Genomic DNA, 230,686 nt, shown 5'->3' on the forward strand with positions numbered 1-230,686 from the left:
AGTCACGATTGACGAAGCTTGCGCTTCATTCGTTTTTGTATTCCGTAGAATACGATTTTTGCCTCATCGTTCAGTTTTCAAAGTTCGTCTGCCGCCTTAGCGACTTTAATAGATTAACAGGTTGTTTTGATTATGTCAACCATGCTTTTTAAAAAACTTTTCAGCCCCAACGAACCGTTTATAAAAGGCGTCTCGCTGGAACATTTATTAATATAACAACAAAATTCGACAAATACAAGCATTATTTCAAAAAAACTTTGCAAAGAGTTTAAATCCTCTTCGCAAAGTCTTTACCTTCTTAACATGGCTCCTACTGTAAACGCAATATTCGCTGGGCGTTCTGCTAACCGTCTCATCAAATACGTATACCAGTCCACACCATGCGGAACGTAGATGACGACACGATACCCTTGTCGAACTAACTCTTGTTGTCGTTTCGGTCGCATGCCTTGAAGCATTTGAAATTCAAACCGTGATGGATCAATCTGTTTCATTTGAGTAAAGTCAATGATTTGCTGGATGATCTGTTCATCATGTGTCGCGATTTGCGTGTAGTTCCCATTTAACAAATTAACTTTTACTAATTGAAGGTATGTCTCATCTACTGTCTTCTTCGGTTGAATATAGATTTCATCGTCTCCGTCATACGCCCCTTTGACGACACGTATTGTTGCGTGAAGATACTCTAAATCAAAACGACTTCGATAGACGTTTGCTTGTAACGCAATCCCGACGTTTGGATAGTGTTCATGTACGCGTTCGAAGACTCGGACGATCGACTCGACCATCATCGCTTCTTCCATATTGACTGTCACACGCATGTTTTGTTGATCTGCAACCTCTGCAATACGACTTAACTGTTGATAGGCGATATCCGGATCAATTCTTAATCCGATCGATGTCAGCTTTAAAGATACTTGTGCGTCTAGATCGTATGCTTTGATCTGTCCGATGACTTTGATGCATTCATTTGCGATGTCTACAGCGTCTTGTTCTGTCTCGACGAACTCACCTAAACAATCTACTGTCGCGGCTCGTCCATCTTGATTAAATTGTCTCACCGTGTCGAGTGTCTCTTCTGCGCCCTGTCCTCCGACGAATAATGTCCCACCAAGCGGCAATCCGACTTTTCTCGCTAATTGAATCAGTAACCTATTCTCAGCCAAGTACTCAAATACAGGTCCAGTAATCTGCTGTAACATCTGAATCACCCTCTCTCTTCTCCCTTACCCTCTCCCAATAAAAAAACGTCTTTCTTCTATATAGAAGAAAGACGCAGTTTGGATTAATGCAACCAGATAAAGTAACCGAGGAATCCGAGTGACAACACGTACATGATTGGATGCACTTCTTTTGCTCGTCCTTTCGCGATCATCGTGACCGGATAGAAAAGGAAACCGAATGCAATCCCTGTTGCGATTGAATACGTCAACGGCATCATGATGACGGTCAAGAAAGCCGGAACGGCGTACTCGAATTTTTTCCAATCGATCTGGAGCAGTGAAGCTGCCATCAACACACCAACGATGATCAATGCGGGTGCTGTGACCGGTGCGGTGATGATTGCGAGCAATGGTGAGAAGAATAAAGCGAGACCGAAGAATAAAGCTGTGACGATCGCCGTCATTCCTGAACGACCACCTGCTGCAACCCCTGCACTTGATTCGATGTAAGAAACCGTCGTCGACGTTCCAAGGATCGAACCTGCTACTGTTGCTGTTGAATCAGCGATCAATGCGCGACCAGCGCGTGGTACTTTATTTTCTTTGATCAGACCGGCTTGGTTTGCTACCGCAACCAGTGTACCTGCTGTATCAAAGAAATCAACGAAGAAGAAAGTTAAGATGACGATCATCATTTGAACCGTGAAGATTTCATCGAAGTGAAGGAATGCTTGTCCAAATGTAGGTGCGATGCTTGGTGGTGCTGAAATGACTTCACCAAGACTTGTTGGAATCGGAATCAAACCGAAGATCATTCCAGCGACTGCCGTTAGGATCATTCCGAAGAAGATCGCCCCTTTGACACCACGCGTCATTAGGACCGCAGATACGACAAGACCAAATACCGCGAGAAGCGTTGTTCCTTTACTTAAATCACCAAGCGAGACGAGTGTTGCTTCATTCGCAACGACGAGACCACCTGTTTTTAATCCGATGAACGCGATGAACAATCCGATACCTGCTGCAACTGCCATTTTCAACGGTTCTGGAATCGCATTGATGATCATCTCACGAATACCTGAAGCTGTTAATACCATGAAGACGAGACCTGAGACGAGAACGCCTGAAAGTGCGGTTTGCCATGGAATACCCATTCCGATGACGACGCTGTAGGCGAAGAAAGCATTTAGTCCCATTCCTGGTGCGAGCGCGATTGGATAGTTCGCTAGTAATCCCATCGTAACGGAACCGATGATCGCAACGAGTGCTGTGGCACCGAAGACTGCTCCTGCGTCCATTCCTGCTTCGGCTAATGTATTCGGGTTAACGAATAAGATATACGCCATCGCGAAGAATGTCGTCATGCCGGCGATGAACTCTGTACGCATGTTCGTACCAAGCCCATTGAAATCAAAGAAACGCGCAATCGCATTTTCTTTTGCTTTCGGTTGGTGTGGCTGTTTCAATTGTGTGCTCATGATTGCCTTCCTTCCAAATAAGCCGTCTCCTTGAAAACAAAAAACGGCCCTTACCTAAGCGGTAAAAGCCGTTTCAATAAGCGCACGATGCTGCGTGTGCGCCGTAGTAGGAACCTTTACGGTGTTCCTGTAGAGACTTCCGGGCCCTATCCCCAGAATTATACGGCATTATTTATGTTTTTTTAGTGGTATGAAAAATAAGAACAGACACATCGTAGCACGGTCAAATTCATGGGTCAACTATAAAAACGAAATTTAACCACTTATTTTATCCGAACGTTCGGTTTTGTAAGCGTTCTTCTGTTCGGAATCTACCCTGATCCATTTCGAAAGCTGTAGTGTCATTGGGAAGTTTCCGAGTAAAACTAATATTAGAATTGTTGCCACCCCAACCCATACCAGATACCAACTCTCTACATTGTCATAGAACGATGCAGCTATCATCGCTTTTACAATAAAACCGTGTCCGACATAAATCGGTAATGTATGAGCACCAAGTGTTGTTCCAATTCCATATCGTCGTGGTATCCAAGCAAAAAAAGCGCAGACTAAAAGCAGTTGCAAAGCATACAAAGAAAGTCGAATACCTGCTCCTTCTAAACCGAGACCCATAGAAGCATAACCGCTTGTACCACTCAATAATTGAAAGTTCAAAGTCTCTGGGTAACGTAACAGTAGGACGATTGCGATTCCGCCCACCCCTAATCCAAAAACCTTTGCGCCACCCGACGTCGGAAAGGTTAACTTGTGTCGTCGGAATGTATAGCCCAGTAAAAAGAACGGGAAAAACACGATAATCCGTGAAGCACTGAGTGTCCAACCAATCGTTTCAACAAAGCCGAGATAAACACTGACCATGATGCTTCCCGCGACAAAGTACCATAATGACACTTGTAGAAAGTGATTGATCCAGACGATTCCCCACAACACCAACGTCCATATAAATACGGCAAACAGATACCAATAGATATACGCCGGTTGCAGCGTCCAAAACGCATATTGTGTGATTCCCATCCACTTTGTCACTGCGACGAATATCGTTTGTACAAGTAGAAATAGTACAAGATAGTCTAGTGTGAGTCGAAGAAGACGAGATGCCGTCATGTGTCCTTTCGTAAAGTAACCGGAAATGAAAATGAAAGCTGGCATATGAAACAGATAAATGAAATGAAACAGGTTCGTCATACCGACATCTTTTGAAATCATCGGTTCAATCAAATGACCGAATACGACGAGCGTAATCAATCCGAATTTTGCATTATCCCAATATGCATCACGTTTGTTCATAACGAATGTCCTTACCTAATCCTTTAGAATAATAAGCTCCATCTCATAGTGTAGCAGGAGATAACAAAAAAGCACCACGTTTCTGTAAAAGAACGTGGTGCTACCTTACTTTCTACCCGTTTAATATTTCTTATGTAAATTAAGAAATATTTGCATGTTTATCAAAAGATCTAATTATTATGTTCCCTCTACTATCAAATCATTCGATTCATCGAGTTCTTTGACTATAGACTTTTCATTCCTATTATTCATTTGAATAGCATTAAGTATAAATAAAGAAATTGCTGAGAGTAGCGAGAATCCTGCTAATACAAAATAAGCTGTTGCTTGAGATGCATTAATTATGTAGTTGTAAGCATCGCCACCAACATAAGCATTAACCGAGTCTTCTTCATCCGTAAATGTGTATTCATCATCTGAAGACGGATTTTCGTAAACAGTAAGTTTATGAAAACCGATTCCCAAAAAAACAACAAATGCCAACAAAAAAATAGAAATAGAAAAAATTAGATAATTTTTCATTTATACCTCCAAATATTTTTAAAAATCCAATTTATTATATTAAAATAAAAGATTAAAATCTACTATTTTTTATTATTTGAATTACTTTCTTTAATCAAACAAAAAAAAAAAACTCCCTTCTATTTGCGAAATAACACAAATAAAAGAGAGTATTTTTAGAATTCAATAGTCGTAGGTGATAGGAAGTAAAATCAGCTTTCAGCTTCAAAACCATTGGTATAAAAGGGTTTATAGCCACTTACTAATTTTAAATTCCAATTTCATTCCCACTCAATCGTTGACGGTGGTTTCGACGTCACATCGTACAGGACGCGGTTAACGTTCTGGACTTCATTGACGATTCGGACCGAGATTTTCTCCAGCACGTCCCATGGGATACGTGCCCAGTCTGATGTCATTCCGTCAATTGACGTGACAGCACGGATTCCGACCGCATAGTCGTATGTCCGCTCATCGCCCATGACACCAACCGAACGGATTGGAGGAAGGACTGTGAAGTATTGCCAGATTTCGCGCTCGAGTCCTGCTTTTTTGATTTCATCGCGAAGAATGAAATCAGATTCACGGACGATTTCGAGTTTCTCATCTGTGATTTCACCGAGGACACGAATTCCGAGACCTGGTCCTGGGAACGGCTGACGCCACACGATTTCATCAGAAAGACCGAGTTCTTTCCCAAGTTCACGGACTTCATCCTTGAACAACGTGTTGATCGGTTCGATCAATTCAAACTGCATGTCTTCCGGCAATCCACCGACGTTGTGGTGTGATTTGATTGTTTGTGCCGTATCCGTACCGCTCTCGATAATATCCGTGTAGAGCGTACCTTGGGCAAGGAAGTCCATGTCCGTCAACTTCGAAGCTTCTTCGTCGAAGACGTAGACGAACTCGTTGCCGATGATTTTACGTTTCTGCTCTGGATCTGAGATACCACGGAGTTTGTCGAGGAAACGGTCCTGGGCATCAATCTTGATGACGTTCATGTGGAAGTGATCCGCGAATGTCTTCATGACGCTCTCCGCTTCACCCTTACGCAATAAACCGTGATCGACGAACATACATGTCAATTGATCACCGATTGCTTTGTGAATCAAGGCTGCGACGACAGACGAGTCGACACCACCAGAAAGTGCACAGAGGACTTTTTTGTCGCCAACTTGTTCTTGAATCTTCGCTACTTCGATTTCGATGAAGTTCTCCATCGACCAATCGCCTGCACATTTACAGACTTCAAAGAGGAAGTTCTTGAGCAATTCTTTTCCGAAGACCGTATGGTTCACTTCCGGGTGATACTGCACACCGTACATTTTCAATTCTTCGTTCTTGATCGAAGCGATCGGACATGACACGTTCGTTCCATCGACGACGAATCCGTTTGGCACAGATGTGACGAGGTCGCTGTGGCTCATCCAGACCGTTTGTTCAAGCGGTAGGTTCGCATACATCGGTGACGGGTCTTGTAACGTCAATGTGGCTTTTCCATATTCACGATGTCCCGCACGTTCTACTGTTCCGCCGAAATGTTGTGACATGAGCTGCATGCCGTAACAGATCCCGAAGATTGGAATACCGAGGTCGAAGATTTCTGGGTCACACCGGTACGCATCCTCTGCGTAGACGCTACGTGGACCACCTGAGAAGATGATACCAGCAGGTGCGATTTCTTTTACTTCTGCTGCAGTGATTTTATGCGAATGCAATTCACTGTAGACACCAAGGTCCCGAATACGACGTGTGATCAATTGATTGTACTGTCCTCCAAAATCGAGGACGAGAATCATTTCCTGGTCCAAATGTGCTTCCAAATCTGTTCCCGCCTTTCTGATTTCATGCGCACCCTATGAAAAAAGCCCACTCTTCGCCCATGGATAAAATGGAAAAAGAGCAGGCCGCTTCACAAAAAAATGTATACGAAGGGTCTGCTCCTTCATAGTCAGGTCGTTTAAGGTGACCCGGTAGAGACTCTCGCGCCATATTCGCGAGTATATACAAAGGAGATTGCATGTGTGTGATTTACGTTGTTCCCATTGTAACTGTATCGTTTCGTAAATATCAACCCTCTACATGACGAATGATATTTTCGAAATATTCACGTTTTTTCTCAGCCGATAGTGATTCTCCACCATAGACCATCCGTTCGTAAGCATCCGTCAACGGTCGCATCGCATACGTCTCGTAGTACCCATCGACTTCGTGAGCGAGTTCCGCAAGCGTCCGACCATCTTGATAATGGAATCCTTTTTTATCAAGACGTCGTAAGAGGTACCGGTACATCCGGCGGAATCCTTCCGGTCGCTCGATTTGTCTCCGGAAGAAGAGAATCGCGAGTGTTCGAATGATTGGTTTTCGGAACAAGTACAGGAATAAGAGAGCAAGTGCCGTCAGGAAAATCGGCCAAAATGGAATTGACTTCTGCTCCGTCTGTCCAGCGCTAGTCGTCTGTTCTTCATCAAGAAGATTTTCTTGCGGACGATTTGGCGTCGTTGTCTCCGTATTATCTTCTGTCTCACGTTGCGGATTTGCTTGTTCCGTCTCATTATCCGTTTCCCGATCGATCGTGTATTGTCCTGCTCCATCGAAACTGACTGTTGGCTCAAGCGGTACCCAGCCTGGTCCTTCGATATACACTTCGACCCACGAGTGCGCATTTTTATTTCGCACTGTATAACTCGTCACGGCAGCTCCGATGACGTCGGATTCGCCTCCCGTGAACCCTTTCACCCAGCGTGCGGGTAACCCGGCTGCCCGTAGCAAAACAGCAGCCGACGTCGAGAAGTTATCACAGTATCCGAGCTTCGTCTCGAATAGGAATTGATCGACGTAATCTTGATTTTCTCCTGGTACGGCAACTTCCTCCGTATTGTATTCAAAGTTCTCTTCTTCGAAATAATTTTCAATCGCCCGTGCTTTGTCCCACGGTGTCTCCTCACCCTCAACGATTTGTTCCGCTAAATCACGGACACGCTGTGGTAAACCATCCGGCAGTTGGAGATACCGCTCTGTTTCATTCTCCGATAAATTGACGGGTTCATCTGTCTGGAGTTGTTCTTCCGTAAAGAGCGGATACGAGTAGTCAATTTGATAATTGCGTTGACGATCCGCCTCGTCTAGATACGATATTTTTTGATTCTCTGGATCAACCAGTACATTTTGTCGTTGTTGATCGACCGAGACCCGGACGTTATCTCCGTTATATGGCACGAACGGTAATTCACGTGCCATCTCAAACGTCGCTGTTTCCTCACGTGTCTTGACTTCTCGCCCGAAGTGCGAGAAGAAACCCCGTCCATCGATTTCAGGATTCGATTCCGACAGCACCCAGCCTTTGCCGGTATAAATGTCTTTCGTCTCGACTCGCCAGTATCGGTTCCCTTCACTTTCGACCTGGAAGACTTCCCGATCGTCCATCTGGAACGGTCCTCCGAGTTGCTCGTCATTGTTACCGTAGCCAACCTTTTGAATCGCATTCGTCGGCTCTCCTTCACCTTCAAGCCCGGACGTCAAATCGTACCAACTGTCTTGCCATGTCGCATTGATGACAGGACTTTGGACAGCAGCGACGATGACGGCACCCATGATGAATAAGGCACTCAGCGGACGAACGTAAGAAGCGCGTGGTCGTTCGTTGACTTCCGTCGCATAGAGCAATAGCAAGGATAAGATGATCGGATAGAGAATGAATGTCTCTCCCGAGTAATCCGTCCATGTATCACAATAGGCGATGAACCCGATGACTCCGAAGGCAAGCCCGAAGACGAACCCACGATTCGGGAATGTCCGACGCGCGAGATACGCGATCAAAAAACTAATCAATCCGATCGAGAGCGCGAAAGCGGGTCGTCCTGGTAATTCACCATTGATGACACTCTGAATATCTGAACTGATTTCCGTAAAGATGCCCCATGGTGCTGCTCCCGGCGTCAAAATCAGATAGAACGACAGCAGTAATCCACCGAGACTTCCGAGTAAAAAGTAACGCCGCGATAGATGCGACAACAGCAACGGCAGAAACAGCATAGGTAAGAAGGACCAAAGATGTTCGAACGTCGTCAGTTCGAGAAGTGGTGGCATGAAACAAGTCAGAACGGCTGCCGCGATAGCGTTCCAAATCAAGCGTCGCATCATCGCACTCCCCTCCGTTCTGGTGTATAGACATGAACGGTGGCTTCTTGATTAATCTTCGAAATCCATAGTTCATTGTTCGATTCAAGATCCGGTGTGATGAAAAGGACGTTGCCACTCAATCGAAGTGCTTTTGACGAATACTCCCATGACTCGATGAACGTCCGTGTCCGACTCGGCTGCGCCGTCATCAGGTAATGCGTCAGTTTCGCTCCTTCAAGCGGTAACGACAACGATTGAACAGCATGTCCGACGAGGTGAATGCGGTAGCTCAGCCGTCGTTTGTTCAACTGATCCGTCGCTTCTGCCAGCATCGAGATGACGCGTTCGAAAGCTTCACCCGCTTCCGTCCCCTCATCAAAGACGATCGTCGTCTCCCGTTCCTGCTCTCGCTCGAACGTCTTCGTCATTAAGCCTTGGCGTTTTGCCGTCGCTTTCCAGTCGATCTGATTCATCCGGTCACCACTGACGTATTCCCGGACCCCGACGACAGTAAAGGACGACTGACGAAGATCAAGCGACACAGGGGAGATTCCTCCATCGCCGCGATCCTCCTCATGCGGAAGTTGAACGGCAAGGCGTGCCGGTTCGATCGCAAGATACGTCTCGACCGGAAACATCCGCTTCCGCTTGAACAGACCGAACGGATCCGTGATTTCAACGATACAGCCAGGAATCTGGTACACTCCTCGACGAATCGATGGAATCGTGTAGTCGATGTGCTCTGTCTTTCGGTAGTGGGCACGGAGCGGACGACTGATATCGAGTTTTTCTTCGCTGAGTTCGTTTGGAATCGCCTCCGTCACCTCGACGGCTCCGACAAGGAACGGGAAACGTCGGCGAACCCGCAAGGAAACCGGGATATCCGTTCCGGCAACGAGCATCTTATTTGAGACTTCGCGTGTCGCCAGTGCCTGCGTGACAGGCCAAACGAGGAAGAGTGTCCAGTAGACGGTCAAACCAGCCATGACATAAAACAGCAAGGAAGCGACATTTCCGCCATCGACGCGCGCATATGTCCATAAGGCAACCGTCGTCAAAAGGAGTACAGCGTAACGCCAACCAATTTGCCACTTCGTCATAGGGACTCCACGTCTTGTTGGATGGGTACAGCAACCTCTTTTTTGATTTGTTCTAAAATCCGTTCCGACGATTGACCGTGATAACGCGCGTCCGCTGTCAAAATCAAGCGGTGTGACAGGACCGGAATCAAGAGATGTTTGACATCATCCGGTAAGACGAAACTGCGTCCTTCCATGTATGCCCATGCTTGCGCGACTTTCATCAAAGCGATCGAAGAACGGGGACTCGCGCCGAGATAAAGTGAACCGTTCGTCCGGGTCGCTTGGACGAGATGGACGATATATTTTTTGACAGGCTGTGAGACATGGACGTTCTTGACTTCTTCTTTCATCTGGAGCAATTGCTCGCGACCAATCACCGCTTCGAGCGTTTCAATTGGTTCATCCCGTTCGAAACGTGTCAGTAGCTTCATTTCCTGGTGGAAATCAGGATAACCCATTTTGACTTTGACGAGAAAACGGTCGAGTTGTGCTTCTGGTAACGGATACGTTCCTTCGTGTTCAATCGGGTTTTGTGTCGCCATGACGAAAAAGGGATTCGGAAGCGTATGAATCTCACCATCGACGGTGACGTTCGCTTCCGCCATTCCCTCGAGTAAGGCAGATTGAGTTTTCGGTGATGTTCGGTTGATCTCATCGGCTAAGACGATGTTCCCCATTAGAGGACCCGGTCTATATTCGAATTGGCTTGTTTTCTGGTTATACATCGATACACCCGTCAAATCTGACGGAAGTAGGTCTGGCGTGAACTGAACACGTTTGAAGGTCAACCCGATCGATCGGCTGAACGCACGGACGAGCATCGTCTTCCCGACTCCCGGTACGTCTTCTAATAGGACGTGACCGCCCGCTAGTAGTGCTGCCAATGATTGTGTGATGACATCTTCCTTACCGATGATGACTTTCTCTACGTTGTCGATAATCGCTTGAATCTCCTTAGTGTATGTTCGCATTGTCAGGCCCCTTGCTCTCGTAGTAGTTGAATTTTCTGACTTTTTATATCATCTCATATTCCGCTACGCTTTTAAAGAAATACGAGCAGTTTCTAGCACATGAAAAAGGGGGAACGCCGTAGCGTTTCCCCCTTATTTGTTTCAGGAACGAACACATGCCGTGATCCGTTCTTGAACCGTGCAGTTGCACGTAAAACACGAATACATCCGTGTCAATGGACAACGTTCGTCAAGTCCGGTGATCCTCTTCTTTCAGAAGCGACATGCGATCGTTCCCTCTACATTGGTAATCATTCATGTGCATCACCATCCTTTCATATATTGAATATTACCGAATATGTTATAAACGAAACGTCGAATTTTAATTATTTTTTCGATACCGCGCATAGGTCGTCGCGAGTGCGACCGCAAGGACCAGCCCTTTGATGATATTCAACGAATAGTATGGAACAGACAGCATGACGAGACCATTTTCAAGAATCCCGACGAGACAAGCCCCAACGAGTGTGCCAAGCGCATTCGGCTTCCCTTGTCCTGCGAACGACGAGCCGATGAATGCGGCTGCGACCGCTGGCATCAGATAACCGGAACCGGCATTGATTTGTGACGATCCGACTTGTGACGCAAGCAAAATCCCACCGACCGCCGCAAGTAACCCAGCAATCAGATACGCGAGTGCCCGGTAGCGGTTGACACGAATTCCTGTCAGTCGTGCGGCTTCCGGATTCCCGCCGATGATATAGAGAAAACGACCGTGTCGCGTATGGCTTAAGAAGACGTGTGTCACAGCGACGACGACGAGCATGATGACGATGATCCAAGGTGCCTGGCTGATTTTCGCGAATGCCTCCGGAATCGTGCCGACTGTTGGTGTACCGTCCAAGCGCGGCATTCCGGCACTGATTGAACCACCACCGGTATACGTCATCGCGACACCTTCGACGATGAACATCGTCGCAAGGGTCGCAAACAAATCCGGAATCTTAAACCAGACGATGAGTAAGATGTTCACCAGAGCAACGCTAAGAGATAAGAGAAGTGCTAAACCAATCGAGACACCGAGCGGTAGACTGTACCAGACGAAGAACGAGACGACGAAAGAACTCGCAAGCGTCGCGGTTGACCCGACCGATAAATCAAATCCATTGACCGTCAAAGAAACGGTCAAGCCGATCGCGATAATCGTCACGATGGAGATACTTCGTAAAATATTAATCAAATTCGTCCCTTGTAGGAATGTTGGAGCCGTCGTCGCAAAAAACAGGACGAGGGCAAGGATCGCGAGGACGATCCCCCAGTCGTTCAAGAATCCGAGGACAGGACGTAAACCCTTCCCTCGGTTCGTTTGTTTTGATACTACCTCATTCATCGTTGCCCTCCTCCTGTCGCATACCACAACAAGGTTTCTTCTGATGTGTCCGCCGTCTTCGTTTCATGGACGATCCGTCCATCGAACATGACGTAGATTCGGTCCGTGACGGTCAAAAGTTCATCCCATTCACTCGTCGCGTAAAGGATCCCTTTTTGTTGTTGCGCGAGTCCGTCAATCAGACGATAGATATCTTGTTTGGCTCCGACGTCGACACCTTTTGTCGGTTCGTCCAAGACAAGTACAGAAACATCGGTCAGTAACCATTTTCCGATGGCGACTTTTTGTTGATTCCCACCGGATAGTTGACCTACTTCCTGTTTCACGTCTGCCACTTTAATGCCCAGCTCCTTGACCCATTGCGATGCCTGATTTGCTTCTTTGCGACGATCCATCAGCCCCCAGCGGTTGACGAAATCATGAGCTGCCGCTGCTGTTAGATTTTCTGCGACAGAATCGGCAACGAGGATCCCTTCTTTTCGTCGTTCTTCTGGAACGAGACCGATCCCCGCTTGAATCGCAGCTTGCGGATCGCGAAGGCGATGGGCTTTTCCACCTACACGAACCTCCCCTTCCTGAAACGGGCGATCACCGAACAATGCTTTGCATAATTCCGTTTTACCGGCACCGACAAGACCCGCGATACCAACGACTTCACCTGCTTGAACCGTCAAGGAGATATCGTGGACGTCCGCATTCGTAGCACTCTCGACCGTCAGTACGTTTGTCGCGTTTACCCGTGACGTTTTCGCAACAGACGTAAGCTGACGCCCGAGCATTTGCTCAACGACAGCTTCCTTCGTGATGTCTGCCAAAAGATGTCGCGAGATGAGTTGACCGTCGCGCATGACCGAGATGGAGTCGCAAATCTCATATAGTTCCTGTAAACGATGCGAGATGAAGATGATCCCAAGCCCTCGTTCGGCTAAACGACGCACGACTGAAAAGAGATGGCTTGTTTCCGCCTGACTGAGAGGTGCCGTTGGTTCATCTAAAATCAAAAAACGGCGTTCTTGGACGAGGGCGCGAGCAATCAGTACGAGTTGCTTTTCAGCAAGCCGCAACTCCTCGACACGTGTCTTGACGGAAATATCCGCCTGTAATGTCGCTAACGCTTCCTTGGCACGCTGTATGTAACGGCGTTGGGATACGAAGCCAGTCATCGTTCCGTCCGTCAACAGATCGAGACAGATATTCTCAGCGACCGTCAAATACGGGACAAGCGCCACATCGACCTCTTGTTGGACGAGGTCGATTCCAATCTGTTTCGCATCACGTGGTGACGTGATGGACAATTCCTTCCCGTCGAGACGGATCGTTCCTTCGTCCGCCGTTTCCGCTCCGGATAAGACTTTCATCAACGTCGACTTACCGGCACCATTCGCACCGACAAGCGCGTGGATTTCACCGGACTTCACTTCAAACGAGACTTGTTTTAAGGCTTGCACTCCTGGAAACGCCAGTGAAATCCCAGTCATCTTCAAGTGATGATCGGTAGACGTCATTGTTTTTTATGGACGTCACGCAACCGGTCCATCCACGGTTCATTGAATTTGTCCGATGTACTCCATCCTTTGATGATCGTATCGAGATTGTACATCGTCGTATCCTGCTTCAACGCCTTCTGCTCCACCAGTTTCGCGTCGAGATCAAAGCTATCCGGTGTCTTCTCGCCAGCGATTTTCTTAGCCAGTAATCGCATGTCCGTTTGTCCAATCAAGAATGGATCCACCGCACTCGTCGAGACCCAGTTACTGCCTTTTTCACGCATCAGGTTGATATCCTGATTCGAGACATCGATCGAGATTAGCGGGATTTCTTGACGTTTATTATCCTTGAGCGATTTGTAAGCCCCTTTTGCGACTTCGTCCCACGCTCCCCAAACCGCATCAATGCTTCCTTTCGGATATTTCGCGAGAATCGCATTCATCTTCGTTGCGATATCCCCTTGGATATCTTGGAAATTTGTCGGTCCAACTGTCTCAAGCGTTTTGATCTTACCGTCTGCTTCGTACGTCTTATAGATTTCCTGACGACGATCGAGCGGGGCAAAACCTGGTCCGAACCAAAGTTTGATGACACGGACTGGCTTTTTGTCCGTCACCTTCGTCACTTCATCAAGCGATAGCTTCGCGAGTTGATGATCGTTTTGGAACGTTTCCGTCACACCTTTTAACGCCGTTCCTTTTTTCTTCGTGACCGTATCGAACGTCACGACCTTCAGCCCTTTGTCGACCGCTGGTTTAATCATGTCATAGGCGTAGTCTTCCTTACCATGCGAGATGATGAGCCCATCATAATCTTGCTGAATCGCTTGCGCGACAAGCTCCTTGAACTTGACGTCGTTACCTTCCGAAATGAACGTGCTGACTTTAAAGCCAAGCGCTTCGCCTTCACTTCGTGCGCCATCAAGGAATTGTTTCGTATGGTCGTCCGATGCTAGGTTGCGGATGACGGCGATCTTGACGTCCGATTGAACCCCTTTTGGTACATCCTTGACGACCTTCGTCGTCGTGGCTTCTCCATTCGCACAAGCCGCTAGTAACAGTGCCGGTGCTAGGACGGCGTAAGCTAGTTTTTTCATGACATATCTCCTTATCCGAGGGGTTGGAGCCCTGTTAATTGTTCAATCGTTTCTTCATTCGGTTGCGTGATGACACCAAGTTCGGTGATGATGCCCGTGATCAATGTGTGTGGTGTGACATCAAACGCCGGGTTGAAGACAGCGACGCCTTCCGGTGCTGTCGCGACACCTTGGACAGTCGTCACTTCTTGCGGATCACGTTCTTCGATTTCGATCGCGTCTCCGGAAACGAGCGAGAAGTCGAACGTCGAGAGCGGTGCTGCGACGTAAAACGGAATACCAAAAGCTTGCGCGAGCAATGCCAATTGGAACGTCCCGATTTTATTTGCCGTATCTCCGTTTCGTGTAATGCGGTCGGCACCGACGATGATCGCATCGATCTGTTTTTCTTTCAGCGTATGGGCGACCATGTTGTCCGTAATTAACGTGACATCAATGCCGGCACGTTGCAGCTCCCATGTCGTCAATCGTGCTCCCTGCAGTAACGGTCGCGTCTCACTCGCAAAAACGGATAATTCGATGCCGCGTTCTTTTGCGATGTAGAACGGCGCAAGTGCCGTTCCATAAGCAGCGGTCGCAATCGATCCAGCATTACAAATCGTTAGGATCCGGTCGCCTGACTGGAACAATTCCAGTGCATGAATCCCGATTTGACGTGACGTCTGCGCATCCTGGTCGTATAAGGCGACCGTCCGTTTTTCCAACCGTTCGCGAATCTCTTCTACCGACGTCCCGTCTTGAATGATTGGATTCAACTGATTGAGTACATTTCGCAAATTGACGGCCGTCGGTCGTGTCGCGAGTAACGTCGCCGATGTCTCAAGCAAGGCTTGCTTGTAGACCGGTAGCGCCGCTTCAAACCGGTATGCTTCTTGAACGAGCACGAATCCACCGAATAAACTGATCGCAGGCGCGCCCCGGACACGTAGTTGTTTAATCGCCTCAACCGCTTGCGCGAGATCAGCAATGACTTCATAGTGCTCTTCTTGCGGTAGACGTGTCTGATCGAGAATCGTCAAGACACGGTCTTCGTAACGAATACTTTGGACGAATGTAGTCATCGGCTGAGTTCCTCCGTTACGTCAAAGTTTCGTAAATCATCGAATGTCCGGCATTCTGTACGGCGTTTGATTAACGCCGCTCCTAGACGAAGAGCGTGACGTTTCCGCTCTAAGCGTTCCGTCGTTGAATCGATTGATTCTAAATCAGCGACCGGTGCAAGACCAATCGTCCGCCGAATCAATTCGCAACCGGCAAAGCCAAGGGCATCCTGCAAGATCGTGCTCAGTACATCATCGACGAGTCCTGATGCCTGGAACGGTTCGACGGCTTCCCGTTCCCATAATGCACGGAACGTTGAAGCGAACGTCAGCCAGAACGTGTCGATGTCGCGAATCCGGGCATCACGAAGTGCTGAATAATCGGGGTATGCTGCAAAGAATAAGTGGGCGATGAACTGTCCGACATCGAATCCGAATGGACCATAAAAGGCGAATTCAGGGTCGATGACCTTCGTTTCCGTCGCCGAGGCGAAGATGCTTCCTGTATGTAGATCGCCGTGTAACAAGGCGTCCCCTTTTGTGATGAAGAGCGCTTCGAGTTTTGCGACTTCGCGTTTTAACTCATCGTCTGCCCATAGATGTGCCACCTCTTCTTCCAGTCCGGATTCAATCTCGTTCGTCTCCGCGTCATGGAACGGATCCGTGAAGATTAACTTTTCCGTGATGTCGCACAAGTCTGGATTGTAGTACGTTCGGGCGACACGTTTCTTTTCAACCGGACCAAGCGCAAAGTCCGATGTATGGAATAACGTCCGAGCGAGATAAGAACCGATATGTTCCGCAAGCAACGGATACTGTTCACCTGCGAGTAAACCGCTTCGAACGATCGTCAGATGTGAAAGATCTTCCATGACCGTATACGCCTCTTCATGACTAGCATGAAAAACACGTGGCACGAACGGTACGGCATGCCGTGCGAATTCACGGAGTGCGGATTGCTCGATCCACGCTCGTTCGAGCGATAACGGCCAGCTCTCCCCGACGACCTTCGCATATGGTAATGCTTGTTTTAAAATCAAGCGATGTTCGCCTTCTCGAATCCGAAAGACGAGGTTGAGGTTCCCGTCGCCAATCTCTTCTGCTTCGACGGCTCCATCGCCGATCAGTCCTAATGTCCGAACACGATCAATCGCGTCCTGTTCTGTGAATGCTTTATATGTCATCTCAGTTTCCCCCTATGTGATACACGAAAAAGCGCCTCTTTTCGTCATCGAAAAGAGGCGCAGAAAAGTCACTGCGTCCTCTTATCTCTCAGACGAAACGTCTGTTGGATGTAGCACCGTGCCTAGTGGTCGGTTGCTGCGGCGTCATCGGGCCAATTCCCTCTGCCAACTCGCGATAAGAGTCGTATGTAGTTGTCGTGTGTGATATTGATTTGAATCTTACGCAATCGACTTCCTCGCTGTCAAATCGAAATCAAGCAGAAACGGACATCATTTTTAAGTCATCTATAGAAAGAGTATTTTCAAAAAAATAAATTTTCTAAAAATAGTTTGACAAGTGGCGATTCTCATGTAAAAATTGCAATTAGATTTCACAATTTCATCCAATTCTTATCAAGAGCAGACGGAGGGACAAGCCCTACGATGTCGCAGCAACCGACCTTTTGGCACGGTGCTAATTCTTGCAGCTACTAAGCTGACAGATAAGAGTCCACGTTCGAATCATTCATGGTCTCTTGTCGCTGACGAGAGACCATTTTTTTGTTGAAGGAGGAAAGACATGGCTTATATCACTGCTACTTATCAATTGACTGCCCGTGATCGAATCGAGCAACGCGCTGAACAACTCGCGCTTGGTCTGACAGTCGGTTCTTGGACGGAACTGAATCATCTCGAACAACAACAACTCGCCTCGTTCAAAGGGGAAGTCGTACATACCGAAGAGCGCGATGGCAAAGGATATATCACGATTCGTTATCCGGAACATAACGTGTCGCGCGACTTTTCTGCGATTCTGACGACCGTCTTCGGGAAACTCTCACTCGACGGTGAAATCAAACTAACAGAATTGCTACTACCCGATACATTTACGTCGGACTTTCCAGGTGCGAAATTCGGGATCGAAGGGGTCCGCTCCTTGATCGGTGTCGAAGATCGCCCATTATTAATGAGCATCTTCAAAGGAGTCATCGGACGCGATTTATCGTTCCTTCGTGATCAACTCGAAGGACAACTCGCTGGTGGGATTGATCTCGTCAAAGACGATGAGATCCTATACGACAATCCGTTGACACCGACGATTGACCGGGCACGGATCGGACGTGAGGTCATCGATGCTCACTTCCAACGGACCGGTAAACGTGCGTTATATGCGATCACACTCAACGGTCCCGTCTTTACGCTCAAGGATCAAGCCAAGCGATTGATTGATGCTGGAGCGACCGCATTCTTGCTGAATACCTTCACATACGGACTCGACGTCTTACGCGAACTGGCGAGTGATCCGGAAATCAACGTTCCGATCTTCAATCATCCAGCATATAGCGGTGCGTTGATCGCTAGCCCGAATCACGGAGTCGCAGCTCCTGTCTTACTCGGCACATTACCGCGTGCTGCTGGAGCAGACTTGACGCTATTCCCGTCTCCTTACGGCAATGTCGCTTTGCCAAAGGATGTCGCCCGTGGCATCGCGGTCGAAGCGACCCGTCTCGGTCAGACGAAATCGATCTTCCCGGTTCCTTCAGCCGGTATTCATCCTGGACTCGTCGCTCAACTCGTACGGGACTTCGGTATCGATTCCGTCATCAACGCCGGCGGCGGCGTACATGGTCATCCGCAAGGTGCTGCGGCTGGTGTCATTGCTTTCCGCCAGGCGCTCGATGCGGCACTCGCAAATGAATCCCTATCGGCGGCAGCATCGCGTCATGAAGAATTACGGATCGCCCTTGACGCTTGGGGGATCAAGTCATGACCGTACGGATTCTTTGTGACTTCGACGGTACGGTGACGACGCAAGATAACATCATCGCACTCATGCAGGCATTTGCGCCAGCTAGTGACTTCGAACCGTTGAAACGCGGCGTACTCGACCGGACGCTATCGATTCAGAGTGGTGTCGGGCAAATGTTCGCACTTCTGCCGTCTGACGGAAAAACAGCCTATCTTGACTTTTTGTTGGAGCGTGCAGTCATTCGCGACGGATTTTCGGAGTTACTTCAGTACAGTCGTCGTCAAGGAATCGATTTTTCGATCGTCAGCGGTGGAATGGACTTTTTCGTCGAACCGATCTTAGCGCCACTCCTTGAACAAGAACAGATTTACTGTAACGTCGCCGATTTCAGTGGTCCATTCGTCCATATCGATTGGCCAAACGCCTGCGATGCCCATTGTACGAACGGGTGCGGCTGTTGTAAAACGTCCGTTGCCCGGGCATTGCGCAAAGACGATGACGTCATCATAGTCATTGGTGACTCGGTGACGGACTTCGAACTCGCGAAACAAGCGGATCGTGTCTATGCCCGTGATTATCTGATCACGTTGTGTGAAGAGAACGATATCGCCTATACACCGTTTGAGACGTTCCACGACATCGTTCATGATTTAACACGAGCGGAGGTGACAACATGACATTCATGCGACGGTATGAAGAGCTACGCGCCATCAAACAAGAGCTTGCGGCGCGCGATTGGTTCCCTGGTACGAGTGGCAATCTCGCCATTCGGACGTCCGGTGTCCCGGTTGAATTCCTTGTGACGGCAAGCGGAAAAGATAAACGGCAGACGACTCCTGACGACTTCGTTCATGTCGATGCGACCGGTCAATTGATTGGTGAGCAATCCGGGCGTCCTTCCGCTGAGACATTGCTCCATGTCGAAGTGTTCAATCGAACGGACGCCGGTTGTTCTCTGCATGTCCATACGATTGCGAACAATGTGATTTCGGAACTCTATGGCGATCAAGGCAGCATCACCTTTTCCGGTCAAGAAATCATCAAGGCACTCGGACACTGGGAAGAGGATGCGACGGTCACGGTACCGATCATTCCGAATCATGCGGACATTCCGACGCTTGCCGCTGCTTTTGCACCGCATGTCACAGCGGACAGTGGTGCCGTCCTGATCCGCAATCACGGGATCACGGTCTGGGCACCGACCGCCTTTGAAGCAAAGAAACACCTCGAAGCCTTCGAGTTTTTATTCAATTACACGTTGACGTTGCAATCATGCCGTCAATCCATTCATTAAAAGGAGGAATCATCTCATGGCAACAGTCTTATTCCAAGAAACAAACACACGGTATACGGATCAAACGGAAGTCGCTGACTTCCTTGCGTCACGCGGCGTTCTTTACGAACAGTGGGACGTTTCGAAACTTCCAGCGCCTCTCGTTGAGAACTTCACACTGACGGATGCAGACAAACAAACGATTCTCGATACGTTCGCTCCCGAAATCAAAGACGTATCAGAACGTCGTGGGTATCAGACAGCTGATATCATCTCACTTTCGGATACGACACCGAACCTTGATGAGTTGCTCGTCAACTTCCAGAAAGAACATCATCACACGGATGATGAAGTTCGTTTCATCGTCAGCGGTCATGGCGTCTTCGCGATCAAAGACGAAGAAGTCGGCAACTATAACATCGAACTCAATCCTGGTGATTTAATCTCCGTTCCTGTTAACACACGCCACTACTTTACGCTTCAAGACGATCGTAAAGTCGTCGCTGTTCGGATCTTCGTCACGACAGACGGCTGGGTTCCGATTTACGAGAATGAGACGTCAACGGTCTCTTAAGATCGATAAAAGCGCTGTTTTCCTTCATATGAAGGGAATCAGCGCTTTTCTTATCGCACAAACATATCACTACATTGATACGTAACCGATATAATGAAGGAAAAGCGATGAGGAAGTGAGCGTCATGCATATTCGTCCCGTAATGGAACACGACTTACCAGCGATTCTCGCCATCTATAACGAAGGTATCGAAGATCGGATCGCAACGCTTGAGACCGACCAAAAGGACTTATCCTTCATGACCCAGTGGTATGCGGAACGCACCGATCGATATGCTGGATATGTCGCTGAAGATGACACAGGTGTCCTCGGCTTCATTTCCCTCGATCCGTATAATCCGCGTTCTGTCTACGCATCCGTCGGTGAGATTTCGGTTTATATCACTCGGACACATCGTGGACAAGGGATTGGCACACGTTTGCTCGAAACGATTGAACAACATGCCCGTGATCATCATATGCATAAGCTGATCCTCTTTACCTTCCCGTTCAATAAAATCGGACAAAAACTCTATATCCGCTCCGGGTTCCGGATCGTCGGAACGTTTAAGGAACAAGGACAGTTGAACGGCGAATATGTCGACGTCATGGCGATGGAGAAACGCTTACGATAGGATTCATTGAATGCCAGACAGGGAATAGTCAATCCGAGTCATTGAGAGAGGATGAACCTAATGGATATTCAACAAATTCGTAATGCAACACTCGTTGTCACGTATGCCAATCAAGTCTTACTGATTGATCCGTTCCTCGGCGAAAAAGGCAGCTTGCCTCCCTTCGGTCAAACACCGAATGCCGTCGCCAATCCACTCGTCGACTTACCGGTCGATGTCAAGACACTGCTCGATCCTGACGCGATCTTCGTCACGCATCTGCATGCCGATCATTTCGACGATTCTGCAAAACAACTTCTACCCAAGCATTTGCCACTCTATGCGCAGCAAGAAGAAGACGCGCAGCAAATCCGAGAAGCCGGCTTCACGAACGTTTCTTCCTTCGATTCCGGTGTAACGATCGGTGATATCCAGGTCCATCGAACAGGTGGACAGCATGGTGTCGGTGAAATCGGCGAACGGATGGGACGTGTGTCTGGGCTCGTCCTCACCCATCCGGACGAACCGACACTTTATATCGCCGGTGATACGATCTGGTGCGACGAGGTCGCGCATGCAATCGAACAACATACACCCGATATCATCGTCGTCAACAGTGGCGCCGCCCAGTTCTTGACGGGAGAGCCGATCACGATGTCACAGCGTGATCTCCTTGCCGTACACGAAGCGGCGGCGGAAGCGACGATCATCGTCTCGCACCTCGAGTCCGTCAACCACTGTCTCTTGCGACGTGATATGATTGCTGACTTTTTAGCCGCCTTCCACCTTTCTGCCCATTTCCTGATTCCAGAGGATGGCGAAACGATGTCATTTTAAGAACAGTAACCTTCACTAAAAAGAAGTCCTGCTTTTCGAGTAACAATCGAAAGCAGGACTTCTTTTTGTTATGGAATGACAAGACCTAACAAGCGAGCAAAGGCGACTGCTTGCTCTTCCGTAATGACAGCGCCTGGTAAAAATCGCGGATCGATCGTAATACCAGAGAGCTCCGTCTGCCGGAGGTCGAGACCTTTTAACGGCGTTTCAATCCATTGACTATCCGTAAGCCGGACCGCTTCGAGTTTCCACTGGGTCGGTTTCACTTCGAAGAACTGTGCTTCTTTCATCGTCGTTTCGCTCCAGTATTGATGACGGACCGTACTGCGAATGAACTGTACGTAATCCGCAAGCCCTTCCTGAATCGTTAAATGGTCCAGCGTACAATCTTCGAACTGAACACCCGTCATCCGGCATCCGACGAAGGACACACGGTGAAAACGAGTTTCTTGGAAGTGACATCCGGTTAAGTCGCATTGCTCAAAACGAATATCTTCGAACGAACCACGGTCAAAGGTAAGATTCGCGAACGAGACATTTTGAAAACACACTTGATAGGCATCGATGCGTTCTGTCAGTTCAATCGGCATCGACTCTTTCTCATAACGCGCTCCTTTCAGATACGGATCATCGATTTCGACTTGATCGAAGGTCTCTGACTGAAGCGTCTTCGGTAATTCTGGTAAACGGATAACGGTCTCTTTCAATGAAGGTTCCCCCTTTTTTCTCTCCCTTAGTGTACCAAACTCCTTTTATATGAGGAGAAATCGTTCGAATTACCCTTTTTTCAACAGTTTTTATTTTGAGACACTTTGAGACCGTGCTATAGTCAAGGAAAATCAAAATAAGAACATACGTTCTTTTATGTAAAGGAGTGATTCAGATGTTTCCTTCCGTCGTTTTACCACAAGATAAACGGATTTTTTGCGTCGACAGTGTGTCCTTCTACGCCAGCTGTGAATGCCAGTATCGCAATCTCCCACCCTTGACGACACGCCTGGCGGTCGTCTCCGATTTAAAACGAAGCGGGTCCGTCATTCTCGCTGCCACCCCTGCCTTAAAAGCACTTGGAATCAAGACAGCCGGTCGATTATATGAAATCGAGCAATTGCCATACGCTGTTCGTCGTACGATTCGACTTGTCGAACCACGTATGCTCGCTTATATGAAGACGTCGATTCGTGTCCTGGATGTCCTGCACCAATTCGCCCCACCTGAAGCCATCCGCGTCTATTCAATTGACGAAAGCTTCATTGACATGACCGGAACCGATCGCCTATTTGGTTCCGACCTGCAAGCTGCCCTCAAAATTAAAGAAGCAATCCTGAAACAGACCGGCATCCACGTCCGGATCGGGATTGGTCCAAATAACGTCATCGCGAAACTGACGCTTGATTTAATCGGGAAAAAAGAAGGCATCGCGCGATGTGGATATGCTGATGTCGCACGACGTCTTCATGATTTTCCGATTCGGAAGATGTGGGGAGTTGGACATCGCATGGAACAACATCTGCAGATGATGGGGATTGAAACGATCGGTGATCTTGCCATGCGCCCCGTTGAAGAGTTACACGAACGCTTCGGTGTCATCGGTGCCGAACTGTGGCATCACGCTTGGGGACTCGACGCGTCACCGACACTTCTTGCGCCTCGTCATCTGTTCGAGAAAGCCCCTCAACGGACGATCGGACACGGTGTGACCTTAATGCAGGACTATTATCAGTTCGAACGCATTCGGAATGTGCTCAATGAACTCGTGCAGGATGTTGCCGCACGTTGTCGCTTTTCGAATCAAGTCGGCTGGACCGTTCACATCGGCGTCCGCTATTCTCGAAACGTCGTCCGAAGTGGTTTCTCTCGTCAAGTGCGGTTGCCTTATCCGACATCCGATGAACGAATCATTCTGCGTCACGTCTTACAATTATTCGAACCGAATTGGCTCGACGGAGAACCTGTTCGTTTTTTATCCGTTGCAGTGGGGCATTTGACTGCCGATCAAGGCACCTTACAGTTGTCTTTGTTCGAGGATAATGCGCGGCTCTGGAAACGACGACGGTTATTAAAAGCAATGGATGTCGTCAACCTCCGCTACGGAAAAGGAACGATTCGCCTCGCTGTCTCGTTTCTTGATACGAGTGTCGCCAAACGTCGTCTTCGTTTCGTCGGCGGTCATCCGGGAGGTGATCTTCATGACAGCGTATCGTGATCGAGGAAATTTAAAATGGATTCCTTTTCTCATGCCGGAACATTTGCAACTGTTGCGAGAATATTATGTCCAGATGCATCAGCTCGACTTGCCTGAAATTGATGAACAGTTGCAAGAATCATGGCACTTTCTGCTTCAAGAAGCTTTAATAGAAGGAAACGAACTTGAAATCACGTATTATAAGGAAAGTAGCTACGTGACGGTCGTCGGTTTCGTGGAACGACTAGAACCCGAACGTTCCGTTCTCTTTCTGCGCGGACGTGAAGTCATTGAAATTCCCTTCACACGAATCGTCCGGATCGAAAACGGGTAAGCTCTCATACAGATGGATGCTTTAAATCGTGCCCGGAAAGAAGGAATAGTCATGTTGGATTGGTTTACTTCCCTCCCCGTCGTCGTGCAAGCATTGCTTGCCGGAATGATGACTTGGGGGTTAACCGCACTTGGTGCGGCACTCGTTTTCGTCTTTACGACGATTGAAAAACGCGTCATGAACATGATGCTCGGTTTTGCTGCCGGCGTCATGATTGCTGCGTCATTTTGGTCGTTGCTTGCTCCTGCGATCGAGTTCACAGAGCAGGATGGTGGAATCGCTTGGATTCCTGCCGCCATCGGTTTTCTCGCTGGTGGATTTTTCGTCCGTCTCCTCGACTTCGTCACACCGCATTTGCACTTATCCGCACCACTCGAAACAGCGGAAGGTCCTTCGACAGGACTCAAGAAAACGACGTTATTATTTCTTGCGATCACGTTGCACAATATTCCCGAAGGTCTTGCGATTGGTGTCGCTTTTGGTGCCGCTGCCTTGAACATGGACGGGGCGACCGTCGCCGGTGCCTTGACGCTCGCACTCGGTATCGGGATTCAAAACATGCCGGAGGGGGCTGCCCTGTCGATTCCATTACGTGGCGAAGGGATGTCGCGTCGGCGCGCCTTCCATTACGGTCAATTGTCAGCAATCGTTGAACCGATTGCCGCGATGGTCGGAGCAGCTGCGGTCTTCTTCGTTCAACCGCTTCTCCCATATGCGTTATCGTTCGCTGCTGGAGCGATGATTTTCGTCGTCGTCGAAGAATTGATTCCGGAATCACAAGCAGAGAACGGATCCGATTTAGCAACACTTGGTCTGATGGTCGGTTTTACGGTCATGATGATTCTTGACGTCGCTTTAGGATGAGCCCGTTTCAAAACGAGTAGTGGACGATATCGTCTCCTGCTCGTTTTTCTATTTATAAATTTAGGCATATTCTAATAAAACCGTCCGATTTGAAGTTTTTCTGACCTTGTGTCTTAACAGAAAGATTTCCCTTTCCTTCATGCTGTTTTTAGTATGAATGGAAATGATCAAATTTCCTGATCTATCCGATGACATCTAAATCCATGTATTATCTTATTCAAACGAATTTAAATCGGACAACGCGTCTTACACGTCCGATCGTCTCTCAGACCTGCGCCCGATATTCCAATTAGTTCTATCTCACAAGAATAAAACATGATATGTTTTTAACTAGCACATCATATAGAAGGAGATTATCATGACAATCATTGAACTTTTAAAAGCGCTCTTACTTGGTTTCGTCGAAGGGATGACGGAATTTGCACCAGTCTCTTCCACAGGTCACATGATCATCGTCGATGACATGTGGTTGCAAACTACCGATTTTCTCGGTAAATATTCGGCGAACACCTTTAAAATCGTCATTCAGCTCGGATCGATTCTTGCGGTCGTCGTCGTCTTTTGGAAACGCCTCTTCAGCTTGATCGGTTTGTATAAGATTGAAGGCGAACATGACGCATCAGGGACACACAAGTTAAAACTACGTCACGTCTTGATCGGTCTTCTACCAGCAGCTGTTCTCGGGTTGTTATTCGAAGATTTCATCGATGAGAACCTCTTCTCGATTGAAACGGTCATCATCGGTCTTGCTGTCGGTGCCCTCTTGATGATCGCAGCCGATAAATTCGGACCAAAGGAACCAAAAACGACATCGCTTGATCAGATTACATATCGCCAAGCAGCACTCGTCGGTCTGTTCCAATGTATTTCCCTTTGGCCTGGCTTCTCCCGTTCTGGTTCAACGATTTCCGGAGGGGTCTTCCTCGGGATGAATCACCGGACGGCAGCTGACTTTACGTTCATCATGGCTGTACCGATCATGTTCGGTGCTAGTTTCCTTTCGCTCGTTAAGAACTGGGAGAACATTCAACCGAACCACTTCGCATTCTATGCTGTCGGTTTCGTTGCGTCGTTCGTGTTTGCCCTCTTATCGATTCGCTTCTTCTTGAAGCTGATCAACAAGATCAAACTCGTTCCATTCGCAATCTACCGTCTTGTCTTAGCAGCTGTCTTAGCTGTCATCGTCTACATGTAAGTTCAAACCGTTAGCTATTTTAGCTGACGGTTTTTCATTTTTTTGAAACTAATTCAGTCGCTTAAGGGTATATAGGGATGAGACATAACTAAAGGAGTGAATGCCACATGGCACGCAGAAGTCGGAGTACATCAAAACTCCCATTAATCATCGGAGTCGTTTTTGTCGCCGTGATTGCCTTTTTAGCAATCGGACAATACAACAGCCTCGTCAATGTAGAAGAAGATGTATCGAATAAATGGTCGCAAGTCGACAACCAAATCAAGCGTCGTGCGGATTTAATTCCGAACCTCGTTGAAACTGTTAAAGGTGTCGCGGGTCAAGAAGAAAAAGTATATGGAAAAGTCGCAGAAGCCCAAGCGGGTCTTGCGCGTGCTGCGTCAACCGAACAACGGATCGAAGCCGACCAACAAGTCACGTCTTCGCTTCGGGGATTGATTGCCTTGCAGACGACTTACCCGGAACTTAAATCAAGCGAACGATTCCAATCCTTGATGGACACGCTGGAAGGAACAGAAAATCGTCTCGGGATCGCCCGCAAGGATTACAATGATGCTGTAACCCTCTACAACAAAAAACGTCGGAGCTTCCCAACGACACTCTACGCATCCGCCTTCGGATTCGAGAAAAAGCCGTATTACGAGATTTCAGACAGCGACCGGGAAAATCCGACCGTCGACTTTAACAGTGATTCGAAATGATTCGGCGGTGGACGCGACTTCTGTTGAGCGCGTTCCTCGTCTTCTTCCTCTTCGTTCCAACAGCTAGTGCCGTTTCAGAACGGACGGGAGCAGCCTTCTTCATTCAGGATGATGCTCAGCTGCTCACCCCTTCGGAAGAAGCCGAACTCGCGCAACTCGGTCAGGAACTCGAACGATATACGACGGCACAAGTCGTCCTCAAGACGGTTCCCGATCTAAAGGGACAGGATTTAAGCTCTTACGCCAATGAAACATTTCGGCGCCAAGGCATCGGTCAAGAAGGAAAAGACAATGGTGTTCTTGTCGTCGTCGCTCCGAACGAAAAGGATCGCCAATTTCGGATCGAGGTCGGTTATAAACTCGAAGGGATTTTGACAGACATCACAGCCGGACGTATTCTCGATCAATATGCGGTTCCTTACAAGGAAAACAGTGAGTATGGAAAAGCAGCCTCCGAAACATATAAAGCGGTCGTCAGTGTCATATCAAAAGATCAATCGCTTGAGTCACAGGATCCCCCGAAAACACAAAATGACGATGGACTTCCGCTTTGGACGAAGATTCTGATCGGTGCTGGATTACTGATCTTATTGTTCCTCGATATGAAGTTCACCGGTGGTATGTTCTTCTTTGCGATTTTGAACATCTTCTCCGCGATCATGCGTGGTGGCGGTGGAAATGGTGGCAGTCGTGGTGGTGGCGGAAGTTCCGGCGGTGGTGGTGCCGAACGGTAGAAAAGGAGTCGTTTTTTCATGAGGATCATCTTAGGGTATTATCTCCTCCTGACACTCATCGGATTTGTCTCGATGTGGCAGGATAAACGTCGGGCGCGGCAACATGCTTACCGAACACCCGAAGCGACACTATTGACGATTGCTTTCCTCGGTGGTGCGCTCGGTTCTTGGATCGGTATGTACACAGTTCGGCACAAGACACGGAAAGCGAAGTTCCAATGGCTCGTTCCAATGGCTGCTGTCTTGCATCTCACTTTCTGGTTTGTTTACACTTCACAATGAAAGAATGTGACCGATAGAGGAGAGAACGTACGGAATTGTGTCCGTCGTTCCCTTCTCTTTTTTGTATGAGGTCAATGATTATGAAGAACAGGTTTAATTTCTTTTTCTCTTAGGGTAAAGAATTTAACCAATTTAATAAATACATCTTTTTTTGATGTACTGAGAGGTGGACATCCCTTTATGTGGCATCCTTGCGCCGAATGTACGACATCAATCCGTTTCGTTGAAGCGGGAGCACTCCATATTCAATCACCAACGCCAGAAATCTATTCCTATCAATCGTTCGAACAGCTCGAACAGCTACTGACATCGCTCTTACGTGTAGCGGATTATCCGGTGTCGTGTCGCGCCACACAATCGCGTTATGTGACAGCACCCATCCTAGCTTCAGCACTTCTAGAACAACTGAAGCATCGGTCTGCGATTGATTTCATCCAGCATGGGGTCATGACAAGCCATTTACAACCGATTTATGATATCCAGCGCAACGTGCTCGTCGCGAACGAAGCCTTATTGCGAGCAGCAGATGATAACACGCCGATCTCGCCTGGTGTCTTGTTTTCGACGGCCTCGAAGATGGGACTTCATTCCCGTCTTGATCAGCGGGCGCGTGAAGAAGCCATCCGTGCGACGCATCATATCGGTGGCACAACAAAAACGTTCATCAACTTTCTCCCTTCGACGATCTATAATCCGGAGTACTGCCTGCGCCATACGTTTGAGATCGTCGAACGTTATCAAGTCGATCCGAGTCGGCTCGTCTTCGAAGTCGTCGAAACGGAAAAAATTGAAGACGTCAACCATTTGAAACACGTCTTCGAACAATATAAAAAGCAAGGCATTCAAGTAGCACTGGACGATGTTGGCGCTGGTTTCTCGACACTCGATATGTTGTCCTTGCTTCAACCGGATTATATTAAGATTGATCGTTCCTTCATCGATCACTGCGATACGAACTCAGAAAACGAAGCCTTTTTACGAAAAGCCCGTCATCTGACACGAGAAATGGGAATTCAAATCTTAGCGGAAGGCATCGAACGGCAAGAAGAACTCGATCTTTGCCGCGAACTCAGCTTCGATCTTGGTCAAGGATACCTACTCGGTCGCCCTGCTCCTTATGCTCGCTTTGCGAAAGCACAATAAAAATACGCACATGGACCGTTTGATGATTATTCGGCACATGTGCGTATTTTTATGTTAAGTCGTCGAAACGAAAACCGTCTCGTTCCGTGTAATAGCATCCACTAGTTGTTCCATTGACACGATCGGACGCAACAGACGACACAATTCCTCTTTCGATGTCCGTAAAGCAAGTGTTTCGACGACATCGAGCGATAATGCGAAGTCTGCGAGTGCCGTCGGCTGTTCTTGTGCAAGAAGATAGTCACGCAACTCTGCATAATCATCATCATGTCCGAGTAACTTCTCTTGAACGAGTAGTCCGTAACCGACCTTACTCCCGTGCAAGAACGCATGCGTTTCTGGATGAGGAGATAACGCGTTATGCATTGCGTGTCCAATTGCACCACGCGTCGCCGCGTCACCAAAACCACCAATGCTTCCGGCTAACGGAATGACGGTTTCGACGAGATGTTGCATTTCAACGGGATACTCACGAAAACGCGTTTCCGTTATATTCGTCGACAAGATAAGAACCTTACAACGTTCAGCTGTTCGAAGCGCCATCTCAATGACGGGATCTTCAGCTGATGATCCGCTTAAGGCACGTGCTTCATACCACTTCGCTAGCGTATCGACGAGTCCGGCTACGAAATAATCATACGGACTTGCTGCGATGATCCGATGATCGAGTAAAAGGGCTTCAATCACGACGGGGAACGTATCAAATCGGATATACTGTCCCTCTTCGTTATACATGACACTGAGCGGAGTCCACGGAGCACAGTTCGAGACGATCGTCGGAATGATGATGATCGGGCGTCTCAATTGAAACGCGACCTGTTTTGCCGTATCGATGACACTCCCGCCTCCGAGCGCGAGAATCACATCGTACGGAGCACATACTTGTTTGAAAGCTTCCACCTGTTGATCCGTACAATGCCCTTCAAATAAAAGACGTGGTAATGCTGGTAAAGCAAAAGCAGCTGCTTCATAGGCTTGACGTCCATGAATCAGGACTGCTGAACGATTACCTATCACTTCTTTAAGTTGATCGAGCGCGTTTTCCTCATGTATGTATTGCAAAACAGCTTGTCGAATCACAGAATCGCCTCCTAATATTTGTTATCGCTCAGTATACGCAAAAGAACTCGCTTCGGCAATCATTCGATTTTTACAGGAGGAGCGCGTACACTAGAAAAGAGAAGAATTTACTACAAAGGAGTCGATGAATCAATGCAACAGATCACGTTAAACAACGGCATCAGTATGCCCCAACTCGGATATGGTGTCTTTAAAGTACCGGAAGAAGAAGTATATGAAGCGGTCAGCGAAGCACTCCGCGCCGGGTATCGTTCAATCGATACGGCGATGATTTACGAGAACGAAGAAGGTGTCGGTCGCGCGCTGCGTGACTCGGGCATTCCCCGAGAAGAGATCTTTCTAACGACGAAAGTCTGGAATTCCGATCACGGCTATGAAGAGACACTTGCCGCTTTCGAGACGAGTCTGCAAAAGCTTGGTGTCGATTACGTCGATTTGTACCTGATTCATTGGCCGATGCCAAAAGAGGATCGTTATGTCGAGACATGGCGGGCGCTCGAACATCTCTATGCAGAAGGAAAGACGCGTGCCATCGGTGTTTCGAACTTCCATATTCCGCACTTGGAACGAATTTTAGCCGAAGGATCAATCGTTCCTGCCGTCAATCAGATTGAACTCCATCCGTTCATTAGCCAAGAAGCGATCCGAGACTTTTGCCGCAAGCACGGTATCGTCGTTGAAGCTTGGAGTCCGTTGATGAAAGGACGCGACGCGTTAACGCATCCGGTCATCGTCGATATCGCCGATCGTCATCAGAAAACGCCAGCTCAAGTCGTCCTCCGTTGGCACTTGCAACACGATATCGTCGCGATTCCGAAATCTGTCACGCCAAGCCGCATTCGCGAAAATCTTGATGTCTTCGACTTCACCTTGTCAGACGCTGATATGCAAGCCATCGATCAATTGAACGCCAACGTGCGTACAGGATCAAATCCGGATCATAAATAAGGCGAGACGCTTCTCGTTTAATCTCCATACAAAAAGAAGGTACCTTTCGGAATTGATCCGGAAAGTACCTTCTTTGATGATGACCCTGATGCGTGATTCTAATCTATTATTTTAGCGGTCTAAATTATTTCCATGGTCTTGCTTGGCGATGTCATCCGATTGATGTTTCGATTGACGATGTTCTTCGCCGTCTTGCGTTGCATCATGTTCTTTTTCCTCGCGTTCTGTTTCCGGCCGGCGGAAATCGTCATCCCGACGCATCGCGATGTCCGGTTCCCGGTTCCCGTCGAGTTTTTTTGAATGATCGATTGCCTGCTCGTCTTGCGGCATCTTATCCGTACCGGCACGGTGCAAATCAATCTCTGCATGCTCTTCCTTCGAATCTTTATCAACATCAAGCGGATTACCGGAGCCGAGCTGTGCATTGGAGTTCGCATCTGATGACGTATGCGTCTCTTCGCCACTACCATAACGGACTTTTACATCAGGATGCGTATTATCTGTATTTAAATGTGGATCGAACTGGATGTCTTGGACTTCAAGTAAAAGAACGAAGCCCCCACCTTCGACTTCCGTTTTGCGTTGTTCGATTTCATTGTCTGATAGATCAAGTGACCCGAACAGATCATCGACTTCTTGATCACGACCTTTGTTCCCACGAATCCGATCAATCCAAGACGGTTTCGTCGTCGCGATTTCTGCGTCCATTTGGCTACGGACGAGTGCGATGTTCGACTTCTCCTTGACGATGACGTAGAAGTCTTCCTCCCGGTGTCCTTGAATGTGCAGTTCGTCCATTTTTGAAATCAATTCTTCCTCTGAATAGAACGTTCCGATATATTGTTTTGTTTTCATGGATGTTCTCCCCTTATTAACACGATTTGTCATGCGTGACTTCTATAAGGAGTATTTCCTCTTTTGCGTTAAAATATGCCAAAAAATATGCGTTCCGTTAAAACGTCATCTGTTTGACATGTAAACAATCATTCGCCGACGAGTTTCAGACCAATCGTCGCACTTAAGACGAGACCGATACAAACCAGTCGCTTCCAGTCTTTTGATTCGTTATAGAGCACCATGCTGAGGATCGCACCGCCCGCTGCTCCGATTCCCGTCCAGACCGCGTACGCCGTTCCCATCGGTAAACCATTCATCGCAAGCGTTAAGAATAGGAAACTGAGTCCGAATCCTGTTCCCATCAACAGTAGATTCTTCGCATTCTTATTTTGATTGAACGTATTGATCAAGACGACACCAAACATCTCAAAGATTCCGGCAATGATTAAATAAATCCAACTCATGCTGATTTCTCCTCTCCACTGACTAACTTCAGACCGATGACGCCGACGAGTAAGACAGCAATCAATGCTAATTTCATCACGGAAGCGGCTTGATCGAATAACACGATATCCGTCACGACCGTTCCTGCTGTTCCGAGACCGACGAAGACAGCATAGACCGTTCCGACTGGTAAATGGTTACTCGCTTTAATTAGCACGGTAAAGCTAACGATGATACAGACGATCGTTGCAGCCCACTCAAGTGGTGTTGCCGCATGTTTTAATCCAATGACCCAGCCCACTTCAAAACACGCTGCGACGATGATGCCAATCCAATACTTTGCCATAGTAATTGCCTCCTGATAGGTAAATTCAAATGAAAAAGCCCGGGAGTAAGCGAGACGATTCGCTTTACTCCCGGGCTTTTATCCCTCCGTTGCATGGACAAACGTCCATGTTCCTCCCTCGGTCCAGCCGTACGGAACCCTAGAGGATACTCCCTATTCCATTCGATACAACCACCCTAGCACGCGCTTTTTCCTATGTCAAACAGGAATCCGTTCCCCATCTGTCAAATAGAATCAAAGTCACTTCATCTGAAAGAGGAGGATGCTGCATGCGGTATAAAATCAATGATCAACTTCGGATTCGTCGTTTTACACCAGAAGATGTAGAAGCCGTTCACGCTTATGCCTCACAACCCATCGTCAGTCAATTCCAGTCGTGGGGACCGAATACCGAAACGGATACGAAACAATTCCTACACGATGCGCTTGAAAGTGAACTCGAGACACCAAGACGTCGTTATGTCTTTGCCGTGACGTTTCCAAGTGACGTCGTCATCGGTGCCGGTGAACTCGTCATCACAGACGTTGAGAATAAAATCGCCGAAATCGGATACGTCCTCTCGCCTGATGAATGGGGGAACGGATACGCGACGTCGATTGCCTCTTTCCTTCTCCAATTCGGTTTCGAAAAACTAGAACTACACCGCATCACGGCAACGTGTGACCCGCGGAACGTCGCTTCCGAACGCGTGTTGCAGAAAGTCGGCATGACGAAGGAAGGACAGCTCCGCGAGACGGTCTATCTCGAAGACCACTGGCGCGATTCCTTGATTTACGGCATGCTCGACTGGGAATGGCAAGTGGATCACGAAGAAGATAACTAACATATGATTTTAAACGGTGTGCCGAGGCATACCGTTTTTTATGGACAATCTCCTATTTTTTTGATTTTTATCAATTTTTAAACAAGCGCATGCTACACTATTCATAATGACAAATTTTAAGAATTGGAGTGAACCTCTTGATGAAAAAATGGACTGCTCATGTTGCTGGACTTGCCGCAACGTTAATGTTGAGCTCGGTTTTACCCGCACCCGCTTTCGCTGAATCGCCACCTGATCAACCGACAGCAGAAACACAAACAGTCACCGAGACGACCGGGGCGGCTTATTTGAAAGAGGATGCTGCGTTGCTGCAAACGGCTGATTCCACAACGGTCATTCAACAACTACCAGCAGGAACGACATTGAAGACACTCGGCACGGACGGTGACTTCACTCGTGTCAGTTGGCAAGAAGGTACTGCGTATGTCGCAACAAACGCGTTAACGCAAACAGCACCTGTCTTTCAAAAACAAGCTACGCTGATGTCGAAAAGTCCACTCTCATTAGTTGCTTCACCATTTGATCCCACCGTCGTGACGACACTTCCCGCCTATCAGCGAATCGATACATACGGCACTTTCGACACGTTCACGCGTCTGAAATGGAACGAGCAATACGTCTACGTACCGACGGCACAACTCGAGCAACTTCCGAAATTAGTTGGGACGCGTTATGCCAAACGAACGACTTCTCTCTTCGTTGAGCCGAAGACGACGAGCGCGAAGACAGCCGTCGTTCAAAATCAAGCATTTGAAACGTTCGGTACGACCGGTACTTTTACACGCGTGGCGACTAAAACGGGTTACGCCTTCGTATTGACGGCTGATTTAGCTGATGCGCAGGTCGAAAATTATCCGGAAACAGGACTGCGTTATGCCAAACGAACGACTTCTCTTTTCGTTGAACCGAAGACGACGAGCGCGAAGACAGCCGTCGTTCAAAATCAAGCATTTGAAACGTTCGGTACGATCGGTACTTTTACGCGTGTTGCGACTAAAACGGGTTACGCCTTCGTATTGACGGCTGATTTAGCTGATGCGCCGGTCGTGAACCATCCGGAAACCGGGCTACGTTACATCCAACAGCAGACGACGGTCTATGCTACTGCGACTACGAAAGGAAAAGTCGTACAATCGATTCCTGTGAATACTTCCCTTCAGACGTACGGCATCGAGGGGTCATTTACACGAATCAAACGAAACGACGAGTATGCCTATGTGTTGACGGCACATCTCGGTACGTTGAAATACTATCCGAAGACTGCACGCCTCTATGTTCAGCGCGTTACGCCAATCTATTCGGATGTCAAATCTTCAAGTCCTGTCTTAAAGCAACATCAAACGAATACGCTGCTGACGGTGTATGGCACAAGCGGTGCCTATAGCCGGATCATCTTCCGTGGAGTTCATGCTTACGTCAAGACAGCTGATCTCGATACTGGAAAAGTCTATGCATCAACCGGGACACGATACGCGAAACGCAATTTGTCCGTCTACACGTCTGCTTCGACGAAGAGCAAAATTATGTATTCCGTCAAACGAGCTGATAAGCTAACGATTTACGGCACAAGCGGTAGTTACACACGCATGAAAAAAGGATCGGTCTACGGCTACGTCAAGACGACGGATCTCGTGACGAAAAAGCCGGATCTGTATGACGTCACTGGTCAACGCTATGTGACGGAAGACGATGTCGTCATTCGTTCGCAGGCAAAACTTTCGAGCAAAAAAATCGGCACACTAAAAAAAGGTACCTCGATTTCGATCTACGGAAAAAGCGGTTATTATACACGCGTCAAATATAAAAATGCCTTTGGTTTCGTCGATTCGAGTCGTATCGGACTGAACAAGCCGACGGCAAAAGCAAAAAAAGGCACGACATTTTATGTCCACCTGGACCAGACGCCACTCTTCTCTGCCGACGTAGCTTACAGTCGCCCAGCTGCCTATTTGAAGAAAGGGACGAAATTAATCGGTCTAAAATCAATTGATGATGATTTTTGGCAAGTTCGCCTGGCAAATGGTCAAACGGGTTACGTCCTCAACCCTTATATCAGCACGAGCAAACCCGATATGAAACTGACACAAAAAGCGATCGACCGGGCGAAAATCTATACGGTCAAACAGACGACGTCGTTCTTTGCGAGTCCAACAAGTCCAAAAGGTAGCGGACTCGTTGAACAAGGCAAACGGGTTTATCCGCGTCATCGAGTCGGAAACTTCTATGTCATCCAGTCAGGCTGGACACCTGTTTATCTTCCTGTATCCGCTGTGACGATCACGTCCGATAAACGGGTCGTTAAAAAGAATAATACGCGTGGTGAAAAGCTGATCCAAGCAGCCGTTCAACATATCGGTACACCATACACATGGGGTTCGCAAGATGCCGTGAACGGTGGTTTTGACTGTTCCGGTTTGATTCACTACGCGACGAACAAGGCCGGAAAATACGGTGGTCGGACGAACGTTCGTGGCTACTGGTATGGTGCTTTCTTTACAAATCGCCGGACGAGTATTGCAAGCGGTAAACGCTCGGATATCGTCTTCTTCCAGAACACTTATACAGATGGTCCATCGCATATCGGAATCATGCTCGATAGCGAACACTTCATCCATGCAGGCGGTTCACAGCTTCAAATCAACTCGATTTACGAACCGCGTTGGCAGGAGCATTTCCTCGGATTTAAATCGATGTAAGACAAAAAAAGACGAATCCGTCGAAATCGACGGGTTCGTCTCTTCTTATCGCAATACGTCAGAATGTCATCTCGACGTATTTCGTTACTTGTCGATCCATCAAGTATAACTCGATCTGTTCACGGTAGGCTTTATAGTGATCGGATGCGATATGCGCTTCAAGTGCCTCTTCATCACGATACACTTCATACAGCATGAATTGATGCTCATCCTCGATCGATTGATGTAAGGAATAACGTAAGCACCCTTCTTCTTTTTGTGAGGCATGATAGACCGTTTGTAGAATCGGGAAGACTTGATCCGCAAGTCCTGCTTTGATTGTAAGTACAGCGTTGACGACGATTTCTCCCATGTTTCATTATCCCCTTTCGTGATTACCTGTATCTGTACCCATTTTCACGAAAAGACACACGTCAAAGGAGCTTGAAGATGCAAACTCAACTTTTTGAAGCACTTGAACAATTCGAACCGACGATGATCGCGTTACGTCGTGATTTTCATCGACATCCGGAACTCTCTTTCCAGGAAGTCCGCACACCAGAACGAATTGCAAACTTTTACGCGGAGCAGGGCATCCCTTATCAAACAGCCGTCGGAGGTCGTGGTGTCGTCGCGACGATCGAAGGTAAACAACCTGGTCCGACGATTGCGGTCCGCGCAGATTTTGACGCATTACCACTTCAGGAAGAGACAACGCTTGCTTTCCGGTCGATCCATCCTGGTATCATGCATGCTTGCGGGCATGATGGTCACACGGCAATGGTGATGGCCCTGGCTGCTACGCTCTATCCGTTACGTGATCAATTGCAAGGAACGATTCGAATCATTCACCAGCATGGTGAAGAGGTCTTTCCCGGTGGAGCCATCCAAATGATTGAAGCCGGTGTCCTCGAAGGTGTCGATGCGATTTTTGCGACACATCTCGAAAATGATTTACCAGTCGGTACGATTGGGTTTCGGGAAGGACATACATTATGTGCAATCGACGAATTCGAAATCATCGTTCATGGTCAAGGTGGACATGCGCAAGCACCGCACAAAACAAAAGATGCGCTCGTCGCTGGAGCGCAGCTCGTCTGTAACTTACAGCATCTCGTCAGTCGACGGGTCGATCCGTTCGAGCCGGCTGTTCTCGCAATCGGATCCTTCCATGCGGGAACGGCACCGAACATCGTCACGGGTGAAGCACGCATCGTCGGTGAAATTCGGACGTTCAATGAGACATTGCGGCATCAGCTCCGGCAAGAAGTCGATCTTGTCGCCAAAACGACATGTGCCGGCATCGGTGCTACCTATTCAATCGACTTCACGACGGGTTACCCGGCGCTCTGGAATCATCCGGACGAGACAAAACTTGTTCAGGAAGCCGCTTCTTTCTTACCGGAAGCATCCGTCCGGGCACTCACACCAATGATGGCTGCGGATGACTTCGCGCATTATCTAACACATGTCCCGGGAAGTTATTTCTTCACTGGCTCCGGATATACGGACGGTCGCGTCAACTATCCACAGCATCATCCGCAGTACGAAATCAACGAACAGGCGTTGTTGATTGGTGCGAAGACACTCGGAGCGACGGTTTTACGTGCCTTAAAACCTAAGGATTGACTTTATTTCTGTGTGAATGGTATCATCACAACAATGATAACGAATGACATCAACTTCATATACCCTTATCAAGAGTGGACCGAGAGATCTGGATCGATGACGTCCCAGCAACCTGCGCATAGCAAGGTGCTACGACCAGCAAAGCGAAAGCTTTGGTTGATAAAAAGCGGCGACTCCTTTTGCAACCAAGCGAAGGAGTCGTTTTCGTTTTCTCGCTGTCAGACATACAATGGGGATTTCCCACGGAGAGGAAGAGACAGATGGAAAAAGCAACATTTGCAGGTGGATGTTTTTGGTGCATGGTGACACCGTTTGAAGAATTACCAGGAATCGAGGGAATCGTATCAGGTTACATGGGCGGACACGTCGACAATCCGACATACGAGCAAGTCAAAACAGGAACGACGGGACATCTCGAAGTCGTCCAAATCACGTTTGATCCGAGCCTGTTCCCGTACGAGCGTCTGCTCGAACTCTACTGGCCACAAACGGATCCGACGGATGCAGAAGGTCAATTCCAAGATCGCGGCACGCAGTACGCACCAGCGATCTTCTATCATACGGATGCACAGCACGAAGCAGCGATCGCTTCCCGTGACGCCCTTGCTGCAAGCAATCGTTTCAAACAACCGATCGTGACGCGGATCGATGCCGCTTCTGAATTTTATCCGGCGGAAGAGTACCATCAAGACTTCCATAAGAAAAATCCAGAACACTATAAAAAAGATCGTGCTGCTTCTGGTCGCGATGCTTTCATCGAGCAGGAATGGAAAGATACGACGACGGTCTAATCACTTCGAACCATATACAGTAGCTGAAACTGATTTCAAACATCTCGTTCTTACCCTACTTTCAGTAAAAAGTGGAGGATGATCGAGATGTCGTGGAATCAGTTTTTTTTGTATGTAAAAAAATGATGTCTTCTTTACCAACACCCTTACATAAATTTGTAATCGTTTACAAAAGAAGCCTTTTGTTTTACGGTTAATAAAAATTAACCGGTTAAAAAGGAGATCAGTGCATGGAACAAAAAGCGATTCACATGTTAGAGAACTATGAACAGTTAAAAGTGATCAGTGATCCGTTACGAACAAAAATCCTCATGTTTCTCGTCGAAAAACCACACACGGTACATCAGTTAGCCCACTTGCTGACGTTATCCCGCGCGAAGGTCCTCTATCACGTACGGGAACTTGAAAAGCATGACTTGATTCGTCTCGTCCGTACGGAAGAACAGGGCGGCAATCTATTGAAATACTATCAAGCGATTGCTCGAGGATACATTCCTGCCGATCATCTACTGAACTTCGTCGAGACGAATGAAGCGACCCGGCAGTCGTATCTTGAGGTACTAGACCGGGCAAAGACACGCGTTCTTACGGCTCCGACAGCTACTTTTTCTCCTTCATCTTCGAACATCGAGGACTGGATGAGCTTATCACTTCAAAAGGAACTGGCGATGTCTGAAGCCGATTTTCGGCAGTTTGCTACAAAATATCGTGCTCTATTGGACGAGTTCACACGGTCCCCTTCACTAGACAAAAAAGATAAAAAACACTTCTATATCATGACGACTGCCTTTGCAATTGATGAACCACTATTTGAGAATGACGACGTCTAAACCGGAGGTGCCACATGCTGCCTATTGAAATGGATACGCAACAATCGCTGTTTAAAAATCGATCTTTTTTATTTTTATGGGGGTCCGGTATGTGCTCTGCCCTCTCCCTATCAACCTATCTGTTTGTTGAACAATGGTATGTCATCCATACGCTAAACCAGGCGTCATATCTTGGATTCGTCCTCATGGCCACCTTGTTACCCCGTATTTTTCTCATGTTATTCGGTGGCGTCTTATCCGATCGCTATAAACGTTCGACGATCATGCGCATCTCGAGCGCTTTACGAATCAGTTTCATTCTCTGTCTTCTCGCATTACTTCATACCGATCAGCTTACATTGCTGACGATTTTAGGATTCGCCTTTCTATTCGGTAGTGTGGATGCATTCTTTTCGCCGGCGAATGCTTCCTTACTTCCTACGCTCGTTCCGAAAGAACAACTCACTAAAGCCAATTCACTGATTCAGACATCTAATCAAATCGCCCTCTTTTCAGGTCCGATTCTTGGTGGAGTCATTCTCAGCTATTCTTCTTACTCGCACGTCTTTCTCGTAATTTTCGGGACACTCTGTCTGACGCTCCTTTTCACGTATGGTATTCGTGAATCTAAGATCAAGCGATCGCTTCAGCATTCAGCTCTCTTTGAACTAAAAGAAGGGCTGCATTACGTTTTTCACTTTCAGCAACTCAAGCAGACACTTTTTCTTGTCATCTGTGTCAATTTCTTTTTCTTTGGACCACTCTTACTCGGAATCCCCTTACTCGTTCATGATGTGCTCCAAGGAGATGCGATGGATTTAAGTTATATGCAAGGTGCTTATCAAATGGGAATGCTCGGAGGGGCGCTCTGGAGTGGTTTTACGCAAACGAAAGTAAATGGGCTTACCTCATCGGTCCGATTAATTGGCGCCTTAGGTCTGCTTCTCTTCCTGCTTAGTCAAGCGCAGCAGATCTTGTTGTACCTGATCATCCTGTTATCACTTGGTGTCCTTTCTTCGATCATCAATATTCGCTTCATTACGTTCATCCAGTCTCAGTGTGCGGAACAGACGATGGGACGTGTCATGAGTGTCGTGAATGCCGCGTCAAATGGTCTCATTCCATTATCTTACGCGCTCCTCTCGTTTCTACTGTCGTTTCACGTTTCGATCACGACAATCATATTGTACTGTGGTCTTCTCATTATTGTTCTCTCACTTTACTTCAGAAGACGAATGGTTCATCTATTCGATTGAGATCAAGTCACAACACATAAAAACATGCGAATCTCCCGATCGAATTAGCGGGAAACGCGCATGTTTTATTTAGTCAATCTAGAACGTGAGTGTTCATCCTCGACTCCTGCAGGGAAAGAAAGCGCGAGTCGCGCTTTCGTCAGGGTCAGGTAAGACCCGGCAAATCGCATAGAATGCGGGATGACGCGGCTTACCTCCCGCCTGCGGAAAGCGAGGATGACAGAAACGTTCGTCAGTCGATCGAACTAGTATCAGATTTTTTAAGAGACTTGCTTCGGTATATCCTTCGCCCTCTCTTCCGGCGCCACGACTTGATACCGCTTCAAGACGAAAATCCCACATACCATGACAGCGAGACCGACGAGTTGACCGAACGATAAATCAATTTGTGGTAAACCGAACCAGCCGAACGTATCGACAGCGAGAGCAAAGCTTAACTGCGAAATCAGAACGACAGAGATTGCGACGGACGGACCAAGTAACTGAATCCCACGCATGACACAAAAAACGACGCCGACACCGACAAGTCCACCAAACCAATAGAGTGGCGATACGTTTTGAATCTGTCCGATTGTTCCACCACGAAACAGAACATACGTGACACTTGCTCCGATGAAACCGACGAAGAAGACCAGCGTCGTCGTCGCCCAAGCGCCAAACGCGTCACTCATCCGAGCATTCAATACCGTCTGTAAACTGATTAACATCCCTGCAAACACGGCACACACGATGCCTATTACCATGTTCGTTCCTCCTTACTCATAGCTGTTGCCGTTCGCCTTCTCGCGAATCCGCTCCAGATCAACGATGATGATTTTCCCACGTCGTCGAACGAGAATCTCTTCTTCACACAACTTCGTGATGATCCGGTTGAGATGGCGATAACTTGTTCCAAGCCAGTCAGCAACGTCATGCAGGTTCGATGTCCGCATCTCCTGATAAAATAAGCTGTCACTGGCTTCAGAAGCGATCGACAACAAATACCCTGCAAATCGCTCTTCAACTGTATACAACACATGGTGCGACGCTGATTTCGAGTCGGCATACCACTTCGCTGTGATCGTGCGTAATAAGAATTGCAGAAAGACGTTCGTTGTATTGTGCTCGCGTAAAATCGCATACGGTACGCTCAACACCTCGACATCGGTCACTGCTTCGACTGTATTCAGCACTTCCCGTTCGTTGATGAATTCAGCGTCACCGATCACTGTCAGTGGTGTCTTGAATCGCAGAATCCGTTGTTTCCCTTCTGACGAGGCAGCAGATATCTTGACCTTGCCTGCGACGATGAAGTACATCCGGTCGATCGCTGTCCCTGTCGTACAGAGGAGTTCCCCTTTCTGGAAGGTTTCTTGACGCAACCAAGCGCGCGTCTCTTCCGTCAAAATCGTATCCAGTCCGTACTGTTGAATGACGGTTTTCATGTTTATTCCCTCCCTTTAGGCAAGTGAGAAAATCGCAACTCCTGCAAGCATGAGACCCACACCAACCCACTGACCACGATTTCCTTGTTTTTTTAAGACACCGAACCATCCCTTTAAATCAATCACAAACGCACATAAAATCTGTGCGACGAGTAATAAACACATCGCCCATGTCATCCCGAGTGTTTGGATTGCTGTCAGTTCCGTTACGACGACTAGCACGCCAATCAAACCGCCGCTCGCATAAATCAACGGTAACTGACGGAAGCCACCGATTTTCCGATCTCGTACGAAACTGTAAATGACTAAACAACCCATCAGACCCACAAAGTGGACGATCAATACGGACAACCACGGTCCGACGCCTGTCGCAAGGCGCGCATTGGATATGCCTTGCAGGGCGATGAACAGACCGCTCATCAAAGCAAACACGACTCCTTGCACGTCATCTCCTCCTTTAATCTCTACACTAGAGTAGACCTTACTCGTGCCCTACTTGAAAAGGACAAATGTCCCATTTTCAAAAAAACATGAAAAAACCCGCTGTCCACAAGTAGAATCACGGGTCCCTCACTATATGCTCATGTCGTAAAACGAGTCGTCGTTTGCTTCAGCTGTTCCTCTGCTTCCGTCATCATGCGCGTAAACAACTCCGCAACAGTCGGCACATCATGAATCAATCCGGCAACCAGTCCAGCGTTGACATACCCTTTCTCCTCATCGCCCTCAAGAGCGCCCGTAATATGATACGACTCATTCGTCTGATCGAGAAAAGCAGCAGGTGTCTCTGCTGTGAGTCGTTCGACGTAAGGACCATCAAGGACACGTCGGACGAATCCGACGGAACGTCCGATGATGCGTGTATCGGTATCGGTCGCATCCATTAAGTGCGCCTTGTATGCCGAATGAACCTTCGCCTCTTCCGTCGCGATCAATCGTGTTCCGAGCTGGGCCCCCGCCGCACCAAGTAACAGAACAGCTGCCAATCCACGCCCGTCACCAATCCCACCCGCTGCCAGGACCGGAATGTTGACCCGATCGACGAGTTGCGGAATCAAGGTCAGCGTCGTCAACTCGAGCGGTGAATTGATGCCTGCCGCTTCAACTCCCTCCGCTACGAGTACATCAGCGCCTGCTTGTTCTGCCTTTAACGCCTGTTTGACTGAAGCGACAACAGCGATCGTTTTGATGCCAGCAGTTTGAAGTCGCTCTATGTACGGTGCCGGATTTCCTGCCGACAAGGAGACGACCGGAATCTTTTCTGCGATCGCGAGATCAATCAGTGCTTCCGTATAGGGAGACACACGAATCGCGATGTTCAAGGCAAATGGTTGATCCGTCAGCATTCGTGTCTCGTGAATCCGCGACGACACTTCATCGACCGACAATGTCCCGCACCCGAGCGTTCCGAGTCCTCCGGCATTCGACACCGCTGCCGTGAGCGCCGCATGACTAATGTTACCCATTCCTCCTTGGATTAAAGGATATCGAATTTTAAAGAGCTCACAAATCGGAAACATATCTTTCCTCCGTTCTCGACTTCACTCACATGCTATACTGACATGGAATGAATAGCAGTTCATCTTATTATAGAAACGAGGTCATTCTGTTATGAAGATTCCGTATCAATCGATTCATCCGAACGTTGCCTCCGATGTATTCATCGCTCCTGGTGCTTATCTGATCGGAGACGTCACGATCGGTTCCGAGTCTACCGTCTGGTTCAACGCTGTCTTACGCGGTGACGAAGGACCGATTACAATTGGGAAACGATGCAGTATTCAGGACAACGCGACGATTCATCTCTATGAAGGGGCACCCGTCGTCATTGAAGATGAAGTAACGGTTGGACATAACGCAATTTTACACGGTTGCAAAATCGGACGTCGTTCGATCGTCGGAATGGGTGCGACCGTTCTTGATCACGCAGAGATTGGTGAAGAATGCATCATCGGGGCGAATACGCTAATTCCATCGGGAAAAGTTTTCCCACCCCGTTCGCTGATCATCGGCTCACCCGGTAAAGTCGTGCGTGAACTAACAGAAGCGGATCTTGCGATGATTCAGGAGTCGATTGATTCTTATGTCGATAAAGGATATGCCTTCCGAAACATTCTCGCAGAATCCGCTGAACAGAACACATCTGAATGACACGAATGCGGGGCGGATCAACTGATCCGTCCCGCTCTTTTCATTCGAATAAATCTTCACCGCTCTGCAAACAGCGGGTGTTCCGCCGCGTCGTACGAGGCACTGCGTTGGGACACATCGTGCGTCTCTTCAAAGATCGATTCGAAGAACCGACTCGCTGGTTGTGCGAGCAATCGGTAATATTGTTCGAACAAGAGCGCCGCGTGATGTCCGCTCCACGCATCTGGTAACAGTTCTTGCGGTAATCCGGGATCCGTGAATAGAAACTTCCGGTATTCATGTACGAGCATCGTCCGTTCGACGAAACACTGTTCATCCGTCATTTCTCCGAGTTGGAGCTGACTTTGATGGACGATGTATTGCCGGCTGTAATCCGTGATGAACGTCTCGTAACGCTCCTGCAATTCTTCCAGCGGGAACGCACGCTCGACGAGGGATTGATCCTGCTTCGGACCGTGGTATTCACCGACGAAGAAATCGACATACTCTTCGATCTCGTACGACGCGATCAATCGTTCCGCCTCTTTTTCAAGTGGGTTCGGTGAGATCCAAACCCCGTTCGATAAGTTACCAAACCCACTCCACGTCAGTTCTTTGCGGAGCTCATCACGAATCTGGCGTTTATCCTCCGGAATCGTGTACATCAGCGTCCGCCACTTCCCGTCCCAGTCGTGCGGTGTTGATCTGTAGATCCGGCGTGCGGCCTCCTCCATCCGTTCCACCCCACGTGGTGTCAATGAATAGAAGCTTTTATTTCCTTGTTTCTCGGAGACGAGCCAGCCTTGTTTAACCATTCGGGACACAGCAACCCGAACGGCCTGTTCGTTATGTCCGAACTCTTTGACGAGTCGAATTAAACTCCCGACCCAGATTTGATTGCCGTAATGGCGAATGTAATCGCCGTAAATCGTAAAGATCATCGATTGGGTGTTCGCACTCATGGTATTCACTCTCTCTTCAGTCGTTCATAGTGTGTATCGTTAGTATACGGGTTATTTCAAACGTCGACCATCCTCATCTTCCTTCAAAGCGTGGTGGTCGTTTTTCAGCGAAGGCTTGTAGCGCTTCCTGACGATCAGCCGTCGGAATGACGACTTCATAAGCCTCTGTTTCGAGCTGTAGTCCTTGTTCGAGTGAGACATCCCGCCCTTGATCAATCGCTCGCTTCGCTTGGCGCAAGGCGATTGGTCCGTTCTGTAACATCTGATTAGCAAACTCAAAGCACGTCGTCATCAACGCTTCCCGGGCAACAACGGCTGTCGCGAGTCCGTACCGTTCTGCTGTCATCGCATCGATTTTTTTCGCCGTGAAGATCAATTCCTTTGCCCGCGTCTCCCCAATCAGTCGTGGCAAGCGTTGTGTTCCACCGGCTCCTGGAATGATCCCGAAGCTGGTCTCCGTCAAGCCGACGAGTGCATCCTCGACGAGAAACCGGAAATCACAGGCAAGGATCCACTCGAACCCACCGCCGAGCGCGTGACCGTTGACGGCTGCGATTGTTGGTTGCGGCAATTGTGCGATCGACGTAAAGACGTTGCGGATCGCAAGGACATTGCGTCGGACTTCTTCTTCGTTTAAATGCACGCGTTCTTTTAAATCGGCACCCGCACTGAATGCTTTCCCCGTTCCCGTAAACAGGATGACCCGCGCTTCCGGGTCGACTGATAACGCATCGACCTGTTCTTGCAAGGCGACAAGCGTCGGATAATCGAGACAGTTCAAACGTTCCGGGCGATCAATCCGGACGATTGCGATATAGCCTTCTCGTTCTAAGTGAATCATACGAGTCCCTCCCGATCGACGACGAGTGCGATCCCTTGTCCGACTCCAACACACATCGTCGCGAGACCATACGTCCGGTTCGTCCGGCGCATCTCATGCAATAATGTCGTCAAAATCCGAGCTCCACTCGCACCGAGTGGATGACCGAAAGCGATCGCACCACCGTTGACGTTAACCTTTTCGCTTGGTAAACCAAGTGCTTCGATACAGGCAAGACTTTGAGCCGCAAACGCTTCGTTCAACTCGATTTGATCGAGCTGTTCGACCGTCAACCCTGCCCGCCGGAGAACTTTTTCCGTCGCGTCAATCGGTCCGATTCCCATGATGGCAGGTTCAACCCCAGCCGTCGCACTCGCCCGGTAATACCCGAGTGGCGTCAAACCGAGTTCGTTCGCTTTTTCTTCACTCATCAATAAAAGTGCCGACGCACCGTCGTTGACACCAGATGCATTCCCCGCCGTCACGGTACCACTTGGGAATAACGGACGAAGTGTCGCCAGTTTCTCACGCGTCGTCTCAGGACGAGGATGTTCATCACGGTCAAAGACGCTGACGTTGCCTTTCCGGTCCGTTTGTGTGACCGCAACCAGTTCGTCCGTGAAGCGCTCTGCCTCGATCGCTCGTTTCGCGCGTCGTTGGCTTTCAAACGCAAAGTCGTCCTGCGCTTCTCGTGAAATCCCGTACTGACGGGCGACGTTCTCGGCTGTCTCCGGCATCGAATCCGTTCCGTATTGATCTGCTAAACGATCATTGACGAAGCGCCAACCGATCGTCGTATCGTACATCGTCTGATTGCCACGTGGGTTGGCCTGATCCGGCTTCGCGAGAACGAACGGCGCACGCGTCATGCTTTCCGTTCCACCAGCGATATAGATATCACCTTCACCTAAGGCAATCCCACGCGCTGCCGCGATGACGGCATCCAGTCCTGATCCACATAAGCGATTGATCGTCGTACCGGCGACTTCGACCGGTAGACCAGCTAGTAGTCCCGACATCCGGGCGACGTTACGATTGTCTTCTCCCGCCTGATTCGCATTGCCGAAAATGACTTCCTCGATCGTCTTCGGATCGACTTTTGGATTACGCTCAAGCAACGCTTCGATGACGCGTGCTCCTAAATCATCCGGACGAACCTGACGCAACGCGCCGTTATAGCGACCGATCGGTGTCCGAACGGCATCGATGATGGCGACCCGTTTCATGATGTCACCTCGCGATTCGTATAATCATAGACACCACGACCTGTCTTACGACCGAGTCGACCCGCTTTGACATACTGTTCGAGTAGTGGTGCTGGACGGTATTTTTCGCCGAGCTTCTCATGCAGATACTTTAAGTTGTGGAGCCGAGTATCAAGTCCGACCAAGTCCCCGAGTTCGAATGGTCCCATCGGGTAGTTTAAGCCGAGTTTGATCGCTTTATCGATCTCTTCTGGTGTCCCGAGTCCTTCTTGTAACATGTAGAACGCTTCGTTTCCGACGAGCGCACTGATCCGCGAAGTCACGAACCCAGGAAACTCACGGATGACGACCGTTTCCTTCTGCATCTGACGCGCTACCTGTTCAAGAGCTGCAACCGTCTCATCCGATGTCTCAAGACCACGAACGAGCTCGATCAGTGGCATCAGATGGACCGGATTGAAGAAATGCATCGCCATGACCCGGTCCGCCCGGTTCGTAAAGGACGCAATTTCCGTTGGACTCATCGTCGACGTGTTCGTCGCGAAATAACAGTCCGGACGTGCATTCGCTTCTAGCGTTTCAAAGACTTGCTGTTTGATGCTGAGTTGTTCCGGTACTGCTTCAATGACGAGATCCGCTTGTTGTGCCGCCTCAGCTAGGTCGGTCGACAGATGCAGTCGATCGAACAGTCCCTCGACCTCATTCGCGGACATCTTCCCTCGCGTGATTCCTTTCTCTGCGATGCGTTCGAGTTCTCGATAGGCACTTTCGACATATTCTTCTTTAATATCAACGAGTGTCACCTGAAATCCGCGGTGTGCTGCAACGTACGCAATGCCACGTCCCATGACGCCGGATCCGACGACGACGATTTGTTCTACCATCTGAATTCCCCCTTATCCCCTGTGCTGTTAAAAAAGGCTGGACTTCCCGACGGAACTCCAGCCTTCCCTCTTGCTTATAGTCCGAACGGATTGAGTGGACGACTGCCGTAATACGACAAGATACTTTTTGTTTCCGTGTACAGATCAAGCGTCTCGATACAGAGTTCTCGACCGAAGCCCGATTGTTTGTAGCCACCAAACGGTGTGCCCGGGAAGGCAGAGAACGGACAGTTGACCATGACGATGCCGGCTTTGATTTGATTCGCGACACGTGTCGCTTTCGCGCCATCTTTCGTCCAAACGGCTGAGCCGAGTCCAAACGATGTATCGTTCGCTAAACGAATCGCTTCTTTTTCATCTTTGAACGACATGACGACGACGACCGGTCCGAAGATTTCTTCATTGACCGCTTTCATCTCGTGCGTGACGTCCGTGATGATCGTCGGTGCGTACCAGAAGCCTTTTTCGTATCCTTCTGGTGCTGTCGCGTGACCTCCTGTGACGATCGTTGCGCCGTCCGCTTTCGCCGACTGGACATATCCATCGATGACGTCGACCTGTTGTTGATCGATGATCGCTCCAACGTGTGTCCCTTTATCAAACGGATTACCGAGGACGAGTTGTTTTGTCTTCGCGACGAACTGCTCCATGAACGCTTCGTAGATCTCTTCGTGGACGTACAGGCGCGAGCGCGCTTCACACGATTGACCACTGTTATAGAAGATTCCGAACAATGAACCATCAACAGCTGCTGTCACGTCCGCATCTTCAAAGACGATGTTCGGTGATTTTCCACCGAGTTCGAGTGTGACTCGTTTTAACGTCTCGGACGCACGTCCCATGATGTCTTTACCGACTGGCGTCGAGCCCGTGAAGGCGACTTTATCGACGTGAGGATGCTTAACGAGATGGTTGCCGATCTCGCGTCCGGATCCAGGGATGACGTTGACGACACCTGCTGGTACACCAGCTTCTAGACAAATCTCACCGAGAATGATCGCTGTCAATGGTGTCAATGTCGCTGGTTTGACGACGACCGAGCAACCGACGGCGATTGCTGGTGCGACTTTCCAAGCTGCCATCATTAACGGATAGTTCCACGGAATGATTTGTGCACAGACACCGACCGCTTCTTTTTCCGTATAGTTATGGAATTGTCCCGGTACGTTATTGACGACACCACGGTGACCGACGATCGCACCCGCATAGAACTCAAAGTCTTCAATCGCTTGCGTGACTTGTCCTTGCGCCGCTGCCAGTGATTTCCCTGTATCAAGAATCTCCAGTTCGACGATTTCGTTGAAGCGGGAACGCATGATGCTCGCAACCTTATTCAAGACTTGTGCCCGACGCCCGACCGGCCACATCTTCCACTTCCCGTGATCAAACGCATCGCGTGCCGCTTGAACGGCGCGATCGGCGTCTTCCTTCGATGCTTTTGCGACTTCCGCGATCACTTCGCCCGTTGCCGGATTGTATGTTTTGAACGTCTCGCCTGTTGCACCCTCGACTTGTTCGCCGTTGATGAGCAAATGATAGACGGACCGTTTCATTTCAAGTGTTTTTTCATGTACTGTCGACATTGTATTCACTCCTGTTCCTGTTGATTGAAAATCGGTGATCGTTTTTCGAGAAATGCTTGCATGCCTTCTGTTTGATCGGCTGTCGCGAACAAGAGATAGAAGTTACGGCGTTCGTGCTCCATCCCATCCTGTAACGATAAATCAACGGCTTTGTTTGCTGCGTCCTTGATCAGTCGCAACGCCATGCTCGGTTGATTCGATAACCGCTCTGCCATCGCCAGCACCGTCGCTTCGACATCAGCCGTCACCCGGTTGATGATACCGAGTCGTTCCGCTTCCTCTGCCTTCATCCGGTCTCCGGTGAAGAGCCACTCGAGCGCTCGCGTCCGACCGATGCATTTCGTCAAGCGCTGCGTCCCGCCTGCTCCTGGCATGACGCCGAGTCCGACTTCCGGGAATCCGAACTGTGTCTCGGGATCGGCGTAGATTAAATCACAAGCGAGTGCCAGTTCAAAGCCGCCGCCAAGGACGAAACCGTGGACACCCGCGATGATCGGCTTTTTGATTCGACTGATCCGGTCCCAGTCTGCGAACGGATCGAGGAGTTCCATCGAGATCGGTGTCGCCTCGAGCATCTCCTCGATATCGGCGCCCGCTGAGAACGATTTTCCGTTTCCGGTCAAGACGATGACCGTCACCCGTTCGTCTCGGTCGAATGTCTCCATCGCCTCGACGATTTCCCGGACCATCGTTCGGTTCAGCGCATTGTATCGTGCCGTTCGGTCGAGTCGAATCCGACCGATCCGATCGACCATTTCCGTCTTAACGTACTGTTGTGTCGGCATGGACATCTTCACCAATCATCAATGTGACGAGATCCCCCGCAAAGCTCATCAAGTCTTTCCCAGACGCTTTTCCTTCGAGCGAACGCATGCCTGCTTGCATCGCTTCCTGACTTTCATAGACCATCTCGCACATCAAGTAATACTTTCCGTCTCCGCCCATTGGTGAGCCGACGATTTTCGTGACATTCATTTCTTGCAGTCCTGGAATTTTTGCTGTCAATGGACCATGGACCTCAAAGTAATGCTGATCGAATGCTTCCTTGTTTTCCGGATGTTTGTACAGTGCGATTAATTTTGCCATATTGATTACCTTCCTTCACATGAGAGTAGAGACGGGTTTCATCGCCTCGAATGGATTTTTACACGATTTACAGTAGAGAATACTTCGACATGCTGTCGGTCCGAATAAGTTTTCCATCGTCACATACGTCGATCCACAATACGGACAGTCAATCTCCCACTTCCCTTGCTCAAACCGAGGAGGAGCGATACCGAATGCCTTCAATCCTTGCATGCCTTGTTCCGTGATTCGGTCCGATGTCCATGGTGGATCAAACCGGAACTGGACGTCGACCTGTTCGACATTTGGAATCACCTGCAAGGCAGATTCGGTGTTTTTTTTTATGATTTCAAGCGCCGGGCAACCGAGGAACGTCGGGAGAAGCGTGACGCGCACCAGGTAACCATGCTCTGTCGCTTCCGCGTCCATCGTCTCGACCATGCCAAGATCTAAAATACTGACGCTATCAATTTCCGGATCCTTCACCCCGTTCAGGGCTTCCCGGATTGCATCCTGGAGTGTCGTCGTCATGCTTCCCTCTCCTTTCACCACGTCGCCGTCTGATCAATCAAGTAAACTTCTCCGAGTGTCGCAAGCGCGTCATTCAAATCTTCCGTATGATCGCCGTCCCGCCCGTTACGCGTCATCTGCATTTCCGGAAGCGTCACGTTCAATTCGACGAGTAACGGTGTGATCGTCTGATACCAACGATCGAGTAAAATGCCTTGCCCTTCAATCAACCGCATCTCTTCGATCAATTGACCGTGTTCGCCATAATCGAACATGTCACCGAAGTCATAGAGGACTTTTTCTAAGGCTGCATCCATCTTCTGTCGCGCCGTCTCCGTCGATTGATAAAGCTGGGTAAACCACGTTTGCCAGTGCAGCAAATGATAGTACAGCTCCATGTTGATCTTGATGGCAGCCGTAGCGAGTGGCTCATAACTGCTCGACTTCAAAGCATCAATCCGGATCTTTTTCGCGACCGTGTAGCAATAGTTCCGTACGACGGCGAATGCCCAGTCATATTCAGGCTTCTCCATGTAGTAGCCAGGTCCGTTGACACGTTCGACGAGAATCGAATTCTTCCGTTCATGCGCTAGTCGGACATGAGCTAATGCATCAGCATTTCCTTCGCCGAGTTCTTCGAGGAGTTGGTAATACATCGCCGCGTGTCCCATCGAATCTTGCGCAATCGAAGACGAAGCGACGTCCTCTTCGATATGCGGTGCGAGTCCGAGCCATTCCGAACCACGATACGCGTAAAGGAAATCATCATCCGCGAGTTGATAGAGTAAGGAGGCGAGTGCCGTCCGTTCTTGTTCCGTCATTTGGAATCGCCTCCTTGCCAAGACATGATCTCTTTTTCATCGAGCATCTGTTGCTCGTAATGACGCCATTTTTTCTTCAAGTAGCCGTACCCTTTCGTTGTCCGGTAGTCCTTATTATCAAGGCGTTGGATCATCTGCTTCTCATCGGGTGATAAACCACGGATATCTTCGCGTTTGACGACCCAGATGTCGACGACCGGTTCCCGGCGCATAAAGTTTTCTTGCGCCATCAACAGTGCCATCTCCTTGTTCGGAGCGAGCAAGCTGAATTGATGGGTGAACGCCGCGTTCGGCGTCCGTTTGCTAAAGACTTCGAATTCGTGATAAAACGTCTCGTTCATCGTACCTTCCCCTCTCATGCCTTCGTTTCAGCGAGTGCATCCCGTACCCAGGCGTTATTTTCATAAGATGTCCGGCGCAGGTCCAGTCGCTCTTTCGAACGTGGTCCTCCCCCTTGGATGATCGTCTTGAATTTTGTCCAGTCTGGCTGTGCATATTCCCACTGCCCTGTCTCTTCATCAAAACGTAACGTCGGATCTGGAATGACGAGTCCGAGTGAACGAATCCGTGGTACGTACTTCGTAAAGAAGTTTTGCCGTAACTCTTCATTCGTTTTCGTCCGAATCTTATAGGCGATCGTCACGTCCTGTTTCGATGTCCCGGTCGTCTCTTTCGAGGCTGGTCCAAAGAACATCAACAAGGATTCCCACCACTCATCCAGTGATTCCTGAATCATCGCCCGCTGTTCCGGTGTTCCTTCCGCGAGTGCCATGATGATCGACTCTCCGTGTTGCGCATGGAAGACCTCTTCCGCACAGATCCGTTGTAAAGCCCGTGCGTAAGGTCCATATGAAGCACCGAGCATGTTCGTCTGCGTGATGATCGCCGCGCCATCGACGAGCCAACCGATCATCCCGGCATCGGCCCATGACCGCGTCGGCATGTGGAAGACGTTGTGGAACTTCAATCGTCCCGTGAACAAATCATCCATCAAATCCCCGCGTGTCTTGCCATATGGCTTCATCAAATCCTCGACGACACGAAGTAACAGTTGTCCATGCCCCATCTCATCCTGGACCTTCGCCATGATGCCGAGCTTCCGGCGAAGTGATGGTGCTTTTGGAACCCACTCTTTTTCCGGAAGTGCACCCATGATTTCACTAATACCGTGCATCGAAATCAATTTAATCAGCGTGTCCCGGTAAAAAGCAGGCATCCAGTCATCGGCTTCGATTTTTTCACCTTGCTCGATCCGCTCCTTAAAGCGAGCCAATTTTTCCTCTTCCGTCAGTTGGACGGGTTCGAACAGTTGTGTTGCATCATACATGCTAGTTCCTCCTTTGAATCAGACGAGTGATGTCGAGCGTCGATCAACGATCCGAACGGCTTTCCCTTCCGATCGTGGTAACCCTTGGTGCGGGTGACAGACGAGATCAATGGAAATGAGGCATTCCGACTTGATGGCGTCACATATCGAACGCATTTGTCGCTCCGAGATGTTTTCGAATTCGATATGTAGCTCAACGGCATCGAGTCCTGCTTTACGCACGAGATGAATTTGATAATGCGGCGTCACGTCCGGCTGTTGGAGTAAGACCCGCTCGATTTCTGACGGGAAGACGTTGACCCCTCGGATAATCAGCATGTCGTCCGTTCGCCCTTTGACACGTGACATCCGTGTCGTCGTCCGACCACAAGCACACGCTTCGTGCGTGATCGATGCTAAGTCACCTGTCCGGTAACGAATTATTGGAAGCGCTTTCTTTTTCAAGCTTGTAAAAACGAGTTCCCCGACCATGCCATCTGGTACCGGTTCCCCCGTAACGGGATCGACGACTTCCGTAATGAATAAGTCATCCATGATATGCAGACCTGCCTGCTCCTGACATTCCATCGCGACACCTGGTCCCATGATTTCACTGAGTCCATAAATATCAAATGCCTGTAGATCAAAGGTCTGTTCGAGTGTCTGCCGCATCTCTTCCGACCAGGGTTCAGCTCCGAAGATGCCGTAACGCATGCTTGTCTTGCGTGGATCGATCCCCCGTTCGATCATGCGTTCTGCTAATCGCAAGATATAAGAAGGTGTCCCACAGATGCCATCTGGTCGGAAATCCTCGATTAACGTGATTTGGCGATCCGTGTTGCCACCGGAAATCGGCAAGATTGTCATGCCTAGTTTTTCAGCACCTGCATGAAGACCGAGTCCACCTGTGAACAGTCCGTAGCCGTATGCATTGTGCAACAAGTCAGCTGGTGAACCACCGGCTAAGACTAAGCTCCGTGCTACGGCATCTGCCCAGTCGTCTAAATCTTCTTGCGTATACCCGACGACAGTCGGTTTACCACTCGTACCAGACGAGGCGTGAATTCGGGTGACCTGTTCTCGTTCGACGGCAAATAGCTCGAACGGATAATGATCGCGTAAATCTTGCTTGCGTGTGAAGGGAAATTTTCGTAGATCTTCGATCGTTTGAAAATCATGTGCCGTCATCTGCAATGTCTGCAGACGTTCTTGATAGAACGGGACGCGCGTGACGTGTTCCATCGTTTGACGTAATTGCTCCATCTGTAGCTGCTCCCGCGTTTGCGCATTCATCGTTTCGTGATGTTGATCGTACATACCTGTACCTCCTCATCATGTATACAATAATTAAACGGTCGTTTATTTTTAGTTATATGTTTAACGTACGATACGTTCACAATGTTGTCAATCTTGTTTTGTTAAATGCTCCCAAACGATTCTCACTTTATCACTTCAACGCACCTTACCAGTAAATCATTTGGCTTATAAAGCTATTTTTTCATGATCGAGAGTCTTTTTTTGGAAAATATTTCTGAAATGATTTGCTCATTTTGTAACGGGTTGATAAAATATCGTGTGACAAGTGTTATACTATTTTTGGTAAGACCACTTGATTGAATGAGGATTCGTTGTAGTGAAGGGGGATCACGATGAAGCCAGGTTTAGCTGTCGGGGATACAGCAGAGATTCAAGCGGTCGTCTCGCAAGATATGTTTGCACGGTTTGAAGGTCAATTGGTTCATCCCGCATACTCGACCGTTTCTATGGTCTACCATATGGAATGGGCAGCACGTCAACTCATCCTGCCTTACTTAGAGGCAGACGAAGAAGGTGTCGGGGGTGCGGTTTCGTTGAAGCATCTTGGCATGGCAGCTGAAGGCGCACGATTGATCGTGACCGCTACAGTAACACGCGTCACAGCACGTCGCGTTGACGCTGACATTGAAGTCCGAGACGGACAAGCGGTCATTGGAACAGGAGAAGTGACACAATTCATTTTAGAAAAAAGCCGGATTCAAGAAAAATTGAAAGTGAATGCTCCAACAAAATGAAAGCGCTTACTTATATTTGATAGAGGAGGACTCTACTATGAACATGTTAAACCCATCTACGAATCCAACGCTCTCGATCATGGAAAAAATCGCGGGTCACGAACAAGTCGTCTTTTGCAACGACCCTGTATCAGGGTTACAAGCGATCATCGCCATCCACGATACGACGCTCGGTCCCGCTCTCGGTGGTTGCCGCATGGCGCCTTACGCTTCTGTCGATGAAGCACTTGACGATGTCCTCCGCCTGTCGCGTGGCATGACGTATAAATGCGCTGCCGCTGATGTTGATTTTGGTGGTGGTAAAGCCGTCATCATCGGTAATCCGGCAACAGATAAATCACCAGAGCTTTTTCGTGCCTTCGGTCGCTTCGTCGATTCGCTCGGCGGACGTTTTTACACCGGAACCGACATGGGTACGACGATGGATGACTTCGTTCATGCTAGTCGGGAGACGTCACGGATCGTCGGCATTCCGGAAGCCTTTGGCGGAAGTGGCGATTCATCGATCCCGACGGCTGAAGGTGTCGTCTATGGACTCCGGGCGACAATCGAGACGTTATTCGGTTCGGACGACTTAAGTCGCGCGACTTATGCGATTCAAGGACTTGGAAAGGTCGGCTTCAAGGTCGCCGAACAACTGTTACTCGCCGGTGCGACGATTTATGTTTCAGACGTCAACGAAGCAGCGCTCGCAGCAATCGTGACCCAATCCGAAATGGCACCTGGCACGGTTCGCGTCGTCTCGCCTCACGAAATCCATCTAACAGACGCTGATATTTTCGTTCCATGTGCATATGGCGGTGTCATTCATACTCAAAACATCGCCCTCTTACCGTGCAAAGCCATCTGCGGTTCGGCGAACAATCAGCTTGCAGATGAACAGCTCGCTCACGTCTTGATGGATCGCGGCATCTTGTATGCACCAGACTATATCGTCAACGGTGGTGGGTTGATCCAAGTTGCTGACGAACTGTACGGAGCAAATCATGAACGGGTTCTCCTGAAGACGCGTCACATCTATGACGCAGTGCTCGAAGTCTTCAAGGAGTCGCAAACAGAAAACATCACGACGGTCGAAGCAGCGAACCGGATGTGTGAAAAACGGATGCAGATCCGGGCGAAACACAACAACATCTTTACGAATACGACAAAGCCAAAATGGGATATCCGTAACCACTGAAGGAGGGACTGACATGGAGCAACATTTTCCGATTCAACGCATCATCGATGAAGAAGGTCGTATCATCGACGCCTCAAAAGAACACGATCTGACGAAAGAGCTCGCCCTCACCCTATATGAACAGATGCACCGGATCCGGACGTTCGACCGGAAGGCGATCAACTTACAACGCCAAGGGCGCCTCGGCACTTATGCACCGTTCGAAGGACAAGAGGCAGCGCAAGTCGGTAGTGCACTGGCGTTGTCCGATCAGGACTGGTTATTCCCGACATACCGAGATCACGGTGCGACGTTGACGTTCGGTGCCGATATGGTGCGGACCCTCCTCTACTGGAACGGTCGCGTCGAAGGTTGCGTGCCGTCTGAGAAACACATCTTTCCTCCTGCCGTACCGATTGCGACGCAAATTCCGCATGCCGTCGGTGCCGCATGGGCAGAAAAACGAAAAGGTACGACGAACGTCGCGGTCGCCTACTTTGGTGACGGGGCGACGTCTGAAGGCGACTTCCACGAAGGAATGAACTTCGCGAGTGTCTTCCAAGCACCAGTCATTCTGTTCAACCAAAACAATCAATTCGCGATTTCTGTTCCGATCGAAAAACAGATGCATTCCGAAACGATCGCACAAAAAGCGATTGCCTACGGGATGCCAAGCGTCCGGATCGATGGGAACGATGCCTTTGCCGTCTATTTCACGATGCAAGCAGCCGTTGCGCGTGCCCGTTCTGGCGGTGGACCAACATTGATTGAAGCCGTCACATGGCGATTTGGTGCCCATACGACAGCAGATGATCCAACGAAATATCGTGATCAAGCCCGTTCGCGTGATCGGGTCGATCCGCTCGATCGACTCGAACAGTTCTTAAAACATCAAGGCTACTTTGACGAAACCTGGATGCAACAGCTGCAGGAACGGCATCAGGCAGAAGTCGAAGCGGCAGTAGCTGCGATGGAGCAATTCAAGGCACCAGACGTCAATGACTTGTTCGACCATACGTACGCGACCTTACCGGTTGATGTCCAGCAACAAAAAGAAGCGTATCTGCTAGCAAGGGGGAAATGAGATGGCAACACCAATCAATCGTCAAACAGAGATGACACTCGTTCAAGCTGTCACGGATGCCCTGCGGACAAAATTGTCGGAGGATGAGACAACGCTCGTTCTTGGAGAAGACGTCGGAAAAAACGGTGGTGTCTTCCGAGCGACGGACGGCTTACAGGAAGAATTCGGGGAAGACCGGATCGTCGATACACCGCTTAGCGAAGCTGGCATCGTCGGTACGTCGATCGGTCTTGCCATCAATGGCTTTAAACCGATCGTCGAGATTCAATTTCTCGGCTTCATCTACCCTGCCTATGAACAAATCATGACGCACGTCTCCCGGATCCGGATGCGGACGATGGGACGGTACAGTGTGCCGATGGTCATCCGTGCGCCTTATGGTGCCGGCATCCGGGCACCGGAAATCCATTCCGACAGTACAGAAGCGCTCTTTACATCGATGCCTGGTCTCAAGGTTGTCTGCCCGGCAACACCGTACGATGCAAAAGGGTTATTGATTGCTGCGATTGAAGATCCAGATCCCGTGTTGTTTCTTGAGTCGATGCGTAGCTACCGCTCATTCAAGGAAGTCGTACCGAGCGAATCGTATACCGTTGAGATTGGAAAAGCACGCTGCATCAGCGAAGGAACGGACGTGACGTTAATTGCCTGGGGAGCAATGGTTCAAGTAGCTCAAAAGGCAGCAACGGCTGCACAGGAACGCGGCATCTCTTGCGAAGTACTCGACTTACGGACGCTCTATCCGCTCGACCGGGAAACGATCGCTGCTTCCGTTCAAAAGACAGGTCGTGCCGTCATCGTGCATGAAGCCGCAGCGATGGGTGGTCTCGGTAATGATCTCGTGACGTTGATCAACGATACAGCGTTTCTTTATTTACGGGCACCGATTGCCCGCGTGACCGGTTTTGATGTTCCCGTTCCGCTGTTCGCCCTCGAAGACCATTACATTCCGACGCCAGAACGTGTCCTTGCGACGATTCAGCGTACGGTCGAGTTTTAAGGAGCTGAATGCCATGATCGAAGTTAAATTACATGATGTCGGTGAAGGGATGACAGAAGGTGAAATCGCCCATTACCTCGTTCAAGTCGGAGACCATGTCACGACGGATCAACCGGTCGTCGAGGTCGCGACCGATAAGATGGTCGCCGAACTACCGGCTCCCGTTTCCGGAATCGTCAAGGAAATCATCATCCCGGTCGGTCAGACGGTACAAGTCGGTACGACGTTATTGCACATCGAAGCAAGTAACGCTTCCGACATGCCGGTCGCGGTAACACCTGAAGCGTCGCCTGCTCCTGAACCAGCATCGATTGCTGTCACCGCCCCACCTGTTCAAATTCCTCCAGCAAAACGTGTTCTTGCGACACCGTATACGCGAAAAATCGCCCGTGATCACGGGATTGATATCGAAGCTGTCACGGCTTCCGATCCATCAGGTCGAGTCTCGGAGGACGATGTGCTCCGCTTCGTCCAAGCTGCTACTGCTCCGCAAGAGACAGCTGCGCCGATTATTGAAGAGGTCACGTACCAAGAAACAACAGCGGAAACGATTCCGTTCCGCGGCATTCGCAAGCAAATCGCGAAAAAGATGACCCAGTCGCTGTACACGATTCCCCATGTCACTCACTTCGAGGAAGTCGACATGACGCGTTTACTCGCACTACGTGCCGAATGGAAAGCAGCTGGACGAAACATCAACGTCAACGCTTTCTTCATCAAAGCTTTGATCGTTGCCTTAAAAGAATATCCTGTCTTTCATGCCAAGCTTGATGAAACGAATGCGTGTATTCGATTAGAGCAAGATTTCCACTTCGGCATGGCAACCGAAACACCGGACGGGTTGATGGTTCCGGTCATCCGTCATGCCGATCAGCTCTCACTGACGGAACTGCATGAACAATTGGTCGCGTTGCAACAACGTGCTCAAAACGGTGCCTTGCGCGCAGCGGACTTAAAAACAAGCACTTTTACGATGAGTAATGTGGGTCCGCTCGGCAGTACGGGAGCAACACCGATCATCAACTATCCGGAGACAGCACTGATTGCCTTCCATAAGACGAAAAAACGAGCCTGTGTCGATGAGAACGATCAAATCGTCGTTCGCTCGATGATGAATTTGTCGATGTCGTTCGATCATCGTGTCGCAGACGGGGCAACGGCTGTTGCCTTTACGAACCGATTCGTGTCACTGATTGAACATCCGACTACCCTACTTCTGGAGTTGATCTAACATGGTTGTTGGCGAACTTACACAAGAACGGGATCTTCTGATCATCGGTGGAGGTCCCGCAGGTTATACGGCAGCGATCCGTGCTGCACAAGGCGGTCGAAACGTTACATTGATTGAACAAGCTGAACTCGGTGGACTTTGTCTGAACCGAGGCTGTATCCCGTCCAAGGTCTATGCGCATGCGGCAGAAGAGATGTTACGCTTGCCGCATCTTGAAGACCTTGGATTCAACACTTCTGCTGTCCATGATTTCAGTAAACTGAATGCTTACCGGAATCGTGTCGTGCAACAATTACGTCAAGGAGTGGTCGCCCTCTGTCAGGCGAACCAGATTGAGCATATCTCTGGTGCAGCCTCCTTCCTATCAGAGGACCGGATCGGCGTCGAGTCGGGACATCAGTTCGATACGTACCGGTTCCAGGACGTCATCATTGCGACCGGCAGTCACAGCATCCAGCACGAGGAATCGTGCCGCTTGAATGCCGAACAGCTTTATCAACTCGAGCAACTACCAGAGAGCTTATTGATTATTGGATCTGACACGCTAGCACTCGAAGCGGCCGCCTGTTTCCATGCACTTGGGACAGAGGTGACGTTGTTCGCGGATCAATTGTCACTCGAACCAAGCCTTGAAAAGGAACTGAAGCGGACATTCAAAAAACAAAAAATCCGTCTCGTGTCGGATGTCGTGACACGTATCGAGGCTTCATCGGACGCGACCGTCACCGTCATGAAAAACGGAGAAGAAGTCGCCTATCAGGGTGCCTATCTGTTCCAGTCCCTTTCCCGGATCCCGAACAGTTTGACACTCGGTCTCGAACGGATTGGTGTGACGCTTGCAGAAGACGGAACGATTTCAGTTGACGCAACTGGACGAACGAATCAACCCCACATTTACGCAATCGGTGATGTCACACCGGGTCCACAGCTCGCCATCCGTGCGATTCATGAAGCGAAGCGGACGGCAGCGCATCTGTCCGGTCAAGACGTCGATTCAACGACACCGTATTATCCGACAGTTCTACGGACCTTCCCACCGATCGCTTCGGTCGGGATGACAGAACAAGAAGCAGTCGAAGCCGGACATGCTGTTCAGAGCGGACAATTCCCACTGAATGCAAACGGAGCGACGACGATTGAAGGTGGCAGTGGGTTCGTCAAGGTCATCGCTGATGAGCAAACATCACTGATCCTTGGTATTCACATGATCGGGGACGATGCTCATCGTCTCGTTGGACAATTCACCCAAGCGCTGGAACTGACAGCAAAACAGGAGGATCTTCTCTTCCCTGTCATGGCCCATCCGAGTCGAAGCGAAGCCTTGACGGAATCGATGGAAGCCTTATTTGGTCAATCGATCCATCTTCCACCGCGGCAACAAGTCGGTTCGCGCGCGTAATCCAAAAGAGGTGCCTCTGCGTCAGAAGCACCTCTTTCTGATTCATCACTTCATTTCGTGTAGAAAGGAAAACATGTCATGGAACTGTACTTCACTCGTTTGCACTGGAATACGCATACATTTCCGGTCGCTGCTACAGCAGATGGTCTCTGTTATGTCGGCGCTTGGGATGAACCGGAGGAGTTATTCGACGACTGGTCGCGGAAACACTTCCCCCGAGCCGAGCGGATTGCTTCTGATACCGCGCTTGCTCCGTATACGGAGCAGCTACTGGCTTATCTAAATCAGCAGTCGACGACACTGTCCTTTCCAATCGCACCAGTCGGTACCCCGTTTCAACTTGAAGTCTGGAATGCTTTACGCGCGGTACCGTACGGTCAAACCGCCACCTACTCCGATATCGCGGAACGTCTCTTCCGGCCGAACGCGACTCGCGCGATTGGCACGGCAATTGGGAAAAATCGATTACTGCTTGCGATTCCGTGTCACCGGATCATTGGCAAAAAAGGCGATCTGCTCGGCTATCATGGCGGTCTGAATATGAAGCGGACACTACTCGCGCTCGAGCAACGCCTCTGATTCTCGTCCCTCTTCGCTGAACGATAGAGCGAACAGAATCCCGAACGGGTCGCGGACTTGCGCATACCAACCTCCAAAGTCTGCTACCGCAAGGGGTGTGACGATTTGACCGTCTGTCGTTAATCGCAGATACACTTGCTCGAGCTCTTCAAGCGACGTAAAAGTCAACAACAGATGGAGCGAAGAAGAGGTATTCGGTGCGGCACTCTCATCCCAGAGCATCAATTCAAACGCGCCATTGGATAAATGCGCGTGGTAGACGGTATCTCCTGCTTCATCCATTATGATACGCCGACGTGTCATCGCAAATACGTTTTCGTAGTACACGATCGCCTGCTTGGCTTGTCCCGAAAAAACGAGACAAGGAGTAGCGGCATACTGCATGAAAAGCCCTCCTTTCATTATGCTTTAGTATCATCTTTCGCACTTTTCTTCCCGATTTCCTTCTATACACAAAAAGCCCCACTTTCCTGTCCAACCGGAGATGGAAAGTGGGGCTTTTTTCAAGAAACTACATCAAAGCGATAAGTTGTTTTCCAGTGATAGGTTTCACCGGGTGACAACAAGATTGATGGAAAATCAGATTCATGGACTGCATTCGGATGGACTTGTGCTTCAAGGCATAAACCAAGTGATGGTCGAGCCGGAACACCATGAATCGTATAATCTGTCAGCAGTTGCGTTCCGGTATAGAGCACGACCGCCGGCTGATTCGTTGTCACGTCGACGAAACGACCGGACACCGGATCTTCAAGTCGAAGTTTGTCATCCCGCAACACGAAGGGATGATCATAGCCGTTTCCAACAGCAATCGTCTCGGGATGCTCCAGCGTAATCCCGTCACGAATCGACTGACCGTTCCGGAAATCGAACGGGGTTCCGGAGACATCCCGTTGTTCCCCTGTCGGTAAGCCGTCTGGCTGGACCGGTAAGTAGCAGTCGCTTGGTAACGTCAAGACATGATCTAACACATCCCGCTTCGCATTTCCCGATAAGTTGAAGTACGTATGATTCGTCAGATTGAGTGGTGTCGTCTGATCCGTCACGGCCGTCATCTCAAGCGTCAGTGTCGTTCCCTCTAATCGATAATACACGTCGAGTGTGACCGTTCCCGGATAACCTTCTTCTCCATCCGGACTGTTCAAGCGCAAATGGAACAATGTATCCGTCGCTTCAATGACATCGAACCATGCTTGATCGAATCCGTGAATCCCACCATGCAGATGATTCGCACCGTCGTTTGCGACAAGCGGATAGACCTGTCCCGCTACTTCGAAGCGCGCCTGTCCGATTCGACCAGCGACGCGTCCGACGATTGCCCCGAAGTAAGGTGAGTGCTGTTGATAATCGTTCACTGTCTCAAGACCTAAGACGACACTTTCCAAATGACCATCCCGATCGGTCGTCCGGATATCTTGGATGATGCCGCCGTAGTTCCAGAGTGTCACTTCGATGCCTTCCTGACGTAACGTATGTCGGATCAACTCTTTCTCAAGTAGTTGTGTCATCGTTGTTCCTCCACCGGTTGGCGCGTCACGAGTTGAACGAATCGCCCGAACGCCGCCTGACCTTCTTCCGTCTGTTTAAAGACGCCACAGTCTTCGAGACCACGTACGAATTTCGCAGCGACCGCTTGCTCGACGTACATCGTGACATCTTGACCGTCATACGCTTGTTTTAGTTCTTGCGCCCAGTCAGCATGAGCGACAGCTACTTCGTCGACTTCACCTGTGATGAACTGTTCGACCTGTTGCAATTCTTGGAGCAGGCGTGCCGGTAAAACTGCCAGTCCCATCACTTCGATCAAGCCGATATTTTCCCGCTTGATGTGGTGAATATCGGCATGCGTATGGAAAATACCGTCCGGATGTTCTGCTGACGTCCGGTTGTTCCGTAAGACGAGATCGAGCTCGAATTGTCCATCACGTTGACGGGCAATCGGCGTCACTGTATTATGTCGCGTCTCACCGGTATGTGAACGGATTTTTTGACTCTCATCCGTATACGTCAACCACGTCTCATAAACGGTCGTCGCAGCATCGAGTAGTGCCGACGCATCTTCACTCTTCAGACGCAACACACTCAGTGGCCAGTGTAAGGTTTCGCCAGTGACTGTCGGCTGATCCGGGAACGTAAAGGATGTTAAAGCGTTTGCCCGGTCCATCGCAAACGTATAGCGACCGCCCTGATAATGATCATGCGTCAGGATTGATCCGCCGACGATCGGCAGGTCAGCGTTCGAACCAGCAAAGTAATGTGGGAACTGCTCGACGAAGGCGAGCAGGCGCGCAAACGCATCCCGATTGATGACCATGTCACGATGTTCCTGTGACAGAATGATGCTATGTTCGTTGTAATAGACGTACGGTGAGTATTGTAATGCCCACGGTTCTTCCAGCAGTGTCAGTGGAACGATTCGGTGATTTGCTCGGGCTGGATGATTCGCACGGCCCGCGTAACCGACGTTTTCGACGCACAACAGACAGGTCGGATAGTTCGACGTCGTCGGTACCTCCGTCCGAGCTGCTGCGATTTCACGTGGATCTTTTTCCGGCTTCGATAAGTTGATCGTGACATCGATCGTCCCATAAGCCGTCTCTGCTTGATAACGTTTATTTTTAGCAATCCGTTTCGTTTGAATATAGTTACTTGCTTGACTGAGCTGATAAAAATAATCCGTCGCCGCTATCGGTGATTCAGCGTACAGACGACGGAATGCCGCTGTCACGTCAGACGGACGAGCGACGAAGATATCCATCACATCTGCTGCGAACTGCTCTTTGTCTTCAAGACGCGCCGGCAACTGCCCACTTACGATCAACACTTCAATCATGTCATCCAAGATATCTGGAATCGGGCGAGATGGTACGTCTGCCTGTTCTTCAAAATCGGCTTGACCGACCCGCGCTAGAATCCGGTTCCGGGCGTAGATCGCATCTTCCGGTTCAATCAAGCGTTCCTGGATTGCTTGCGCTACTAACTGTTGGATGAGTTCATTCATCGCCGTCACTCTCCTCATTCTGTCTCTCTTTAACGAACGCTCGTCCGGTACCCTTCTGGATTGTGCGCATGCCAATTCCAAGCATCACGGATGATCGTTTCGATGTCGGTGCGTTGTGGTGTCCAGCCGAGAACTTCTTTTGCTTTGGCGGATCCGGCGATTAAGATACTCGGATCCCCTGCACGACGTTCAATGATGCGTTCCGGAATCGGGTGTCCCGTTACGCGACGGGCTGCTTCGATGATTTCTCGCACGGAAAACCCTTGGCTTGAACCGAGGTTAAAGACTGTGCTGTCGTTGCCGTCCGCTAAATAATCGAGTGCGCGTACATGGGCATCGATCAAGTCTTCAACATGGATGTAATCACGAATGCACGTGCCATCCGGCGTTGGATAATCATCGCCATAGATCGAAATTTCTGCCCGTTGTCGGTTGGCGACTTCAAGGACGAGCGGAATCAAATGTGTTTCCGGTGTATGGTCTTCTCCGATCTCACCTGTTGCTCGTGCACCGGCGACATTGAAGTAACGTAACGCGACGTAACGTAAACCATATGCTTGTTCAGACCATCGCATCATCTTCTCCATCATCAACTTCGTCTCGCCATATGCATTCGTTGGACGCGTTTCCGCTGTCTCGAGAATCGGCATCTGTTCCTGTTCACCGTATGTCGCTGCCGTCGAAGAGAAGACGATCTGTTTGATGTCGTGCGCGATCATCGCTTCAAGCAACACTTGTGTCCCGTAAACGTTGTTATCAAAGTAACGTAATGGTTCCGTCATCGACTCGCCGACGAGTGAAAAAGCAGCGAAATGAACGACTTGTTCAATCGTCTCTTCCGTAAAGACGCGATCGAGAAAAGCACGATCGCGAATATCTCCTTCATATAAAGGTGCTTGCGGATGAACCGCTTCACGGTGTCCGGATTGCAGATGGTCGATGACGACGACATCCTTTCCGGCATCAATCAATTGATAGACGGCATGGGAGCCGATATAACCAGCTCCACCTACGACTAACGTTGCCATTTAGATGACCTCCCGTTCGATTTCACGTGCTCCGTCACCGACCGTCGCCGTATAGAACGTCGCCGGGTATCCGATCCGTGCTTCATAATGTTCGCCGACAGCTTGTTTGAAGGCGTCGACTGCCTCGTCTTCAACGATCGCAATCGCACAGCCACCAAAACCAGCACCTGTCATCCGTGCGCCGAGCACGCCCGGTTGTTCCCAAGCCGCTTCGACGAGTGTATCGAGTTCAATCCCTGTCACTTCATAATCTTCCCGTAACGAGACGTGTGACGCGTTCATCAACTGACCGAACGTCGTCAGTTCTCCCGCTTCAAGTGCTGCTAGTGCCTGAAGCGTTCGTTCATTCTCTGAAATCGCATGGCGTGCGCGACGCATCAAACGTTCGTCTTCCCATGCGACTTTTGCAAATTCTGACGTCGTCCATTGTCCGAGTGCTTCCCGTGGCGTGAATTGATTGAGATAAGCGAGTGCTGCCTCACATTCCGCCCGGCGTTCATTGTATTTCGAATCCGCCAGTTCACGGCGTTTGTTCGTATTCATGATGATGATCGTATACCCTGTCAAATCGAGTGGAGCATACGTATAATCGAGCGTCTCACAATCGAGCAACAATCCCGCTCCCGCTTTTCCCATGCCGATCGCAAACTGATCCATGATACCACTGTTGACGCCAATATAACGGTTTTCGACTTGTTGACCGAACCGGACGAGATCAAGACGTGGAATCTCTAATCCATATAATCGATCGAGCAAGACACCGATGACGAGTTCAAGCGAAGCCGATGATGAAAGACCAGCTCCATTCGGGATGTCACCTTGAATCAGGATGTCACATCCTGAATCGATTCGGTACCCTGCTTCCTGTAAGACTGTAATCATACCCTTCGCATAGTTCGCCCAACTGTGCATCGCGTCATACGCGAGTTCGTCGAGCGTGACTTCGATGATGCCATCCTGCTCGAAATTCAACGAGTAGAAGCGGAAGCGTTGATCGTCTCGTTTTCGTGCGATCGCATGTGTACCGAACGTCAACGCGCACGGAAAGACGTGACCACCATTGTAATCCGTATGCTCGCCGATTAAATTGATCCGTCCTGGTGCAAAGAAGCGATGCGTCGACGGTGAGCCAAACCGCTGTTCAAATTGTTCTTCTAACGTCTGGTCTGTCATACGATCGTCTCCTTTGATTCGAGTAGTGAGAGCGCACGGTGGACTGGCTGAATCCGCAAGCAGCGGGCTTCATAGTCCGTCGTGTATGAGAACGTCAAGCCTTGCTGCATCAAGTAAGCGCCGCTTAACGTCCGGTCCTCGACTTGATAACGCATTGCTGGCTCGAGTCCTTTTAGCTTGAAGTGATACTGGTGTGTTCCGTATTGTCGAAGTGGCGCGATCGCAAGCAAAACTATTTCTTCTTCTGATGTATACTGCATGACGCTTGGCGTCTGTTGTGTAAAAGCAGATAGGCGATACTGGATGCCGCGTTGGATCGTCGGACGAATCGCTTGATATGTCTCGATCCAGCCTTTTGCTTCCGCAAGTTCATCCGTTGACCACTCGCTTAAGTTACCACCGATGCCGAGTGTGCCTTGCATCGAGGAGACGAAGCGTGTCGCAAGTGGTACGTTGCGTCCATTTAACCAGTTCGGTCCGTCCGTCACCCAACAGCTCATCATTTTCGCATTGTAGGCATACGAGAAGTCATGCTGAATTTGTAAGCGATCGAGTGGATCGGTGTTATCACTCGTCCAGACTTGTTCTGTCCGTGAGAGGATTCCAAGGTCGATCCGTCCGCCACCACCGGCACAGGCTTCGAAGTCGACCGTCGGATGCAAGCGACGCAATTCATCAAAGATCCGGTACAATGCATCGACGTGACGTTTCCACAGTTCTTGCTGTCGATCCGTCTGGTCTTTTGGAACGCCTGGTTCCGAGAAGGCACGGTTCATATCCCATTTGATGTAGTCGATCGCATGACGCGTCAGCAAATCATCCATCATCTCGAGAATGAATTGCTCGACTTCTGGTAATCCAAGGTTTAAGACGTATTGATTCCGAGATGTCGTCCGGACTGCATCGCGCGCATGGTAAATCCAGTCTGGATGCGACCGGTATAGATCAGAATCCGGATTGACCATCTCAGGTTCGACCCAAAGACCGAATTGTAACCCTTGTTGTTTCACATACGAGATCAAAGGCTCTAGACCGTTCGGGAATTTTTCCCGATTAACGTGCCAGTCCCCGAGTCCCGCTTGATCGGAATGGCGTTCACCGAACCAACCGTCATCGACGACGAACAGCTCACAACCGATTCCTGCTGCCAGATCAACGAGTTCACGTTGACCAGATTCCGTGACATCGAAATACGTCGCTTCCCATGAGTTATAAAGAACAGGACGATCGGTCGCACGTGGCATGATGACGTCACGCTGGAACGCATGCGCATGAGCGCTCATATCCGCGAAACCGTCCGCATAGCCGATGTAGAACGTTGGTGTCGTCAACTGTTGTTGATGTGATAGTTTCCAACTGAAGTCAAACGGATTCATGCCACCTGATAGTTGGACAAAACCGAACGCATCTTGTTCGACGTGAATCGCCCAGTTGCCGGAATAAGCAAAATGTCCGTAGACGACTTCACCGCTGTCTTCTGTCGCATCCTGTTCAAGTGCGAACCAAGGATTCGCTTGGTGACTTGTCACTCCACGTCGACTTTCAATCGTCTGGCGCCCTGGTGTCACTGGTGTGATCTGTTTCTTGAACTCACCTGTCCACATCCCAGCGAAATGATGCAGTTTTAAATTCGGTTGATGCCAGCGGCCCATCGCAAAGGACTGGGCTGCTGTCAAACGAACAGGTAATCGTCCCGTGTTTTCGACGACGATCGAACGACCGATGATGTCATAATCAGCGAACACTTCGTACTGCACTCCGACACGCATCTCCTGCAGGGGATCAAACAGCCAGAGCGTCAATTTCGTTTCGGTCTGCTCGGAGCGTTCAAATTGGAACTGGTGAATCCGTTGTCCATCTTCTCGTTCCGATTTCAAAGTTGGCTCCGTGTACAACATCTCGCCGAATGGTACGAAATCGTACGTCGCGACGCCATCTGGTGATTCAAATGAACTGTGTGCGACGATCGGACTCGGTAATGCTTCATAATCATCTCGATATGGTAACTTGGCACCGAAATACGTGTGAATCAGCTTACCGTTCGCACCAATCGTGACGACGTGAGCGACCCGTTTACCTTCGATGACGAAACGACGTCCTGCTACTTCAAAGATTGCCATGGTTCTCTTCCTCCTTACGTCGTCAGAATCAGTGTCTCAAGTGGTGCGAGCTGGACCGTTCCACGATATGTCTCATCTTTTGTCAATGCTTTGTATGTTCCGTCTAACGTGACGTCCCGCGTTTCTTTCGTGTCATGGTTCATCAAGAAGAGGAAATCACGTTTTTCGCCGTGACGACGCACGATTTCGACTTGATCCGGCGCCTCGATCATCTCGATGCCGGCCTCAGTGAACGCTTGACGGTAAATCGTATCAATCATCGCGTCATCAATCGATGAGCCGATGTAGGTAATCATTCCTTTATAGGCATTGCGCGTCACAGCCGCTACACCCTCGTAGAACGTATCTTTATAAACAGCAAGCGTCTCTGCTGTCGTTGGTGTAATGAGGTCACACCAGAGGCGGGCTGTTGAGGATTGTCCTGCCATCTCGCCGATGCCTGTCACCTGATGTTGCTGAACGGATTGGAGTGACTCGTATTCGTCGATCTCGATGCCCGCATACGGCGCGAACTTGCCTGGTAACGTCGTCGGTACGACATGGTTCCGTGCATCCTTGACGCCTGTCCGGTACGTGAAGATGACGTGACCGCCTTGTTCCATGTACGCGATCAAGGCATCATCGAACGTTGGATTCGTTAAGAAATAGAGTGGAACGATGATCAGTTTGTAACGAGAGAGATCATCACCCGGGAAGACGATGTCGGTTGCGACTTGCTGACGAACCGCTCCACCATAGAAGCGGACGAACTCCGTCCGGAAATCAAACGCATCACTGTGTGGCTGGTGTGTCCACGCCCAGACGTTTTCTTGATCGAAATAGACACCGACTTTCGCGTCATAACGGCTTGCGTTGATCTCATCGCCATACGTATTCAGTTCCGTCATGATTTGTTTGACTTCTTCGAATTTCCGTTTCGGTTTGCCATCATGATCGATGATGCCGTGACAGAACTCCTCTGTTCCGAAATGAGCAGCCCGGAAGCGGAAGTAGACGATTGCTTCTGCTCCCCGCGCGACCGCTTGGTACGTCCAGAGGCGAATATGTCCTGGTCGTGGCAAGTAACCGATTTTGCTCCAGCCTTGTGCGCCACTCAATTGCTCCATGACCCAGAACCCTTTTCCTTGCTTTGAAGAACGACACAGATCGTGATCACTCGCCATCTTCTCGAACCGGTTCGGCTCCGGTAGTCCACCCCAGACCGGGTAGTTATCGAACGCCACGTAATCAAGGTCTTGCGCCATTTGTTGCTGATTGACCGCCATGTCACTGTAGACAAGGTTGTGCGTGATGAAGACGTTCTCTGGAATGTAACGACGTAAGACATCGACTTGTAATTTGTTGTAGTACGTATAGCCGTCAGCACAGAAGCGATCGAAGTCGACGAGCAAGGATGGGTTGTGTTCCTGATAGACTTTACGCGGTACCGGGATTTGTTCCCACGCCGTGTACGTCTGACTCCAGAAGACGGTTCCCCACGCTTCGTTCAAGGCATCGAGCGTTCCGTAACGGTTCGCTAGCCAACGCTGAAAAGCAGCGCGGTCGACATCACCGTAAGAACGATCCGATTTCTCATGCCCGTATTCATTATCCGTTTGCCACCCGATGACACGAGGATGTTGACCGTATCGTTTCGCCATCTCTTCCGTGATCTTGACGGATAAACGCTGGTACGTTTCGCTGTGGACCGTATAATGGCGACGGGCACCAAAGCTGATCGTCACACCGTTCTCATCGACCGGTAAGATTTCTGGATACTTCGTACATAACCAAGCCGGTGGTGTCGCAGTTGGTGTCCCGAGTACGATATCGAATCCTTCCGCACTCAAGCGTTCAATGACGTCATCCCAAAAGCTGAAGTCATAGACGCCTTCTTCCGGCTCCATCATCGACCAAGCGAATTCCGCGAGACGAACGACGTTGACGCCAAGTTCCTTCATCAGTCGGAAGTCTTCCTCCCATAGTGCTCGTGGTGTTTGTTCTGGATAATAATCGACTCCTAAATACATTGTGCTCCCCCTTACGCAAAAACAATTATTTTACTGCACCCGCCGTCATTCCTTTTTGGAAGAAACGTTGGAAGAAGATATAGAAGATCATCGTCGGTAAACTGATTAAAACAAGTGACGCATAAATTTTCCCTGGGTCCCCACCGAGCGCATCCTTGAAGAAACTTGGCGCCATCGTTACTGTCTGATAGGCAGGATCCGTCATGAACGTAAGAACCATCAAGTATTCGTTCCATGAGTTAAGGAACGCATAGATTAAAGCTGTTGCGAGCGCTGGTTTTGCGAGTGGTAGCATGACTTTGAAGAAGACTTCAAGAATCGTCGCCCCATCGATATACGCCGCTTCCATCAGTTCGTTCGGTAGTTCATCAAAGTATCCTTTGATGAGCATCAGACCGAATGGTAAGAAGAATGCGACTTCCGCTCCGATCAGTCCCCAGTGGTTGTTCAGTCCGTCAAACGAACGGAGCGTGAAGAACAATGGCACGATCATCGAAGCGACGGGTAACATCAGACCCGCTAAGACCATGTTGAACAACAGGCGTTTTCCAGCAAACTCAAGTTTCGAGAAGGCAAACGCTGCGAATGCCAGAATCGTGATCGAGATGATGATCATGAAGAAGGCAACAAAGAAACTGTTGAAGACGAACGTTGGGAAGTTCGGGTTTTGTAGTGTCGCGATATAGTTGTCGAATCCATTGATTCGGAGACTCTCTTTGAACATGACGAAAATCGGGAATAACCAGACGATTGATGCCAGCACCAATACAAGGTTGATCATCCAGCGGCTTTTTTTAGATTCTACATCCATGGGTCGTTCCTCCTTAGTTATCCATTTTCTTTTGTACGCGCAATTGGAAGTACGTGATGAGCAAGGCAATCGTCAACAGGATGATGGCAACAGCACTCGAATAACCGACTTCCTGTTGCAACATCGATTTCCGGAATAGATAAGTCGAAATGAACTCCGTCGACGATCCCGGTCCGCCGGCTGTCGTGATCCAGACTAAATCGAATGTCTTCAGACCACCGATGACACCGAGGATCGAAAGTGTGAACGTCGTTCCTTTCAAGTTCGGGAAAACGATGCTCCACAGTGTCCGGAAGAATCCAGCTCCATCGATTTTTGCTGCTTCGAAGATTTCCTTCTCAATCGTCAACATCGCCATGTAGTACATGACCATTGAAGAACCCGTCCACTGGAAGATGTTGATCGCAATGACCGAATAAAGCGCGATATCCGGGTCACCGAGCCAGTTCTGTTCGAGGCTACCGAGACCAATTGCACGGAGGAACTCATTGATGTAACCAAACTGGAAATCATAGATTTGTGAGAATGCCGCACCGAGTACGACAGGGCTCAAGACGACCGGGAAGAAGAAGACCGACTTCATCGCCGTCCGCATTGGTCCCGGTGTATGCAGGAAGTACGCCAAGACAAGACCGATACCGGCTTGGATCGTGACTGTTAAAATCGTGAAGATGAACGTATTCTTCAGCGAGAGATAGAAGTCTGGATCTTGGAACATCTCAGCATAGTTGTCGAGTCCGACGAACGCTTTGTCAAACGAGATTCCGTCCCACGAGAAGAACGAGTTATAGGCGTTATAGAAGATCCCATAATAGATGAAGCTGACGACGAACAAGACGATTGGGGCAACGAAAGCCCATCCGACCATGTTCCGCTTCATGTTCTTTTTCTTCCTTGGCGCAGGCGTACGTGTCGCTACCGGCTGGAGCGGTTCTGCTTTTGGTTTAATCGGCAATTCCTGTCGCTCTGTCTGCATATGGATTCCCCACTTTCCTCAAGTCCAAAAATCAGGAAGTGGCACGCAGGCGTACCACTTCACTGTCGAGTCTTATTTCGCTGATTGATCCGCTGCGTCTTGAACGCGTTGTAATGCTTCTTTCGGATCTTGTCCTGTCGCGATGTTTTGAAGTTCCTTACCGAGGATATCGTTTAATTTCGTATCCCGGATACCACGGCTAGCAACCGCTTTTGCTAATGTGTCGTTCAACATCTTGTACGACTCTTTTTCACCTTCCGATGTGAAGGCAGCATCTGAATCGACTTTGACGTCCTTGATTCCAGGTGCCATCTCGAACTCACCCATGTAGACTTCTTGTCCTTTTCCTTGGCTCATGAAGGCGATGAACTCCGCTGCACCTTCTTGTTGTTTTGACTCTTTGTTGACACCAAGTGCCATGTCGATCGATGCGATGACGGGTTGCTCTGTTCCGCCTGCTAAGTTCGGGAGTGGAACGAATCCGAGCTCATCATCGATTTTCCATTTTTCTTTTTTCTCTTTCGTCGTCATCGAGTGTGCTTCCCATGAACCGATAACCCACATCGCTGCTTTTTTATCGAAGAATTGGTTCATCCCGTCATTGTACGTCGCTAGACCAAGTGCACCTTCTTGGAAGACTTTATCCTTGAAGAGGTCTTGCCAGATTTGCGCTGTTTTGACCATCTCGTCGTCTGTCCACTTCGCTTCACCCGAAAGAACTTTTTGGATGTAGCCTGGTGCCACTTGGTGACTGAGGACGTTGTAGACGTCGATATCGATCCACGCATCTTTTGCTCCGAGCATGAGTGGGATGACTTTATCGCCTGAGTCTTTGATCTTCTTGACTGCACTGACTGTTTCTTTGTAGTTCTTCGGTGGTGTCACGCCGTATTTGTCGAGCATCGTCTTGTTGTACATCAAGTACGCTTGACCTGTGAACCCGATTGGCACTGCATATTGTTTACCGTCGAGTGTCGTTTGTTCGATTCCAAGCTCGACGAACTTGTCTTTCCAGCCTTTGCCTGCTGCTTTATCCATGTACGAATCAACGGGTACGACACGATCCTTGTACTGCTGGATCATCGGTTCTTTTAGACCGATGATGTCTGGACCCTTACCTGACAACATCGCGACTTGTAATTGTTTTTCATAGTCTTCACTGTAGCGTTTGAATTGAACGACGTATTTGTCTTGCGATTCGTTGAACGCATCAACGACTGCTTTCCCCGCTTCTGGTTGTGGCGCCCAGCCCCACCATGTGACGATCGTCTTGCCGTCTTTCGTTTTCGTTTGTTGCTCGTCTTCGCCACCACAAGCAGCAAGGAATGCGGATAATGTTAGGACTGATGCTGCAGCAACGAGTTTCGTTTTTTTGAATTTCATGTAAGAGCTCCCCTTTTATGTGTAAGTAGTCAAGCGTATCGTCTAGCGTGTTCCCCTTCAATTTGTGCTTGTTTGCACCATTCTTCGATCACTTTCGTCTGAATCGGCATTCCCTGTAGCTGAATCAATACGCGGGCAATCAATCGAAGACGGTACGCCAGCGTATCAACGTCCGGTCGGACGAAGAGATATAACTCCCCACCGAGCGTTAAACAACCGGCAGAGCGCATGTGTTGCATGAGTGCGCGTAATTCAATGTATCCGCTCTCATTTTTTCGAATGTGTAGCTCGGATGAACGGATCGTCAGGACCCCTTGTACCGATGACATCCGGAATTGAAACACACCGTCACGTCGTGGTCGGACGAGCACGATATCCTGCTCGTCTGTCGGGACATCGCCTGGACCCTGTTCTGTCATCTGTTGCGTCGACCGATGAAAATAAAAACCGCGGATTGCTCCGTAACGCCCGAAAGCTTCACGGTACGAAACCCATGGATCGTATGGTTCCATTGCGCGATGCCTCCCTTTCCTGCTTCAGCTTGATTAGCCCCTGCTAACCTGCATCCACCTCCACTTAGTTGACCATGAACTTAGTAAATTAAATTTATTATCTAACTTTACATCGACTATAGCACATCACTTTTTAATTTGTAAACGGTTTCATTAAATTATTTTTGAATAACAAAACCGATTCCATCTCTTGCTGGTTCGCAAGACACGGAATCGGCTCATTAAATCGTTTGAAATAAACTGTTCGTTGCAAGGGCCGCTGCACTGAGTGCTCCCTGTTTTTCACCCCACGGGACCATCTTGACATCGGTTTCACGTGAAGCAGCGGTCAACGCCGTGTGCTCGACCCGTTCCTTGATTTGATCAACGATCGTAGGTGCGAGCTCGAACATCGGTCCCCCAAGTAAAATCCGGCGTGGATTCAAAAGATGAATCGTATTCAAGACACCGATTCCGATATATTCCCCCGCCCGTTCATACGCACGAACCGCCTGCTCGTCTCCCTCGTTCAACCGCTTGCGCAAATCAGCAAGCGTCGAGACTTGTGGATCAACGACAGCATAATCCCGTAACAATGCTTTTTCGCCTGCCAACGCTTCAAGACATCCTCGGTTCCCACACGAGCAAATCGGACCATCGAGATCAAGGCGCATATGTCCGACCTCTCCCGTAATATGATGTTGTCCGTCGACAAGCTGTCCGTCGAGCACATAAGCACCCCCGATCCCTTCCCCAGCATAGAGATAGAAGAATTGTTCGACCCCGACGCCTTCACCGAACAATAACTCAAACGAAGCGAGTGCCCGGACATCATTTTCGATGAAGACAGGATAGTCAAAACGTGCTTCGAGTTGTACCTTCAACTCAACGTCATGCAGATGGAATCGTGGAGCAAAAAGAATGACACCTGTCTCCGGATTGACCATCCCGTGGACGGAGATCCCGATTCCGTGAATCGTTCCCCGTCCTTTTGTCTGTGCAATCAAGATCTCGCATAAGCGACCGATTGCTTCAATCAGTTCTTCATTCGTCTCAAAGCGTCCCACGGCTTCGGACTCATGAATCGTGTTCCCACTTAAATCCGCAACGACACCGATGAATTGGTGACTTGTTGCATCGATGCCGATGACGTATTGCTCTGTTGCGACGAGTTCGAGCATGATCGGTTTTCGTCCCCCATTTGATACCCCAAGCTCTCGCTCCGTCACGAGTTGTTCTGCAATCAATTCACTGACGATGTTTGATACCGTCGGCTTCGTCAAGTTCGTCCGTTGTGCTAACTCGACCCGCGAAATCGGTTGATGCATCCGGATCAGTCGCAAGACGAGTGCTCGATTATAAGAACGCATCCATTTAGAATTACGCGGTGTTTCTTTCGCCATGTCCCCCTCAACCCCTTTGGTCTGTCTCTTTACTATCTTCGCATATTTTGTAAGGGATTTCACGGTCTCACACAAAAACCGTTCATCTGCTGAACGGTTTTTGTGCACTTTCATGCTTCGTCGTATGGTTGTTCCAAGATCAAGACACGTGAACCGTCCGGATTCTCGGTCAGTTCAATTTCGACGATGGCTTGACCGACCAGCAAAACAATCGGTTGAGACGGATCATTCTCGCGAAAGAAACCGATTTTTCCGTGGTGTGCATCCATATAGTCCGCATATAAAAATGTGCCGTTGACGTGTAACTCATCCTTCATGCGATTAAACGTCAGACGTGGCACACCGTACCAGGCTTCCCCATTCAAATAAAGCAACGGACGCTCGCCGACCGATTCATTCATCGCCCGTCGGACCTCGATCGCCCCCGTCGTATCGTAATACAATCGATCCTGACCACGTGTCGCGATGACGATCGGATGTTTCTGATACAAGACGACTTCTAAAATTTCATCCGCTTGTTCGACGAAATAACCAGTCTCATCCGACTGGGCAAAACTAATCGTATACAATTGCATCCAGGAAACAATATCCGTCACTTGAACCGGTTTATGAAAAAGCGCAGAAACAAGCAGTGTTTCTTGCGGAGTCACAATCAGATTGACGGAGATATCCGCTAAGCGGATCGTCCGGATTTGTGTCGAAGGATACGTATGGTCATAACTCGGAACAAGCATCGCTTCATAGTGATCATCCTTTTCGACCAGTTCAATCGATGGCATGCGTCGATCAAAATCCGCAATTTGAATTCGTTTCATCCGACATCTCCTCTCACCTTCTCGAACAGCCTCACGCAAGTTATTACCCAATATCTGGTTTTCGTGCACTCCCCTGAATTCAAAAAACCGGAACGCATGCGTCCCGGTCATTGTAAATACAAATCATATAGTAGATATAGAATGCCTCCGACGATGATTAAAAATGAGAAGATGCCCGTTTTCCCAAAAAAGACGCGATCGACGGTTTCATCTCGTTCGAATCTTTGCTTCGTCATATAGTACCGCTCCCTTTAACAAGCTCGTAGTACTTCTCTTTTTCGACGTCTCGTATCCAATCCCTTGTTATGATCTGTCATTTCGTTCCATTTGCAAAATAAATCAATGTTTCGGTCTCATCTTCTTTCAACGGTCGTCCTGTCTCTTCTGCATATAAGGTCCGCATATCTTTCAGTCGTCCTCCGGTCGCTTCTGTTACGCGAATGGCTCGACGCAACATGTTGATCTCTTCTTCAAATTCCGACTTCGGCATCGCTTCTCCATGCGACCAGATATAATAGTCGGCATCTAAACGATCGAGTGTCGTTAGTAAACGCGTCGTCCGTTCGACCGTATAATTCCACTTCGGTGAAAAGATATCGGCATACATCGCGTCGCCTAAGAACACGACACGTTCTTCCGGAATGTAGACGAGTAGACTTCCCGGGGAATGATCGTTTTCGACTTCAATCAACTGACAGTGTACCCCGCCCAAATCAAGATCCAGTTTTCCTTCAAAGCCGATCGTCGGTAAAACGACTTCGATATCACGTGTCGAACCGAACTCGAGCTTGATCGCGTCCGCACAAAACGGAATCTCGATGCCTTGATCCATTCGTTCTTGTAACGCTCCATCTGTCCAAGCGTATGGTTGCATCTCCTTCATTCGTTCGATCGTTTGCTTGGTCGCGATTGACGGCAGACCGAGATGTTTCATCCCAAAAATATGATCCCAGTGCCAGTGGGTCAATGCCAATAAATCAGGTGATCCAAGATTGTGTTTCTTCATTTCTTCTAAGAATAGTGCTGCATGAGCTGACGAGTTTCCCGCATCGATCATCAATTGATGATTTTCCCCACGTACGACGGCGAGAATCGGGCGGTCCGTCTCGCTGACCGGTGTCTGATACCAAATCCGTGAAGTTAGTTGTTTGAAGTGTTGCATGCTCTACCTCCTTATCATCTGCTTTTAGTATACGTCATGACAAAACCGGGTTCATCTAGAAGACGAACCCGGTCTGGTTAGTTATTATTTTTTAGCGTTTGGTCGAAACGGCCACCAGACCCCTTTGCCAAACGATACCGTGATCGCTGGAATCAAGAGTGGTAAGACGATCAAACCATACAAGAGTAGACCTGTGATGACGATCGTCGCGATTTGAACGAGACTCAAGACACCAGACGGCATCATCGCTCCGAAGGTTCCTGCGAGGATGATCGCTGCCGTGATGATGACAGACCCCATCTTTTTCATCGACAGGAACATCGCTTCCTTCGTATCGAGTCCCTTGATCGTCTCTTCCCGGAAACGGTCGAGTAGGAAAATCGAGTAGTCGATACCAAGGGCAATCAACATAACGAATCCGAAGAACGGAACGGCCCAACTGATACCGTCATATCCGAGTCCGTTGACGAAGATCAGCTCTGCGATCGACATCGACGTATAATACGTCAGCAATAACGAACCGATCATGAACAACGGCATGATCAACGAACGGAACATGATTGCTAGAATCACGAAGAGACTGATCAGCATGACCGTCACTGTTCGTTTGAAATCGGCTTTCGACGTATCGTTTAAATCACTGTTGACGCTTGAGATACCACCGTATGCAACACTGCTGTCTTCAAACGGTGTCCCTTTGATTGTCTTCGCTGTCGTCTCTTTGATCGCAGCGACAGTTTGAATCGCTTCCGGAGAATACGGATCATCTTCGAGGATGACTTCGAACTTCAATCCCGTCTGTTGATCGATCGCGTAACGATCAATTGCTGGTTTAAAGGCTTTATCCGACAGCGTATCTTTTGGAACGAACACACCTGTCCCCCGAATCGATGTCGCTTGTCCCATCTCGGTCAGAAGATCAGAAATGTCTTCAAGACCACTTTCAATTTTCGTCAATCCTGCGTTCGCTTGACCGACACCGTCCGCGAGTTGCGTCAACCCACTTCCAAGTTGACCGGCTTGCGCCCCTTGAGACGCAATCCCACTTGCTGCTTGACTGATGCCGGCTTGAACTTGGCTCAATTGACCAGACAAGGCATTCAACGTTCCAACGGTTTGCGGGATGTTTTGGGTCGATTGTAGACCTTGACCGACGAGCGTCAACTGTTGGTTAATTTGCCCAAGTCCGTCTGCTGCTTGTTGCAACTGACTCGCACCCGCTGAAGCCGCGTCTCCTGCTGGTAGCTGTCCTGTAATCCCATTCAAATTATCTTCCACCGTCGTCAGACCAGACTGAACATCCGTAAGACCAGCGGTAGCTTTCTTCATACCATCAGCAACTTGTTTTAATTGACGATCGACGTAGAAATCATTGATGACTTCGCCTGTCGGACGAGAAATCGAACGAACCGATTTGACCCCGTCAATCTTCACCAGTTCGCGACTGAGTTGTTCCGCATAAGGAACTGTTTTTTCAGTAATCAAATCATCGTCACTCTTCAGGATGACGTTGACCGGGAGCGACTCACCTGCACCAAATCCATCCGAGATCGCATTCAGTCCTTTTACCGTCTCATACTTCGCACCAATCTCATCGACGGTATTAAACGAAAGGTCATCATCATACGTAAAGAGTGTCGGAACCGTGATGATCGCAACGATGATCATCGCAAGCAACGGACGACGAATCGATAATCCACCATACTGTGCCCACAGTTTACTGTCTTGGTGACTCGCCGCCTTCTTCGATGGCCAAAATAGCTTTTCTTTTAATGTTGCCATGAAGAATGGAACAAGTGTAAACAAGACAAGCAAGAGTACGGCAATCCCGACTGCAACAGCGACCGACGATTTAAAGATCGGGAAGTCCGCAAATCCAATCGCCGAGAAGCCGACGAGAACAGCGAGACCACTGATTAGTAACGTACGCCCTGCTGTCTTATACGTGTTGACGATTGCTGTCTCAACGTCGTGTCCTGCCGTCAACTCTTCCTTATACCGGCTCAGGAGCAAAATACAATAGTCCGTCCCAATCCCGAACAGGATGGCAACGAGGAAGATTTGCGTATAGTTCGATACTGGGAAGCCGAACCAATCGACGAAAAAGGCGACGAGTGATTGGCTGATCAGGTACGTAAACCCAACCGCAACGAGTGGGACGAACGGTGTGACGACTGAACGGAAGACGAGCAGAAGCAGTCCGAAAATCAATCCGACCGTAATCAGTTCCGTCCGCTTCAGTCCCTCTTGCGAGCTCGTATTGACGTCATCATTGATTAACGCTTCACCCGTTAGATAAATCGTTTGATCCTTTGGTAAGAGGTCCGTCCGGATTTGTTTTGCCAGTTTGACGATCTCTTCTTGCGAACCGTCGACCGTGATTGGCACGAGAACTGTCTTTTTGTCTTTTGAGACGAGCTGTCCTTCCGTCTCCTTGTTTTCAAACGGATCGAGCACATCCGTAACCGGACGATCAAGTGCTTCTAAATCCTTAACGATTTGCCCGATTGATGTTCGATCGGCATCGCTGACTTTGTCTTTGAGCGGAATGACGAGAGAAATGGTTTCTTCACTTGCCCCCGCTTTTTCTAAAATGTCAGCTGCCCGTTGTGAATCGGCATCATTTGCAAGCTGAATCGCACCTGCTTCTTCTGCTTGTTTAGCCAAGTTTGGTGCCGTAAATAGTAAACCTACTGTGACGATGAGCAATAACGCAAGAATTGCCCAACGCCATTTGACGATTTGTCGCATATCCGATTCTCCTCTTCCTTCGATTCTGTCTTTAGTCGTTCAACTGCAAAATCTCTTTGATCTTCTTAAAGGTTTCGATGAACTGGATGATTTCTTCTTCCTCGACCTTTCCTTCAATCAAATTCTCCAGATACGTATAGATTTCTTGCTCCGCTTCAGTTGCCACTAACCGACCTGATTCCGTCAGTGAGATATACTTCGTCCGGTGGTCGTCTTCTCGTCGTTCGACGATGACGAGACCTTTTTCCGTCAACTTTTTCAGCCGGTTGGAGATGGCACTTTTGTGAACACCCTGCACTGCCGCGAGACGCCCAGACGAAATCGGTCCATATTTTCCGACGAGCTTCAACACATGAAGTTGTTCCGGTGAATACATTTGCCAAACGGGTGCTTCGACCGACTTCAACACGCGTTCTGTTCCGTGGATCATGACTTCTTCAAACAGGAGGACTGCTTCACGTAAATTGTCTTTCATTTTTAGTTTACCCCCTAAACTTATGAAGTTAGTTTAGCCCCTCAACTAGAAGTCTGTCAACTCTAAACTGTCACAACTTACCGATGCAGAACATGACCAATTTCTGTATGATAAAGGAAGAGAGGAGCATGCTTATGTTGACTTTGTTTTGGATTGCGTTAGTCATCTGTCTCGTAGGTCTTGTCTTTACGTTACGGATTGCCAAGCAACCAGCAGAAGAAAAGTATGACCACAAAACTTCGGCCAAAAACATGTCTTGGATGTATTTCATTTTTCTTCCGATCATTTTGATTTTATTAGGCATCTTCTATTATTTTTTAACATGACATAAAACAGCACACATCAACCGATGTGTGCTGTTTTATATCACTTCAAGGTTTTCGGACGGACGATATAGATATCGCATTTTGCATAACGGGAGATGTTTTCAGAGACACTCCCGATCATGATGCGTTCCATCGCATTCATCCCGACCGCCCCGCAGACGATCAATCCAGCACCGACACGTGGTGCGATGACCTTCGGAATCAATGTTTTGGGAGAGCCATTTTCGATGACCAGTTCAACTGTCTCGACGCCTGCTTCTCGTGCCCGCTTCTCGTAACGATCGAGCAGTCCTTGTGCATATTCCGTGACGTTTTGATCAATGAAACGCTTATTGGCACGTACATTAGCAAATGTCTGAATATCGATGACGTGGGCGATGACGAGTTTGGCATGATCGAGTTTGGCGAATTTCACTGCTTTTTCAAAGGCAAGATCTGCCGTCTTTGATCCATCGACTGCCACTAAAATCGTATGATACTGGCTCTCCATCAAGAATCATCCTTTCTGCACGACTCTCTTACAGCATCCGGTCATTTTCATTTTCGAGGGCGCGGTTTTCGTGATCGAGTTTTCGTTCTGCCTCGATCCCTTCTGGTTCTGTCTCCAAAATACTTTTTGGTTCCGGTGCAGGACGTGCTGCACCTGCTTCGTCTGCTAACAGGACATACTCACCTTGCTGGACACGTAAGACATGTTGACGAATATCCGACTCTGGTAATCCGAGCTCCGTGAAGGCGGTTTGAATTTCCTCAGCCGAAGCCGGTTTGCCTGTAAATCGCTCAAATAGTGTCCGTTTACCAGAGACGAGTTGCGCTGCTGATTGCCCGCGTAACATCGCCATATCGGTTTTGTCTTGCAACACGACATACAAATCTTCTTCTAGATAACCAGCAAAATGTAGATCCTCAATTTTTCGAATCAAATCCGTCTCATTTTGATAGACACCAATCCATTGTTTTTTTCCCATGACACACGTCTCCCCCTTTTATAGCAACTATATGAGATATACCCCAAATTCATCTAAAACATGACTAGGATGAAGAAGACTTCGGCGATTGCTGTCGAAAAAGACGTTGCCGTTTATAGAAGACGTAATAGCACAAGAGTAAAACACATACGATTCCGACCCCTGTTACGATTTGTTGCAGAAGAAAGAGGCGATCGTTAAAGTACAATCCAATCAAATACCAGACGAGCGCGAGACCGAATACCCAATCGGAATGAATGACGACAAACAATAGTCCTCCGATAATCGCTACGATGAGTGCAATCGTACTCCATTGCTGTTCGGAAAGACCAAATAGCGAAGTGAACTGAAAATCCGATAAGATCCGAAATGGTAAAATTAACAGCATCGTGCTCATCCAGGCAAGTAATACTGAAAATGGGGAGCGCATCCAAGGCGATCGTCGCGGATGGTGTTGAATTTTCATATAGACTAAACAAAGACTGATGAATGAAATCGTAGTCCAGACGAGTTCCCAAGGTGGTCCGGTCATACTACTGACGCCAAGTGTCAGGAGCGATAACGCGAGCCATCCCCCGATGTCTTCAATCAGTTCTCGATCCGCTGGAAAAGCTCGGACCGGTCGAATACACCAAATTAACAACGTCGTGAACACGACACCTGTAACCGCATCAAAAAAAGGTGCTGGAACAAGAGGCAACGCAGGAAGGGTGACCGGATTTGACCAAACGACGCGCGCTAGCAATGCAAAGAGGAATGCTCCTATATTCATGAGGCGTAAAAATGTTAAATACTGCACGTCCCTCTTCACCTCCTCGTTCATTCTGTTATTCAATTCCCCTTGCAAGAGGCAGAAAAACAAAAATGTCGCTTTGTTCTGTTGCCAAATTCCGGTACGATGAAAAGAAAAGGAGGAACGCGAATGGACGCATTTTTATTGCCCTATCAATACAACTTCATTCGGAATCAAGTCGACCTGTTACAACATCAATTCGCTGCCGTTCATGATCCCGATGTTCGTGATGCTGTCCGGTATAGTGCTGCTGAAAAAATATTCGATCTATTGCCCGTACTTACACCAGAACAGGAAGCGCTGTTGACGAACATTCGTGACGCTGAATCCGAACAAGATCTCCTCGCGTATTTAGCACACGTCGAACCATTCGTCCAACCGTTTCCGAGCATTTCTGAATCACGCATCCGTCAGCTCTTCAAAAAAACGAAAAAGTTACATGTTCCGCCACTTCACTCCTTTGAATGGGTTCACACGACGTTTTTAAGCTGGAACGATACCGGAAATCGAAAAAAATACTTCGTCTATCCTTTGGACGGTCAATGGATCGGCGTCGAGGGAACCTATCTACCATCGATCCAAAAAGGGATTTGTGCGATTTGCCATACGTATAGTGACATCACGCTCGTAACCGCAACGACACGTCGTTCAGCTGAACAGCATCAGACGATTGGTCATCATATGTGTATCGACAGCGATGCATGTAATCAAGCTGTGACCAATCCAGAAGTCATTGAAACATTCTTAGCACGCACGCAAAAGAAATGATAGGCATCAAAAAAACACGTTCGTATGACTGATCCGATGAGGTTCAGTATACGAGCGTGTTTTTGCATGTGACGGCGTTCAGGTGTTCGTTATCGCTGGATCATGCAAGCAAAATTGATTCTTCCCGCGACGTTTTGCCTCATACATCGCTAGGTCTGCTTGCTCGATCAAGTCTGATCGAGAGGCTGCATGCGCAGGATAGATCGCTCCACCAATGCTTGCCGTTACGGGAAGTGGAATGATGCCATGGTGAAACGGCTGTTGGAACAAGGAAACGAGATGTTCTCCACACTGCACCACTTCTGCTTCTTGTTCAACGTCAAACAATAAGACGACGAACTCATCTCCGCCTTGTCTTGAAATGACTGTATTGGGCGGCAGTTTCTTTTGTAAGCGTGTCGTGACATCGACGATGAGTTGATCTCCGACGCGATGACCGTATGTATCGTTAATCTCTTTGAAGTGATCGATATCGATAAAGAATAATCCGACTTGTCCTTCACTCGCTTCCGCCCGGTACAAGGCATCTTGGAACAGTCGCGCAAACAGATACCGATTCGGTAACCCTGTTAAGGCATCGTGGTATGCCATGTGCCGCATCTCCTCCATGGCAGTTGCTAATGCTTCCGTTCGCTCTTCCACCTTCGCTTCGAGATTTTCGCGCAACCGTTGATTGTCAACGACAATCCGGATTTGACGGGAAATCAACAACGGTATGGCAATCATCAGACCAATCGTCAAACCGTTCCAACTAATCGTTTGCCGTGCCATCGTCACGAATAGAATCAATAAGAATAAGTAAGGTGTAATTAAACGTAAGACATCGATCCATCTCCGTGTGACGTCAAGAGGAACGAGCGCTTCTTCAGCGTCAAAGCGATATGCGGCAAGCCCGACGATCATGACAGTCGCTAACCATAACGGATCGAGCCAACTCGAAGGAAATGGATAATCAAATCGTTCTAGGACGACGTATAGGAGGTCGGCAAGTAATTGAAAATGAAATGCGAGTAGAATCAATAATAACGATCCGCCATTACCACGTTTCATCAAACCAAAGAATAAGACAATCATTCCGCCGAGCAACAATAAATCACCGATCGGATAACGAAGCCATAAAAGCGTTTCGATCGTCAGCAAGGCATTTGCTTCTAAATAGGGTGTCACTAAGTAGTGCCACGAGAGCGATCCAGCAACGACTAAAATGATGAACTCATCAAATAGAAAAACGCGTAAATTGACTTCTTGCCGTCGATTGCGAAGGAAATAACCGAAAGCAATGATATAGATCAAAATTTGAAAGCTGAAGATCAAGTCGATCCAATCAAACGGTTCTGTTCGCGTCCATTCTCGGAGGAAGTATAGAAGTTGTCCACATTCGCCTATACCAAGCATCGCATTAGCGAATAATAATAGAAGAAATAAGCGGTAAGTAAAAGGGCGTCTTGTATGGCGTCGTTGTGCCCGCCAAATCAAATAGAGGGAGATGGTTACGCCACCGATCGTGAACAGACTGTTGACGACTTGTCCGATTACCGTATCCGTGCCTACATACGTCACCCAGACGATATGAAACAGCAACCAGCCCATAACGACTCCTAACCATCTCTGATACATGACGATTCCCCCTTTCCTTTTTTAACCATAGTTCGTTTGTCCTATAGGTATATCGGTTCAGGATTGCTGTTTATTCACTCTTTTTTTATTTTATTAAAATCTTTTTTTCGCACGATTACTCATTTTAAAAACAACCAAAAACCGTGTTCACACCTAAGCGGTCTGAACACGGTTTAACTGGAACGTATCACGTTTTCTTTAACTAGAACGTCGATTCTTTTCTGTCGACTCAATGGATTCACTTAGACTGAGCGGTAACACGATGATGAATCGACTACCTTTGCCGACTTCAGATTCGACATGGATGATGCCTTCGTGTTCTTTGACGATTTCCTTACAAATCGATAAACCGAGTCCCGTTCCACCGATTCGACGTGTATCCGAGTTATCGACACGATAGAATTTATCAAACAAGTGAGCAAAGGCATGATGCGGAATCCCAATTCCTTCATCCTTCACTTCAATGATGGCTTGATCGTCTTTCGTATCAATCCAGACATCTATGCGCCCACCATCTGGAGAATACTTGATCGCATTGTTGATCAAGTTACTCATTAATTGTTTAATCCGGTCTTCATCTCCTAAAATGAATGGACGATCCGGGCTGAGCAACTGCAAATGGAGATCGTGCTGTTCACTTGAAGCGTCATACAAGGACATCACTTGTTCAGTTAGGGTAAACAAATCGAGATGTGCCATTTGGTACAACTGTCCACCTGACTGCATTCGCTGAACGTCTAAGAAGTCCGTGACGAGGTTCGATAACCGTTCCGTCTCGTTATGGATCGTCGCTAGATATTTCTGCTGTTTTGAGTCATCGATCTTTCGATTCAGCATCAACTCTGTAAAACCATAAATCGATGAGAGTGGTGTTCGTAACTCATGCGATACGGTCGAGACGAGTTCTGTTTTGAGACGATCGGCTTCTGTTTCCCGGGTAATATCCCGTAAGACGAGGATGATTCCCTTCCATCCTCCGACAACATCAATACGTTCCGCGTAGACTTCGAGATGAGCGGTGTTGTTTCGAATATCAAATCGGACCTTGTCCGGTGAAATCTCACCGGAACGAATCAAATCTAGATACGTATTAAAGGCTTCGACGTCATCCACCAACTGACGCATTACATTGATGACGTACTCACTCGACGGTAACGTTCGATCTACCGTAAATTCCGATTGTAGTTCTGGAATCAACTCAAACAACGGACGGTTGACGTATAATTCTCCATTTCCATCCTCAAGATAAATGATTGCTTCTCGGATCGAGTCCAACACTTGCTCGGTCTTTTCTTTTTCTTGACGCATCCCTTCGTAAGAACGCGTTCGTAGGAGCGATAACGTCATCTGTTGCGCGAACTCGCGAATATCCGTTAACTGCTGTCCTTTATAGGCAGATTTATAACGAACCAGATAGATGGCTGCAATCAATTCATGCGTTTCTGGATCTTCGATAGGAATCGTCACTTCATACGTGCTAAATGAATATGGATAGTCTTTTTGACGCGTCACCCGTTTTTCCGATTGGACGAATTCCATCTCCCGAACCGATCGATTGATGACGGACATCTCATCTTTCAAAAGAACTTTTAAATAATCCATCGTCATCCCATTCGTCGTCGCACCCATGAACTGTCCTTCTTCATAGAGCAATAGGGCACCGTACTCCGAGGAGGTGATATCGATCATCTTTTGAACGATTGCCGGGTACGATTCGACGGTTTCACGAACAGCAAGCGCCTCGGTCAATTCGCTACGTAATCGGAGCTTTTCCTCATTCTTTTTCGTTGTTTGATACGCTTCTTCGAGTTCTTCTTGTTGCGCTTGCAGTTCTTCTTGTTGCGCGAGCAACTCTTCACTTTGCGCCTGCAACTCTTCGTTTTTGCCTTGCATCGCATCCGTATGGGCATTTGTCGTCACGACCATTCGATTAAAGGCTGCGCGCAACAATCCGATTTCGTCTGGTCGCTGCTCGGCAGCTTTATCAATCTTAATCGGTTCTTTCCGAGCGAGCTTCTGATTATCATCGATTAAGCGTAGTAATTGTCGTGTCATCCGGCGAAGGAACGGGTGCACGAATAAGAGGATGAAGGCGATGAGCACAACAATACTGGAGATCCAAATCCATTGTGATTTTGCGACCTCACTTCGAAGTTCACCGACAGCCGTTTCTTGTTGTTGGCTGAGATTCGTCCGGTATTCCTCAAGTGCTGCAGATGCTTTTTCAATATCTGGCGTAATATCAATCGAACCATCGGCAGTTGGCTTTAATCGCCCTTGATCAACAAGACGCTCGGCAATCGGCAAAGAAAACAGACTATCCCCCTGTAAGAAGTCCTCATTGATCCGATTCGCCTTTTTTTCATTGACGTAAGACTGGGTCAACGGGAACAAGGCATCATAGTATAACTCATATAAATTCGTCATTTGCGCTGCGAATTCTTCTTCTTCATCTGTTTTTGCGTTTCGCATGAACCAATCCGTCTCACTTTTGATATCTGTTCGGAGCGCCTGAATCTCATCAAACCGTTCTTGGTTACCAAAAATGACGAATCCTCGCAATCCAAACTGGACGGTTTGCCAATTGTCCCACAAATCATTGGCCCGGCGATTTTGTTCACTGATCGTCTCGAGATTCTGTTTTGATGTTTCGATTCGTCCTTCCATATAGTCATAGACAAAGAACGAAGTAATCGATACTACGATCAGTACCGCATAAAAAACAGTCAGCAACTGCCGACCGATTCGTCGCCGAATCCAATTCACCATGAATGTATCCTCCTCATCATTCATCGAATGATGCTTTTTCATTTGTTTCTTTAAATATAATAGAAACGCTTTCGAAGCAACAGCTAGGATATACAAAAAAAGACCTTTTCTCGGAATGTACCCGAAAAAAGGTCTTTTTATCCGCTTATTTTTTTGCTTTCTTCACTTTCACAGAAGTCACAGGGCTCACTTGACCACGTGTATTCTTAACGTAGACGGAAAGCTTCGCTTTTGCTTTTTGCTTCGGAATTTTGACAGAATAGTTGCCTTTTGCAGAAACTGTTCCTTTTCCGATGACTTTTTTCTTCGCATCTTTTACATAAACACTCAATTTCTTTTCAGCTGTCCCGGTTACTTTCGTTTGTCCGGCATAGACTGATTTCACTTTGGGTGCTGTTGGTGCTGGTAGGACTTTTACGATCGTCGGTTTACTTGTGCGTTTGGCAATATCCGTCACTGTGACGATCAAGCTTGAACCACCGACTTGTTTTGGTAATTTCGCACTGAAATGACCTTTTGCATCAACTTTTGCTGTGGCGACTTTCTTTTGTTTCGCATCTTTGACAGTAATCGTACCGCCAGCGAGAGCTGTACCTGTCATTTTTGTCGCACCAGCAAGAACCGGTTTGACCTTCGGTGCTTTTGGTGCTTTTCCAGGAAGGACTTCTGTCCGTTCCGACGTGACGTCTAGTCCATTCGCATAGCGAACCGTCAAGACCGTCTTTTGGTTTTGCCGCGGAATCTTGACGCTGTATTTTCCTGCTTGAGCCGTTGTCGTAGCTAGCTTTTTATTCGTCGTCGTTTCTTTACCATTCTTATCTTTCGTTACGAGTGCTGCCCACACTTCAACTTTCGTTCCTGTCTTGACTGTTCCAGAGACAAACAATTGGTTATCGTAGACGTCATTGACATTCCCGTTCAAGTTCAACTGAGAAATCGCGCGTGGAATACTGACTTTTCCGTATCCAGAGACTGGGCTGACGTAAGCTGGGAATTCAGGTTCCATCTTTTCCCCGTCTTCATCTTCTTCAAAGTCGAACCAGTCGTTTGGATTTTCAAACGCAAGCGGCTCTGCACTCTTACGCAAGATCTGTTCGATTTGTGTTGGTGTCAGTTTCGGGTTCAGTGACTTCAAGATTCCCGCTACTGCTGCAACGTGTGGTGAAGCCATACTTGTTCCATCCATGTATACCGTGTTACCGTCTGGAATCAAACTAGCGACTTTCGATCCTGGTGCTACGACATCAAGTCCAACACCATAGTTCGAATAATCAGCGACCATTCCGAGTGGGTTCGTCGCTCCAACAGAAATCGCATATTCCGAGTTCGCTGGGTAACCGACCATCATGTCATAGTCGTTTCCTGAAGCCGCAACGACCGTAACACCATGATCTGCTGCATATTTCATCATATAAGCCATCGTCCGGCTCTCACCGCCACCAAGACTCATGTTGATGACTTTGGCGCCATGATCGACTGCATATTTAATCCCGAGTGCGATCGCGTCTGTTTCTCCTTCGCCGTTTGCATTCAAGACTTTAACCGGTAGGATTTGTGCTGATTGATGAATCCCTTGGATCCCGTAATCGTTGTTCATCGTTGCTGCGATGACGCCCGCTACGTGTGTTCCGTGACCGTTATCATCGATCGCATCCCCGTCACCGTTGACGGAAACATAGTTCTTTTCATTTGCGATATCAACTTTTCCTTGTAAGTCCTTCAAGCGATAATCGACACCTGTATCGATGACTGCAATCTTAACAGGCGCTAACTTCTTCGAACCGAAACGTTGTTGGAACGCTTCAAACCCGATCCCAACGTTATCAAATTGCTCAAAGACGGTCTTTTTGTTGACAGCCCATTGATAATCGAAGTTGATGTCCTTCGTTGCGCGGTACGTCTGAATTTTCTCAACGTACTCGACCGCTGACGAACGGTTGAGCGATTGTTTTAATGCGGTTGCCGATTGACCTTTGACAGTTGGGTCTTCCGTCACGATGACGAAGTCTCCCGCATTACCAAGGGATAAACGTTCCACATCCGTTGCCTGAACACCCGCAATCTTCATCGAACGGTTCATTTTACCTGGCTTTAATTTAACGATATAACGTGTTGCTTCTTTTGATTGAATGTTCATTCCCAGTGACTGGAATGTTTCGCTCAATTTGCTTCCACTTAATTTAGAGACATCCATTTTGTTGGCATATCCATCAATCTCTTCCGCAATCACAGCAGGTGATGCTTCACGTGATAATTTGTAGAGACGATCGACAGCTTGTTGATCGGCTTTCGTCAACGTGTACGATGTTCCACGTACGAGTGATTCCATCGCCGGCTTCAATGTTTTTAAATCTTCATATGCTTGTTGACGCTTTTCTTTATTGAATAAAAGCGTTTTGACGACGTAAGGTGACGCTTTGTAGTAAAGCGATGTCAAAGCACGTCCTGCATCCGATTGGCTCAATACTTGCTTTTGGATCGAGTGCATGAGTGCGAGCATCGGCTTTTCTTCTTTTGTTTGTTTGAGTGCTTCTTCCGCCATACAGCTGATGTCATTGATTGGCTCATACTCGACAGGTAATTTGACGTTGTTATACGTCAACTTGACATGAGCGGCTTTCGTCGTCTTACCTTCTTCGATGTTCGGGTAATATTCGACTTTGACATAATACGGTCCATCCCATGCATATGGAACGGCTAATTTTGTAAGGTTTTTTTCATCTGGCTCCGCCTCTGTCCGGTAACGATCAAACGTATCGTCTTCCGCAGCCATCGCTTCACTCGGATACGCCGTTACTTGAACAGGTTGATCCGTATCGATCGATAGTTCGAAGTGTGACGCGGTCTTTTCTACACCCGCTTCATGGTTGACGCGGTACCAATATGTATTTTTTTCTTCCGTTCCTGTTTCAAGCGTCGTTTCTTGTCCTACTTTCAAGAGCGTTGCTTTAGCAAGGGCTGTTTCCGCCTTTGCTGTCGTAGGTCCTACTCCGAGTGTCAAAATCAGACAGCTCAGCATGACCCAAATCACCAGTTTCTTCACGCCTGTTCCTCCTTCAAGATGGATGTACTTTATCTTGATTATAAACAGTAACTGGATAAAATGGATATTTATTTTATGGATGTATCTTACAATTTTGAAAGGAAAGGCATCCCATGCATATGAGCATCGGATGCCTTTTTGTGATTATTTAAAATCTGCTAGATATTCACCGTATCCCTCTTGTTTCAATTCCTCTTTTGGAATGAAACGTAAGGCAGCCGAGTTCATACAATACCGAAGTCCTGTTGGCTCTGGACCATCCGAGAAGACGTGTCCCAGATGCGCATTTCCGTGACGACTCCGGACTTCCATCCGCTTCATGCCGATTGAAAAATCACTTTTCTCAATGATATTACCTGGCTCGAGTGGTTTCGTGAAACTCGGCCATCCTGTCTTCGAATCATATTTATCGTTTGACGAAAACAATGGTTCGCCAGAAATCAGATCGACATAGATACCGTCTGCTTTCAAATCGTGATACGGATTATCAAACGCCGGTTCCGTTCCGTCTTCTTGAGTCACTTTGTACTGGATAGCGGTTAATTTCTTTTTGATTTCTGCATCTGATAATTTTGGATAGGTTGGAAGATCGAGCTTTGGCTGATCGTTCCAGTAGCGATTAATGAAGTCGTCGCGTCCAGAAGCTGCCCGGTAAAACTTGTACTTTTTCTCACTCTTCAAATAGTAATCCTGATGGTATGCTTCCGCTTCATAAAAAGGACCTGCCGCAATCAACGGTGTGACGATTTTATCATCGAAGACTTGTTGTTTCTCTAACTCTTGTTTCGATTGCGCTGCGATTTCTTTTTGTTTCTCATTCGTATAGAAAATCGCCGTCGTATAAGACTCACCACGGTCGACGAATTGACCATCTTCATCCGTCGGATCAATTTGACGCCAGTAGACATCTAGTAATTGTTTATATGAGATGACGTTCGGATCAAACGTGATCAATACCGCTTCCCGATGACCTGTCGTCTCCGCTGATACTTGATTATACGTCGGGTTTTCAACATCGCCGCCGGTGTAACCAGAAATGACGGACTTGACCCCTTTTAACTCTTCGAACGGGGGCTCCATACACCAGAAGCACCCGCCGGCTAAAATCGCCGTCTCTTCCGGTTGATAACTCAATTCCTTACTGCCGCTTGATTTTGCCTGCTGTTGCTGGAACACGAAGTATCCCCCGACCATGATGACGATGAGACCGATGACTGATACAATCGTCCACATTCGTTTCTTCATCTCCCTTCGCCTCCTTTATTTAGCTTACGTCGCATGACGTCTATTGGATGTTCTTTTATTTAACTGTACCGCGCTCATGCCGTCTTGTCGTAGCATGTGCTCAAACGGAGCACATTGGACCTTCCGGATTAAAGAAGTTCAATCAGGGAATAGACTATATATCAAAAAACACCAGGAGGGGTATTTATGTTTGATTACACTGTAACGTCACATCACGATTTGGATCACGTCATGTCTCAACTGAAGCAAGCTCTCTCAGAGGCATCGTTCGGTGTCTTATGGGAGTTTGATTTAGCAAACAAATTCGAAGAAAAAGAGCTCTCTTTTAATGAAAGTTATCATATTTTAGAGGTATGCCAACCCAAAGAGGCGCACCGCGTCGTTTCTCATGACTTACGGGCCGGTTACTTTCTTCCATGTAAAATCGTCGTCTATACCGAAAAAGGACAAACGAAAGTCGGAATGCCAAAACCAACTGCCTTGATGGACTTAGCAGACGAGGCAGCACTTCAAACTGTCGCCAAAGAAGTAGAACATACGTTACGACACGTAATCGATCAAGCTACACAATAACAAAACGCTCTACCTGTACATTGTTTCGTAAAGGAAACATCATACAAGTAGAGCGTTCTTTCGTTCACAGGATGTCGATCCAAATCTTCACGGCTGTCGCTAAAATCAGGACAGCAAGAATGACTTGGAGAATCTTCGTGTTCATCTTCTTCCCGGCGATTGCGCCAAGTGGTGCTGCAATTAAACTAGCAACGACCATGATTGCCGCAGGACCCCAGTCGACTTGTCCGGTCGTGATTTTACCAACCGTTGCGCCGATCGACGAAATGAACGTGATCGCTAATGACGAAGCAATCGTCATCCGTGTCGGGATTTTCAAGAGGACGAGCATAATCGGGACGAGTAAAAAGGCACCTGCCGCACCGACGATTCCGGCTCCGACACCTACGATGAATGCCGATACCGCCGCAATGGTTTTGTTGAACTGGACCTGATCAAGTGGAATGTCGTCGATTCCCTTTTTCGGAACGAACATCATGATTGCTGCCGTCAACGCAAGAACACCATAGACGATGTTGATTGTGTCTTCAGCCAGGATATTTGAACCATACGCACCGATGAAGCTACCGATTAAAATCGATCCCCCCATGAAGACGATCAATGATTTATTCAAATAACCGCCTTTTCGGTAAGCCCAGACGCCACCAATCGTCGCAAAAAAGACTTGAATCGCACTGATTCCAGCAACCTCATGGGCAGAAAATGCTGCAAAGCCGAGTAACGGCGGGATATACAATAACATCGGATATTTAATGATTGAACCGCCAATTCCTAACATTCCTGAAATGTAGGATCCGACAAATCCGATTAAGAAAATCGTCACGATAAAACCGAATTCCATCGTTTATCACTCCTTAAAAAGAGAGCCGTAAATCAGCTCTCTTTTCGAAATTAACCTTTTTGAATCCAGAATTTTAGGACGCTTGCTTCTTCTTCATGTTTGACGAGTTCATGACCACCTGATGTCGCCCACGCCTGAAGATCGTTTTTTGCCCCTTTATCCGTTGCATGGACTTCAAGGATTTGACCTGATTCGAGTCCAGCGATGGCTTTTTTTGTTTTTACGATTGGCATCGGACAAGCAAGTCCTTTTGCGTCGAGTACGAGTTCTGATTTCATGTTGTATTCCTCCTGAATGATTTGATGTTCGTTATGCATCGGCTTAGCGTACCGCACAGCGGTTCGGTCCGACTTCCATTTCCCGTTGTGTTTCAAGATCGGGTGTCTGTTTCCCCATGTTTGTTTCACGGATATCTTGATACGCGTTCGGTTGTGGCGGCAGGTTCTCTGTGACCATTTTCCGGAATGTTGCTTCATCGTCGATGTTGAGACCATGATTGTTCGCAAGCAAGATGCTTAATTTTTCCGCTACACTACCATCCGTGTTCAATTCTTCAATGATCATGAAATGTGCCGGTAAGACGATGAGTTCTGGTGAAAGATCACGATACGTGTTGTAGAGCGAATCGCGTAAGTCACCAACCCAGTCTTCCGCGAGACCGGCTAAATCCGGACGACCAATCGAGTCGATGAACAAGATATCACCCGTCAATAAATAACGCTGATCGACGATGAATGAAGTCGATCCAATCGTATGTCCTGGGGAATAAAGAGCGCGTACTTCAATCGCTGTATCCCCTACTTGAACCGTACTACCGTCTTCAAGTGGTGCATAATCGAATGTGACATCCGTCGCATCTTTTGGCGGCAACCAGTATGTCGCGCCTGTTTTTTCGGCGATGTCGCGTCCTCCAGAAATATGATCCGCATGAAGATGTGTATCAAACACATGCTTAATCGTGACGTTGCGTGATGCGGCATAATCCAAATACACATCTGTCATTCGTGTCGCGTCGATGAGTACGGCCTCTCCTTCTGAGATGACCATATACGAGAGACAACCTTTACCGATTCGAACGAACTGAACGACTTCGCCTTGATCAGTTCCTGTTTCGTTCAGCGTTCCGAGTGAAATCGGTTCTAGATGTTCACTCCATGCTTTCATACCGCCTGACAGATACGATACGTCTCGTCCTGCTTCTTCTAGCATATCGGCGACGAAAATCGATGAACCTTCTTTTGCGCAAACGACGAGAACATCCTGATCCGTCGGAAGCTGATCGAGAATCTCCTCGACACCATCCAACAATTCAAAATACGGAATGTTGAGGTACTTGAAGTTCTCTCCTTCGATTTTCCAATCTTGAAACGCATCCTCATTCCGGACATCTAAGATGAACAGAGACTCACGTCCAATGATTTTTTTTGTAACTTGTGCGGCTGTCATTGCTTGTGCCATATCTATTCGTTCCTCCTCTACTTTACGCTGTTGTATTATTTCGCTGAAACGAGTGTCGTCGTCTCAGACGCCCATTCCTGCATACCCGGTACGACATTGTGGACCGTATACCCCTTGTCACTGAGCTGTCGGCATGCCATGTCACTTCGGCTACCTGTCCGGCAGATGACATAAATCGTCTGATTTGAATCCAGTTCTGCATGGCGTGTCTCCAGTTCGCCTAACGGAATATTGATGGCTCCCGGTACATGGGCGAAGGCATATTCTGCTTGTTCACGAACATCAAGCACCGTGATCGAGTCGTCTTGGCGTGCTGCTTCGACTGTTGCGTTGTCGACGGTTTGAGCGAATGCTGCTGGTTCCGTGACATCACCTGTTGATTTCCGAACGTAATGACGGAGCACTTCGCCTTCTTCAATCGTGCCTAAATAATGATTGCCGGTGCTGTTTGCCCAGGCACGGAGATCTGCAGTTGATCCTTTATCCGTCGCCTGGACTTCGATGACTTGTCCCGGTTCTAACGTCTTGATCGTTTTTTTCGTCCGAACGATTGGCATCGGACAAGCGAGACCTTTGGCGTCCAATACGATATCTGATTTAATCCTAGTCATACAATTCGCTCCTTTACGGTGTGGGGTATTATTTCGTTTCGCCTTCGTACGACATCATGCCGCCATCCATGTTCGTCACGTCATATCCTTGTCCTTCGAGATATGTCGTTGCGCGACCACTGCGCGCACCAGAACGGCATACCATGACATACTCTTTTTTCTTGTCGAGTTCGTTCATCTTGAATTCAATCAATCCGAGTGGAATATGGATCGCTCCCGGAATCATTCCTTCTTTGACTTCATCGACTTCCCGGACATCAATGACGTTCAGTTGTTCACCACGTTCGATTTTTTCCTGTACTTCTGTTGCTGTCATGCGTTTCATGTTCAATTCCTCCTCTTGATTCGATTTAGCGCCAGGCATTCATTCCGCCACGGACTTCCGTGACATTCGTATAACCGGCTCTTTTTAGTACTTTGACGGCTTGTTTGCTTCGCATCCCGCTTTGACAGATGACGAGCACTTCTTTGTCTTTCGGGATTTGATTCAGTTGACTGTTTAGCGTTTGTAACGGAATGTTCTTAAATCCTTTGATGTGATTGCCTTTGAATTCTGCCGCTGTCCGAACATCGAGATAAAATCGTTTGCGGTCGTTTAGTAACGGCTTCAGTTCCGTGGTCGACACTTGCTTGACGCCTTTTGTTGGGGCGAACATCTTATAAGCGAGATAGCCGACGACGAGCAACAAGATAATCGATAGTACATCCATGCGTCACTCCTCCTTCAGATTATTAGATGAATAGATTGACGTTTCCGTTCTCCGCATCGGCGAGGTAGGCGGCAACACCTGCATACTCAATCCCGTCGTGTAATTCTTCCTGTTTCAAACCGAGTAAATCCATCGTCATCGTACAGGCGACGAGTTTGACATCCTGTTCTTTCGCTAATTCGATTAAGTCCGGAAGCGGCATCGCATTGTGCTTCTTCATGACGTTTTTAATCATTTTTTGACCTGCACCACCGAAGTTCATTTTCGAGAGTGGCATCTTATCAGCACCGCGTGGCATGAACTTACCGAACATCTTCTCAAGGAATGTTTTATCCGGCTGAATTGGTTCATCCTTACGCATCGCATTCAAACCCCAGAAGGTATGAAAAATCGTGACTTCGTGATCGTATGCGGCTGCACCGTTGGCAATGATATAAGCTGCCATGACTTTGTCGTACTCTCCACTAAATAAAACGATGGTTGTTTTTTTTGTATCTGACATGAACGTAAGTCCTCCATTTTTTTACCCTAAGGGGTATATTAATTCGTAAAAATTTTTCATCTGCTTTTCATTAAGAGTTGAACAGCCTCTGCAACGGCTTGTTCATGATTTTCCGTCGCATCATCCTGACGAACACAGTCGATCAAGTTCTCACTGACGACGAGACCGATGACGCGATCGATTGCACTACGTGTCGCACTCAGTTGTGTGACGACATCCTTACAAGACGCCTCTTCTTTCATCATTCGAACGATTCCGTGGATTTGTCCTTCAATCCGATTCATCCGATGAATGATGCGATCTTCATAACCGTTTTCCATATGAAGTCCATCTCCTTTTTTAAATGTGACATGCGTCATACCTCGTTGGTACATTTCATACAATAATACCCGCATGGGTATAAGTCAACGAAAAAGATTTCCGATTTTGTCGCCATTGTAGAACGTCCGGAAATCTTTTTGCATTTAACCTTTCCAATTCGCCTGTAAAAAAGTGATCCAATGTTCTGCAAGGCGAGTGGGCATCTTCTCTGGTAACAGATAACGAAACGTTCGTTTAGAGATCCCTTTCGCATGAAGCGTAAAAGACTCAGACGGGAAAGACGTGACGAGTCGTTCCGACAATGCTGCAATGCCACTCCCATTAAAAACAAGTTGGCGCACTAAATAGTTGGCATCAACTGTAATCGTTCGTGCGGGCACGATTGACGAAGCATCCAGCCAACCATCAAGTGCATAGCGGGATGCGGATCCTTCTTCGCGAACGATCCACGTCGCATCGTTTAACGAAAGGTCGGACGCACCAATGATGTGCAGTTGATCTTTTGCAAAGACGATTTGTTTGATTCCATCAAGTGTCAATTCTCCCTCAATCATCCCGAGATCAATCTCACGATGTCTTAAGGCTGCTACCACTTGATCATGGTTCATTAACTGGATATCTAGTGATACCTTAGGATGAACGCTTGAAAACAGATGAATCATATTATCGAGCAACATTTCGTGAATCGTATGCGTTGCTCCGATCCGTAAGGTTCCGCGGAAGACACCTTCCGATTCATCCAGCTGGGACTGCATCTGTTCGAGCTGGAAAAGAATTTCTTTCGCGTGGCGATAGACAATCCAGCCCATTTCCGATACCTCGACCCCTATTGCGAATGAATCACGTATTAACAATGAATGTCCGATATCTTCTTCTAGTCGTTTGACGTGAACACTGACCGTCGGTTGCGATAGAAATAACTGTTCCGCTGTTTTCGTAAAATGACGTGTTTCAACAAGTGTGACGAACGTTCTCAGTTCAGTTAATTTCAACAATACCCCTCCTCATTACATTTCATAATCATTTGTATGTAATTAATTCATTTTTATAATCTTGTATTCCTCTTTCATACTCAAGGTATCACGTATTAGAAAGAAGGACTGTTTCATGATGTATATCTCATTTATGTTATTAGGAGCAACCATCGGTATACTCTCCGGCTTTTTCGGAATCGGTGGCGGCATCATCCTGACCCCACTTTTATTGATTCTCGGCTATGAAGCCAGCACCGCGATTGTCCTCAGTCTGTTGCTGACACTCGGATCGACTGTGACCGGCACGCTTTCACATCTTCGATTAAAAACATTCCGTTTTCGTGATGCCGGGATCATTGGTCTGTCTGGCATCATCGGTTCTGCGTTGATCACACCAATTGTCTTTTGGCTCGAGCGTCATGCTGGTGCTGATGTCGTCTTATCAAGTCTCTACATTGTCTTACTGATTGGTTTTTCGATTCAATTCCTTTGTCCCCGTTCAAAGGAACGTCCGTCTTTTCCGGTCCATGATGCTTCCGTCGTGAAGCTCGCTGTCATCGGACTTGCTGCCGGAATTCTCTCTTCATTGATGGGTGTCAGCGGTGGATTCTTGTTGACTCCGCTCTTGCTCGCCTGGGTTCGTTTCCCGCTCAAACAAGCAATCGGAACGAGCATTGCCTCTGCGACATTGATCGTTCTTGGAGGTGTGACGAGTTATGTTGCTTCCGGAACCAGTGCCCCGTTATCACTCGGGATTGCTTTAATCGTCGGTGCGTTCATCGGCTCACCACTCGGCGCGTCACTCTTGCATCGCTTCAATGAACCGTTCGTCCAAAAGACGTTAGGGATTTTTTATGGCGTCGTCGCCTTAAGCGTCATCGTCAAAGTGTTCGGACTTCCCTATCTGTCACTCGTCTTACTCGCTATGTTCACACTCAGCCTGTTAAGCATCTTCGGTTACCGGATTCTCAAAACAGCCTAAACGAAAAAGCAGCTGACGAGATATCAGCTGCTTTTGTGCGTGCTCAATGATTAACGCACGCTTTCTTCTTTGATTTTTTGTGGTTTCATGATTTTTGCCTCTTTTTTCTGACGCATGCGTTCCGCATTCATCAATCCCCCTAACATCAGGACGACAGCAGATAAATAGAACCATGTCATCAAGACGATGATTCCGGCAAGCTGACCGTAAAGACGATCGTAACTCCCGAACTCAGCGTAGTAAGAGAAGAATTCCGAGACGACTTGCCAGGCAATCGTCGCAAAAATGGCTCCAGGGAGTACCTGACGAACCGTTAGTCGGACACTCGGTAAGATCCGATACAATAAGATGAAAAAGACAAGTAAGAACAACGTCCCGAGTCCCCAGCGGAATAAGAACCAGATCCACGAATAATTCGTCACGAAATCAGCGACGATTGCAAAGTGGTTGATGAAACGCCGTGTTAACTTTTCTGAAATCGGAACAATCAATGAAATCGGTAAGATGATCATCATCCCGATCGTAAAAGCGAAGTCTTGCAACAGTCCGCGCCAAAATGGCGCTTTTCGTGTCACTTCGAGCGCATCGTTTAGCGAGCGGACAAGTGACTGGACCGACATCGAAGCAAGCCAAAAGGCGGCGAGAAAACTGATCGAGGCAAGTTTGAATCCTCCTTGATCAAAGATTCCAACGACGTTCCGCTGAATCAAATCGTACGTTTCTGCCGGAGCAAACGGTCGAATTAAATCCAGTACGTTATCCGACGTAAACGGTAAGAACGAGACAATCCCAACTACAAATAATAAGAACGGGAATAAGGACAACATCAGATAATAGGCGAGCTGAGCCGATTTATCAAAAAAGGCTTCACCAAAAAAACGGGCAAATACAGGTTTGATTAAAGACATACAAATTTCCTCACTTTCAACTAATTCTCTAGACTATCCCCCATTTCGTACTTCCTTTAAACTTTTGGAAGTCTTTTGAACTTATAACAACCTTATACATCATTCAAGTTTGGCGCTTCGGTTCTGCGCAGGGTACACTAGGAACAGAGATTGTATCGTGCTTGTTTTTCAGAAAGGATTTCGATTCGTGTACTCACTCATTCAAACCGAAGCAGAACGCTTCTTTACTTCTTATATAGAGCAATACCCCGAAATGGCCGGACGTCAGCAAGAAGTCATCCAGTCGATTGAAAGGACAGGAACATACAAACAGACGGCTTCCGAGCTAGCGTTCGGCGCCAAGCTCGCTTGGCGAAACAGTAACCGATGTGTCGGACGTCTCTTTTGGGAGCAGCTCCATGTCTTTGACGCGCGAGATGCGTTGACCGTCGAAGCGGTCCGCGACGCGTTATTTGAGCATATCCGGTTCGCGACGAACGAGGGACGAATTCGCTCGACGATCACGATTTTCCATCCGACACGTGTCCGGCTTCATAATCACCAACTGATCCGCTACGCTGGTTATGAGACCGCAACAGGAATCATCGGCGACCCGGCTTCCATCCAACTGACGCGCCAATGTGAAGCACTTGGCTGGACCGGAGCGCGTACCCCCTTTGATATTCTGCCTCTGCTGATCGAACTCGATGGACAAGTCAGTCTGCATCCGATCCCAAATGAGCTCGTGCTCGAAGTCAGCATCACACATCCTGACTATGATCTGTTCGGTGGTCGCGAAGTCCGCTGGTATGCCGTGCCGATGATTGCCGACATGCAGCTTGAAATCGGTGGCATCGTCTATCCGTGTGCCCCGTTCAACGGATGGTACATGGGAACAGAAATCGGTGCCCGTAACCTCGCCGATACGGATCGTTACGATCTGTTACCGCTCGTCGCGACACAACTCGGTTTGAATACCTCGCGTGAACGTTCGCTTTGGAAAGACCGAGCGCTCGTCGAACTGAACATCGCCGTACTTGAATCGTTCGAACGCGCCGGTGTTACGATCGTTGATCATCATACGGCTGCGAAACAGTTCGCTCGTTTTGAAAAAAATGAAGCAGCGTGCGGTCGTGATGTCACCGGGGAATGGTCCTGGCTCGTGCCACCGATGAGTGGTGCAACGACGCATATGTTCCATAAGGATTACGACCCGGAAATCAAACGACCGAACTTCTTTCCGAAATCAACACAGACAGCGCCCGTGACCGGCTGTCCGTTCCACCAAGGAGCACTGAAATGAATTATGTCGAGCAGTTACGTCAAAAAATCGGTCATGATCCAATCATTCTTGTCGGTTCCGTCGTCCTCGTCGTACAAAATGAGCACATTTTGCTCGAACAACGCAATGAAGCACAAGCCCGCTTTGGTTTACCAGGAGGATTGATGGAATGGGCGGAATCACCGGAAGAGACCGCTCGTCGAGAGCTTAAAGAAGAGACTGGCTTAGAGGTGGAACGATTAACGTTACTCGATGTCTACTCCGGTCCGCAATACGTGACGACGTTAGCGAACGGAGACGTCTTTCAAAGCGTCACCCTTTCCTATATCGGTGAACATCCGATCGGAACGTTAAAGCAAAGTGATGAGAGTATCAAGCTCCAGTTCGTCCCGCTTGATGACTTACCTGATCACTTAGTCGGTTCTCACGCTCGAATGATTGAAGACTACAAAAACCGCCGCTAAATGAATAGCAGCGGTTTTTGTTTATAGCGACTGACGCATGATGTATTGTTTCAAATCCCGCTGAGTCCACCCTTCAGAACGTAATGCCTCCCAAATCTGCACATCTGTTGATTGATAATGGTAGGTCGTGCCCGGTAAACGACGGACGACTTCTGTCGCGTGTCTTGCTTTTTGTTCTGCGGGGCCGACGACTGACAAGAGGGATGATCCAGCTACTGCCACTACACTTGCTTCTAATTGATAATAATCCGTTTTTAATTGCTGCATGACATGAGGATCTTGCTGCCAGATGTATTCCCCTTGTCCATGGTATTGTTTTAAAAACTCCACTTCTTCGATCGTCGGCAGAGCGGCTTCTTGACGTTCATCCGTTAAATGAAAATATCCGATTTCTCCAACGATCGTATAGTGAAGCGATTCATACAAGCGAATTGCCGGATCGTTCCCTTGAATGACTTCAAGCATCAGACCATCCATTCCGATTTCTTTAGCATGGCTCAGTTGTGCTTGATACAAGGCTTTCGCGATCCCAAGACGACGATACTGTGGTGAAATCCCCAGTCCCCCACACCGCATGATGCGGTGACCCTCGATCTCCTTCCAACCGTTCAGCCAGAGACCGACCGGTATTTCTCCATGATAGGCAACGAATGAATGCTCCAGTTGGTTCCCGTCTCGTTCGATGATGCGCTCTTGAAATTCTGCTTCCGATAAGTGCAGTGGAATCAAATAATCTTGGAATCCATCCTGCATCGCTTTGTACGCTGTTTCTACGTCAGGTGCGCGTTGAATATGAATCATCGAAAAACCTCCTTTTCCACTGAGCTGTTTCGCTTTCGTTTGCCTCATTTCCTGCATACAAAAACACCCTTGTCGCCAAGGGTGTTAGTCGATTCATTGATGGAGTTTCGAACGTTTGCGTCCATATCCGAAGTACAACAGTAATCCAATGGCTGTCCAGATAAAGAAGGCAATCCACGTGAATGGTTGTAAGTTGAACATGAGCATAATACAAGCAAGGACTGACAAGATCGGTAAGACTGGGACGAACGGAACCTTAAAGGCGCGCTTCAAATCGGGACGCGTCCGGCGTAGGACGATGACCGCGATCGAGATGAGCGAGAAGGCTGCCAGTGTTCCGATGTTGATCAATTCAGCAAGTGTACCAAGCGGCACGAATCCAGCGATTAAACCAGCAGTCGTTCCGAGAATCCAAGTCGCTTTAACTGGTGTGTGTGACTTTTCATTGACGTCTGAGAAGACTTTCGGTAATAATCCGTCACGGCTCATCGCGAACAAGAGACGGACGAGACCAAATGTCATGACGAGGATGACCGTCGTCATACCAACGATGGCTCCTAAGTCAACGAATCCAGCGACCCAGTCTTGTCCAGCCACTTTTAAGGCAAGGGATACTGGGCTATCAACACCTTCAAACTGTTTGAATGGAACGATTCCGACCATGATAGCAGAGACCACAACGTACAAAACGGTAACGATCGCAAGCGATCCTAGAATCCCAATCGGTAAGTTACGTCCCGGGTTTTTGACTTCTTCTGCTGCCGATGTGACGGCATCAAATCCAAGATAAGCGAAGAAGGCAATCGCTGATGCTTGCAGGACACCGCTCATACCGAACGGCGCAAACGGCTTGTAGTTGCCTGGTTCGATATACCAGATCCCGACGACGATGAACAAGACGACGACGGCAACTTTGACGAGTACCATGATGTTGTTGACGCGTTTTGTCTCTTTAATCCCAAGCGAAAGCAAGAGCGTGATGACCATCAGAATCAAGAACGCTGGTAAGTTAAAGAACGTTTCGCTTCCTGGTACAGCACCTGGAGCAGCTGTTAAAGCTGTCGGTAAATGGAGACCAAAGCCTGCTAACAGTGACTGGAAGTACCCTGACCAGCCGGTCGCAACGGCACTCGAAGCGAGTCCGTATTCTAAAATGAGACACCAGCCGATGATCCAAGCCACGACTTCCCCAATCGTTGCGTATGTATACGTATATACACTACCTGAGACGGGAATCATCGACGAGAATTCAGCATAACAAAGGGCTGCGAGCGCACAGACGATAGCGGAAATAATAAATGAGATCGGTAAAGCAGGTCCTGCATAAAGAGCGCCCGTTCCTGTCAGAACGAAAATCCCGGTACCGATGATGGCACCGATTCCAAGTAAAATAAGGTCAAACCCTGATAAGTGACGTGCCAGTTTGGAATGTTGTTTCATGTCCATCATCACACTGACATCTTTCTTGCGAAGCAAACTCATGTTTCATCCTCCGAACTTTTCTCTTTTTTCTGAATATTCAAATCATTGAGGTAATTGACTTTCTTATCATAACAAACGATGTCAGGTTCGATAAGTCTTTTTTTCTGTATTTTTTCACAAAGTGGTCAAACCACTTTTGTGAAAATGCGACAACGCTTTGATGCGTCAACGCAAAAACACCCTTTCCTCAAAATGAGAGGAAAGGATGTACTCGTATTACGGACGATCGTTTGGATGATCGAGGTTAGGACCTTTATGATCATCTGGATCGATCGGGTAATCATCTTGCTGTGCTAAATCGTTTTCTGGCAATGCACCTTTTGGTGTACCATGTGTCATCTCATCTGTTGAAGAAGAGCGCGCTGAACGTGGTGCACGATCTGGTGTGACATCATCTGCTGCTTGTGAAGCTGCACCTTTTGCTGCATCTTTCAAGCTCGGTGATGAAGAAGTCGATGCTGACTTACTTGGAAGGTTCGATGTGTCGACTTCCGTGTTCTCTGCTTTCTTTTGCAGACGATCGAGGTAACGCGATGCATTATCACGTCCACCAAGACCAAAGGCAAGACCGAAAGCAAGCGCAAGTGCTCCAAGGATCAAGATGAAGGCTGAGTTGACGATCGTATCAGCAACACCCAATTGATCAAGTGCCATGAAGACAGCAAGTGCAAGAATCGCATACTTCGCAACGCTTGAGAGGACTTTTAGTTCAGAGTTGCCGAACAAGCTGTCCATCGTACGTTTGACGAGGTTGCTGACGATGATCCCGATTGCGAGAATGATGATCGCTGTCAAGACGCTCGGTAAGAACGCAAGGACGGCACGACCGAGGTCGACCATGAAGTCAAGACCAATCAAGTTGAATGCTTCGACGACGAAGAGAACGACGATGACGATCTCAACGAGTGCACCTACGATTGAAGCTGGTGATGTAGAAGCTTGGTTCGCATCCCATGAACCGATCTTCAAGTGACGTGTCAGGTTGTTGAATCCAAGACGTGATAAGAGATCCGTAACGAATTTCTTGATGAAACGTCCGACGTAAAGACCGACAAGAATTAGAACGACACCAACGATGATGTTCGGAATCATACCAAGGACATCGTTCAACATGTTGATCGCTGGTCCTGTGATTCCTTTAATGTTCAATTGATCAAGTGCTGAAATCGTGATTGGAATCAGAATCAAGATGAAGACGACTGTTCCGAGAATCGACGAAAGTGATTTCGCATCTTTTTGATCCGTTGATCCAAGGTTGAAGCGAGCTGCAAATTTATCCGTTCCAACAGCATGAAGGAAATTCGTCACGATATCGCGGACGATTTTCGCTACGAGGAAGCCGACGAAGAAGATGGCTGCCGCAGCAATCAAGCGTGGAATGAATCCAAGGAATGACGATAACAATTGGCTGAACGGTTGTGAGACACTCTCAATGTTCAACGCACCGAGTACACCCGGTAGGAACAGAAGCAAGACGAGGTAGAAGACGATCTCCCCTGCTACTTTTGGATAAGCTGAAAGATCCGTCTGACCTTGAAGCATCTTGTTCGAACGCACTTTGTCGTTCGCCATCAACTTCGTTCCTGCTTTGACGATGATCATGCGAAGAACGACCGCGATGACGTATGCCAAGAGAAGGATGAGAGCTGCTTTCAAGATGTTCGGGATTGCCGCGAGTAATGTACTCATCGTATCCGCAAGTGGTCCAGCAATGATGTTCAGATCAAGGATGTTGAAGACCAAGATGAGAACGAAGACCATGAGAACCCAAAAGACGACGGTCCCGATGATTTTTTCAGGTGTCCACTTTTTCTTCTTTGGTGGCGTACCTTCTTTTTGAGGTGACAACTTGTTGACGACCCCAGACTTCTCTAACGCTTTTTGAACCCCGTTCGCGATCAGCTTGGCAATGAGCCATCCAATCAAGAAAATGATGATCGCTCCAAGCAAGTTGCCGAGTGATCCGAGAATGCCGTTCAAGTTCAACGACGTTCCGTTCCAAATGTTATTCATCCTGCCACACTCCTTCACCTAAATAAAATTATATATTTCTGACACTTCTTTAATTTCCCCAGGTAAAGGATTTATTAAACCCTTACCCGTACCAGAATGTGGCGTTTCTTGTGTTCCATACAAAAAAATGGATGGCATATGCTGCCATCCAGTCCGCCGTCTTATGATGTTTGTTGATTCAAAATCGTGCGCATCGCTGCATATCCACCTTTAATGTTAACGACATCCTTAAATCCGAGTGACTGTAGTACACTGACCGCCATTCGAGAACGAACACCGGATGCACAGTGTACGGCAAGTGGACGATCGGTCGGTAATTCCTCCTGACGAGCCACTAGCTTTCCTAAAAGAATCCGTCGTGCTTGATCATAATGTTGGCTGTCCCACTCTGTTTTGTTCCGGACGTCGAGGACGTAGACTTCTTGTCGCTCTGCAGCTGCTAGCGCTTCTTCTGCCGTCCAGTCCTCATAACGTTCCGTTAGCATCGATGCTGGTACTGCTTGATGATCTGCCCAGTAAGTGATCCGATCGAGTCCAATTGATTGAAGATCCCGTTGAATATCTTCACGCTGTTCCGGCGTCGACAAAATCGCGATGTCATGGTCAAAATCGAGTAACCAACCAGCCCAAGTAACGAATTTATCATCGTACGGAATATTGATCGTACCTGGAAGATGTCCATTCCGGAACGACTGACCATCTCGCGTATCAACGATCTGTATCGAAGACGTCCACGCTGTCGGATCCTCGTTCGTCACGAGTTCAGGAATCTCCGTCGTCAAAGCAATTCCTTCTTTATTGACGCGTTTCATCATCGCGAAATAGTTCGGTGGTTCTGGTTGATCCGTCGTTAGTTCCCGAATGAATGCATCTTCGTCTTCCATCTGCAACGCCCAGTTCGTCGCTTTTTCATAGCCGACCGTCGATGTCGGAACGGCTCCGAGCGCTTTCCCACAAGCGCTGCCAGCACCATGTCCCGGCCAAATTTGGACAAAATCAGGTAGCTCCTTGAAACGTTTTAACGAAGCAAACATCTGCTTCGCTCCAACGGCTGTCGTTCCTTTGATACCAGCTGCTTCTTCGAGTAGATCGGGACGACCGATATCACCAACAAAGACGAAATCGCCTGTGAAGATGCCCATCGGTACTTGTTGATTTCGGTCGAATAATAAGAAGGAGATATGTTCTGGCGTATGCCCTGGTGTGTGCATGACTTCTAGCGTCACATTCCCGACTTTGAACCGGTCACCATCTTTGACAAGTTCATGGTGAATATCCGAGACAAATTGATATTTCCAGTTTTCGTCTCCTTCATCTGATAGGTAAGCCGTCGTGTCGTATCATTTTGCAAACTCTTGTGTACCTGAGACGAAGTCTGCATGAATGTGCGTTTCTGCTGTAGCAGTAATCCGAAGACCTTCTTTTTTAGCCACCTCTAGATACGGTGTAATATTCCGTGCAGGATCGATGACGATCGCTTCTCCTGTCATTTGACACCCGACCATGTATGACGCCTGCGCTAATTTTTCATCATAGAAATATCGAAACAACATTTTGTATACCCCCTTTTGTATATTAAACGATGGTTCCTTCGTAGCTCATCATGCCGCCGCTGACATTCGTCACATCGAATCCTGCTTGCTCCAAGTACATCGCCGCATTCATGCTGCGACCACCAGATAGACAGATGATATGGACCGGACGTGACGCGTCGAGTTCATCCGTTCGCTCTGTCAACTCGGACAATGGAACGTTTTTGGCTTCAGCGATATGTCCGCTTTCGTATTCATCGATTTCACGAACATCAATCAATTGGATCGTACTTTCGGTTAACGTCTGCTGTAATTGGTCTGTCGTCATCTGTTTCATCAAGATTCCTCCTAGTAGATGCCTTGCGGCTGTAAAGTTGTTGAATTCAATATACCCCCTACCGTATATAAGTTCAAGAAAAATGCACACAAAAAAAACAGCATCGTCAAAATGACGACACTGTCCTACCTCAAACGACTTCTTTTTCAGAGAACTGACTGTTGTACAGATCTGCATAAAACCCGTCTGCTTCGAGCAATTCTTCATGTGTGCCCTGTTCGATGACACTTCCCTGATTCATGACGAGAATCAAATCGGCATCTTTGATCGTCGAGAGACGATGGGCAATGACGAAGCTCGTCCGTCCCTCCATCAAGCGACGCATCGCTTGCTGGATGAAGACTTCTGTCCGTGTATCCACACTAGAGGTCGCTTCATCGAGAATCATGATCGGCGGATCAGCAAGAACGGCCCGAGCGATCGTCAACAGCTGTTTTTGACCTTGCGAGATGTTCGAGGCTTCCTCGTTCAAGACCGTATCATACCCGTCCGGCAACGTCCGGATGAAGTGATCAGCGTGCGCCGTTTTGGCTGCAGCGATGATTTCCTCCTCGGTCGCTCCACTCTTACCGTAAGCAAGATTATCTCGGATCGTACCGTTGAAAAGCCACGTATCTTGTAAGACCATCCCGAACGTCGTCCGTAAGTCTTCGCGTGACATCTCGCGGGTATCGATGCCGTCAATCCGGATCGTCCCCCCGTTCAACTCATAAAAGCGCATCAATAGATTGATCATCGTCGTCTTACCGGCACCCGTCGGTCCAACGATCGCGACCGTTTGTCCCGGTGCGACATCGATGTTCATGTCCTCGATCAAGAGATCGGTTCCGTAACCAAAATCAACGTGTTCGAACGCGACCGCTCCTTCAGCTTGCGTGAGACGATGTGTCGTCACTTCCTTGATTTCTTCTTCTTCGTCCAGTAATTCGAAGACACGTTCCGCTGCTGCGACCGTCGATTGAACGATGTTCGCAATGTTCGCCGTTTGTGTGATTGGTTGCGTGAACTGGCGTGTATAGGTGATGAACGCTTGGATATCCCCGATCGAGATCGCCCGTTGCGTGACGAGAATCCCGCCGACGATACTGATCAGGACGTAACTGATATTTCCGATAAACATCATCATCGGCATGATGATCCCGGAGATGAACTGTGCTTTACGTCCTGCTTCATACAACTCTTCGTTGACGGCATCAAACTGCTCGACCGCTTTGCGTTCATGTCCGAACGCTTTGACGACTGAGTGTCCGGTATACATCTCTTCGACGTGTCCGTTCAATTGGCCAAGCGTCCGTTGTTGGTCAGCAAAGTATTTTTGAGACCGTTTCAAAATCGGACGAATCGCAAAAATCGAGACCGGTAATGAGACAAGTGAAATCAGTGTTAACAGCGGACTGATCGTCAACATCATGATCAAAATCCCGACGATTGTCACGATTGAGGTAATGAACGATGTCACACTTTGTTGTAATGTACTGCCGATCGTATCGATATCGTTCGTCACGCGGCTGAGTGTCTCCCCGTTCGGACGACCATCGTAGTATTTCAACGGCAGGCGTTCGAGTTTATGATTGACGTCTTCGCGTAAATCGTAGACTGTTTTTTGAGCGATACCTGACATCAAATACTGTTGCAAGTAATTAAACAGACTACTGATGATATACAGTCCAGCGAGCCAGAGCAGGATCTGTCCGATTTTCGTGAAATCGATTGCCGCTCCCGGCACACCTTGGAACTTCGCATATGCCCCTTCAAACAATTCCGTGATTGCCGTTCCCATGATTTTCGGACCGGCAATCATGAAGACCGTACTGAGGATGGCTGCAAGGAAAACACCAACGAGTGCTGTCCGACGCGGACGCAGATACCGAAGCAGACGACGGAACGTTGCTTTGAAATCCTTTGGTTTTTCTCCGAGCATCATCATATTTCCGCCACCGGGACCACCAGGCGGAGGACCGCCGGCAGGTCGTTTTTTCTCACTCATGCGATTTCCTCCTCTGATAGTTGTGACTTAACGATTTCCTGATAAACGGCATTGTCAGCAAACAATTCATCATGCGTTCCGATTCCAGCGACTTTCCCTTCATCCAGGACGATGATTTGATCGGCATCGATGACGGTGCTGACACGCTGAGCGACGATCAAGACGGTTGCCTCGCGTGTTTCTTCCCGTAAGGCTTTCCGAAGTGCCGCATCAGTTTTAAAGTCGAGCGCCGAAAAACTGTCATCAAAGACATATAAATCTGGTCGACGAACGAGTGCTCGCGCAATCGACAACCGTTGTTTTTGCCCACCGGAGACGTTCGATCCACCTTGTTCGATCCGTGCTTCGTAACCGTCCGGCATCCGTTCGATGAAATCGGTCGCTTGTGCGATTTGCGCCGCATGCGCGACTTCTTCGTCTGTCGCGTCCTCTTTCCCGAAACGAATGTTTTCAGCGATCGTACCCGTGAACAGTAGCGCCTTTTGAGGAACGAAGCCGATTTTCGACCGCAGTTCCTCTTGCGGTACATCCTGGCTATCGACACCGTTGACCCGGATGCTCCCTTCCGTCACGTCATAAAAACGAGGAATCAAATTGACGAGAGTTGATTTACCGGAACCCGTTCCGCCGATCACAGCCGTCACTTCACCTGGTCGTGCCGCAAAGCTGATGTCGGATAAGACAGGTGTCTCAGCACCTGGGTAACGGAACGTGACACGATCAAAGACGAGCGTTCCTTTTTCACGGTCAGCGGTTTGTGTCCCCTCATCTGTCATCGTTGGTGTCATCTCGAGAACTTCATTGATCCGTTTCGCCGAGACAGCTGCTCGCGGAATCATGACGAACATGACCGACGCCATGACGAGCGCGAACATGATTTGCATGACGTACTGGATGAATGCCATCAAATCCCCGATTTGCATGCCGCCATTATCGATCCGAATGCCCCCGAACCAAATGACACCGACGACCGTCAAGTTCATGACGAGCATCATCACTGGCATCAAGAACGCCATGATTTTATTGACCTTGATCGAGACTTCTGTCAAATCCGCGTTCGCTTTTGTCAATCGTACTTGTTCATCACGTTCCCGGTTAAAGGCACGGATGACACGGATCCCCGTCAAGTTCTCCCGCAGGACGAGGTTCAGACGGTCGAGTCGTTTTTGGACTTTCCCAAACAACGGAACCCCTTTCCACAGGATCAACAGGATTGAAATCACAAGGACCGGCATCGCCGCGACGATGACAAGTGATAGTTTGGCATCTTTTGAGACAGCCATGATCAATCCACCGATGAACATGATCGGCGCACTGACGACCATCCGTAACATCATGATGACGACTTGTTGGACTTGCGTGATGTCGTTCGTCGTCCGTGTGATCAATGACGCCGTTCCGACTTGGTCGAACTCTTGCAGGGAGAACCGTTCAACATGGTTGAAGACTTGGCGACGGATATCCCGTCCGAGTCCCATCGACGCCTTCGATGAATAATAACTGGCGGCAACGGCAGCTAACGCCCCGACACCGGTTATCCCGAGCATGACGGCACCAATTTTCCAGATATACGCGGTATCGCCGGTAACGACGCCTTTATCGATGATGTCCGCCATCAGTGTCGGTAAATACAAATCGGACATCGACTGCGCAAAAACCAAGACGAGCACAGCAAGGACCGCCCATTTATAGACCGTCAACCGTTTGAGTAACTTAATCATCCGAACATCCTCCTTTCAGATCTGGACGTAAAATCTGACCGATTCCCTCAGCAATCACTGCGTGTGTTTCAAGCATCTGTTCGAATACGTCCGGGTCAATCGTCGCAAGCACTTGCTCCAGTTGACGTTGCATCCCATTCTCTTGTTCCTTGATGTCAGTGACGAATTGCTGCCCTTGATCACTAAGCTTTAAGACGACTTCCCGTCGATTGTCGGGATTCGTCTCCCGAATGACCCAGCCCGATTGGACGAGACCTTCAATCGACTGACTGAGGGTACTTTTCGGTAAGTGCGTATGTGCAGCGAGCTCTTTTTGCGAGATCGGTCCACGCGGTGCAATCGTCATCAAGCTATGAAATTGCGGTAAACTGAGTCCGTTTTCCTGTGCCGTCTGATGCGCTGCTCGGACCAGATGGCGCTGGACATTCCAAAACGACTGCATCATCGCAGTCGAACGGGTCGTTTCCGTTTGATCCATCTTGTTTCGCCTCCTTGTTCCATTTCAAATCGTTCCAAAAGGAACAATTACTTATATGAATTAAATTACGCCGATTATTTTTGATTGTCAACGAAAAGGCAATGTGAAAAATCACATAGTTTTTGCTATGCTCAAGGAACACAAGGAGTGAGCATAGATGAGACATGAAATGGGATTATTTGAAGAACCGTTTCGTTCGATTGAACAAGGACGAAAGACCGTCGAGATTCGACTAAATGATTTAAAACGACAACAGGTAAAAGTCGGTGATCAGATTCGGTTCACGCATACGGAAACGAGCGAGACACTACTTGTTCGTGTAACAAAACGACAAGTCTTTCCTGATTTCCGAGCGCTTTATGAACACATTCCAAACGAAGCTATCGACTGTGTCGGTTGGTCGCTCGACGAACTCGTGACGTCGACTTATACGATCTATTCAAAAGAAGCCGAGCAACAGTACGGGGCACTGGCTCTGACGATCGTATTAGAACCATAAAAAAAACGTCTTTTCTACGCTTACAGTAGAAAAGACGTTTTTCAATTCATTCCGGTTCGACGTGAACATGGATATCGTAGACACCATATTCTTCTGTCAGCGTATCCTCGACACGTGTCGCAATATCGTGCGCCTGATGGATATTCAAGGTGGAGTTGACGAGGATGACGACATCGACGACTTCATTGTTGCCGTAATTACGTCCTTTGATTGATTTGATGCCTTTGACACCTTCGAGATCGAAAATGACATCTTCATACATTTTCAGCTTCTTCTCATCGAAGCCATCCGTCAGTTCATGTGACGCTTCCGTAAAGATGTCCCATGCTGTCTTACAGATCAAGAAGCCGACGATGATCGCGGTCACGACATCGAGCCATGGCATACCGAACTGTGAACCGACGATCCCGATTGTCGTCCCGACACTGACCCACGCATCGGATAAATTATCTTTCGCTGCTGCCATGACGGCTTTACTATCAATCTCCTCGGATAATTTCTTATTGTAGCGGTACACGAAGTACATCACGAGGGCTGAACCGATTCCGACGTATGCTGCGAGGATATCCGGTGACTCCTGTTTGCCTTCGAACAACGTCGAGATTGTATCGATCAAGACTTGAAGACCGACTGCCATCATGATGAAGGAAGCTACGAGCGAGGCAATCGTCTCACTTTTCCAGTGTCCGTACTTGTGATCGTCATCTGCCGGACGTTGCGAAATCCGTAAGCCGATCAAGACAGCGATCGACGCGATGATGTCCGTCGCGTTGTTCAAACCGTCCGCCCGGAGTGCGGCAGAATCTGCTGTATACCCAATGATTAATTTTAAAGATGATAACAAGATATAAGCTGCGATACTGATCATCGCACCGCGTTCGCCGCGTTTTAGATTATCGTATTTTTGTTGTTCCATTCTCGTCGCCCCCACTTTCTCTGCGATTAGCAAACCTCATCGTACCAGTCAGAAATCGAGTGGGTCTAGAGAAATCATTTTGTTTCGAACTAGGTAATTAACAAAAGCGCAATAATGTTTCTCTACACCAAAACAGGTTCAATAGAGCCATGTGGCGTTTTTGAAGAAAATCAGCAACATTACCTTAAAGAGCAACCAACTTTTTTGACTTGTCAGACTCTTTAACAAACATAATTCGTGCAAGTTCTGAAGGGAATCGGTAGACTAAAGATACAACACCAAGAGGAGGAGTTCTCACAATGGCAGAATTCATTAAGAGTGAAGAAACATTCAAGGAATTGATTTCAAGTGATGCACCGGTCATCATTAAGTTCGAAGCAGACTGGTGCCCAGACTGCAAACGGATGGATTACTTCATGCCGGACGTCGAGTCACAATTCGACCACTTACCAATCCACACGATCGACAAGGATGAGTTCCCTGAAATCGCATCGAACCATGATGTCATGGGAATCCCAAGCTTGCTCGTCTTCAAAAACAATGAAAAACTGGCGCACTTGCACAGTGCAAATGCTAAAACACCAGAAGAAGTTACAGCCTTCTTAAAGCAAAACTTCAACTAAGCAAAAATAACCTGACGCCGCAGCGTCAGGTTATTTTTTTAACGTTCACACGCGATGCCGTCTTTATCCCGGTCGCTCTTCGTGTTTAAGTTATACGTCGCAAGGCTCACGTACGCCTTGTACTTCGTTGCTTTATAGATCGGTTTTCCGTTCTTGTCATACCCTGTCCGATTTTTTAGACCCGCTTTTTTGGCGACACCGCCTTTGTACGTCTTCTGCATTTCCGTACAGTTCTTAAAGGCTTTTGCTTTCGTTGCCGCTTCACTGGCTGCTGGAACATGGATCAAGGCGAGACTGACGACACCCGCTAGTACAAGCCGACTCCATTTTTTCATAGGGATTCCTCCTTTTTTCAAAAAACGACAATTTGTCTTTTGATTATAAGAGGTCATTTTAAAAAATTGTTTTCTTTTTTCATTTTTACATCAATGATTTTTAAAATCTGACAATCAACGAATATAGGACGAGCTGACGAGGTCATCTTTTAAGATTGACGTCGGGATCTTGAATTCGACGATGCCCATATATCCTGGCGCGATGCTGTACTCATCAAACGACAGGACTAATTTGTGATCTGCCGTAATATAGAAGTTTTGTTTCGCTGAAATCTGCTTGAACTGCTCGTCCTCCAGTACATCCGGTGTTCCTTCGACGAAGTAGACCTTCCCTTCATCGGCTTTCATTTGGCGACGCATCTCTTCTTTTAGATACTCACTGATCGTCGTGATATATCCGTCATCCTTAAACAAGGACGGTAACGTCAGGACAAGTTGTTGTTTCTTATCAATCGTATCGTACTGAACGCTTTCCGATGCACTTGCCCGTGTCTCGGTAACGGTTCGCCCGATCGACAACAAGTCGTCTGTATCCGTCTTAACGTCGTAGCGGCTATCGACGGCAAATACCCCTTCCTGTCCGTTCGTCTCCTGTTTGAACTTTTCGTAGAGTGCTTGTCCTTCCGCAATATACTTTTCGTTCAGTTGTTGCTCGAGTGCTTTGTCCGGTAACGTCACTTGAGGGGATTTGATATCAGCCGACTGTTGTGTCTTCGTCTCTTTCCAGTCGATCGTCACGATCTCAGTCAGTTGACCAAAGACCGGCACCTTCGCCATCGCGTCCGCAAATGATGTACTGCTATTTAATCCGCCGACGAATAACGTGATGGCGGCGGCTGTAATCAGTACGGATCGTTTCGTCCGCGAAGGACGCGTCCGATGCTCGACTCGGGCAATCATTTCATCGAGTTCTTTTGGAACCGGTGGTTGTTGGTATGCCTGTTTCAGATCATCAAGTTTGTTCGACATCTAACTCATCTCCATTCAATTTCATTTTCAGTAAGGTCAACCCTTTATACAGCCGGGACTTGGTCGTACTTAAATTCAGCTCTAAAATCGTCGCGACGTCTTTTAAAATCAAGTCCTCGAAATAGTGTAAGATGACGACTTCCCGGTACATGACCGGTAGCTCCTCGAGCGCCTGTCGTAAATCGGAATCCGGGTATGTATCTTCTTTCGTCGCGACGAGTTCGATCAGTCGATCCGTGTCGTAACTGATACTATGCTGACGCTTCCGGATCGCATCAATCGCTGTTCGTGTCAAAATTTGATAGAACCAGGCTTTCATCCGTTCCTCATCCTCGAGTCGATCGAGCGACTGTAACGCTTTTTGGATGCTGTCCTGAATGACATCCAGGCTATCCTGTTCATTTTTCATATAACTGTAGGCTAACCAGTAGAGATTCGGTTTGTATTGCTTTAAAAAACGGACGAATGCTTTTTCCCGTTTTCTCATTTGACGAGAGGTCATAGGCCGCGGCTCCTTTTTTCGATATCGTTCTGTGTATACATCATTAAGACGGGCGAGTCGAGAAAAAAGTTGACGACACAACAAAAAAAGGTGACACCAGGTCACCTTTTCATGGAGCAGACTTCATTAAGATAAGAATGATCAACAGAAACGGAACGATGAAAAGTAATGGAATGCCGACGATCGTGACGCATCCCACATCGATTTTCCGTTGTTTTCGGCGTTCACGTTTCCCCGTCCGTTCTTCGCGCTCATTCACGGGACTCAACATACCATTCACCTTTTCTACTTAATAATGCAAATGCCGCGATGTATCATTCCAGACCTTTACGTAGAGCGTAATCAAGGCGATACCGTACAAGACACTCATGTATAACGAAAACTCACCAAACAATACATCGGTCCAGGCATTTAATCCAAACAATGGGATAACGAAGAGAAAATAGAACACGAACTGAACACTCGCCAATGCATCAAACCAAATCGTTTCAGAAAATGCGCCTTCGAGTAACGAAACACCATAAATGAATAACGCTGCAGCGAGACCAATCCGGATATACCAGACCACGAGGCGAAGCGCCTTTTCTTCCTTCATATAGAATAGCGACCCGACTAGAATAACGAGCCAGACGACGGAGGCGATGCTTTGCCAGCCGTTAATCGTGCCGTCCGGATGGAGCATGGCGGACCATCCATTGATGCCGATCATGCCAAGTAAACCTACGATGAAGATGAGCCGATACGGTATGTACCTTTGACGCATGACGTTTCCTCCTCTGAAAACGAATAGATGTCACTTCTACGTTGTATATTCCATATGATGGGTTTTATTCCTTTTTCATCACGAAAAATAGTTCGGCTTTTTTGTTTAAGCTGATGACACTACAACAAGGGCTAACTCATCAGTCAGTCTATACAAAAGATAAGGGTGGCAGAATGATGATCTGCCACCCTTATCTCGTAAAAAAGAATGACGCGTTGCACGCCACTCCTACAGGAAGAAGCGCATTTTTGCGCTGTCAGAGACAAACAAGACCCGCTTTCCTGCTTGGATGAAGCAGGAAAACTGGCTTGTGTCTCGCCTGTGGAAAGAGCGTGCAAAGATGAGTCATTCTTTTTTTGAGTCAAACCCTTGTTTCGGTCATTCCTTCACTTTAAGATTCACATCATCAATCGTCACGTCATGCGCGGCGAATGGCGAACCTTCCGCGCGTCCCATCAAGAACTTCAACGCACCCGTATCGGCTTGTCCCATCGTAAAGGTATAGCTATACGTTTTCGGTGTTGCCGTGATCGGCTCGACTTGACTGAAGTAACGCGTATAGGAAGCATTTTCGATCGTCACTTCGATTGGACGTGGTACGGTCGACGATGCCGTAAAGCTCAACTCATATGTTTTACCTTTTGCGAGTGCCAAGTTCCCTTGCTCGAGCAAGACACTCCATGGTTCTTGTCCTTCCGCAGTGACTTGGACTTTTGCTGCTTCATTGATCGCTGCGATAGCGGCTTGTGCATCATAGTGGATGTACGACGACCACGACGTCAATCCGTTCGCAAACGAACCGTTCTTCAGTGGTGACGGATCAACCGGCACCGGTGTCACATCGATCAACTCCACATCATCGAGCGAGATTTTCCCGACTTGTCCACTGAAGTCAAACACAAGCTGATTGTCGTCTGCCGTTTGTGTAGCCGTGAACGGAATGTCGACAGTCGTTGCTTGTTTCGTCAACGGTACAGTCGTCTGTTTTAATTGCTCTTGTGCCCCCGTGATTTTCACCTGAAGTGACTTCGCTTTTTTCGCACCTGCTGTGAATCGCAGTTGATACGCATGCCCGGCTTCTAGTTGAAGTCCCTTTTGCGTTAAGCGTGCCGTCGTTTTTTGTCCATGTCCTTCATAACGGAAATCACGTGACTCGGGATCAACAGACCCTGTCGTCCGCTTGCTACCGTTGAAGTGCCAATACGTCAAACGATCCATCGCCCCTTGATCGAACGTTCCGTTGTAGACGAGGTTCCCGTCCGGTAGTGCCGGTTTCGTTGCATCTTCATCGATGACGCCGCGTGGAATCTGTTCGACACGGACGTTCCCGATCTGGACACCCGCTTTTTCGAGTCCGAGGTTGAACTCAAGACGCGCTGCGAGATCCGTCTCTGCCGCCATATCGAACGTGAACATATGTCGTTTGACGCTCGGTGTCAGAGCAATCGACTGTTCATTCGAATATTTCGTGTAGCCACGCTCTGCCCCACCGCCGACTTTGACCATCATCTTCCGGTCTGCTGTGCTGCTCGCGTCAAAGCTGACTTGGTAACGTCCACCTTGCGCAAGGGATACGTTTTGAATCAGTTGGTGAGAATACGTCTGTGAACCAGACTGATCAATCGTGACGTCTGCCATCCGTTGCCCTTCTTTTTCAATGATCGCAAGGCTTCCTTTGCCACCGAAGTCTGGGAGCGTGACATAGTTCCAGTACAGCGGATCAAACGACTGATTTCCAGTGATCATCGTGACCGGTTGTTCATATGTCGTGTCGTAGACGAGATTCCCTTCGATTGGTTGCTTGGCTCCGTCCGGTAACGTCACGTTTTCGTAGGTCGGTTCGACTGGTTCGCGGTACGCTCGATTTTTTAAATCGTAGACCCGGACGTAGTCGACTTCCATCTCGGCTGGGAACTTCGTCGTCGCATCGACCTCTCCATCGAACCAACCACCAACCGCGAGATTCATGACGAGATAGAAGTTTTGGTCGAACGGTGCCGGATAACTATAGTTCGTTGCCGCGTTCAAGCCTTTGCTGTACCAATCGTTTTGTGTTTGATAGAGGTTGCCGTCAACGTACCAACGGAGCTCACCCGGCTCCCACTCGACCGCGTACGTATGCCATTGGTCGATCCGCTGTCCGTCTGGGAAGTGATAGTCTTTCCCCGTATATTTATTATTTGGCCAGTTTTCTCCGTAGTGAATCGTTCCAGCGACCTTGTCCGGCTGACTGCCCCAAGCTTCCATGACGTCAATCTCACCGGACGCTGCCCATGCACCGTACTTATCTTGCTCCGGTAACATCCAGAACGCAGGCCAAAGCCCTTTTCCGGTCGGCAGCTTCGCTTTGATCTCATAACGCCCGTACGTCTTACTGAATAATCCTTTCGTCTTCAGCTTCGCCGACGTGTAATCGTATGTACCGAGATCATCCGTCGTCTTTTCCTGCTTTGCCTTGATGACGAGTTTCCCGTTGCGAATAAACGAGTTGTCCTGCTTCGTCGTATAGTATTGTTTTTCATTGTTGCCCCAACCCGGTGAGACCGGTTGTCCGTTCGCATCCTTGATCCAGTTCCCCGTATCGTACGTCCATTTCGTCCGGTCGAGTTGTTTTGCCTGAAACTCATCCGACCAGACGAGCTTCCACTTCGTCTCTTTTTTATCTGCCTTCGCGTCGACCGCTTGACCGCTCAGAAATAAACCGGTCCCGACCGCCAGTGCTACCCATGTCTTCATGTCTGTTTCCTCCTCTTAGTCAAAAAGAGGCAAGGACGAATGTTCGACCTTGCCTCCTTTGTCACGCTTCTTGCGGAATCGTTGCCTTATGTTGCTCGATGACGCCCGCATACCAGTGAGCGCTGTCTTTCCAAATCCGTTCCTGTGTCTCGAAATCGACGTAGAGAATCCCGAAGCGCTTATCGTAGCCGAAGCTCCACTCGAAGTTGTCGAGCAGTGACCAAAGATAATAGCCTTGGATGTTCATCCCTTCTTCGTTTAAATCAGACACGGCTTGCAAGTGTTGTGCGACGTAATCAATCCGGTTCTGGTCGGCGACGCGACCATCGACTAATTCATCGTCGAATGCCGCACCGTTTTCCGTGATGTAGATCGGTAAATCCGTATACTCGGCACGCAAACGACGAATCAAGTCCTTGAATTCGCTCGGGGCGATATCCCAACCCATGCCTGTCTTGTCATAATCCGAGTACGCATCCTTCTGCAGGAAGTCGTTCGCAGCACTGAACTCGACGAGGTTGCGGCTATAGAAGTTAATCCCGAAGAAATCACACGGGACGGAGATCGTCTCCATGTCGCCTTCCTCGATGAACGCGTACGAATGGACGTATTTCGAGAACAGGTTCATCATATCGACTGGATACTGACCTTTGAAGACTGGATCGAGGAACCACCGATTCGCGTATCCGTCTGCATTGTTCATGGCCAGCTGATCGTTGACGGAATTCGTCTTCGCATACTTCGGTGCCAAGTTCAACGTGATACCGATCGGTGTGACCGATTTGAATTCACCCTTCAACAGTTCGACTGCTTTTCCGTGCGATAACAACAAGTGGTGCACGGCACGAACGGCTTCATTCATGTCCGTATGACCTGGTGCATGTTGTCCGAGATGGTAGCTGAGGAACCCGGCACACCATGGTTCATTGTGTGTGATCCACGAGTCGACGATCCCGTCGAGCTCCGTGAAACACGCGCGGGCGAAGTCGAGGAACCAGTCGACCGATGCTCGGTTGACCCAGCCGCCTTCTTCATGTGCCCAAAGTGGTAAGTCCCAGTGGTACAGCGTCACGGCTGGCTTGATGCCTTCTGCCCGCAGACGTGTCGCGAGTTTCTTATAGAACGCCATGCCTTCCGGATTGTAGACCCCTTTTTGTGGGAAGATCCGTGGCCAGGCAATCGAGAAGCGGTACGTGTCGACGCCAAGACGTTTAATGTGCTGAATGTCTTCTTCATAACGGTGGTAATGGTCACAAGCGACATCACCGTTATGTTTTTCGAAGACTTTTCCGTCCTCATCACAGAAGGCATCCCAGATCGAAGGCGTACGTCCGCCTTCGTTGTGGGCTCCTTCGATCTGATACGACGACGTCGCCGTTCCGAATACGAAGTTCGGTGCAAATTTCATATGTGTAATCTCCTTTAAGCTACTTATTCTTTAACGGCACCTGCCGAGATACTGCTGACGATATATTTCGAAAGGAACAAGAAGGCAATCATGATTGGTACGACGGAAATCGCGATCCCGAGATAAAGTGAGCCTAAGTTCTCTGCGACTTGTGACCCTTTCAAGAAGCCCATCAAGACCGGTAACGTATACTTCTCTGGGGAGAAGAGTAAGACGAGCGGCATGATGTAGTTGTTCCATGAACCGATAAATGTAAAGATCGACATCGTCGCGATCGCCGGCATCATCATCGGCAAAGCGATCGTATGGAAGATCCGGAACTCACTCGCTCCGTCCATCCGTGCTGCCTCGATCAGACTCGGGTGCAAGACCGTCTGAACATACTGTCGGACGAAGAAGACCGTGAACGGACTCGCGATCGCCGGAACAATCAACGGGATGTAGCTATCAAGCAAGCCGAGATTCTTACTTAGTTCATAGAACCCGATCAAACCGAGTTGACCCGGAACCATCATCATGACGAGCATGAAGACGAACATCGCATTCTTCCCTTTGAACTGATAGAATGCGAATCCGAATGCTGTCAACGCCGAGAAATACCCTGATAAGACGGTGACGAGGACGGCGATGATCAAGCTGTTCTTGAAACCGGACCAGATGTTGACGTAAGAACTGAGTGCGGCGTAGTTCTCAGCGAGCGAGTTCCCGGGAATCAACGAGAATCCGGACAAGACTTCTTCGTTCGAGCGCGTCGCGTTGATGATCATCATCAAAAACGGGATGATACAGGCGATCGTTAAGACGACGAGACCAATATAGATGACGCTTTTACCGAACCAGGCTTTCTTTTGTTTCGGTGGTGGCGTCAACTTGAGCGGGCGTTCGGAACGCTCCGGTTGTTCCTCCGTTTGTGGCACGATCCGACGTGCTTCTGCATTTCGTTCCATCGGTCAGGCTCCTTTCGGTGAACGTTCTTTTCGGAACATCCCTTTGAAGACGATGATTGAAAAGACGAGCGTGATGGCAAACAGTCCGTATGCGACAGCAGCGGCGTAGCCATAGTTGTTATATTTGAAAGCTTGATTATAGAGATAGAGCACCATCGTGTTCAAGGCACCATCTGGCGCACCGACACCATCCGTAATCAACATCGGCAGGTCGAACAATTGCAGACCACCGATCAAGGACGTGATCATGATGTAGAGCAAAATCGGTTTTAAGAGTGGCAACGTGATGCGTGAGAAGATCTGCCAACGTGTTGCCCCATCAATCAAGGCTGCTTCGAAGTAGTCCTTCGAGATCCCGGATACGCCCGCCATGACGACGATGAACGAGTGACCGAGCCACATCCATGTCAGGATGAGCGAGACGGAAATTTGTGCTGTCACCGGTTGCGTCAACCAGTTGATTGGCTCCGAGATGATTCCGATTTTCATCAACATCATGTTCAGTGAACCATGCTGCCAGTCGAGCAAGATGCCGAACAATAAAGCGACCGAGCTGATCGTGATCAAGTTCGGTAAGTAGAACGTCGCCCGGAAGAAGGCAAGTCCTTTTAATTTCAACTGGAGATCCGAGAACAACAAGGCGAGTAGTAAAGCGCCGCCGATCTGAAGGATGAAGTTCAGACCCCAAATCTTCAGAGTGTTAAAGAACGCTTCGATGAAGTACGTATCCCCGAGTAACCGCGTATAGTTCGCGAGTCCGACGAGTTGTTCGCCTTCAGCGCCCGTGTAGTTCGTGAAGCTGTAATAGAAAGTCAAGGCAACCGGATAGATGCTGAAGATCAAGAAGACGATCCAAAACGGTGCGATGAACAGATACCCATGGCGATCGAGTTTTTTCACAGGTCAAACCCCTTTCTTAAACAAGAAGAGGTGAGGCGAGGATCGCCCCACCTACTCTCCTTATTCCGGTACTTTGACGTCCGGATACGCGTTTTTGACTTTTTTGTAGAACTCAGCAAGTGCTTCGTCTTTTGATTTTTTACCTTGGACGTACTCCATGACCGATGCACCATACAATGTATCGAGCTGCTGGTCATACTTCGTGACGATCCCTGGTGTGATCTTGTCTGCTTGATCAAGGAAGAACTCATAGTTGTTCTGTCCGCCGAGGAACTCATCTTTGAAGTCGGTCTTGATTTTTTCAGTAACTGGTTTGTACGCTAACACGTCACCTGTTTCTTTTGCCCAATCTGTTAAGAACGCTTCGTCTTGCGTCATCATTTTGACGAAATCATACGCAAGCTTTTGTTTCTTCGAATCTTTGTAGACACCTAACCACGTACCACCCCAGAAGTATGGGCTCGGTCCGCTTGTGACCGCCCAGTCACCCGCTGATTTTTTCGCGTTTTCTTTGAGGACACTGTGAAGACCCCATGTCGGGAGAACGTAAGAGAAGACTTCTGTTTCAGTCTCTTTACCGTTTTCTTTGACTTTGACCGGTTTATCCATGCCTGCGAACCATGATGGTGACCATTCTGGCGCAAGGGCTGTATATTGTTTCGTCCGAAGTTCTTTTGCGTAATCCATGTAATCTTTCTTGTCTTGTGTCAAGACGAGCTCTTGCTTATCGTTGACCCAAGGTTGTGGGTCGTTCCCTTGTGCGAACCAACGGATTGATCCTTCATCCGGGAACATCTTGTAGCCTTTACTCTTCATTTTTTCAGCGACTTCGAAGACGCCGTCCATCGAGTCCATCATGCCGCCGATTTCTTTTGGATCGTCTGTACCGAGAACTTTTTTCGCGATGCTTCGTTTGTAGTAGACGCCACCTGGTGTCGTTTGCCATGACAGCGCACGCACGTTGCCGTCCTTATCTTTCCCCATGTCATAGACGTACGGGATGTAGTCATCTTTGACTTCGCCTGCGTTGAATGGTTTTTCAGAGAGGTTCGCCCAGTACCCAGCATCGACCCACTGCTTGAGGAACGCAATCTCACCTGTGAAGATATCCGGTGCGCCGACGCCACTTTCAAGAGCTGGTTTCAATTTCGTCGGGTAGTCGGCGATCGGTACGATCGTCAATTCGACTTTGACTCCGTTTTTCTCTTCGAACTTTTTGATAGGTTCTTTTAACTCATCCGTGAACGACCAGATTTTCAAGACGTCTTTCCCGCCGCTCGTCTTTTCTTCGCTGCTTCCTGTACATCCAGCAAGGACGCTTGCTGTTAACGCACCGACTGTTAACACGCTAACTAATTGCTTCTTCATCTCATCTCATCCTTTTGTTAAGTATTCCGCTTATAGGTAAGCGGTTTCAATTTGTTATTCAAAAATATCGAAAGCGCTTTCGAAAAGGCTTTAAAGAAAATTCCCGAAAGCCCTTTCGGAAAAAGTGATAAAAAATGATTTCGAAATCGCTCTCGCTTTTCCTCACTGACAACGAGCGAGAGCGATTCCGAAACAACGATTGTGTTATTCAGGTACTGGACCTGTCGATTGACGAACCATCAAGTTAACCGGGATGACATCACGTGTCGTGACCCGTTTTTTATTGACGATCTGTTCAATCAAGACTGATGCTGCTTGCTGACCGATCGTTTCCGTATCTTGCCGGACTGTCGTCAGTTTCGGTGTGATGTACTGCGACATGTAGATATCATCGTACCCAACGACTGAGATGTCTTCCGGAATCCGTAACCCGGCTTCATGAATCGCCTCAATCGCACCGATCGCCATTTCATCCCCAGCAACAAAGACTGCTGTCGGTCGTTCAGGTAGTGCCAGCAACTCGTTCATTGCCCGCTTGCCTTCTTCCCCGGAAAAGAATCCCCCGTTAACGAGATAACCGTCCAGAATCGGCAAATCAAGTTGTTCCATCGCTTGCTGATAGCCTTCAATCCGCGCTCTTCCCGCATCTGTCGACGTATCTCCCGCAATGTGGGCGATCAACCGATGACCGAGTTCGTGCAAATGATTGATGGCAAGTGTGCCCCCGGTAATGTTATCCGAGTAGACGACACTACAATCGGCACTATCCATGTCGACGACGACGATTGGAATCGTACTTTGAATCAACTCCTGGACGTGCTGGTCCATCTGATCGGAGCAGATGACGACGATGCCGTCGACTGCCCGGTGTCGGAAATGCTCGAGGTAACTCATATCGCGATTGCGTAAGTTCCGCGATGCGAAGATGAGGTCATACCCTTGTTGTTCTGTTGCTTTTCGGAAACTCTCAATGATCGCGTTGAAGAACGGATGCATCATTCCGACGCCATGTGCTTCCGAGAACATGACACCGATCGTCCACGAACGTTTCGTCGAGAGCGACTGGGCGTGCGCGTTCGGTAAGTATCCCATCTCGGCTGCTGCTTGGACGATTTTTGCTTTCGTCTTTTCGCTGACATCCGAATAATTATTTAAGGCTTTTGAGACCGTTGTAATCGAAAAACCGGTCATCTTCGCTAAATCATAAATTGTTCCCATGCTACTCACTCCATTTCACCGAAAGCGCTTTCGATAAATTTAGTATACGAAGTCTCTCTGGAAGTTGCAACCTATTTTTTAATGAAAAATCAGATAAATTGAAAACGTTATCATTTATACTAGATTCAATACAAAAAGAAATCGATTTTTCTTTTAATACGAACAAATGTTTGGTATACTTAAAAAACACACTTCGCCTTTTTTAGAGAGGAGCTTTCCCATGCCAATCAATCCGTATCTTGTCTTCAACGGCAACACGCGCGAGGCAATCACGTTCTATGCACACGTTTTCGGTCAAGAACTACCGGACATCATGGAGTTCGGACCAGGTCCCGGTCCTGACGGTCAGCCCTACCCAGAAGAGATGCAGTCGCTTGTTCTACATGCTGAACTGATCGTTCATGGTACCCGCTTAATGTTCTCAGACGCAATGCCACATGATCCGGTCACGATCGGTCAGAATGTTACCTTGGCGCTCCACTTATCTGACGTGGATCTGTTACAGAAGACATTTGATCAACTCGCAAAAGACGGTAACGTCATCATGCCAATCCAAAAAACGTTTTGGAGTGAAGCATATGGGATCGTCGAAGATTCGTTTGGTGTTCAGTGGCAGTTGAATCATGAAGTGAGTGAAGTACCTATCACTTAATATTTTCAGGCGACTTTTATTACAAAAGTCGCCTTTTCTATGAGTAACATACCGCCCCACTCTTTCTATCCATTCAAATTTCTACAATAAATTTTTGTGGATTAAAATGAAGAGGATACTTCTAATGAATTAAGGAGCGTACTTTATGGATATCCAAACCTTTATCTATTTAGAGAATGAACAGAATCATGTGAACATCACAGAACAAGATCGCATTCAAGTGTACATTCAGCAAAAAGAGGATTGGTTAGAAGATGGCTTTTTAAATCTAGACGGTACGATTTCTTTTACCCAGAATGGAATCATGCAAGGAGCCGATCACTCAGACGAACTTGCACCACTGTGGCAGTACTATGCAGATGCTTTGAAAAACTGTCTAGAGGATGACTCTGCTACGTTTTATTATCCGAACACACCTATCGAAGTGTGCTTAAAAAAGATAAGTAAAGATCGCTTCTCATTAACCATTGATCAAGAAGAAACAGTCTATAATACATCAGACTTTATTCAAGCTTTTAAACAAGCAGCTTTATCTTTTCATCAGCTCGTCGAGGTTATTTCTGATCGAAAATACGAGGATGATTTACTCGAAAAAATAGAGAGCTTGTCGCAATGATAAAAGGCGATTCCGTGACTTGGAATCGCCTTTTAGTTATCTCTCGCTTAAAGAAGTCGAACGCACAGTTGATTGAATCAACTGATTTAACCAGACTTGTCTTGCTTCTACTGAGAAATCTTCATTTCCGAATACCTCTACTCTAAATGGAAGCATTTCTAACAACTGATGCTCTAATGCTTTTCGCGCCTGTAAGATCGTAATCGTTCCTTCTACTCCCGATAACGAGCGATTCACACCATATGCTTGCTCGGTGTAATAAGCTACGAATCCATCCGCCCATTCTGTCGGACGCTCGTTTAGTGCTTTACGGAAGCTTTTTTCTACATCCGTTTGATTAACATAAACTAGAACGGGTTGTAGCGGCGTAATGATCGTTGCTATGCGTTCAATATACGCTCGCAACGTCGCTTCCGGTAGATCGTATTTGATGAGCCCCATCGTCAACGGATTTTGCAAGAAACAGCACTCAAAAACATATGTTGTATCCGTCGTTAACGCTTGAGCGACGAACGCTTCCCACTTTTTAAAGATCATTGACTGATATAACTCAAATGGTAGTTCATAGATATCTCTTGCTTGCAGAAACGCAAGTACTGCTTCAGGAACATCCTGTTTTGACTGCCACTGACGATACGATATTAGCACGTAGTCATTGAACACCTCAGCAAATCGTAAGACATCGAGTGAAGCGTATTTACTTTGAAAGTCTATCCATTCATCCATCTTTAAGTAAGCGACACTCTCATAATCCGCAGGATGGTTGAGATCACCTTCGATATGAAGGCGTGTATTGATTTGTTCCTTTTGCAATAGACGAGTTAATGCTTCAGCTGTTGTTGTTTTACCTGAGCCCGGGAGTCCTTCGATGAGAAAGAGTTTTGAATACATATAGGGACCTCTATTCACAATTAGTCTTTACTAAGTATTATACGATTAAATTCTAATTCCCTACTAAGGTCAAACAAATTATTGTATTTAATTAGAAATGAACCTTATACTTATAATTAGAAAATAAATGGATATTTTGTTTTCGAGAGAGGTGGTTTTGAGATGGATATGAATAAAGTGAAGACCCAAAAAACCTCTGATCGATCAGCACTAGGTGTATTAAAAGCAGGTACTACTCCTTCATTATCTGGTAGAAAGCCAGTGCATGTAGCAATGTTTAGTGGCGGTGCATCTTCCGCTTATGTTGCTTATCATATCGTTCAGAAATACGGCAAAGAAAACTGCGTTCTTTTTTTCACTGATACACTTTGGGAAGATATAGACAACTACCGATTCATGGATGAAGTAGCAGAGTATATCGGTATGGAGATTACTACTCGAATAGATGGGAGAACGCCTGATGAAGTTTTCCACGATGTTAAATTCTTGGGTAATTCACGTATGGCTAAATGCTCTGAGGAATTAAAGGTTCGTCAAACAATGATTTATCTCGAAGAGCTTCGAGACGAGCATAATCTTGAACCAATCCTTTATTTCGGTATTGGACCTCATGAGCAGCATCGAGCTATCAACCTTCAAAATTTCTATGAGCATAATCCAATCGAACCGATAGAAACACGATTTCCTATGATTGAAACTTTTAAAGGTGATCTTGATACAAAAGAGATTATTCGTGATGAATGGAAAATTGCATTGCCGAGAATGTATGGTTTAGGTTTTTCTCACGCAAACTGCGCGGGTCGATGTGTCCGAGGAGGCTTAGGTCATTACGCTCTTTTATATAATGTCTGGCCCGAGCAATATGCTGAGCAAGAAGCTATGGAAGAACGCTTCCGTAGTAAGTTTGAGAAAGATGTTTCTATTCTAAAGAGAAATGGTGGACCATTCACATTGCGTGAATATAGAGAATTGATGGATAGAGACGGAATTGAGAAATATTTAAGTGAAAAAGACGATACAATTCCTTGTGTATGCTCTTTCTCATAAATAAAATCTATACAAAAAGGTAGTGGAATCTTATCCACTACCTTTTTGTATAGATGGATGCGATAAACAATCGCTAAGCATTAAATAACTATAGTATCAATTAAGATTCTAATTCACTTAGAATCTTATATACAACAAAGCGGATTTCATCATCTGACATTGTTCTACTACCAGCATTTACTATTCTACTTACATTGTTGTAGATAGTCTTCCCTTTAACAGAAAGCTCAACTTCTTTGATTTCCATTACGGTTTGATTATCAGTCACTATTTTGATTAATCCATTTTGATTTTGATTCATCACCAATAACTGCTTGAAATTCATCCAAAACGAATCATATGTGACATCTGACCAGTCTTTTAGTGCCACTCCAACAATTTTTTCAATTAAATATGCTAACCAATCTTTATTCTGAGCGTACTCTGAAACGAATCCAGCTAATATTGGACTGCTTAACACAAGTTCTTTATTTCTATCAGCCCACTCATGAATATCTTTACTTGATTCAACTTTCATTTTAAGAAGAACTTCTTTTTTGATCTGTTCTGTCAAAAGACTCAAATGGTTCTCGAGTCCTGATTTTAATATCTTTAAATCAGAATCATTTTCAACAATTTTTGCGAGATTATTGATTGATGCAAGTGGGTCTGTTTCACTATGTCGAATAATCTCTTTGAATTGATTTTCATTAACAATCAGTTGGTTGGTTACTTGAGTATATCTTGGTAAGCTCCGTAACCATCGCGTTAGCTCTGTAAAAATTATGACAGGCTGTTCTGATAAAGTACCATTGAAAAACGTAATATTTATATCTTTGAGTAAATTTAAATTTGCCGAAGATAATTCATATAGTTCGTATTCATAAAAATCTGCTCTTAATTCTAAAATGTCATATAGCATGTCTGCATTTAATTCATGAATATAAAAATCATTTGAGTAAAACGCCATCTGATGCCAAACGTCTTTTAATAGAGCTATTAATAATAGCGGTATTAGTGGTTCTCTAATACCATAAGGTTCGTGTCTTAATAAATCATATAAACCGACAATTTTTCCTCTTCTATTTTGTTTAAGATGTGAAAGCAGATCGTACCTTAATTTCAACAGATTATCATCAGCTATTTGACTTAAATTATTTGTATCGATTCCTGTATTTTTAAACATAGTTGCATAAATTAAATAATCCGGACCAAATCCTTGGATGTCAAAATCACCTGAAAATGTAGGAGCAAGTAGCTGAGACAAAATACTTTTAGCAGCTTTCTTTTGGATAGAAGTAACGTTTTTTTTGTTAAATCCTTCATTTCTAATTTCCGGTGTTGCAGGAAATCTGTCGAACATCCATTTCGAAAGTTTCTTTTCAAGTAAATTCTTTGAATCGATTTTAACGACGTCATTTTTGATATACCAAGTTAAATTATCTGTCTCAAAATGTCTAATTGGTCGTAAGAGCTTTTCAATTTCGAATCTTATATTTTCTAAATGAATTACAATTTCCGCTTCTAGATTCTCATCTTGTTGAAGTAGTTCTGAAGTGTTGAGTAGAAGATCTAAAATCATAAATTCATCTAATTTAATAATTAAATCTTTAGTATTTAACTTCGTAACGCAAACGATAATATCTTTTCTTTTAGAATTTATTACGAACTCTCGGATATTTTTTAACTCTTGATCATTTCTATAGATCATATATAGTAGCGTTCCATCACCAACCGGAAGATCTAAGTTCAAAATGTTTCCCCAGGTAAATTGAGATTCCACAAAGCGCGTCATGCTTTTAACACTATTATACTCATGAGGTAGAAAATATTTATTAGGTAAAAAATCATTTAAAAATTTAATTCTAGATTCATCATTAATAACTGTTTTAGAGCGATAATCTTCTACTAAGGATTCTAAAGAAAGTATAGATCCACTATATAATTCATATGATGAAGCTAATGGATTATATCTTATTATCTTCATTTTTTTTAGTTCTTCTATACTCTCTCGTATTTTTATCTCGTTGATACCTAGTGCAAAGGATAAAAAATCTATAGAAAGTTTAAAAGGTCTATTAGATATATTCAATAAAGTCATTAATTTTACGAGTCTTTTTGCTTCGTTCGATATTTGGTAACTCATTGATAGTCGATAATACTTTAAATCATCAATTAGATAAAATGAAGATTCATCTGGATAGAAATAATTAAACAACTGATCTGCATAATACCAATCAGTCTCTAAACTATTCTCATCAAATTGAGATAAAAACGTATATAACGTTCGATCATTTTGTCCTAACATATTTGAAAGAATAGGCAATAATCTAATTGTTAATGGGTGTATAGGTTGGCATTTTTCTAAAATGAAATTCTCAACTTCAGACACTTCCATATCGGGAAAAAGACTATACTTTTTTAAATCGTTTTTTATTTTTTCAATATCGTTTAACAAAAATAAGTTTGGAGCATTATCTTCTTTAACGATCTCAAGTATTTTAAATGCTGTTCTATAAAATAAAGAGGGATCACTATCTAAGCGATGCGATTCAAATCTTTTTTCAACTCTTTCTAATTCTTCTTTAGATAAATTATTACTCTCTGTTGAATACTGTCGAAGACCTGTATGAGTAATGAAGAGTAAGCCTAAGTTGGAAGATCTGTTTGCAAATTCAGCGATATCTTGTAAATCTTGCATAGTTTGAAAAATCAACGATTGGTTTACACCTTGAAGAAATCTTCCAAACTCATCATAAATAATAAAAAGTCCCATTTTTTTTATAGATAATTGATTCGTTAAGTGTTGAATTTTTTCAACAAATGATGCTTTTGATTCTGAAATATATGTAGCTCCAGAAGTCAAAGTTCCATACATTTTTTTAAATTCCACTATGAATCTTTCATCATTTACAGTAATTCCTTCAATCAATTCTTCTATAGTACACCCAAAAGATGTACACAAATTTATCAATTTTAAATACGTATCTTTATAGTCGTTCTTCCACAATTCAATGGTTTGAAGAATTTGCTCACTATCTCCTTTAAGAGATAAAACAATTCCTTCTGACTTTAATTTTAACTGAATAGCTTCTAAAATAATTTCTTCAATCCGTCCGTTTTTACCTGTGATAGTAATAGGAATCCACTTAATATTATTCTCATATAAATTGTCTTTAATTTTATCTGATAAACTATTATTTAAACCACTCACGTTATATAAAAACGACTTTACATCTTTACTATTTTTTCTTGCTGTTATTAAAGAAGCTGTAATTGCCCCGACCATTGATTTTCCTGCTCCATATGGACCAATCATAAGATGCGAATTGACTAAGCTTTTTTTAGATAGACTTGAAATTATATTTTCCATAATTTCCAACTGATCATTGTTAGGGACAAACATATCAAACAGTTCGGACTTTCCTGTGTCATAAACTACATTAATACTAGGTTGAAACTTTTTCATAGCACTACCTCATTTTCAAAAAATCGTTCCATATAATCTAAATAATTAGTTGTAGCAGTAATTCTAACTACATCGAGACGGTTTGTTCTAGTAAAGATTATTGGATATCTTTTTTGCATCTCTTCTAGACAGTTAACAATTTCAGATCTTGAAAGGTTAAAAATTCTTCCCCATAGATTTTCACCATCGATTAATTCATCAAGACTCACTTCAGTTAGTTCATTTCTTTCTATATAAATTAAAAAAGTGATGAAAAGTACTTCAAACTTAAATACTGTATCTAATGGTGTTTTTTTGTAAGTACCCTTAACTGTATTACTTACCAACCCTAATTCTTCAAATGGACTTTTAATAACATCTTCAGGAGTAGATGAAAGATTATTTGGACTATACATTTGAATGAGACAATCAATGTCTCTTTTTAGTGAATTGGAAGAGACTGATTTTTCTAATGTTTGGCCGATCCAGGTTTCTAACGTTTCTATCAATATTGCTTTATCAAAAATTGATTCTTTGAATACATTAAAAAACCAATACCAACTTGTTGCAATTTTTGGATCAGAGGCTAGAGTATAATGTAAAATACTTTTCGTAACAGGATGTTGAATATATTTATCGTATTTATCAACTAATTCCCCTAAAGAAGTAAGGTGATGTTCTGTTTTTCCCGATTGCCGCTTCTCTTCCATGAGACCAGTTGAGAATAACCAATACTTCGCTGATTTCGCCATGTTTTTCCCTAAGCCTAGTTGTTCAAAATGAGTATCATTATAAAAAAAGCGAGCATCGCTTTTAATTTCAGTCAATCCTTTATATAACCATTGCGGACGTAAGTAAAAACTTTGATGTTGTCCAAAACCCATTTGTAACCCACCTTAATTTTAACAAAGCAAAGTAGCCAGATTACTCTTGGCTACTTTGTAAGTTTAGTTATTTTTAAAGAACCTCATCAATGCTCGTAAAGACTGTGGTTCTAAATAAGGACTCTTACCTCTAACTGGTTCTCTATCTTTCTTTAAGAGATAGTCACCTTTACCTGCTAAATTTTCGGCACCGCTTGTATCTAATACAACATTAGATGCAACAGCGTCTGTTACTTTTAATCCTAAACGTGCTAGCAAATTATTTTTGATAGTAGTATTAATAATCTCCGCTTTAGGTGATTGTGTACAAACTATCATATGAATCCCTGCTGCCCGTCCTTTTTGACCCATTCTCTTAATAGCAGTTTCGATACGTTGTGCAAATTCTTTATCCTGCATCATAAAATCAGCAAATTCATCAAAAACAATGACAATGCGAGGTAAAACTTCTGATGATTTATTTTCTTCATTTAGTGCTTCATTATATTCTTTTAAATTTTTTGCATAAGCATCTTTAAATTTACTATATCGATTTTCCATTTCCATAATCATAACATCTAAATAATCAGCAGAATCCATTAAATCTAATAATACTTTATCAGTATGCTGAACATCTTCAAACATAGAAAATTCAACCTGTTTTGGATCTATAAATACAAACTTTAATTCTTCCGGTGTGTATAGGCACATCATAGACATAACAATTGAATTCAAACTAACACTTTTTCCACTTCCGGTTGATCCAGCTACTAACATATGAGGTTCTGTTCCATTAAAATCAACTGACATCACTTCATTTAAAGGGTTAAGTCCAATAGGAACAAGAAAACCATTCTTTAAGTCTGTTTGTGTGATATCTCTTCGAACGTACTTCATAAACTGTGAAAAGAAAATTGTATCTGGATCATTACGATTAATGTCTATATTGATACCATTTCGATCACTAAAAATAGTTGGCGGCGAATCAATATGCAGCCATAAAGGCATATCTTTAGCTTTCTTTTCAACTGCTGTAATACTTTGATCCGATGGAATTCTACCAATAATTCGAATGACACTAGCGCCTACGATAGTTCGCTCCACCGTAAACTGAACATTATTTATTCGGAGTTTAGTTTGCAGTGTGTCCGCATAACTATCACCCAATTTTTTTAATACCTCATCAAATGACTCTGTTTGTGGAGCTTGAACGTTCTTCAGTGCATGCTCTTCCGGATATTGAAATTGCTCGATGCCTTCAACTACTTCAATATTTTGAGTTTCGTTTATAATGCTCAACTCACCTTTATCCTTTAAGTCTAAGTCGTTTTCCTTCGTAACATTATCTTTTAGTGTTTCAGTTAAAATTAGATCTCTATTATCCGTTTGAGCATAACGATCAAAGTACTCGTAATCGTCAGTTATAGCAACCTGTTCTAATACTGATTCTTCTTCATCCTGTAATTCATTATTTACTTCATGATCAGGAACATTCATTTCAGATAAAATATACGATCTAGTAAAAGTATTTACTACTATTTCATTTTCATCATGCTTTTCATAATAATGTCCAGGTGAAAGTTCTGAACGACCTTCAAATTCAATATTTTTATTGTGAATATAAGCATAAATTGACTTTGTAAATTCAAAATTAATTTGAATATTTTCGTTATTTCTTAGTTCATGCAGTATCGCTAATTCAAATTCTTCATATGCACGCTTATCTTCTAAATGAAGTAAAAATGAGTTTAAATACAAGTTTCTTTCAAGTGTTGAATCAAATCTTCTAAAGAACTTTTTCAATGTTTTTTCCCCTGATAATAATTGAACTTTAGCATCAGCTACTTCACTAACATAGCTTTCTTCTTGTATAAGCTTTAATTCAATTAAATCAAATTTAACATGATACATTTCTGTTTCAGGAGAATATTGAATAGTTGTTTTTAATAAATCCGGGCGTTTTTGCCGAGTTCTAAACCACTCTAATTCATCACACATATCCCACAAAACTACAGTGTCATCAGATTTTTCATCCTGTAGAACAGTTAGATATACTGACAAGAACTCGTTAACAAATTTCCCAGGTCCCAATGCTCTTAGCACTAGACCACCAGATAATTCTTTTACAACTTTAAGAGCTTTATCAACCTGTTGTATGTCTATACTACTAACTTTCAGCTGATCTTTTAGTCTACTATGGAGACGATCACGATAATAATTGACTTCCATATCTACTTTTGAAGATCTTCTAATAGAGTCTGAAGATGAAACAAGGACCTTAATTTCTTCTTTTCCTAATCGATTTACATGGTAGCGAATAATATTCGAACCTTCGGCTACTTGTTTCATTAGTAAAGGATCCATGAATCTATCGTAAGTCACAACCCAATTAAACTTTTCATGCGCAAGTTTATATAGCGTATTTGTTTCTGTACGCGTTACAGATAATCTACCCTTTAACAAACCGATTTTATTTGATTCGATAACTAATCCATCTTTTAAAATTGCTTGCATATTATAAAATTGTTGCATCAATTTTGGTTGATTAGGTGAAACATAATTGATTAATCGAGTACCTTCTTTAACGGCTTTAAATTCACGATTTTCATAAAAGACCCAATTTTTATCTGTAAGCTCACATTCTTTGTAGCTTTCGGAGTAAAATTGATGTGGAATTTTTAAATTGTCACTTTGACCAAAGTAATCAATAAATACGGCTAAATCAAAGTCTAACATGGATGTATCTAGCTTTTCCTCAAGTGTTTTAGGATCGCTAAATGGTAGTACATTGATTTCTAATCTAGGAAATTCCCCAAATGAATCCACAGCGTTAATATACTCTTCTTGCGATTGAATCCATTGATTGATCTCATCATAAAGCATTGCAGCTCTCGCAGGACTATGAATTGTTATGTTAAGTTTTTTTAATCCATCATTTTTCAAAATTTGTTCTACACTTTTTTTTACAAACTCTAAATTTGTAACATATAAGAATAAAATATCTAAACAATCCGCAGCATATGGATAAACTCGAATATAATCGTTTGTAACTTTTTCAATTTCTTTAGCAAAAGAAGTTGCTTGGGAGGACACACTCTCAATTTCTCCACCTTCTATATACGTTCCCTGACCATATAACTCATCTTGTGCAAATAGGTGATTCCCATCTCTAGATACGTAATAAGATGGTGCTAAGTTAGTAAATGATCCTCTTAGATACTCTTTGTACTGTTTTAAATCTTCTACATCTTGGATTTTATTGCGTTGTTCAGACGTATCAGAAATATTAGAGAGTAAGTTTCCAAAATGAATGAGTTTAAATCCATAAGCAATAAATCTAATAGGATTAAATACAGATACTATTTTTCGTTCAACTTCTGTTTGTTTAACATTTTTAGTCTCAAAAACCTTTATTGTTCCAATTTCATTTAAAAGTGAGTATATTTTTCTAACACTATCTACATCATGATCCGAGCACTTTAAAAATGATTCGCTAAGATCAGCTACTCGATTTAAATCCTCAGTAGTTATGCCTCTATTTTCGTCGATAATTGATTTAAGAATATCAGTGTATTCAGCATTATATTTTTTAAATTGCTCGATGGGTTCTAACAATCGCTTATCAGACATCAAAGTGTAATTTTGTTGTTCACTCAAATACTCATTAAGATCTTCTTCAACTGGCGTACCCTTTTTCGTAATAATAGAATGTAAAAATCCATCTTGAATTTGATTAATAAATTTGGAAAAACTCGTTTCAATTAATGTTCTACTAGCATCAATTTTGACAGTAGATTTCGCTATAGAATTTTCATTTTTCAAAAGTCGTAATTTAACAGGGATTACTTCAATCTCTTTAGATGATTCATTGGTGTTCTTCAATTCCGAAAGAACAATTACGTTCGAAGACAACATTGATAAAGATTTTAGATGAAAATTAAAGAATCTAGCTTGTTCTTCAGAAACTTCTGTATTTTGATCTATTGAAATTTCAAAGGTGAGGTTACCACTGAATTCTTCATGATCTATTTCCTCTAACATCACTAAACTTTCAGATAAAATCGCTTCAAAAATATCAATGTATTCAGATGGATTCTCAAGCTTGTTTTCAATATTAATAATTTTTTTCACTATATTTTCTTTTTCAAGTTCTTGTTCATATTCTTCTCGAAATTCTCGAATCGCCTCAATATCATTTTTAGAATTCACGGCTTCAACACCACGATCAAAACGACTTTCAGCTTCCATTTTTTCTTGCTTTAATTGGTTCTCTTCTTCAATACTGTTTGCTTCTCTAATTTTCTCTGCAAAATTGTCTAGAATTATATCTCTTGCATTATTCAATTTATCCTTTAAAGAATTAGACACTTTAAATCCAAAAATTCGTTCTGCATCATTGTATGAAACGAGGTGTAAAAGGTCATTGTTTCGTCTTTCAATAAACTCCATAGTTTTTTCTAAAAACAATACTTTATCGTTATTAAAGCTTCTCCAAACTTCACTTGAAAAATTATTTTTTTCTTCATTAGCAATAAAATTATCTACATTTTTCATCAACTTTTCTGGCTCTAAATAATTTACTAAGGTTTTTCTTAAGTGACTTAACAAAAAGTTTTTTCTAAGCTGACTACGGAGACCATCTAGCGACTCAAACTTTAAATGCTCGTCTTTAAATAGCCGAAAATGAGGAAGAGATTTTCCTAAAACAACTTTAAATGTATCATTAGATATTTCCTTCTCTTGTAAAACACTTTCAATATAAGCAATAAGCATTGAGAGTTGTAAATCAAGTTCTCCTCTATGCTGATATGCTCCAATTAGTTTGAGCAAATCTTTTATTTGATGTGGTTCTAAATATCCTTTTTCTCGTAGAGATTGATCTAAACTGAAAAATCCATCTGATGATAGTAATTGTGTTTCATCAATAGAAACAATATCTTTTAAGCTTTGAGCTTCTGGTGTTCGTTCATTCATTAATAAAATTAATGCTTCATTCGTTTTTACATTATTTCGCAACCACACTCCATTTTCGTTTTCATTCAAAACAAATGAATCATAACCGTCAATTTGTTTTATAGTCCGTATCAATGGCTCATAAAAACTTTTGAGTTGAGTTTGATTTTCCAATAGAGCATTTAAAATAGCTGGAAAGTATTCTTCGTTTATTCCTTCTATCTTAACTAGTACTTTTTCAGCATTTTTGTTTTTATGATCTTTAAGATAATTAAGTAAATGTTGTGCAATCCAACTGCCTATTATCTTTTCTTTTTGATTAATTCTTGCAATCATTGCTTAATGCTCCTTCCCGTTTCTTTGCATCAATTAAAATAAGGATTTGTAACTAATGCTGTGGCATCTGAATATTCCTGGAGTAGCCCGTTTTGTTTTAATTTTTGTCTCATTTTTTTCTCATTGCTTCTAAAGTGACTTAGATTGATTCCCTCTTTTGAATACAGTCCAGAAATTTTAGCGGCATCTTCCCCAATAATAATGCGGTATTTTAGGAATAATTCATTTAAGAAATCATCATATGGTAAATTATTCTGACCATTTAGAGTTGCATACACTAAAGCACTTAAGACATTATCATGTAATACATATCGAGCTTTAGATCCTTTTCCAGAAACAATAAACTGACCATCACGAGCTAAAGTTTTCATAATAGGGACTTGTGTTTTAGATAAATCCTCCATATAAAGTTCTATGATCCGTAATCTAAGTAACTTTTTAGCATTAGTAATATCTTTAGTCTCTAATGCCTCAATAAGTTTTTTCTTTTTTGTTGCTTGAAGACTATTAAAATTTAATTCATTAAAAAATCCAGAATAACCCTTCACTTTATCTTTTTCAGAGCCATCAAAATTATTTCTCCAAAAATAAATTTTTTCTTCTGCTTTATCTTCAGAAAATACTTCTTCTACTCGATCTTCCACAAACGTTTTATACGCTTCTCTTACTATAGTTTCGTGATTTCGGTAAGAATCTTGAGCTAAAAATTTAATTGATTTATTCTGACCTTCTAAACAATCAATGAAATAATTGCTCGTTTCACCAATAATTTGTTCTGATTGAAAAATCATATAGCGATGAAGTTGGAATGTTATGAGAGAAGTTAAAATATCAAACATTTCATAAATATCAATGGTTAGCATGAGCAATGCATTAAGTTCTTCTGCAAATTCTTTATACAGTGCTAAATCTGTATTTGGTAAAGTTGGATATTCACTACTTTCCCAACTAGTAATAACATTTGATAATTCTTTATCTTTAATTAGTGGTGCCGGCTGATCTCCAGTACTATACTCACTAAATGCTTCATTAATTTGATTAATAACAGCAATTACCCCACTAGAGCTAGATAGTAGAGTTTTCATGTTTTTCTCGATACTAATCCTTAATTCAGGATTATTTAAGGTTCCATAATGCAACATTAAAAAATACAATTCTCCACCACGAGCAAAAAAATTACGTTCATAATTAATGGTTAAATTTTTCGAATTACCTTTATCTCTATTTACACGAACTTCAGAAAAAAGCAATGACTCGTGAAGAGGGTACATCATTTGAGCGTACCAAGAGCGATCAACTGGTTTTCCCATCGGTGTCATTAGAGGAATAGTTAAATTTTTAAAGAACACTTGTAAATCTTCTAATTGCTTTTCACTTACTCCGAGTTTTTTTTGAATTACATCTTTTTTCTTTGCTTCGAAAATTGCAGTATGACCTTTTGCGCCCTCTTTCTCTCCTTCATAGACAAACTGGCGAAATTCAATCATTTTTCTTCGGTCATAATACTTCTTTTCTAGACTAAAACCTGTTCCAGCAAATACGTTTAAAAACTCTAAAGTATACTCTGGTCCGCGCTGTCCATCTTTAAAACGATGTCCCCATATTTCAGCACCAATCTTACTAGAAAATTTTGCACTTTCTTCTTGCATCTCTAACACCCTTTCAATAACTTTACTTAGATTTAAAAATCATCATCTTCAGGATCAATGTCTATATCAGTACCCCCATTTTCATTAATTTCAATTGTCTCTAATACAAATGCTCCTTGAATACGATCGAACTTCAAAATTTGTAAAATATTTTCATCTTGTTTTTTTAGTGAAATCAATCTATTTCGAAAACTATTAAGTAAAATCTCTACATGTTCTCTCAAAACGTTTAACATGCCTCCATTACTCAAACGCATTAGATATTCAAAAGTCACTAAATTAATAGCTAGTTCTACACCTTGTACACTCAAAGTTAATTTTGTACCTGTTTGATCTATTGTTTCATTTTTACCTTGGATATGAAATTCCACTTGATCTAGCCCAATAATTTGATGAACTAATAAACTATCTGAAGATACATACAGCTGATGAGAAGGAGAATACACCATTCTCTTTGCGAAGAATGTATTTAATCCATCAACAAGTTTAACCTTTATGCTATGTTCAATTCTTCCTCTATGAAGAATGCTTATAAAATCATACCGGTGACGATAAGGGATTAATTTTTCAACCTTTTTATTATCTTGAGACTCAAAGTAATACTTTCTTCGTAATCTAGGAAACCATTTATTCATTAATTCAACACCGTTCACATTATCACCATGTATATTTGAACGATACATTTTTACATCTTCATAATAAGCACCGTTCTCAACATCAATATCTTTACCAAACAAAGTGTGATGTGTGTCTTTTATTTGTTCGTTACTACTTAAGTCACCATTAAGTAAAAAGTCATCAATTAAAGAGTCTGAAATATATCCAGGATCTAATGATTTAAATTCTTGGATGCCACCAATTTCCTCAAAGACTTCTGGTCTAAGGTTGTTACCAAAAAAGTTTTCATAATACGATTTTTCCGCTAATGCTTGGATTGATTCACTATTAGAAGCCTCGTGTATATCTTTGCAAGCCATTCCGCCTGTTTGCGTATAGGCTAAGTGAATGAGTAGCTCTCGCATTGTCATATGCTTACCGTTCATATCTAAAGATTTATACATACGCATCATTCGATTTTTTGTTGTTTTGTCACTTAAAGCTAAATGATTGCTATTTATAATGCATATGTTTTTACTAGAACAATCATTACAAATATCCCAGTTTTGTTCTTCATTCCATCCTTCTACGATTTTTTCAGCATAAATCGACGATGATGCGTACAATAAGTTATATACTTTTATTTCTTTCGTCATTTCTAGTTCTTTATTGTTTGATATAAATTGAGGAATGACGACACTTTTTAATTTATTTAATTCAGGATATTTCACAAGAGTATGCGTTAATTTCCCCTCATTAGCTGCAATGAGAAAATATACCTTAGATTCATCGTTTTCTAGGGAATCTTGTAATTTTTTTAATTCTTCAACGATAACTTCATTTTTTAATTCCGATAAATCTTTTATTATTCGAATTCTATAGTTTTTATATGAAATCTCTGCTATACCTGATTCTGGCCATCCTTTAAACTCTTCTTCAACTAATTGATCATATACATTTCTACAAATTCTGGTTTTTCCATCTCCAGCATTACCTGTTATGATGATAGAGCGAGGAGATATTGAGAGCTCTTCGATAATTTTTTTGTTAATATTTGTATCAATGCTATACTCGATTTTCTTAGTATGTTCGTCAAAAATTTTCGAGTAGTCTGCTGTAGTTAAATCATACTGATGCATAAATGAAACAAAAGGATTAACCTGATTTTGCATTATAAATTCTCCTTAGTTCTCATGTTTATTTGTCACAACTTCCCTAATAAATTATATCATTTTTGGTTTTTTATTCATATTATATTGTTAATGATTATAATAAAAGTAATTTAAAGTTATATTTTTTTTTTACTTAGTAAGTACTTATTACCAAAAGAATGGAGAGAAATAAGATATGTCATTTTTAAAAATTGAAACATCTAACGCCCCTGCTGCGATCGGTCCTTACTCGCAAGGCTTTATCGCAAACGGAACACTCTATGCTTCCGGTCAAATCCCGATTGATCCGGCAACAGGTGAACTTGTACCAGGCGGGATCACGGAGCAGACGGAACAAGTCATGTGCAACGTCGATGCCATCCTGAAAGAAGCAGGACTGACACCTGACCGCGTCGTCAAGACGACATGCTACTTAACGAGCATGGAACACTTCGCTTCTTTTAATACGATTTACTCCGATTACTTCGCACCGCACGATCACTTCCCAGCTCGGTCTTGTATCGCTGTTAAGGAACTACCAAAAGGTGCTTTGGTCGAAGTTGAGATTTTAGGACTCGTTTGATTTGATCGCTACGCACTCGTTGCGTAGCGTTTTTTTATCGTAATCCCCAGCGTCCTGTTCCTTTTCCGGTCTCACTGTAAAAAAGGTCCTGCTCCCCCTGGTACAATTCACACTCACTCGCATGCAGGTAGATCAATTTTCGAATACGTGCCTCGAGTCCTGCTTCTGATGTAAACCGTGATAGATCCAAATGTTCTATTTTTCTGACGCGCTGGTAGATATCAATTAAGTCGAGTGGCGATTGTCGTTCTAGGATTCGTTGAATTACATCAAGTAACTGTTGGCTCTCATCCGTCATATCCTTCTAACTCCTTTTTCATCACTTTGTTTTGAATCGCATTCATCACCATTGGTATTTGTACGACCAGATTCAAGACGCTGACTCCAAGAACCAGTTGACTGGCTGTCAATGGCTTGAAGTATCCTTCGCCGTATCCTTCTCCTACACTAAGTGCGATCCCATACGAAATCGCAAACGAGACCATATTGCCGATGACGATGTATTTCGGTTTTCCACTCCGTGCAAGTGAATACGATAGAGCACCGAGTCCAAACAAAAATAAGGCGTATCCTAAAATCGAACCCTCTTTCCAATCAAGGTAAGGTCCAAGCCACGCAAACGGAATCAGATACAATAGTGCTCGTTTCATTGTTCATCCTCCCATTCTTCATCTTCTCGATTACTCCCGGCATCATAATAACCGTATAAAAGTTCCCGAATCATCCACCATCCAGGTGGATAGATATTTGATCCTGAAAGTTTCTCTGTACCATTTTCTGTCGTCACATGAATTTCCCAATCCGTGCCGTCACAAATCATAACGCCTTGAGGATACGGATAGTTTCGCCAAATTTCTGCATCGAACCGATCCGACCACATGTCGATTAAGTAGATGTCCTCTTCCGTCAGCTTTCTGAATAACGGATGGTCTTCTTCATCTAGAAAGAGAAGCCCCTTCGGATACCATGGACCTAGTAATCCTTCCTCATCTTCCGCACGAACCGTCCGACTTGCACGGTCCCACCAAAACGTCTGTCCTCTTCCCATACCGGACTCACGGAAATAAATGTGTTCGACTGTTTGCATCATGATCATCCTCTAAAATTGATATTTCCATTATAGCCCATTTATTATTTTTAACCTGTTACATTTTTTACTATGGTTATGCTGACTTCTGTTGCTGTGAAACATTTTTCTTCTTCTATCAGTAGATGTAGTGAAAGGAGATGTTTCACATGCATGTATCCATTCAACAAGCCGGTTATGACGTCGGTCAACCTGTCTTACAAGAGATTGCGTTTACCTTACACCCTGGATCCATCACCGGTTTGATCGGTACAAACGGTGCGGGAAAAAGTACGACAATTCAAGCGATGTTCGGTACGCTACCGTGGGTCGAAGGAGAGATCGATTTACCGGTCTCACTCGCCTATATTCCGGAACAGCCAACCTATTATGAATATTTGACGCTCGCCGAGCACCTTGAGCTGGTCGCTTCGCTCCACGAGACGGATCATGCCTATACAGAACAACTCTTAAAGACGTTTGAACTGCGTGCTGTCACAAGTGACTATGTATCTTCTTTCTCTAAAGGAATGAAACAGAAGGTGATGCTCGTCTGTGCTTTGATGCAACGCGCAGACTGCCTGATCATCGATGAACCGTTCGTTGGTCTTGACGCGGTCGCAACGATTCGGTTGTTACATTTACTCGAAGCAGAACGAACGCGTGGCGTGGCGATTCTGCTCGTCACCCATGTCCTTGATTCCGCAGAACGTCTGTGTGACGACTTTGTCTGGATTGATCAGGGGCGCATCAAACATCAAGGAACACTCGCTCAAATCGGTGAAGCCTCTGGTCAGCCTGGTGCCCGCTTATTCGACATCATGGAAGCGATGGTGCTCGAGCATGATTGAAACCTTTTTGAAGCAACGGATCCGTCGACGGCATGCGGAACAGCGTCGCTTCTTTCGAGAAATTTTTGATTGGACGATCTTGCTGTATCTCGTCGTTCCGGTCGGTCTGTTCATCATCTATGAAGCGATTCAAATCTTAAATGGTCAAGCGGACTGGGTTCAAACGGTTCCGGTCGCTTGGATTTTACTCGGATGGATTCTTTATGGATTCCTGCCCGCCTTTTACGCCTGGTTCGAACCAGCAGATCGCCTCTTCTTCAAACCGGTTCCTGGAGCAATCGTTCGAATGAAGTGGTATTCCGTTCGGTATCACTTCATGCGGATTTTTCTATTGACTGCCGGATTACATCTAATCTGTTTTCCCTTACATCGCATCCGGTTTGACCAGTCTAGTATCACAGTACTGCTGATTAGTCTTGCGCTCTCTTTGCTCCAACCGTTCTTTAGCTTTTGGACATACCGGCTATCTGGGCAACGGTTCTTGCGGAAATGGAGCGGTCATCTCGTCCTGGCAACCGGACGCATCACTCTGTTACTCCTGCTTTGGCTTCAACCGCACCCTGTCCTCTTCGTCGTCGCACTGTGTGTGGTGCTGTTCGGATTCCTTCATGTGCTGCACTGGTCACGACGTGAGGACGGATTAACGGAGGATATCCTGTTGTCAACGAAACGACAGTCGAGTTTATCGGCGACCGTCCTTGAATTGAACGGTGCCTTACCGAAGCCGTCTCACCGAAAGCGTCCGTTCCTTCATCTGCGATTATTCAAGCAGACGCACCAGCAACTCCCGCTGATCACGTATCTGCGGGATCCGAGTAAACGTCGTTTCTTACTCCAGCTGTTTGCTGCGATGAACTACGGTCTTCTAGTCTTACCATGGATCGGACGCGGTCTCGTTTTCGCTTTCGTTCTGTTTGTTCTCTTTCAAGAACGGAAACAACATCATACATGGTTCCGCAGACAATCATTCTACCAGCACATTTCCAATTGATTGATTTCTGCTATACTTTTTCTATTACATTGGTTGGAGGGATGACTTCATGCGTACTCATTTATTCTTATTCGGAGGCGGTCCTCCTTTTACACCGAACTTACGAACACGATTTACTACATTAACGAATGGTGGACCGGTCGCGATTCTATACGTTCCGCGGACCGGTAAGGACTGGACGAGCTACGCCTCGATTTATACGGAGCCATTAGAGGAAGATGGCATCTCGTCTTTCGTCTATCTGCCACTATCTGACGCACCAACGGACGAACAACTTGCACAATTGAAACAGTGTCAGGGCATCATCATCTCCGGTGGCGAGACCGAATTGTATCAGCAATACTTGGTCGCTACACCGATCGGTGACATCATCCAATCGCGTTTCGCAGATGGTGTTCCGGTCGCCGGCTTTTCAGCCGGTGCCCTCGTTTCGCCTGAAAGGTGTGTGATTCCAGAGATCGATCAACGCGACAATCAACGTCTTCGCTTGCCTGGTCTTGCCTTACTGAAAGACGCAGTCATTTGTGTCCATTACGAGACGTGGGGCGAAGCTGCCCATCTCGTGCAATCCTTTGCGGAAGAAAGCACAGACCGTGCCTTCGGACTAGCTGACGAGAGTGGGATCTATCTACGCGATCAGCACCTCGTCGAAACAGAAGGAATCGATCCCGTCATATTGTCGCGGAGTCCCGTCAAATGACAGCAATCGTTCCTGCCGTCAAAGGCATCATCATTCACGAGCAACGTCTCCTGATCGTCCGCCGGGCTGCTGCTGACTTCGGTGGCGGGACGTGGGAATGTCCGGGTGGCAAAATTGACTTCGGTGAATTGCCAGTCGACAGTCTTGTTCGCGAAATTAAAGAGGAAACACAATTGACTGTGACGCCGGAGCGTCTACTCTATGCCTCGAGCTTCCTGACGCATCCCAATCGGCAAATCATTTTGTTGATGTATGTCTGTTCGGCGAATCAAACGGACGTTCAGTTATCAGAAGAACACGACTCCTATCTCTGGGCGGACGAAGAAACGATCCGTCAGTTGATTGCACCGAATATTCTCGCTGATTTTGAACGCCATGATGTATTTTCGTTACTGCATCGCTAAACACAACTGCCCCGCCTGACCATTTGGTCGAACGGGGCAGTTTTTATTTACAGTAAGGGATCTCGGTAACAGACGACGCGATTTCGTCCGGTTTGTTTGGCTTCATACAATGCTAAGTCCGCTTTCTGGACGGTCTCAAATACGGTTGATGCCTGATCAGATGAAGCAGCACCTAGCGATAACATGACATGAAAGACGGGATACTCCTTATAAACGAAGTGTTGATCGGCGCAGGCAGAACGAATCCGCTCCCCCAGTCGTTCCGCTTGTCGGAGTGGTACGTCCGGCAACAGTAAGACAAACTCTTCACCACCGTACCGACCGACGACGCCCTGTTCTGGACAATACGATTGCAACAGGTGACTGAGTTGCCGTAAGACGACGTCGCCCCCTTCATGACCGTATGTATCGTTGATTGATTTAAAATGATCGAGATCAAGAATGAGGACGGAAAAGACCGTTCCGTTCTGAGCGTACTCGGCTAACGTCTCATCCAGTTTTCGGCGGTTTCCCAGTTGTGTCAGTCCATCCGTTAAAGCCAGTTCTTGTTGCGTATGCACGAACAAAAAATGCTTCCTTAGTTCTTGTAGGAAACGATAGGTGACGTAACCACCAATCATGATGACGATGATATAGACGAGCGCAATCTCTAAAAACCGCTCGAATGTGTTCGTTAATAAATAGAGCGCCGGTAAGCTGTATGCGATACCTGTTCCAAGCAATACGAGATAATCCTTCATTCGCTGAGCAGCAAATCGGCGATAAATCGTCGCTGTCACGAGTAACGCGACACAGATCAAGGTCGTCAGGATCAGCCCCTCGTATTCGCCAGCCGGTGTCACCGCAAATCGGGCACCGATGATGAACAGCATCGTGATGCTACCGCTGACTAACCCTCCGTAAAAGTACGCCGTAACAAGTGCAACGAGACGCAAATCAATCTTTGCGACGTCATAGGAGATACTGTTGAAAATCAACAGCGCACCAATCAAACCCGCGATACAACCGATTGCGAGTCGGACTTGTAAGGAGGAGTTGGGTGAGATCCGCTCGATTCGTCGTAGCGGTAAAAAGGCGAACAGCAATGTCGCAATCAATAGGGAAAAGTTCAACAACAATGAATTGAGCAACGTAAGCACGACGACATCCTCCTCATTCCATTTCAGATGTTTACTCTATTCCCGTCAGATTACACATTCCCCTCTTTTTCCAAGGTTTTCAAACAAGAAGAGAGGGAATCAAACAAATATGTCTATCGTCTACATCATTAAGGGGGAATCTTTCATGGATCGTCAAGCTGAAAAACGAAAAAGTAAGATGCCGTTCTTCATCATTCTCGTCATCGCCATCTTCGTCATCGTTGCTGCTGCGTTGATCATTTACGTCACATCTGAACCAAAAGAAGAGACACAAGCACTTATGACACATCTTGCGACTGTCCTTCCGATTTACGTGAATTAGATTCACAAGACCTTTACACAAGCCGTACAACACCTTAATACATGTTGCTTCATCTCCTTCCGATAGGTACACGGGAGGAGATGTTTTTTATGCTTATGAAAAAACGATTACTGGCACAACAATTAAATGGATGGTTGATTCCGATCGTCGCCATCGGACTGATCGTGATCAGCGGTCTAAGCGTCTACGCTTCCTATCAACAATCCGTCGCAGCAACCGAGGAACGGCTGATGCGTGAATTAACGATGTTCGATGCGAATGTCCGGGCAACGTTTCTGGCGTACCCGGATGACGCAGCAGACCGCTCACGTGCCATTAAACGATTGCAACAGCAACAGCGAACCGACTTATCACGTGACGACTACACGGTTCGCTTCCAAAGCCTGAACACGAGTGAGGCGTTCCGACCGTTGACACTCGAACCAACCAAACGAAAACAACTACTGCAGCACTTAAAAAATGCGCGTACATATGCCTTTTCGCATCAAGATCAGTTTCTAGTAGCGATGACGATTCCAGAACTCGATGACGTCATCTTGTTGACAACCGATCGTGATAAATTAATCGCCCCTGCTCGAGATTTAGCTTGGACACTCGTCTGGGTGAGCGTAGTCACACTTGTCAGCATCAGCCTGTTGATCCGCTGGCGGATTCAACGCCAACTGGCACCGTTATCGAAACTCGCCTTACAGATTGAAGAAGCGCATGCGAAGCGATCGTATCGTCCATTAACGCTCAAGACGACGACCTTTGAGTTACAACAGCTGACGTTTCAATACAATCAGTTGATGCAACAAATTAATGACTTAACGACGGAGATGCAACAAGCCAGTCAGGAACTTGAATCCGTCCAGCCCCACTTCTCTTCGCGCTTATCCGCAATGGATCAATCGGTCCAAGCCGTCGATGAAGTCGCCGGTTCTTTACTTGCGCAATCGACGCAGATGGATCAGACGATCGTCGCTTCAACACGTTTGACTGCCCAAGGACACGATGCGTTAAGCGAAATGCAAACGACACTTCTGAACAGTCAACATGCCGTAACCCGTTTTCAACAGACTGTTCAGACGAATCACACGACACTCGAGACCTTACAAGAGGAAAGCCAGTTGTTGAAGGAACAATCCACGACGACAGAGCAGATTTTGCAACAGACCTCACATCTACAGCAGCAGATGGAAACCTCGATTTCGCATATCCAGCGCGTTGCTGAAGAGACACGCCGTTTGTCGCTGAACGCGCTGATTGAGGCAACCCGTGCCGGAGAAGCTGGTCGCGGCTTCACGGTCGTCGCTAAGGAAGTCGAAAAACTAGCGATCGATATTAGGACGAGTACGGACCATATTCGGCAGGTCAATCAGATGTGGACGGCGGGGCTCGATCAAGTCGAACAAGCACTCTCGCAAATGACGGAACGTTTTCTTTCGACGTCGCAACAGCTCGAGACGGCAACGGAGCATTTGCAACAAATGTTGACCGAAGCGACGACGATTGAGACGACACTGGGTACCGTGGAACACCAACGACAGATCGTCGCAGATGTTCAGTCGAACATGCAGGAACATCTACAGTCGGTTCAACAGTTGATGTCGGAACTCTCGTCCTACAGCCAGGTGCTCGGGGAACAGATGCAACACCACGTCATTCAGCAAACAGAATTGAAGACACATAGTGCTGTACTCGAGTCGCGGATCAGTTCGTTGCAACAAACTATAAAAAATTAATTTTTTACATTTTTCCTAGTATTAATCTTTAAATTACAATATTTACTTATCATTTAATATGAAATAAAATGTTTTTTGGTAGGTAATTTTATATTTAAGGGGTTAATGAATCAATGGAAGAAAAGAAAAAGAAAAAAGGCGGCTGTTGTGGCTGTGGTTGTCTCATCTTCATTATTTTAATTTTCTTAGGCGCTTGTGGCGCTATTTTTGGAGAAGATGACTCTGACGATAAAGACAATAATACAAAGAGTCATCAATCTACTAAAGACTTGGACTCTGATGATCATAAAAATAACACTGAAGAAAAAAATGATGCTAAAGCTAAGGAAGAAGCTGATGCTAAAGCTAAGACAGAAGCTGACGCTAAAGCTAAAGCAGAAGCTGACGCTAAAGCTAAAGCAGAAGCTGACGCTAAAGCTAAAGCAGAAGCTGACGCTAAAGCCAAGGCAGAAGCTGACGCTAAAGCTAAGGCAGAAGCTGACGCTAAAGCTAAGGCAGAAGCTGACACTAAAGCCAAGGCAGAAGCTGACGCTAAAGCTAAGGCAGAAGCTGACGCTAAAGCTAAGGCAGAAGCTGACACTAAAGCTAAGACTTGCTTAAATATTCGGGGTAATATCTCTAGTTCAGGTGAGAAAATATATCACCTTCCTAATCAAAGGTTTTATAGTAAAACGGACCCTGAACAAGTTTTTTGTACAGAAGGTGCAGCTGTAAGTGCTGGATATCGCAAATCAAAAATCTAACTAAAAGTACCGGATATCTCATTTGATATCCGGTACTTTTAGTTAGCTAATAAATTTCGCTTCCTTCTTATCGATGATGTTGCGAATCCGGTTCTCCGTCACCTGATACTGCTCTGCCAATTGACGGGTTGTTTTCCCTTTTTCGTACTGCGCGCGAATCGTTCGAATCTGAAAAGGTGACAGCGTCACACGTTGATCTAACAAGAGATCAAACTCACCAAGTAGTTCCGTATACTGCTGATCGATCGAAGGCAGAACCTCTAAGTTCGACAACTGATCGTCAGCCCGTTTGCCGTTGCGCCGGACGAGTCGCGCTTCCGTGACATCCGCCGTCAGAAAAGCTTGTGCGACGAGTAGACCGACCTGCACCCGCTCTCCTCGACCACGTTGGTAGAGCGTGACTTTGCGGTATCCTTCCCGATTGAGCCGTGGACGGAGCAAGACACCTTTTCGGCGTTGCTGGACACCGCGACACGTCACGATCGTCCGGTCAAGCGACCTTACGCGACCAAGTGATGAGACTTCATATATACCTACATAGCCAATGACGGCTTTCCATTGTTCTTGCATGGTTGTCCTCCTTCAGACAAGGACACGACGGGACTTCATACTTGAATTATATCAAATTACGAACAAACGTTCTAGTGATGTCACTCGTCGGAATATGCTATTCTTAGCAGAAAAAGGAAATGAGGTTCGTCCATGAAATTTGTCTTGTTACTTGGTCCGCAAGCGGTCGGAAAGATGACGATCGGTCAGGAAATCGAACGGTTGACGGAGATGAAAGTTTTCCATAACCACCAGACAATCGATCTGTTATTGCCTTATTTTGATTTCTCTGAACCTGCACACCATCGCCTAAAAGATACGATCCGCCGCGAGATGTTCAAGGAAATGGCGAACAGCTCGCTCGAAGGCGTCCTGTTTACGTTCCTCTGTCTATTCGGCGTCGAAGGCGGTGGTCTTGAGTTCATCGAAGAGACAGTCGAATTATTCGAACAAGCAGGTGCTGACGTCTATATCGTGGAACTGGATGCGCCGGTCGCAACCCGTCTGCACCGAAACACGACCGAAAACCGATTGACGCACAAAGTGACGAAGCGTGACCTTGCCGCTTCTGAACAAGACTTACGCGAGACGGCGGATGGATACCGGACACGTTCGCTGCCAGGTGAACTACCGGACGTCAACTACCTCTTCCTTGATACGGAACAATTAAGCGCACGTGAAAGTGCAGAAGCGATTTGCGACCATTTCAACTGGTCCAAAACAACGGTCTAATCACAAACAAGCCCCGTCCTGCTCAAGCAGGCGGGGCTTTAATGATAGAGTTTGCGTTCATATCGATTCGCCTGCAACTGAAATCCGTTCCGACGCCAGACCGCCGCACTGCCCGCTTCGCCGTAAACACGCGTCAGTAATAACGTCCGCGCGAGATACGCCAAAATCGACGTCAACGCTTCTGTGATGTATCCGTGCTGATCGTCCTCATCCGTCGTTGTATAACGTAAGTTTCCGGTCGATCCATTCCATATGAAGGTAATCGTTCCGACGATTGTGTTCTGACGTAACGCATGCAGCGTCCACTTGCAACCCGATTCGTCATCCGTTACTTCGACAAACAGGCGTGACGTCGTAAAATCCGGATGTCGTCCTTTCATTCAGCTCCACTCCTCGACCTCAAACGTTGCTGTCGCGTAAGCCTCTCCATTAACCAAAATCGTCAATGTATGTGTCCCGGGATAATGGACACGCGTCGTCATGTTCCGAAATGATTGGCGTCGTTCGACTTGTAGGACACCTTTAACTTCCCGCTCCCGCAGTTGAAACACCTTCCGACTCGTTCCGCGTTGTTTGACGTAATCGATCGCGTATTCAAGACGCAGACGTTGCTCGACGGAACTGTTTACTTGAAACGAAAACTGTAACTCTTGACCAATCATCACTGGTGAGACGACCAAGTCCGTCACCTCGACCTCACCTTGCGTGACGTGTCCGAACAACTGCAATACTTCTTGATTTCCGCGCTTCAGTAACGTCCGGGAAGCGTGACGTAAAATCCAGTCCGTGCTCGGATCTGTTCCTAAGTGACGTTCGATTCGCTCAATTAGATATTCCGGGTGTGTCTTTGAAATATCGTTCAAGTGATTGGCGACACTTTTTCGGACGTAAAGTGACGGATCCTGTAATAAGGCGTCAAGAATCGGTAACGCTGGACGCGGGTCAGCAATCAGACGTGGGATCGCTTGCCCCCATGGTAAACGCGGTCGTGTCCCTTCAGACGCTAAGCGCCGGACATGTTCATCGTCTGATCTTGTCCATTTGAATGCCTGCTCGAGGAAACGTTCCTGATCAGCAAGTAGAAAACGGCGAACGGCGAACTCTGACGTCGAATGCGGCGTCAACTTGGCGAGTGTCTCTATCGCAAGCGTCCAGTCGGCGAGTGTTGCTGTCCGTTCGACATACTCCGGAAAGACGATTCCCGGTAGACCGGTAAACTGCGGTGCGAGTCGTTCCAGTTCCGCAATCGAGTCCGGAAACGATGGCAAGATCGTCTCTAGTGTCTCCGCCACACGGCGGACACGTTGTTTAAACGCGAGTTCATTCCAGTCTCCCTGTTCGACTCGTATTCGAAAATCCGGTACGTCGACCGCTTCTCCTAAGCGGTCGAGCCAACTCGGTGAAAACACATCTTTAATCAAACTCATCCTTCATCCAGTCCCCTCTGTGTGTGCTCCAGTTTGAGCAATGTTTCCTTGCGTGCGAGTCCACCCGCGTATCCACCTAAATCTCCATTCGTTCGAATGACCCGATGGCACGGGATGACGATTGCCAGTTGGTTCGCTCCATTCGCTCGTGCGACGGCACGAACAGCGGTCGGTTGACCGATCCGGATCGCCAGCTCTTGGTACGAGATCGTCTCTCCACTCGGAATCCGCTCGAGTTCTTCCCAGACGCGGCGTTGAAAGGGTGTTCCGTACCGCATCAGTGGCGTCTGAAACGATACCGGCTCTCCTTTGAAGTACCGACGGAGCTCCGCTTCGATCTGTCCAAAGACCGGTGACTCCCCGGGAACGATGACAGCGCGCGCTTTTTGACGTAATTGTTCGATTTCCCGTTCCAGTCCGCGTCGGTCGACGAACTCGAGCAGATGTAAGAGTTGATCGTCGGCAATCGCCAGCATCGAACCGAGTGGCGTGTCGAGCCATTTGGCGCGTAAGACCTGTCCGTCAAAGCGCGACGGTGCCTGTCCGAGAATCCGTGCCGACGCCTCACGAAACCCACTACTCGATTCATAACCTCCTGCTAACTGCCCTTCGATGATCGGCTTACCGGTTCGGATCTCCTTCATCGCCAGACCCATCCGTCGTGCTCGGGCATACGCGACGAACGTCATCCCGAAGCGTTTCTTGAACTGGCGACGTGCCGTTGATTCATCCAGACCAAGTGCTCGAAAATCGGCTTCCTTGAACCGTTTGTCCGGTTCTGCCTCGACCGCTTCGATCAAGCGTTGAATCGTACCATGATCTCCGGGATAAGCAAGCGGATGACAACGACGGCACGGTCGATAAGAGGCAAGTAATGCCTCTTGCGCCGTTTCAAAAAACTCACAGTTCTCCGCTTTCGGTTTTCGTGCCGGACACGTCGGACGGCAAAAGATGCCGGTCGTCTTGACGCCGACGAAAAACGTCCCTTCGTACGTCGCGTCCCGGCGAACGAGCGCTTCATAATACGTGTGATGTTCCATCGCCTTCCCCTCCTTTGTCCTTAGTATACCGGCTTGTCCGGTCATCATGTCGCCGAAAATCAGGCATTGATATGTTTAAGATTCACTTAAGAAACATCGTCCTGTTTTCGAAAGGGACGACGTGCATACTACATGATATACTCAACGGAAAGTAGGGTTTTCATGTTTGATTTCTTAAAAGAAGCACTTCACGCACCACTCCGTGTCGGAGCCGTTGCACCAAGCAGTCCACGTCTGGCCGAGATGATGGCACGACGCGCCGTCGCCGATCGTCCGCGCCAGATTCTTGAAGTCGGAGCGGGTGACGGTGCGATTACCAAATCCTTACTGGCCGCTCGTTCACCAGAAACACATCTCTTGATTTGTGAACGGAGCGAAACGTTCCGCCCGGCACTCGAACAATTACTGGCTCAGGAAACGAATGTCACTCTCTTCATTGGTGACGTTCAAGGATTATCCGATTCATGGAGCGGACAGATCGACATCATCGTCAGTGGTCTCCCGTTCGCCTCGTTCCCGGCAGCGTTGCGGCATGACTTATTGGCACAATTCCAAACGTTACTACGACCAGGCGGTCACTTCATCGCCTTTCAATACACCCGGTTCCAGTTCAAGATGTTCCGAGATTATTTTCAAGAACACAGTTATTCGCACACGCTCTACAATCTGCCCCCCGCTTACGTCTTCGAGGGGGTGCAACAGGAGGAATTTACACATGCCCACGCTCTTGATCGTTGATGATGAAGCAGACATCCGTCAATTGCTTCGACTCTATTTAACCAATGAAGGGTACGAGATCCTCGAAGCCGAAAATGGTGAGGAAGCGTTAGCGACTCTTGCAACGCGTCCGGTTGATGCGATGTTACTCGACGTGATGATGCCCGTTCGCGATGGCTTCTCGACCGTTCAAGCGGTGCGTGCTGCCGGTCACACGTTACCCGTCTTGATGCTGACGGCGAAACGCGAAGACATGGATAAAATTCAAGGTTTGACCTTCGGGGCGGACGATTACATCGGTAAACCGTTCAATCCGCTTGAAGTCGTCGCCCGCGTCAAGGCGCTGTTACGCCGCGTCAGTCAGTATCATGTCCCGACTACTGCTTCAGCGATTCAGGTCGGTCCGTTCACACTCAAAGAAGACGAACGCGTCATCTTTAAATACGATGTACCGCTCGCCCTGACACGCCGTGAATTTGATTGCCTGGCGCTCTTTTTGAGTCACCCCCGTCGTGTCTTCTCGGCTGAAGACCTGTATGAACGGGTTTGGCAGGAGGAAGCACTTGGTTCCGCGTCGAACGCTGTCATGGTCCTGATCCATAAGCTCCGCGACAAGATTGAGGATGTCCCGAAAGAACCGCGCCACCTCCAGACGGTCTGGGGCGTTGGTTATAAGGTTGAGCCATGAGACGGATCAAACTAACTGTTTGGATGCTTGTCTTGTTGCTGCTCGCGGCTTTCTTGAGCACAGCGCTTGCCTGGTTATTTGCCAGTCAGTTGCCGATTGGTACAAAGACACTTCCTCGTTATTACTACACGACAGAGCAAGAAGTCGTTCAAGATGTGAAGCGTGATATCGCCCGCTACGAAAATGGACAGTCGCCGATTGGTCCTTATGAATGGGCTATCTACGATGCGGATAATCGTCGAATCGATGCTTCTGATAAGTACCCGGAAGATTTAACACCAAGTCGGTTGCTCGCTGCTCAAACCCCCACCGAAAGGGACCCGTCCGATACCGGAAAGATTCGGACTCTTCATCATATCGAAGCGATTGATTTATCAGAGAACGAACCCGGATATTTTTTAACTGTACAATCAGAAAAGCCTAAACTGAATGAATATCAGATTGGGAATTCAAGTACTTTTTTCCTCCTACAATTGACGCTGTTCATCCTCTTTTTACTACTCTTGACGCGTTGGATTGCCGGATTGTTCCGGGAACTCGAGCGACGGCTTGAACGATTGACGGTCGAACCAGCGCCAACAGCACCGTTACCTCCAGTCAAAGGACCGAAGGAATTCAAATTGTTCGCCCAATCGATCGAACGAATCGAACAGGAACTCCGGACGTTACGGATTCGTGATCAGGAACGGTTCGTTCAGCAGTTGCGATTAATCACCAGTCTATCGCACGACCTACGGACTCCGTTGACCTCAATCCAAGGCTTCATCCAGTGGCTGACCGAAAAACACGAGACGTTATCCGCGACGGAACGGACGGAGCTTCTAGCGATCATCACCCGACAGTCAGAAACTCTCGCTTCCCGGATCGACGAATTGTTCACGCTCGCTAAATTATCGAATACCGATTATCCAGTCGAACGAAGATCGCTTGATCTCGTCACACTGACGGAACAAGTTCTGGAGCTGTTTCCCGGCATCGATGGCGTCATCGATGGTCCACCTCACATGACATTGTTCGCCGATCCGATGCTCTTACGGCGCTTGCTTGAGAATTTGATTCGCAATGCAACACTTCACGGGACGGGAGATCTTCAAATTACAATCAAAGAAGAAACAGAAGGCGTCCAGCTGATCTGTTCGAATGCGATTGAATCGACTTATACGCTAGAGGAACTAAACGAATGGCTGACGCCGTTCGGGACGTCCGATGCTTCCCGCTCGTCTGGTGGCTCTGGCATCGGTCTGTCGATTGTTCAACAAATCATGGCACGTCATGCGGGTAGTGTCGCATTGACTTCACAAGACAACCGCTTCATCGTGACCTGTCGTTTTCCACATGTTTCATAAGCCTGCATCCGATGTGCGCATCGGGTGCTTTTTTGGTCAGGTTGTTACTTCTTAGACACTTCTTTGAAAATGGAATTCGATACACTAAAGACTGTTAGAAATTAGTTGTCGTTTTAAAGGAGTTGTTCGTGTCTTATGAAATCCTCGTCTCGTTCGATTACATATATGCCAGGGCTTGATGGCTTACGTGCCTTCGCCGTCCTATCTGTCATTCTCTACCATCTGTCTATTTCATTCTTCTCCGGTGGTTTCCTCGGTGTTGATCTCTTTTTCGTCCTATCCGGTTATTTGATTACCGGTCTCTTGTTACGCGAGTGGCAGACGACCGGACGCCTCGATTTGAAACGGTTTTGGATTCATCGCTTCCGTCGCCTGTTCCCAGCCTTATTCGTCATGCTGTTACTCGTTCTCGGGTACGTAACCATCTTTGAACGCGAACTGTTGTATACGGTTCGCCAAGATAGTGCCTTTGCGCTCATTTACGGGACGAACTGGTGGTATATCTTCCATGACGTCTCCTATTTCGAGTCGTTCGGTAAGCCATCACCGATTCAAAACCTTTGGTCGCTCGCAATCGAGGAGCAGTTCTACCTGCTATTCCCAATCTTACTTTGGTTCGGAATGAAAAATCGTCGCTTGTTCCTGCAATTGATCGGCGTTGCGATCGGTGCATCCGTGCTTGCGATGGCGATTCAGTTCACACCTGGTGAAGATCCAAGTCGTGTCTACTACGGCACGGATACTCGGTTATTCGCCTTGTTGATCGGCAGTCTGCTCGCTTTCGCGTGGCAGCCGACCCGCTTTAAGCTCGATATCCCAAAACGTGGTGTCCGGTTACTGAATCAAACAGGTGCCGTTACTTTACCGCTCTTGCTCATGCTGATGATCGTCACAAGTGAGTTCGGAAGCTTCTTATACCGGGGTGGCTTTTTCCTCGTCTCGCTTCTTGCTGCGTTATTGATTGCTACGATCGCCCACCCGGCGTCGATCTGGAGTCGGTGGTTTGCACATCCAGCACTCGTTGCGATCGGCAAACGATCGTACGGTCTGTATCTCTGGCATTTTCCCGTCATCACGTTGATGACACCGGTCGAGCAGATCGGAACGTTCTCGTTGCTTCGGACCGTATTGATCGTCGTCGTGCTTGTCGCCTTGACCGAAGTATCGTATCGCTTCATCGAACGTCCGATTCGTCAACTCGGACTGTCCGGTTACTTAAAACGTCTATCGTTACATCCGCGGCAGTTACGTCAGTTTTCAACGATGCAGTGGACGAGTGTTGCCGTGTTGACGATTCTTATCGTCAGCTTCATCGGTAACTTATCGATTCTTGCTGTCTCCGATACGCCGAAGCCAGAACCTGCTTTCGAGAAGATAGCGGCGCCAAAAGAAAAACCGAAACCGGTCCTCAAACCGACGACACCGAAAGCAACACACGATCAGCGAAAAATCTGCCGACCGACGCTTGCAATCGGAGATTCGGTCCTGCTCGGTGTTGAAGATTATCTCGGCAGTACACTCAAGCAACTAACAATTGATGCAAAACTCGGTCGTCAGCTGCGAGAAGCGATTCCGCTGAGTGAGCAGTATGCGGCGTACAATCAGCACGGACGCCAAGTCATTCTCCACCTCGGAACGAACGGGAGCTTCCGTAAGGATCAATTGAATAGTTTGCTCGATCAATTCGCAAATGCCGATCACGTCTATCTGGTCACTGCACGCGTCCCGCGTCCGTGGGAAACAGAAGTCAATCAGATGTTACGGGAGGCATCGAAGCGGAAGCGTGTCGAACTGATCGACTGGCATGCCGTTGCCGTCAAACATCCATCTTACTTCGAAGCAGATGGTGTCCATTTGAATATTAAGGGCGCACGTGCCTATTCGAAGATTCTTGCAAAAGCGACGAATTGTGCTGTTTCAACGAAATAAGACCACGTCAAACAAGGTAGCGGAACGATCCGCTACCTTGTTTTTTTGTACTCACCCTGTCGCTAGCAGCCCAAGATAGATCAAACTGACGCTGAATAAACTCAGCAAGACACCCACTGCATGCCGACGATATCCGAGTAAAAGCAATGGTAGCGTGGCAATGCCAATCATCAAGACCCACCTGTCCCCTGATGGACCACTGACCGGCAGTTGCCCTAGCGTCGGTTGTTCCAGACGACTGAGTGAAGCGCTCGCCATGAACAGCAATACTAAAATGATACTCTCCATCCGGAGTAGTGGACGCGGATCGTACGTTGAGTCAAAACGCAACCGACGCCTTACGAGCGTTCCATTACAGAATGCGTAGAACAAAAGTGGTAGCAGCAGGAGGTGCTTCAGCAACAACGCTTGACCATATGGTACACCCCAGAGATTCGTATAGCGTTCAAGTGGAATCGCCAGTTGCATCAGTAACAGACCCGACAGGATGACACCCGTAAAGGCGATCCGGGCAAACGGACTGAACCAACTTAAAAAGGCAGACCAATGAGCGGTCGAGCGGGCACCGATGGCTATCCAAAACACGACACCGATCCATGCCGTCACACATAAGAAGTGACTAAATTGAAGCGTCCACCCGAGCGCACCGTATTTGGCCGCCGCATGACTCGTTCCTGCGATACCAATCCATAACGGGATCGTCAAGAGTGCGAGCAGGATGGACCGTTGCTTTTGCCATGCGAATACGATCAACAGGAGTAAAGCAGAGAAGTAAACGACAAGAAACATCCGACCGATATGCAACTCCAGTAACCCCGTTCGTAGAGCTTCTGTCATCGTTTGCGTCGAAAGTAGAAAACGAACGGCACCAAAGACCGGGATGCTCGTTCCAAGAACGAGCATCCCGAGTCCCGCTACCGCCCACGACGTACCGTCCATTAATGGCGGTTTCCGTTTCCTTGGGATGAAGCATAATACCAAATAGCCCATCCAAAGCGCTCCACCCATGTAGACGAGTAGTTCTCCTAGAAACGCACTCATGTCGTGCGACGACGTAACAAGAGAAGGATGACGATACTGATTAACAGTCCCCCGACGATCCATGGGAGCAGTGTCGGAACGAGTCCTTTTGAAACTGGCTCCGCTTCAGGAACGACTGCTGCTTTTGTTTCCATCGGCTCAGCCTTTTCTACGGTGCTTGTTTCAGCTTTTGCCTCACCTAGTACCGTAAAACGAATCGTTCCTTTAACGGGATGACCATCATCTGAAATCGATGCCCACTTGATCGTGTATTTTCCTTCCGTTAAAGGCTCTGAGACGACAGCACTCAGTTCATTTCCGATGATGAGCGGTTTTGCGAGAGACTGTTCGACGCCATTCGCGTCTACTACACGTAAGGTGCTTGTTTTTTCAACAGCCTCACTGAACGTCAAGCGGATCCGATCGACGGGTTCAGATAATGCCGATCCCTCTGCCGGATTCGAGCTTTTTAAACTCGTATGTGCTTCGACCGATATGGGCAACAGACAAACGAGGAATAGGAGTACAAATCGGATGATGCGCATGTCGTTTACCTCCTTTCTGCTTGATGTGTACAAGAAAACCCGCTGTTGCCAGCGGGTCGTCCTTTATTGTTGCGGGCGACGACGGAGTGCGAAGAATCCAAGGATCGATGCTGCTGCGATACCAAGCAATGACCAGACGATACCTGTCGTCGATGCTTCTTCTTGCATACCACCGAGACCTGTGTTTGGCATTCCAGGCGCACCTTTGAATTTATCTGGGAACTGATCGACGATTGCTGTCGCAGTTCCTTCCCCTACGCCGTACATATGCGCGTACGCTTCGCGAATTGCTGGGTACGTTTTGTCGTAATCTTTTTCATTGTAGCTATTGAAGGCAAGTAAGAGTTGGTCAATGTGAACCTTCAATCCTTCTTCCAAATCTTTCGCTTTTAAACGTCCTTCTGTTGCTGCATCAAGGAATGCTGCCTGTTCGACACGGTACTCATCGAGTTCCTTCACAGCCATGTCGCGTGCTTGATCATCTTTCGCACCTGTTGCTTTGACATAGTCAACGAAGTAGCCGATGTGGCTCGACCAAATCTTCTTGAATTGTTGCGCTGCTTCACTACCATAAACAGAGCCAATCGAAGCTGTCAGGTCATCCGTATTTTGATTCAAGGCACCAGCCGCAGCGTCAAAGTCTTTTGCTCCGTCAATTCCTTTTTGCATCGCGAGCACTGCAAGCGCCGCGTGTTCAGAGAAGTTTCGGTTCAGTCCGGCACGAAGATCAGCTGCTGGTGTATCAACTTTCGTATTTTTGAATTTATCTGGGTACTGATCGACGATCGCACCAGATAACCCTTCTCCCACCATATACATATGCTCGATTGCTTTACGTAGATTACTGTAGGCAGCATCATAATCACCAGCAACGTAGCTATCAAACGATGTTAACAGTTGCGTGATATGGACTTTTAGTCCTGCTTCGAGATCCGCTGCCTTCAGACGTCCTTCCGTTGCTTTATCGAGGAACGCAGCCTGTTCGACACGATACTCATCAAGCTCTTTCAATGCTTTTTGTTTCGCGTCTTCGTCCTTGGCACCAGTTGCTTTGACGTAATCGACGAAGTAACCGATATGGCTCGCCCAGATTTCTTTGAAGGCAGCGCCTGCTTCTTCCCCGTAGACGGAACCAACAGCTGCCGATAAATCATCCGTGTTTTGATTCAAGGCACCGGCTGCCTGCTCAAAATCTTCTTTACCATCAATTCCTTTTTGCATCGCAACGACTGCGAGATACGCGTGTTCAGATAGAATTTGATCGAGTGTCGCTCGTAAATCCGATGCTGGAGATGAGACATCGAGGGAGACTTTTCCTGAACTGTGAGACATCTTACTATGGTCCTCATGACCATGTGCACTAACACCTGCTGCTGGAATCAACAATGCGGCACTAAGCGGAACAGCGAGATACGACTTTTTCATCTTCATCTTATGAACACCCCTTTGATTTTTTGGACTTCACATAGATAACGTAAGGAGTTCACGAATGGTTTTATCTTTTTACATTTTTTATTTAAAATATTTTTTCTAACGAAATAAACTTATGCAGCACTTTCATTATTTTTTAGTTTTTATTTACTCATTTCGCGAAACAGCCAACTTATTTTCTAATCATTTCATTAGAATCTTCTTATAACCTCATCTTTTATCTTTTATAGAACAGGAGTGGACTTATGAAACGGATTGTCATTGGCGCAGTACTTGCTTCGCTCGTCGTCTCGCAAGCAGTTGGACCTGTCGAAGCAAAAAGTAAAGCGAAGAAGAAACCTGTCGTGCAAGTCGATCGAGACAAAAATGGGATTCCAGATGCTTGGCAAAAACAATATCATTTGGGATATGGAAAACAAGTCGCAACAAAAGATCACGATCGCGACGGTTTGATGAATGTACAAGAGTATCAACTTCGTCTCAACCCCACTAAATCGGATTCGGACCGCGACGGAATCAAGGATGGGAAAGAGGATTCGGACCGCGACTTACTTACGAATCAACAAGAATACACAGCGCATCTAAATCCATTGAAGAAGGATTCCGATCAAGATGGTATTTCTGATGATAAAGAAGACCAAGATCAGGATCGATTGACGACACGAGAAGAATTCATCGTGGGTACGCAGCCACTGAAAAATGATTCAGATCGTGACGGCATCAAAGATAACGAAGAGGACCGCGATCAAGATACGCTTCTGAATGAAGACGAATTCGAACTTGGTTCTGATCCAACCAAAGCAGACAGCGATCATGACGGGACTCGAGATGATCAGGAAGATACGGATCACGACGGGGTTCAGAATAATCAAGAACTCAAACGGATCATGATCAAAGTGACGGATACGAATAAGAAAAAGTTCGAGTGGCGTTACAGTAATGAACATCAACGGAAAGAATTGCGCTTTAAAGACGAGATCGGTATTACTGACGTTGCGACGTTAAAAGATCGTCTTCTCGTCACACCATCGATGACGGAAGAAGAATTATTAACGTTAGTCGCACAGGCACTTCAATTGCCAAACATCAAAACGTTACACGTCCAGATCAAGTTCTATAATGGACAGGAACTCGAATCAGAAGATGAGCACTCGGATGACGATGATTCTTCGGATGACTCAGAAGATGATGATCAAGATGATGATCAAGATGATGATTCAGACGATCATGGAGACGATGACGGGGATGATCACGGAGATCATGGTGATGACGATTAATCGTCTATACGAAAAATGAGAGGACGGAATAGTATTCCGCCCTCTCATTTTGTATTTCCTTATTCTTCAATGATGGTGACCGCTACTTCCGCCAGCTGGTTTTGCTCCACCTTGTAAGATTTTTAAATCTTCTTTCGATAACTCACCGACGATGAACTGCCGTGTTGGCATGATCATCGCACCTTCACTGCTTGCATGCGCTTTGACATAATACAAGCCGGATTTCGGTAGTGCCTTCGCAATCGTATAGACACCTGGCTTTGTCTCCTCTGCCGGTTCCATACTATAGCGTACTGTTCCATCTGCTTTCCAGATTTCGAAATGTACATAATCGACTTTTTGAACCGGTTTGGCTTCACGCCATACTGTTGCTTCAAACGTCTGCTTTTTCTTGGCATCCGGTTGTAAGTCCTTTGGGATATTTATTTTGATCGATAACGGCTTAGCTACGGCATACTGTTCTGCTGCATCGGAATCGACCTCACAGCCAGCAAGACTCGTCGTCGTGACGAGCAGTCCGCCGAGCATGAGTGTTTGTATCGATTTACGCATTGAAGAACCTCCTTACACTCGGAATACGACGGATGACAAGGAAATCGACCAGCCAGACGACGAGCAACGATAGACCGACGAGCGGGAAGACGATTCCCAGCACGACAAGCACAGCGAGGAATCCTTTCAACATGAATGCTTTCGGTCCTTTCGGCGCCCCCATCCCTTTACTTGGTTTTCGCTTCAGCCAGAGATAGAAACCACTGACTGCCACGAGAATGATTCCGAGACAAATCAACAGACTAATTAACTGATTGAACCAGCCGAATTCCGTTCCCTTGTGGAGTGTGATCCCGGTCGCGACGATCTTTCCGACGACACCATAGTTGTCATAACGATAATCAGCGAGCACGGCACCGGAATATTGATCGAGATGGATCGTCGCTTCATTCTGTGCTTTCGCTGGATATGCAGACAGCGTATAGACACCGCTCGGGTCACTTGGAATACTGATCTTAAAGCTTGGATCCATCCCTTGTTGTTTGCCGATTGCAACGATGTCATCGATCGAAGCTGGAACAGCACCTTCGACTTTTGATTGCGGGACATCAAGTGTTTCGGCAGCCCACGGGACTTCCGCGATATCCTTCGTTTGAAGTGTTGACGTCGGTGCCTCCCCACCCCAGATGGACGGTGGATAACCAAGCCCTTGGTTCGTGACAAGGGACTGGAAGTTCGTTCCCCAGAAACCGGACCACGGTAAGCCAGTCAAGATCAGGAACAGCATCCCTGCTGTGATCCAGAATGCTGGAACAGCGTGGAGATCACGACGGAATAACTTCTTGCCTTGACGAAGACGTGGGAACAAGACACCTGACAGTCCCTTTTGCTTACGCGGGAACCATAGGAACAGTCCCGTCACGATCAAGACGATTGCCCAACAGGCGACGAGTTCAACGATCCGATCGCCAGTCGTTCCCGCCATCAGTTCCCCGTGGATCTCTTCGATTTTATTCATGATCCGGTCATCGTTAGATAATGTTCCGATGATCTTACCAGAATACGGATTGACGAAGACCGTCGCCGACATGTCTGGTGACGAGACCTTCACTTCACTGGATCGATCGTCGGATTCACCCGGTCGGTACGACGTGACAAGTGCATCGGGATACTTCGCTTTAACGCGATCAATCTGTTCCGTCGCAGTGATGCGATCTGCTTGTGGTGTAACTTCATAATACGATTGATACAGGACGTTTTCGATTTGTGGCTTAAAAAGATAAATGGATCCTGTCACAGCAAGCATGACTAGGAACGGTGCAAAAATGATACCAGCATAAAAATGCCACCGCCAAATCGTCCGGTAAGCAGAAGAAGTCGGTGCTTTTTTGACCGTCTCTTCTGTCTGCATGAGATTCATATGTAACCTCCTCTGGCAATAAATATGTCCACTCTGTGAACACCTCCTAGTATAAGCGTTTACAATCCAATTTCAGCCACTTGCTTGTGACGATAAATTGCCAATACAGTGTGTAAATCACGTAGCTTTTAAGAAGTGAAAAACGTCTTTTTTTGACAATGATTTCACTTTTCTTGTAGATTACTTCTTATTTCAAAAAACTATCCTTATTCATAAAACCAAACTTCATCTAAAAAAGCGAATCCTGATCTGGATTCGCTTGCTCGTGTGATGTTTTTATATTGAAGAACTTTCCTCGACTGATTCCTTTTGACGCCGATGATATACGATACCTGTTACTACTAGACCGATTAAGATGACTACGATCGCACTGATGATTCCGGGATTCACCTGAAGCCAGTTCCACAGCTCCGACCACGTCACAGCTTCTCCGATCCGGACGATCAAAAAAGTCCAGAGTCCTGTATAAACGCCTGCTGCTAAGAATGTCATCACTAAATAACGCGGTAACGGATAACCGAGGAGTCCAGCGACATAATGAATCGGATGTCTGACGCCGGGTAAGAAGAACGATAGTCCGATTGCCCATAACCCGCGTCGTTCGATGATCGTTTCTGCTCGTTCTAAGAAACGTGACTTCATCCACCGTTTGACGAGCGGAATCTCACGGAAGAACCGAGCAAGTAGATAAAACCACGTAAAGGCGATGAAGAAGACCGGCCATGCGGTCAACCAGATGACGACCGGGTACATCCCCTCTCGTAATCGAAGTGCTGCAAAACTCATCATCAAGACATCGTCCGACAATGGGGTGAACATGATTCCGCCAGCCAGGCGGACGAGTGCCATGATATCCATCACGTATCCCTTCTTTCTGTTTCTCTCTACTTTCAGTATCCCCGATTTTTCTGAAGTTGAGCCCTATCCATTTCTTAAGTTCTTCTTTAGTTATACTTTTCCGATCAAAAGAGATCATCATCGATGATTTAAAGTCACTTAGACCGTAGGACATGTATACGCAATCGTTCAATAAAAAATCCTTTTCCCACATCGAGAAAAAGGGTTTCATCCGTCCGTTCGAGAAGGGGTACACCGTACATCTGAACGCTCATCTGATAGGAGGAATTTCCATGTTACATCGCCGGAAGACCTATACGATTCGTCCCGAACGCCTAGAAGAATTCACTGAGTTTTTCCATACCTATTTGTACCCGCTCCAAGTCAGCCATGGTGCCCGTCTTGTTGGTCGCTGGGTGACCGAGGCAGAAGATGAAGTCATCGCTATTTGGGAATATCGCGACCGTGAACATTACGAACAAGTCGATCGTGATGTCCGCAACAGTGCTTTACGTCGCGAAGCGATGAAGAAGCGCGCGCGTCTCGGCAAAAACCTCTATATCAAATCCTATGAAGATTTCATGACAGCGACCGGTACGTATGCTCCCCCTCGCGCGATCGTCAGCGTGACCGCGTACATCACGAACGATGCCGATGAAGTCCTGCTCGTCCGCAACCTCCACCGGGGTGATACGTATGAGATGCCGGGTGGACAAGTCGAAAATCACGAGTCGATTCTTGACGCCATCAAGCGAGAAGTCAAAGAAGAGACCGGTATTGATGTCACAATCGATGGCATCACCGGTATCTATCAAAATGTCTCAAGTCACGTCCTCTGCGTTTGTTTCCGTGGGAAAGCCGTCGGTGGTGAACTCGCGACACAAGAAGGCGAAACGACGGATGTCGGCTTCTTCCCACTGACACGTAACTCGCTGAGTGAGTATATCAAACGGGAACACTTCCAGTTGCGGACGCTTGATGCGATGGATCCCCATTACTTCCCGCATGCCTTATATAAAGTCAGACCGTATGAACTGATCAGTCGGTACGACGGTAACGCAACGTCGTCTTCACGGTAAACCAAAAATCCCCTTACAGTGTTTTCACTGTAAGGGGATTTTTTTCGGTTACGTTGTCAATCGAGCGGTAATTCCGGCATCATCGGTGACATAGAAATCGCCTGCTTGATCGGTAACGGTATAAGCGGAAGACTTCAACGCCTCGATCGCCTCTTGAAGCGTCTCTTGATCTGGATAACGTAGTGTCCAGTAGACGAGTCCGACCGCATCTTCCGGATTCGTCGGTGCGTTGACACCAGACCAGACGTTCAAACCGATGTGATGGTGATAGCCACCGGCAGCAACGAACAATGCACGCATCCGCGAAGCGTCAGCGGCAACTTCAAAACCGAGCGTCTCGACATAAAATGTCCGCGCTGCTTCGAGTGTCTTGACGTGGAAATGGACATGTCCCATGACCGTATCGCTCGGCATGCCATACCAATCTTCTTCTCCAGCTTCGACGAGCATACTTTGCCAATCGACGGGATCCGTCGTCATCTTGACATCACCATTAGCTTCATACGTCCATGTCTCACGTGGACGATCGGCATAAATCTCGATTCCGTTCCCGTCTGGATCCGATAGATAAAAGGCTTCACTGACAAGATGGTCGCCTTGACCAATCTCGATCCCTTGTGCAATTAAATTCCGGATGACGAAACCAAGTTCTTTTCGGTTCGGTAGCAAAATCGCAAAATGATATAACCCAGCGACTGAGTTCGGTGGAAAACGGCGGGCATTCGGATGAACTTCAAGTTCAACGAGTGGTGTATCTTGTGCGCCAAGTACCGTCAGCTGATCCGTTTGCGTCAGCACGCGTAATCCGAGTGACGTTGTATAAAATGAAATTGAACGATCGAGGTCAGTGATACGCAAGCGAACAGGACCGAGTGTGATTTGTGGATGAATCGACATAGTGTTTCCTCCCTCAATGAAATAGCTCGTATCCCTATTATTACGCGGAAGCGATCGAAGCGGAAGTAGGCACGAATAAGTGGTATAGTATCCTAAACGATACCATGAAGGAGGAAGACCGATGGAAGAGACACCAAGCTGTCGCGTCGAGACAGCGCTCGAAATCTTGACCGGAAAATGGAAGCCGTCGATTTTACTCGTCTTGATCACACACGGAACGCTCCGCTTCAGTGAATTGAAACGACAATTGCCGAACATTACGCAAAAGATGCTGACGGCTCAACTGCGTGAACTTGAACTGAACGATATCGTTCATCGCGAGATTTATCAAGAAGTCCCACCCCGCGTCGAGTACTCGCTGACGGATTATGGTCGGACGCTTATCCCGGTTCTTGACGCCATCAATGCATGGGGGGAACAGCATGTCCTCCATCTTGAACAGAAAGAAAAACTTGCTTCCGCTTCCCAATGAGGAATCCATTTCGATGTGATTTCTCATTTTTTATGGAAAAACCTGTCTATTATCACGTATACTGACGTAATAGACTTCTGTTTTTGGAAAGGAATGAGTCCTCATGCATCAACTTCATGCGATCGAGCAACTGGTTGCTCGACTCAAACAAGATCCTGCAGTCGAAGCCATCTTCTTGAAAGGATCTTTTGGACGGGGAGAAGAAGATGTTCATTCAGACATCGATCTATACTGTCTCGTATCGGAAGAACGTCAATCAAAATTCTTATCACGTCGCTTGTCCCACCTTTCTGCTTATCGTTCAATCATCTGGAAAGATGAGATCGATATCATCGCCCCACAAATGATCGTCGTCTATGATGATCTGCTACATATTGATTTATTCACGGTGACGCTTGATTCGCTGAACCATAAGGATCAATTGCGTGTCTTATATGATCCACAAGAACAGTTGACGGACTTTACCGACACATGTGACTTAACACTTTCTGCTCAAGAAGCGACCGATGAAGCAATCGATGCCGTCTGGTTCTTGTTCCAATATAAAAAAGCAGCAGCTCGCGGAAATGACTTATGGGCAGTCGAGATGCTCCGTAGCGCCTTGATCAAGTTCGCAAAAGTCTTACTCCATCATCATGCTCCTGAACGAGCGCAACTTGGATTAAAGACGATTCCGACGACATTGCCAGACCATCCACGCCTTGCTTTTGAAGCAATCTACGACGTCCTGACACCCGCAACGCATGCTGAAGCGGCTCAACGTTATCTAGCGTGTCTAGAGACTGAACGGCACGCACTCGATCAGACGCTTGCCGCTCATCCGGAGACGCTCGCTTTACTCGATCGATTAACGCCAGAACTCTCGATCCAACAATCAGGACGGTAACAATAAGGGGCTGACTCAAAAAAAAGAATGACTTGTCTTTCCACGCCCTTTCCTCAGGCGAGACACAAGCCAGTTTTCCTGCTTCATTCAAGCAGGAAAGCAGGTCTTGTTTGTCTCTGACAGCGCATAATGCGCTTTTTCCTGTAGGAGTGGCGTGTGACGCGTCATTCTTTTTTACGAGATAAGGGTGGCAGATCATCATTCTGCCACCCTTATCTTTGTAGAGACTGACTTTTGGAGTCAGCTCCTTCTATACTCGCTAATTAACGTGTCAATTGAATCTCTTTTGATTGTCCACCTGCCCAGCCAAAGCCAGATGAGACCTCAAGCTTCGGATTTTTCACCTGTTTCGGTAATTCGAAGACGATGTTGCCGGTTTTCTCGATATTCGGGTTGATCGTCTCTAAGAAGAAGCCCATCCCGTCTTCATTTGCATAAAGATCGAGTTCCGTATCGGCTGAGTATTCTGTATCGCCGACATTGACTTTAAACATGTTGCTGTCGACGAATCGCTCTTCCTTATCTCCGTTTAGAATCGTCAAACCGATGACTAAAAATTGTCCTGATGTTTTCTTTTCGCCGAGAACGTTCGACAACGTATCGACCATCTTGACGTCGTTGACGACGTACGTCAGTTTCCCGACCTTTACCTGATCATTCACCCCGTACGTTTTCTTGACCGGCTTCGCAACTGCTTTTGCTTTCACTGGTTTTGCTTCTGATTTGACTGCTTCTTGTTCGACTGCTACTTTTTTCTCCGGTGCTGCTTGTTCTTCGTCATCTCCTAGATTTCCGAGAATAACTGCTCCGATCACGATGATTCCTGCCCACTTTAATCCTTTTTTCATGTTACTTCCTCCTTTTAATTTGGCTGACTCACGTCTGATAGCCCTAGTATAGAAAGAAGCAACCCCTTATCCTTTACACTTTTTTAACCAGGTTATTTTTTGTTTAAGGTCCGATAAAAAGATTGACAACAATAAAAGAGAACGCTAATTTCAGCGTCCTCCTCTCCTTATTCTCCTTTGACCCGGATGACGATTTTGCCTTTTGCGTGCCCTTCTTCGCCATAATCATGTGCTTCCTTGATTTGATCCAGATCAAAGATCCGATCAACGACAGGTTGTAGCTCACCACGTTCGACGGCTTTAGCGATATGTCGCAAACGTTCACCGGTTGGTTGCATGAAGACATACGCAGATCGTGCATTATGTTGCTTCGCTTGCTCTTCATCCGGTGGTGTGGAAATCGAGACGAGCATTCCGTTCGGCTTCAGCATCTGATACAGTTCCCCTTGCTTGTCGCCGCCCATCGTATCGAATACAAAATCGATATCCCGGACACGATCGGCCGGATTTTCTTGCTTGTAGTCGATGACTTCGTCGGCTCCAAGCGCTTTTACCCAGTCGACGTTTTTCGTACTTGTTGACGTGATAACGTGCAAACCGTTTGCTTTTGCGAGTTGAATCGCAACCGTTCCGACGCCCCCTGATCCGGCACCAATAAAGATCCGGTCACCCGGCTTCGCATCCATCACTTCGAACATGACTTGCCATGCTGTATGCGAAACGAGTGGAAGAGACGCTGCTTCAGCAAAACTAAGCGATTCTGGTTTTTTGACGACGAGGTGCGCATCGACTGCGACATACTCCGCATACGTCCCTTGACGAGCAATTTCCGGGCGACTGAAAACGGCGTCCCCGACTTGAAGATCCGAGACGTTTTCTCCGACTTCCTGAATCACACCGGCAACGTCCCAACCGATGACGAGCGGCATCTCATAGCTCAACATCTGACGCAAATAGCCTTCGCGTAGTTTCCAATCGACCGGGTTCACACTTGCGGCATAGACTTCGATTAAAACATCATCCGGTCCAATGGCTGGCTTGTCCAGTTCTCCGACCTTAAATTGTTCCGATCCACCATACTGTTCGATGTAAGCTGCCTTCATCCGTTGACTCCTCCTTCGATAATCGTTCCCTATCTTCTTCCCCGTCCGTAACAACGACAAACAGTCTGAAGATACACGACAGCTCCCCATCCAACGATGAGGAGCTGTTTCGTTAAGCATTCGTTTGTTGAAGGGTTGATGCCGTCTCATTCAAGGCATGAATCGCCTGCTGCAGTTCCATGACCTGTCCAACTTGATGACGTGTCAAACCGGATAATGACTCACTTTGTGAAAGCAAGGCATTCATGAACGTGTCGAGTTGACCGGTTGCTGTCGTGATAGCAGTAAGACTACTCGTCATCGTCGCGAACTGGGTCTGCGCCGACTGGATCGAACCGACGACTTCCGTTGCATCCATCTCAATCGTCTGTAGCGCTAACTGACTCTCGGCCATCCGCTCTTCCTGCTCACGTAGCAATGTCGTACTGGCATGAATGGAATTCCCCGTTTGCGTAACGTCCTGATCAACACGTTCGATGATCGCATTGATTTCCTTCGACGCTTCTGCCGTCTGTGCTGATAGATTACGAATTTCTTGCGCAACGACCGTAAAGCCTTTTCCGAACTCACCCGCACGAGCTGCTTCGATCGATGCGTTAAGACTAAGCAGGTTCGTTTGCGCCGCAATCGCATTAATGCTCGACGTGATGGCGACGATTTCCTGGAACCGTCCGGCGAGTTGTCCGAACGACGTGACCGACTCATCCATGCTCGTCGTCAATTGTTGTAAGGATTGTCCGGCAAGACCAATTGTCTGCCTGCTCTTTTCGGCTGTCGTTCGCGATGACGAACTTCGCTCGAGTGCGTGGTCGACAGAAACGGTCACATCCTCCATCCGGTTGACTTGCTGGTCGTTCAATTGGCGAATTTCACGAATCGCTTGAACGCTTCCTGCTGCATCATGTGCCAGCTGTTGCATCGCCAGATCAACCTGACTGAAGGAATCCTTCGCCGCGTCGACCGTTTCACTCATCTCTTCCGTGAACGTCGTTACTTCCGTTGCGGTTGCTGCCGTTTGTTCGAGAGCAATTTGCGACGTTGCCGCGTAGGCTTCCGACCGTTCTTGTTCTTGGCGGACGGCTAACATGACGTTCCGTCCAAAGACAGCGACAAAAACAGCCGCTGAGAAAATCATCAAATAGATGACATAGGCGACAATCAAGTCGAATGTATTCGTAAAGACAATCGTTCCCAGCATTGTGAATACTGCCATCTCAACGAGTCCAAGGATTCCGGCGAGAATGACCAAGCGCGGAATCAAATAAACGATTGAAATCGTCAAGTAGAGATAGACGATCGTCCAAATACTCGGCGACGGCAATGTCATCAAGACTAGAGCGAGGACGAAATACGTTAATGTCACTTGGACGTACTTCCCGCTTGGACGATGTCCAAGTAGGCGGTTACCCACAAGCAACGCGACCGTCAAGATCAAACCACCGACTAAAAACTGATAAAACACACTGATTGGGACGTAATTCATTTGCGCAAATAAGAAAATCAATGGATGCGCGATCGTAATTAACGTTGCAATCAGGCGGGACAAAATCTTTGTACTTTGTTGCTCGAGGGCAGATACCATCTTGTTCAAACTCCTTCACCTTATTAAAGTCATACAGTTGTTCATCGGCAGAAAGAATTCAATCGTTAAGTCCCTCGAGTGACTTTTTTTCTTGACGCTTTCTTGAGAGCGGGAGTACGGTTAACGTAGACTTTTTTCAGAAAAGAGGATTCATATGCTGTATGTACTCGTTGGTTTCGCGGGGGTACTGGGTGCCTCTGCGCGTTATGGGCTCGGACTGCTGATTAGTGACTTGACGACTGGTCCTTTCCCGTGGCCAACGCTTGTCATCAACTTGATCGGGAGTCTTCTTCTCGGCTATGCGACACACTTTTTATTTCGAACGAAACTCTTACATCAATATGCGATCACAGCCATCGGCACGGGTTTCATCGGCTCATTTACGACGTTTTCAACATTCAGCGTCGAGACCGTGACCTTACTCAACGAACGTCATTTAGCGGACGCGTTCCTCTATGTACTCGTCAGCCTATTCGGCGGTCTATTCCTGTCTTATGTCGGTTACGCGCTCGGAACACGACGACTGCGTCACGTGACGAAAGGACGTGAGTGAATGACGCTACTCGCTCTTGCCATCGGTGCTTTTTGTGGTGCCATCAGTCGTTTTGCCGTCAGTCAATGGATGAAGACGGTTTGGAAACGCGAATTTCCACTGGCGACGTTCCTGATTAACGTACTCGGTTCATTTTTACTTGGACTCGTCATCGGGGCGCAGCTCGATACGACATGGACGTTACTCTTAGGTACCGGCTTCCTCGGATCATTTACGACATTCTCAACGTTTAAAATCGAGACATTGCAGCTATTTCAGGACGGAAATCGCAAAGTGCTCACCCTCTATCTCATCTCGAGCTACGGTTTCGGAATTCTTGCAGCTTTCCTTGGAATCACACTTACAGCTTGAACGAAACAAGAGGCGACGGAAAAATCCGTCGCCTCTTGTCGTATCCGTTTTAGTTTAATCATTCATCCAGAATAGACCAACCGTCTCTGCTCCGGCATGCGTCCCGATCGCTGGTCCGAACGTGCCTTCGAGAATCGTCAAATCCGGGAACTTCGCTGCGACTTGTTGCCGCAGTTCCGCTGCCATTTCCGGTGCCATCGTCGTCGCGACATAAATCCGGTTCTTGTAGAACGTGTGCTGACGCATCGATTCATCGATTTGTTTAACCATTTCGATGTAAGCTTTCTTTAAAGAACGTGCTTTTTTGAATGGTACGATTTTTCCTGCTTCATCCGTCGTGATGATCGGTTTGATGCTGAGTAGGTTCGCCAGGAACAAGTCACCGGATGAGACACGTCCACCCCGACGCATCGTCTCCATATTACCGACGATCATATAGAAATGGGTCTTTTTCGTCAATGCTTGTAAAGCAGCGACGATTTCCTCGACGGATTTCCCCTGTGCCTCGAGCTCCATCCCGTAATGAATGAACTCTTGTTGGTTCTCAAACGCCGTATGAGAGTCGATGATGTGAACGGGGAAGCTGGCTGCTTCCGCTGCTGATGCTGAACTTTGGACAGTACTCGATAATCCATTCGTACAGTGCACTGCAATCGCACAGTCATAGCCTTCTTCTTTCAAGCGTTCGTATGTTCCGACGAACTCTCCAAAAATTGGTTGTGATGTTTTGGCAATCAGCTTTTTGTCCGCATCTAGGGCACGGAACAGTCGTTCGACCGTGATCGCATTCTCTTGATACGCCGTATCACCGAGTAAGATTTGAATCGGTACGACATTGACGCCGATCGCTTCTGCCTCTTCCTTCGTGAAATAGGCCATACTATCGGTCACCCATGCTATTTTAGTCATTTTCCTTAGCCTCCGTTAGATTCTTCTCGCTTTATCCTACCATATACAGAAGTGGAAATCGCAAGAAACGTCATGACATCATCTGAAAATGAAACGATGTGCGCTTATGATAGTGTTTGCCGGCATGTAAGACGACGGAAGGAAAATTCGGTTGGTTGATCGCATCCGGCAACCCTTGTGTCTCAAAACAGATGCCAAGGTATGGCGTTGCTCGTCTTCCACAAATCGTAAACTCGCCTGACAAGTGATTAGCGGTGTAAACGACAACTCCCGGTTGATCCGTCACGACGCGCAAACGTCTACCACTGATTGGTTCGTCGAGAACGATTTCCCCACCCTCTCTGAGTAAAAAGGGGTGATCGACACCACTACCTGCTTGACGCAACTCTTCGTCTGGTGCGTGTGTCACTTCATGTAGCGGACGAGCTTCCGAAAAATCAAAGACGGTGTCTGTTACCGGGAGAATGTCACCGGTCGGTACCGCATCTTTGGTCAACGGAACATAAAAAGGTGCATCCATTCGTAACAGATGCTGTTCAATCGTCGTTTTTGCTTCACCCGTCAAGTTAAAGTACGTATGATTCGTCGGACTGAATGGTGTCGAAGCTGTCGTCTCCGCTTCATAATGAATATGCAGGACGTTCTCATCCGTCCATTCGAAGGTTAGCGTGAACGACAAGTGACCCGGATAGCCGTTCTCACCACTCGGACTATCTAAACGTAGAACAAGTTTGTCGCCGTTGATTTCGTGTGTGAACATCCGGTTCGCCCAATTTTCGCTTCCTCCATGGAGGTGATGTTCACCCTCATTTTGCTCAAGAACGTACGTCATCCCTTCCAACGCGAACGCGCCATTCGCAATTCTTCCGCCGACGCGTCCGATCGTGGCGCCTAAGTGATGCGGATCATTCTGATATTCTGATAGGTCGTCAAACGCGAGTACGACATTTTCGATCATTCCATGCTGATCCGGAACCCGGATGGCAAGAATTTTTGCGCCTCGGTTCAAAATATCGATACTATGCCCATGCACATTTTGTAACGTGAATCGTAACAAGGACTGATCACCTAGTTGTCCTACTTCTGTTGTCGTAATCATCATCTGCTTCCTCCTGTACGATACATTTTCCTGTTTTCGTATTTACCCTCGGAACGAGACAAAAAAACAACAATGGCAAAATGCCACTGTTGTTAAAGAGACGGGAGAGGTAATCGCACTTCGATCCGAGTTCCTTGATGGATGATCGAGTGGACGTGTAATGTTGCAGTCAGACCGTATGTCACGTCTAATGCGCGTCGAATCAGGAACAGGTTCGAATCTCCCGCTTCCTGTTGATTCAGTTGTTGCATCACGGCAAGCGGCATCCCTTGTCCATTATCCGTGACTTCGATGACCCAGTCCGTCGTCGCCCTAAAGGCACGGACATCAATCCGGTGATGTCGTCCTGCCTTTACGAACGCATGACGCAGTGCATTATCGACAAGCTGCGTCACAAGGAATGGAAAGACGAAGTATTCTTCAACAGCGGTCTCGATATCAAGATCGACCGTGATATCGGCGGAGGTCAGTTGATTCGGGCGACGCCGTGTTCCTTCTAGTGATAAATAGGCCTTCAGGGTCGCCAGTTCCTCGCGTAGTGGATGTTCATCATGACGCGTCGCTGCCGTCAAAAGTTGAAGCAGCGCATTCAATTGATGTTTCACAGGAGTTCCCGGATCAGCTGTCCGCTGGATTTCTTCGATGATACCTTTTAGATAGCTGACGTGTAACATCGGTTTCATCTTTCTCCCACTTAATCGGAGCAACTGATCTTCTCGGTGCATGTGTAGCTCTCGTGCTAATAAACGGACGAGTTGTTCCGTCATCCGCTCGACAGTGTCGTCAAATAAGTCTTTCGAAAAGTAACAGATGACACCTGCCTTTTGACCGTTAATGCGCATCGGATGAAAACTGAGAATTTGTCCCGTCTGCTCGTCTTCCTGTCGGACGGGTTCTTCTGCTTCGATCCATCGTTGTTCCTCACGTCTCGGTTGCTCGCCACAGACTGCTGGTTGCTGGTCCGTCATATCAATGACGACCTCTGTCGCCCCGAGCACGACGATCCGTTGCATCTTCGTTTCCTTCAATAACGTCGCTCCAATCTGCCGCGCGACTTCCGAAGTCAATCCCTGCTTTCGTAAAGGTTGTAACGCTTGCAATAGACGATCGGAACGCTCGGTCTGGCGGACGAAGAGATCGCCTTCGAGTCGTAGTTGTGTCCGTAAGATCATGATGAACAATACGACCCCACATATGTTTGCGAACAGTAACGGAAAAGCAGCACGGCTCATCAAATCAAGCGCTTCTGCCGTATCGGGGGCAAGTAATAACGTAATCCCACTTTCGAACAATAATGCCGTCAATACGATACCAATCGGTGGAACGAGCGCATAACCATCATGCAAACGCCAGCGTTTTCGATACCAGCCACTCGCAAGTCCAGCGAGCATTGCGATGATCCAACCTGCTTCTGCCCCTAACGAACCGAGTACGTAGCGGTGTAGACCAACCAAACACCCCGTGATGCCGCCGATCACTGGTCCACCAATCAATCCGCTCGTCACGATGACAGCGAGTCGGGTATCGAGCAATAGGGCATCCTTTTCGACGGCTAATCCAAGTAACGGATCAATCGTCGTATCTTGCGAAAGTTCAATTCCTGCGTAGTTCATTAAAATACCGGATGACACGAATGCAAACAGCAGTGGAAGATTCATTCCGCGGTCCATCTTGAATATGTATCGGGAAATGCGCCACTGGGACAATAAAAAGGCTAACAGTGCTAACATACCTAAACGACTCAGTAAGAATGGAATCTGCTCGAGCACGGAATACCTCCTCGTTTCATAGGACGCGATTTAACAATAAAGTAGCTGTAGATTACATTCCCGCTCCTCTCTGCATTCTCCTATCATGCCTGCCGAAAGTTCGCACAATCCGTCCATTCTTGATTTTTTGACTGATGCGATGAAAAAAAGCCGGTTCCTCCATGAGGAACCGACCATCTTATGCTTCTGCTTGTTCAGCTGGATGCAACCAAATCTTGACGCGGTTGATTTGATAGTTTTCCATTTCCATCACTTCGACGGAGAAGTCTGGTGTGTCGATATGCTCACCTGGCTGAAGATCGATGTTATGCATCTGAATCCAGCCACCGATCGTATCGACATCTTCGACATTCGTAAAACGAATGTTGAAACGTTCTTCCAAGTCAGCGAGCAAGACTGTACCGTCGAGCAAGAACTCGTCCGATTTGACCTGTTCGATTTCTTCGACTTCATCTGCGTCGAATTCATCACGGATTTCACCGACGATTTCTTCGAGTAAGTCTTCCATCGAGACGAGACCTGCCGTTCCACCATATTCATCGACGACGAGAACGAGATGGGTCCGGGTCCGTTTCATCTTGCGAAGTGTCTCTTGAAGCGACGTCACTTCCGAAACAACCGGTAAATCCTTGATATAATGCGTTACCGGATGCTCATTCCCGTTCGCATAATCCGTCAAGACTTCCTTGACGTTGACGTATCCGAGAATCCGGTCTTTATCGTTTTCTTCTGTGACCGGGTAACGCGTGTACGGATTATCCATGAAGATTTCCATCAGTTCATCTTTCGTCAAACGTTCCGATATCGTCTCCATCCGCATCCGCGGCACCATCAAATCTTTGACGATGTGCTCATCAAACGCAAAGACGTTTTGCATGAGGGCAAGTTCCGTTTGGTTGATTTCACCACTTTGGAAACTTTGCGCCATGATGATTTTCAATTCATCTTCCGAGTGGGCTTGTTCGTGCCCTGCTGGTTTGACACCGAACAGACCGAGGAATAAGCGTGCTGAACCGTTGAGTAACCAAATGAATGGGTACATGATTTTACCGAACACATAAAGTGGACGAGCAAACAACAATGTCATGCGTTCTGCATACTGAATCGCAAGCGTCTTCGGAGCGAGTTCACCGATGACGACGTGTAAGAACGTTACGGATACGAATGCGATACCAAACGACAAGAGTGTCGAAACAGCAGCCGAGATCCCGAAGTCGTCGAAGACAGGATGCAAGATCTTTTCAACGGTTGGTTCACCAAGTGCCCCAAGACCAAGTGCCGTGACCGTGATACCAAGCTGACAGGCAGACAAGTAGTAGTCGAGATCGCCCGCGATTTTTTTCGCAAGGACGGCACTTTTGTTCCCTTCTTGAATCATTTGATCCAAACGCGACATCCGAACCTTAACGACAGCAAATTCCGATCCGACGAAAAACGCCGTCAACGCAATCAACAAGACCACTAAAAATAAATTGATGAATAATATAGTATCCAAAATCCCCTAAACAGGGGTCACCTCCATTGTTTTGTATTAAAGCTGTGCAATCAAGGAAGCAATCAATGTCAGACGCCGGGACAGTTCTAAGCGGATCGCTTGTTTTTCGACGTCCGTCGAATGTAACAAACGCTGCTCGAGTCCTTCAACCGTCGCCTGAAGTTGTTTCACTTCCTGATAAATCGTCTCCCCTGTTTTTTGTTCCCGTTCCGTAAAAGAAGCAAGAATCTCTTGCAGGGAAAGCCGTTGAGACTTCAAATATTCAATCTTTTCGATTTGATGAATGACCGATTCGTCATACAGACGGTAGCCAGACGCGGTACGCTCTGGTGTTAACAGACCGAGTGATGTGTAATAATCGATCGTTCGTTTTGATAAGCCGGTGGTCTCCGCGACCTGACCGATTCGAAGTAACGCCTTCCCAAAAGATTCTCACCTCCTTTCCATAGCTAGTTCTTTTATCTTATCATGTCAAAACCATACAGTAAAACGTCGCGCTTTTTTAGAGAAAAAAACGACTACTCCCGTTCGCACGAGAATAATCGTTTCATCTCACTTTTTCATACGGTTGCGACAGGTTCTTCGACTGGTACACCGACGATCGACCGTTCCAGTAATTCAACGACATCGTACGTGGCAACCGCCTCGTCGACTTCCTTCGCCTTCGTGCCGTCACTGAGCATCGTCAGACAGTACGGACATGCTGACCCAATGACAGACGGTTGGACCGTCAACAATTGTTCTGTCCGTGCGACGTTGACTCGTGCGCCGACTTTTTCTTCTTGCCACATCATCCCGCCGCCAGCACCGCAACACATCCCTTTTTCGCGGTTGCGTTCCGTCTCGACGAGCGTGATTCCTGGAATCTTCTCGAGAATATAACGTGGTGCGTCGTAAATATCATTGTAACGACCGAGATAACACGAATCGTGATAGACGACACGCTCCTTGACTTCATGGAGCGGTGTGATTCGTTTCTCGTCAATCAGTCGTGCGAGCAATTCAGTATGGTGATACACTTCCACGTCCGGACTAAGTCCGAAGTCTGGATACTCGTTTTTAAATGTATTGTAGGCATGCGGATCAATCGTGACGATCTTTTTAACGCCGTATTTCTCAAATGATTTAATGTTTGCTTCCGCGAGTTCCTGGAACAAGACTTCGTTCCCGATCCGGCGCGGTGTATCCCCTGAGTTTTTCTCATCGTTTCCGAGAATCGCAAACGAGATGTCTGCCTCGTTTAGAATACGCGCAAACGCCATCGCGATTTTTTGACTTCGGTTATCGTACGATCCCATCGCACCAACCCAGAACAGGTACTCGAAGTCTTCGCCCGCTTTTTTCTTCTCCTTTGCTGTCGGAACGACGAGTTCATCCCGGTTTTTCCGCCAGTTTTCGCGTTCTTTCCGGTTCATCCCCCACGGATTACCTTGACGTTCGATGTTCGCCATCGTCCGTTGCATCTCCGGATCCATCTTGCCTTCCATCATGACAAGGTGACGACGAAGATCGATGATCTTATCGACATGTTCGTTCATGACCGGACACTGATCTTCACAGTTCCGACAAGTCGTACACGCCCAGATTTCTTCTTCCGTAATGACATTCCCAATCAATGAATCCGGAACGATATCCATCTGTCCGGCTGCTGCCAGTGAAGCGATTTGGTTGCCTTGCGATCCTTCAAACGCAAAGGCAGGTGCCCATGGCGAACGTTGAGTGATTGCTGCCGTTTTCATGTTGAGATGGTCCCGTAATTTAACGATCAAATCCATCGGCGACAGCATCTTCCCCGTTCCGCTCGCTGGGCACATATTCGTACAGCGTCCACACTCGACGCAAGCATACAGATCAACGAGCTGTTTCTGATTGAAATCTTCGATTCGGTTGACCCCGAAGCTAAATTCCGCTTCGTCGTCTTCTGCCTCTTCCATGACCGATAGATCAATCGGCGCCAAACGCCCGACTTTCGATGTTCGACCGAGCCAAACATTGGCTGTGCCGGCAATCAAGTGCGCATGTTTACCTTGCGGGATGTAAACCATGAAGCTAAGTAAGAACAGTAAGTGCGCCCACCAGAAGAAAACGAATAATCCGAACGCAACTGATTCCGGCACCCAACTGAATAAGAACGCGATGCTTGAAGCAACTGGTTCACCGAGCGTCGAATGATTCTCATAAACAAGGAAGAATCCATTTCCGAATAGGACGGCGACCATCAAACCACCGATGAAAATCAACGCAAGACCCGCCATGAAGTTTCGTTTCAAACGAACGAGTTTCTCGACGTACCGGCGATAAAATCCCCAAACGACGGCAATCAAGATGACGAGCATGACGATTTCTTGGAAGAATGTAAAAATCGGATAAAGCGGACCGAGTGGGACGTGCGGGAAACGCTGACCGACGGCGAGTCCTTTCCAGATAAAATCGATCGCTCCGAATTGAACAAGTAAGAAGCCGTAGAACATCATGACGTGGATAGCGCCACTTTTCTTATCCTTTAATAATTTCTTTTGACCGAAAACGTTGACTAAGACCGCGTCCAGTCGTTCTTTGTTCGTCAGTGTCCATTCCGCCTTTTTCCCCCGTTTAATGGCGGCATAACGACTTTTGACGAGTGACGTGAACAGATAGCCCGCATAGCCGATGACGAGTAGGAAGGCAATCCAGTTAATGAGTAAAAACGTATTCATGTTCGAACAAACCCCTTTCCCCCTAAAGCAGTTGTGTTGAAATGAGTATAGCATATAATGAATGGCTATTCATTCATTTTTTTCATTTAGTTTTTACTGTGTCACATAAGCAGATAAGTACTCAAAAAAAATCAAGCAGTGGATCATCCACCGCTTGATTTAATCACATCCGATAAGTCATTTTTTTAATTTCATCGCATTGGCCATCAGACCAGGGATGTCCGTATTTTCATGCAATCCACTGAACTGTTCGCTTTGTGGACCGTACGCGTAGAGCGGAACGTCAACACCTGTATGCACGGCAGTCGTCCAGCCGACATACGCTCGTTTACTGATCATCTCATTCAATGTCATGACGCGTTTCTTCGCATCCACTTTTTGCAACGTCTGAATTTCTTCAGCCGTCAAATCAAACGTCGTTTCTCGTTTGACGACAGTTGCGATGTTCGATAAGTCGTTGTTGAACTGACGAACCATCTCATCTCCCGTCGCCTTGACGTTTTTCAAGACTTCCGGTTTCGCTACGTACTCATCGTATCCACCGACTGACATACCACCTGTATCATGGTCACCGGCAACGACGACTAAAGTATGTTTATCTTTTGCAGCAAAACGAAGCACTTTTTCGACAGCCTGGTGGAACGCTTCTGCATCCTTCATCGCCCAAGCAGCATCATGCGCGTGACCCGCCCAGTCAATCTGACTTCCTTCTACCATCAAGAAGAAGCCATCGCGATCTTTCTTCAATGTTTGCAGGGCTTTCGATGTCATCGTCGCAAGACTCGGTTGATTCGTGTTTTCCCGGTCCAGTTCTGGTGCCATTCCTTCTTCTGCAAACAATCCAAGAACTTTACGACCGTCCGTCTCATTTAGACTTTCGAGTGAATCCGCATACTGGTATCCTGCTCGTTCTGCTTTCTTCACTAGATTACCAGCCTCTTGAACGCCACCATTTTTCTGATCAAAAAAGAACTTCTGACCGCCACCAAGTAAGACGTCGACTTTCATTTCATCCATGTATTGCTTCGCGATGTCCGCTTCGTTCGCGCGCGTTGCGACGTGTGATGCAAAAACAGCTGGTGTCGCATGGGTGATAGCTGATGTCGAGACAAGTCCTGTTGCTTTGCCTGCTTGATCCGCCCGATCAAGAATAGACGCCACTTCTTTTCCACTTGGATCCATACCGATTGTTCCGTTGTTTGTTTTTGTTCCTGTTGCCATCGCCGTTCCGGCAGCAGCTGAATCGGTCACTTTCGTGTTTGCCGAATACGTCCGCATCATTCCTTTTAAGTGACCGTCGAGTTCCGTCTCCTCGCCTCCTTGATACCAGCGATAATTCGTTGCATAGGCAGCCGAATAACCGTCCGGGATCATGAAGATGACATTTTTAACCTTCGCTTGTTTCGTGTTTTGTTTTGCCTCGACCGGCTGAGCCGATTCATATGTATAGCCCGCAACTCCCGTCATAAGCACTGTACCGAGAATACCTGTCGCCATCCATTTCTTGTTCATTTGTGTTTCCTCCCTGTTCACGATGATGGTTTCATCATACCGAGCGAATGTAAATGAACGATGGAGACCGCTTTAAGGAATATAAAGAAACGATGACAGCCGAGTTACCACTTCATCTCTTCAAACATGTAATAGCCTTTGTGCTGTTCTTCTAAATATGCCGATAATGGAAGACGGACGTCTTCACTCGTGATGTACTCCGCTAAATCTGTTTGGTTGATCCACTTCGTCTCAATGATTTCTTCATCGGGATCATTTGAATCAAGTAAACCACTCACTTCGCAATCAAAATAAGTCACGAGGCTGTGCGCTTGATAGGTCGGCATGAAGTTCTCCGTTAAGAAAGCAAACGACGACGATGTGACCGTCAAACCGGTTTCTTCTTCCACCTCGCGACGCAGTGCTTGCTCGAGGGTCTCTCCAGACTCAATCTGTCCACCGGGTAAGCTCCAGCGTTTCTCCTGACCCGATTGATTATGGACGATGAGCAGTTGATCGCCCTTACGGATGATCGCGACGATGATTCGATAGAGTGGATACATGACGCTTCCTCCTAAAAAGACCACCTTGCCTAAAACAAGATGGTCCACTGTGATTGTTTATTCTAGACCGAGCGACTGTGGCAGACGGACTGCACGTGCGAAGGCATTTTTATAGTCCTTTTTCGCGACTAACTTTTCGACTTCACGGATTGCTGGATGCTGTTCGTCCGCGAACGCACCAAGAATCGTCAAGTAACGCTCGTATACTTGATCGTCTTCCTGACGTGCTTTCAAGAGCGCTGTATACAGCATGACGGTATCTTCGCCGTATAAGACGGGTAATTCTTCATTGATTAAAAGTAACGTATCGATGGACTCCGGATCGACCTTCGGATTGTATTCCGTGATGACCTGCTCTGCGAGTCCTTCGAGTTGATCGCGCCATTCGTTGTAACGCGGCTCATCGTTCTCGAGCCATTCAAACCATTCCTCTTCCAACATCTGCTCCATTTGACGTACTGTTTGTTCAAATGCCATTCGTCTCACTCCGTTCCCAAGTTAAATCAATCGTATACGTACCGACTGCTTGTCCATTCATCTTTAATGTATAGCGAAACTGCATCTGCTGCCGTTTCATCTCAATTGTCTCCGTGTCCGTTTCCATCAACATCTGACCGAATTGACTGCCATATTGGCTTTTGGTCGTCTCTCCTAAAATGAAGACGTGATGCATCGCAACAGGACCTTTGCGATTCAAAGCGATCTGGTCTTTTGACCATTTGATCGTCGTATCGATCGGTTGTTCATCCGGCTGAACGAACTTCACGGCAAAACCGTCTTTTGTTTCGAACAATGTGCCGTCCGCCTCAAGTTCGACCGATTCACGCATCGGACCATCTTCGATCGTCGTCACTTGTCGTAATGACACCGGGTACTTTACTGGTTTCACTTCTATCACCTCATCGTTTAGCGTACACGATTTTTTCGTCTGATGCACCTTCTGCTTACATGCAAGAAAAAAACGGATTCGATGTACTTCGAATCCGTTCAAAACATATTAGCGCACACGGTATAGACGAGCTTCGAATGGACGAAGTTCCAGTTCTGTTCCTTCATGATGCATCGTCGGATAGTTGCCAAGCAACATATTGTCCGAGTGCAAGATGATGTCCGTATCGATTTCTGCTGTTTCGCCTTTTAAGTTTGTAACGATCAAGAATTGTTCGTCACCAAACGTCCGTGTATACGCGTAGACTTTCGTGTCTTCCGGTAAGATGAGATCGTAAGCGCCGTAAATCAACGTCTCTTCCATCTTACGGATTTGGATCATTCGTTTGTAGAAGTTCAAGATCGAATCTTCATCCTGTTCTTGCGACGCGACGTTGATGTCCGCGTAGTTCGGGTTGACACCGAACCATGGAGATTGATTTGAGAAGCCACCGTTTTGCTCATTTGTCCATTGCATTGGTGTGCGTGAGTTATCACGAGACGAGTTCCAGATGACTTCCATGATTTCCTCATGTGTCTTCCCGGAAGCGAGTTGCATCTCGTACATGTTTTTTGTCGCAACATCATCATAATCCGAGATGTCCGGGAATTGAACGTTCGTCATCCCGATCTCTTGTCCTTGATAGATGAACGGTGTGCCTTGCATGAAGAAATACATCATCGCAAGCGACTTCGCGCTCTCTTTCCAGTACTGTTCCTCGTCACCCCAAAGGGAGACCGAACGAACCTTATCGTGGTTTTCGAGGTATAACGCATTCCAACCTGTTGCTTCAAGTCCTTTTTGCCATTTCGTCAGCACTTGTTTCAGTTTGACGACGTCGACGCCTTTTTCTGCATCTGCACGCCAGAGATCCATGTGCTCGAACTGGAAGACCATGTTCATCTTACCGTTCTCTTCTCCGACCCAGAGATCCGCTTCTTCCGGTGTGACGCCGTTTGCTTCTCCGACTGTCATGATATCGTATTTCGAGAACGTCTCATCCTTCAACTCTTCGAGATACGCATGGATGCCTTCGACGTTCATATGCATATCGAATGAAGGGACATACGGCATACCGAGCGGATTCGGGAGATCAGCGAATGATTGATCCTTGTTGATGTGACTGATCGCATCGATTCGGAAACCGTCGATACCTTTATCGAGCCACCAGTTGATCATCGTATAGACCGCTTGACGCATGTCGCGGTTTTGCCAGTTCAAGTCTGGTTGACGACGAGAGAAGACGTGCAGGAAGTACTGCTCTGTCTTTTCATCATATTCCCATGCTGATCCACCGAAAATACTTTCCCAGTTGTTCGGTTCTCCACCATTGACCGCATCTTTCCAGATGTACCAATCGCGTTTCTCATTGTCTTTCGACGAACGTGATTCAAGGAACCACGGGTGTTCATCCGATGTGTGGTTAACGACGAGATCAAGCAAGACCTTGATGTCGCGCTTATGCGCTTCTTCCATCAAGAGATCGAAGTCCGTCATCGTACCGAACTCATCCATGATGTCTTCATAATCACTAATGTCATATCCGTTATCGTCGTTCGGTGACTTGAACATCGGGCAAATCCAAAGAACGTCGACGCCAAGATCCTTCAAATAATCCAATTTTGCGATGATACCCGGAATATCGCCGATTCCATCGTTGTTTGCATCGTAAAAGCTGCGTGGATAGATTTGGTAAGCAACTGCTTCTTTCCACCAAGCTCGTGTAATTGTTTGTTGGGCCGTTTCAGGGCGCGGTATCATTTGTGTCATGTGTCGTGAATCCTCTCGTAGGTCAGTCTTTGGGGTGTTGTTTTCATCAGTCATTGAACTTCTATACACATAGCGCAACCGATTGCGCAATTCCTCTACCTTCATCTTATCAAATCCACTTTTAAAGTCAATGTTTCGGGGGTGATTCCACCATTTCACATCAACGGTTGTCACTCTTCGTTCACACTGAATATTTCAGATCGTTTTACATTACATTTACTGAATTATCCTACACTGTTTATCGGTCGATTTCTACCCTTTTGCATAACCTTTCCTTCCGAAAGTGAATCTTTTTTTCTTCGTTCGGGTATACCCTTACCAATGCATGTAAAAAAGGGGGATTTTCAGGATGAAGGGACAATTCTTTATTGGTGGACAATGGCTAGATCACGGACGAGAACGGACGGATGTTACGAATCCAGCAACTGGAGAAGTCGTCGGTAGTGTACCAAACGGAACAAAATCAGACGTCAACGACGCAGTAGAAGCAGCACGGAAGGCATTTCCTGACTGGTCGAAGCGGACAGTCTACGAACGTGCCGAGCTTCTCGAGAAGTTATATGCGAAGATGATTGAGAAAAAAGATGAACTGGCTCGCCTGATGACGCTTGAAATGGGGAAACCGCTCGCTGAGTCAGAAGGTGAAGTGCAGTATGCCGCAAACTTCGTCAAATGGTTTGCAGAGGAAGGAAAACGCGCTTATGGACGTGTCATTCCAACGCATGATGCGAGCAAACGACTTCAAGTCATCAAACAGCCGGTTGGTGTCGTTGCTGCGATCACACCATGGAATTTCCCGGCTGCCATGATTACCCGAAAGCTTGCTCCGGCACTCGTCGCTGGATGTACGTTCGTCATCAAACCACCAACAGCGACTCCGCTTACCGCGCTTCGTCTTCTTGAACTCTGTCAAGAAGTTGGGATTCCAGAAGGCGTCGTCAATGCCGTTACAGGGAGCGGGAAAGCACTCGGTGAATCACTCGCGACACATCCGCATGTCGATAAGATCACCTTCACTGGTTCAACTGAAGTCGGACGGACGCTGATGGCTCAGGGAGCAGAGACGATCAAAGCGATGTCGCTTGAACTCGGCGGACATGCACCGATTCTCGTCTTTGATGACTGTGACCTTGATTTAGCTGTCGCTGAGACGATTAAGTCGAAATTCCGTAATGGCGGTCAAACGTGTGTCTGTGGAAACCGGATTTACGTATCCGACTCGATCTATGACGCGTTCGTTGAAAAACTCGGGCAAGAGACAGCGAAGCTGAAGACCGGAAATGGTTTGGATGCTGAGACGAAGATTGGACCGATGATCAATAAGGCGGGTTACGATAAAGTCAAAAAACATGTTGATGATGCGACATCCGCTGGTGCACGAGTCGTCACGGGCGGAACAGGAACGACGGATGAGGAGAACGATGTCTATTATTATGAAGCAACCGTTCTCGCGGACGTAAAACCCGGCATGCTGATCATGAACGAGGAGACGTTCGGACCTGTTGCTCCCGTCCAGCGTGTCAGTTCTGATGAGGAAGCAGTTCGTTACGCCAACCAGACACCGTTCGGTCTCGCTTCGTACGTCTTTACGAAGGATTACGCGCGTGCGATTCGTGCGATCGAAGGGCTTGATTATGGAATCGTCGGCTGGAATGATGGTGTTCCTTCTGCTGCGCAAGCACCATTTGGTGGAATGAAACAATCCGGTCTTGGGCGCGAAGGTGGCAGTGAAGGACTCGAAGCGTATCTCGAGACGAAGTATATTTCCATCGGTGGACTAGCGTGAACGCGGCGGATTGGTTCGTCCAATGTTTAGAGGCAGAGGGCGTCACGCATATCTTCGGTGTTCCCGGTGAGGAAAATATTACATTACTCGAATCACTCAGTCGTTCATCGATCACGTTCATCACGACACGTCACGAAACGAACGCTGCGTTCATGGCAGCGATGTTCGGTCGCCTGAGTGGGCGACCGGGTGTCTGCCTATCGACGCTTGGTCCCGGTGCGACCAACATGATGACCGGTATTGCAAGTGCGACGATGGATCACTCCCCTGTCGTTGCGATCACAGGTCAAGGCGCGACAGCACGGCAACACAAAGCATCGCATCAAATGTTTAATCTCGTAGACCTCTATCGTCCTGTCACGAAGTCTAGTACGTCCGTTCTGTCAGCGGAGGTCATTCCGGAAATCGTTCGACGTGCCTTCGCGACAGCAAAAAGCGAAAAACCAGGGGCAACCCATATTTCTTTTCCAGAAGACATTGCAAAACAAGAACGTGATCAAGCAGCGACACCCCTACAGCAGGACAGTACACCAACGCATCTCCATTCCTTGACGATTGATGATCCCGATGCCTTACGTCTGATTGAGCGCGCAAAACGTCCAGTCATCATTGCTGGATTTGGTATTCATCGGCAACAAGCACTTGATGCGTTTCGAGCATTCGTCGAAAAGCTCCAAGCTCCCGTCGTCGAGACGATGATGGGAAAAGGAGCGATTTCTTCACACCATCCGCTTGCCGCACACACAATCGGTTTACCAGACGTCGATTACAACCAACGGATTCTCGATGCGAGTGACCTCATCATTACGGTGGGCTACGATATTACGGAGTTACCTCCGCAAAAATGGAATCCGAAAAAGACACCGATCGTCCATTTGGATACGAATCCTCACGAAATCGATGCTTATTATCCGGTTGTCGCGAACGTAGTCGGACCACTCGTCGATATGCTGACTGTATTGACTCCTTTACTGCCCGAGCGTGCGTGGAACGACTGGCAACAAGATCGCGATAAATTACGCGACGAGATTCAAGAAACGTACTCGCTTGCCCTGCCTTTACATCCTCAAAGTATCGTCCGTGAACTCGAACGAACTGTCGGCGAAGATGGCATGGTCTTCTCGGACGTCGGCGCACATAAAGTCTGGCTCGCACGCCATTATCAAACGACACGTCCGGATCAGTTATTCATTTCCAACGGATTTGCTTCGATGGGCTATGGTTTATCGAGTGCGCTCGCAGCCAAGCTGTTATATCCGGACCGGCGAATCGTCTGTGCCGCTGGAGATGGTGCCTTTTTGATGAATGGACAAGATCTCGAGACCGCTGTTCGTCTGAAGCTTCCGCTCGTCGTATTGATTTGGCGTGACGGAACCTATGGACTGATTGAATGGAAACAACAACAAGCGTTTGGGCGTTCGTCTTACATCACGTTTGACAATCCAGACCTCGTTCAACTGGCTCATGCTTTCGGTGCACTCGGTCTCCGTGTCGGTGAACACGGCTCCCTCGCACATTGTCTTGACCAAGCATTTGCAAGTGATGGACCCGTTTTGATTGACTGTCCGGTCGATTACCGGGAAAATCTAAAGTTAAGTGAACGTCTCCGGACGTATGGAGGATGATATACATGACACAACCACGTAAGCTGCAATCTATTTCTGATTTTGATCAATTTGCGTCCGAACATACCGCGTTCGTGATTTGCAAACACAGCACGACATGCCCGATCAGTGCCGCAGGATTCTCGGAGTATACGAAGTTCGCGGATGAAACGTCTGTTCCAACGGCGTATCTTTTCGTCCAAGAAGCTCGGACGTTATCGAATCACATCGCCGAACATTACAGCGTTCGACACGAGTCACCACAAGTGTTGTTCATTCAAGACGGTAAATCGGTCTGGACAGCCTCTCATTACGACATCACAAAAGATGCACTCGAAACGAACGTCCAGTAATGCTAGCTATGAAACAAGCCTCCGGCTGTTTCATACTGAAGACAAAGCGCAATTTTTCTTTAACGAGAAGGATTGTGCTTTTTTTTGTTTACCTCGAATCGTTATCCTAGGAAGCGATTTCGAGTGTACAACATGCTTCTCTCCTCGTTTAGCCTACTAGAAAAACGCTTTCAATCTTACATAAAAAATAAAATTATCTTTCTTAGCTATTATTATTTGTAATTCGAACTAAATCGGATTAAGATAAACTACAGATAGAACGACCGTATAGAAATATGTACCGTTAGTTTAGTTAGGAGGATATTCATGCAACAAAGTGCAACTCACACAGCTCGAGCTCCTTACGGCATTCTCGCCGTTTTGATGATCGGAGCATTCATTGCTTTCTTAAATAATACCTTGCTCAACATCGCCCTTCCTTCGATCATGAAGGACCTAGCGATCGAACCATCAACTGCTCAATGGCTGTCGACTGGTTTCATGCTCGTCAACGGTGTCTTGATTCCGACATCTGCGTTCTTGATTCAAAAATATTCGGTTCGTCGCCTCTTCTTACTCGCGATGACCCTCTTCTCGGCCGGAACAATTCTTGCCGGCTTCGCAGAAGTCTTCCCTGTGCTACTCGCAGGACGGATGATTCAAGCATCCGGTTCTGCAATCATGATGCCGTTACTGATGAACGTCATGCTCGTTAGTTTCCCGATTGAAAAACGCGGAACCGCAATGGGATTCTTCGGATTAATCATGATGGGTGCCCCAGCGATCGGACCGACGTTGTCTGGTTGGATCATCGAGCACTACGATTGGCGGATGTTATTCCACTTCATCACACCAATCGCCTTGATCGTTCTCGTCGCTGGTTTCTTCTTACTTCGTGACGTCAAGGAACGGTCTGCCGCTCGGATCGATCTCGCTTCCGTGGCACTTTCGTCACTTGGTTTCGGTGGCTTATTGTACGGTTTCAGTTCTGCCGGCTCTAAAGGTTGGGATAGCTTCCACGTCTATGGAGCGCTGATTGTCGGGGTCATCGCACTCGTAACATTCATTTACCGTCAGCTCCATATGGAACGTCCGATGCTCAACTTCAAGATTTACCGTTACCCGATGTTTGCCTTGTCTTCTGCCATCTCGATGGTCGTCACGATGGCGATGTTCTCGGGCATGTTATTGCTTCCGATCTATGTCCAGACGATTCGCGGTATTTCACCACTCGATGCGGGTCTCATGCTATTACCGGGTGCCATCTTGATGGCCGTCATGTCACCAATCAACGGGAAACTGTTTGATAAGATCGGTGGACGTCCTCTTGCGTTGACTGGTTTGTTCATCACAGTCGTTACCAGTTACTACTTCAGTCAGCTTGAGATGGATACGACGTATACACATCTGATCGTCCTGTATTCGTTACGGATGTTCGGGATGTCAATGGTCATGATGCCAGTCTCGACGAATGGTTTGAACCAGTTACCAACGCGCTACTATCCACACGGAACAGCGATGAACAATACGTTGCAACAAGTATCCGGTGCGATCGGAACCGCCTTGCTCGTAACGATCATGTCGACGCATGCCAAGACGCGTGGGACAGAACTCGCGGCTGAAGCGGCGAAGAACATGACGAGTCAACCGACAGCTGAAGCGGCTGCTGCTCTGAAACAGCAGATCACGATGCAAGCGACGCTTGACGGAATCAACTATGCGTTCTTCATCTCGACGTTCATCGCTGGTCTAGCATTCGTCCTTGCCTTCTTCATTAAACGGGCGACACAAGCCGAAGATATCATCAGCGATCAACGCTCATTGAACGAAACGATCGTCAAACCACAAGTTTCCAATCAGTAAGTGCAAAAGCAGTCGCCTCTCGCGACTGCTTTTTTTATTTCTTAAGCTATATACTGGTACCCCCCATACCTATATGTTAGAGTAAAGATAACAACAAGATCACCAAAGGAGGCACGACTATGACACACGATCACCCCGTCGTTCCACGAACGAATGAAGAACAAGATGCGTTGATGAAGCGATTGAAGCGCATCGAAGGACAAGTCCGCGGGATTGCTAATATGGTCGCTGAAGATCGGTATTGTATCGACATTTTGACGCAAACGGCATCAATCCAAGCAGCTTTGCGGCAAGTCGAACTACAAATCATCGAACGCCACGTTAAGATGTGCATGCATGAAGTCGCCACCCGTCAAGATAGTACGGACGCTTACGTCGATGAATTGATGTCGGTCATCGCTCGATTGAAAAAGTAAGGAGGGTTTTCTGATGTCAAAAACGATTGAGTTTGATATTGAAGGCATGACGTGTGCCGCCTGCTCCGCCCGGATTGAAAAAGTCCTCAACCGGATGGACGGGGTTGAAGCAACGGTCAACTTGCCGCTTGAAACCGCTCGTGTTTCGATTTCTGATGCTTATGACGATCAAGCGATCATCGAAAAAATCCGAAAAATCGGCTACGGGGCAAGGGTCAAACAAGCACCACACGCAACAAAATCGAATCGCCGGATGCTGTATCGCTTTATAATCGCGGCCATTCTATCGTTACCGTTGCTCGCGAGCATGCTGACGCATATTCCAAACAGTCCGTTCCACCTTCCATTCTTGATGAATCCGTGGCTACAGTTTGCTTTAGCGACACCGGTGCAATTCATCATCGGAGCGCCCTTCTATAGTGGGGCCTATAAAAGTTTACGGAGCGGTAGCGCAAATATGGATGTTCTCGTTGCACTCGGAACATCGGCAGCCTACTTCTATTCCGTTGCTGAAATGCTACTCGTCTCTGATATGCCGCATCTCTACTTTGAGACGAGTGCGATTCTGATTACACTCGTCTTGCTCGGCAAGGTCCTTGAAGACCGTGCGAAACAACAGACGACGGGAGCAATTAAAAGCCTGCTCTCCCTACAAGCAAAGGAAGCCGTCATCTTAGAGGACGGACAGGAACGAACTGTCTCCATCGATGCGATTCAAACCGGGATGATCTTACTCGTAAAACCTGGGAACAAAATTCCGACAGATGGTGTCATTCGTTCAGGCGACGCGTATCTCGATGAATCGATGTTAACCGGTGAATCTGCGCCTGTTCATAAAACGGTTGGGGCATCCGTCATTGGTGGTACGCTGAATACGAACGGATCTTTACAAGTCGAAGCGACAAAGATCGGACAAGCGACGGTTCTTTCACAAATCATTCGTGTCGTCGAACAAGCGCAGACTGAAAAAGCACCGATTCAAAGACAAGCCGATCGGATTTCTGGTGTGTTCGTGCCGATTGTCGTCGCCATCGCGCTTCTGACATTAGCCGCTTGGTGGATGATCAGTGGATCCTTTGCGGAAGCGATTCGTCCTGCCATCGCGGTGCTCGTCATCGCTTGTCCATGTGCACTCGGACTTGCGACACCGACTTCGATCATGGTCGGAACCGGAAAAGGGGCAGAACGAGGTATTCTCTTTAAAGGAGGCGCTCAACTCGAAAATCTCCAACATGTCGATGCTATCGTCTTTGATAAGACCGGAACACTGACAGTCGGTCGCCCTGTCGTCGTCGAAACGTTCGGTACGGAGACAGCGCTCGATTTCGCTGCTGCGCTTGAACGACAATCGGAACACCCTCTTGCTCGCGCCATCACAGCAGAACGGGATGTCGTCTTTGATATCGAACGGTTCCACGTCGAATCAGGACGTGGGATCACGGGACAAATCATGGGACATGATCTCATCGTCGGATCGGCGCGAATGATGCAGGAACGAAACATCGTTCTTCCTGATTGGACATCACCTGGAGCGACTCTCGTATACGTCGCTGTCGATGGAGAAGTCGCGGCCGGATACGCCATCCGTGACGCGCTAAAAGATTCAGCGAAAGAAACGATCCAGCGTTTGCGCCAGACAAAAGAAGTATATCTCTTGACCGGTGACCGCCGGGAAGTCGCCGATCATTTAGCAATAGAACTGGGACTGGATCCAGCGTTCGTCTTTGCTGACGTTTTGCCGATTGAAAAGGCAGATGTCATTCAGTCACTTCAACAAACGAAACGTGTCGCGATGGTCGGAGACGGTATCAATGATGCCCCTGCTCTCGTAACAGCAGATGTCGGCATCGCGCTCGGTAGCGGAACGGATGTCGCTCTTGAAGCAGCCGACGTGACGTTGCTTGGACACGATTTGAAACAAGTTTTACTTGCGATCGAGCTGAGTGAGCAGACGATGAAAAACATTCGTCAAAATCTCGTCTTCGCACTTGGCTACAATACGATTGGCATTCCGGTCGCTTTTCTCGGTCTGCTTGCCCCATGGCTTGCGGGTGCCGCGATGGCATTCAGCTCTGTCTCTGTCGTGACGAATGCGTTACGATTAAAACGTACCCCACTATCTGAAGGAGGAACTTCATCATGAAAGAAACAACGTTATCTGTCATCGGTATGACATGCAATCACTGTAAAGCGAGTGTCGAATCCGCTCTATCTGAAGTCGAAGGTGTACAACAGGCAACTGTCTCACTCGAACAAAACCAGGTTACAGTCCAGCACGAGGATGTTCCTCGTGAACGTCTCGTCGATGCGATCGAAGAAATCGGCTATGATGTACCGACTGCTTAAATTTTCATGCCAAACTGCTTCTAACACGCAGTTTGGCTTTTTTATTTTTTGAAAAGCGGGAATGTACGGAGTAAGGAGGGGTTCGTATGGTACCGAAAATCGAATTCGTAGAACACTTCGACGACAACAAAGGAAAACGATTTAAAATCGAACTTTGGAATCTCGGAACCTTCACATTCAGTGCCGAGTCAGCTCGTGGACCTGTCACCCGTTTCACCTCCATTGACATTCAATTCGTTCAAGCTTGCGTTCAACGAATGCGCTCGATCGTGGACGCTAAAAAAGCATTTCAGGAAGATCAACCGGTCTAATCCTGTTCTTTTTCTATTCTCCTCATGGCACTTGCCATGAGTTTTTTTGTTTCCGGTCAATGTTTTTCAATATTCTCGTCTTTTTTTCGAAAATCAGTATCGCTTCGTCAAGATGAACCGATAAGAAACAGACATCATTTTATTCACATCTTGAGTATTGGAGGCAACTACGTGCGTAACCCTTTTAAAAGTAAGACTACTTCGGCTTATCAAGCTACCATCGGCTTTCCTGATTCCCGTCTCATCACAAAGACGGCAGATCCTGATCTCACATCCCGTCTCGTATACATGGGATATACAGAAGAACAGCTACAGACACTCAAATCGATGGCACCTGTCGTTCAAGGCATCTTAGATGAAGTCCTCGAGCAAGTGCTTGACCATCTATTATTGAATCCAGAGATGGCAACGATCGCGAAACAATCATCGACACGCGAACGACTGAAGAAAGTTTTCGCCGACTATTTCACGAGTCTACTGACAGGAAACATGGACGAGTCGTTCCTCGCGATGCGGACACGGATGGGACAGACGCATAAACATAACTTCGTTCCCGTCACTTGGTTCATCGCTTCGTATGCTGCGTTTCAGACGTTGTTGATTCCAAAAATCGTTGAACATTATCAGCATGACCCAGCGCAACTGACGACAGCAGTACTCGCCTTGACACATGCGATGAACTTAGATGCTCAAATCGTGACGAGCCAGTATGTCGATTCTCGTCTTCATGAAGTGACAGCAGCGAACGAGTCGCGTCGTCAACTTTTGACAGACGTCGTTCGTGTCAGTCAAGAAGTTGCAAGTTCCGTCGAGCACACGGATCATGCCATCATTGAGACCAGCCGTCGTGCCTCACAAGTATTAGCAGAAACAGCTCAGACAGAGCAGACGAGTCAGCAACTCGTCCAAATGACGATTGCCAACGAACGACAGATGCAACAGATGGAGCAACAATTCGCTCAATCGACACAACAAGTCGGTACTTCGCTTGAAAGCATCCATGAATTGAAGACAACGTCGGATGACATCGTCCAGATGACGCAAAGCATCGAAGCAATCGCCAATCAGACGAACTTACTCGCGTTGAATGCTTCGATTGAAGCAGCACGTGCCGGTGAACACGGTAAAGGATTTGCTGTCGTCGCGACCGAAGTTCGAAACCTTGCCGAGAATGCGAAATCGTTGAGTAGCAGTATCAACGGTCTGATTCAAAAGAACAATGGTAATATCACACAACTCGTTTCTCAGATGGAAGACATCACACGTGCCAACACCGCATCTCAGCAAGAATTGCAACAAGTTAAACAAGGAATTCAAACCGTTAAGAGTGAAATGGAGAATTCCCTCACTTTGTTTGGACGCAACAAAGAAAACCTCGGGCAAATCGTCGAGACGATCCAAGGTCTCAGTAAGACGACACAAGGCTTGACGACATTGACGACGGATCTTGTCGCTGCTTCCGAAACACATTAAAAAATAGGCAATTCTTATTCTCGGTTTTAACCGAAATAAGAATTGCCTATTTTACTTTACTCGTCTTGTTCTGCTGTGACGACAAGACGCTGATCGTATCCTTTTGATTCTGAAAACGTACCTATACATGAAATGAGCGTCAGTTTATTCATGACGGTCGCACCGAAGATTGATCCGACAGGTGCTTCATCGACAGGATAGGACATGACGTTCGTCACCACGTACGATACCTGTTGTCCTGCTTTTCCCGTCACTTCAATCCGTTGCCCTTTTTTCATCTTGGCTAAATCATAAAACACAGCGGGACCTTCTTGATCATCTAGATGTCCTGCTAGTACGACATTTCCGGTTTGTCCGGCTTTTGCTCCGTACTTATACCAAGCGACCTGATCGGTCTGTTTCGGAACATCCATCCGACCTTGTTTATCTTTCCCGACGACTTCGATGTTCGCTTTCACATCGAGCGTCGGAATTGTAATACGCGTTGGTATGAACGTCTCTTCGTCCACTTTTTCAGATGGAGTGGACGAAGAAGACGTCGTTGTTTCGGTTTGTTTTGGTTTTTCCGGCTTTGTAGCATCTGGAGGTGATCCCGATTGACATCCGGCTAATACGAGTAAGAGAAGAAGACTACTCTTAAGCGTTTTGTTTACGACGGACGACATACGCTGTTCCTACTAACAAGGCAGCTGCTGCTGCGACTGCCCATGGTGTAGCAGAAGCCGTATCAGATGAACCACCAAGTCCTGTTTCTGGCATTGATGCCATTTCACCACCGTCTGGGATCAAGAGGACTTCAAATGCTGGTTCGCCTTCAAGTAAGCCGATTGCGAGTGCTGTATAGTTTTTGCCACTGTCGAGTTTGACACCATCCAGTGCTTTGACGACATCCGTTGCGCCTGCAGGGCGGACTTCAAGGTCATACGTACCTGCATCGAGTGTACCGTAGTCAGAGACTTTCGAGAATTCAAGGTTACTGAAGAGTGGGTCTCCACCTTTTGGTGCGACATCAACAGCTGGCGCATCTGGTGCAAAGTGTGCGACACGAACCATTGATTTTCCATCTTCGCCTTTACCGTTGTCTTCCATGACCGCGAGTTTGATATCAGCTAGTTTGCCGATTGCTGCGACCGAATAGAATTTACCAGCTTCTACGTTGAGTGTTTGAGAGAGCACAGGATCTTTCGTAGTTCCTGCAGCGAATACTTCTACTTTATGTTCGCCAGCTGGTAGTGTGAGGTAATCTGTGACATCTTTGAATTTTGCTCCTGATACCGCTTTTTTGCCATCGACCGCGATATCGACTGCCGGAGCATCTGGTGAAGCATGAATGACACGAACCATTGCGTCATCTGCTGCGCCTACTGGTAGCACGAATAGTGCAAACAGTAACGTAGCAGTCACAAACGATAAGAGTTTCTTCATCTTTTTTCCACCTTTCTGATTGTCAAATGTACATCGCTCTCAAACCAATGTTCTTACACTTCAGAACATTTCCTTCGTGGTGACATCTTAAACTTAAGACACTGCCGTAAATGTGTAAAGATTTCAGTGTGCTATGAACTTGTTCTACAAACACATTGATTTTTTCTTTCTTTTCGAAATAAAATATTTTAAATAACAATAGAAAAGAAGGTTAAAGCCTATGGATTCCTACGATTTAAAAATTATTAATTTTTTGAAAAGGGATGCCCGGATGAAATGGTCAACACTTGCACAACACATCGGCTTATCGGCACCAGCTGTTGCGGAGCGCGTCGCACGCTTACAAGAGCAAGGTATCATCCGTCAGTTGACGACGGTGCTAGACCCCACCTCCTTTGACTATCGCCTTGCTGCGTTCGTCGCTGTTTCACTCGAGCGACCGGAACATCGGGCACCGTTTCTAAAACGAGTTCAAGAACTTGAGTATGTACTAGAATGCCATCACGTCGCGGGGGACGATGATTACCTACTTAAAATCCGCTGTCGGGATACAGAACAACTTGATGAAATCATCACTTACCACATCAAAGAATTAGCAGGTATCCTACGGACGAAAACGACAATCATCATGCGGACGGAAAAGGAATCGCTCCATTTTCCGTTACCCGAGGTCGACTGATGTTTACGACTGGTTTTGGAATCGGATTTGCCTTAGCCGCCCCCGTCGGTCCGATCGGCCTCTTATGCATGCAACGAACTCTTCGACATGGAAGAGTTTCTGGCATCGTTTCCGGACTCGGAGCCGCTACGGCAGACTTCACTTACGGGATACTCGCGTTATCTGGTTTTTCACTCGTGCAATCTTTACTCACCCAAGCATCTTGGATGCAATTGATTGGCAGTCTATTTTTGTGTTACATCGGCTGGTCGATGTTTCAAGCTTCTTCGAACACCTCGATTTCTGATACGGCCACGTCACGGTTAAGTGCCTATCTTTCCGTCTTACTCCTGACGTTTTTAAATCCGATGACGATCACACTGTTCCTGGCGTTGTTTGCACGCTTTGAGTTAACGATGAAGAACGGACAGGATGCGTTTTTGTTTCTAATCGGTATTTTTCTCGGTTCTGCCGCCTGGTGGGTCATTCTAGCGAACATCACGCACCTGCTCAAACACCAGCTTGCGACACCCACTTTACGTATCATTCAGTGGACGTCTGCCAGTCTAATCATCGGATTCGGTGCATTCGGGGTCATTCAGTTCTTCTTCTGAGCAAAACAAAAGAGACCGACATCACGTCCGGTCTCTTTTGCTTTTTCATTTAATGAATCCAATCATCATTTCGCGTAATACTTTTGCTGCCGCGATCGCTGTCATATCGGATTGATCGTACGCTGGGCATACTTCTACCAAATCCGCGCCGATGACGTCAACGTCTGCTCGTGCGATCATGTGAACGACTTCAAGTAATTCCTTCGTCGTCACTCCACCGATTTCTTGCGTCCCTGTTCCTGGTGCTGCTGACGGATCGAGAACATCGATATCGATCGTGACGTAGACTTTTTTACCGGCAAGTGTTGGAAGAACTTGACGAAGCGGCTCGACGATCTCGTATTTGAAGAGGTTGTAGCCTGACGTCTTCGCCCATTCGAACTCTTCTTTCATACCTGAACGAATTCCGAATGAATAGCAGTTCTCTGGTCCGATCAAGTTTGCGATTTTCTTAAGTGGCGTCGAGTGCGACAATGGCTCTCCTTCATACTCATCGCGTAAGTCTGTATGCGCATCAAAGTGAAGCACGACGAAATCATCGTAGTGTTTATCGAACGCTTTGACGACCGGCCATGTGACTAAATGTTCGCCACCCATACCGAGCGGGAACTTGCCTGCTGTCAGTAACGAATCGACGTATTCTTCAATCATATCAAGTGATTTTTGAGCATTCCCGAATGGTAACGGGATATCTCCCGCGTCAAACAATTTCGCGTCAGCGATGTCACCATCTAAGTACGGGCTATATTCTTCTAAACCAAGTGAGACTTCACGGATACGTGCCGGACCGAATCGTGAACCCGGACGGAAACTGACCGTCCAGTCCATCGGCATGCCGTATAAAATTCCTTTTGCATCTTCGTGAGTCGGTTGACTCGCGATAAAGACTTTTCCTGAATATGCTTCATCAAAACGCATGATCCATTCCTCCTGTTCATTTGCCGTTTGCTGATGCAAACGCCTCTTTACCTGACAACAGAGCGATTTCGAAGATCGAAACCGCTCTGTTCATGTGTGCTATAGTGACTGAACTCAGCCGTTCGTCAAATCTTTAACGAACTTCGGAAGCGCGAAAGCTGCCGTGTGAAGCTCAGGCGTGTAATACTTCGTGTCGATCTCGTGGAAACGCTCTGGTGCAACAGCAAGCGGATCGTGTTTCTTTGATCCGATCGTGAACGTCCAAAGACCACTTGGGTATGTCGGAACGTTTGCGATATAGAGCTTCGTGATCGGGAAGATTTCTTTGACGTCGCGTTGAACATCACGGATCAAGTCTGGTGTGAACCATGGGTTATCCGATTGTGCGACGAAAATGCCGTCTTCTTTTAATGCTTTTGAAATACCAGAGTAGAAGCCTTTCGTGAACAAGTTGACCGCTGGACCAACTGGTTCTGTCGAGTCGACCATGATGACATCATACTCGTTTTCTGCTTCTGCGATATGCATGAATCCATCCCCAACGATGACTTCGACGCGTGCATCGTCCAATCCACCTGCAATGTTCGGGAGGTATTTTTTCGAATACTCGATGACTTTTCCGTCGATTTCAACTAAAACAGCTTTTTCGACGGACGGGTGTTTCAAGACTTCACGGATGACTCCGCCGTCTCCTCCACCAACGACCAGAACCGATTTTGGATTCGGGTGTGTGAACAACGGGACGTGCGCGACCATCTCGTGGTAAACGAACTCGTCCTTATCTGTCGTCATGACCATTCCGTCAAGTAACAACATCGTACCGAACTCGTCCGTTTCAACCATCTCTAGGCGTTGAAACTCCGTTTGTTCGCTCTCATAAACGTGGTTGACACGGAATGTGATACCGTAATCTTCCGTTTGGTGTTCCGTGAACCATAACTTTAATTTTTGTTCCATTTGCGATAGAACCCCTTTCTTTCATCAAGACAAAAGTTGTTCGTATGCGAGTGGCGTTTACGGCGCTTCTTAATCATACAAATGCGAGTATACCGAATTTCGAAAGAAACTTCTATATAATTCGAAAATTTTTGTCTTCCGTCTTTACTCGACGAACGTCACGATTTCCTCAAGCGGACGACGTTGCTTCTCACGTTTTGGTTCTTCTGCCCGGTAACCGAATGCGACCATGACCGGCACCGTGAAAACAGAACGATCGAGCAGTCCACGATCGACGAGTAATTGCTCGACAGCTTGCTGGTCGAATCCTTCGATTGGGCATGAATCGACACCGATTTGTGCTGCCGTCGACATCATGTTCCCAAGTGCGATATAGGCTTGTTTAGCTGCCCAGTCTTCCATCGCTTTTGGGTTATCACCAATCGCAAAATCCTCCTCTAAAAACAGACCGTAACGCTTCGTCCGTCCGGCTTTCGCTTCTTCGGATAGACCAAGGAAATCCATCATCTGCGTGACATGCGGACCATCTGCCTGCATTTGTTCTCCGGTACGGGCAAGGAACAAGACGAAGTGACTCGCTGTCGGTAATTGTCCTTGTGCGCCCCAAGAAATTTCTTTTAAGGCTTCTCGGATTTCTGGATTTTGAATAACGAGCATGTTCCATGGCTCATATCCGAACGAGCTCGGTGACAGACGCGCCGTTTCTAAAATGAACCGGAAATCGTCTTCTGGGATCATTTGACCATTAAATGCCTTTGTCGCATGACGAGATTGAAATGCTTCAAGAATTGTTTGTTTTTGTTGTTGTTTTTTCATGAGAAATGCCTCCTTCAAAATGATGACTGCTTTTGTTATATCAAATCTGATTTTAGACCGCCTCTGATTTGCTCATATCAAGCTTTACGTTAGTTTTAAGACGAAACGGGAAATAATAGTATTAACGTTTTCTTTTTCTTTATTTCCACATTATTTTAAAAACGCTTGATTGCAATCTTTTTTGCTTAACCTTCCTTGAAAAACATTGATTTCTTTATTCTCATTTCCCGGTCGATTTGCTTTTCCACACAAATGTTTGTTACGGTAGTACCCTGCGTGATTAGGTTTTGTTATCGGAACGATGGGGTAATGATAATGTCGTTGCCATCATTTGATACAGAACAACTATGTAAAATTCGAAAGAAGGTGTTGAACACGATGGAAAATAATCGAAAAAGTAAGATCACAAAAGTCTTTATGGTATCCGTCATTTTCTGTGTGCTCTTTACCATATGGGGAATCTTACCGGAATCCCTAATCGGTGCAGCTAGTCTCGGAAATGTCACAGCTCAAGCACAATCCTTTGTCTCTAACGGATTTGGCTGGCTTTATCTTCTCGGCATGAGTGCTTTTTTAATCATTGCTATCTTTTTAATCTTTTCCCGCTTTGGTTCAATCCGACTCGGTAAGGATTCGGACCGTCCTGAATATGGTCTCATTTCTTGGTTTGCGATGCTCTTCAGTGCTGGTATGGGAATCGGGCTTGTCTTCTGGGGTGTCTCAGAGCCATTGACGCACTTCCATACACCGCCAGTCGCAACAGATGATCCAACGGAAGCAGCACGCCTCGCGATGCGCTATTCATTCTTCCACTGGGGATTACATCCTTGGGCATTATACGCGATCGTCGCGCTTGCTATCGCTTACTCGACGTTCCGAAAAGGACGTCCGGCTACGATTGGTGACACTGTCGCTTCATTGATGAAGCCACGGTATGCTTCTGCCGGTAAAGGTACCGTCGAAGTACTCGCTATCGTCGCAACGGCATTTGGTGTCGCGACGTCGCTCGGTCTCGGTGCACAACAAATCTCAGGTGGACTGAACTTCCTAACGAGTAGTATTCCCAACTCCTTCCTGACACAAATGATCATCATTGTCGTTGTGTCAGTCCTTTACATGATAAGTGCGGCATCAGGACTCGATAAAGGAATCGTTCGTCTCAGTAATGCCAACATCGTTCTCGCTGTTCTATTGATGATTGGCGTCCTGTTCCTCGGACCGTTCAGTTTCATCATGGACCTCTTCGTGCAAACAACAGGTGCTTATTTGCAAAACTTACCGGTCATGAGTTTCCGGGCATCTGCCTTTAATCCAGACGAACGAGGCTGGATCAACGATTGGACGATCTTCTACTGGGCATGGTGGATTTCCTGGTCACCATTCGTCGGTACGTTCATCGCCCGTGTCTCGAAAGGACGGACGATTCGTGAGTTCGTCATCGGGATTATGCTCGTCCCAACGATCTTTGGTCTCCTTTGGTTCTCTGTCTTCGGTGGATCAGCGATTTGGAACGAATTGTTCCAAAATGTCGATCTGATCTCGACGGTCAACGATAAAGGAGTCGAAACCGGTATGTTTGCTCTGTTTGAAACATTCGGTGGCTTAGGCACGTTCCTTAGCATCGTCGCTGTCTTCTTGATTACGACGTTCTTCATTACTTCGGCTGACTCCGCGACATATGTTCTCGGTATGCTATCGTCTGGTGGTAGTCTCATGCCAAGCTTACGCATCAAGCTTGCTTGGGGTATCATCCAGTCTTCAATCGCCGCCGTCTTACTTTATGCCGGAGGATTGAGTGCCCTACAGGCAGCAGCTGTTCTAGCCGCCTTCCCGTTCATCTTCGTCGTCGGAATGATGGTCATCGCTCTGTTCAAAGATTTATCGGAAGAACCCGATGCGCAAAAAGAAGTCACAGACTTAAAACAAGATGCCTAACTCGTTTTGAATTCCTCCTTCCGTCGCATACGGAAGGAGGTCTTTTTTGTTATCCTGAATTATGCGAAGTAGAAAGAAATGAGGTGGCTCATGCGAAAACGTACACGCTGGTTAGTATCCCTCAGCGTCCTCGCATTAGGAAGCTGGTTTTTATATCGTGAAAATAACATCATTGATGTCTCACAGGTGACGGTTACGTCAAATCGCTTACCGGAAGCATTTGATGGTTATCGTGTCGTCCAAGTAGCAGATTTACATGGCAAGGCGTTCGGGAATGAACAAGAACGACTACTGAAGAAAATTGATCGCGAAAAGCCGGATCTCGTCGTCATGACTGGCGATTTGATTGACTCGAGGCGAAACGGTGAAGAAGCTGCCCTTACACTCATGAAAGCGCTCGTTGATCGATACCCGGTCTACTTCGTCACCGGGAATCATGAGGTTCGGCTCAATCTAACGATTTTGCCAAAGCTTGAGCAACTGGGTGTCACCGTTCTCCGAAATCAATCACGTGTCATCGAATACCAAGGTCAATCAATTTCGCTGATTGGTATCGATGACCCGACGACGACACGGTGGCGCGAAGGGCTATCAGAACCGGATGGCATTCGTCAAAGTCTCGATCAAGCATTGCAAGACGTATCACCTGATGCGTTTCGACTTTTGCTTGCACATCGTCCGGAATATAAATCCTTGTATGCCGAGCGTTCCGTTGATCTTGTCTTATCCGGTCACGCCCACGGCGGACAGATCCGCCTGCCGTTTACGGAAGGTCTGTATGCGCCTGGTCAAGGATTCTTTCCAACCGTGACGGCAGGTCGCTATCAGGAACAGCAGACCGAACTGATCGTCAGTCGTGGTCTCGGAAACAGCCTGTTTCCGTTTCGTCTGTTCAATCATCCAGAACTCGTCGTCTTGACGCTGAAACGACCATGAAAAAAGAACGTGTGCCGCGGCACACGTTCTTTTGTTTAGACCAACGCTTCATGTAAAGCAGCGTCAGCATTTTCCCACATCTCAGGTTTGTGTGTCTGCAAGAAATCACGTAACAATTCTTTTGAACGCTCATCCATATGATCGACGACAATCCGTCCTTTAAGAGATTTATCCATCTTATTGACGTGATCAGCAAGAATCTTGAATCCGCGACGCGCTTCCGCATCGACTAGCAGATCGCACGCAGCCACACCGCCGTAATAGAATCCTTCTGGCTTACGACCGACCGTCACCCAGACGATCCAGTACAGTTTGCCATTCGGCGTATCGGCTTTATCCGTCGTGAACTTGACGCGTTTCTCGATTGCTGCTTTCGCGTGCATCGCACCCATGTCGATGTAAGCTTCACCGTCTTCAGGAGAAATGATGACTGGTGACATACTATTTAAGCTAAGTGTCCCGACACCAAATCCACCATGACCGTCTGTTGAGTTATCTGAAATGATATTGAAGTTAATCTTTTTTTCCATCGTGTTTTGTCCCCTTTTAATCCTGTTGCTTCTATCATACCGTATTCCGAGGTGTCTGCAACCAGTCACTCATAACGAAGTAACTGTAATTGTTCCTCTGATGCTCGGCGAATCGTCGGGAGACGATAACACGTCATGGACGCAATTTCCTCATGTGCCGGAGGATTGACCTCTTCAAGATGAAGCAAAGCGCGGTCAAACAGGGTTTGCGCCGCGCGACCGAACAAGAAGAGACGTTCCAGCGAGGAACACCGCGACCGAATCGCACGTAACTGATGCGCGAGTTCTCGTACCTTCGCCTCGACCTCTTCTTCCATGTCAGCTGTCGGTTTTCGATTTTGAAACAACGGTTTGAAACGTACATCGTCTTCAAGCAACGTCAACATCCCGTATCGCTTTGCTTCTTTTTGATTCAGCAGTTGAGCGAGTTCTTTATCCGTTACGAGTCGTCCGAATGGAATGTTCTGTTCAAAAACGATATCTGAGACTTCGAGTCCTTTTGCACCAGACAACGGATAATTCGTATCTTCCGGTAACGCCCGATCAAAAATCAGTAACGTATGAATCTTCTTCCGTATGATTGCGTCCATATGTCTCTCCTTTTCTGCCGTATGTGTATGACTACCTTCGCTTCCGACAATAATAGCTCCTACCTTATACCCTTCTTTTTCGAAAACGATGTTCGAATTGACGAATCCCCTATCGAATGCGCTATACTGATGGCGTATCGTCATCATGCTAGAGGGGGAAATGAAGTCATGCCATATGTTACGGTTAAAATGTTATCGGGTCGTACAGTCGAACAAAAACGCGCTTTGATTGAAAAAGTCACGGAAGCGGTGTCGGAAACGACGAATGCTCCTAAAGAAAACATCACGGTCTTCATCGAAGAGATGGAAAAAACAGATTACGGTCAAGCTGGCGTCATGTTCGCGGATAAATAAACAACAAGAGACGTCCGGTCGTTACCGTGCGTCTCTTTTTCCCATCTACTTGATCTCTAAGGAGGAATTCTTATGACTACTGTTACTGTACTTGGTGCGACCGGTCGAACGGGTCGACCTTTGATTGATCGATTATTAGAAGATGGCTACGACGTTCGTGCACTCGTACGTTCCACGTCACCGGGCTTACCCGTCCATGATCGCCTTCATATCCTGACGGGAGATGCGACAAATCCAGATGATCTCGAACAAGCACTCGCAGGAAGTACCGCTGTCTTCAGTTGTCTCGGTACCGATCAACAGCAGGTACTCTCGACAGCGATTCCACATCTCGTCACGAAGATGAAGGAAGTAGGTATCGAACGGATCGTCTTCATCGGTACAGCAGGCATTCTCGATGCATCAGAAGAACCAGGAAAGTATCGTTTCCAATCGAGTGAGTCCCGTCGACGCTCGACGATTGCAGCAGAGGATCACTTGAAAGCTTATTTGACCTTAAAGGATGCAGACGTCGACTTCACCGTCATCTGCCCAACACAACTGACGGAAGACAAAGCACTTGCTGCTGACGACCTGTTGATCGAGACGACACGCTTCACTGCACCGACAGGACCGATTCCCCGGGAAAACGTCGCGCAGTTCGCCGTTGAAGTCTACCGTGACGGAACCCATCATCGCGTCCGTGTCGGGATTGCGTCGCACGGTACGACTAAATGACAGACAAAAAGAGCAATGGATCAATGATCCATTGCTCTTTTATAAGTGTATCTCTTAAAGCAAGACGCTGACGACGATTGCCGTCAAGACACTGACGAGTGTTGCGCCGTAGAGTAACTTCAGACCAAAACTAGCCGCAACGCTTCCTTGGCGGTCGTTCAATCCTTTAACCGCACCAGCGATGATTCCGATTGACGAGAAGTTCGCAAACGAGATCAAGAAGACAGAAACGATTCCGAGTGTGCGTTCCGAGAATTCTTTTGAGTATTCTGGAAGGCTCAACATCGCAACGAATTCGTTCGTAATCAATTTCGTTGCCATGACACTACCGGCACTGACAGCTTCCGCCCATGGAATACCCATGATGAAAGCGAACGGTGCAAAGATGTATCCGAGGATTTCTTGGAACGAGATGTTTAGAACCATCAAGAAGATATCGTTGACCATACCGATCAAGGCGTTATAACCGATCAACATCGCACCAACGATGATTGCGACTTTGAATCCATCCATGATGTATTCGCCGAGCATTTCGAAGAACGTTTGTTTTTCTTCGACGATTTCAAGAATATCTTCTTCAGGATCAACCGTGTATGGGTTGATGATCGAGACGATCATGAAACCACCGAACAAGTTCAATACGATTGCTGTAACGACATATTTCGGTTCTACCATCGTCATGTATGCACCGACGATCGACATCGAAACAGTCGACATCGCTGACGCACACAATGTGTAGAGACGATTTGCTGGTAATTGACCGATTTGTTTTTTGACTGTGATGAATACTTCTGATTGTCCGATCGCAGCTGAAGCAACCGCGTTGTAAGACTCAAGACGTCCCATACCGTTGACTTTTGATAGGACGAAACCGATACCGCGCATTAAGAGTGGTAAAATCTTCGTGAATTGTAGAATCCCGATCAAAGCAGAGATGAAGACGATCGGGAGCAAAACATTGATGAAGAATGGTTGTGCGCCTTCGTTCGCTAAACCACCGAAGACGAAATCAATTCCGATTGCCGCATAACTAAGCAGTTTTTCAAAGACTTTCGCGACGCCACGAATGACGATATATCCGAACGATGTATTGAGTAAAATGAACCCAAGTACGAGCTGAAGAACTAGCATGACCGCAAGCGGTTTCAATTTGATGCCTTTACGGTTACTGCTGACAAGGAGTGCCAAGCCGAAAACGATAGCCAGTCCGAGTAGTGCGATAAGATATTTCATGAAGTACCCCTCTATCTATTAGTTGTTTATCAGTTGTACATTCGTACGATGTCTGACGTTTAATCTCTTTCCAAGTAATAGAATAATCAATATTTCGAAGAACTACAAGAGGAAAAGTTCATTTAGTAACCGCTTTCGTTATTTTCATAGACTTTCAAGACAAACTTTTCCAAGCGTTCCCGAACATTGTCCTGACTAAGGTTTTGCCTTCCATATGCTTTCCACCCCGGATAGACGTCGATCGTTTCAGGTCCAAAATCAAAAACAGCCCGAATATCCCACGCGTGATCGTAAGAACGTTTCGTCTGTTTGAGGTAACTTTTTAAAAAATGATCCGCCATCTCAATGGATTCAAGCAAGGCAAGATTCAAACGACAATGCGCAAGGTCGACTTCAATGGGACCTACACACGCATTAATCCAATCAATCGTATGGCACGTTCCATTCATTTCGTATAACACATTGACCGGATGAAAATCCCGATGAATGAATCGGATCGTTTGACTTTCGTCCGGTTCGACCGCCAGTAGCTGACGCCATCTCTCCGGATGCTGCGTCCACGTCGGAACGTGACGTTCCGTCGCATACGGCTGATAGACATACCGAGATTCTGGTACCGGTAGCGCATGGATCGCCGCAAGCATTTGTGCCAGTCGATCGACATATTGCTCATCCACCTGATCAAGCCGGATCTCTCCCGGTGAGCGGGTCATATATAACCACGGCGGGACTTCGTCTCTAACATCGGTTTGATAGTCCAACACATCTGGTGCTAAGTCACCTGCTGCTTGTAACGCAAACATTTCATGCAAGACAAGGTCCGGCTCCTCATGTAGCCAGTCTTGATTCGTATGGACGCGAAGAATTCCCTCACCGACTCGAAAAACAAGGGAGGATGTCGCGCCTTTTAAGACTTCGACCTCTCCTCCCTCCTGTCCAAGCTGTTGCAAGATTTTCGTAAGGACAGCGGACGATATCATGATGTCACGCTGCCAATCAATAACTGGTCGATTTGCATCTTCTCATTCGCATGTTCGCGCAAGTCATGCAAAATTTCTTGCGGGAAGAACAGCTTCTCATCAGTCTGGCGTGACGTCGCAATGGCTTGAACGAGCGGTGAAACTTGCGAAATTTCTTTCATCTGTCCATCCTTCATCTGTAACATGATCGGTTGTTTGCTGATTTCCCCGTTGTCTCCATATAAATCGTAAGGAAGACGACTGAGTTTATCTTCAAGCAGATAATAGGTCGGATTCAAGCCGATTGCTTCAAACAACTCACACAGTTTATCGTGGACGAGTTCACGTTTTTCAGCCGGATAATCGACATACTTGAACAACTTCCGGTCAACGAATCGCCCCGATAGATCTGCAAGGATTGGATCCTGTTCATTCGCCCACTGCTGAAAATAGAAGTAGACGATTGTCTCATCCAGCCCAAGGAAATCACGCAACTCCATCTTCTGATCAAATAGCGGCATCAAATGGATTGGTGCAATCGCAAACGGATATGCGGACAGGTACAACTCCTGCGCCCGTTCGAGAATGGCTTTTAATAGGTAATCACTCGATCGTGTCACCGGATGCAGGTAGACTTGCCAATACATCTGATACCGCCGCATGATGTAGTCTTCGATCGAATGCATTCCGGATTGTTTGACGACCATCTGATTATGGGCTGGACGCAATACTCGAAGCATCCGCTCGAGATCGAATTTTCCGTAGCTGACACCGGCAAAATGCGCATCGCGCAATAAATAATCCATCCGGTCAACGTCGAGTTGTGAGCTGATCATCGTAACAAGCAGTTGATTCGGGTGCGTCTTGTTGATGATCGACGCTACTTCTTCCGCAAATCCGTCTCCGACTTGGTCGAGGACTTTCTTGATTTCCGTATCCCCGAGAATGATTCGCTCCGTCCACGTCTCGTGGTTAACACCGAAGACGTTCTCGAATGCGTGCGAAAACGGACCGTGTCCGACATCGTGTAAGAGTGCCGCAGCCAGTGTCAACTCCCGGTACTGATCGTCCCAATCGGCGCGACCGTTGAAGACATCGATCAGTTGACGCGTGATTTCATAGACACCGAGCGAATGATGGAACCGTGTGTGCTCTGCTCCATGAAACGTCAAAAAGGATGTTCCGAGTTGTTTAATCCGGCGTAGTCGCTGAAATTCACGCGTACCGATCAGTTGCCAAATCAACTGATCACTGACATAGATATAGCGATGAACCGGATCCTTGAAGACCTTCGTTTCCTTTAATTGTCCTAATGATTGATACATATGTTTCTCTCCTTTAAATCGTGTCTATGTCGTTGTTGTTCGGTTTTGTTTCCAAGGATTCCTGTCTCCCGCGGCGCTTCGCACAGAAACTTTACACACCCTGTGCTATAATGATGTCGCAAATCTACAATAAAGGAACGAGCCTATGGGAATCGAACTCTTAAAACAAGAACATTATCGTATTTTTGATCAAACGTCACTCGGAACTGCTTTCCATGCGACACAATCGTTTGCGATGGACGACACATTATGTGCCTCCGTTGCAACAGAAGGAGCCGCACTTCGCTCTTGGATTCACCACGAAACCGTCGTCCTCGGCATCCAGGATGCCCGTCTTCCTCATCTTACTGACGGTGTAGCCGTTCTGCATGAACATGGTTTCTCGCCCATCGTCCGTAACTCAGGTGGTCTTGCCGTCGTCCTCGACGCTGGTGTCTTGAATATTTCACTTGTCCTACCGGAACGCGGCGGCATCGATATCGACAGTGGTTACGAAGCGATGCTTGCGCTCGTCCGCCGTATGTTCGCACAAGAAACGGACGCGATCGTCGCTGGTGAAGTCGTCGGATCGTATTGTCCCGGTTCTTATGACTTATCGATTGCGGGTAAAAAATTCGCTGGTATCTCCCAGCGTCGTGTCCGTGGCGGAGTTGCCGTTCAAATCTATCTTTGTGTCAACGGAAGTGGAAGTCAACGCGCCGCTTTAGTCCGTGACTTTTACGAGGCAGCGCTTCAAGGTGAAACGACGAAATTCGTTTATCCGACCGTCGTGCCGGAAACGATGGCGTCACTCGAGGAACTGCTTGGTACTCCATTGACAGTCGAGGAGTGCTTACGTCGTGCATATGAAGCGTTACTTGCGCTCGGCGCTGATTTGACGCCCGCAACTTTGACGGAACTCGAGAATGAGCGTTTCGGCGTCAACTTGAGTCGGATGCTTGATCGAAACGAAAAAGCCCTAGGTTAAGAAAGGAGAGAACGTGATGATCCGATTGATCACAGATAGTGGTGCTGATGCACCAAAAGACATGTTAGATGCTTATGATTTTACGGTCATGCCATTCGGCGTATTGATCGACGAAGACACGTTCTTCGATGGAGAATCGATATCTCCGAAACAACTGTATGATAAGATGCGTGACGGTGCAGCACCAAAGACATTCCAAGCAGAAGTCAGCCGGATGGTCGAGGTGTTCACGCGTCACTTCGAGCAAGGGGATCCCTTCCTCTACCTCGCCTTCTCGAGCGAATTATCGGGAACATATCAAACCGCGAAGATGCTAGCAGAGGAACTCGCAGAAAAATATCCGAACGTTCCTTATCTCGTACTCGATACGAAAACCGCTTCGACAGGACAAGGATTGTTCGTTCTCGACGTCGCAGAATACGCACAAACGCATTCGTTTGAAGAAACAGTGGCTTATGCTGAAGCCAAGGTAAATACAATTCGTCATCTGTTTACAGTCGAATCACTCGAATATTTGATGCGCGGTGGACGTGTTTCGCGAGCTAGCGCCTTCATTGGTGGTCTCTTATCGATCTTGCCACTATTGACAGTCGAAGACGGGAAGTTGATTCCAAAAGAGAAGATCCGTGGTCAGAAAAAAGTCATGAACCGGATCGTCGAGTGGATGGAAGAAGCACGTCCCGCAATTGACGGACATCGAATCATGATTGGTCATGGGGATTCGATCGAACGCGCAGAACAATTAAAACAATTGATTGAAGCACAGTTTTCACCAAGCGAAGTCATCTTGACGATCGCCGGCGCAGCGATCGGTTCACATACAGGACCGGGACTCGTCGTCATTGGGTATGACCTTCCACGTTAACGGCACTCATTTTTATCTTATAGTACGACAAAATGGGACAGACTCTGTTTAGAGCCTGCCCCGTTTTTTTATGAATTGTATCCAAAGAACAGCAGTGCCATGCTTAATCCAAGCGAAGAGACGATGAACACGATCGCCATCCCACCCATTCCGAAGACTAACAGCTTCGGTAAATCACGTCGCTTCTTCAGAAGGGCAGTCAATAACCCGACGTTGATCAAGAGGACGACGAGGAACGGAAGCAACAGCATCCAACGTTCTTGCAGTAAAAATAAACTATCCATTTCTTTGCTCCCTTCTTTCAGACTCCAAGAATGGTCGGAATAGATCCAGACATAAGAAACGGAATAAGACATAAGCGAACAGAAGTGTCGATACTACTTCGAAACCAACATATCCGACATCACGCCACGTGATTCCTGTCGTCACCCCAGCGAACCAGTACGGGAAGTCGACCGTCAACAAACTGCACATCAAAGCGAGAACGGCTTCCTGACGTGTTTGTCGATCGTAAAATGAGTAAGATACCTTCTTCATGTTAAATATATTCGCGATTCCGTCATCCGATGTGTACCCTTTGATGATTCCAATGACGCCGCCTAGTACCGCTAGTGCATACCATGGAAGCGGCCAAGCGACATGAAAAAGCAGGAGTGCGAACACAATCAATAAGACGCGGATTGCCATCAGTCTTCTGTTTTCGACGCTGCCACCGCATCATGGGAATTCAAGTTGACCGTCAACGGTTTTGCTGTTCCTTTACCGGAGAAGTTCTCAATCAACTCTTTGACATCTAATCCTGACGACGCTTTTAACGTTTCTTGCAGTGACGCCATCAAATCCGTTGCGTAACCGGTGACACGGTTCGCACCGCCACCTTCACCACTACCTGTATCAACGACTGTAATTTTATCGATGTTGCCGAGTGGTGCTGCAATCTCTTTCGCGTACTCTGGCATCATCCGAATGACCATGTCGAGGATCGCTGCTTGTCCGAATTGTTCGAACGCCTGCGCGATTTTTTCTTTTGCTTCTGCTTCCGCAAGACCTTTCAAACGAATGATCTCCGCTTCTGTTTCCCCTTGCGCCCGCTCCGCGTCCGCTTTCGCAAGACCATCCAGACGAATTCGTTCTGCATCTGCTTTTGCCGATGCCTCGATCCGGTATTTCGTTGCATCTGCTTCCGCATATTGCTTCGCACGGTCCGCTTGGGCAGCTTGCTCAATCGAGTAACGATCGGCATCGGCGCGTTTTTTGACTTCCGCATCATATTGTTTCTCACGACGGAGGATTTCGCGTTCTTCGAGCTCGATTTGTTTTTGACGCTCGATGATTTTGATTTGCATCTGTTGCTCCGTGACTTCTTGTTGCGCGCGTGCATTCTCAAGATCATACGCTTGGTCGGCTTTCGCCTTCGCAATATCTTGTTCGCGGCGGTAGTCTGCCATCTTCAACTGATTTTCTTTTTCCGCTTCAGCGATCTCGGTCGCACGTTCAAGTTCTGCTTTTTTCGCATCTTTTGAAGCTTCCGCCCGCTTGATGCGTGTCTCTTTTTCCGCGTCTGCCGTTGCGATATCCGCATCCCGGCGAACCTGTGCAATCCGCGGTTTCCCGAGGGATTCTAAGTATCCGTTCTTGTCACGGACGTCTTTAATCGTAAACGAAACGATGACGAGTCCCATCTTCGCCAGGTCTTGAGACGCGACCCGCTGGACTTCTTGTGAGAACTTATCACGGTTCTTATAAATTTCTTCGACGGTCATCGACCCGAGAATCGAACGCAAGTGTCCTTCAAGGACTTCACGTGCTTCGCCTTCTCGCTCCTCCTTTGATTTTCCGAGGAACTGCTCCGCTGCCGTCGCAATCTCAGAAATCGAGCTCCCGATCTTGATGATCGCTGTACCGTCTGCCATGACCGGTACACCTTGCTCCGTATAGACTTCGGGTGTCGTGACTTCGAGTTTACTCGATAACAAGCTCAGTGGTGTCGCTTGTTGGAAGACAGGTAACACAAATGTTCCGCCGCCGCGAATAATCTTCACTCGGTTGCCGGACTCATCGGTATTGACGTTGCGTCCTCCGAGATAACTACCCGATACGATCAACGCTTCTTCCGGACCAACTGTTCGGTACTTCGTAATGAATAGGACGATCAATGCAACAATCAACGCGACCGCGACGATCGATACGATTAATACTGGATTCATAAAAACATCTCCTTTTTCCATTGATGGGGATACGTCACGACAGACGCGACGCCTTGTTTGATCTCGATGACGAGCACCTTCGTGCCTTGTGGTAAAGCAGGTCCTTCAAACAGGACGGCTGACTTCGATACGCGTCCTGAGACGTCATCGAGTAAGATTTCACCATATCCTTCAGTCGGAATCGGCACGATGACGGTTGCACTGCGTCCTTCTAGCATCTGTTCCGAAAATCCAAGCGACTGTTCGGCTTGTGCCATCGGAACGAATAAAAAGATATGCATCAGCGTCGTCACTAATAACGCAATCACACTACTGATGATTAAAATCAATATCGAACGAAGCGGACTGAGCTGTTCGAGTCCGAATCCGATCGCTGACGTGATGATGACAAAAGATAAGATCAACGTGGGATGAAAGATTTGATCGACGCCTGGAATGACGTCTGAGAATAGGATGGACACAAACACACCACAAGCAGCGGCCGCTAACGCATATAAATAAAGTGTACTAACGTCCATCTTCGTTCACCTCGATGTAAGGATGTGAGCCATACAGTTCGTGGTAAGCCCTTAGATAAGCAGTCCGGTTTTCCTCAAACAATAAACGAGCCAATTCTTTGTCTCGTTGATCGATTGCCTCTTCTTGACGGCGTAAGTATTTTTTCTGTGCGGCAAAATGACGTGCTAATCTTGCCTCAATCGACGGTTCTCGTTCACGCTGCAACTCCTGCTTCATCGCTCCACTCCTTTCTGAAGTACTGGCTTTCTTTCTCTTCTACGCTTATTTTTTAGAAAATGTTTCAAAATGAATTCCATTTCTTTTCCTTTCATTAAAAGAAAAAACGCTCGTCCCATACAGAGGACAAACGTTTTTGAATAATTAGCGTTTATGAACGATTTGGTCGACGAACAATCAGACCGTAATAGAGGATGAGCGCCAGGCAATCTAAGGTCATGATGATCAACCCCATCGGAACAGCCGATTGCTCTCCCATGATCCCGACGAGTGGTGACACGAGCGAACCGACGAGCATTGGCAAGAGCCCTAGAAGAGCCGAGGCACTGCCTGCCGTTGCTCCGTAATTTTGCATCGCTAAGGTAAAACCGAGCGTCGAGATCAAACCGACGCTTGAAACGACGAAAAACAGTGGAATCATGACGAAGATCAGCTGATCCGTTAACGTCAAGGCGAGGAACAATAAGATACTCGCACTCGCAACGATCGTCAAACTGATTCGCATCAGCCGCTCTGAATCGACACGACCAGCAAGGCGACCAGCGATCTGTGCTGCTAAGATGATTCCGATTCCGTTTAAACCGAACAAAAAACTGAACTGTTGCGGCGAAGCGCCATAAATATTTTGTAAGACGAATGGTGAACCCGAGATGTAGGCAAACATCGCGCCCATGACGAATGCTTGCGCGAACGCATAGCCGATGAAGACGCGATCCGTCAACAAGCGTCCGAACGTCTTCAACGTCGTCGTCAGGTTTCCTTCGACACGTCTATCAAGCGGAAGCGTTTCCGGTAAACGGAGTGCGACGGCAAGTAACATCATTGTGCTTAAAATCGCAAGCAAGTAGAAGACGAAATGCCAGTCACCGAACCGAAGCAACTGTCCCCCGATGACGGGTGCGAGAATCGGTGCCGTTCCGTTGACGAGTGACAAGGCAGCAAAAAACCGCGTCAATTCAGGTCCGTCAAACAAGTCACGAACGATTGCCCGGGAAATGACGATTCCTGACGCTCCAGCTGCCCCTTGGATGAATCGAAGCGCGATCAACACTTCGATCGTCGGTGCCATCGCACAGGCGAGAGAAGCGAGCAGATATGCGAGCAGAGCAACCATCAGCGGTCGTTTACGTCCGCGAACGTCACTCAGCGGACCAACAATCAATTGTCCGAGCGCCATTCCGAGCATACAAGCCGTCAAACTTAATTGGATCAGTGATGCACTCGCATCAAACGAGCGTGACATATCCGGAAAAGCAGGTAGATACATGTCGATCGAGAGCGGTCCGAGTGCAGCGAGTGAACCGAGGATCAAGATCAACGTTAAGCGGCGTGGGGTCATGGTTTCTTTCGTCATGACGTCACGTAATCCAAATCATGCAAGACATAAGCGAGGAAAAAGACGACCGATGGATTTTCATATGTCATTTGAACCTTTTTGAGTTGTGCGCGGTAACCGGTCTCATACTCGACCCCGTTCAACTTCCGTTCCATGTTCATTTTAATCAATGCGTCGAGTTTATCGATCACATCGACCATCTGTCCTTCGTATGTCTCGTCTTTTGCTTCAACGACGAACCGACGGAACGGTGCTCGGATTTCTTTCGGTAGATTATTGATCAACGTCTCTCCTTCTGCCCGTTCGTAAGCTTCGAAGGCTGCTGCTGTGACCGGTGTCGCATGTTTGACAGGTCCAAGAACATCTCCTGTCGTTCCTTCAACGAGATCATGACACAAGAGACGCGAGACGACTTCTTCGATGTCGATCGTGACGCCGTACTTCTCTGATTCAATCAGACCATTGAAGATACCAAGCGAGGCTGCTCGAAACGCATGTGTCGCGTCGTTATCATCAATCGTATTGAAACGTCCTTTCCAGCGCCGAATCGTATCCATCATCAAGACGTTTTCAATGAAATGAGACATCTCATCCTCTTCCATGACCGACTGTGTCAAGCGACGGATTGAAACGAGTGGGTGTCGTTCTAGAACAGCCTGTAATTCAGTTGCTTTTTGTTCGAAAAAGACGGACTCCGTCATCCGTGCTTCCCTTCGTGCGTACAACATCGCATCGAACGTATCGATGGCTTCGACGATCCGTCCTTCCGGTGATTCATCTTCTGCATGTACGAGGTATGTCGTGAACGCTGGTTGAAGCGACTTTGAGAGTAAGGCAACAAGCTGTTCACTTGCTTGTTGTTCCATTGCCTGAATGTGTGCATGTAACGTTGGTTCTTTTTTTGTCCGGTGTTTAATGGGTCCAGTGATGACTTCATTCATATCATGGAATAGAGCTTTTCCGAGCAATGTCAGGCGATCGACTGGTGTTTGCCCGTCTGCTTCTTCTAAATAGCTTGCCATCAAACTGAATAAGGCAACACGAAAGCTGTGACTGGCTGCGTTATCCGGAAAACGTGGTGCATATTCATCCCATCGTGGAACGTTTTGCATCCGCGTCAGCATCCTAATGAAATTACCGTTTTGCATGAAATCTCTCCTAACGAAAGACGGACAGAGAGTACCCTGCCCGCCATTGTATTATTTTGCTGATTTGGTTGAACTGCTTCCGCTACGGAACCAACCAATGATTAAAATCAGAGCAAGTACGACCCAGAAGATCGTTTGCCATAGTGTACTCTCTGGAAACTCATGCGGCAAGACGTCGATCGACGGATGCGCGAGTGTCATGACGACCAGTTTTACACCAACCCATGCGACGAGCCAAAAGGCAGCTTCTTCGATGCCTGGTCGCTTTTGGAGCAAGACGACGAACCAGCTCGCGAAGTAACGCATGATGACGAGACCAATGATCCCACTGAAGAAGACGACCCAGAATTGTCCTGTATTCAGACCACCGATCGTTCCACCAATCATCGGTAATGTCGTTGCCATGGCGACAGCAGCAAGCGTTGAATCGACCGCAAACGCTAAATCAGAGAACTCGACTTTAACGACGGTCCACCAAAAGTTCGGTGAGGCTTTTTGTGAGGCAATCGTGTCCGGTACTTGGTGTTTATTCGATCGTGCCTCGACGATTCCTTTAAACGCGACATAAAAGAGATAAATCGCCCCGAGTGCTTGAAGTTCCCAAATCGTCGCTAAGTACGAAGCAAAGAAGATTGCCACGAAACGTAAGACGAGTGCTCCGACGAGACCATAGAAAAGCGCCTTTTTACGTTGATCGTCTGGTAACGGTCGGACGAGGACCGCCATGACCATCGCATTGTCGGCGGATAGTAATCCTTGCAAAATGATCAGTACGAGCCCGACGGTCGCATACTGTGTAATTAATCCAATATCCATACTAACGAATCCCCTTTATTGTTCAGTCTATTTATTATATGCCGGTCGATCGGAAAGAAAAAGATGAAAGCTCGACTCAAGTACTTAACCTTGTGTTTTATTCCCATTGTTTAAGAAAACCTAACACAAAAAAACGACCCGTCATCGACGGATCGTTTCCATTTCTTATAAGTTTTGATCAACTTTCTTTTCAGCATCTGGATTTGGTTTCGTTTTTGGTGAAGAGAACCAACCCCAAAGAGCAAGACCGACCATGACTGTCCAGAAGAAAGCCTGCCACGGTGTACTGTGGGCAAATCCTTCAGGAAGTTTTAAGGCTTCAAAGATTGTTCCTTCGATTGATGCGTGGTATTTCGGGTGTTCGAGCGCAAGAACGGCTAGCTTCACACCAACCCAGGCAACAATCGCAAACGCTGCTGTCTCAAGACCTGGACGCTCTGCGAGTAATTTAACAAAGACACGTGCTGCGAAACGCATCAAGACGACACCCATCAAACCACCTGTTAAGATGACGATGAAGTGACCTGTGTTCAAACCACCGATTTCGCCTGATCCCCAGTTTGGAAGGGCAACGGCAAGTGCTACTGCTGCAAGAATCGAATCGACAGCAAACGCTAAGTCTGCGAATTCGATTTTCGCGACTGTCCGCCAGAATTCACCTTTTGAAACTGGCTCTTCCGACTTCGGTTCTTCATCTAGCTCATTTTCAGCCCCATGGTTCTCACCGAGCTTTCTGGCTTTAACGGTCTTATAAATATGCCGTAGTCCCATGATGAGCAAGTACGCCGCTCCAAGTGCTTGGATTTGCCAAATATCGACGAGGAACGAAATCGCGAACAATGCCGCGAATCGTAAGACGAACGCTCCAGCTAGTCCATAAAAAAGTGCTTTCTTTTGTTGTTCTCCTGGTAAGTGCTTGACCATGACCGCGAGTACGAGTGCATTATCCGCTGAAAGTAATCCTTCAAGCGCGATCAAGACGAGTACGACCCAGGCATACTGTAATAATAACTGCCAATCCATCTCTGTCATCCCTTTCTCTTACTACCTGTAAAATAAAAAAACTTCAATTATTGACCATGACGAAAAAACAATGATTACACGTTCACCTGAACATATACTATAGGATAGTATACCCGATTGCAAGTAAGTTATTCCTACAGATATAGAATGTGTCGATTTTGAGTCGTGCGAGTTTCGTTTATCGAACGTTCGTGATAAAATTCAAGACAATACTTCTAGCGATGAAAAGATGAAACACATTTGCGGAATCATCAGACTTGCTCGTCTCTAGCATTCCTGTCATGTTATTACTATTGAAACACTACAAAAGGACAAAGGGGCCAATGAATATGTCTACCTACCCGATTACGTTACCAACAAAAGAAGAGCGCCATAAGCTGTTCGGTTCGGTACCACCAATCAAAGGAACAAAACCGACTGAAAAAGATAAGATGGTCGACTTGCAAAATACACCGAAGAACTTCTTGTTCGCACTAGACGCTGTCGGAATCTCAAACGTCAAACATCCTGTCGTCATCCAAGACGGAGACAACACACAAGCGACTGTGGCGACATTCGAATTGTCGACATCACTCGTACAAGATCGTAAAGGGATCAACATGAGCCGTTTAACGGAACAACTCGATCAATACCACAACGAAGGTTGGACGGTCACGAACGAGTCACTCATTCAATTCGCGCGTGATTTAGCAGACCGCATGGAACAAACGGAAGGTCAATTGACGATCCGTTACCCATGGTTCTTCACACGTAAAGCACCTGCAACAGGTCTTAGCGGCTTGATGAATGCTGAAGTATGGCAAACGGTCAGCGTCAACACGGAAACGGACGAAGCGACGTTGTCTGTCGGCTTGACGATCAACGTCACGACACTTTGCCCATGTTCAAAAGAAATTAGCGAATACAGTGCTCACAACCAACGTGGTTACGTCACGATGGAAGCATCGTTACGTGATGAAGCAGAAGACTTTGACTGGAAACAATCATTGCTTGATGCAGCTGAATCCAATGCCTCAGCGCCACTTCACCCAGTACTCAAACGTCCGGATGAAAAACGCGTGACAGAGATGGCATACGAAAACCCACGTTTCGTAGAAGACATGGTTCGCTTGATTGCTGCTGACTTGTACGAAATGGACCCAATTGCTTCGTTCTACGTCGAATGCCGTAACGAAGAAACGATTCACCAACATGACGCGATCGCACGGATCACGTTCGATAAAGACGCACAATAAGTAAGTCTGCCGTACTCCCTCTTAAACCGAGCGAGTACGGCTTTTTTGTGTGCCGGCATTGCTCTCCCTTTTGCGAGCGTTTACACTTAACTCGAATGGAGGAATGCACATGTTGGAACTGATTCCTTTTTTACTCGAACGACTCGGTATCATGATCATCTTAGCGTTCATCCTCGCCCAGTGGGGACCGACACGACGGCTGCTGCGTCAACCGGAAGCGGGCTGGCAATTTCGTGTCCTCGTCCTGTTTTTTGCGACGTACGGTATTTTAAGTAACTATACAGGGGTCAAAGTCGACTTAGCTGAATTCTTACCTCATGCTTGGCTCGAAGAAGTCGACGGGACATCAGCGATTGCAAACACACGAACGATGATCGTCGTCATCAGCGGATTGCTCGCTGGTCCGCTCGGTGGATTGATAACCGGATTGATTGTCGGGGTTCACCGGTATTCCCTCGGCGGATTCACAGCGTTCGCTTGCGCGCTTTCCACCGTCATCGCCGGTGGTGTCAGCGGTCTCTTACGATCCTATTGGCGCGACCGCCTCAGTAGCCAAGCGTTATTGCCCGTGTGTCTGACTGCTTTTTTAATGCTGTTTGAAATGTCATTGATTTTACTATTCGCCCGCCCCTTTGATGCGGCAGTCGAACTCGTCCAGTTCATCTTCGTACCGATGACACTGATCAACGTCCTCGGTGTCTGGTTGTTCTTATCGATCATCCGTCTTGCTGCACGAGAAGAGGAAACGGTTCGGGCACGAGAAGCAGAACGGTCGTTGCATATCGCCGATTTGACGCTTCCGCATCTGACGCGTGGTCTACATATCCATACGGCAGAAGCTGTCGCGGAAATTCTGTTGCAGCAAACGCGAGCCGAAGCCGTCTCACTGACGGATCGTTCCGTCATCCTGGCCCATATCGGTATCGGGAGCGACCACCATCAAGCTGGGAGTCACTGGACGACGAAACCGACCGAGCATGTCTTGCAGGACGGACAAGTCCGTCTTGTGACGGAACGACTCGATATCGGCTGTCCCGTAACGGATTGTCCGCTTCAATCCGGCATCATCGCTCCGCTCATCGTCGGGGAAACGACGATCGGGACGTTGAAAGTCTATTATCCTCATGCCGAATTGCTCGACGCCGTCGAAGTCGAACTCATTGAAGGGTTAGCGAAATTGTTCTCGACACAACTAGCACTCGGGAATGCCCAGCGGCAAGCCGGTTTACTGAAAGATGCCGAGATCCGGGCACTCGAAGCACAAATTCACCCCCACTTCCTGTTTAATGCGATCAATACGATTTATGCACTGTGCCGGACGGATGTCGAACAAGCACGCACGTTGTTGCTCGAATTGTCGACGTTCTTCCGCAGTAACCTCCAAGGCGCACGATCGACGAAAATTCCGCTCCAAAAGGAACTCGAGCACATCGAAGCATACACATCTCTTGAAGCCGCTCGTTTTCCGAATCGTCCGTTTCTCGACATTGATTTAGCAGACGAGACGACGTCTTTACTCGTTCCACCGTTCATCTTACAACCGTTGATCGAAAATGCGTTCCTTCATGCGTTTTCTTCTGAACAGACAGGATATGTCGGTGTGACGGCATGGTGTGAGGCAGACCAGCTGTGTCTCGAAGTCGTCGACAACGGAAGCGGCATTGACGCTTCGCGCCTTGCTCGTCTCGGTCGAGAAGTCGTTCCGTCCTCGGGCACCGGTACCGCATTATTCAATACGGCAGAACGGATTCGAAGTTTATATGGTGAAAAGGGACAGTTTACGATCACGAGTGACGGTCAAAACGGCACAACGATCGCGATTCGTCTCCCGATTGAACTCAGAAAGGAGATCCAGCATGCGCACCTTGTTGATTGAAGATGAACCGCTCGCACGCGACGAGCTCCGTTATCACGTGACCGCAGCCGGTCTTGAAGTCGTCGGGGAAACCGGCAGTGTCGAGGAAGCCGAACGACTCGTTCGCTCCCTTCAACCCGACTTAGTCTTTCTCGATATCGAGCTAACGGACGGAAGTGGTCTTGAAGTCGCCAAACGCTTGAAATCGATGCCACGTCCACCAGCTTTGCTGTTCGTGACGGCATATGATGCTCATGCGCTTGAAGCGTTTGAGCTCAATGCCTATGATTACATCTTGAAACCGTATGATCCGGCACGGATTGTTCGTGCGATTGAAAAAGTTGCGCGACCGCTTCCGAAAAAAGCACCTCGACTTGAACGTTTAGCCGTTGAGACGGGCGAACAACTGAAATTATTGTCTCCTCAAGATATCGATTACATCGTCGCTGAGAACGGGAAGACGAAGATCGTCACGGAACATGAGGCGTATCCATCGAACGAGACCTTACTCGAACTCGAACGAAAGCTTCAAGATCATCGCTTTTTACGAGTTCATCGCTCATATCTCGTCAACTTATCAGCAATCGATGCCATCGAACCTTGGTTCAACGGAGCCTACAACTTAAAAATTCATCAGATTGATGTGCCAGTCAGTCGGACGTATGTCAAACTACTGAAAGAAGCGCTCGGTATTTAAGCGCTTCTTTTTTTGTGATTCAAGGTCCATTTTCAACCTTTCATCGAACAAAACCGACAACTCATCTAAAAATCAAAGAAAGCGCTTCCATAACTTGTATACTAAATCCATCATAGTTCATTCAAGAGGAGGAATTTTAGATGAGCGCTACTCCAATCGTTATTGCTGTCATCTGTATCTTATTAATCGCGTATCGTCTCTACGGCACGTTCATGGCTGCGAAAGTCTTAAAAATCAAAGATGATCGCGAAACGCCCGCTCATAAATTAGCGGATGGAAAAGATTACGTCCCAACGAACAAATGGGTCTCGTTCGGACACCATTTTGCGGCAATCGCTGCTGCCGGTCCACTCGTCGGACCTGTCCTTGCTGCTCAGTTCGGATATCTCCCCGGCTTACTGTGGCTCTTAATCGGTGCCGTCATCGGTGGAGCGGTCCATGATATGGTTGTTCTTTTTGCCTCGATGCGCCAAGACGGTCAGTCGCTGTCTGAAGTCGCTAAAAAAGAGCTGGGACCAGTCGCTGGTTTTTGTGCCGGTCTGGCGATGCTCTTCATCATCACGATCACGATGGCCGGTCTATCGATGGTCGTCTTGCACGCACTTGAACATAACCCATGGGGTACATTCGCTGTCTTCTCGACGATTCCGATCGCGATGTTCGTTGGGATTTACTTACGTAAAGGTGGCAATCTAGCACTTGCTTCAACAGTTGGTTTCTTACTGATTTTAGCGGCAATTGGTTTTGGTCCTCAGTTAACGGAAACATTCATCGGTGACTGGTTCGACCTTTCATCCCGTCAACTCGCGATTGCTTTACCGATTTATGCGTTCTTTGCCGCTGCACTGCCAGTGTGGCTCTTACTCGCACCTCGCGACTATTTATCGAGTTTTATGAAAATCGGTGTCTTTCTTGCTTTGATCGTTGGTGTCTTCATCATCAACCCGGACATTCGATTCCCAGCATTCACGAAGTTCGTTGATGGTGGTGGTCCAATCATCGCTGGTCCAGTCTGGCCATTCATCTCGATCACGATTGCCTGTGGTGCGATCTCTGGTTTCCACGCTTTCGTAGGTTCTGGTACGACACCGAAGATGATCAATCGGTGGAGTGACATCAAACCGGTTGCTTTTGGTGCCATGCTCGTCGAATGTCTCGTTGCCGTCATGGCATTGATCGCTGCGACATCGCTTGAAGTCGGTGATTACTTCGCCATCAACTCAACTCCTGAAGTATTCGCGACACTCGGCATGAGCACGGTCTATCTTGATGATCTATCCCGTGAAATCGGTCTCGATCTGGCAGGTCGAACAGGTGGTGCCGTCTCACTCGCTGTCGGTATGACGTTCATCTTCCGCGCCATCCCATGGTTCAAAGAAATTGCCGGTTTCTTCTTCCAATTCGTCATTTTGTTCGAAGCGGTCTTCATTCTGACAGCAATCGATGCCGGAACACGCGTCGCCCGTTACTTGATTCAAGATTTCTTCGGAGAGTTCTACAAACCACTCAAACGTGTCGACTGGATTCCAGGTGCCATCTTCGCTTCGGCACTCGGAACGTTCTTCTGGGGCTATCTCCTGTTCTCGGGTGATATCGGTTCGATTTGGGCATTATTCGGGGTATCGAATCAGCTGATGGCGTCGATTGGCTTGATCATCGGAACGACGATCATCTTGAAAATCGCCGACAAAAAAATCTATGCGCTGACGACGTTCATTCCGCTCGTCTATCTTCTGATCACGGTAACGTTCGCGGATATCTGGATGGTTGCAAACGTCTATGCGAATCCCGATTCTCCAGGTTTCAGCATCTTGAATACGGTCTTGTCGGTCACGATGGGATTGCTCGCGATTGTCATCACGATCTCAGCCGTCAAGAAATGGATTGAACTGTTGAATTCACCTCGTTGGGAAAATCAAAAACGATCTGCGTAAGCGGATTGGTCATATGACAAAAGGCAGTGGACGCATCCACTGCCTTTTTCGTATCTCATTTTTAAAACGGATTATAAAAGCGATTACCATCATAGAAAGTGACGACGAATGACAAAACCGTCAAAAGTAGCACACAGCCGATCGCGACATAATCGATTCGTGTCATCGTCTGTTGGTTGTACCACGTTCGCTTTCGTCCGGCACCGAATCCACGGAGATCCATCGCATTGCTGACGGTCTCAATCCGCTCCAAACTCGTAAATAGCAACGGAAGTAAAATCTGGATGCTATTGCGTGCCCGCTGCCAAAGGGAGCCGTGTGAGACAGCAATCCCTCGTGCTTCTTGAGCGTTCGCGATCGTCCGGAAATCAGATTGAACGTCCGGAATATAACGGAGCGCTAAGGAGACCGCAAATGCGATCTTATACGGAACACCAATCCGATTCAAAGAAGAAGCGAACTCCGTCGGATGGGTCGTGACGAGAAACAACACAGCAATCGGAACGATCACACTGTATTTTAAGATTAAATTGAACAGATAAAATAATTGTTCTGCGGTCATCGTAAATCGTCCGATTCCTTCAAGTAAGACGTGACGCGATCCGTAGATTGCCACGCCCTGCTCTGGTTCGAACAGATAAACAGCGAGCGCATTAATCAGGACGAAAATCGCTGTAAAGATCAAGACGAAGCGGACTTCCCGAAACTGGATACGCGACAATCGGAATAACACGATACTGACTAACCCCATTACAAGTAAGACACGTGTATCATAGGTGAACATCGTTGCTGTCGTAAATAATAAGAATCCGATCAGTTTCGTCGTTCCCGTCAATCGATGAATCGGTGACGTTTTTTCAATATAGCCAAGCATTTCTACAGCCATTGTTCCCGCTCCTTTCGCTCCGCCGTAATCACGGACTCGACGAATCGTTCCGGATCGACTTCGAGGTGTTGCGCTAGCGTAAAGAGCGATGTTTGTTTTAAATGGGCATGATGCAGCAATTGTTCTTGATTCAGCAGTCCAAATGATGTTCCAGCATAACGGATACGCCCAGCTTGCACGAGGCAGACTTGATCGCTGTATTCTAAGACGAGATGCATGTCGTGCGTGATGATGAGTAACGTCATTCCGTCCTGCTTCAATCCTTCTAAAAAGTCCATCATATCCGAATAATGCCGATAATCTTGACCGGCTGTCGGTTCGTCCAGAATCAGAATATCCGGTCGTCGAACGAGAATCGAAGCGATCGTCACCCGTTTCTTCTGACCAAAACTCAGTGCCTGAATCGGCCAATTGCGAAACGGATACAATCCACAGCGACGTAACGTCTGCTCGAGACGCTCGTTTTCTTCCGCCTCACTCAATCCGAGAGCCTGCATCCCGTAGCGAATTTCTTCCTGCACGAGGTGTTTTGAAATCATATGATTCGGGTTTTGCAGGACGAATCCGATCGTTCCTGCTCGCTCTGCGATCGATTGGTTCGTGATGTCGGTTCCGTCCAGTAAAATCCGACCGCCTGTCGTCCGTTGATAACCACTCAACACTTTCGCAAGCGTGGATTTTCCGGCACCATTCTGACCGACGATCGTCGTCAGCGTTCCCTTTTGAAAAGAGGCTGTCACATTCTCAAGCACTGGCGTTCCTTGGCGATAATGAAACGCCAACTGCTCAAGTTCAAGCAATGCAGTAGAGGTTTCAGTCTCTTTTTGAGCAGCTTTCTCTAAACGCTCTAACACGTTCGTCTGGTTGAATCGCTTTAAAAAGGGATCGATGCGGCTAGGCTGGTCTGAAGGTTGAACGGCAAGCCCAGCCCAGCGTGCGGCACTGACATAGAGAGGTTCACGTAAAATCGCTTGTTGAAGCACGCCATTGCTTAAGATGATATCAGGATGGTCATCAGCGATGATTTCGCCGTCGACCATGACGATGATGCGGTCAAACGGAATGACGAGTACATCCTCGATTCGATGTTCGACGACGATCAGTGTGCGGTTCGTATCACGTTGCAGTCGATCCATAAGCGCCATCGCTTCTTGTCCCGCTACCGGATCGAGATTCGCGAGCGGTTCATCAAACAGTAAAATGTCCGCATCTTCGACGAGGACTCCGGCTAATGCTGCCCGTTGCCGTTGTCCGCCTGATAGATCATTCAATCGTGCGTGCAAGAGCGTCTCGACATCCGTCATTCGTGCGACGCGTTCGACGATTTCCTGCATTTCTGGTCGCCTAGTCTGTTTGTTCTCGAGCGAAAAGGCGATGTCTTCGCCAACCGATAAACCGACGAACTGCGCATCTGGATCCTGTAACACCGTGCCAATATGCAACGAACGATCAAATAACGATAACTCCCGGGCATCTTGTCCTTTGATCAGGACCTGTCCTTCCCACGTTCCCGGGTACGAGAACGGAATCAACCCATTGATGCACTGGGCGAGCGTACTTTTTCCTGAACCCGACGGTCCAACGATTAAGATGCGTTCTCCTGCTTGAATCGTTAATTGAATCTGCCGGAGTGTCGGTTCCGACTGACTCCGATATGTAAATGAAAAATCCTGAAATTCAATCACGTTTGTCATGTCTTTCTCCCCCCAAGCCAAATGAGCTATGATCCTGCCGACTCTTCGCACAGGATCATAGCTCATTCGGTCAAACTTCGCGTTTCAAGCTGCCTGCTTTACTTCTTGTTTTGGCATACGTGACGAGCAACAACGTTCCAATGACACCGACTGTCAAGATATTTGATGTCGCAGCGACAGCACCTTGGACGAAGACTTTATTCGCTGGCTCCGAGTAAATTAAGATATCGAGTACCGGTGCGATGATGATCCAACCGATCGCTTGCACGATGGCTTGTGTCGCATTGAATAAGACGATTTTACGTGTCGTCAATCCACCTTCTTCTAAGCGAATCCGGTTAGCGATCAATCCGATACCAAACCCGACGAAGCCGGAGACGATGACCCAACTCCACCACGGGGAACCATATAAAATTGCATCTTTTAATCCATGACCGATTAAACCAATCAAACCGGCTGTGACCGGTCCGAACAAAACTGCCATGAATGCGAGAAATGCATAGGCTGTCTCGATTGACGTGTTCGGTACGCCTGTCGGAATCGCAGCGAATCGACTTAAAATGATGAATACAGCTGCTCCGATCCCGGTTGCGACGATCTGTTTTGTCGTAAATCCTTTCATGTTCGATCTCCTCCTTTGATTTGTTGTACGTTAACACTCCAATCATTTCCGATCCCAACCTCAAATGCATGCGCAAACGAACCTTGATTCAAGGCAAGAGCAATCTGATCTAGCGAATTGATGTAAACGACGCCTGAACCGACTGGTACGTCGGCGAACGAATGACCAAAGAGCAGTGTCTGTTCATAGACGATTCGTTCCCGATACGAAATCATTACCTTGACGTGGCTGCCGATGTCGAGACCCGCCTGACGGACGAGAGCGACCGGAATATTCGTCCAGACATTTCCGAAGCGAACATCGAGAATCTCGACAATACCAGTAACACCGCTGTCCGACGACGAGGCAACTGTCCGATCGAGCAAAACGATGTCCGAAGCAGGTAAAACAGGTCCCACTTCCTCGAAGGTGATGACATGGCTTGATAATCGAGCTCCCGTGAAGGCAAAGATATCTCGTCCGTGGAACGTATACGATTCCCCCATCCGCGGTAAGCGATGCCGTCGATCATCGAGTTGCCTCACTTCAGCAATGTATCCGGCTTGCCAAAGATGCGTCAACGTCCCATTATCCGGTGTGATGATGTATTGATTCGCATGCGTCCGCGCGACGACACTCTTTCGACTTGATCCGACTCCTGGATCAACAACAGAAACGAACACCGTTTGCTCCGTCCAGTACGGTACCGTCTGCAGTAACCGATAGGACGCTTCCCAAATGTGGAAGGGCGGAATGTCGTGCGTCAAATCAAAAATCCGAATCTTTGGATTGATGCTGTGGGCTACTCCATACATCGCACTCACTGCCCCGTCACTCACGCCAAAGTCTGATTGCAATACCAATGCTTCTGCCATCTCGTCATCCTCCTCCTGCGCGAACGTCCCCACAAAAAAAGACACCACGCCCTCATCTCTCAGGACGTGATGTCTGATCACGTGGTACCACCTTCGTTCATGGCTCAACTCACGTTCAGCCACCTCTAGGAGTACGAGACTCCATGGAATGCTAACGGTATCCGTCCTACCGGTCGGTTCTACTGATGAACACGGTTCACGTTCTTCCGACTGCTCCGGGACCATCTTCAAATGACGAAATCGTCTCATTTCCAGCAACAGAGACTCTCTATCGATTTCTGATCACTTTACTCTTCCCGTCTACGCATGCAGATTTAGTTGTCTGAAAATTTAAATTAATAGTACAACCGTTTCATTCCTGACGCAAGGTTTTTTATTCAGAAATTTTTAAATTCGTCGTCCGGATCGTTCCCCATGGTGACACATCCGCACTGACTTCTAGTGCTTTAGCTTTCTCGTATTGTTTTCCGCTTCCCTGTTCGACATAATACTGCGTCAACTGTGGAATCGACACGTATTGATCGTAATAGTCGCCAGCAACACTTCCGAAGAATCGTTCATTCGAAATCCGGTCGATTTGAGCATAACCAGAAGCATCTGTCTTGAAGCTGACATAAACACGTCCATTTTGAATCGTCGGACCTGGTTTTAAATCCGGATACTGAAGCATCACGTATTCACCGTAAACGGGATCAAACGGATCAAACGGCTCTGCCCGAAAA

General features: G+C 47.2%; 227 protein-coding genes, 1 pseudogene and 5 riboswitches (1 of these 233 cut by a window edge). Of the genes and pseudogenes, 80 read left to right on the forward strand and 148 right to left on the reverse strand.

The features are described from left to right. Positions 1-290 precede the first annotated feature (290 nt). The 13 genes from KNQ06_RS11475 to mtnK form a co-directional block, all read right to left on the reverse strand. Positions 291-1,202 (reverse strand): proline dehydrogenase family protein, encoded by a 912-nt coding sequence (locus KNQ06_RS11475; protein WP_149428098.1) that lies wholly within the window; start codon positions 1,200-1,202, stop codon positions 291-293. Positions 1,203-1,285: 83 nt separating this feature from the next. Beyond that, positions 1,286-2,590 (reverse strand): NCS2 family permease, encoded by a 1,305-nt coding sequence (locus tag KNQ06_RS11480; RefSeq protein WP_035398981.1) that lies wholly within the window; start codon positions 2,588-2,590, stop codon positions 1,286-1,288. Positions 2,591-2,725: 135 nt separating this feature from the next. Beyond that, positions 2,726-2,827: riboswitch (purine riboswitch) on the reverse strand. Positions 2,828-2,896: 69 nt separating this feature from the next. Continuing rightward, positions 2,897-3,928, reverse strand: coding sequence for an acyltransferase family protein (locus KNQ06_RS11485; RefSeq protein ID WP_149426793.1), 1,032 nt, complete (start codon positions 3,926-3,928; stop codon positions 2,897-2,899). Positions 3,929-4,105: 177 nt separating this feature from the next. Then, positions 4,106-4,450, reverse strand: coding sequence for a hypothetical protein (locus tag KNQ06_RS11490; RefSeq protein WP_149426792.1), 345 nt, complete (start codon positions 4,448-4,450; stop codon positions 4,106-4,108). 260 nt (positions 4,451-4,710) lie between these two features. After that, positions 4,711-6,231, reverse strand: a complete 1,521-nt coding sequence (guaA, locus tag KNQ06_RS11495; protein WP_051353615.1) for a glutamine-hydrolyzing GMP synthase — start codon at positions 6,229-6,231, stop codon at positions 4,711-4,713. A 129-nt stretch (positions 6,232-6,360) separates the two neighbouring features. Next, positions 6,361-6,462: riboswitch (purine riboswitch) on the reverse strand. 40 nt (positions 6,463-6,502) lie between these two features. Then, entirely contained in the window at positions 6,503-8,575 is a 2,073-nt protein-coding gene (locus KNQ06_RS11500) for a transglutaminase TgpA family protein (RefSeq protein ID WP_149426791.1), read from the reverse strand. After that, positions 8,572-9,654, reverse strand: coding sequence for a DUF58 domain-containing protein (locus KNQ06_RS11505; protein ID WP_023467046.1), 1,083 nt, complete (start codon positions 9,652-9,654; stop codon positions 8,572-8,574). Before KNQ06_RS11505 ends, KNQ06_RS11500 begins: the two co-directional genes overlap by 4 nt. Further along, entirely contained in the window at positions 9,651-10,607 is a 957-nt protein-coding gene (locus tag KNQ06_RS11510) for an AAA family ATPase (RefSeq protein WP_023467045.1), read from the reverse strand. The genes KNQ06_RS11505 and KNQ06_RS11510 overlap by 4 nt, the downstream gene beginning before the upstream one ends. A gap of 361 nt (positions 10,608-10,968) precedes the next feature. Next, entirely contained in the window at positions 10,969-11,976 is a 1,008-nt protein-coding gene (locus KNQ06_RS11515; RefSeq protein ID WP_215085106.1) for an ABC transporter permease, read from the reverse strand. Then, a complete protein-coding gene (locus tag KNQ06_RS11520; RefSeq protein ID WP_215148334.1) occupies positions 11,973-13,481 on the reverse strand; it encodes a sugar ABC transporter ATP-binding protein in 1,509 nt (502 codons plus the stop codon). The genes KNQ06_RS11515 and KNQ06_RS11520 overlap by 4 nt, the downstream gene beginning before the upstream one ends. Further along, positions 13,478-14,560 (reverse strand): sugar ABC transporter substrate-binding protein, encoded by a 1,083-nt coding sequence (locus tag KNQ06_RS11525; RefSeq protein WP_215085102.1) that lies wholly within the window; start codon positions 14,558-14,560, stop codon positions 13,478-13,480. Before KNQ06_RS11525 ends, KNQ06_RS11520 begins: the two co-directional genes overlap by 4 nt. 11 nt (positions 14,561-14,571) lie before the next feature. Next, complete coding sequence (mtnA, locus tag KNQ06_RS11530) at positions 14,572-15,621, reverse strand: S-methyl-5-thioribose-1-phosphate isomerase (protein WP_214725043.1); 1,050 nt, start codon at positions 15,619-15,621, stop codon at positions 14,572-14,574. Then, on the reverse strand, positions 15,618-16,784 hold the full coding sequence (gene mtnK, locus KNQ06_RS11535) for an S-methyl-5-thioribose kinase (protein ID WP_215085098.1): 1,167 nt from the start codon (positions 16,782-16,784) through the stop codon (positions 15,618-15,620). Before mtnK ends, mtnA begins: the two co-directional genes overlap by 4 nt. 78 nt (positions 16,785-16,862) lie before the next feature. Next, positions 16,863-16,966: riboswitch (SAM riboswitch) on the reverse strand. A 205-nt stretch (positions 16,967-17,171) separates the two neighbouring features. Continuing rightward, positions 17,172-17,273: riboswitch (SAM riboswitch) on the forward strand. Between the two features lie 70 nt (positions 17,274-17,343). On the opposite strand from mtnK, the gene KNQ06_RS11540 reads away from it, so the two are divergent. The 6 genes from KNQ06_RS11540 (at position 17,344) to KNQ06_RS11565 (ending at position 21,789) form a co-directional block, all read left to right on the forward strand. Continuing rightward, positions 17,344-18,534, forward strand: a complete 1,191-nt coding sequence (locus tag KNQ06_RS11540) for a 2,3-diketo-5-methylthiopentyl-1-phosphate enolase (protein ID WP_215148336.1) — start codon at positions 17,344-17,346, stop codon at positions 18,532-18,534. Continuing rightward, positions 18,531-19,190: a 2-hydroxy-3-keto-5-methylthiopentenyl-1-phosphate phosphatase gene (locus KNQ06_RS11545; protein WP_215148338.1), complete on the forward strand. Its 660-nt coding sequence runs from the start codon at positions 18,531-18,533 to the stop codon at positions 19,188-19,190. Before KNQ06_RS11540 ends, KNQ06_RS11545 begins: the two co-directional genes overlap by 4 nt. Then, positions 19,187-19,807: a methylthioribulose 1-phosphate dehydratase gene (locus tag KNQ06_RS11550; RefSeq protein ID WP_023467033.1), complete on the forward strand. Its 621-nt coding sequence runs from the start codon at positions 19,187-19,189 to the stop codon at positions 19,805-19,807. The genes KNQ06_RS11545 and KNQ06_RS11550 overlap by 4 nt, the downstream gene beginning before the upstream one ends. 16 nt (positions 19,808-19,823) lie before the next feature. Next, the gene (locus KNQ06_RS11555) at positions 19,824-20,360 is read left to right on the forward strand and encodes a 1,2-dihydroxy-3-keto-5-methylthiopentene dioxygenase (RefSeq protein WP_215148340.1); all 537 of its coding nucleotides are present in this window, start codon (positions 19,824-19,826) and stop codon (positions 20,358-20,360) included. 124 nt (positions 20,361-20,484) lie between these two features. Then, on the forward strand, positions 20,485-20,973 hold the full coding sequence (locus tag KNQ06_RS11560; RefSeq protein ID WP_215148342.1) for an arsinothricin resistance N-acetyltransferase ArsN1 family A: 489 nt from the start codon (positions 20,485-20,487) through the stop codon (positions 20,971-20,973). A 60-nt stretch (positions 20,974-21,033) separates the two neighbouring features. Then, a complete protein-coding gene (locus KNQ06_RS11565; protein WP_215148345.1) occupies positions 21,034-21,789 on the forward strand; it encodes an MBL fold metallo-hydrolase in 756 nt (251 codons plus the stop codon). Positions 21,790-21,857: 68 nt separating this feature from the next. On the opposite strand, the gene KNQ06_RS11570 is transcribed toward KNQ06_RS11565, so the two are convergent. Beyond that, positions 21,858-22,496, reverse strand: a complete 639-nt coding sequence (locus KNQ06_RS11570) for a pentapeptide repeat-containing protein (RefSeq protein WP_215148347.1) — start codon at positions 22,494-22,496, stop codon at positions 21,858-21,860. 176 nt (positions 22,497-22,672) lie between these two features. On the opposite strand from KNQ06_RS11570, the gene KNQ06_RS11575 reads away from it, so the two are divergent. The 8 genes from KNQ06_RS11575 to KNQ06_RS11610 all read left to right on the forward strand — a co-directional run bounded on the left by KNQ06_RS11575 (position 22,673) and on the right by KNQ06_RS11610 (position 29,227). Further along, positions 22,673-23,995, forward strand: a complete 1,323-nt coding sequence (locus KNQ06_RS11575) for a Y-family DNA polymerase (protein ID WP_149426782.1) — start codon at positions 22,673-22,675, stop codon at positions 23,993-23,995. Next, entirely contained in the window at positions 23,979-24,308 is a 330-nt protein-coding gene (locus KNQ06_RS11580; protein WP_023467027.1) for a YolD-like family protein, read from the forward strand. The genes KNQ06_RS11575 and KNQ06_RS11580 overlap by 17 nt, the downstream gene beginning before the upstream one ends. A gap of 51 nt (positions 24,309-24,359) precedes the next feature. Then, positions 24,360-25,172 (forward strand): ZIP family metal transporter, encoded by an 813-nt coding sequence (locus tag KNQ06_RS11585; RefSeq protein WP_023467025.1) that lies wholly within the window; start codon positions 24,360-24,362, stop codon positions 25,170-25,172. Between the two features lie 358 nt (positions 25,173-25,530). Continuing rightward, positions 25,531-26,367 carry an undecaprenyl-diphosphate phosphatase gene (locus KNQ06_RS11590; RefSeq protein WP_133208356.1) on the forward strand — a complete coding sequence of 279 codons (837 nt, stop codon included), beginning with the start codon at positions 25,531-25,533 and terminating at the stop codon, positions 26,365-26,367. Between the two features lie 107 nt (positions 26,368-26,474). Beyond that, positions 26,475-27,068 (forward strand): LemA family protein, encoded by a 594-nt coding sequence (locus KNQ06_RS11595; RefSeq protein WP_215148348.1) that lies wholly within the window; start codon positions 26,475-26,477, stop codon positions 27,066-27,068. Next, on the forward strand, positions 27,065-27,802 hold the full coding sequence (locus tag KNQ06_RS11600; RefSeq protein WP_064300619.1) for a TPM domain-containing protein: 738 nt from the start codon (positions 27,065-27,067) through the stop codon (positions 27,800-27,802). The genes KNQ06_RS11595 and KNQ06_RS11600 overlap by 4 nt, the downstream gene beginning before the upstream one ends. An 18-nt stretch (positions 27,803-27,820) precedes the next feature. Next, positions 27,821-28,084 (forward strand): DUF1294 domain-containing protein, encoded by a 264-nt coding sequence (locus KNQ06_RS11605; protein WP_149426779.1) that lies wholly within the window; start codon positions 27,821-27,823, stop codon positions 28,082-28,084. A 180-nt stretch (positions 28,085-28,264) separates the two neighbouring features. Then, complete coding sequence (locus KNQ06_RS11610; protein ID WP_215148350.1) at positions 28,265-29,227, forward strand: EAL domain-containing protein; 963 nt, start codon at positions 28,265-28,267, stop codon at positions 29,225-29,227. 54 nt (positions 29,228-29,281) lie between these two features. Here the strand turns inward: KNQ06_RS11610 and KNQ06_RS11615 are convergent, their stop codons facing one another. Then, positions 29,282-30,307 carry an iron-containing alcohol dehydrogenase gene (locus KNQ06_RS11615; protein ID WP_215148352.1) on the reverse strand — a complete coding sequence of 342 codons (1,026 nt, stop codon included), beginning with the start codon at positions 30,305-30,307 and terminating at the stop codon, positions 29,282-29,284. Between the two features lie 132 nt (positions 30,308-30,439). On the opposite strand from KNQ06_RS11615, the gene KNQ06_RS11620 reads away from it, so the two are divergent. Beyond that, positions 30,440-31,255, forward strand: a complete 816-nt coding sequence (locus tag KNQ06_RS11620) for an aldo/keto reductase (RefSeq protein WP_215148355.1) — start codon at positions 30,440-30,442, stop codon at positions 31,253-31,255. Positions 31,256-31,366: 111 nt separating this feature from the next. Here the strand turns inward: KNQ06_RS11620 and KNQ06_RS11625 are convergent, their stop codons facing one another. The 3 genes from KNQ06_RS11625 to KNQ06_RS11635 form a co-directional block, all read right to left on the reverse strand. Next, entirely contained in the window at positions 31,367-32,110 is a 744-nt protein-coding gene (locus tag KNQ06_RS11625) for a general stress protein (protein WP_215085086.1), read from the reverse strand. Between the two features lie 128 nt (positions 32,111-32,238). After that, positions 32,239-32,556: a DMT family transporter gene (locus KNQ06_RS11630; RefSeq protein ID WP_023467016.1), complete on the reverse strand. Its 318-nt coding sequence runs from the start codon at positions 32,554-32,556 to the stop codon at positions 32,239-32,241. Then, positions 32,553-32,882, reverse strand: coding sequence for a DMT family transporter (locus KNQ06_RS11635; RefSeq protein WP_029340708.1), 330 nt, complete (start codon positions 32,880-32,882; stop codon positions 32,553-32,555). Before KNQ06_RS11635 ends, KNQ06_RS11630 begins: the two co-directional genes overlap by 4 nt. Positions 32,883-33,151: 269 nt before the next feature. On the opposite strand from KNQ06_RS11635, the gene KNQ06_RS11640 reads away from it, so the two are divergent. Both KNQ06_RS11640 and KNQ06_RS11645 read left to right on the forward strand, forming a co-directional pair. Further along, positions 33,152-33,706, forward strand: a complete 555-nt coding sequence (locus KNQ06_RS11640) for a GNAT family N-acetyltransferase (protein WP_023467014.1) — start codon at positions 33,152-33,154, stop codon at positions 33,704-33,706. 140 nt (positions 33,707-33,846) lie between these two features. Further along, complete coding sequence (locus tag KNQ06_RS11645) at positions 33,847-36,402, forward strand: C40 family peptidase (protein ID WP_251133563.1); 2,556 nt, start codon at positions 33,847-33,849, stop codon at positions 36,400-36,402. A 58-nt stretch (positions 36,403-36,460) separates the two neighbouring features. Here KNQ06_RS11645 and KNQ06_RS11650 read toward each other — a convergent pair whose 3' ends face one another. After that, positions 36,461-36,754, reverse strand: a complete 294-nt coding sequence (locus KNQ06_RS11650) for a putative quinol monooxygenase (RefSeq protein ID WP_029340705.1) — start codon at positions 36,752-36,754, stop codon at positions 36,461-36,463. A 77-nt stretch (positions 36,755-36,831) separates the two neighbouring features. On the opposite strand from KNQ06_RS11650, the gene KNQ06_RS11655 reads away from it, so the two are divergent. From KNQ06_RS11655 to KNQ06_RS11670, 4 genes are all read left to right on the forward strand, one after another. After that, entirely contained in the window at positions 36,832-38,010 is a 1,179-nt protein-coding gene (locus KNQ06_RS11655; RefSeq protein WP_215148357.1) for a M20 metallopeptidase family protein, read from the forward strand. Positions 38,011-38,072: 62 nt separating this feature from the next. After that, positions 38,073-38,176: riboswitch (SAM riboswitch) on the forward strand. Between the two features lie 94 nt (positions 38,177-38,270). Next, entirely contained in the window at positions 38,271-38,801 is a 531-nt protein-coding gene (msrA, locus tag KNQ06_RS11660; protein ID WP_023467010.1) for a peptide-methionine (S)-S-oxide reductase MsrA, read from the forward strand. A 230-nt stretch (positions 38,802-39,031) separates the two neighbouring features. Further along, entirely contained in the window at positions 39,032-39,631 is a 600-nt protein-coding gene (locus KNQ06_RS11665; protein WP_064300613.1) for a winged helix-turn-helix domain-containing protein, read from the forward strand. A 14-nt stretch (positions 39,632-39,645) separates the two neighbouring features. Next, positions 39,646-40,866 (forward strand): MFS transporter, encoded by a 1,221-nt coding sequence (locus tag KNQ06_RS11670; RefSeq protein WP_214725037.1) that lies wholly within the window; start codon positions 39,646-39,648, stop codon positions 40,864-40,866. 260 nt (positions 40,867-41,126) lie between these two features. On the opposite strand, the gene KNQ06_RS11675 is transcribed toward KNQ06_RS11670, so the two are convergent. The 4 genes from KNQ06_RS11675 to KNQ06_RS11690 all read right to left on the reverse strand — a co-directional run bounded on the left by KNQ06_RS11675 (position 41,127) and on the right by KNQ06_RS11690 (position 43,810). After that, on the reverse strand, positions 41,127-41,609 hold the full coding sequence (locus KNQ06_RS11675) for a DMT family transporter (protein ID WP_215148359.1): 483 nt from the start codon (positions 41,607-41,609) through the stop codon (positions 41,127-41,129). Positions 41,610-41,621: 12 nt separating this feature from the next. Then, positions 41,622-42,290 carry a Crp/Fnr family transcriptional regulator gene (locus KNQ06_RS11680; RefSeq protein ID WP_214806080.1) on the reverse strand — a complete coding sequence of 223 codons (669 nt, stop codon included), beginning with the start codon at positions 42,288-42,290 and terminating at the stop codon, positions 41,622-41,624. 15 nt (positions 42,291-42,305) lie between these two features. Then, entirely contained in the window at positions 42,306-42,734 is a 429-nt protein-coding gene (locus KNQ06_RS11685; RefSeq protein ID WP_215148361.1) for a DMT family transporter, read from the reverse strand. A gap of 137 nt (positions 42,735-42,871) precedes the next feature. Beyond that, positions 42,872-43,810, reverse strand: a complete 939-nt coding sequence (locus KNQ06_RS11690) for an NAD(P)H-dependent flavin oxidoreductase (RefSeq protein ID WP_214725035.1) — start codon at positions 43,808-43,810, stop codon at positions 42,872-42,874. Between the two features lie 91 nt (positions 43,811-43,901). On the opposite strand from KNQ06_RS11690, the gene KNQ06_RS11695 reads away from it, so the two are divergent. Beyond that, positions 43,902-44,441, forward strand: coding sequence for a gamma carbonic anhydrase family protein (locus KNQ06_RS11695; RefSeq protein WP_035399020.1), 540 nt, complete (start codon positions 43,902-43,904; stop codon positions 44,439-44,441). Between the two features lie 56 nt (positions 44,442-44,497). Here the strand turns inward: KNQ06_RS11695 and paaX are convergent, their stop codons facing one another. From paaX to KNQ06_RS11755, 12 genes are all read right to left on the reverse strand, one after another. Further along, positions 44,498-45,382: a phenylacetic acid degradation operon negative regulatory protein PaaX gene (paaX, locus tag KNQ06_RS11700; protein ID WP_023467002.1), complete on the reverse strand. Its 885-nt coding sequence runs from the start codon at positions 45,380-45,382 to the stop codon at positions 44,498-44,500. 73 nt (positions 45,383-45,455) lie between these two features. Continuing rightward, positions 45,456-46,223: an enoyl-CoA hydratase-related protein gene (locus KNQ06_RS11705; RefSeq protein WP_215085082.1), complete on the reverse strand. Its 768-nt coding sequence runs from the start codon at positions 46,221-46,223 to the stop codon at positions 45,456-45,458. Next, the gene (locus tag KNQ06_RS11710) at positions 46,220-47,428 is read right to left on the reverse strand and encodes an acetyl-CoA C-acyltransferase (protein WP_214806075.1); all 1,209 of its coding nucleotides are present in this window, start codon (positions 47,426-47,428) and stop codon (positions 46,220-46,222) included. The genes KNQ06_RS11705 and KNQ06_RS11710 overlap by 4 nt, the downstream gene beginning before the upstream one ends. Beyond that, entirely contained in the window at positions 47,425-48,291 is an 867-nt protein-coding gene (locus KNQ06_RS11715) for a 3-hydroxyacyl-CoA dehydrogenase (protein ID WP_058265571.1), read from the reverse strand. Before KNQ06_RS11715 ends, KNQ06_RS11710 begins: the two co-directional genes overlap by 4 nt. Before the next feature lie 74 nt (positions 48,292-48,365). Next, positions 48,366-49,874 (reverse strand): aldehyde dehydrogenase family protein, encoded by a 1,509-nt coding sequence (locus KNQ06_RS11720; RefSeq protein WP_215148363.1) that lies wholly within the window; start codon positions 49,872-49,874, stop codon positions 48,366-48,368. Between the two features lie 5 nt (positions 49,875-49,879). After that, a complete protein-coding gene (locus tag KNQ06_RS11725; protein ID WP_023466997.1) occupies positions 49,880-50,659 on the reverse strand; it encodes an enoyl-CoA hydratase/isomerase family protein in 780 nt (259 codons plus the stop codon). Next, positions 50,637-50,960, reverse strand: coding sequence for an EthD family reductase (locus tag KNQ06_RS11730; RefSeq protein ID WP_023466996.1), 324 nt, complete (start codon positions 50,958-50,960; stop codon positions 50,637-50,639). Before KNQ06_RS11730 ends, KNQ06_RS11725 begins: the two co-directional genes overlap by 23 nt. A 15-nt stretch (positions 50,961-50,975) precedes the next feature. Further along, a complete protein-coding gene (gene paaD, locus KNQ06_RS11735; RefSeq protein ID WP_149426766.1) occupies positions 50,976-51,470 on the reverse strand; it encodes a 1,2-phenylacetyl-CoA epoxidase subunit PaaD in 495 nt (164 codons plus the stop codon). A gap of 14 nt (positions 51,471-51,484) precedes the next feature. Beyond that, the gene (paaC, locus tag KNQ06_RS11740) at positions 51,485-52,270 is read right to left on the reverse strand and encodes a 1,2-phenylacetyl-CoA epoxidase subunit PaaC (RefSeq protein WP_149426765.1); all 786 of its coding nucleotides are present in this window, start codon (positions 52,268-52,270) and stop codon (positions 51,485-51,487) included. Next, positions 52,267-52,611 (reverse strand): 1,2-phenylacetyl-CoA epoxidase subunit PaaB, encoded by a 345-nt coding sequence (gene paaB / locus KNQ06_RS11745; protein ID WP_215148366.1) that lies wholly within the window; start codon positions 52,609-52,611, stop codon positions 52,267-52,269. Before paaB ends, paaC begins: the two co-directional genes overlap by 4 nt. Positions 52,612-52,625: 14 nt before the next feature. Further along, on the reverse strand, positions 52,626-53,597 hold the full coding sequence (paaA, locus tag KNQ06_RS11750; protein WP_087681930.1) for a 1,2-phenylacetyl-CoA epoxidase subunit PaaA: 972 nt from the start codon (positions 53,595-53,597) through the stop codon (positions 52,626-52,628). 18 nt (positions 53,598-53,615) lie between these two features. After that, positions 53,616-54,893, reverse strand: coding sequence for a phenylacetate--CoA ligase family protein (locus KNQ06_RS11755; protein ID WP_149426764.1), 1,278 nt, complete (start codon positions 54,891-54,893; stop codon positions 53,616-53,618). 332 nt (positions 54,894-55,225) lie between these two features. Here KNQ06_RS11755 and KNQ06_RS11760 point away from each other — a divergent pair, with 332 nt between their 5' ends. The 7 genes from KNQ06_RS11760 to KNQ06_RS11790 all read left to right on the forward strand — a co-directional run bounded on the left by KNQ06_RS11760 (position 55,226) and on the right by KNQ06_RS11790 (position 62,079). Continuing rightward, complete coding sequence (locus KNQ06_RS11760) at positions 55,226-55,627, forward strand: thioesterase family protein (protein WP_149426763.1); 402 nt, start codon at positions 55,226-55,228, stop codon at positions 55,625-55,627. Between the two features lie 37 nt (positions 55,628-55,664). Then, positions 55,665-56,807, forward strand: a complete 1,143-nt coding sequence (locus tag KNQ06_RS11765; RefSeq protein WP_149426762.1) for a Glu/Leu/Phe/Val family dehydrogenase — start codon at positions 55,665-55,667, stop codon at positions 56,805-56,807. A 13-nt stretch (positions 56,808-56,820) separates the two neighbouring features. Continuing rightward, a complete protein-coding gene (gene pdhA, locus KNQ06_RS11770; protein ID WP_149426761.1) occupies positions 56,821-57,870 on the forward strand; it encodes a pyruvate dehydrogenase (acetyl-transferring) E1 component subunit alpha in 1,050 nt (349 codons plus the stop codon). A 1-nt stretch (position 57,871) separates the two neighbouring features. Next, positions 57,872-58,870 (forward strand): alpha-ketoacid dehydrogenase subunit beta, encoded by a 999-nt coding sequence (locus KNQ06_RS11775; RefSeq protein ID WP_215148368.1) that lies wholly within the window; start codon positions 57,872-57,874, stop codon positions 58,868-58,870. Between the two features lie 13 nt (positions 58,871-58,883). Continuing rightward, positions 58,884-60,101 (forward strand): dihydrolipoamide acetyltransferase family protein, encoded by a 1,218-nt coding sequence (locus KNQ06_RS11780; protein ID WP_208796374.1) that lies wholly within the window; start codon positions 58,884-58,886, stop codon positions 60,099-60,101. Position 60,102: 1 nt separating this feature from the next. Next, positions 60,103-61,500, forward strand: a complete 1,398-nt coding sequence (locus KNQ06_RS11785) for a dihydrolipoyl dehydrogenase family protein (protein ID WP_215148370.1) — start codon at positions 60,103-60,105, stop codon at positions 61,498-61,500. A gap of 78 nt (positions 61,501-61,578) precedes the next feature. Further along, a complete protein-coding gene (locus tag KNQ06_RS11790) occupies positions 61,579-62,079 on the forward strand; it encodes a methylated-DNA--[protein]-cysteine S-methyltransferase (RefSeq protein ID WP_149426758.1) in 501 nt (166 codons plus the stop codon). On the opposite strand, the gene KNQ06_RS11795 is transcribed toward KNQ06_RS11790, so the two are convergent. From KNQ06_RS11795 to KNQ06_RS11870, 17 genes are all read right to left on the reverse strand, one after another. Next, positions 62,053-62,463 carry a VOC family protein gene (locus KNQ06_RS11795; RefSeq protein ID WP_167507525.1) on the reverse strand — a complete coding sequence of 137 codons (411 nt, stop codon included), beginning with the start codon at positions 62,461-62,463 and terminating at the stop codon, positions 62,053-62,055. The genes KNQ06_RS11790 and KNQ06_RS11795 overlap by 27 nt on opposite strands. 119 nt (positions 62,464-62,582) lie before the next feature. Further along, entirely contained in the window at positions 62,583-63,587 is a 1,005-nt protein-coding gene (locus KNQ06_RS11800) for an aldose epimerase family protein (RefSeq protein ID WP_149426756.1), read from the reverse strand. Beyond that, a complete protein-coding gene (locus tag KNQ06_RS11805) occupies positions 63,584-65,080 on the reverse strand; it encodes a UDP-glucose--hexose-1-phosphate uridylyltransferase (protein WP_149426755.1) in 1,497 nt (498 codons plus the stop codon). The genes KNQ06_RS11800 and KNQ06_RS11805 overlap by 4 nt, the downstream gene beginning before the upstream one ends. Before the next feature lie 29 nt (positions 65,081-65,109). Continuing rightward, a complete protein-coding gene (gene galE / locus KNQ06_RS11810; RefSeq protein WP_149426754.1) occupies positions 65,110-66,108 on the reverse strand; it encodes a UDP-glucose 4-epimerase GalE in 999 nt (332 codons plus the stop codon). Then, positions 66,109-67,281, reverse strand: coding sequence for a galactokinase (locus KNQ06_RS11815; RefSeq protein ID WP_149426753.1), 1,173 nt, complete (start codon positions 67,279-67,281; stop codon positions 66,109-66,111). Next, the gene (locus tag KNQ06_RS11820) at positions 67,278-69,401 is read right to left on the reverse strand and encodes an alpha-galactosidase (RefSeq protein ID WP_149426752.1); all 2,124 of its coding nucleotides are present in this window, start codon (positions 69,399-69,401) and stop codon (positions 67,278-67,280) included. Before KNQ06_RS11820 ends, KNQ06_RS11815 begins: the two co-directional genes overlap by 4 nt. A 14-nt stretch (positions 69,402-69,415) precedes the next feature. Then, positions 69,416-71,410, reverse strand: coding sequence for a beta-galactosidase (locus tag KNQ06_RS11825; RefSeq protein WP_149426751.1), 1,995 nt, complete (start codon positions 71,408-71,410; stop codon positions 69,416-69,418). Between the two features lie 25 nt (positions 71,411-71,435). Next, the gene (locus KNQ06_RS11830) at positions 71,436-72,221 is read right to left on the reverse strand and encodes a carbohydrate ABC transporter permease (protein WP_023466970.1); all 786 of its coding nucleotides are present in this window, start codon (positions 72,219-72,221) and stop codon (positions 71,436-71,438) included. 13 nt (positions 72,222-72,234) lie between these two features. After that, on the reverse strand, positions 72,235-73,197 hold the full coding sequence (locus KNQ06_RS11835; protein WP_029343340.1) for a carbohydrate ABC transporter permease: 963 nt from the start codon (positions 73,195-73,197) through the stop codon (positions 72,235-72,237). Positions 73,198-73,269: 72 nt separating this feature from the next. Further along, positions 73,270-74,580: an ABC transporter substrate-binding protein gene (locus KNQ06_RS11840; protein WP_050678942.1), complete on the reverse strand. Its 1,311-nt coding sequence runs from the start codon at positions 74,578-74,580 to the stop codon at positions 73,270-73,272. 29 nt (positions 74,581-74,609) lie between these two features. After that, the gene (locus KNQ06_RS11845; RefSeq protein ID WP_050678941.1) at positions 74,610-75,092 is read right to left on the reverse strand and encodes a hypothetical protein; all 483 of its coding nucleotides are present in this window, start codon (positions 75,090-75,092) and stop codon (positions 74,610-74,612) included. Positions 75,093-75,313: 221 nt separating this feature from the next. Next, positions 75,314-76,474, reverse strand: a complete 1,161-nt coding sequence (locus tag KNQ06_RS11850; RefSeq protein WP_215148372.1) for an ROK family transcriptional regulator — start codon at positions 76,472-76,474, stop codon at positions 75,314-75,316. 110 nt (positions 76,475-76,584) lie between these two features. Next, complete coding sequence (locus tag KNQ06_RS11855) at positions 76,585-77,289, reverse strand: hypothetical protein (protein ID WP_023466965.1); 705 nt, start codon at positions 77,287-77,289, stop codon at positions 76,585-76,587. A 107-nt stretch (positions 77,290-77,396) separates the two neighbouring features. Continuing rightward, positions 77,397-77,525 (reverse strand): hypothetical protein, encoded by a 129-nt coding sequence (locus KNQ06_RS17105; protein WP_255359383.1) that lies wholly within the window; start codon positions 77,523-77,525, stop codon positions 77,397-77,399. Positions 77,526-77,602: 77 nt separating this feature from the next. After that, entirely contained in the window at positions 77,603-78,451 is an 849-nt protein-coding gene (locus KNQ06_RS11860; RefSeq protein WP_215148374.1) for an MBL fold metallo-hydrolase, read from the reverse strand. 84 nt (positions 78,452-78,535) lie between these two features. Next, positions 78,536-81,202 carry an MMPL family transporter gene (locus KNQ06_RS11865; protein ID WP_050678938.1) on the reverse strand — a complete coding sequence of 889 codons (2,667 nt, stop codon included), beginning with the start codon at positions 81,200-81,202 and terminating at the stop codon, positions 78,536-78,538. A gap of 31 nt (positions 81,203-81,233) precedes the next feature. Beyond that, positions 81,234-81,677: a MarR family transcriptional regulator gene (locus tag KNQ06_RS11870; protein ID WP_029343331.1), complete on the reverse strand. Its 444-nt coding sequence runs from the start codon at positions 81,675-81,677 to the stop codon at positions 81,234-81,236. 128 nt (positions 81,678-81,805) lie between these two features. Here KNQ06_RS11870 and KNQ06_RS11875 point away from each other — a divergent pair, with 128 nt between their 5' ends. Further along, complete coding sequence (locus tag KNQ06_RS11875; RefSeq protein WP_023466956.1) at positions 81,806-82,003, forward strand: hypothetical protein; 198 nt, start codon at positions 81,806-81,808, stop codon at positions 82,001-82,003. Between the two features lie 40 nt (positions 82,004-82,043). Here the strand turns inward: KNQ06_RS11875 and KNQ06_RS11880 are convergent, their stop codons facing one another. The 3 genes from KNQ06_RS11880 to KNQ06_RS11890 form a co-directional block, all read right to left on the reverse strand. Further along, a complete protein-coding gene (locus KNQ06_RS11880) occupies positions 82,044-82,493 on the reverse strand; it encodes a universal stress protein (RefSeq protein ID WP_023466954.1) in 450 nt (149 codons plus the stop codon). A 28-nt stretch (positions 82,494-82,521) separates the two neighbouring features. Continuing rightward, complete coding sequence (locus KNQ06_RS11885) at positions 82,522-82,971, reverse strand: general stress protein (RefSeq protein WP_050678937.1); 450 nt, start codon at positions 82,969-82,971, stop codon at positions 82,522-82,524. A 64-nt stretch (positions 82,972-83,035) separates the two neighbouring features. Continuing rightward, entirely contained in the window at positions 83,036-83,770 is a 735-nt protein-coding gene (locus tag KNQ06_RS11890; protein WP_215148376.1) for a hypothetical protein, read from the reverse strand. A 123-nt stretch (positions 83,771-83,893) separates the two neighbouring features. On the opposite strand from KNQ06_RS11890, the gene KNQ06_RS11895 reads away from it, so the two are divergent. Next, complete coding sequence (locus tag KNQ06_RS11895; protein ID WP_064300586.1) at positions 83,894-84,532, forward strand: FusB/FusC family EF-G-binding protein; 639 nt, start codon at positions 83,894-83,896, stop codon at positions 84,530-84,532. 78 nt (positions 84,533-84,610) lie between these two features. Here KNQ06_RS11895 and KNQ06_RS11900 read toward each other — a convergent pair whose 3' ends face one another. From KNQ06_RS11900 to msrB, 4 genes are all read right to left on the reverse strand, one after another. After that, complete coding sequence (locus KNQ06_RS11900; RefSeq protein ID WP_064300585.1) at positions 84,611-86,149, reverse strand: GGDEF domain-containing protein; 1,539 nt, start codon at positions 86,147-86,149, stop codon at positions 84,611-84,613. 198 nt (positions 86,150-86,347) lie between these two features. After that, on the reverse strand, positions 86,348-88,918 hold the full coding sequence (locus tag KNQ06_RS11905) for a HAMP domain-containing sensor histidine kinase (RefSeq protein WP_082874248.1): 2,571 nt from the start codon (positions 88,916-88,918) through the stop codon (positions 86,348-86,350). A 145-nt stretch (positions 88,919-89,063) separates the two neighbouring features. Continuing rightward, positions 89,064-91,961 (reverse strand): S8 family peptidase, encoded by a 2,898-nt coding sequence (locus KNQ06_RS11910; RefSeq protein WP_215148378.1) that lies wholly within the window; start codon positions 91,959-91,961, stop codon positions 89,064-89,066. A gap of 144 nt (positions 91,962-92,105) precedes the next feature. Continuing rightward, a complete protein-coding gene (msrB, locus tag KNQ06_RS11915) occupies positions 92,106-93,206 on the reverse strand; it encodes a peptide-methionine (R)-S-oxide reductase MsrB (RefSeq protein WP_215148380.1) in 1,101 nt (366 codons plus the stop codon). A gap of 186 nt (positions 93,207-93,392) precedes the next feature. Between msrB and KNQ06_RS11920 the strand changes: the two genes are divergently transcribed. Continuing rightward, a complete protein-coding gene (locus KNQ06_RS11920; RefSeq protein WP_064300582.1) occupies positions 93,393-93,779 on the forward strand; it encodes a DUF302 domain-containing protein in 387 nt (128 codons plus the stop codon). A 64-nt stretch (positions 93,780-93,843) separates the two neighbouring features. On the opposite strand, the gene KNQ06_RS11925 is transcribed toward KNQ06_RS11920, so the two are convergent. The 9 genes from KNQ06_RS11925 to KNQ06_RS11965 form a co-directional block, all read right to left on the reverse strand. Continuing rightward, on the reverse strand, positions 93,844-94,620 hold the full coding sequence (locus KNQ06_RS11925) for a sulfite exporter TauE/SafE family protein (RefSeq protein WP_215148382.1): 777 nt from the start codon (positions 94,618-94,620) through the stop codon (positions 93,844-93,846). A 50-nt stretch (positions 94,621-94,670) separates the two neighbouring features. Continuing rightward, positions 94,671-94,898 carry a sulfurtransferase TusA family protein gene (locus KNQ06_RS11930; protein ID WP_029343316.1) on the reverse strand — a complete coding sequence of 76 codons (228 nt, stop codon included), beginning with the start codon at positions 94,896-94,898 and terminating at the stop codon, positions 94,671-94,673. Positions 94,899-94,941: 43 nt separating this feature from the next. Then, positions 94,942-96,078: an MBL fold metallo-hydrolase gene (locus tag KNQ06_RS11935; protein WP_064300580.1), complete on the reverse strand. Its 1,137-nt coding sequence runs from the start codon at positions 96,076-96,078 to the stop codon at positions 94,942-94,944. A gap of 35 nt (positions 96,079-96,113) precedes the next feature. Continuing rightward, positions 96,114-96,689, reverse strand: a complete 576-nt coding sequence (locus tag KNQ06_RS11940; RefSeq protein ID WP_064300579.1) for a sulfurtransferase TusA family protein — start codon at positions 96,687-96,689, stop codon at positions 96,114-96,116. A 28-nt stretch (positions 96,690-96,717) separates the two neighbouring features. Beyond that, positions 96,718-97,014, reverse strand: a complete 297-nt coding sequence (locus KNQ06_RS11945) for a rhodanese-like domain-containing protein (RefSeq protein ID WP_023466941.1) — start codon at positions 97,012-97,014, stop codon at positions 96,718-96,720. 25 nt (positions 97,015-97,039) lie between these two features. Continuing rightward, entirely contained in the window at positions 97,040-97,399 is a 360-nt protein-coding gene (locus tag KNQ06_RS11950; RefSeq protein WP_149426743.1) for a rhodanese-like domain-containing protein, read from the reverse strand. 22 nt (positions 97,400-97,421) lie between these two features. After that, on the reverse strand, positions 97,422-97,901 hold the full coding sequence (locus KNQ06_RS11955; protein ID WP_023466937.1) for a DsrE/DsrF/DrsH-like family protein: 480 nt from the start codon (positions 97,899-97,901) through the stop codon (positions 97,422-97,424). Between the two features lie 56 nt (positions 97,902-97,957). Next, positions 97,958-98,221 (reverse strand): metal-sensitive transcriptional regulator, encoded by a 264-nt coding sequence (locus KNQ06_RS11960; RefSeq protein WP_023466936.1) that lies wholly within the window; start codon positions 98,219-98,221, stop codon positions 97,958-97,960. A gap of 144 nt (positions 98,222-98,365) precedes the next feature. Then, positions 98,366-99,214 (reverse strand): LysR family transcriptional regulator, encoded by an 849-nt coding sequence (locus KNQ06_RS11965; protein ID WP_215148384.1) that lies wholly within the window; start codon positions 99,212-99,214, stop codon positions 98,366-98,368. 115 nt (positions 99,215-99,329) lie between these two features. Here KNQ06_RS11965 and KNQ06_RS11970 point away from each other — a divergent pair, with 115 nt between their 5' ends. Beyond that, positions 99,330-100,178 carry a sulfite exporter TauE/SafE family protein gene (locus KNQ06_RS11970; protein ID WP_149426741.1) on the forward strand — a complete coding sequence of 283 codons (849 nt, stop codon included), beginning with the start codon at positions 99,330-99,332 and terminating at the stop codon, positions 100,176-100,178. A 50-nt stretch (positions 100,179-100,228) separates the two neighbouring features. On the opposite strand, the gene KNQ06_RS11975 is transcribed toward KNQ06_RS11970, so the two are convergent. Further along, on the reverse strand, positions 100,229-101,086 hold the full coding sequence (locus KNQ06_RS11975) for a YihY/virulence factor BrkB family protein (RefSeq protein WP_023466934.1): 858 nt from the start codon (positions 101,084-101,086) through the stop codon (positions 100,229-100,231). Positions 101,087-101,273: 187 nt separating this feature from the next. On the opposite strand from KNQ06_RS11975, the gene KNQ06_RS11980 reads away from it, so the two are divergent. Both KNQ06_RS11980 and KNQ06_RS11985 read left to right on the forward strand, forming a co-directional pair. After that, positions 101,274-102,368: a nitric oxide synthase oxygenase gene (locus KNQ06_RS11980; RefSeq protein WP_215148386.1), complete on the forward strand. Its 1,095-nt coding sequence runs from the start codon at positions 101,274-101,276 to the stop codon at positions 102,366-102,368. Further along, positions 102,365-102,811 carry an NUDIX hydrolase gene (locus KNQ06_RS11985; protein ID WP_149426739.1) on the forward strand — a complete coding sequence of 149 codons (447 nt, stop codon included), beginning with the start codon at positions 102,365-102,367 and terminating at the stop codon, positions 102,809-102,811. The genes KNQ06_RS11980 and KNQ06_RS11985 overlap by 4 nt, the downstream gene beginning before the upstream one ends. Before the next feature lie 21 nt (positions 102,812-102,832). Here the strand turns inward: KNQ06_RS11985 and KNQ06_RS11990 are convergent, their stop codons facing one another. The 8 genes and pseudogenes from KNQ06_RS11990 to KNQ06_RS12025 form a co-directional block, all read right to left on the reverse strand. After that, complete coding sequence (locus KNQ06_RS11990; RefSeq protein WP_167507523.1) at positions 102,833-103,612, reverse strand: GNAT family N-acetyltransferase; 780 nt, start codon at positions 103,610-103,612, stop codon at positions 102,833-102,835. A gap of 93 nt (positions 103,613-103,705) precedes the next feature. Beyond that, the gene (bcaP, locus tag KNQ06_RS11995) at positions 103,706-105,094 is read right to left on the reverse strand and encodes a branched-chain amino acid transporter BcaP (RefSeq protein WP_149426737.1); all 1,389 of its coding nucleotides are present in this window, start codon (positions 105,092-105,094) and stop codon (positions 103,706-103,708) included. Between the two features lie 216 nt (positions 105,095-105,310). Continuing rightward, positions 105,311-107,107, reverse strand: coding sequence for a mechanosensitive ion channel (locus KNQ06_RS12000; protein WP_215148389.1), 1,797 nt, complete (start codon positions 107,105-107,107; stop codon positions 105,311-105,313). Between the two features lie 161 nt (positions 107,108-107,268). Then, a pseudogene (locus KNQ06_RS12005) lies at positions 107,269-108,660 on the reverse strand (MBL fold metallo-hydrolase). Between the two features lie 22 nt (positions 108,661-108,682). Further along, entirely contained in the window at positions 108,683-108,976 is a 294-nt protein-coding gene (locus tag KNQ06_RS12010) for a rhodanese-like domain-containing protein (RefSeq protein ID WP_215085047.1), read from the reverse strand. A 130-nt stretch (positions 108,977-109,106) separates the two neighbouring features. After that, complete coding sequence (locus tag KNQ06_RS12015) at positions 109,107-110,963, reverse strand: ABC transporter ATP-binding protein (RefSeq protein WP_053452507.1); 1,857 nt, start codon at positions 110,961-110,963, stop codon at positions 109,107-109,109. Next, positions 110,960-112,684: an ABC transporter ATP-binding protein gene (locus tag KNQ06_RS12020; RefSeq protein ID WP_214806030.1), complete on the reverse strand. Its 1,725-nt coding sequence runs from the start codon at positions 112,682-112,684 to the stop codon at positions 110,960-110,962. The genes KNQ06_RS12015 and KNQ06_RS12020 overlap by 4 nt, the downstream gene beginning before the upstream one ends. Further along, positions 112,677-113,162 (reverse strand): MarR family winged helix-turn-helix transcriptional regulator, encoded by a 486-nt coding sequence (locus tag KNQ06_RS12025; protein WP_215148391.1) that lies wholly within the window; start codon positions 113,160-113,162, stop codon positions 112,677-112,679. Before KNQ06_RS12025 ends, KNQ06_RS12020 begins: the two co-directional genes overlap by 8 nt. A 157-nt stretch (positions 113,163-113,319) precedes the next feature. On the opposite strand from KNQ06_RS12025, the gene KNQ06_RS12030 reads away from it, so the two are divergent. After that, a complete protein-coding gene (locus tag KNQ06_RS12030; protein ID WP_215148393.1) occupies positions 113,320-113,661 on the forward strand; it encodes an ASCH domain-containing protein in 342 nt (113 codons plus the stop codon). A gap of 46 nt (positions 113,662-113,707) precedes the next feature. On the opposite strand, the gene KNQ06_RS12035 is transcribed toward KNQ06_RS12030, so the two are convergent. Next, positions 113,708-114,577, reverse strand: a complete 870-nt coding sequence (locus KNQ06_RS12035; RefSeq protein ID WP_058703546.1) for a cation diffusion facilitator family transporter — start codon at positions 114,575-114,577, stop codon at positions 113,708-113,710. A gap of 299 nt (positions 114,578-114,876) precedes the next feature. Here KNQ06_RS12035 and KNQ06_RS12040 point away from each other — a divergent pair, with 299 nt between their 5' ends. Beyond that, positions 114,877-115,200: a thioredoxin family protein gene (locus KNQ06_RS12040; RefSeq protein WP_023466923.1), complete on the forward strand. Its 324-nt coding sequence runs from the start codon at positions 114,877-114,879 to the stop codon at positions 115,198-115,200. A gap of 38 nt (positions 115,201-115,238) precedes the next feature. Here KNQ06_RS12040 and KNQ06_RS12045 read toward each other — a convergent pair whose 3' ends face one another. The 11 genes from KNQ06_RS12045 to KNQ06_RS12095 all read right to left on the reverse strand — a co-directional run bounded on the left by KNQ06_RS12045 (position 115,239) and on the right by KNQ06_RS12095 (position 126,346). Continuing rightward, positions 115,239-115,535: an excalibur calcium-binding domain-containing protein gene (locus KNQ06_RS12045; protein ID WP_029343294.1), complete on the reverse strand. Its 297-nt coding sequence runs from the start codon at positions 115,533-115,535 to the stop codon at positions 115,239-115,241. A 114-nt stretch (positions 115,536-115,649) separates the two neighbouring features. Further along, the gene (rsiV, locus tag KNQ06_RS12050) at positions 115,650-116,504 is read right to left on the reverse strand and encodes an anti-sigma-V factor RsiV (protein ID WP_215085044.1); all 855 of its coding nucleotides are present in this window, start codon (positions 116,502-116,504) and stop codon (positions 115,650-115,652) included. Next, on the reverse strand, positions 116,488-117,006 hold the full coding sequence (locus KNQ06_RS12055; protein ID WP_082874247.1) for an RNA polymerase sigma factor SigV: 519 nt from the start codon (positions 117,004-117,006) through the stop codon (positions 116,488-116,490). Before KNQ06_RS12055 ends, rsiV begins: the two co-directional genes overlap by 17 nt. Positions 117,007-117,115: 109 nt before the next feature. Beyond that, complete coding sequence (locus tag KNQ06_RS12060; protein ID WP_193748996.1) at positions 117,116-117,277, reverse strand: hypothetical protein; 162 nt, start codon at positions 117,275-117,277, stop codon at positions 117,116-117,118. A gap of 18 nt (positions 117,278-117,295) precedes the next feature. Then, positions 117,296-117,769: a hypothetical protein gene (locus KNQ06_RS12065; protein ID WP_215148395.1), complete on the reverse strand. Its 474-nt coding sequence runs from the start codon at positions 117,767-117,769 to the stop codon at positions 117,296-117,298. Between the two features lie 378 nt (positions 117,770-118,147). Further along, on the reverse strand, positions 118,148-120,505 hold the full coding sequence (locus KNQ06_RS12070) for a carbohydrate binding domain-containing protein (RefSeq protein ID WP_215148397.1): 2,358 nt from the start codon (positions 120,503-120,505) through the stop codon (positions 118,148-118,150). A 61-nt stretch (positions 120,506-120,566) separates the two neighbouring features. Continuing rightward, on the reverse strand, positions 120,567-121,913 hold the full coding sequence (locus KNQ06_RS12075; RefSeq protein WP_215148399.1) for a GH1 family beta-glucosidase: 1,347 nt from the start codon (positions 121,911-121,913) through the stop codon (positions 120,567-120,569). A 23-nt stretch (positions 121,914-121,936) separates the two neighbouring features. Beyond that, complete coding sequence (locus KNQ06_RS12080; RefSeq protein WP_081637442.1) at positions 121,937-122,860, reverse strand: carbohydrate ABC transporter permease; 924 nt, start codon at positions 122,858-122,860, stop codon at positions 121,937-121,939. A 3-nt stretch (positions 122,861-122,863) separates the two neighbouring features. Beyond that, complete coding sequence (locus KNQ06_RS12085) at positions 122,864-123,760, reverse strand: carbohydrate ABC transporter permease (RefSeq protein WP_023466912.1); 897 nt, start codon at positions 123,758-123,760, stop codon at positions 122,864-122,866. 60 nt (positions 123,761-123,820) lie between these two features. Beyond that, positions 123,821-125,128 carry an ABC transporter substrate-binding protein gene (locus tag KNQ06_RS12090; RefSeq protein ID WP_215148401.1) on the reverse strand — a complete coding sequence of 436 codons (1,308 nt, stop codon included), beginning with the start codon at positions 125,126-125,128 and terminating at the stop codon, positions 123,821-123,823. A gap of 204 nt (positions 125,129-125,332) precedes the next feature. Further along, complete coding sequence (locus KNQ06_RS12095; protein WP_215148403.1) at positions 125,333-126,346, reverse strand: LacI family DNA-binding transcriptional regulator; 1,014 nt, start codon at positions 126,344-126,346, stop codon at positions 125,333-125,335. A gap of 220 nt (positions 126,347-126,566) precedes the next feature. Between KNQ06_RS12095 and KNQ06_RS12100 the strand changes: the two genes are divergently transcribed. Both KNQ06_RS12100 and KNQ06_RS12105 read left to right on the forward strand, forming a co-directional pair. Further along, positions 126,567-126,998, forward strand: coding sequence for a VOC family protein (locus tag KNQ06_RS12100; protein ID WP_215148405.1), 432 nt, complete (start codon positions 126,567-126,569; stop codon positions 126,996-126,998). A 145-nt stretch (positions 126,999-127,143) separates the two neighbouring features. Further along, the gene (locus KNQ06_RS12105) at positions 127,144-127,614 is read left to right on the forward strand and encodes a hypothetical protein (protein WP_215148406.1); all 471 of its coding nucleotides are present in this window, start codon (positions 127,144-127,146) and stop codon (positions 127,612-127,614) included. Between the two features lie 36 nt (positions 127,615-127,650). Here KNQ06_RS12105 and KNQ06_RS12110 read toward each other — a convergent pair whose 3' ends face one another. Then, on the reverse strand, positions 127,651-128,505 hold the full coding sequence (locus KNQ06_RS12110) for a P-loop NTPase family protein (RefSeq protein ID WP_215148408.1): 855 nt from the start codon (positions 128,503-128,505) through the stop codon (positions 127,651-127,653). A gap of 162 nt (positions 128,506-128,667) precedes the next feature. Between KNQ06_RS12110 and KNQ06_RS12115 the strand changes: the two genes are divergently transcribed. After that, complete coding sequence (locus KNQ06_RS12115) at positions 128,668-129,552, forward strand: phosphoadenosine phosphosulfate reductase domain-containing protein (RefSeq protein ID WP_023466896.1); 885 nt, start codon at positions 128,668-128,670, stop codon at positions 129,550-129,552. A 100-nt stretch (positions 129,553-129,652) separates the two neighbouring features. On the opposite strand, the gene KNQ06_RS12120 is transcribed toward KNQ06_RS12115, so the two are convergent. The 5 genes from KNQ06_RS12120 to KNQ06_RS12140 all read right to left on the reverse strand — a co-directional run bounded on the left by KNQ06_RS12120 (position 129,653) and on the right by KNQ06_RS12140 (position 142,549). Next, positions 129,653-133,000 (reverse strand): hypothetical protein, encoded by a 3,348-nt coding sequence (locus KNQ06_RS12120; protein WP_215148410.1) that lies wholly within the window; start codon positions 132,998-133,000, stop codon positions 129,653-129,655. After that, on the reverse strand, positions 132,997-133,863 hold the full coding sequence (locus tag KNQ06_RS12125) for a DUF4007 family protein (RefSeq protein ID WP_215148412.1): 867 nt from the start codon (positions 133,861-133,863) through the stop codon (positions 132,997-132,999). Before KNQ06_RS12125 ends, KNQ06_RS12120 begins: the two co-directional genes overlap by 4 nt. A 63-nt stretch (positions 133,864-133,926) precedes the next feature. Then, on the reverse strand, positions 133,927-139,131 hold the full coding sequence (locus KNQ06_RS12130; RefSeq protein WP_215148414.1) for an FtsK/SpoIIIE domain-containing protein: 5,205 nt from the start codon (positions 139,129-139,131) through the stop codon (positions 133,927-133,929). A 29-nt stretch (positions 139,132-139,160) separates the two neighbouring features. After that, entirely contained in the window at positions 139,161-140,780 is a 1,620-nt protein-coding gene (locus tag KNQ06_RS12135) for a hypothetical protein (protein ID WP_215148416.1), read from the reverse strand. Between the two features lie 32 nt (positions 140,781-140,812). Further along, positions 140,813-142,549 carry a hypothetical protein gene (locus KNQ06_RS12140; protein WP_215148418.1) on the reverse strand — a complete coding sequence of 579 codons (1,737 nt, stop codon included), beginning with the start codon at positions 142,547-142,549 and terminating at the stop codon, positions 140,813-140,815. A 175-nt stretch (positions 142,550-142,724) separates the two neighbouring features. Between KNQ06_RS12140 and KNQ06_RS12145 the strand changes: the two genes are divergently transcribed. Beyond that, positions 142,725-143,111 (forward strand): RidA family protein, encoded by a 387-nt coding sequence (locus tag KNQ06_RS12145; protein ID WP_215148419.1) that lies wholly within the window; start codon positions 142,725-142,727, stop codon positions 143,109-143,111. 34 nt (positions 143,112-143,145) lie between these two features. Here the strand turns inward: KNQ06_RS12145 and KNQ06_RS12150 are convergent, their stop codons facing one another. From KNQ06_RS12150 to KNQ06_RS12160, 3 genes are read right to left on the reverse strand one after another with little or no spacing between them, the layout of a single operon-like run. After that, positions 143,146-143,409 (reverse strand): hypothetical protein, encoded by a 264-nt coding sequence (locus KNQ06_RS12150; protein WP_215148421.1) that lies wholly within the window; start codon positions 143,407-143,409, stop codon positions 143,146-143,148. Then, positions 143,399-143,761 carry a hypothetical protein gene (locus tag KNQ06_RS12155; protein ID WP_215148423.1) on the reverse strand — a complete coding sequence of 121 codons (363 nt, stop codon included), beginning with the start codon at positions 143,759-143,761 and terminating at the stop codon, positions 143,399-143,401. The genes KNQ06_RS12150 and KNQ06_RS12155 overlap by 11 nt, the downstream gene beginning before the upstream one ends. Further along, a complete protein-coding gene (locus tag KNQ06_RS12160; RefSeq protein WP_215148425.1) occupies positions 143,758-144,201 on the reverse strand; it encodes a hypothetical protein in 444 nt (147 codons plus the stop codon). The genes KNQ06_RS12155 and KNQ06_RS12160 overlap by 4 nt, the downstream gene beginning before the upstream one ends. 146 nt (positions 144,202-144,347) lie before the next feature. On the opposite strand from KNQ06_RS12160, the gene KNQ06_RS12165 reads away from it, so the two are divergent. From KNQ06_RS12165 to KNQ06_RS12180, 4 genes are read left to right on the forward strand one after another with little or no spacing between them, the layout of a single operon-like run. Then, a complete protein-coding gene (locus KNQ06_RS12165; protein ID WP_215148427.1) occupies positions 144,348-145,028 on the forward strand; it encodes an ABC transporter ATP-binding protein in 681 nt (226 codons plus the stop codon). Next, positions 145,021-146,019: an ABC transporter permease gene (locus KNQ06_RS12170; protein ID WP_215148429.1), complete on the forward strand. Its 999-nt coding sequence runs from the start codon at positions 145,021-145,023 to the stop codon at positions 146,017-146,019. Before KNQ06_RS12165 ends, KNQ06_RS12170 begins: the two co-directional genes overlap by 8 nt. A gap of 49 nt (positions 146,020-146,068) precedes the next feature. Next, positions 146,069-146,719 carry a Type 1 glutamine amidotransferase-like domain-containing protein gene (locus KNQ06_RS12175; RefSeq protein ID WP_215148430.1) on the forward strand — a complete coding sequence of 217 codons (651 nt, stop codon included), beginning with the start codon at positions 146,069-146,071 and terminating at the stop codon, positions 146,717-146,719. Further along, positions 146,716-147,123, forward strand: coding sequence for an NUDIX hydrolase (locus tag KNQ06_RS12180; protein WP_215085001.1), 408 nt, complete (start codon positions 146,716-146,718; stop codon positions 147,121-147,123). The genes KNQ06_RS12175 and KNQ06_RS12180 overlap by 4 nt, the downstream gene beginning before the upstream one ends. Before the next feature lie 47 nt (positions 147,124-147,170). Here KNQ06_RS12180 and KNQ06_RS12185 read toward each other — a convergent pair whose 3' ends face one another. Next, the gene (locus KNQ06_RS12185; RefSeq protein ID WP_215148432.1) at positions 147,171-148,262 is read right to left on the reverse strand and encodes a GGDEF domain-containing protein; all 1,092 of its coding nucleotides are present in this window, start codon (positions 148,260-148,262) and stop codon (positions 147,171-147,173) included. A gap of 145 nt (positions 148,263-148,407) precedes the next feature. Between KNQ06_RS12185 and KNQ06_RS12190 the strand changes: the two genes are divergently transcribed. The 3 genes from KNQ06_RS12190 to KNQ06_RS12200 all read left to right on the forward strand — a co-directional run bounded on the left by KNQ06_RS12190 (position 148,408) and on the right by KNQ06_RS12200 (position 151,051). Next, complete coding sequence (locus tag KNQ06_RS12190) at positions 148,408-148,584, forward strand: hypothetical protein (RefSeq protein ID WP_023466867.1); 177 nt, start codon at positions 148,408-148,410, stop codon at positions 148,582-148,584. An 89-nt stretch (positions 148,585-148,673) separates the two neighbouring features. Beyond that, on the forward strand, positions 148,674-150,308 hold the full coding sequence (locus KNQ06_RS12195) for a methyl-accepting chemotaxis protein (protein WP_215148435.1): 1,635 nt from the start codon (positions 148,674-148,676) through the stop codon (positions 150,306-150,308). Between the two features lie 113 nt (positions 150,309-150,421). Next, positions 150,422-151,051: a sunset domain-containing protein gene (locus KNQ06_RS12200; protein ID WP_215148437.1), complete on the forward strand. Its 630-nt coding sequence runs from the start codon at positions 150,422-150,424 to the stop codon at positions 151,049-151,051. A 42-nt stretch (positions 151,052-151,093) separates the two neighbouring features. On the opposite strand, the gene KNQ06_RS12205 is transcribed toward KNQ06_RS12200, so the two are convergent. Beyond that, the gene (locus KNQ06_RS12205) at positions 151,094-151,621 is read right to left on the reverse strand and encodes an NUMOD4 domain-containing protein (RefSeq protein ID WP_215148439.1); all 528 of its coding nucleotides are present in this window, start codon (positions 151,619-151,621) and stop codon (positions 151,094-151,096) included. 132 nt (positions 151,622-151,753) lie between these two features. On the opposite strand from KNQ06_RS12205, the gene KNQ06_RS12210 reads away from it, so the two are divergent. Beyond that, positions 151,754-152,332, forward strand: a complete 579-nt coding sequence (locus KNQ06_RS12210) for an AAA family ATPase (protein WP_174315936.1) — start codon at positions 151,754-151,756, stop codon at positions 152,330-152,332. Between the two features lie 38 nt (positions 152,333-152,370). Here the strand turns inward: KNQ06_RS12210 and KNQ06_RS12215 are convergent, their stop codons facing one another. The 3 genes from KNQ06_RS12215 to KNQ06_RS12225 are packed head-to-tail and all read right to left on the reverse strand — an operon-like array spanning position 152,371 to position 154,799. Continuing rightward, positions 152,371-152,712: a GNAT family N-acetyltransferase gene (locus KNQ06_RS12215; RefSeq protein ID WP_215148441.1), complete on the reverse strand. Its 342-nt coding sequence runs from the start codon at positions 152,710-152,712 to the stop codon at positions 152,371-152,373. Next, entirely contained in the window at positions 152,713-153,759 is a 1,047-nt protein-coding gene (locus KNQ06_RS12220) for a DNA alkylation repair protein (protein WP_215148443.1), read from the reverse strand. After that, positions 153,756-154,799 carry a bifunctional transcriptional activator/DNA repair enzyme AdaA gene (locus KNQ06_RS12225; RefSeq protein ID WP_215148445.1) on the reverse strand — a complete coding sequence of 348 codons (1,044 nt, stop codon included), beginning with the start codon at positions 154,797-154,799 and terminating at the stop codon, positions 153,756-153,758. The genes KNQ06_RS12220 and KNQ06_RS12225 overlap by 4 nt, the downstream gene beginning before the upstream one ends. Before the next feature lie 162 nt (positions 154,800-154,961). Here KNQ06_RS12225 and KNQ06_RS12230 point away from each other — a divergent pair, with 162 nt between their 5' ends. From KNQ06_RS12230 to KNQ06_RS12245, 4 genes are all read left to right on the forward strand, one after another. Next, on the forward strand, positions 154,962-155,537 hold the full coding sequence (locus tag KNQ06_RS12230; RefSeq protein WP_215148447.1) for a class I SAM-dependent methyltransferase: 576 nt from the start codon (positions 154,962-154,964) through the stop codon (positions 155,535-155,537). Beyond that, positions 155,515-156,204: a response regulator transcription factor gene (locus KNQ06_RS12235; protein WP_215148449.1), complete on the forward strand. Its 690-nt coding sequence runs from the start codon at positions 155,515-155,517 to the stop codon at positions 156,202-156,204. Before KNQ06_RS12230 ends, KNQ06_RS12235 begins: the two co-directional genes overlap by 23 nt. Next, on the forward strand, positions 156,201-157,550 hold the full coding sequence (locus KNQ06_RS12240) for a sensor histidine kinase (RefSeq protein WP_215148451.1): 1,350 nt from the start codon (positions 156,201-156,203) through the stop codon (positions 157,548-157,550). Before KNQ06_RS12235 ends, KNQ06_RS12240 begins: the two co-directional genes overlap by 4 nt. 135 nt (positions 157,551-157,685) lie before the next feature. Continuing rightward, positions 157,686-159,479 carry an acyltransferase family protein gene (locus KNQ06_RS12245; RefSeq protein ID WP_215148453.1) on the forward strand — a complete coding sequence of 598 codons (1,794 nt, stop codon included), beginning with the start codon at positions 157,686-157,688 and terminating at the stop codon, positions 159,477-159,479. 51 nt (positions 159,480-159,530) lie between these two features. Here KNQ06_RS12245 and KNQ06_RS12250 read toward each other — a convergent pair whose 3' ends face one another. The 3 genes from KNQ06_RS12250 to KNQ06_RS12260 form a co-directional block, all read right to left on the reverse strand. Further along, a complete protein-coding gene (locus tag KNQ06_RS12250; protein ID WP_215148455.1) occupies positions 159,531-160,520 on the reverse strand; it encodes a copper resistance D family protein in 990 nt (329 codons plus the stop codon). Then, positions 160,517-161,044 (reverse strand): copper resistance CopC family protein, encoded by a 528-nt coding sequence (locus tag KNQ06_RS12255; RefSeq protein ID WP_064300536.1) that lies wholly within the window; start codon positions 161,042-161,044, stop codon positions 160,517-160,519. The genes KNQ06_RS12250 and KNQ06_RS12255 overlap by 4 nt, the downstream gene beginning before the upstream one ends. 63 nt (positions 161,045-161,107) lie before the next feature. Beyond that, positions 161,108-162,475 (reverse strand): hypothetical protein, encoded by a 1,368-nt coding sequence (locus KNQ06_RS12260; protein WP_050676874.1) that lies wholly within the window; start codon positions 162,473-162,475, stop codon positions 161,108-161,110. 245 nt (positions 162,476-162,720) lie between these two features. On the opposite strand from KNQ06_RS12260, the gene KNQ06_RS12265 reads away from it, so the two are divergent. Beyond that, complete coding sequence (locus KNQ06_RS12265; RefSeq protein ID WP_215148457.1) at positions 162,721-163,752, forward strand: MSCRAMM family adhesin SdrC; 1,032 nt, start codon at positions 162,721-162,723, stop codon at positions 163,750-163,752. Positions 163,753-163,818: 66 nt separating this feature from the next. On the opposite strand, the gene KNQ06_RS12270 is transcribed toward KNQ06_RS12265, so the two are convergent. From KNQ06_RS12270 to KNQ06_RS12280, 3 genes are all read right to left on the reverse strand, one after another. Further along, positions 163,819-164,304: a FixH family protein gene (locus KNQ06_RS12270; RefSeq protein ID WP_215148459.1), complete on the reverse strand. Its 486-nt coding sequence runs from the start codon at positions 164,302-164,304 to the stop codon at positions 163,819-163,821. Next, entirely contained in the window at positions 164,297-165,664 is a 1,368-nt protein-coding gene (locus KNQ06_RS12275; protein WP_215148461.1) for a PepSY-associated TM helix domain-containing protein, read from the reverse strand. Before KNQ06_RS12275 ends, KNQ06_RS12270 begins: the two co-directional genes overlap by 8 nt. A gap of 276 nt (positions 165,665-165,940) precedes the next feature. Next, on the reverse strand, positions 165,941-166,522 hold the full coding sequence (locus KNQ06_RS12280) for a DedA family protein (RefSeq protein WP_053452466.1): 582 nt from the start codon (positions 166,520-166,522) through the stop codon (positions 165,941-165,943). Between the two features lie 272 nt (positions 166,523-166,794). Between KNQ06_RS12280 and KNQ06_RS12285 the strand changes: the two genes are divergently transcribed. Further along, positions 166,795-167,580 (forward strand): NUDIX domain-containing protein, encoded by a 786-nt coding sequence (locus tag KNQ06_RS12285; RefSeq protein WP_215148463.1) that lies wholly within the window; start codon positions 166,795-166,797, stop codon positions 167,578-167,580. Between the two features lie 48 nt (positions 167,581-167,628). Here the strand turns inward: KNQ06_RS12285 and KNQ06_RS12290 are convergent, their stop codons facing one another. Beyond that, positions 167,629-168,477, reverse strand: coding sequence for a VOC family protein (locus KNQ06_RS12290; protein WP_133208269.1), 849 nt, complete (start codon positions 168,475-168,477; stop codon positions 167,629-167,631). A gap of 121 nt (positions 168,478-168,598) precedes the next feature. On the opposite strand from KNQ06_RS12290, the gene KNQ06_RS12295 reads away from it, so the two are divergent. Both KNQ06_RS12295 and KNQ06_RS12300 read left to right on the forward strand, forming a co-directional pair. Next, positions 168,599-168,949: a winged helix-turn-helix transcriptional regulator gene (locus KNQ06_RS12295; protein WP_058265500.1), complete on the forward strand. Its 351-nt coding sequence runs from the start codon at positions 168,599-168,601 to the stop codon at positions 168,947-168,949. 103 nt (positions 168,950-169,052) lie between these two features. After that, positions 169,053-169,835: a nucleotidyltransferase domain-containing protein gene (locus KNQ06_RS12300; protein WP_215148465.1), complete on the forward strand. Its 783-nt coding sequence runs from the start codon at positions 169,053-169,055 to the stop codon at positions 169,833-169,835. Between the two features lie 263 nt (positions 169,836-170,098). On the opposite strand, the gene KNQ06_RS12305 is transcribed toward KNQ06_RS12300, so the two are convergent. The 3 genes from KNQ06_RS12305 to KNQ06_RS12315 form a co-directional block, all read right to left on the reverse strand. Continuing rightward, on the reverse strand, positions 170,099-170,683 hold the full coding sequence (locus KNQ06_RS12305) for a DUF4352 domain-containing protein (RefSeq protein ID WP_215148467.1): 585 nt from the start codon (positions 170,681-170,683) through the stop codon (positions 170,099-170,101). Positions 170,684-170,850: 167 nt separating this feature from the next. Further along, positions 170,851-171,786 (reverse strand): NADP-dependent oxidoreductase, encoded by a 936-nt coding sequence (locus KNQ06_RS12310; protein ID WP_133208266.1) that lies wholly within the window; start codon positions 171,784-171,786, stop codon positions 170,851-170,853. Positions 171,787-171,898: 112 nt separating this feature from the next. Beyond that, positions 171,899-173,368, reverse strand: a complete 1,470-nt coding sequence (locus KNQ06_RS12315; protein ID WP_214858707.1) for a methyl-accepting chemotaxis protein — start codon at positions 173,366-173,368, stop codon at positions 171,899-171,901. Positions 173,369-173,522: 154 nt separating this feature from the next. On the opposite strand from KNQ06_RS12315, the gene crcB (KNQ06_RS12320) reads away from it, so the two are divergent. Further along, positions 173,523-173,921 (forward strand): fluoride efflux transporter CrcB, encoded by a 399-nt coding sequence (gene crcB / locus KNQ06_RS12320; RefSeq protein WP_215148469.1) that lies wholly within the window; start codon positions 173,523-173,525, stop codon positions 173,919-173,921. Then, complete coding sequence (gene crcB / locus KNQ06_RS12325; protein ID WP_215148471.1) at positions 173,922-174,272, forward strand: fluoride efflux transporter CrcB; 351 nt, start codon at positions 173,922-173,924, stop codon at positions 174,270-174,272. A 54-nt stretch (positions 174,273-174,326) separates the two neighbouring features. Here crcB (KNQ06_RS12325) and KNQ06_RS12330 read toward each other — a convergent pair whose 3' ends face one another. The 11 genes from KNQ06_RS12330 to KNQ06_RS12380 all read right to left on the reverse strand — a co-directional run bounded on the left by KNQ06_RS12330 (position 174,327) and on the right by KNQ06_RS12380 (position 186,950). Continuing rightward, positions 174,327-175,181 carry a DegV family protein gene (locus tag KNQ06_RS12330; RefSeq protein ID WP_215148473.1) on the reverse strand — a complete coding sequence of 285 codons (855 nt, stop codon included), beginning with the start codon at positions 175,179-175,181 and terminating at the stop codon, positions 174,327-174,329. Positions 175,182-175,251: 70 nt separating this feature from the next. Then, positions 175,252-176,283, reverse strand: a complete 1,032-nt coding sequence (locus KNQ06_RS12335; protein WP_251133564.1) for an aldose epimerase family protein — start codon at positions 176,281-176,283, stop codon at positions 175,252-175,254. Between the two features lie 89 nt (positions 176,284-176,372). After that, on the reverse strand, positions 176,373-178,049 hold the full coding sequence (locus KNQ06_RS12340; RefSeq protein WP_050678899.1) for a LytS/YhcK type 5TM receptor domain-containing protein: 1,677 nt from the start codon (positions 178,047-178,049) through the stop codon (positions 176,373-176,375). A gap of 178 nt (positions 178,050-178,227) precedes the next feature. Next, positions 178,228-179,544: a hemolysin family protein gene (locus tag KNQ06_RS12345; RefSeq protein ID WP_023466825.1), complete on the reverse strand. Its 1,317-nt coding sequence runs from the start codon at positions 179,542-179,544 to the stop codon at positions 178,228-178,230. Between the two features lie 36 nt (positions 179,545-179,580). After that, the gene (locus KNQ06_RS17110) at positions 179,581-179,949 is read right to left on the reverse strand and encodes a MerR family transcriptional regulator (protein ID WP_035399153.1); all 369 of its coding nucleotides are present in this window, start codon (positions 179,947-179,949) and stop codon (positions 179,581-179,583) included. 155 nt (positions 179,950-180,104) lie between these two features. Next, complete coding sequence (locus tag KNQ06_RS12355; RefSeq protein WP_035399155.1) at positions 180,105-182,240, reverse strand: (Fe-S)-binding protein; 2,136 nt, start codon at positions 182,238-182,240, stop codon at positions 180,105-180,107. A gap of 177 nt (positions 182,241-182,417) precedes the next feature. Beyond that, a complete protein-coding gene (locus tag KNQ06_RS12360; RefSeq protein WP_058265490.1) occupies positions 182,418-183,752 on the reverse strand; it encodes an alkaline phosphatase in 1,335 nt (444 codons plus the stop codon). A 104-nt stretch (positions 183,753-183,856) separates the two neighbouring features. Further along, entirely contained in the window at positions 183,857-184,294 is a 438-nt protein-coding gene (locus tag KNQ06_RS12365) for an NUDIX domain-containing protein (protein ID WP_050677288.1), read from the reverse strand. A 57-nt stretch (positions 184,295-184,351) separates the two neighbouring features. Then, positions 184,352-184,771: a hypothetical protein gene (locus KNQ06_RS12370; RefSeq protein ID WP_050677289.1), complete on the reverse strand. Its 420-nt coding sequence runs from the start codon at positions 184,769-184,771 to the stop codon at positions 184,352-184,354. Further along, complete coding sequence (locus KNQ06_RS12375; protein ID WP_231681721.1) at positions 184,761-185,183, reverse strand: YwiB family protein; 423 nt, start codon at positions 185,181-185,183, stop codon at positions 184,761-184,763. The genes KNQ06_RS12370 and KNQ06_RS12375 overlap by 11 nt, the downstream gene beginning before the upstream one ends. A gap of 108 nt (positions 185,184-185,291) precedes the next feature. Continuing rightward, the gene (locus KNQ06_RS12380) at positions 185,292-186,950 is read right to left on the reverse strand and encodes a glycoside hydrolase family 13 protein (protein WP_035399261.1); all 1,659 of its coding nucleotides are present in this window, start codon (positions 186,948-186,950) and stop codon (positions 185,292-185,294) included. A 391-nt stretch (positions 186,951-187,341) separates the two neighbouring features. On the opposite strand from KNQ06_RS12380, the gene KNQ06_RS12385 reads away from it, so the two are divergent. The 9 genes from KNQ06_RS12385 to KNQ06_RS12425 all read left to right on the forward strand — a co-directional run bounded on the left by KNQ06_RS12385 (position 187,342) and on the right by KNQ06_RS12425 (position 197,123). Beyond that, the gene (locus KNQ06_RS12385) at positions 187,342-188,778 is read left to right on the forward strand and encodes an NAD-dependent succinate-semialdehyde dehydrogenase (protein ID WP_023466816.1); all 1,437 of its coding nucleotides are present in this window, start codon (positions 187,342-187,344) and stop codon (positions 188,776-188,778) included. After that, positions 188,775-190,403 carry an acetolactate synthase large subunit gene (locus KNQ06_RS12390; protein WP_215148475.1) on the forward strand — a complete coding sequence of 543 codons (1,629 nt, stop codon included), beginning with the start codon at positions 188,775-188,777 and terminating at the stop codon, positions 190,401-190,403. The genes KNQ06_RS12385 and KNQ06_RS12390 overlap by 4 nt, the downstream gene beginning before the upstream one ends. Before the next feature lie 5 nt (positions 190,404-190,408). Next, positions 190,409-190,735, forward strand: coding sequence for a bacillithiol system redox-active protein YtxJ (ytxJ, locus tag KNQ06_RS12395; RefSeq protein WP_029343222.1), 327 nt, complete (start codon positions 190,409-190,411; stop codon positions 190,733-190,735). 306 nt (positions 190,736-191,041) lie between these two features. Beyond that, positions 191,042-192,577 carry a DHA2 family efflux MFS transporter permease subunit gene (locus KNQ06_RS12400; protein ID WP_029343221.1) on the forward strand — a complete coding sequence of 512 codons (1,536 nt, stop codon included), beginning with the start codon at positions 191,042-191,044 and terminating at the stop codon, positions 192,575-192,577. 119 nt (positions 192,578-192,696) lie between these two features. Continuing rightward, entirely contained in the window at positions 192,697-192,993 is a 297-nt protein-coding gene (locus KNQ06_RS12405; RefSeq protein ID WP_023466810.1) for a metal-sensitive transcriptional regulator, read from the forward strand. Positions 192,994-193,006: 13 nt separating this feature from the next. Next, positions 193,007-195,136 carry a heavy metal translocating P-type ATPase gene (locus tag KNQ06_RS12410; RefSeq protein WP_215148477.1) on the forward strand — a complete coding sequence of 710 codons (2,130 nt, stop codon included), beginning with the start codon at positions 193,007-193,009 and terminating at the stop codon, positions 195,134-195,136. Beyond that, on the forward strand, positions 195,133-195,339 hold the full coding sequence (locus KNQ06_RS12415) for a cation transporter (RefSeq protein ID WP_035399161.1): 207 nt from the start codon (positions 195,133-195,135) through the stop codon (positions 195,337-195,339). The genes KNQ06_RS12410 and KNQ06_RS12415 overlap by 4 nt, the downstream gene beginning before the upstream one ends. Before the next feature lie 86 nt (positions 195,340-195,425). Beyond that, positions 195,426-195,650: a hypothetical protein gene (locus KNQ06_RS12420; protein WP_023466807.1), complete on the forward strand. Its 225-nt coding sequence runs from the start codon at positions 195,426-195,428 to the stop codon at positions 195,648-195,650. Positions 195,651-195,821: 171 nt separating this feature from the next. Continuing rightward, positions 195,822-197,123, forward strand: a complete 1,302-nt coding sequence (locus KNQ06_RS12425) for a globin-coupled sensor protein (protein ID WP_029343217.1) — start codon at positions 195,822-195,824, stop codon at positions 197,121-197,123. Between the two features lie 56 nt (positions 197,124-197,179). Here the strand turns inward: KNQ06_RS12425 and KNQ06_RS12430 are convergent, their stop codons facing one another. Both KNQ06_RS12430 and KNQ06_RS12435 read right to left on the reverse strand, forming a co-directional pair. Further along, entirely contained in the window at positions 197,180-197,788 is a 609-nt protein-coding gene (locus KNQ06_RS12430) for a class F sortase (protein ID WP_215148479.1), read from the reverse strand. Continuing rightward, entirely contained in the window at positions 197,760-198,548 is a 789-nt protein-coding gene (locus KNQ06_RS12435) for a DUF4397 domain-containing protein (protein ID WP_023466804.1), read from the reverse strand. The genes KNQ06_RS12430 and KNQ06_RS12435 overlap by 29 nt, the downstream gene beginning before the upstream one ends. Before the next feature lie 220 nt (positions 198,549-198,768). Here KNQ06_RS12435 and KNQ06_RS12440 point away from each other — a divergent pair, with 220 nt between their 5' ends. Together KNQ06_RS12440 and KNQ06_RS12445 are read left to right on the forward strand one after the other, a co-directional pair. Further along, positions 198,769-199,227 (forward strand): Lrp/AsnC family transcriptional regulator, encoded by a 459-nt coding sequence (locus tag KNQ06_RS12440; protein ID WP_050677294.1) that lies wholly within the window; start codon positions 198,769-198,771, stop codon positions 199,225-199,227. Continuing rightward, positions 199,227-199,820 (forward strand): LysE family translocator, encoded by a 594-nt coding sequence (locus KNQ06_RS12445; protein ID WP_215148481.1) that lies wholly within the window; start codon positions 199,227-199,229, stop codon positions 199,818-199,820. The genes KNQ06_RS12440 and KNQ06_RS12445 overlap by 1 nt, the downstream gene beginning before the upstream one ends. A gap of 45 nt (positions 199,821-199,865) precedes the next feature. Here KNQ06_RS12445 and speB read toward each other — a convergent pair whose 3' ends face one another. The 3 genes from speB to KNQ06_RS12460 form a co-directional block, all read right to left on the reverse strand. After that, entirely contained in the window at positions 199,866-200,738 is an 873-nt protein-coding gene (speB, locus tag KNQ06_RS12450; protein WP_023466800.1) for an agmatinase, read from the reverse strand. A 114-nt stretch (positions 200,739-200,852) separates the two neighbouring features. Beyond that, positions 200,853-201,695 (reverse strand): polyamine aminopropyltransferase, encoded by an 843-nt coding sequence (speE, locus tag KNQ06_RS12455; RefSeq protein WP_023466799.1) that lies wholly within the window; start codon positions 201,693-201,695, stop codon positions 200,853-200,855. 144 nt (positions 201,696-201,839) lie between these two features. Next, positions 201,840-202,511: an NAD(P)H-dependent oxidoreductase gene (locus tag KNQ06_RS12460; RefSeq protein ID WP_214805903.1), complete on the reverse strand. Its 672-nt coding sequence runs from the start codon at positions 202,509-202,511 to the stop codon at positions 201,840-201,842. Positions 202,512-202,889: 378 nt separating this feature from the next. Between KNQ06_RS12460 and KNQ06_RS12465 the strand changes: the two genes are divergently transcribed. Next, entirely contained in the window at positions 202,890-204,446 is a 1,557-nt protein-coding gene (locus tag KNQ06_RS12465; protein ID WP_214724867.1) for a BCCT family transporter, read from the forward strand. A 90-nt stretch (positions 204,447-204,536) separates the two neighbouring features. Then, entirely contained in the window at positions 204,537-205,382 is an 846-nt protein-coding gene (locus KNQ06_RS12470; protein WP_023466795.1) for a metallophosphoesterase, read from the forward strand. 35 nt (positions 205,383-205,417) lie between these two features. Here the strand turns inward: KNQ06_RS12470 and KNQ06_RS12475 are convergent, their stop codons facing one another. Next, positions 205,418-205,912, reverse strand: a complete 495-nt coding sequence (locus tag KNQ06_RS12475) for a YwhD family protein (RefSeq protein ID WP_023466794.1) — start codon at positions 205,910-205,912, stop codon at positions 205,418-205,420. A gap of 65 nt (positions 205,913-205,977) precedes the next feature. Further along, positions 205,978-206,502, reverse strand: a complete 525-nt coding sequence (locus tag KNQ06_RS12480) for a hypothetical protein (protein ID WP_058265479.1) — start codon at positions 206,500-206,502, stop codon at positions 205,978-205,980. 168 nt (positions 206,503-206,670) lie between these two features. Here KNQ06_RS12480 and KNQ06_RS12485 point away from each other — a divergent pair, with 168 nt between their 5' ends. Further along, positions 206,671-206,856 (forward strand): 2-hydroxymuconate tautomerase, encoded by a 186-nt coding sequence (locus KNQ06_RS12485; protein ID WP_023466792.1) that lies wholly within the window; start codon positions 206,671-206,673, stop codon positions 206,854-206,856. 72 nt (positions 206,857-206,928) lie between these two features. Then, positions 206,929-207,573, forward strand: a complete 645-nt coding sequence (locus KNQ06_RS12490) for an NAD(P)-dependent oxidoreductase (protein ID WP_215148483.1) — start codon at positions 206,929-206,931, stop codon at positions 207,571-207,573. Positions 207,574-207,627: 54 nt separating this feature from the next. Here KNQ06_RS12490 and KNQ06_RS12495 read toward each other — a convergent pair whose 3' ends face one another. From KNQ06_RS12495 to KNQ06_RS12505, 3 genes are all read right to left on the reverse strand, one after another. Next, a complete protein-coding gene (locus KNQ06_RS12495) occupies positions 207,628-208,806 on the reverse strand; it encodes a NupC/NupG family nucleoside CNT transporter (RefSeq protein WP_023466789.1) in 1,179 nt (392 codons plus the stop codon). Between the two features lie 122 nt (positions 208,807-208,928). Next, the gene (locus KNQ06_RS12500; protein ID WP_214805897.1) at positions 208,929-209,786 is read right to left on the reverse strand and encodes a phosphotransferase family protein; all 858 of its coding nucleotides are present in this window, start codon (positions 209,784-209,786) and stop codon (positions 208,929-208,931) included. Then, positions 209,783-211,090, reverse strand: coding sequence for an HD domain-containing protein (locus KNQ06_RS12505; RefSeq protein WP_075642766.1), 1,308 nt, complete (start codon positions 211,088-211,090; stop codon positions 209,783-209,785). Before KNQ06_RS12505 ends, KNQ06_RS12500 begins: the two co-directional genes overlap by 4 nt. A 145-nt stretch (positions 211,091-211,235) precedes the next feature. On the opposite strand from KNQ06_RS12505, the gene lipL reads away from it, so the two are divergent. Next, on the forward strand, positions 211,236-212,057 hold the full coding sequence (lipL, locus tag KNQ06_RS12510) for an octanoyl-[GcvH]:protein N-octanoyltransferase (RefSeq protein ID WP_215148485.1): 822 nt from the start codon (positions 211,236-211,238) through the stop codon (positions 212,055-212,057). 16 nt (positions 212,058-212,073) lie between these two features. Continuing rightward, positions 212,074-212,922: a DegV family protein gene (locus KNQ06_RS12515; protein ID WP_075642768.1), complete on the forward strand. Its 849-nt coding sequence runs from the start codon at positions 212,074-212,076 to the stop codon at positions 212,920-212,922. A gap of 68 nt (positions 212,923-212,990) precedes the next feature. Here KNQ06_RS12515 and KNQ06_RS12520 read toward each other — a convergent pair whose 3' ends face one another. The 9 genes from KNQ06_RS12520 to KNQ06_RS12560 form a co-directional block, all read right to left on the reverse strand. After that, on the reverse strand, positions 212,991-213,206 hold the full coding sequence (locus tag KNQ06_RS12520) for a hypothetical protein (RefSeq protein ID WP_149426666.1): 216 nt from the start codon (positions 213,204-213,206) through the stop codon (positions 212,991-212,993). Next, positions 213,199-213,609 (reverse strand): hypothetical protein, encoded by a 411-nt coding sequence (locus tag KNQ06_RS12525; protein WP_214724859.1) that lies wholly within the window; start codon positions 213,607-213,609, stop codon positions 213,199-213,201. Before KNQ06_RS12525 ends, KNQ06_RS12520 begins: the two co-directional genes overlap by 8 nt. Continuing rightward, complete coding sequence (locus tag KNQ06_RS12530; RefSeq protein ID WP_023466783.1) at positions 213,609-215,129, reverse strand: flotillin lipid rafts scaffold protein FloT; 1,521 nt, start codon at positions 215,127-215,129, stop codon at positions 213,609-213,611. The genes KNQ06_RS12525 and KNQ06_RS12530 overlap by 1 nt, the downstream gene beginning before the upstream one ends. Then, on the reverse strand, positions 215,126-215,647 hold the full coding sequence (locus KNQ06_RS12535) for an NfeD family membrane protein (protein ID WP_064300503.1): 522 nt from the start codon (positions 215,645-215,647) through the stop codon (positions 215,126-215,128). Before KNQ06_RS12535 ends, KNQ06_RS12530 begins: the two co-directional genes overlap by 4 nt. Further along, a complete protein-coding gene (locus KNQ06_RS12540; protein ID WP_064300502.1) occupies positions 215,637-215,864 on the reverse strand; it encodes a hypothetical protein in 228 nt (75 codons plus the stop codon). The genes KNQ06_RS12535 and KNQ06_RS12540 overlap by 11 nt, the downstream gene beginning before the upstream one ends. A gap of 151 nt (positions 215,865-216,015) precedes the next feature. Then, positions 216,016-217,218, reverse strand: a complete 1,203-nt coding sequence (locus KNQ06_RS12545; RefSeq protein WP_195866186.1) for a multidrug effflux MFS transporter — start codon at positions 217,216-217,218, stop codon at positions 216,016-216,018. Next, on the reverse strand, positions 217,215-218,348 hold the full coding sequence (locus KNQ06_RS12550) for a YfbR-like 5'-deoxynucleotidase (protein WP_215148487.1): 1,134 nt from the start codon (positions 218,346-218,348) through the stop codon (positions 217,215-217,217). Before KNQ06_RS12550 ends, KNQ06_RS12545 begins: the two co-directional genes overlap by 4 nt. 51 nt (positions 218,349-218,399) lie before the next feature. After that, on the reverse strand, positions 218,400-219,164 hold the full coding sequence (locus tag KNQ06_RS12555) for a TerC family protein (protein WP_029343196.1): 765 nt from the start codon (positions 219,162-219,164) through the stop codon (positions 218,400-218,402). A 165-nt stretch (positions 219,165-219,329) separates the two neighbouring features. Further along, complete coding sequence (locus KNQ06_RS12560; protein ID WP_035399265.1) at positions 219,330-220,187, reverse strand: TerC family protein; 858 nt, start codon at positions 220,185-220,187, stop codon at positions 219,330-219,332. 329 nt (positions 220,188-220,516) lie between these two features. On the opposite strand from KNQ06_RS12560, the gene folE2 reads away from it, so the two are divergent. The 4 genes from folE2 to KNQ06_RS12580 all read left to right on the forward strand — a co-directional run bounded on the left by folE2 (position 220,517) and on the right by KNQ06_RS12580 (position 225,908). Continuing rightward, on the forward strand, positions 220,517-221,422 hold the full coding sequence (folE2, locus tag KNQ06_RS12565) for a GTP cyclohydrolase FolE2 (protein ID WP_035399184.1): 906 nt from the start codon (positions 220,517-220,519) through the stop codon (positions 221,420-221,422). Between the two features lie 109 nt (positions 221,423-221,531). Continuing rightward, positions 221,532-223,298, forward strand: coding sequence for a LytS/YhcK type 5TM receptor domain-containing protein (locus KNQ06_RS12570; RefSeq protein ID WP_215148489.1), 1,767 nt, complete (start codon positions 221,532-221,534; stop codon positions 223,296-223,298). After that, entirely contained in the window at positions 223,279-223,974 is a 696-nt protein-coding gene (locus tag KNQ06_RS12575; RefSeq protein ID WP_029343193.1) for a LytR/AlgR family response regulator transcription factor, read from the forward strand. Before KNQ06_RS12570 ends, KNQ06_RS12575 begins: the two co-directional genes overlap by 20 nt. A gap of 140 nt (positions 223,975-224,114) precedes the next feature. After that, the gene (locus KNQ06_RS12580; RefSeq protein WP_029343192.1) at positions 224,115-225,908 is read left to right on the forward strand and encodes a carbon starvation CstA family protein; all 1,794 of its coding nucleotides are present in this window, start codon (positions 224,115-224,117) and stop codon (positions 225,906-225,908) included. 61 nt (positions 225,909-225,969) lie between these two features. Here KNQ06_RS12580 and KNQ06_RS12585 read toward each other — a convergent pair whose 3' ends face one another. The 5 genes from KNQ06_RS12585 to KNQ06_RS12605 all read right to left on the reverse strand — a co-directional run. After that, a complete protein-coding gene (locus tag KNQ06_RS12585; RefSeq protein WP_023466770.1) occupies positions 225,970-226,794 on the reverse strand; it encodes an energy-coupling factor transporter transmembrane component T family protein in 825 nt (274 codons plus the stop codon). Then, positions 226,785-228,488, reverse strand: coding sequence for an ABC transporter ATP-binding protein (locus KNQ06_RS12590; protein ID WP_215148491.1), 1,704 nt, complete (start codon positions 228,486-228,488; stop codon positions 226,785-226,787). The genes KNQ06_RS12585 and KNQ06_RS12590 overlap by 10 nt, the downstream gene beginning before the upstream one ends. Positions 228,489-228,558: 70 nt before the next feature. Beyond that, positions 228,559-229,110, reverse strand: a complete 552-nt coding sequence (locus KNQ06_RS12595) for an ECF-type riboflavin transporter substrate-binding protein (protein ID WP_058704610.1) — start codon at positions 229,108-229,110, stop codon at positions 228,559-228,561. Beyond that, complete coding sequence (locus KNQ06_RS12600) at positions 229,107-229,964, reverse strand: SAM hydrolase/SAM-dependent halogenase family protein (protein WP_215148493.1); 858 nt, start codon at positions 229,962-229,964, stop codon at positions 229,107-229,109. Before KNQ06_RS12600 ends, KNQ06_RS12595 begins: the two co-directional genes overlap by 4 nt. A gap of 373 nt (positions 229,965-230,337) precedes the next feature. Continuing rightward, positions 230,338-230,686 carry the 3' portion of a GDYXXLXY domain-containing protein gene (locus tag KNQ06_RS12605; protein WP_215148495.1) on the reverse strand. The gene runs 95 nt beyond the window's last position, so the window shows 349 of its 444 coding nt (coding positions 96-444); the start codon falls outside the window, past its right edge; its stop codon occupies positions 230,338-230,340.

The sequence above is a fragment of the Exiguobacterium sp. s91 genome (assembly GCF_018618915.1).
In the GTDB taxonomy this organism is placed as follows: Bacteria; Bacillota; Bacilli; order Exiguobacteriales; family Exiguobacteriaceae; genus Exiguobacterium_A; species Exiguobacterium_A abrahamii.

Excerpts from the sequence above, each read along its gene's own strand:
- KNQ06_RS11475 (WP_149428098.1), bottom strand. The coding sequence starts at position 1,202 with ATGTTACAGCAGATTACTGGACCTGTATTTGAGTACTTGGCTGAGAAT.
- KNQ06_RS11485 (WP_149426793.1), bottom strand. The coding sequence starts at position 3,928 with ATGAACAAACGTGATGCATATTGGGATAATGCAAAATTCGGATTGATT.
- KNQ06_RS11490 (WP_149426792.1), bottom strand. The coding sequence starts at position 4,450 with ATGAAAAATTATCTAATTTTTTCTATTTCTATTTTTTTGTTGGCATTT.
- guaA (WP_051353615.1), bottom strand. The coding sequence starts at position 6,231 with ATGATTCTCGTCCTCGATTTTGGAGGACAGTACAATCAATTGATCACA.
- KNQ06_RS11500 (WP_149426791.1), bottom strand. The coding sequence starts at position 8,575 with ATGATGCGACGCTTGATTTGGAACGCTATCGCGGCAGCCGTTCTGACT.
- KNQ06_RS11505 (WP_023467046.1), bottom strand. The coding sequence starts at position 9,654 with ATGACGAAGTGGCAAATTGGTTGGCGTTACGCTGTACTCCTTTTGACG.
- KNQ06_RS11510 (WP_023467045.1), bottom strand. The coding sequence starts at position 10,607 with ATGCGAACATACACTAAGGAGATTCAAGCGATTATCGACAACGTAGAG.
- KNQ06_RS11515 (WP_215085106.1), bottom strand. The coding sequence starts at position 11,976 with ATGAATGAGGTAGTATCAAAACAAACGAACCGAGGGAAGGGTTTACGT.
- KNQ06_RS11520 (WP_215148334.1), bottom strand. The coding sequence starts at position 13,481 with ATGACGTCTACCGATCATCACTTGAAGATGACTGGGATTTCACTGGCG.
- KNQ06_RS11525 (WP_215085102.1), bottom strand. The coding sequence starts at position 14,560 with ATGAAAAAACTAGCTTACGCCGTCCTAGCACCGGCACTGTTACTAGCG.
- mtnA (WP_214725043.1), bottom strand. The coding sequence starts at position 15,621 with ATGACTACATTCGTCCAAAGTATTCGTTACGAAGACCGTGTCTTGACG.
- mtnK (WP_215085098.1), bottom strand. The coding sequence starts at position 16,784 with ATGACATATAAAGCATTCACAGAACAGGACGCGATTGATCGTGTTCGG.
- KNQ06_RS11540 (WP_215148336.1), top strand. The coding sequence starts at position 17,344 with ATGGCTTATATCACTGCTACTTATCAATTGACTGCCCGTGATCGAATC.
- KNQ06_RS11545 (WP_215148338.1), top strand. The coding sequence starts at position 18,531 with ATGACCGTACGGATTCTTTGTGACTTCGACGGTACGGTGACGACGCAA.
- KNQ06_RS11550 (WP_023467033.1), top strand. The coding sequence starts at position 19,187 with ATGACATTCATGCGACGGTATGAAGAGCTACGCGCCATCAAACAAGAG.
- KNQ06_RS11555 (WP_215148340.1), top strand. The coding sequence starts at position 19,824 with ATGGCAACAGTCTTATTCCAAGAAACAAACACACGGTATACGGATCAA.
- KNQ06_RS11560 (WP_215148342.1), top strand. The coding sequence starts at position 20,485 with ATGCATATTCGTCCCGTAATGGAACACGACTTACCAGCGATTCTCGCC.
- KNQ06_RS11565 (WP_215148345.1), top strand. The coding sequence starts at position 21,034 with ATGGATATTCAACAAATTCGTAATGCAACACTCGTTGTCACGTATGCC.
- KNQ06_RS11575 (WP_149426782.1), top strand. The coding sequence starts at position 22,673 with ATGTTTCCTTCCGTCGTTTTACCACAAGATAAACGGATTTTTTGCGTC.
- KNQ06_RS11580 (WP_023467027.1), top strand. The coding sequence starts at position 23,979 with ATGACAGCGTATCGTGATCGAGGAAATTTAAAATGGATTCCTTTTCTC.
- KNQ06_RS11585 (WP_023467025.1), top strand. The coding sequence starts at position 24,360 with ATGTTGGATTGGTTTACTTCCCTCCCCGTCGTCGTGCAAGCATTGCTT.
- KNQ06_RS11590 (WP_133208356.1), top strand. The coding sequence starts at position 25,531 with ATGACAATCATTGAACTTTTAAAAGCGCTCTTACTTGGTTTCGTCGAA.
- KNQ06_RS11595 (WP_215148348.1), top strand. The coding sequence starts at position 26,475 with ATGGCACGCAGAAGTCGGAGTACATCAAAACTCCCATTAATCATCGGA.
- KNQ06_RS11600 (WP_064300619.1), top strand. The coding sequence starts at position 27,065 with ATGATTCGGCGGTGGACGCGACTTCTGTTGAGCGCGTTCCTCGTCTTC.
- KNQ06_RS11605 (WP_149426779.1), top strand. The coding sequence starts at position 27,821 with ATGAGGATCATCTTAGGGTATTATCTCCTCCTGACACTCATCGGATTT.
- KNQ06_RS11610 (WP_215148350.1), top strand. The coding sequence starts at position 28,265 with ATGTGGCATCCTTGCGCCGAATGTACGACATCAATCCGTTTCGTTGAA.
- KNQ06_RS11620 (WP_215148355.1), top strand. The coding sequence starts at position 30,440 with ATGCAACAGATCACGTTAAACAACGGCATCAGTATGCCCCAACTCGGA.
- KNQ06_RS11625 (WP_215085086.1), bottom strand. The coding sequence starts at position 32,110 with ATGAAAACAAAACAATATATCGGAACGTTCTATTCAGAGGAAGAATTG.
- KNQ06_RS11630 (WP_023467016.1), bottom strand. The coding sequence starts at position 32,556 with ATGAGTTGGATTTATTTAATCATTGCCGGAATCTTTGAGATGTTTGGT.
- KNQ06_RS11635 (WP_029340708.1), bottom strand. The coding sequence starts at position 32,882 with ATGGCAAAGTATTGGATTGGCATCATCGTCGCAGCGTGTTTTGAAGTG.
- KNQ06_RS11640 (WP_023467014.1), top strand. The coding sequence starts at position 33,152 with ATGCGGTATAAAATCAATGATCAACTTCGGATTCGTCGTTTTACACCA.
- KNQ06_RS11645 (WP_251133563.1), top strand. The coding sequence starts at position 33,847 with ATGAAAAAATGGACTGCTCATGTTGCTGGACTTGCCGCAACGTTAATG.
- KNQ06_RS11650 (WP_029340705.1), bottom strand. The coding sequence starts at position 36,754 with ATGGGAGAAATCGTCGTCAACGCTGTACTTACAATCAAAGCAGGACTT.
- KNQ06_RS11655 (WP_215148357.1), top strand. The coding sequence starts at position 36,832 with ATGCAAACTCAACTTTTTGAAGCACTTGAACAATTCGAACCGACGATG.
- msrA (WP_023467010.1), top strand. The coding sequence starts at position 38,271 with ATGGAAAAAGCAACATTTGCAGGTGGATGTTTTTGGTGCATGGTGACA.
- KNQ06_RS11665 (WP_064300613.1), top strand. The coding sequence starts at position 39,032 with ATGGAACAAAAAGCGATTCACATGTTAGAGAACTATGAACAGTTAAAA.
- KNQ06_RS11670 (WP_214725037.1), top strand. The coding sequence starts at position 39,646 with ATGCTGCCTATTGAAATGGATACGCAACAATCGCTGTTTAAAAATCGA.
- KNQ06_RS11675 (WP_215148359.1), bottom strand. The coding sequence starts at position 41,609 with ATGGTAATAGGCATCGTGTGTGCCGTGTTTGCAGGGATGTTAATCAGT.
- KNQ06_RS11680 (WP_214806080.1), bottom strand. The coding sequence starts at position 42,290 with ATGAAAACCGTCATTCAACAGTACGGACTGGATACGATTTTGACGGAA.
- KNQ06_RS11690 (WP_214725035.1), bottom strand. The coding sequence starts at position 43,810 with ATGTTTCCGATTTGTGAGCTCTTTAAAATTCGATATCCTTTAATCCAA.
- KNQ06_RS11695 (WP_035399020.1), top strand. The coding sequence starts at position 43,902 with ATGAAGATTCCGTATCAATCGATTCATCCGAACGTTGCCTCCGATGTA.
- paaX (WP_023467002.1), bottom strand. The coding sequence starts at position 45,382 with ATGAGTGCGAACACCCAATCGATGATCTTTACGATTTACGGCGATTAC.
- KNQ06_RS11705 (WP_215085082.1), bottom strand. The coding sequence starts at position 46,223 with ATGATTCACTTAGAACGAGAAGGCTATATCGCAATCGTCCGGATTGAT.
- KNQ06_RS11710 (WP_214806075.1), bottom strand. The coding sequence starts at position 47,428 with ATGAAACGGGTCGCCATCATCGATGCCGTTCGGACACCGATCGGTCGC.
- KNQ06_RS11715 (WP_058265571.1), bottom strand. The coding sequence starts at position 48,291 with ATGGTAGAACAAATCGTCGTCGTCGGATCCGGCGTCATGGGACGTGGC.
- KNQ06_RS11720 (WP_215148363.1), bottom strand. The coding sequence starts at position 49,874 with ATGTCGACAGTACATGAAAAAACACTTGAAATGAAACGGTCCGTCTAT.
- KNQ06_RS11725 (WP_023466997.1), bottom strand. The coding sequence starts at position 50,659 with ATGCCGACACAACAGTACGTTAAGACGGAAATGGTCGATCGGATCGGT.
- KNQ06_RS11730 (WP_023466996.1), bottom strand. The coding sequence starts at position 50,960 with ATGGCAAAATTAATCGCACTGTACAAACATCCGGAAAACAAGGAAGCA.
- paaD (WP_149426766.1), bottom strand. The coding sequence starts at position 51,470 with ATGACGACGACACTCCAGGATGCAATCCGGGAAGCCCTGAACGGGGTG.
- paaC (WP_149426765.1), bottom strand. The coding sequence starts at position 52,270 with ATGACGGAACAAGAACGGACGGCACTCGCCTCCTTACTCTATCAACTC.
- paaB (WP_215148366.1), bottom strand. The coding sequence starts at position 52,611 with ATGAACGAGACGTTTTATCACGAATTCGAAGTCTTTAGCAAACGGACG.
- paaA (WP_087681930.1), bottom strand. The coding sequence starts at position 53,597 with ATGTATGATGCAACACAACTGTTCGAACCCGTCCAACTGACGGAAGAG.
- KNQ06_RS11755 (WP_149426764.1), bottom strand. The coding sequence starts at position 54,893 with ATGTACGATCAACATCACGAAACGATGAATGCGCAAACGCGGGAGCAG.
- KNQ06_RS11760 (WP_149426763.1), top strand. The coding sequence starts at position 55,226 with ATGAAGCCAGGTTTAGCTGTCGGGGATACAGCAGAGATTCAAGCGGTC.
- KNQ06_RS11765 (WP_149426762.1), top strand. The coding sequence starts at position 55,665 with ATGAACATGTTAAACCCATCTACGAATCCAACGCTCTCGATCATGGAA.
- pdhA (WP_149426761.1), top strand. The coding sequence starts at position 56,821 with ATGGAGCAACATTTTCCGATTCAACGCATCATCGATGAAGAAGGTCGT.
- KNQ06_RS11775 (WP_215148368.1), top strand. The coding sequence starts at position 57,872 with ATGGCAACACCAATCAATCGTCAAACAGAGATGACACTCGTTCAAGCT.
- KNQ06_RS11780 (WP_208796374.1), top strand. The coding sequence starts at position 58,884 with ATGATCGAAGTTAAATTACATGATGTCGGTGAAGGGATGACAGAAGGT.
- KNQ06_RS11785 (WP_215148370.1), top strand. The coding sequence starts at position 60,103 with ATGGTTGTTGGCGAACTTACACAAGAACGGGATCTTCTGATCATCGGT.
- KNQ06_RS11790 (WP_149426758.1), top strand. The coding sequence starts at position 61,579 with ATGGAACTGTACTTCACTCGTTTGCACTGGAATACGCATACATTTCCG.
- KNQ06_RS11795 (WP_167507525.1), bottom strand. The coding sequence starts at position 62,463 with ATGCAGTATGCCGCTACTCCTTGTCTCGTTTTTTCGGGACAAGCCAAG.
- KNQ06_RS11800 (WP_149426756.1), bottom strand. The coding sequence starts at position 63,587 with ATGACACAACTACTTGAGAAAGAGTTGATCCGACATACGTTACGTCAG.
- KNQ06_RS11805 (WP_149426755.1), bottom strand. The coding sequence starts at position 65,080 with ATGAATGAACTCATCCAACAGTTAGTAGCGCAAGCAATCCAGGAACGC.
- galE (WP_149426754.1), bottom strand. The coding sequence starts at position 66,108 with ATGGCAACGTTAGTCGTAGGTGGAGCTGGTTATATCGGCTCCCATGCC.
- KNQ06_RS11815 (WP_149426753.1), bottom strand. The coding sequence starts at position 67,281 with ATGACAGACCAGACGTTAGAAGAACAATTTGAACAGCGGTTTGGCTCA.
- KNQ06_RS11820 (WP_149426752.1), bottom strand. The coding sequence starts at position 69,401 with ATGGCAATCTTTGAAGTAGCAGGACGTCGTTTCGTCATCGAAGGTAAA.
- KNQ06_RS11825 (WP_149426751.1), bottom strand. The coding sequence starts at position 71,410 with ATGTATTTAGGAGTCGATTATTATCCAGAACAAACACCACGAGCACTA.
- KNQ06_RS11830 (WP_023466970.1), bottom strand. The coding sequence starts at position 72,221 with ATGGATGTAGAATCTAAAAAAAGCCGCTGGATGATCAACCTTGTATTG.
- KNQ06_RS11835 (WP_029343340.1), bottom strand. The coding sequence starts at position 73,197 with ATGCAGACAGAGCGACAGGAATTGCCGATTAAACCAAAAGCAGAACCG.
- KNQ06_RS11840 (WP_050678942.1), bottom strand. The coding sequence starts at position 74,580 with ATGAAATTCAAAAAAACGAAACTCGTTGCTGCAGCATCAGTCCTAACA.
- KNQ06_RS11845 (WP_050678941.1), bottom strand. The coding sequence starts at position 75,092 with ATGGAACCATACGATCCATGGGTTTCGTACCGTGAAGCTTTCGGGCGT.
- KNQ06_RS11850 (WP_215148372.1), bottom strand. The coding sequence starts at position 76,474 with ATGGCGAAAGAAACACCGCGTAATTCTAAATGGATGCGTTCTTATAAT.
- KNQ06_RS11855 (WP_023466965.1), bottom strand. The coding sequence starts at position 77,289 with ATGAAACGAATTCAAATTGCGGATTTTGATCGACGCATGCCATCGATT.
- KNQ06_RS17105 (WP_255359383.1), bottom strand. The coding sequence starts at position 77,525 with ATGACGAAGCAAAGATTCGAACGAGATGAAACCGTCGATCGCGTCTTT.
- KNQ06_RS11860 (WP_215148374.1), bottom strand. The coding sequence starts at position 78,451 with ATGCAACACTTCAAACAACTAACTTCACGGATTTGGTATCAGACACCG.
- KNQ06_RS11865 (WP_050678938.1), bottom strand. The coding sequence starts at position 81,202 with ATGCGACAAATCGTCAAATGGCGTTGGGCAATTCTTGCGTTATTGCTC.
- KNQ06_RS11870 (WP_029343331.1), bottom strand. The coding sequence starts at position 81,677 with ATGAAAGACAATTTACGTGAAGCAGTCCTCCTGTTTGAAGAAGTCATG.
- KNQ06_RS11875 (WP_023466956.1), top strand. The coding sequence starts at position 81,806 with ATGCTTATGTTGACTTTGTTTTGGATTGCGTTAGTCATCTGTCTCGTA.
- KNQ06_RS11880 (WP_023466954.1), bottom strand. The coding sequence starts at position 82,493 with ATGGAGAGCCAGTATCATACGATTTTAGTGGCAGTCGATGGATCAAAG.
- KNQ06_RS11885 (WP_050678937.1), bottom strand. The coding sequence starts at position 82,971 with ATGGGAAAAAAACAATGGATTGGTGTCTATCAAAATGAGACGGATTTG.
- KNQ06_RS11895 (WP_064300586.1), top strand. The coding sequence starts at position 83,894 with ATGGACGCATTTTTATTGCCCTATCAATACAACTTCATTCGGAATCAA.
- KNQ06_RS11900 (WP_064300585.1), bottom strand. The coding sequence starts at position 86,149 with ATGTATCAGAGATGGTTAGGAGTCGTTATGGGCTGGTTGCTGTTTCAT.
- KNQ06_RS11905 (WP_082874248.1), bottom strand. The coding sequence starts at position 88,918 with ATGGTGAATTGGATTCGGCGACGAATCGGTCGGCAGTTGCTGACTGTT.
- msrB (WP_215148380.1), bottom strand. The coding sequence starts at position 93,206 with ATGAAGAAACGAATGTGGACGATTGTATCAGTCATCGGTCTCATCGTC.
- KNQ06_RS11920 (WP_064300582.1), top strand. The coding sequence starts at position 93,393 with ATGTTTGATTACACTGTAACGTCACATCACGATTTGGATCACGTCATG.
- KNQ06_RS11925 (WP_215148382.1), bottom strand. The coding sequence starts at position 94,620 with ATGGAATTCGGTTTTATCGTGACGATTTTCTTAATCGGATTTGTCGGA.
- KNQ06_RS11930 (WP_029343316.1), bottom strand. The coding sequence starts at position 94,898 with ATGAAATCAGAACTCGTACTCGACGCAAAAGGACTTGCTTGTCCGATG.
- KNQ06_RS11935 (WP_064300580.1), bottom strand. The coding sequence starts at position 96,078 with ATGGCACAAGCAATGACAGCCGCACAAGTTACAAAAAAAATCATTGGA.
- KNQ06_RS11940 (WP_064300579.1), bottom strand. The coding sequence starts at position 96,689 with ATGACTAGGATTAAATCAGATATCGTATTGGACGCCAAAGGTCTCGCT.
- KNQ06_RS11945 (WP_023466941.1), bottom strand. The coding sequence starts at position 97,014 with ATGAAACGCATGACAGCAACAGAAGTACAGGAAAAAATCGAACGTGGT.
- KNQ06_RS11950 (WP_149426743.1), bottom strand. The coding sequence starts at position 97,399 with ATGGATGTACTATCGATTATCTTGTTGCTCGTCGTCGGCTATCTCGCT.
- KNQ06_RS11955 (WP_023466937.1), bottom strand. The coding sequence starts at position 97,901 with ATGTCAGATACAAAAAAAACAACCATCGTTTTATTTAGTGGAGAGTAC.
- KNQ06_RS11960 (WP_023466936.1), bottom strand. The coding sequence starts at position 98,221 with ATGGAAAACGGTTATGAAGATCGCATCATTCATCGGATGAATCGGATT.
- KNQ06_RS11970 (WP_149426741.1), top strand. The coding sequence starts at position 99,330 with ATGATGTATATCTCATTTATGTTATTAGGAGCAACCATCGGTATACTC.
- KNQ06_RS11975 (WP_023466934.1), bottom strand. The coding sequence starts at position 101,086 with ATGTCTTTAATCAAACCTGTATTTGCCCGTTTTTTTGGTGAAGCCTTT.
- KNQ06_RS11985 (WP_149426739.1), top strand. The coding sequence starts at position 102,365 with ATGAATTATGTCGAGCAGTTACGTCAAAAAATCGGTCATGATCCAATC.
- KNQ06_RS11990 (WP_167507523.1), bottom strand. The coding sequence starts at position 103,612 with ATGATTCATATTCAACGCGCACCTGACGTAGAAACAGCGTACAAAGCG.
- bcaP (WP_149426737.1), bottom strand. The coding sequence starts at position 105,094 with ATGAGTTTGCTTCGCAAGAAAGATGTCAGTGTGATGATGGACATGAAA.
- KNQ06_RS12000 (WP_215148389.1), bottom strand. The coding sequence starts at position 107,107 with ATGAATAACATTTGGAACGGAACGTCGTTGAACTTGAACGGCATTCTC.
- KNQ06_RS12010 (WP_215085047.1), bottom strand. The coding sequence starts at position 108,976 with ATGAAACAGATGACGACAGACCAATTACAGCAGACGTTAACCGAAAGT.
- KNQ06_RS12015 (WP_053452507.1), bottom strand. The coding sequence starts at position 110,963 with ATGAGTGAGAAAAAACGACCTGCCGGCGGTCCTCCGCCTGGTGGTCCC.
- KNQ06_RS12020 (WP_214806030.1), bottom strand. The coding sequence starts at position 112,684 with ATGATTAAGTTACTCAAACGGTTGACGGTCTATAAATGGGCGGTCCTT.
- KNQ06_RS12025 (WP_215148391.1), bottom strand. The coding sequence starts at position 113,162 with ATGGATCAAACGGAAACGACCCGTTCGACTGCGATGATGCAGTCGTTT.
- KNQ06_RS12030 (WP_215148393.1), top strand. The coding sequence starts at position 113,320 with ATGAGACATGAAATGGGATTATTTGAAGAACCGTTTCGTTCGATTGAA.
- KNQ06_RS12035 (WP_058703546.1), bottom strand. The coding sequence starts at position 114,577 with ATGGAACAACAAAAATACGATAATCTAAAACGCGGCGAACGCGGTGCG.
- KNQ06_RS12040 (WP_023466923.1), top strand. The coding sequence starts at position 114,877 with ATGGCAGAATTCATTAAGAGTGAAGAAACATTCAAGGAATTGATTTCA.
- KNQ06_RS12045 (WP_029343294.1), bottom strand. The coding sequence starts at position 115,535 with ATGAAAAAATGGAGTCGGCTTGTACTAGCGGGTGTCGTCAGTCTCGCC.
- rsiV (WP_215085044.1), bottom strand. The coding sequence starts at position 116,504 with ATGTCGAACAAACTTGATGATCTGAAACAGGCATACCAACAACCACCG.
- KNQ06_RS12055 (WP_082874247.1), bottom strand. The coding sequence starts at position 117,006 with ATGACCTCTCGTCAAATGAGAAAACGGGAAAAAGCATTCGTCCGTTTT.
- KNQ06_RS12060 (WP_193748996.1), bottom strand. The coding sequence starts at position 117,277 with ATGTTGAGTCCCGTGAATGAGCGCGAAGAACGGACGGGGAAACGTGAA.
- KNQ06_RS12065 (WP_215148395.1), bottom strand. The coding sequence starts at position 117,769 with ATGCGTCAAAGGTACATACCGTATCGGCTCATCTTCATCGTAGGTTTA.
- KNQ06_RS12070 (WP_215148397.1), bottom strand. The coding sequence starts at position 120,505 with ATGAAGACATGGGTAGCACTGGCGGTCGGGACCGGTTTATTTCTGAGC.
- KNQ06_RS12075 (WP_215148399.1), bottom strand. The coding sequence starts at position 121,913 with ATGAAATTTGCACCGAACTTCGTATTCGGAACGGCGACGTCGTCGTAT.
- KNQ06_RS12080 (WP_081637442.1), bottom strand. The coding sequence starts at position 122,860 with ATGGAACGAAATGCAGAAGCACGTCGGATCGTGCCACAAACGGAGGAA.
- KNQ06_RS12090 (WP_215148401.1), bottom strand. The coding sequence starts at position 125,128 with ATGAAGAAGCAATTAGTTAGCGTGTTAACAGTCGGTGCGTTAACAGCA.
- KNQ06_RS12095 (WP_215148403.1), bottom strand. The coding sequence starts at position 126,346 with ATGGGAACAATTTATGATTTAGCGAAGATGACCGGTTTTTCGATTACA.
- KNQ06_RS12100 (WP_215148405.1), top strand. The coding sequence starts at position 126,567 with ATGCCAATCAATCCGTATCTTGTCTTCAACGGCAACACGCGCGAGGCA.
- KNQ06_RS12105 (WP_215148406.1), top strand. The coding sequence starts at position 127,144 with ATGGATATCCAAACCTTTATCTATTTAGAGAATGAACAGAATCATGTG.
- KNQ06_RS12110 (WP_215148408.1), bottom strand. The coding sequence starts at position 128,505 with ATGTATTCAAAACTCTTTCTCATCGAAGGACTCCCGGGCTCAGGTAAA.
- KNQ06_RS12115 (WP_023466896.1), top strand. The coding sequence starts at position 128,668 with ATGGATATGAATAAAGTGAAGACCCAAAAAACCTCTGATCGATCAGCA.
- KNQ06_RS12120 (WP_215148410.1), bottom strand. The coding sequence starts at position 133,000 with ATGAAAAAGTTTCAACCTAGTATTAATGTAGTTTATGACACAGGAAAG.
- KNQ06_RS12125 (WP_215148412.1), bottom strand. The coding sequence starts at position 133,863 with ATGGGTTTTGGACAACATCAAAGTTTTTACTTACGTCCGCAATGGTTA.
- KNQ06_RS12130 (WP_215148414.1), bottom strand. The coding sequence starts at position 139,131 with ATGATTGCAAGAATTAATCAAAAAGAAAAGATAATAGGCAGTTGGATT.
- KNQ06_RS12135 (WP_215148416.1), bottom strand. The coding sequence starts at position 140,780 with ATGCAAGAAGAAAGTGCAAAATTTTCTAGTAAGATTGGTGCTGAAATA.
- KNQ06_RS12140 (WP_215148418.1), bottom strand. The coding sequence starts at position 142,549 with ATGCAAAATCAGGTTAATCCTTTTGTTTCATTTATGCATCAGTATGAT.
- KNQ06_RS12145 (WP_215148419.1), top strand. The coding sequence starts at position 142,725 with ATGTCATTTTTAAAAATTGAAACATCTAACGCCCCTGCTGCGATCGGT.
- KNQ06_RS12150 (WP_215148421.1), bottom strand. The coding sequence starts at position 143,409 with ATGACGGATGAGAGCCAACAGTTACTTGATGTAATTCAACGAATCCTA.
- KNQ06_RS12155 (WP_215148423.1), bottom strand. The coding sequence starts at position 143,761 with ATGAAACGAGCACTATTGTATCTGATTCCGTTTGCGTGGCTTGGACCT.
- KNQ06_RS12160 (WP_215148425.1), bottom strand. The coding sequence starts at position 144,201 with ATGATGCAAACAGTCGAACACATTTATTTCCGTGAGTCCGGTATGGGA.
- KNQ06_RS12165 (WP_215148427.1), top strand. The coding sequence starts at position 144,348 with ATGCATGTATCCATTCAACAAGCCGGTTATGACGTCGGTCAACCTGTC.
- KNQ06_RS12170 (WP_215148429.1), top strand. The coding sequence starts at position 145,021 with ATGATTGAAACCTTTTTGAAGCAACGGATCCGTCGACGGCATGCGGAA.
- KNQ06_RS12175 (WP_215148430.1), top strand. The coding sequence starts at position 146,069 with ATGCGTACTCATTTATTCTTATTCGGAGGCGGTCCTCCTTTTACACCG.
- KNQ06_RS12180 (WP_215085001.1), top strand. The coding sequence starts at position 146,716 with ATGACAGCAATCGTTCCTGCCGTCAAAGGCATCATCATTCACGAGCAA.
- KNQ06_RS12190 (WP_023466867.1), top strand. The coding sequence starts at position 148,408 with ATGGATCGTCAAGCTGAAAAACGAAAAAGTAAGATGCCGTTCTTCATC.
- KNQ06_RS12195 (WP_215148435.1), top strand. The coding sequence starts at position 148,674 with ATGCTTATGAAAAAACGATTACTGGCACAACAATTAAATGGATGGTTG.
- KNQ06_RS12200 (WP_215148437.1), top strand. The coding sequence starts at position 150,422 with ATGGAAGAAAAGAAAAAGAAAAAAGGCGGCTGTTGTGGCTGTGGTTGT.
- KNQ06_RS12205 (WP_215148439.1), bottom strand. The coding sequence starts at position 151,621 with ATGCAAGAACAATGGAAAGCCGTCATTGGCTATGTAGGTATATATGAA.
- KNQ06_RS12210 (WP_174315936.1), top strand. The coding sequence starts at position 151,754 with ATGAAATTTGTCTTGTTACTTGGTCCGCAAGCGGTCGGAAAGATGACG.
- KNQ06_RS12215 (WP_215148441.1), bottom strand. The coding sequence starts at position 152,712 with ATGAAAGGACGACATCCGGATTTTACGACGTCACGCCTGTTTGTCGAA.
- KNQ06_RS12220 (WP_215148443.1), bottom strand. The coding sequence starts at position 153,759 with ATGAGTTTGATTAAAGATGTGTTTTCACCGAGTTGGCTCGACCGCTTA.
- KNQ06_RS12225 (WP_215148445.1), bottom strand. The coding sequence starts at position 154,799 with ATGGAACATCACACGTATTATGAAGCGCTCGTTCGCCGGGACGCGACG.
- KNQ06_RS12230 (WP_215148447.1), top strand. The coding sequence starts at position 154,962 with ATGTTTGATTTCTTAAAAGAAGCACTTCACGCACCACTCCGTGTCGGA.
- KNQ06_RS12235 (WP_215148449.1), top strand. The coding sequence starts at position 155,515 with ATGCCCACGCTCTTGATCGTTGATGATGAAGCAGACATCCGTCAATTG.
- KNQ06_RS12240 (WP_215148451.1), top strand. The coding sequence starts at position 156,201 with ATGAGACGGATCAAACTAACTGTTTGGATGCTTGTCTTGTTGCTGCTC.
- KNQ06_RS12245 (WP_215148453.1), top strand. The coding sequence starts at position 157,686 with ATGAAATCCTCGTCTCGTTCGATTACATATATGCCAGGGCTTGATGGC.
- KNQ06_RS12250 (WP_215148455.1), bottom strand. The coding sequence starts at position 160,520 with ATGAGTGCGTTTCTAGGAGAACTACTCGTCTACATGGGTGGAGCGCTT.
- KNQ06_RS12255 (WP_064300536.1), bottom strand. The coding sequence starts at position 161,044 with ATGCGCATCATCCGATTTGTACTCCTATTCCTCGTTTGTCTGTTGCCC.
- KNQ06_RS12260 (WP_050676874.1), bottom strand. The coding sequence starts at position 162,475 with ATGAAGATGAAAAAGTCGTATCTCGCTGTTCCGCTTAGTGCCGCATTG.
- KNQ06_RS12265 (WP_215148457.1), top strand. The coding sequence starts at position 162,721 with ATGAAACGGATTGTCATTGGCGCAGTACTTGCTTCGCTCGTCGTCTCG.
- KNQ06_RS12270 (WP_215148459.1), bottom strand. The coding sequence starts at position 164,304 with ATGCGTAAATCGATACAAACACTCATGCTCGGCGGACTGCTCGTCACG.
- KNQ06_RS12275 (WP_215148461.1), bottom strand. The coding sequence starts at position 165,664 with ATGAATCTCATGCAGACAGAAGAGACGGTCAAAAAAGCACCGACTTCT.
- KNQ06_RS12280 (WP_053452466.1), bottom strand. The coding sequence starts at position 166,522 with ATGGATATCATGGCACTCGTCCGCCTGGCTGGCGGAATCATGTTCACC.
- KNQ06_RS12285 (WP_215148463.1), top strand. The coding sequence starts at position 166,795 with ATGTTACATCGCCGGAAGACCTATACGATTCGTCCCGAACGCCTAGAA.
- KNQ06_RS12290 (WP_133208269.1), bottom strand. The coding sequence starts at position 168,477 with ATGTCGATTCATCCACAAATCACACTCGGTCCTGTTCGCTTGCGTATC.
- KNQ06_RS12295 (WP_058265500.1), top strand. The coding sequence starts at position 168,599 with ATGGAAGAGACACCAAGCTGTCGCGTCGAGACAGCGCTCGAAATCTTG.
- KNQ06_RS12300 (WP_215148465.1), top strand. The coding sequence starts at position 169,053 with ATGCATCAACTTCATGCGATCGAGCAACTGGTTGCTCGACTCAAACAA.
- KNQ06_RS12305 (WP_215148467.1), bottom strand. The coding sequence starts at position 170,683 with ATGAAAAAAGGATTAAAGTGGGCAGGAATCATCGTGATCGGAGCAGTT.
- KNQ06_RS12310 (WP_133208266.1), bottom strand. The coding sequence starts at position 171,786 with ATGAAGGCAGCTTACATCGAACAGTATGGTGGATCGGAACAATTTAAG.
- KNQ06_RS12315 (WP_214858707.1), bottom strand. The coding sequence starts at position 173,368 with ATGGTATCTGCCCTCGAGCAACAAAGTACAAAGATTTTGTCCCGCCTG.
- crcB (WP_215148469.1), top strand. The coding sequence starts at position 173,523 with ATGCTGTATGTACTCGTTGGTTTCGCGGGGGTACTGGGTGCCTCTGCG.
- crcB (WP_215148471.1), top strand. The coding sequence starts at position 173,922 with ATGACGCTACTCGCTCTTGCCATCGGTGCTTTTTGTGGTGCCATCAGT.
- KNQ06_RS12330 (WP_215148473.1), bottom strand. The coding sequence starts at position 175,181 with ATGACTAAAATAGCATGGGTGACCGATAGTATGGCCTATTTCACGAAG.
- KNQ06_RS12335 (WP_251133564.1), bottom strand. The coding sequence starts at position 176,283 with ATGATGATTACGACAACAGAAGTAGGACAACTAGGTGATCAGTCCTTG.
- KNQ06_RS12355 (WP_035399155.1), bottom strand. The coding sequence starts at position 182,240 with ATGAATACGTTTTTACTCATTAACTGGATTGCCTTCCTACTCGTCATC.
- KNQ06_RS12360 (WP_058265490.1), bottom strand. The coding sequence starts at position 183,752 with ATGAACAAGAAATGGATGGCGACAGGTATTCTCGGTACAGTGCTTATG.
- KNQ06_RS12365 (WP_050677288.1), bottom strand. The coding sequence starts at position 184,294 with ATGTATCCACTCTATCGAATCATCGTCGCGATCATCCGTAAGGGCGAT.
- KNQ06_RS12370 (WP_050677289.1), bottom strand. The coding sequence starts at position 184,771 with ATGGCATTTGAACAAACAGTACGTCAAATGGAGCAGATGTTGGAAGAG.
- KNQ06_RS12385 (WP_023466816.1), top strand. The coding sequence starts at position 187,342 with ATGAAGGGACAATTCTTTATTGGTGGACAATGGCTAGATCACGGACGA.
- ytxJ (WP_029343222.1), top strand. The coding sequence starts at position 190,409 with ATGACACAACCACGTAAGCTGCAATCTATTTCTGATTTTGATCAATTT.
- KNQ06_RS12400 (WP_029343221.1), top strand. The coding sequence starts at position 191,042 with ATGCAACAAAGTGCAACTCACACAGCTCGAGCTCCTTACGGCATTCTC.
- KNQ06_RS12405 (WP_023466810.1), top strand. The coding sequence starts at position 192,697 with ATGACACACGATCACCCCGTCGTTCCACGAACGAATGAAGAACAAGAT.
- KNQ06_RS12410 (WP_215148477.1), top strand. The coding sequence starts at position 193,007 with ATGTCAAAAACGATTGAGTTTGATATTGAAGGCATGACGTGTGCCGCC.
- KNQ06_RS12415 (WP_035399161.1), top strand. The coding sequence starts at position 195,133 with ATGAAAGAAACAACGTTATCTGTCATCGGTATGACATGCAATCACTGT.
- KNQ06_RS12420 (WP_023466807.1), top strand. The coding sequence starts at position 195,426 with ATGGTACCGAAAATCGAATTCGTAGAACACTTCGACGACAACAAAGGA.
- KNQ06_RS12430 (WP_215148479.1), bottom strand. The coding sequence starts at position 197,788 with ATGTCGTCCGTCGTAAACAAAACGCTTAAGAGTAGTCTTCTTCTCTTA.
- KNQ06_RS12435 (WP_023466804.1), bottom strand. The coding sequence starts at position 198,548 with ATGAAGAAACTCTTATCGTTTGTGACTGCTACGTTACTGTTTGCACTA.
- KNQ06_RS12440 (WP_050677294.1), top strand. The coding sequence starts at position 198,769 with ATGGATTCCTACGATTTAAAAATTATTAATTTTTTGAAAAGGGATGCC.
- KNQ06_RS12445 (WP_215148481.1), top strand. The coding sequence starts at position 199,227 with ATGTTTACGACTGGTTTTGGAATCGGATTTGCCTTAGCCGCCCCCGTC.
- speB (WP_023466800.1), bottom strand. The coding sequence starts at position 200,738 with ATGCGTTTTGATGAAGCATATTCAGGAAAAGTCTTTATCGCGAGTCAA.
- speE (WP_023466799.1), bottom strand. The coding sequence starts at position 201,695 with ATGGAACAAAAATTAAAGTTATGGTTCACGGAACACCAAACGGAAGAT.
- KNQ06_RS12460 (WP_214805903.1), bottom strand. The coding sequence starts at position 202,511 with ATGAAAAAACAACAACAAAAACAAACAATTCTTGAAGCATTTCAATCT.
- KNQ06_RS12465 (WP_214724867.1), top strand. The coding sequence starts at position 202,890 with ATGGAAAATAATCGAAAAAGTAAGATCACAAAAGTCTTTATGGTATCC.
- KNQ06_RS12470 (WP_023466795.1), top strand. The coding sequence starts at position 204,537 with ATGCGAAAACGTACACGCTGGTTAGTATCCCTCAGCGTCCTCGCATTA.
- KNQ06_RS12475 (WP_023466794.1), bottom strand. The coding sequence starts at position 205,912 with ATGGAAAAAAAGATTAACTTCAATATCATTTCAGATAACTCAACAGAC.
- KNQ06_RS12480 (WP_058265479.1), bottom strand. The coding sequence starts at position 206,502 with ATGGACGCAATCATACGGAAGAAGATTCATACGTTACTGATTTTTGAT.
- KNQ06_RS12485 (WP_023466792.1), top strand. The coding sequence starts at position 206,671 with ATGCCATATGTTACGGTTAAAATGTTATCGGGTCGTACAGTCGAACAA.
- KNQ06_RS12490 (WP_215148483.1), top strand. The coding sequence starts at position 206,929 with ATGACTACTGTTACTGTACTTGGTGCGACCGGTCGAACGGGTCGACCT.
- KNQ06_RS12495 (WP_023466789.1), bottom strand. The coding sequence starts at position 208,806 with ATGAAATATCTTATCGCACTACTCGGACTGGCTATCGTTTTCGGCTTG.
- KNQ06_RS12500 (WP_214805897.1), bottom strand. The coding sequence starts at position 209,786 with ATGATATCGTCCGCTGTCCTTACGAAAATCTTGCAACAGCTTGGACAG.
- KNQ06_RS12505 (WP_075642766.1), bottom strand. The coding sequence starts at position 211,090 with ATGTATCAATCATTAGGACAATTAAAGGAAACGAAGGTCTTCAAGGAT.
- lipL (WP_215148485.1), top strand. The coding sequence starts at position 211,236 with ATGGGAATCGAACTCTTAAAACAAGAACATTATCGTATTTTTGATCAA.
- KNQ06_RS12515 (WP_075642768.1), top strand. The coding sequence starts at position 212,074 with ATGATCCGATTGATCACAGATAGTGGTGCTGATGCACCAAAAGACATG.
- KNQ06_RS12520 (WP_149426666.1), bottom strand. The coding sequence starts at position 213,206 with ATGGATAGTTTATTTTTACTGCAAGAACGTTGGATGCTGTTGCTTCCG.
- KNQ06_RS12525 (WP_214724859.1), bottom strand. The coding sequence starts at position 213,609 with ATGGCAATCCGCGTCTTATTGATTGTGTTCGCACTCCTGCTTTTTCAT.
- KNQ06_RS12530 (WP_023466783.1), bottom strand. The coding sequence starts at position 215,129 with ATGAATCCAGTATTAATCGTATCGATCGTCGCGGTCGCGTTGATTGTT.
- KNQ06_RS12535 (WP_064300503.1), bottom strand. The coding sequence starts at position 215,647 with ATGGACGTTAGTACACTTTATTTATATGCGTTAGCGGCCGCTGCTTGT.
- KNQ06_RS12540 (WP_064300502.1), bottom strand. The coding sequence starts at position 215,864 with ATGAAGCAGGAGTTGCAGCGTGAACGAGAACCGTCGATTGAGGCAAGA.
- KNQ06_RS12545 (WP_195866186.1), bottom strand. The coding sequence starts at position 217,218 with ATGACGAAAGAAACCATGACCCCACGCCGCTTAACGTTGATCTTGATC.
- KNQ06_RS12550 (WP_215148487.1), bottom strand. The coding sequence starts at position 218,348 with ATGCAAAACGGTAATTTCATTAGGATGCTGACGCGGATGCAAAACGTT.
- KNQ06_RS12555 (WP_029343196.1), bottom strand. The coding sequence starts at position 219,164 with ATGGATATTGGATTAATTACACAGTATGCGACCGTCGGGCTCGTACTG.
- KNQ06_RS12560 (WP_035399265.1), bottom strand. The coding sequence starts at position 220,187 with ATGGATTGGCAGTTATTATTACAGTATGCCTGGGTCGTACTCGTCTTG.
- folE2 (WP_035399184.1), top strand. The coding sequence starts at position 220,517 with ATGTCTACCTACCCGATTACGTTACCAACAAAAGAAGAGCGCCATAAG.
- KNQ06_RS12570 (WP_215148489.1), top strand. The coding sequence starts at position 221,532 with ATGTTGGAACTGATTCCTTTTTTACTCGAACGACTCGGTATCATGATC.
- KNQ06_RS12575 (WP_029343193.1), top strand. The coding sequence starts at position 223,279 with ATGCGCACCTTGTTGATTGAAGATGAACCGCTCGCACGCGACGAGCTC.
- KNQ06_RS12580 (WP_029343192.1), top strand. The coding sequence starts at position 224,115 with ATGAGCGCTACTCCAATCGTTATTGCTGTCATCTGTATCTTATTAATC.
- KNQ06_RS12585 (WP_023466770.1), bottom strand. The coding sequence starts at position 226,794 with ATGGCTGTAGAAATGCTTGGCTATATTGAAAAAACGTCACCGATTCAT.
- KNQ06_RS12590 (WP_215148491.1), bottom strand. The coding sequence starts at position 228,488 with ATGACAAACGTGATTGAATTTCAGGATTTTTCATTTACATATCGGAGT.
- KNQ06_RS12595 (WP_058704610.1), bottom strand. The coding sequence starts at position 229,110 with ATGAAAGGATTTACGACAAAACAGATCGTCGCAACCGGGATCGGAGCA.
- KNQ06_RS12600 (WP_215148493.1), bottom strand. The coding sequence starts at position 229,964 with ATGGCAGAAGCATTGGTATTGCAATCAGACTTTGGCGTGAGTGACGGG.